Here is a 226,200-nt window from a genome sequence, read left to right as displayed (position 1 = left end):
AGGAGCGCACGGTGGACGTAACAGGGCAGACCGACAGTACGACGGGACCCGACGAACCAGGTAACGGTTCGACGGCGAACGGGCGCAAGCCCGGAGGATGGGCCGACGAGCGTACGGGAGGGTGGTCGAGCGCCGGTGCCGCGCTCGAACCGGGATTCGAGCCGTTGACCCCCTGGCACGCCCAGGTGGCCGATCGCCGCGGCATCGAGGCGCTGTCCGGCGCCGACCCGCTGACCGCGACCCTGCTGCGCTCACCCGAGGCCGCCCCGCCCGCCGTGAACGGCCAGCACCGCCAGTACGCCGACCAGCGTCCCCTGCCGGAGCCCTCCTCCCCCGGCGAGGACCCGTACGCGGACGAGCTGGCGCAGAGCTCGGCGGAGTTCGCCCGGCACGCGGCGTTCGACGAGCCCACCCCCTCCCACGGCTCGCCCCGCCTGTCCGCCGACCCCGCCCCGCCGGTCTTCACCCCGTTCCACCCGGAGCCGGTCGCCCCGCCGGAGGTGGTCCCGATCCCCGTCATGCCGCCGCTGCCCACGGGCGCCAACCCGGCGCTGACCGTGCCCACGGGCGGGTACCCGGTGCCCCCGCCCGGCCTGCGGCCCTCGCTGCCCGCCGAGCTGACCGGGCCGGTGCCCGCGCTGCCCGCCGCCGACGCGCCGCTGGCCGCCGCGGCCGCCGCCGCCACCCGTGCCGTGCCACCGGTCCAGGAGGCCCGCATGTCCATGCCGTTGACCAGGGAGCGCGAGGAGCCGCCCGGCGCGGCCGCGCCGGAGGTGGACGACCAGCTCTCGCTCGGTGCACGGTTCGGCATGGCGTTCGCCGAGCCGCCGCTGCCCGTGCGCCCCTCGCGCCAGCCCGCGCCGCCGGACCGTACGCAGCCGGGCCCGGCCGACCGGGCGCCCGCCGCGCGCGCTCCGGAGCAGGACGGGCCGGGACGGGGGCTGGACGCCACCCAGGAGTTCGCCCGCCCCGTGCTGGACCACCCGGAGGCCGCCCGGCCCGGTGAGCCGGCAGAGGGCGGCTCGCGGCGCGCTCCGGCGGCCGAGCAGATCGGCCGCCAGGTCGCCGACGCGGTACGCGGCGGCCGGGCGGGGCAGGAGGTCGTCGCGCAGGCGTCCGGCGGCCCGGGGCACCAGGAGCCCGCGCCGCGCGGTGAGGGCACGCCGTCGGCGTCGTTCCCGGGACAGCCCTCGTTCACGGCGCAGCCGCGGCCGTACATCCCGCCCGCCCCGCCTCCGCCGCACCAGGCCCGCATCCCGCACCCGCAGAGCGGCACCCCCGCCGCGGAACGGGCGGCCGAGCACGTGCCGGCCGCCGCCGAGCGGGGCGACACCCCGGCCGAGGCCGGGGGCGAGCACCTGCCGCAGCGGGTGCCCGCCGTGCCGGACGTGCCGCCCACCATCCACCCGGTCGCGGAGGCGGAGGCGACCGTCGCCGCCACGCCGCAGCTCGACCGCATCGCCTCGCACCTGCGCCGCAACGACGACGCCGAGACCGACGAGCGGCCCGACGGGTTCGACGTCGACGCGGTGCTGCGCGCCGTGCGCGGCGTGGCCGGCGTACGCGACGCGGCCCTGCGCACCACCCCCACCGGCGCCCATCACCTTCGGCTCGACCTCGCGGAGGGGGCCGACCCGGCGGCGATCAGCCGGATGGTGGCCCGCATGCTCCAGGAGCAGATGGGCATCGACGCCGCGCCGGCCGGACCGGCCGTGCCGAAGCCCGCCCCCGCGTCCGACGGGCCCCCGCCGACCGCGACGCTGCCCGCCCCGCGCTCCGGCGCGGGCGCCGCGCCGCCACCCGGCCTGCAGCCCGATCCGCTGTCCGACACGCTGCCGCGCGAGCCGCGCCGCCGCCACCCGGTCAACGTGCCCCGGCGCGCCCCGGGCGAGCTGCGCGGGCCGGGCGAGCTGCGGGACCGGGTCGCGGCGCTGCGCTCGGTGAACACCGAGCCGGAGCTGCCCGCCGCCGCGTCGCCGCCGCCGCTGCCGACCGAACGCGACCAGGGCCCCCGGGCGATCATCGAGCATGTGCAGACCAGCACGTTCGGGCTCGACGCCACGGTGGAGGTGCGGCTGAACACCGGCGACCGGCAGGCCGTCGGGGTGGCCAGCGGGCCGGCGGTCGACGCGTACGTGCTGCGGCTGTGCGCCGCGGCCACCGCCGTGGCCATCGACGATCTGCTGCGCGAGGGCACCACCACCGGCGAGTCCGGCCGCTGCTTCGTCGAGCAGGCCACCATCGTGCCGATGGGCAGCTGCGAGGTCGCCGTCGTGGTGGTGTTGCTGGTCTGCGGCGGCTGGGTGGAGCAGCTCGCCGGGTCCGCGCTCGTGGCCGGCGATCCCCGCCGGGCTGTGGTGCGGGCGACGCTCAGCGCGGTGAACAGGCGGCTAGCGGCGCTGCTTCCGTAGGGATGTGGCAGGCTGTGTCGATGCGCACCGCCCCCGCACCGACGCGCCGGGCCGATCGGGACGCCCCCGTCCGGTCGTCCCGGGTCGAGTCCGGACGGCTCGCCCGTGCCCGTGCCCGGCAGCGACGCCGCCGGGCGGCAGCGGCGTTCGTGCTGCTCGGCGCGGCCCTGCTCGTCGGCATCGACCTGCTGCGCGGCGGCACGCACGAGACCGTGCCGACCAGCCACACGGCCTCGGCGCCGTCGGTGGCCGAGAGCGCTGAGCCCTCCGCCGAGCCGTCGCCCTCGGCGGCGCCGTCGCCGTCGCCCAGCCCCGAGCCGGTCTACCAGGTGGCCGGGGACATCCCCGCCTCCGGGCCGGGCACCTGGACGTACGCCACCGGCAAGGGCGACGTGCTGGGCACCGCGGGCACCACCAAGCGGTTCCGGGTGGCGGCGGAGAAGAACATCGCGGACGAGGAGCTGGACGTCTTCACCGAGATGATCGAGCAGACGCTCGGCGACCCGCGCAGCTGGATCGCGGGCAGGCAGTACCGGTTGCAGCGGGTGCCCAACGGGTCGTCGTACAACTTCACCGTCTACCTGGCCACCGGCGAGACCACGCGCCGGATGTGCGCCACCGGCGGCATGGACACGCGGATGGACGGCGTCTCCTACACCTCCTGCCGCCTGCCCGGCCGGGTCGTGATCAACCTCAACCGGTGGCGGCTGTCGGTGCCCGACTATGTCAACGGAAAGATCGACCTGACCACCTACCGCACCTACGTGATCAACCACGAGGTGGGCCACGAGCTGGGCCGCAACCACGAGGCCTGCCCCGGCAAGGGCAAGCCCGCCCCGGTCATGCAGCAGCAGACGTACGGCCTCAAGGGCTGCAAGGCCAACCCGTGGCCGTATGTGGACGGCAAGCGCTACACCGGGCCGCCGGTGGCCTGATGAGCACCGAGCTGGAGCTGTTCGAACCGCGGCGCGAGCACGGCGACCGCGCCTCCGGCGGCGACCGCCCCGGCTTCCGGGCCCGCCGCCGCGCCGTGATCGAGGCGCGCCGCCGCCGTAACCGCCGCATCGTGCTCGGCGCGCTCGGCGTCATCGTGCTGCTGGCCGGGATCGACCTGGCCCGCGGCTCGGAGGGCCTGCTGCTCGACGGCCCCGCCGCCCCGGCCGCCTCCGGCGAGACCTCGCCGACCGAGGCCGCCGCCGAACCCGGCGCGTCCGGTCAGCCCCGCGAGGAGAGCACGCCCGCCCCCGAGGGCTCCGCGCCCGCCGCGGGCAGCGGCTCGTTCGCGTACGCCACCGGCACCGGCAAGGCCCTCGGCGCGAAGGGCACCCTGAAGCGCTACCGCATCGCCGTGGAGAAGGGCGCCGGCCCGCAGCCAGCCGCCTTCGCCGCCGAGGTGGAGCGCATCCTCACCGAGCCGCGCGGCTGGACCGCCGGCGGCACCCTGCGCTTCCAGCGCGTCGCGGAGAAGGCGTCCTACGACTTCACCGTCTTCCTGGCCACCGCGGGCACCTCGCAGAAGCTGTGCGCCGCGGGCGGCCTGCACACCGAGGGCTACCACTCCTGCCGCCTGCCCGGCCAGCTCATCCTCAACCTGGACCGCTGGCAGCAGGCCGTCCCCAACTACGGCGCCCCCCTCGACGACTACCGCGCCTTCGCCCTCAACCACGAACTCGGCCACCAGATCGGCTACGGTCACGAGGCCTGCCCCGCCGCCGGCCAACCCGCCCCCGTCATGCAACAACAGTCCACCGACCGCAAGGGCTGCACCCCCAACCCCTGGCCCTACCCCCAGGCCCCCACCACCCCCACCCTCTACCGAGGCCCCGCCATCCCCTGACCGCCCCGCCGCGCCCCGCGCCCTACCCCGTTGATCATGAACTTAGGGGCGTGTTCGGCGGCGTGTCGCGACCCCGGGACCGTGATCGAAATTCCCGGTGGGGCCCGTGATGCAATTCGCATCCCACGGGGTTGGAGATCATGGCATTCCCTACCCTGGCGAGCGAGAATATGGTCATGTCGTTGCCGCCGCTCGTGGAGCCCGCCGAGTCGCTCTCGGTGGACGAGGTCCGCCGCTACAGCCGCCACCTGATCATCCCGGACGTCGGGATGGACGGTCAGAAGCGGCTCAAGAACGCCAAGGTGCTGTGCGTCGGCGCCGGAGGGCTCGGCTCGCCCGCGCTGATGTACCTGGCCGCGGCCGGGGTCGGCACGCTGGGCATCGTCGAGTTCGACACCGTCGACGAGTCGAACCTGCAGCGCCAGATCATTCACGGCCAGTCCGACATCGGGCGGCCGAAGGCCGAGTCGGCCGCGAACAGCATCCGGGAGATCAACCCGTACGTGAACGTGGTCATCCACGACACGGCGCTGGACCGCGAGAACGTCTTCGAGATCTTCGGCCAGTACGACCTGATCGTCGACGGCACGGACAACTTCGCCACCCGTTACCTGGTGAACGACGCCGCCGTGCTGCTCGGCAAGCCCTACGTGTGGGGCTCGATCTACCGGTTCGACGGCCAGGCCAGCGTCTTCTGGGCCGAGCACGGCCCCTGCTACCGCTGCCTCTACCCGGAGCCGCCGCCGCCCGGCATGGTGCCGTCGTGCGCCGAGGGCGGCGTGCTCGGCGTGCTGTGCGCCAGCATCGGCTCGATCCAGGTCAACGAGGCCATCAAGCTGCTGGCCGGCATCGGCGAGCCGCTGGTCGGCAAGCTGATGGTGTACGACGCCCTGGAGATGTCGTACCGCAAGATCAAGGTCCGCAAGGACCCGTCCTGCGTGCTCTGCGGCGAGAACCCGAGCGTCACCGAGCTGCTGGAGGACTACGAGGACTTCTGCGGCGCGGTCTCGCCCGAGGCGCAGGACGCGGTGGTCGACGCGACCATCACCGCCCGGGAGCTTAAGGACTGGCAGGACGCCGACAAGGACTTCCTGCTGGTGGACGTGCGCGAGCCCGCCGAGTTCGAGATCGTGCGCATCCCGGGCAGCGTGCTGATCCCGAAGGGCGACATCCTGTCCGGCGAGGCGCTGTCGAAGCTGCCGCAGGACAAGCAGATCGTGCTGCACTGCAAGTCGGGCGTGCGCTCGGCCGAGGCGCTCGCCGCGCTGAAGGCGGCCGGGTTCAAGGACGCCGTGCACGTGCAGGGCGGCGTGCTGGCCTGGGTGAAGACGGTGGACCCGTCCCTGCCCAGCTACTGACCCACTCCAGCTCACACGCCGAACGCCGGCCGGGTCCGCCCCGGCCGGCGTTCGGCGTTTCCGTCTCCCGTCGTGGCCGGGTCGGGTGGGCGGGTGGCAAGATCGCCGTCTCGTGTCGAAAGGTGCGCTCTGGCCCAAGGTTTGGACACGAGACCACGATCTTGGCGCCGACCCACCGGCCGAACACCCCCGGCCCACCGGCCGAACACCCCGCTGGGCTGGCGCGTTACGAAGATCTCTCAGGTTCAGTCATGTGATGTCGACCACTGTCCATATCTGACAGTCCCGGCCCAAATGGCTGAACGGCCCGCTTGCAGGGCGCTGAACGGGTCCGAAAGAAGTTGTTCAGAAACTATTTCAGCCGCCCAGACTGTTGACCTTGACCAACCTGATGAGGCCGGACGGTAGCGGAACCCGTACCCTCGATGACCGTGGTGGATCTCGACGCGGCTATCGGTTTCGTGGTGAAGAAGGGCGACCCGGTCGATCGCGCGCGCCTGTCGTACCTGCGTACCGGCGCGACGCCCGCCGAGGAGATCCTCGCCGCGGCGGAGGCCGGACAGGCCGACGGCGGCGGCTGGTTCGCGACCCCCCGCAGCAAGGTGCCCTCCGTGGACATCACCTGCTTCCGGCTCGCCCAGCTCGACGACCTCGGCGCGCTCGCGCGGCCCGGGGTCAAGCGCGCCTTCGACTGGCTCGCCGGGCGGCAGGCGGCCGACGGCAGCTGGCAGGAGGCCAAGGAGCTGGCCGCCGAGGCGCCCGAGTGGGCCCAGCCCGGCGACCCCGAGGCCACGCTGTACCTGACCGCCAATGCGACGTTCTGGCTCACCGTGATGGGCCTCGACGTGCGCTCCGCGCTGCCGTACGGCGACCCCACGCCGATCCCGTACGCCGACGCCGCCACCCGGGGCGCCGAGTTCATCAAGAGCAGCCTCAACGACGACGGCACCTGGCCGTCGTACCTGGTCACCGGCTGGCTCGGCGCGGCCGTGATGTACCGGCAGGACATGTTCTACGAGGCCGCGCGGATGCAGGCGGTGCTCGGCGAGCGGCTGCCGTCCATGGCGCCCGCCGACGCCGCCGCGATGGCCGCCACGATGCGCCGGGTCGGCATGTCCGGCGACGACTGGACGATGATCGCGGCCAAGCGCCGCCTGGCGGAGACCCAGCGCACCGACGGCGGCTGGGACTCCGAGGAGGGCGAGACCTTCGACGTGAACCTCACGCTGAACGTCATCCGTGCCTGCTACGAGGCCACCACGCCCCCCGGCAAGGCCAGCCTCCTCGCCTGATCCTGCCGGGGGTTCACCAGTCAGGCGCGGATGTGGCCGTCGCCGGTGATGACGTACTTGGTGCTGGTGAGTTCGGGCAGGCCCATCGGGCCGCGGGCGTGCAGCTTCTGGGTGGAGATGCCGATCTCGGCGCCGAAGCCCAGCTCGCCGCCGTCGACGAAGCGGGTCGAGGCGTTCACCAGCACCGCGGCCGCGTCGACCTGCGCCGTGAACCGGTTGGCCGCCTGCAGCGAGCCCGTGATGATCGCCTCGGAGTGGCCGGAGCCGTGGCGCCGGATGTGCGCGACCGCCTCGTCCAGCGACGGCACCACGCGCGCGGACAGCTCCAGCGCCAGGTACTCGGTGCCCCAGTCCTCCTCGACGGCGGGCACGACGTCGTCGGCGTACGCGGCGACCTCGGGCGAGCCGTGCACCGTCACGCCCTGCTCGCGCAGCGCGGCCAGCGCCCGGGGCAGGAACGCGTCCGCGACCGCCGAGTGGACCAGCAGCGACTCGGCCGCGTTGCACACCGACGGCCGCTGCACCTTCGCGTTGAGCAGGATGGTCAGCGCCATCTCCAGATCGGCGGACTCGTCCACGTAGATGTGGCAGTTGCCGACGCCGGTCTCGATCACCGGCACCGAGGACTCCTCGACCACGGTGCGGATCAGCGACGCGCCGCCGCGCGGGATCAGCACGTCGACCAGGCCGCGGGCGCGCATCAGCTCCTTGACCGTGTCCCGGGTGGCCGAGTCGACCAGCTGCACCGCGTCGGCGGGCAGGCCGGACGCGGTCAGCGCGTCGCGCAGCACCGCGACGATCGCCGCGTTGGACCGGGCCGCCGAGCCGGAGCCGCGCAGCAGCACCGCGTTGCCCGACTTCAGGGTCAGTCCGGCCGCGTCGGCGGTGACGTTGGGCCGGGCCTCGTAGATGATGCCGACCACGCCGAACGGGACCCGCAGCTGGCGCACCTGCAGCCCGTTGGGCAGCGTGCCGCCCCGGACCACCTCGCCCACCGGGTCGGGCAGCCCCGCGATCTGGCGCAGCCCGTCGGCCATCCCCGCCAGCCGGGCCGGGTTCAGCGCCAGCCGGTCCACGGTCGACTCCGGGGTGCCCTGTTCCCGGGCCGCCGCCACATCCAGGGCGTTGGCCTCCAGGATCTCGGGGGTACGCGCGGCGAGCGCGTCGGCCATCGCCAGCAGCCCGGCGTCCTTGGCCCTGCGGGAAGCCGTGGCCAGCACCGTCGCCGCCTCACGCGCCCGCGTCGCCTGCTCGATGACGCTCATAACTCCACCTCTCCGAGGGTTAGGAAGGTGCCCTTCCTCTACACATAGCGTTAAGAAGGTGCCCTTCCTTACAGCAGCACCAGGTCGTCGCGGTGGATTACCTCGCGCTCGTAGGCGGGGCCGAGGGTGGCGGCGAGTTCGACCGTGGAGCGGCCGAGCAGGGTGGGCAGCTCCAGGGCGTCGTAGTTGACCAGGCCCCGGGCCACCGCGCGGCCCGCGACGTCGACCAGGTCCACCGGGTCGCCGGCGGTGAAGGCGCCGTCCACGCGGGTGATGCCGGCCGGGAGCAGGGAGGCGCGGCGGCCCACCACGGCGGCCACGGCGCCCTCGTCGAGGTGCAGGCGGCCGCGCGCCGTGGTGGCGTGGGCGAGCCAGTGCAGGCGGGCGGTCGCGCGTACCCCCGCCGCATGGAACAGCGTGCCGACGTCGTCGCCGGTCAGGGCCGCCGCCGCGAGAGGGGCGGCGGTCAGCACCACCGGGATGCCCGCGTCGGACGCGATCCGGGCCGCCTCGACCTTGGTGACCATGCCGCCGGTGCCCACCCCCGCACTGCCCGCACCGCTCACCGACACACTCGCCAGCTGCGCGAAGTCGGTCACCTCGGCGACCCGGCGGGAGTCCGGCTGCGACGGGTGCCCGGTGTAGAGGGCGTCCACGTCCGACAGCAGCACCAGCAGGTCCGCCTGGACCAGCGCGGCCACCAGGGCCGCCAGCCGGTCGTTGTCGCCGAACCGGATCTCCTCGGTGGCGACCGTGTCGTTCTCGTTGATGATCGGGACGGCCCGCATGTCCAGCAGCTTGCGCAGCGTCCGGTACGCGTTGCGGTAGTGCTTGCGCCGGGTCACGTCGTCGACGGTCAGCAGCACCTGCCCGACGGTGCGGCCGTGCCGGCCGAACTCCTCGGTGTACGCGTGCATCAGCCGCCCCTGGCCCACGCTGGCCGCCGCCTGCTGCGTGGCCAGATCACGGGGCCGCTTCGACAGCCCCAGCGGCGCCAGCCCCGCCGCGATCGCCCCGGACGACACCAGCACGACCTCGCGCTGCCCGTCCCGCTCACCCACGGCACACAGCGCCCCCACCAGCGCCGCCAACCGCTCCGGATCCAACCCCCCGGCAGCGGTCGTCAACGACGACGACCCCACCTTCACGACCACCCGCCGAGCCCGGGTGACTACCGCACGCATCCGCCCATTCTGCCCGCCCCCACCCCCGCCACCCCCGCGCCATCCCACCCACTGGCCCGCTTCTCCGCGTCGATCATGAACTTGTGGCACGGGTCGACGGCGTGTCGTGTGCCCAGGTTCCTGGTCAACTAGCCTTCGCCTATGACTCCGGAGGAGTACACCGAAGCGGTGCTGCGCATGGTCGAGCGGATCCCGTCCGGGCGGGTGATGACCTACGGCGCGATCGCCGACGCCCTGGCCGACGAGTCCGGGCGCAACTCGGCCCGCCGGGTCGGCACGATCATGGCGCGCCACGGCGGCGGCGTCCCCTGGCACCGCGTCGTCGGCGCGGGCGGCCGCCTGCCTCCCGGCCACGAGAACGAGGCCCGCCGCCGCCTCACCGCCGAGGGCGTCCCCTTCCGCGGCGACAAGGTCGCCCCCACCGCCATCAACTAACGGTCCCCACCCGGCGCGGCCCTCGGCGTGCGCTGTTGATCATGAAGTTATGGCCATGACGCGCCGTCGAACCGTGCCATAAGTTCATGATCAACGCACTTCAGAGGAGGCGGGAGGTGCCGCCGCGGCGGGGGTCGCCGGCGGCGCCTGCGGTGCCGATGGCGGATACGCCGCCGAAGTAGTGGCTGCGGGTGGGCCAGCGGTTGACGGTGTATCCCGCCTCGGTGAGGGCCATTTCGTCGGGGAGGGGGTAGTGGGGTTCTACGTGGACGACGTCGTCCACCGGGTGGAGGCGGGGGGCGCGGACGGCGTCGCGGGTGGGCAGGTCGTCGATGAGGATGCCGACGAGGGTGCTGAGGAGGGCGGAGCGGATCCGGGAGGCGCCCGCGGAGCCGACCGCCAGGTGCAGCGCGCCGCGGGGGTCCAGCACGACGAGCGGGCACATCATCGAGGCGAGGCGCTCGCCGGGGGGCAGGTCGCCGGAGTAGAGCTCGCCCTCGCCGAGCATGGAGTTGAGGTGTACGCCCAGACCGGGCAGCCACACTCCGGAGCCGAGGCCGAGCGTGGTGGTGATGACGCAGGCGTTGCCTTCCGGGTCGACGGCGGTGACGTTGGTGGTGTCGCCGAGCCGGTCGTCGGGGCCGCGCACGTCGAGGGCGTTGGCGAGCACCACGGCGCGCTCGGGGTGGGCGAGTTCGGGCAGCTCGGGGGGCAGGCCGCGGAGCGTCTCCACGGTGCGGTTGAGGTCGGCGCGGCCGAGCACCGTGCATCCGGCCAGTTCCGCGGTGGTGACCTCGCGCTCGGCGACGCGGTACGCGGACAGGTCGAGCGGGCCGAGCGCGCCGCCGTCGGCGCGGACCGACTCCACGATCGACGCGCCGATCTTGCCGGTGTAGCAGGTGCCGGGGCCCTCCTCGGCGATGATCGTGAGCGCGTCGGCGAGGCCGGGGTGGTGCAGCCGATCGCCGCCGCGCAGCAGCCGCCCGCCGGGGGCGTACGCGGGCCCGCCGTCGCCGGGCAGCATGGCCTCGACGAGCGCGGGCAGCGTCACGGCGTGCGCGGGCGGCATGGCGGTGCCGGTGCGGGCCAGCTCGACGGCGGGCGCGACGACCTCGGCCCAGGGCAGCCTGCCCCAGCGGGCGTGAATCTCGCCACACCCGGCCGGCACGCCGGGCACCGCCACGGAGGCCCCGCCGATCTCGTACGGCAGCGGGACCTCCCCGAACCGCACCGCGATCGGGGTCATCGGCTCCGCCTTGCGATCACCGTCCAGCCCCGGTGCCGCGACGAAGAAGTCAAGGCAGGTCACCCGCCCTGTCGAAGCTTCGAAGTAGGTGGCGTAGCCGCCGCCGCCCAGGCCGGTGAAGATGGTCTCCGCGACGCAGGCGGCGAGCACCGCCGCGACCCCCGCGTCGGCGGCCGTTCCGCCTGTTTCCAGTACCCGAAGGCCCACTTCGGCGGTGGCCGGATGGCCCGCTGCCACACCGGCAGGTACCCGCATTCAACTGCCTCCCGTACCATCCGCGCTCATGACATCCAGTGTGGAGGTGATGGAGGCCCCGGACGAAGCGCTTCCCACTCGCGTGCGGGTCGGATATTCGCTCGGCTCCCTGGTCACCGGTGCGTTCGGCACGGTGCCGGGGTTGCTGCTGCTGCCGTACCTGACCGACACCCTGGGCGTCGCCGCGGGCCTGGCGGGCCTGCTGGTGCTGCTGCCCAAGGCCTGGGACGTCATGCTCAACCCGCTGGCGGGCCGGATCTCGGACCGGACCCAGACCCGCTGGGGCGCCCGCCGGCCGTACCTGCTGTTCGCCGGTCTGGCCATGGCCACCCTGTTCGCGGGCCTGTTCGCGGCTCCGTTCGGGATCAACGACGCAGCCGGCCTCTACGTCGCGGTGATGTTCCTGCTCACGGCCACCGCGTTCGCGTTCTTCCAGGTGCCGTACGTGGCCATGCCGGCCGAGATGACCTCGTCGCCGTCCGAGCGGACCCGGCTGATGACCTGGCGGGTGGCGCTGCTGGCCACCTCGATCCTGGTCTCGGGCGCGATGGCGCCGATCATCCGGGACGCGGCGGGCGGCGGCCTGCCCGGTTACCGGTGGATGGCGGTGTTCGTCGCCGCGATCATGGTGGCCGGCACCCTGATCGTCTTCATCAGCACCCGTTCCGCCCCGACCGGCGCCATCACCGCCAGTGAGCCGTCGCTGCGCGCCCAGCTCAAGGTGGTCGGCGCGAACCGGCCGTTCCGGGTGCTGGTGGCCTGCTTCGTGGTGCAGGCGACCGGCGTGGCCTGCATGCTCGGCGGCGTCGAGTACTTCGCCAAGCACGTGCTGGGCGACGCGAGCACCACCACCGCGCTGTTCGCGGTCGTGGTCAGCCCGGCCCTGTTCGTGATGCCGGTGTGGCGCCGGGTCGGCGAGCGGCTGGGCAAGCTCAAGGGCTACGTGATCGCCTCGATCACGCTCACCGTGGCGACGTTCGCGCTGGCCGCCGCGCCGGTGCTGCCCCACCTCGCGGTGTACGCGATCATCGCGGTGATCGGCTTCGGCTACGCCGGGCAGCAGCTGTTCGGCCTGGCCATGCTGCCCGACTGCATCGCGTACGACACCGCGCGCACCGGCAAGCGGCAGGCGGGCGTGTTCACCGGCGTGTGGACCGCGGGCGAGGCGCTGGGCCTGGCACTCGGCCCGTTCATCTTCGGCATCGTGCTCCAGCTGTTCGGCTACATCTCCACCACGGCGGGGGAGACGGTGGCCCAGAGCGATCTGGCGAAGACGGGAGTGCTGCTCGGCTTCACCGTGGTGCCGGGCCTTATCGTGGGCATCGCACTGGTGCTGCTGCGGGGGTACGACCTCGGCGGGGACCCGGCGGGCGCGGAGAGCGCACCGTTGCCGGAGCCCGCGCCCGCGCGCTGACCAGCACCGCGTTCGCGTATCAGGCCTGTTGGGGAGGGTGCACGCCGGATGTTCGCGCAACGAGTTCAGCAGTTCCACCAGCTCGTGCTGGGCCGGGACGCGACCACGGCCCTGGCCGCGGTGGCGCCGCTGGTGCAGGCGGCCCGGCAGGCGGCACCGCACGAGCTGACCCCGGCCGTGGCACACCTGGCGCCCGCGATCGGCGCGGCGCCGGTGCCCTTCGTCGCGGCCACCGCGGCGACCGCCGCCGGTGCGCTGGTGGAGCTGGGCGGCCAGCCCGGCCCGCTGACCCGCGTCGTGCTGGAGCGGCTCAGCAGCGCCCTTACCGGCACGCACGCGTTCCTCGACGTATGGCTCGCGGCGGCCGGGGGACGGCCCCTGCCGGAACGGAACCAGCTCGACATGGCCGCCGCCACCGCGGTGCTGACCGGCGCGGTCGGCATGGAGCGGGCCACCCCGCTGCTCGCGGCCTGGCGCGACGCGCCGCACTGGGCGCTGGCGGCGGTGGCCTGCCTGCACCACGCCGAGGCGCGGGCGCAGCTCGGCGACCGGGCCGCGTGGACCGCCCAGGTCGACCCGCTGCACTCGGCCGCCCCGGCCTTCCTGCGGCTGATCCTGGCGCTGCGCATCGTCGACGAGCACCTGCTGGTGCTGCACCGGCCCACCGGGCGCGGCGCGATGGTGTACGTCAGCGGCGTAGCCGACAACTTCCAGCTGCAGACACTGCTCGCCGACGCGCTGGTGGGCGCGGGGCTGGTGCCGGGCGACCGCCCGGACCAGCGCTGGGTGGCCGCGTTCCGGCACGGGCCGGACGGCACCGAGCTGGAGCATGTGGACGACTACTTCCACCTGACCGACGCCACCGGCGCGACCATGCGCAACGAGGCCGGCCCGGCGGACATCGCGGTGGTGAGCGGCTCGCGGGTGCTGGTGCTGGACGAGGCCCGGTACAGCCGGCACTGGCGGCCGGGGCGGCGTTTCCCGATCCCCGCGCAGGTCCGGGTGGACCGGATCCTGACGCAGCAGGAGGTCGACGCCTGGATGGGCTACATTCCACCGCCCTCGGCGGACTAGGCTGGCTCGCATGGCCCTGCCGTCGGCGCTCCCGGACCCGATCAAGTTCGTGCTGAACTGGGGTCGGCGCTACTCGCTGTGGGTGTTCAACTTCGGGCTGGCCTGCTGCGCGATCGAGTTCATCGCCAGCAGCATGGGCCGGCACGACTTCATGCGGCTGGGCGTCATCCCGTTCGCGCACGGGCCGCGCCAGGCCGACCTGATGGTGGTGTCCGGCACGGTCACCGACAAGATGGCCCCGGCGGTCAAGCGCCTCTACGACCAGATGCCCGAGCCGAAGTACGTCATCTCGTTCGGCGCGTGCAGCAACTGCGGCGGGCCGTACTGGGACTCGTACTCGGTGACCAAGGGCGTGGACCAGATCATCCCGGTGGACGTGTACGTGCCCGGCTGCCCGCCCCGCCCCGAGGCGCTGCTGCACGGCATCCTGCGCCTGCAGGAGAAGATCGCGGCGGAGAAGTCCGGCTTCGGCGGCGTGCACCGCCCGGACGCGGCCGCGCTGTCGGCCCCGGTGGTGAACAAGCCGGCCTGAGTCCGGTTTCCGCAGCGTGACCTTGCGGGGGCGGGTTAGCGTCCACCCATGACGCGCTCCGAGCAGATCCTGGACGTGCTGGTCACCGAGTTCGGGCCGCTGATGACGGCCGAGCCGGCCGCGTTCCGGCGCAAGTTCCGCAAGATGGCCTCCAGCGCGTTCGCGTTCTACCGCGGCAGCGCGGCGCTGTTCTACGCGGACATGACCGGGCAGTACGCCGACGGCGCGTTCCTCACCGAGGCGACCAGCCGGGTGTGGATCCACGGCGACCTGCACGCGGAGAACTTCGGCACCTACATGAACGCCGACGGGGTGCTGGTCTTCAACGTCAACGACTTCGACGAGGCGTACGTCGGGCCGTTCCTGTGGGACCTGCGGCGGCTGTGCGCCAGCATCGCGCTGCTCGCGTACGGCAAGGCGCTGTCCGACCACATGATCGGCCACCTGGTGCGCAGCTTCGCGGGGGCGTACCTGGCCGAGCTGCGGGCCATCGCGCAGGGCGGCGACGACGCGATCGGCTCGCTGACCCTGTCCACCACCACCGGGCCGCTGCACCGGGTGCTCCAGCAGGCGCGGCTCAACACCCGAGTGGAGCTGCTGGACGGGCTCACCGTGATCGACGGGTACGAGCGGCGCTTCGCCGAGCGCGACGGGGTGTACCGCATCGACGCCGCGACCCGCGCGGCCGTGGAGGAGGCGTTCCGGGGCTACCTGGGCACGCTCAACCCGCACCACGCGCATACGGGTCACCGCGGCATCGAGCGCACCATCAAGGACGTGGTGCTGCGCAAGGGGGTCGGCATCGGCTCGGCGGGGCTGCCGTCGTACAGCCTGCTGCTGGAGGGCCACACCCAGGCGCTGGAGAACGACGTCGTGGTCTACATGAAGCAGGCGCAGACCCCGGCGGTCTCCCGCTACGTCGACGACGCCCGGGTGCGCGGCTACTTCCTGCACCAGGGGCACCGGACCGCCGAGTCGCAGCGGGCGCTGCAGGCCGCCGCGGACGCCTGGCTGGGCTACACCGAGCTGGACGGGGTCGGCCAGCTCGTCGCCGAGGTGTCGCCGTACGCCGCCGACCTGGACTGGGCCGACGTGAACGAGCCGGACGAGCTGGTCAGCGTGGTGCGCGAGCTGGGCCGGGCGGTGGCCCGCATGCACTCGGTCGCCGACGACGAGTCCAGCCACGACCTGGTCGACTTCTCCACCGAGGAGGCGATCGTCGCCGAGCTGGACCGCGACGAGCAGGGCTTCACCGGCGGCCTGGTCGAGTTCGCGCACGCGTACGGCGCCCAGGCCCGCGCCGACCACCAGCTGTTCGTGGACCTGTTCCGCAACGGCGCGATCCCGGGCGTGTGAGCGCTCAGGCGCTGGGGCTCGCGCTCGGGGTCGCCGACGGCGGCGGGCCGCAGTGCATCTCGCCCATCGTGTGGTTGGCGAAGGCGCCGCTGCCCCGGGCGCGCGTCCAGTACGGATACTGCTGGCGTTTGCCCACGGGGATCTCGGACAGCACCGCGAGGTCGCCGACCACGTAGATGACCCGGACGCCCAGGTTCTCCGGGTCGGCGGGCCAGCGCACCGTGGTGGTGACCGACCGGTCGCCCGGCTCCAGGTGGAACGTCTCGTGCTCGACGAGGTCCTGGGTGCCGTCGGCCTGGCAGGCGTACGACGCCCAGAAGATCTTGACCTTCTTCCCGGCGCAGAACGTGGACGCGTCGGTCAGCCCCATGGTGACCTCGTGGTCCCCGGCCGCGCCCGCGCCCTCGACGTACGCCTCCGGCTTCGCCCGGCAGGCGAGCTTCGGCCCGACCCCGGCGCCGTCGATCTGCTCCGCGGTGGGGGTGGGCGTGAGCTGCGGCAGCTCGCTGGGCGAGGCGCTCGGGCTGGGGCCGGGCACCGCCGGGGGCGTGCTGCGGTTGGCCCACGGGACCGCGACGGCCAGCGCCGCGACCGCCGCGACCACGGCGACCGCCCCGGCCCGGCGGCGGATCCGGCGCCGCCGCACGGTGCCCAGCACCGCGTCCACGCCCGCCGGGACGAAGGCGCCCTTGAGGCTGCTGCGGGCGTCGCCGAAGGCGTCCCGGACGGGGTCGAACTCAGACACGGTCGACCTCCTCCGCAGCCGGTAGCGCCTCGCTGAGCCGGGACGCCAGCGTATGCCGCGCGCGGTGCAGCCACGACTTGACCGTGCCCTCGGCGGCCCCGGTGAGCGCCGCGATCTCGGCGATCGGCAGGTCCTCGAGGTAGTGCAGGATGACCGCCTGCCGCTGCCGGGCGGGCAGGGTCGCCAGCGCGGTGGCGATGGCGATGCGGTCGGGATTGGGGCCCGGCGTCGATTCAACCAGCCGGTCCCGGGTGATCAGCTCGATGCCCCGGCGCACCCGCCGCCACCGGCTGGTGGCCAGGTTCCACGCCACGCGGCGCACCCAGGCCACCGGATCCTCGTGCTCGGCGACGGTGCTCCACCGGTCGTACGCCCGGCACATGGCCTCCTGCACCACGTCCTGCGCCTCCGCGGCGCTCCCGGTGTGCAGGAACAGCTGCGTGGCCAGCGGATGGAACGCGGCCGCGTAGAACTCCGCGAAATCGCGGTGTCCGGCCACGGGCGTCTCCGAAGGGTGTACGGGGGATGAGATCGCAGCATAACGAAGCTCGCCGGACCTGTTGCGCCACCGCGGATCAGTAGAAGGCGCAGCCGTCCCGCGGCAGGTAGTGCTTCTCGAACAGGCCGGTGGTGCGCCCGGCGCTCCAGGCGGGCAGGCTCAGGTGGGTGTTCGGCGCGATCTCCGCCGGGAACGTGTGACTGCCCAGGTAGAAGTAGCGGTCGGCCTGGCAGCCGTAGACGTCGCTGAGGGTCCCGGTGCCGGTGCGGGTGGTCGCGTCCAGGTCCAGTTCGCCGCTGTCCACCAGCACCAGCCGGCTCTCGAAGGTGACCCGGTACGAGGCCCAGCTGATGTGCATCCGCCGCCCCGGGCAGAGCCGGGACACGTCGGCCGCGGTCAGCGAGAAGGTCATCGTGCCCGGCCCCGGTGCGGTGGCCCCGGCGATCCGCGGCCGCACCGCGGGCAGGCACGGCGGCGGGGCCGCCGGCGACGCCAGGACCTGGTTCGAGGAGGACCGCGACCTGCTCGGCGAGGGGCCCGGCCGGGGCTGCCCGGTCGGCGAAGGGCTGGCCGACACGGCGGCCGACGGCGACGGCGACGGGGTGGCCGACGGGCCCGTGGACGGGCCGGGCACGGGCGTGGGCACCAGCGGCGTCGGCGCCGGGCCCCGGTGCGGCAGCTGCTGCAGCCCGGCCAGCGCCAGCACGGCGGCGACCACGGCCAGTACCGAGGCGCGAGTCAGCCGGCGGCGGCGCAGCGTACGCCGGGCCGCCTCGGCTCCCGGCGGGCTCAGGTGCGGCCGGGCCGCCGCGCTCGCGTCGCCCAGCAGGCGGCGGAGGTCGTCAGACACGGTCCACCTCCTCCGGGGCCAGGTCGGACAGCCGGTCGGCGAGCGCGGTCCGGGCGCGGTGCAACCACGACTTGACCGTGCCCTCGGCCGCCCCCACCATCTCGGCGACCTCGGCGATCGGCAGATCCTCCAGGTAGTGCAGCACGACCGCCTGACGCTGGCGCGCCGGGAGGGTGGCCAGCGCCGCGACCACCGCCACCCGGTCCGGCTCCGGCCCAGCCGCGTCCTGCTCGACGTGGTCGCGCACGGCCAGCTCGAAGCCCCGGCGCACCCGCCGCCACCGGCTCGTGGCCAGGTTCCAGGCGACCCGGCGCACCCACGCCGCCGGTTCCTCGTAGGTGGACACGGCGGACCAGCGGGCCAGGGCCCGGATCATCGCCTCCTGCACCACGTCCTGCGCCTCGGCGAGGTCGCCGGTGTAGACGTACAGCGCCCCGGCCAGCTTGTGGAACGAGGCAGCGTAGAACTCCGCGAAGTCGCGGTGTTCGGTCACGGCCGGCTCCTGGATTGTGCGGAAGTCCGCCGCAGCATAGCCCCCACCGAAACGCGCGGTCCGTCCCGTCGGTGGCCGCCGCGGCCGGACAGGGGCGGGGTGGGCCGTCGCGGGCATAGGATGCCGGGCATGACGCCGGAGGAGATCGGGGCGCGCCTGAGCGAGCTGGTGGCGGGCGCCCAGGCGGGGGTGTCCGGCGGCGGGGCGTACGCCCGCGCCACCGTGGACGTGCCCGCCGAGCAGTGGGTCGCGGCGCTGACCGCCGCGCGCGACGGGCTGTCCTGCGACTTCTTCGACTGGCTGTCCGCCGTGGACGAGCTGGACGCCGGCTACGACGTGGTGGCGCACGTGTGGTCCACCACCGAGCGGCACGGCGCGCTGCTGCGCACCCGGGTGCCCGCCGAGGGCGCGTCGCTGCCGTCCGCGGTGGCCGTGTACCCCGGCGCGGCATGGCACGAGCGGGAGACGTACGAGATGTTCGGCATCGGCTTCCCCGGCCCGCTGGAGCCGCTGCTGCTGCCGCCGGAGTTCGAGGGCCACCCGCTGCGCAAGAGCTTCGTGCTGGCCAGCCGGGTCGCCAAGCCCTGGCCCGGGGCCAAGGAGCCGGGCGAGTCGGAGACCGGCTCGAAGCGCCAGGCGATCCGCCCGCCGGGCGTGCCCGCGCCGGGGGAGTGGGGGCCGCAGTCGTGACCTGGGAGATCGTTCTCAGAGTGGCGCTGGTGGCGGTGGCGTTCCTGACGCTGCCGCTGCTGGTCGGGCAGACCGAGCACAAGGTGATGGCGCACATGCAGTCCCGGCTCGGGCCCATGTACGCGGGCGCGTTCCACGGCTGGGCGCAGCTCATCGCGGACGGGGTGAAGTTCGCGCAGAAGGAGGACATCACCCCGCGCGACGCCGACGGGCCGGTGTTCCGCCTGGCCCCGGCGGTCGCGCTGCTGCCGTACCTGCTCGTGCTGCTGGTCATCCCGCTCGGGCCGGGCGACCTGGTCGGGCAGCCGCTCGACATCGGCCTGTTCTTCGTGCTCGCCGTGGTCGGCATCGGCGTGATCGCGGTGCTTATGGCCGCCTGGTCCTCGGCGAACAAGTACTCGCTGCTCGGCGGCCTGCGGGCGGCCGCGCAGCTGCTCGGGTACGAGCTGCCGTTCGTGCTCGCGGCGGCCAGCGTCGCGATGGCCGCCGGCACGCTGAGCCTGCCCGGCATCGTGGCCGCCTGGGAGCCGTGGTGGCTGCTGTGGCAGCTGCCCGCGATGGTGGTCTTCTTCGTGTCCGGCCTGGCCGAGATCCGGCGGCCCCCGTTCGACATGCCGATCGCCGATTCGGAGCTGGTCTTCGGCTACATGACCGAGTACACCGGCCTGCGCTTCGCGTTCTTCCTGCTCGCCGAGTACGTCGGCATCGTGGTGATCTCGGCGCTGACCGCGGCGCTGTTCCTCGGCGGCTGGCACGGCCCGTGGGCGGACAGCGTGGGCTGGCTGTGGATGCTGCTGAAGACCGGCCTGGTGGCGTTCGTGGTGATCTGGCTGCGGGTCTCCTGGCCCCGGCTGCGCGAGGACCAGCTGCAGCGGCTGTGCTGGCTGGTGCTGGTGCCGCTCGCGCTGTTCCAGCTGATCCTCACCGCCGGCATACGGGTGGCCCTGGGCTGACCCGCCACGGGAACAGGGCTCCCCGACAGCGTTGGCGGAGCCCTGTTCCCGTCAGCTCAGTGCCTCACCGTGCGGGACGCTGGGTCTGCGCGGTGAGCGTGCGCACGGCGGCGGTCACCGCCGCGGTGAGCCGGGTGCGCAGGTCGCCGGACAGGCTCGGCCGAATGGTCGCGGGCAGCAGCTCCGGTCGTGGCGCGAAGCAGTTCACCCCCGGCTTGATCTTGATCTCCACGATGTCGTTCGCCGACAGGTGCAGCGCTCCGCCGACCCACTGTGCGCGGTCGAGCCCGGCCGATGGACGCGCCCCGCCGCGGTACCAGCAGTCGGTCTCGCCGAGGTAGTGCAGGTAAACCGGACCGGCCGGCAGGCCCCACACCGTCGTCAGCTGCATGGCCATGTTGTCGGACACCTCGTCGCCGGTGATGGCGCTGTGCGCGATGACCGTGATCCAGTCGTTGCCCGAGTCACTGACGGTCACCCGAGTGCCCCACGCTTTCAAGGTCTGGTCGAATCGCGTGGTCTGCCCGGCGGTCACCTGGACGCCCGTGGCGCCGGAGCGGTTACCTGCACCGCCGGACCAGGTCAACGCCTCGTTATGGCCAGTGTTGATCTCCAGCTCCCAGGCATAGGGCCCGAGACCGGTGAGCTCGTACGTCTGACCGGCGGTCACGCACACGCCGCGGCCGGTGATGAACTCGGGCGCGTACCGCACGCACCGGACCGACCCCGAGGTCGCGAAGGCGCTGTCGATCCGCCCCGTGATCCCGCCGGCGCCGTCCAGCGTGATGGTGGGCAGGGTGGTGCCTTTCTGATCGGTGAACTCCAGGACGGCGGCCTCTGCGCGGCGCCCGGTGCCGCCGGCCGCGCCAAGCCACTGCCTGCCGAACCGGCTCACGTCGTACGGCTCCACGAACGCCTGGAAGCGGCCGCTGACGGTACCAGCGGCGAAGGACTCCCGCACGTCGCCACCCGCGCCGTCGTGGTTGCAGAAGTGGTTCGAGGCGGGGGACCACTGGTCGGTGCCGTACACCGCCACAAGACGCAGGCAGACCGCGGGCACCGTGCCGTCGGCGGCGCGGGCGACCCGTGCCACGGCGTGGGTCTGCGGCCCAAGCTTGAGCGTCGCCATGGTGACACCGTCGGGCCGCACCACGACGTTCTGGCCCCCACCGTAGTGGTATGGCAAGCCGTCGACGCTGATCAGCCGCGTACCCGGCAGCAGGCCCTCGAACCGGTGCACGCCGGTGGGGTCGCAGATCTCGGCCTTGCCGACGGTGACGCACGCAGTGGTCACCACCTCGCCCGTGACACCGTCGACGGTGCGCACCTCTAGCACGCCGGTGGGGCCGTGCAGCCGGTTGTCCACGGTCAGCGTCGCGCCTGGGGCCACCGGGTAGACGTCGGCCTCCTCGGCCGCCACCTTGCCTGAGGCGTACTGCATGGGCCCGGCGGTGAAGTACTGCAGTGTCACGTCGCCGGGCCGGACGTTGTTGAACCGGTACCGGCCGTCCGGGCCGCTCACCCCGGTGTGCAGGGCGCCGTCGGCCTGCCGTACCTGGACCAGGCCGATGGCAGGGGTGCCGTCCGCGTCGGTCAGCGTGCCGGTGACGGTGGTGCCGGCCGGCGGCGCCATGACGAAGTCGATCGTCCAGCCGTCCGCCTCGGCCGGGTGGCTGGAGATCCGGTTCGCCGAGGCGGGATGCGGCTTGTCGCGGCTCCACAGGTCGGCGAAGCCGGGCGCGCGGGCGACCAGATAGTGCTGGCCCACGAAGGTGCCGGGGAGCGGCGGGAACGCATAGGCGCCCGCGGCGTCGGCGTCGACCGAGTGCACCTCGCCGTAGGCCGGCAGCCACAGGGTGACCCGGGCGCCGCCGACCGGCTCGCCGGACGTGTCACGGACGGTGCCGGAGAGCCGTCGGCGTGGCTGCTCGTAGGCGTTCAGCGTCAGGTCCGCCGTCGTGGCGGCGTTCGCGGTGACCGTCACGGGCGCGGAGAGCAGTTGTGCGGAGCCGGCGTTCGACCTGATCACGTAGCTGCCGGGAGCAAGCGCGGGCAGCGACCAGGTGCCGTCGATCCCGGTCCAGAGGCGGGCCACCGGCGCGGCCTCCGCGCCGCCCGGATGGAAGTCCAGGAGAACCATGCCCGCCGGGTTGCCTGACTTGTAGCGCAGAGTCCCGCGCAGCTCGCCCGCGTCACGGCCGAGCGCGAAGTCACGGACCACGGTGCTGCCCGGGTTCAGGGTCACCGAGCTGGCGAAGGCGTGTCGGAATCCCTTGCCCCACTCGTCGACGTACCCGGCGGCGTACGCGCGGGTGCGCACGCCGACCTGACTGGCCAGGCGCGCGTCCAGCACGTACCGGCCGCCGGCGTCGGCGCACACCGTCGCGATGGGCGTCAGGTAGGTGGTGAACTCCACGTCGACGCAGGCCCCGGGCACGGCTTCGCCGGTGGTGGCGTCGGTGATGCGGCCCTCCAGCGGAACGGGTGCCGGCGCGGCCGTGGCACCGGCCGGTGGCGCGACCGCGAGCGAGCCGATGAGCAGGGCGGTCGCGGTGACCGCGACGGGTCTCGACAACTTGCCGAGATGCATGACTTGCCTCTTTCCCGTATGGAACGTAGGTGGGCGGGGGAGCGGCGCAGGATGTGCCTCAGCCAGGCCACTGCTCGTCGCCGGGGTCTTCGTGACCAGCGGCGCCTTCCCCCTGCCGTCTCGCGATGCCGGCAGCTGCGGGAGCACGTCGGCTGCCGGAGACGAGGAGCCCGCCGTGACGGACTCCTCGTCGGCCGTCAGGAAGCGGCCCGCCCCCGCCGCTGGGCGGTGCGCGGGCTCAGCGTGTCCACCGCGGTGGCGACCGCCGTGGCGATCTCGCCTTGCACGTCCGCGGAGAATCGGAACCGGTCGGCCGGGTTCCACAGCTGCGGGCGTGCCGCGAAGCAGTTGACCCCGGGCTTGATGTCGAGCCCGACCGCCACGGCGACCGGCAGGTTCAGCGCGCCGCCGACGCGGTGCGCGCGGTCGAGCGTGGCGGGCGTCCGCTGGCCGTACCAGCAGTCCACGCTGCCCTCGTAGTGCAGGTAGACCCGCCCGGCGGGCAGGCCCGTCAGCATCGAGACCGCCAGCCCGGTGCCGAGCTCGTCGCCGGTGACGGCGCTGTACACGGTCACCTTCACGGACTCCGGGGCCGTCAGCTTGATGCGCGAGTCGTCGACCCGCAGGGTGTGGTCGAACCGCGTGGTCTGCCCGACGGTCACCACGACACCCGCGGCCTTGGAACGGTCGGGCGCGCCGCCGGACCACACCGCCGCCGCCTCCCCGTCGCTGACCTCCAGCTCCCAGGCGTACGGCCCGAGCCCGGTGAGCTCGTACTCGCTGCCGGGCGTGGCGCAGCCCTGCGACCCGGTCACCGCCTTCGGCGCGTACCGCACGCAGCGCGGCGTGCTGGTCTGGAACACGCTGTCGACCCGGCCGCGGATGGTGCCCGCACCGTCCAGCTTGATCACCGGAGCCACGGTGCCCTTGCCGAGGCGGAAGTCGAGCACGGCCGCCTCGGCGCGCCGCCCGGTGCCGCCGTCCGCGCCCAGCCACTGCCGGCCGTATCGGGTGGTGTCCTGCGGCTCGACGAGCGCCTGGTAGCGGCCGGCGGGCACGGTGGTGACGATGCCGTCACCCGGCGCGGTGCCACTGCCGTAGTTGCAGATCTGCTGCACGCTCGCCGGCTGCGGGGTCCCGTACACGGCGACGAGCCGTACGCAGAACCCGGGCGCGGTGCCGTCGGGGTCGCGGGCGACCCGGAACTCGGCGTGCGTCAGCGGCTCCAGCCGCAGGGTCAGCACGGTGACCCCGTCCGGGTTCACCGTCACGGAGTCCGTGGCGTTCACCGCCACCGGCCACGCCTGGCCGGTCACCGCACGCGGCCCCGGCAGCAGGCCCTCGAACCGCTGGATCCCGCCTGGCACGCACTGCTGGTTGCCCGACATGAGCGCGCAGGCCTTCGGGAGCAGCTCGCCGGTGACCGCGTCGACGAGCCGCACCTCCAGCGTGCCGGTCGGGCCGAACAGCTGGTTGTCGACGGTCACGGCCGCCCCGGCGGCGACGGTGTACTTGTCGGCCTCCGCCTCGGACAGCTTCCGTGACGCCCACTGCTTCGGCCCGGTGGTCGTGTAGTTCAGCGTGACCTGGTCCGGCCGCACGTTCGGGAACAGGTAGGTCCCGTCCGAGGTGGTGTACCCGCTGTGCAGGACTCCGTTGCTCTGCCGCAGCTGCACCGAGGTGACCACGGGGTCGCCGGCTCCGTCGGTGAGCCTGCCGCCGACCGTGCCCGCGTCCTGGCGGAGGGTGAAGTCGGAGACGGCGGGCAGCGCCTGGACAGGCAGCGCGCCGAACGGGTGCGGCCGGTCGCCGCTCCACGTCGCGCCGTAGCCCGGCGCGGTGACCACGATCCGGTAGTTGTTGTGGAAGCCGTCGACCACCGGTGGAAAGCGGTATACACCCGCCGCGTCCGCGAGCACCGACGCCACGTCGCCGTACCCCGGATACCACAGTGCCACGCGGGCGCCCGCCACGGGCGAGCCGCCGGTGTCGCGCACCGTGCCGCTCAGCGTGCGCCAGACCAGCACGGAACCGAGGTGGGTCACGTCCGCCGTGGTGCTCCCGCCGTCAGTCACCGTGAACGGCCCGGCAGACTCCAGGGCGCCGCTGCTGGTCACGAGGCGGTAGTTTCCGGGCGGCAGGTTCGGCACGCTCCAGGTGCCGTCGGGCGCGGTCCGCGTCCCGGCGATCATCGTCGACCCGGCGGCCTCGGGATACACCCACACGGCGATGAGGCCCACCGGGTTGCCGTCCCGGAAGCGGAGCGTGCCGTGCAGCGTGCCGACCGCCGGGTCGAGCGCGAGGTCGCGCACGGTCGTCGCGCCGACCGTGAGGGGCATCGTCCCCGACTCGGAGCGGCTCACCCTGCCGAGCCACCTGTCGCCGTATCCGCCGGCGTACGCGTGCGTCCGCACGGTGACCGCCGCCGCGGCCTTGCCCGGGATGGTGTAGCGGCCGTCGCTGCCCGCGCAGGCCTTGGCGACGAGCGTCAGGTAGGAAGGGTGCTCCAGTTCCATACAGGCCCCCGGCACCGGCTGGCCGGTGACCGCGTCGGTGATGAGGCCGGTCATCAGGGCGGGCGGTTCGGCCGCCCCGGCGGCCGTCGGCAGCGCCACGGCAAGGGAGCTCATCAGGGCTGCGGACGCCGCCGCCGCGCCGAGCCTCGATCTTCTTTTGAGCAGCAGGAACCGCAAGATGATCCTCTTTCCCCGTGATGAATCGCGATCACGTTAGCTGTCCGTGATCCGACACGGATCATCAGAACGGCCAGGTTGCGCTGTATGAGACGTGACATGAAGGTGCCCGGTGCGCTTGCGGCGCACCGGGCACGATCCTGCGGGAGCCGCCGGAACCGGCCGCTCGGCTCAGGTCAGTTCTTCACCCTGGCCAGCGCGGCCAGCGCAGTTCGGCGCATGAAACCTCCCGGTGTGAACGGCGCTCACCGTAGCGGGACGCCGCAGGTCGTTGTGCGTACGGCCGTGCCCGGTGCGTGTAGATGCACCGGGCACGGTCCGTTCGGCCCGCCGTGGCGGGTCGTGACTGCTCGGTCAGGGCTTGACCCGGGCCAGCCGGGCCGCGGTCGGCACACCCCACGGCGAGGCGGGCACGCCACCGGGGGCCGTCGCGGCGCCCGCGCCGGCGGGGCCGCCCGTCCGAGACGCGAACATCGTGGCGGGCACCGGGCCCGGCAGCGGCGCGACCGGGCCGGTCAGCCGCACCGGCTCCCGGTTCAGGCAGTTCTTCGCCGGGTCGATGCGGAACGGGCTGAGCGGCGCCAAGCCGACCATGTAGTACGGCGTGCTGCCCTTGCGGGTGGACAGGTGCGCCCAGCAGCTCAGCGGGTTCTGGGTGCTGCCGTACCGCAGCCGGAAGACCACGATCCGGTTCGCCGGCAGCGCCAGCGTGCCTCCGCTGGTGGTGTAGAGCAGGCGTCCGGTGTACGCGTCGAACGCGTCGATCTCGCTGTTCACGTTGCCGTTGTCGATGTTGTAAACCGAGGTGCCCGGGATGAGCTTCACCCAGGCGGGGGTGCTCTGGCCGACCTTCACCGTGAAGTGGGCGGGCGCGCCCGCCTCGCCTGTGCGCACCGGGTAGAAGGCTCCGCCGTTGTAGGTGAGCGTCCAGGTGTAGGGCCCGAGGTACGGGATCGTGAAGTACGCGCCTTCGCTGTCCGCGCAGCCCGACATCCGGGGCGCGACGGCGGCGCAGCCGTACATGGCGTCGTCCCCGTTCGGGAAGCTGATGCGGCCGTCGATCCGGCCGTAGCCGAGCGCGACGATGTTCGGGGCGGTGGTGATGAACCCGGCGCGCAGGTCCAGCGTGGCCGCCGTGCGCCGGTTGCCGGTGCCGCCCTGGTGGCCCAGCCACTGCGCCCCGGTCGTGACGGTCGGGTGCACGAAGAGCTGCACCTGGCCGGGGTGGAAGGGGCCGAGCAGCACCTTCTTGCCGGGGGTGAGCGAACCGCAGACCTTGTCCTCCTCCGCGATCACGTCGCCCCAGACCCCGCGTACGGCGTCCACGCACACTCCGCTCGCGCCGTCATGCCCGGTCTTGTCCTCGTACGTCGCGGCCACCGTCGCGCCCGGCTGCATGGGCACCGTCACCTTGACCAGCTGGCCCGGCTTGGCGTCGAAGGAGCCGGTCGCGGTGAAGTGGTAGGGCAGGTGCTCCACGTGGAGTGTGTGCTTCTTGAGCTGCCAGCCGACCTCGGCGCGGCGGATGCCGTCGGCGTCGGTGCAGCCCTCCTGGTCGAAGATGGACATGCAGGCGTCCTTGACGGGCGCGCCGGTGACCGCGTCCACCACCTTCACCTCGACCCGGCCAGGGCCGAGCAGCGAGGTGGTGAGTTCCGTGGTCTGCCCGTCCGAGACGGTGATCACCTCGGCGGAGGCCTCGTCGAGCGCGGCCGGATACCACTGGGTCGCCCGGACCGGATCGGCCGACGGCGTGATCTTGAGCTTGTACCGCCCGGCCGGCAGGTTCGGCAGGTCGATCGTCCCGTCGAACCGGACCGGCAGGGTGTAGTCCCAGCTGTAGCCGGTGTCGACCATCTTGAGCAGAGCGGTGGCGGTGGGCACGAGCGGCCCGCCGTCATGGTCCCGGACCGTCACCCGCAGGCCGCCGGAGCCGGGCCGCAGGCGGGTGGGCGGGAGCATGACCTGCCCGATCATCGGCTCGGGATCGTCGAATCCCCAGACCGTCGCGTATCCGGGCGCCGAAACGGTGGTGATCAGGCGCAGGTCGGACGGCAGCGGCAGCCGCCACTCGCCGTCGGCGGCGGTCTGGACGGTGCCCCAGTGGACGAGCGACTGGCTGTACAGGCTGACCGTGGCGCCGGCTACCGGCGCGCCGTCGGGCTGGGCCGTGATGTAGCCGCGGTGCAGCAGCTCCGTGGGCGCCGGTGGCATGGGGTCGGCCGGCAGGAAGCGCGCGGCGATCGCCACGGTGCCGTTCTCGGTGATCTCGACGGCCGTCGCGGCGCCCGCGTTCGGCACCCCCGGGTGCCATTCCGTGGTGTTGTAGCCGCTGCCGCCGTAGGAGACGAGATAGCGGCCGACCGGCAGCGACCAGGTGAAGGAGCCGTCCCGGGCGATCATCATGCCGATCCGGGTGCCGGGAGCGCCCTCGCGGTACAGCGAGACGTTGGCGTACTTGGCGGGCGAGCCGTCCTGGCGGCTCACCGTGCCGCGCAGCGTGCCGTGCCGCTGCTCGACGACGAGGTCGACGGTCTCCGTCTCGCCCTCGGTCACCCCGATGTACGTGGCGGTGACCCGGTCCAGCCGGTCCGGCGCCCAGGTGGTGTGCCCGCCGGCTTCGGCGCGCAGGTAGATGACGCCGTTGCGGGCGTTGTCGATGCGGTAGCGGCCGTCGGCGCCGGCGCAGGCGCGGCCGAGGGTCTGCAGGCTGCCGGCGACCGCGGTCACGCAGGCGCCGGGCAGGGGCGCGCCGTTGCCGTCGGTGACCTTGCCGGTGATGGTGCCGGTCAGCGGCGCGGCGGCCCGAGCCGCCACCGGTGCGGCGGCAGGTGCGGGCGCGGCCTGCTGCGGGATGGCCTGGGCGGTGGACGATGGCACTACGACGGCCGCGGACAACAGAGCCAGCGCGGCCAGTGCGCGAGCGCGCATGGCGGGTTCCTCCCCGTGAGAAATCGGGCTCACCCTAGCGGATCTTGCCCAGCACGGAATCCTCCGTGCGTACCGGTACTCGCGCACCGACCGGTGAGGGGGCAGGATGGTGCGCATGAGCATTCCCGGCGCGGGGCTGGGCAAGGGGCTGGCGGTCACGCTGAAGACCCTCGTCTCGCCGTCGACGACGCAGCAGTATCCGGATGTGGCTCCCGAGCTGCCGCCGCGCTCGCGGGGCGTGATCGCTCTGCGTGAGGAGAACTGCACGGTCTGCATGCTCTGCTCGCGTGAGTGTCCGGACTGGTGCATCTACATCGACTCGCACAAGGAGGAGGTCGTGGTGCCCGGCGCGGCGCGCCCGCGGCAGCGCAACGTCCTCGACCGGTTCGACATCGACTTCTCGCTGTGCATGTACTGCGGCATCTGCATCGAGGTGTGCCCGTTCGACGCCCTCTACTGGTCGCCGGAGTTCGAGTACGCCGAGTACGACATCCGCGACCTGATGCACGAGAAGGACCGGCTGGGGGAGTGGATGGCGACGGTGCCGCCGCCGCCCCCGCACGACCCGAACGGCGAGCCGTCGAAGGAGGAGACCGCCGTGGCCAAACGCGCGAGCGCCTCGTGACGCTCATGGACGTCCTGCTGTCGGTGACCGGCCTGGTCGCCGTGGCGGGGGCGGTCGCGGTGGTGGCCACGAAGCAGCTGGTCCGGGCCGGGCTCTGGCTCGTCGTCACGCTGGGCGCGGTCGCGGTGGAGTTCCTGCTGCTCGGCGCGGAGTTCGCGGCCTGGGTGCAGGTGCTCATCTACGTCGGCGCGGTGGTGGTGTTGCTGCTGTTCGCGGTCATGCTGACCCGCGCGCCGATCGGGCGCAGCTCCGATCTGGACCGGCCCGCGCTACCCGCGGTGCTGCTCGGCGCGGCCACCGCGCTCGGCCTGTCCGCGCTGTTCGCGGTGGTCTTCGGGCGGATGAGGGTGGACCCGCCCGCCCCGGGCACCGCCGAGCGCATCGGCGACACCGTCTTCAAGGACTGGGTGCTGCCGTTCGAGCTGCTGTCGGTGCTGCTGCTGGCCGCGCTGGTGGGGGCGATCGTGCTGTCCCGCCGGGAGACCGCCGTGGCGGGGGAGGAGCCGCGATGATCCGTCCGGTGATCCCCCTGGTGACCGCCGCGCTGCTGTTCGGCCTAGGCGTGTACGGCGTGCTGCGGCGGCGCAACGCGGTGCTGGTGCTGATGTCGGTCGAGCTGATGCTCAACGCGGTGAACCTGATCCTGGTCACCGCCGACACGCTGCGCGAGCGCCTGACCGGCCAGGTCTTCACGCTGTTCGTGATCGTCCTCGCGGCGGCCGAGGTGGGCGTCGGCCTGGCGCTGGTGCTGCGGCTGTTCCGGCTGCGCCAGGACATCAACACCGACCAGGTGCCGCTCGACGAGGCCGCCGAGGCGCCCGCCGAGCCCGCGCCCGCGCTCGACGGGGAGCTGCGATGATCGCGACGCTGGTGCTGACCCCGCTGGTGTGCGGGCTGATCGGCCTGCTGCTGCCGCAGCGCAACCGGCCGGTCGCGGCCCTGCTGGGGGTGTTCGGCGCGCTGGCCGCCCTGGCGCTGACGGTGCTGGAGCTGGCCGGTGGCGAGCGCGGCACGGTGTCATACCACTGGGCGAGCTTCGGCGACCTGGACGTGACGCTCACCGCGCTGGTGGACACCCGGGCGCTGCTGATGGCGCTGGCGGTGGCCGTGGTCGCGCTGTGCGTGCAGGTGTACTCGATCGGCTACCTCGCCGGGGACGGGCGCTACGGCCCGTACGCCGCGCAGATCTCGATCTTCACCGGCGCGATGCTGACCGTGGTGTTCTCCGGTGACCTCGTCTCCCTGCTCATCGGCTGGGAGGTGATGGGCGCCTGCTCGTACCTGCTCATCGCGCACGACCGCACGCTGCCCGAGGCGCCCCGCGCGGCGGTGAAGGCGTTCCTGGTGACCCGGGTCGGCGACGTCGGCTTCCTGCTCGGCATCGTGCTGCTCGGCGTGCAGGCGGGCACCTTCCGCATCCCGGAGGTGCTGGCCGCGGTGCCCGCGATGAGCCCCGGGACCGTGACGGCGGCGGCGCTGCTGCTGCTGGCCGGAGTGGCCGGCAAGAGCGCCCAGTTCCCGCTGCACACCTGGTTGCCGGACGCGATGGCCGGCCCGACGCCGATCTCGGCGCTCATCCACGCCGCCACCATGGTGGCCGCCGGTGTGTACGTGGTGACCCGCCTTTTCCCGGTTTTCGCGGCCTCCCCGACGGCGCTGGCCGTGATGGCGGCGATGGCGGGCGTGACGCTGCTGCTCGGCGCGCTGGCCGCGACCGCCGCCGACGACATCAAGCGGGTGCTGGCCTGGTCGACGGTGTCGCAGCTGGGCTACATGATGGCGGCGCTGTCCGCGGGCGCGCTCGACGCGGCCATGTTCCACCTGCTCGCGCACGCCGCGTTCAAGGCGCTGCTGTTCCTCTGCGCCGGTTCGGTGATCCACGCCGTGGGCAGCAACCTCATGTCGCACATGGGCGGGCTGCGCCGCTCGATGCCGGTGACGTTCTGGACCATGACGATCGGCCTCGGCGCGCTGATCGGGCTGCCGCCGTTCGCCGGGTTCTTCAGCAAGGAGGCCGTGGTCGCGGCGCTGCACGAGCGGCCCGCGCTGTGGCTAGCAGCGCTGCTCGGCGTCGTGCTGACCGCCTGGTACTCGACGCGCCTGTGGCTGCTGACCTTCTTCGGCCCGGCACGCGACGCCTCCGTGCACGGGCACGAGCCCGGCTGGGCCATGCTGGCCCCGCTGCTGCTGCTCGCGGTCCCCGCCGCCGGGCTGGGCGTGGGCGCGCTGGCCGCCGGCTACGAGCTGGCCCACCTCGGGGTGGAGCTGGTGCTGCCGCTGCTGCTGGCCGTGCTCGGCGTCGCCGTGGCCTGGTGGGGCTGGCGGCGCGCGGACGCGGGCGATCCGGCGGCGGTGCTCGGCAAGGCCGGGCCGTTCCTCGCGGGCGGGCTGGGTCTCGACACGGTGCAGGACCGCGTCATCGTCCGGCCGGTACGCGGGCTCGCCCGCGCGATCACCGCGGTGGACGTGTCCGGGGTGGACGGCGCGGTCAACGGCCTCGGCCGGGCGACCGTCGGCGCGGGCGCCGGGCTGGCGGCCTGGCACCGTGCCGCGCTGCCCCGCGCGCTGGCCGGTGTCCTGATCGGGGCGGTGGTCGTGACGGTGACGGCGGTGGTGTTCACGTGAGCGGCCGGAACATTCCTGAGACCTCCCGGGACAGCGCCGGGCGCAGCGAGGTGACCGCATGACGAACTCGGCGTTCCTGCTGGTGGGCGTGCTCGCCGTGCCGCTGCTCGGCGCGGTCGCGGCGCTGCTGCTGCGCGGCCGGGCCGGTGCCGTGGCCGCGACCGTCGCGTCGGTGCTCACGCTGCTGCTGACGGTGCCCATGTTCACCACGCGCGGGCTGGTGAAGCCCGCCGGGCGCGGCCCGCAGCTGTGGCACGAGGCCGACTGGTCCTGGGTGCCCGCGCTGGACCTGCGGCTGCACCTGGGCGTGGACGGCATCTCATACCCCCTGGTCGTGCTGACCGCGCTGCTCACCGTGCTGTGCTGCGGCTACCTGCTGTGGCAGCGGCCGGAGCGGGCGGGCCTGCTCGCCGCGCTGCTGCTGGTGATCGAGGTGGGCATCCTCGGCACCTTCCTCGCCTTCAACCTGGTGCTGTTCTTCCTGGCGTTCGAGGTGGTGCTGCTGCCGATGGCGGCGGTCATCGCCGGGTGGGGCGGGCCCGCCCGCCGCGCCGCCGCGCTGAAGTTCGCCCTCTACACCCTGGCCGGATCGGTGCTGCTGCTGGTCGGCGTGGTGGCCGTGGTGGTGCAGACCGGCACCGCGGACCTGGTGAGCCTCACCGCCGCGCCCACCCTGTCGCACACCGCGCAGCTGTGGATCTTCGGGTTGTTCGCGCTCGCGTTCGCGGTGAAGAGCCCGCTCTGGCCGCTGCACACCTGGCTGCCCGACGCGCACACCGAGGCGCCGACCGTGGGCAGCGTCGTGCTGGCCGGGGTGCTGCTGAAGATGGGCACGTACGGCCTGATCCGGGTCGGGCTCGGGGTGACGCCCGAGGGCGCCGCCGCGTTCGCTCCGGCGCTGGGCGTGCTCGCCGTCGCCGCGATCCTGATCGGGTCGCTGGTGTGCCTCACCCAGACCGAGCTGAAGCGGCTGATCGCGTACTCGTCCGTCGGTCACATGGGCTTCGTGCTGCTCGGCATCGCGACGCTCAGCGAGATCGGCGTGCAGGCCGCGCTGCTCGGCAACATCGCGCACGGCCTGCTCACCGGCCTGCTGTTCTTCCTCGCCGGGGCGATCAAGGACCGGGCGCACACCGGCCTGCTGGCCGACCTGGGCGGCCTGCGCGAGCGGCAGCCCTGGCTGGCGGGCGTGCTCGGCTTCGCCGCGCTGGGCAGCCTCGGACTGCCCGGCCTGGCCGGCTTCTGGGGCGAGGCGTTCGCCGTGGTCGCCGCCGTGCAGCGGGGCGGCACCCTGTGGACGGTGCTGGCCGTGCTCGCCGCGATCGGCGGGGCGCTGACCGCGGCGTACCTGCTGCGCCTGCTGCGCCGGGTCAGCCACGGCCCGCAGGCCGCGGTGCTGGCCGGCGCGCCCGAGGCGCGCACCCCCGAACTGGCCGCCTGGTCCCCGCTGGTGCTGCTGGCGCTGCTGCTCGGCGTCGCGCCGATGCTGGTGCTGGAGCTGTCGGCGAGTACGGTGTCCGCCCTGACGACGGGAGCGCCGTGAACCTCCAGATGATGCTGCCGCTGCTGGTCGCGGCCGGGACGGCGCTCGCGGCACTGGTCGTGGACCTGTTCACCCAGCCCCGCTGGCGCTGGCCGTACGGGGTCGCGCTGGCCGGGGCGGCGCTCACCGCCGCGGCCGCGTTCGCGGTGCAGCCGCGCCAGATCGGCACCTTCTGCGCCGGGCTGGCCGCGCCCGGCGGCACCGAGGTCATGCCGGTGGACTGCGCGTACGTCTACGACGCGCGCGCCCGCCTGATCACCGTGCTGGTCGCCGCGCTGACCGTGGGGGCGCTGCTGCTCTACGCCCCGGCGCTGCGCCGCGGCGACTCGCCCGCGGGCGAGACGGTGTTCCTGTTCGCGTGCGCGATGACCGGTGGCGTCGCGCTTGCCGCCGCCGGTGACCTGATCACCCTGATCGTGGCCTTGGAGACGCTGACCGTCCCGCTGTACGCCCTGGTGGCGCTGCACCGGCGGCGGGCCGGCACGGCCGCGGCTGCCTCGGTGACGTTCTTCGCCACCAGCGTGGTCGCCACCGCGGTGACCCTGCTCGGCGCCGCGCTGCTCTACCTGGCCTCGGGCACCGTGCAGCTGCGCGGTCTGGTCTCCGCGCCGCTGTTCGCCGGGGACGACTGGCGACCCGTCGCCCTGACCGGCCTGGCGCTGATCCTGGTCGGGCTCGGCTTCAAGGTGGCCGCCGTGCCGCTGCACGCCTGGGCGCCCGCCACGTACGAGGGCGCGCCGGTGCCCGTCGCCGCGTTCCTGTCCACCGCCTCCAAGCTCGGCGGTGTGGCCGCGATCCTGATCGTGGTGGACGGGGTGCTGGCCACCGGCGCGGCGGGCGACGACCGGAGCATGTTCGTCACCGCCGGGATCACGCTGGCCGTGCTCGCGGCGCTGTCCATGCTGGTCGGCACCCTGGTCGCACTGCGCCAGCGCCGCACGGTCCGGCTGCTGGCCTGGTCGTCGGTCGCGCAGGCCGGGTTCATCCTCGCGCCGCTGGGCGGGCTGGCCGGGCTCGCGCTCGCCGGTCCGGTCGACGGGCTGCTCGACGCGGCGCTCGTCTACACCGTGTTCTTCCTGGTGCTGGAGCTGGCCGCGTTCAGCGCGGTGGTGGCGCTGCGGCCGGGCGCGGCCGACGGCGGCACCCTGGCCGACCTGCACGGCCTGGGCCGGGGCGCGCCCTGGCGGGCTGCCGCGCTGACCTTCGCGCTGGTCGGCCTGGCCGGGCTGCCGCCGATGCTGGCCGGGCTGTTCGCCAAGATCACGGTGATCCAGGCGCTGCTGAGCGTCGACTCCTACCGGCTCGCCCTGCTCGTGGCGCTCGTCTCCGTCATCGGCCTCGCCGTGTACTGGCGTCCCGTCGCGGCCCTCTACCGCGCCGCCGACACCCCGGCCGACGCCGCCCCCGCGCACTGGGCCCCCGCCGCGGCGCTCGCGCTCGCCACCGCCGCCGGGGTGGTGCTCACCGTGGCGCCGCAGCTCGTCTACGCCGCCGTCACCGCCTGGCGGTGACCTCGCCCACACCACGAACGCCCAGGCCGTGTTCACGACCTGGGCGTTCGCGCATACGGCGGTGATTAGGCTGATTGTCAGCATGTTCCCAGCTCACATCGGGAAGGTGGCTACCGGAGGTATCCGTTGCACCTGATGCGCGGCCCACGCCGCGCCATCGACGGAGGGAAGGTATGCACAGCCACAACGGTCTGAAGACGGCAGCGCTGCTCGGCCTGCTGACCGGCATCATCCTGGCGATCGGCTACTGGCTCGGGGGCAGCACGGGCCTGTTCATCGCGGTGATCGTGTCGCTGCTGATGAACGGAGTGAGCTACTTCTTCTCGGACAAACTCGCGCTGCGCTCGATGCGCGCCCAACCGGTCAGCGAGGCGGAGTTCCCCCAGCTCTACCAGATGGTGCGCGAACTCTCCCAGCAGGCGGGCCAGCCCATGCCCCGCCTGTACGTCAGCCCGACCATGCAGCCCAACGCCTTCGCCACCGGCCGCAACCCGGAGCACGCCGCGGTCGCGGTGACCGAGGGCATCACCCGCATCCTCGACTACCGCGAGCTGCGCGCGGTCATCGGCCACGAGCTGTCGCACGTGTACAACCGCGACATCCTGATCTCCAGCGTCGCCGGCGCGCTCGCCGGCATCATCACCATGCTGGCCAACCTGGCGTGGTTCCTGCCGATCGGCGGGGACGACGAGGACGGCCCCAACCCGCTGGCCATGCTCATGATGCTGATCCTCGGCCCGATGGCGGCGACCGTCATCCAGCTCGCGATCAGCCGCAGCCGGGAGTTCCAGGCCGACGCGTCCGGCGCCCAGCTGACCAACGACCCGCTCGCGCTGGCCAGCGCCCTCAAGAAGATCCACATGGGGGTACAGCAGATGCCGCTGCCCGCCGAGGGCCAGCTCGCCAGCTCCGCCCACCTGATGATCGACAACCCGCTCAAGGGCGGTGGCCTGGCGAACATGTTCTCCACCCACCCGCCGATGGAGGAGCGGGTGCGGCGCCTGGAGGCGATGGCGGCCAGCTCCGGCCCCATCCAGTACATGCGCTGACGTCGCTGTCACCGAAAGGCCCCGCCCTGCTGGCGGGGCCTTTCCCTGTGGCGTGCACCCGATAGGCTGCGCGCCATGTCGCAGCCCAGGCTCGCCCTGTCGATCGGTGTACCCACCGGCATCAAGATCTTCGCCACCGTGGTGGCCGCCTTCATGATCGCCGGAAGCGTGCTGGTCGCGGTGCTCGCGTTCGGCTTCTCGTTCTTCGCCCGCACGACCGTGAACTCCACCATCGGCGACGGCGAGTGGCACGTCGACGACAACGGCAACCTGGTCCCCGGCCCCGCCCCCGACCCCGGCTCCAGCCTCGCCGGCGGCGTCAGTGTCATCGGCCTCGCCGGTGCCGCATGCGCCCTGCTCGTCATCCTCGTCGCCGGCTACATGGTGCTGCGGGTATGGCGCACCGCCGCCTGGCTGGAGGGCACCGTGCTCACCGTGCGCGGCGCGCTCGGCAGCAAGACCGCCGACCTGGCCACCTCGATCGTCACCGGCGGCTCCCAGCTGCAGGCCGTCGGCACCGGCGAGGCGCGCAGCTACCACCGCGTGCAGGTGCTCCACGCCGCCGACCCGCGCTCCGGCGTGCAGCTCACCCTGCCCCTGCGCGGCGCCGGACTCGCCATGCTGCCCGCCGCGCAGCTCACCGCGCTCGCCGACGCCATCACCCGGGGCCGCCCCCGTACGGAGGCGACCGAGAGCTCGTTCGTGGTCGCCGAGCGCCTCCGGGACTTCGCCCGCGACCCCTTCGCCTGAGCGCCGATCGTCCGTCCGCCGAGCCGAGCTGCCGGAGGGCGCTGCGCGGTGACGGCTCGCACACCGTTGGTGGCCGAGCCGCTCCCGGGGCGGCCCGGAAACCGGTCGAACGCCCCTGCCGGGCACGAAACGGCACCGGGTTTCTCGGTTATCGATGGGGATCCCACCGGGCCAGACTGCGGCGGTGACGAATCTCCCTCCCCACGGCCCGCAGCACACCCAGCAGTGGTACCTGCCGCCCACGGCCCCGCGGCGGGGCTTCCTCGCGAGCCTGCGCGTTGGCCAGAAAGCCCTCCTGCTCTTCGGCGGCGGCTTCGTCGCCATGCTGCTCGCCTGCTGCGGCGGGCTCGTCGTCGTCGGCGCCTTCACCGACCCGCCGCAGGACGCCGGGCGCCCGGCCGGCCAGGCCGCGCCCGCGGCAGTGGTGAACAGCGAGCCCTCCCCGTCGCCGTCGGCCGTGGCCGAGGCCGGTGAGGTCACTCCTGCGCCGAGCGCGTCGGCTCTCGTGGAGAAGCGCACCGTCACCGAGACGGCCGCGATCCCGTACTCGACCCGCCGGGTCAACGACCCGAACCTGGCCAAGGGCAAGACGAAGGTCAAGACGGCGGGCGTGAACGGTGTGAAGACGCGCACCTACGAGGTGACCTACACCGACGGCGTGGAGACCGCGAAGACACTGGTCAGCGAGGTGGTCACCAAGCAGCCGGTCACCAAGGTCATCCTGGTGGGCACGAAGCCGACGTCCTCGTCCTCCTGCGACCCGAACTACGCCTGGGCCTGCGTGCCCATCGCCTCCGACGTCGACTGCGCCGGGGGCAGCGGCAACGGCCCCGCGTATGTCACCGGCCCGGTGAAGGTCATCGGCACCGACATCTACGACCTGGACCGCGACGGCGACGGGATCGGCTGCGACTGAGCCCGGCCCGCCCTCGGCTGATCGAGGCTCCCGCCCTGCCGCGTCGGCGGCATCGCGGGAGCCTCGCTCGTCACCTGCTCTGGGAGCCGGGCGGCTCAGGAGGCGTCCGGCTCCCAGAGCAGGAGCTGGCGGTGGTGGCTGAAGCCGTTGCGAAGGTAGAAGTCGACCGCGCGGCGGCCGGAGTGGACGGTCACGTGCAGCAGCCCCCGCTTGCGGGCCTCGGCGAGGATCGCCGCCATCAGCGCGCCGCCGATGCCGCGGCCGCGGTGCTCCTCGCGGACCATGACGGACTGGACGTCGCCGTACCACCGCTCCGGCGATCCGTTGCCGGGCACCCGTTCCGCGACGAGCAGCCAGGCGGCGCCGACCACCCGCCCGTCGATCTCGGCGGCGAACGGCAGGTAGGTCTCCGCGCGGGCGGCCATCCAGGCGGCGAACGGCTCGAGCTGGTCCCCGTCGATGCCGCGCAGTTCGGCGAGCGCCGCCACATCCGCCACGCCGGCCCTTCGCACGATCACCCGGCGGAGTCTAGGCCCGCTCGCGGCCGCGCGGTGGCCCCGCGGCGAGCCGCTGGACCACCGCCGGCATGACGTACGGGACTACCGGTAGTTGGTGAACTGAAGGGCCACGCCGAAGTCGCCGGCCTTGAGCAGGGCGATGACCTCCTGGAGGTCGTCCTTCTTCTTGCCGGTGACGCGGAGCTGGTCGCCCTGGATCTGCGCCTGCACGCCCTTCGGGCCCTCGTCCCGGATCGCCTTGGAGATCGCCTTGGCCTTCTCCTGGTCGATGCCCTGGATGATCTTGCAGTCGATCTTGTAGGTCTTGCCCGAGGCCTTCGGGTCGCCCGCGTCCAGCGACTTGAGCGAGATGTTCCGCTTGATCAGCTTCTCCTTGAAGACGTCCAGCGCGGCCCGGACCCGGTCCTCGGTGTTCGCCTGGAGCGTGACGCCCTCTTCGCCGGCCCACGCGATGGAGGCTCCCGTGTCGCGGAAGTCGAACCGGGTGCCCATCTCCTTCTCGGCCTGGTGCAGCGCGTTGTCCACCTCCTGCCGATCAACCTTGCTGACGATGTCGAACGACGGGTTAGCTGCCATGCGTACCGTTTTAGCAGATCCCGCGGCGCGGCGTGCCCATGGTCCAACCCGGTTGCACATCGCCGCCCGTGTACCGCTATCCTTATCGAGCCAACGCCGCGAAGATGGTGCTGGCAGCGCTGTGACCAGGCGGGTTGCCCGAGCGGCCAATGGGAGCGGACTGTAAATCCGTCGCGAAAGCTACAGAGGTTCGAATCCTCTACCCGCCACCAACAGCAGAAGAGCCCCTGACCGGACACCGGTCGGGGGCTCTTTCCGTATAGGGCCGCCTTCGCGGCGAAGATCGCGGTCTCGTGTCTGAACCTTGAGTCCAGCCGCACCTTTCGACACGAAACTGCGATCATGCCGCCGCTCGGCAGACGTACCACCCCTCAATGGCGGCTCACGCGCCGACGGCGCCCAGCGCTCCGGCCGGGCCGGGGGAGAGCTTGCCGATCGGCTCCCACAGCCGCGGCAGCTGCCGCGCCGCGGCCGCCACGGTGCCGTCGGTCACGGCGAGCAGGGCGAGATGCCGGCAGGCGTGCGCGGCGACCGCGTCCAGGTCCACCGAGAGAGGGCTGGGGGTGAGCGGATGCGCGCCGGTGCTCGCCGCGTCCAGCTGCACCGGCCGGGTGTCCCGCGGCCGCAGATCCGGCAGCGCGGCGTACGTCAGCACGACCGTGCCCTCGGCCACCCGCCACGAGGTGGAGTGCAGCAGGCCACCCTCGGTGCACGGCGAAAGCCCCGCGAGCTGCCGGGCGACGTCGTCCGGGTGCGCCCCACCGGCCACCGGCGTGCGCAGGTCGCGGTAATACAGCACGCCTGCCTGCTCGGACAGCACGATGACCTCGACGACGACACCAGGCCCACTCACAAGTTGCGAGTCTCCTGCTGTTGCCAATGAATCGCAATAACCGGCCCGTGTGTCAGCGCCCGTCCCCTTAGAGCGGGGTGGGCGGTGTTCGGGGAGGACGTCGCCCGTCCGGGTGATCGTGCGGATCTCGGCGGCCATCGCGCGCACGGTGCGGAGGGCTGTGGTGCGCAGTGCGTCGTGCCGAGGCGGGTGGGGAACGGCATGGCCGGACGGTGGGGGCCGTCGATGCGTGCCGCCGCCCCGGCGGCCGGTGGGGCGGGTCCGCGCCTCGCGGTGGCGCGGCTCGCCGGTGAGCCGGCTCAGCGGTGCAGGTGCTCCAGATTGCGCCATTCGCCCTGCGCACAGAGGCCGTCGGCGACACGCCGGGCCTCTCTCTCGGTGGCGTACTCCCGCATCACGGACTTGCCGTGCTGGCGGTGCTCGACCTCCCAAGGCCCGGCCGGATTCACGCGCAGGAACACGTCCTGCCGCCGGTAACTCGCCGTCGTGCCGTTCCATCGGTGCTCAACCAGTCGCATCATGAGCGGCATCGTACACATGTTCGAACGAGGGCAGAAGACTATCCGGGCGCGGCACGGAGACGTACAGTGGTGACTCGTGCTCCGGCGGTTCAGGAGCGGTGGTGCGGCTGGACTACCGAATCACCACCGAACGGCTAGAATTCCGCGTGTCGGCGGCGTGGCACGCCCAGCGGGCTTCCTCCGGTGCCAGCGATTGTGGCACGATCCATGTCAGCCCCCTGGCGTCCCGCTGTATTCGTGGAGTCGACGATGCGTACGAACAAGATTTGCGCCCTTCTGGGCCGCGGCGCAATCATCGCGGTCCTCGGCGTGGCGACCGTCGCTGCTGTGGCTTCCCCGGCCTCGGCCCGGTACTCGTTCGACGGCGATGTCGTCCCCAAGCGTTCGCTGTCCTACACCGACTCCCTGGAGTGGGGTTCCGCGCCCGCCGCCGACCCCACCGCCGGCCCGGCGGAGACCGGCCTGGAGGAGCGCAGCCTCGAGTGGGGCTGAGCCCGCTCGGCTAGGACGACACCGAATGGATTGGGCGAACGGCATTGGCGAGGACTGACCGGCGCGTCCAACGATCGCCTGAGCTCTCCTGGTTGATAACCGGGCCGCTGGCGCTGATGACACTGCTGCTCAGCGCCATCACGCTGCACGAGTCGCCCGAGCCGCTCGGCAAGTGGTGGCTCGGCCTCGTCTTCTTCGGCCTGTTCCTCGTCGCCGAGCTGACCGTGCTGCACTTCGAGGTGCGCCGGCACACGGTGATCCTGACCCTGGCCGACATCCCGTTCCTGCTGGGCCTGTGTTTCCTGCCGCCGATCACGCTGATCCTGGTACGGCTGGCCGTGGTGGCGCTGGCGCAGTGGCGCCGCAAGGCCGCCCCGGTCAAGGCCGCCTTCAACATCACCCTGATGGGCGCCAGCACCGCCTGCGCCAACCTGGTCGTGCTGCAGGGCGGCCCGCTGGAGGCGAGCGACCCGCGCAGCTGGGGCGTGCTGGTGGCGGCGGTGCTGACCACCATCCTGGTCAGCGCGGCGGGCGTGGTCGGCGTGATCACGCTGGTGCAGGGCCGGTTCGCGCCGCAGGAGCTGGCCGCGACCGTGGTGCCCGCCGCCGTGGTGATGCTCTTCAACACCACCATCGGCCTGGCCGTGCTGGTCATCCTGCAGCAGGGTGCCGCGGCGTATCTGCTCCTCGCGGTCCTGCTGGTGTTCTTCGCGCTCGCCTATCGCGGCTACGCGGGGTCGATGAACCAGCACCGGACGCTGACCGAGATCTACGACCTGACCGCCGCCATCTCCGACACGCCGCACGACGGCACCCTGCCCGACGTGCTGCTGGGCCGGGTACGGCGGCTGCTCGGCGCGGAGTACGCCACGTTGTGGATGCCCGCGCAGGGCCGCCACCCGGAGGTGCTGCTCAGCTCGCGCCCCGACGACAAGGGCCTGCTGGACGTCGCGGGCTCGCCGGAGTCCCTGCGCAAGCAGGCGGTGGAGACGGGGCAGACCGTCGCGGTGAGCAAGAAGCTCGGCGACGACAACCTGCGCGCCCAGCTGCGCGACTTCGGCGCCAAGGACGCGATCGTGGTGCCGCTGCGGGCCAGCTCGGCGGTCATCGGCACGCTGGAGGTGGCCGGCCGGCTCGGTGACAACCTGAGCTTCGGCCAGGCCGACGTGCGGCTGCTGGAGGCGGTGGCCGCGCACGCCGCGGCGGCCGTCGAGAACAACCGCCTCGTCGACCGCCTGCGCTTCGACGCGTACCACGACGCGCTCACCGCACTGCCCAACCGGCGCCGCATCAGCCAGGCGCTGGAGGAGGCGGTGCGGGTCCGCGCGCCGGGCGAGGTCGTCGCGGTGCTGATGTTCGACGTCGACGGCCTGCGGGACGTGAACGACTCGCTCGGCCACGCCGCGGGCGACCAGCTGCTGGCCGAGGTCGCCACCCGGCTGCGCACCCTGTCGCCGCCCGCGGCCCTGGTGGGCCGGGTGGGCGGCGACGAGTTCGTGGTGACGCTGCGGCTGCCCAACGCCGCGGCCGCCCTGGAGCTGGCCGCCGACCTGCGCCGCCGCCTGCAGGACCGGATGACCTTCGGCTCGCTGACGCTCGACGTGGACGCCGCGGTCGGGGTGAGCCTGCACCCGGAGCACGGCTCCGATCCGGCCACCCTGATCCAGCGCGCCGACGTGGCCACCCATGCGGCCAAGTCGCTGGCGGGCGGGGTGCAGCTGTTCGACCTGGCGCTGGAGTCGCGCTCGGTGCGGCGGCTCGGGCTCGCCGGGGACCTGCGCCGCGCCCTCGACAACGGCGAGCTGGAGGTCTACTTCCAGCCCAAGGTCACGCTGCGGGATCGCCGCCTGGTCGGGGTCGAGTGCCTGGCCCGCTGGGAGCACCCGACGCACGGCGCGGTGCAGCCGGAGGACTTCGTCGCGGTCGCCGAGCACACCGGCCAGCTGTCCCGGCTGACCGAGGTGGTGCTGCGGGAGGGCCTGCGCCGCGCCCGGCAGTGGGTGGACGCGGGCCGGCCGCTGTCGGTGGCGGTGAACCTGTCCCCGCGCACCCTGGTCGACCCGGCCTTCCCCGACCGGGTGGACGCGCTGCTGCAGGAGTACGGCGTCTCGCCCGACCGGCTCACCCTGGAGATCACCGAGGACGGGGTGGTGGACGGCGTCGACCGGCTCCTGCCCACCCTGCGCCGCCTCTACGACCTGGGCGTGCACCTGTCCGTGGACGACTTCGGCACCGGCTACTCGTCGCTGTCCTACCTGCGCCGGCTGCCCGTGCACGAGGTGAAGGTGGACCGGTCGTTCGTGCAGGGCATGGCGACCGACCCGGGCGACCTGGCGATCGTGCGGGCCGTGGTGGACATCTCGCGGCACTTCGGGCTGAGCGTGGTCGCCGAGGGCGTGGAGAGCGAGCTGACGCTGGAGCTGCTGGAGGAGATCGGCTGCGACATCGGCCAGGGCTTCCTGTTCAGCCGGCCGCTGCCGTACGAGCGGCTGGAGGCCTGGCTTGGCGCCCAGACCGACGCCGAGCCGACGCCGCTGGGCGAGGTGCGCCGCCTGCGCGCGGTCGGCTGAGAAAGCCCCGCGGCGCGTCGGGGGAACCCGATTTCGCGGGAGCGCCGATGTTGTGTACTCTTACCAAGGCGCGCGGCGAGGTGGGAAACCACCAGGCAGCGAGCACGCCCCCTTAGCTCAGTCGGCAGAGCGTCTCCATGGTAAGGAGAAGGTCTACGGTTCGATTCCGTAAGGGGGCTCGACCGGACTCCCGGTGCATCCACCGGGAGGGCCGCCCAGCGGTGTAGCTCAGTTGGCAGAGCAAGCGGCTCATAATCGCTGTGTCGCCGGTTCAAATCCGGCCACCGCTACGCTGTGTTGATGCACTGGCGCACAGCCAGTCCAACGCGAGACCAGAGTCGGCTCTGTCTGGCTGGTCGCACGGTGTAAGGATCGCCACTGGCGGGCCTTTTGCATGTCTGGATGGGCGCGGCCTATTCTGGCATGTCGGTAACTTAAGCAGCTTGTCTAGGAAGAGGCACTCCCGTGGCCAAGGCGACTGACGTACGTCCAAAGATCACCATGGCGTGCGTGGACTGCAAGGAGCGGAACTACATCACCAAGAAGAACCGGCGTAACGACCCGGATCGGATTGAGCTGAAGAAGTTCTGCCCGCGCTGCGGCAAGCACACCGCGCACCGCGAGACCCGCTGACCTAGCGGTCCAGCAGACGTTCCCGGCAGGGGGCGGCCCGTCAGGGCCGCCCCCTGCTGGCATAGGTTGCCAGGTATGCCGTTGGACCAGTCATTCGTCGGGCGGACGTATCCGCCGACCGAGCCCTACCAGGTGGGGCGCGAGAAGATCAGGGAGTTCGCCACCGCGATCGGCGCGGAGGACGCCCTGTACCACGATGTGGAGGCCGCGCAGAAGGCCGGCTACCGCGACGTGGTGGCGCCGCCCACCTTCCCGATCATCCTGAGCTTCGCCGCGATGGAGCAGATCGTCACGGACCCCGAGCTGGGCATGGACTACAGCCGGGTGGTCCACGGCGACCAGCGCTTCGCGTACCGCCGCCCGATCGTGGCCGGGGACGAGCTCGTCGTGGTCAGCAGCATCGACGACGTCACCCAGCGGGGCGGGCACGACTTCCTCACCACGCGCGCGGAGCTGGCCACCCCGGCCGGCGAGCCGGTGGTCACGGTCTGGTGCAAGCTCGTCGTCCGAGGGCATGGTGAGTGAGTTGGCGTTCGAGAAGGGCCAGCAGCTGCCGCTGCAGACGTTCCGGGTGACCCGGGCGGACCTGATCCGCTATGCGGGGGCCTCGGGTGACTTCAATCCCATCCACTGGAGCGAGCGCACCGCCGTCGGCGTCGGGCTGCCGGGGGTGATCGCGCACGGGATGTACACCATGGCGCTGGCGGGCCGGGCGGCCACGGGCTGGGCCGGATCGGCCGACGCGGTGCTGGACATCCAGGCGCGGTTCACCCGCCCGGTGCCGGTGCCGGACACCGACGAGGGCACCGAGGTGGAGTTCACCGCGGTGGTGAAGAGCGTGTCGGAGGACGGTCTGGTCACCTTCGACCTCACCGCGATCTGTGCGGGCGAGAAGGTGTTGGCGCAGGCCAGAGCCATGATCAAGCAGATTTGACGGCCGATTCCGGCGACGGCCGGCCGGTGGCGAGAGAAAATAGGGAGAGCCAGTTGGCCCACCCGCCCATCTACCCGTACACTGGTCGGCCGTGGGGTTAATGACCTCCGCCGGTGGCTCTCGGCCATCGGAGGGGCGAGTTTTCCCGCACAGGGGTGTGGCGCAATTGGCAGCGCAGCGGTCTCCAAAACCGCAGGTTGCAGGTTCGAGTCCTGTCGCCCCTGCGGCTTTGGCCTGCCGGCCCGCGGTGGGCGATCCTGGTGGAACGGCTCACCGGTTGTCCTCCGCGACGACCGCCGGCCGCGGACCATGGTCGTATGGCCCGCATCGGCCCCACAGGGGGCGGGCCAGAACAGGTGCACCTCGCGGACTCTGCGGGGGCACACGGGACCGTGTCCCTTCACGGTTCCGACACCACCCCGCGAGATGGAAGTAGGGCGAAGTGGCCGAGAGCAACCGACGTGGCGAGGACGCCGCGGCCGAGCACGTTGACGACGTGTTCGACGACGCTGTCGACGATGACGCCCAGGACGACGAGACCGTCTCCGGCGGCCGGGGCACCGCGACCAAGTCGCGCAAGGTGACGGATGGCAAGGACTCGCGCGCGGTCAAGAGCGCGGAGAAGTCCGAGAAGGTCGGCTTCTTCGGCAGGATCGGACGTTTTGTCCGCGAGGTCGTCGCCGAGCTGCGTAAGGTCATCTGGCCGACCCGTAATGAGCTGCTGACCTACACCGCCGTCGTGCTGGTGTTCGTCTCGGCCATCATGGCGATCGTGGTGGGGCTCGACTACCTCTACGCCAAGGGTGTGCTGTTCGTCTTCGGTGAGCCGAAGTAAATACCTAGGGAAGTGAGCGAGCTACGTGCCTGAGTACGACGAGACGGCCCACACGGACGACACCGAGCTGACCTCCGCGGTCGCGGTGTCCGAGGAGCCCACCCTCGTGACGGAGCCCGCTGACGACGAGTTCGACCCGGCGGCGGAGCTGCGGCAGAAGCTGCGCTTCGCGCCCGGCGACTGGTACGTGGTGCACTCGTACGCCGGTTACGAGAACAAGGTCAAGACCAACCTCGAGACCCGGATCACGAGCCTCGACATGGAGGAGTACATCTTCCAGGTCGAGGTGCCGACCCGCGAAGAGGTCGAGGTCAAGAACGGCAAGCGCACCCAGGTGCAGAGCAAGGTCTTCCCCGGCTACCTGCTGGTCCGCATGGACCTGACGCCGGAGTCCTACTCCTGCGTGCGCAACACGCCGGGCGTGACCGGGTTCGTGGGTGCCACCGACCGTGCCGACCGCCCGGCGCCGCTGAGCCTCGACGAGGTGCTCAAGTGGTTGCTGCCCGCGGTCGAGCAGCCGGGCGGGCCGGCGAAGAAGGCCAAGGCCGAGGTCAGGGTGCTGGACTTCGAGGTCGGCGACTCGGTCACGGTGACCGACGGCGCCTTCGCCTCGCTGCCGGCCACCATCTCCGAGATCAACGCCGACCAGCAGAAGCTCAAGGTCCTGGTGTCGATCTTCGGTCGGGAGACCCCGGTCGAGCTGAACTTCAACCAGGTCGCCAAGATCTGAGCTGTCAGGCGGACGTGATGTCGCGGCGGGTGCCTCCGGGTGCCCGCCGCGAGTCGTCTCGGTCACGTCCGGCCCGGTAGGGGCGACCTCGCCGGATCGGCGCCCGCGAGTATGCGCTAACCTAGAACGTCCGGCCTGTGCCGCGCGCTGACCGTGCGCGCTCAACGCACCGGCCGGTCCGGTGTAAACCACCCGCGATCCGCCGATCCGGCGGGTCGACAAGTCCCAGGAAGTAGACATGCCTCCGAAGAAGAAACTCGTCAAGACGTTCACGCTGCAGCTCAAGGCCGGCCAGGCCACCCCGGCTCCGCCGGTCGGCCCGGCGCTGGGTCAGCACGGCGTGAACATCATGGAGTTCTGCAAGGCGTACAACGCCCAGACCGAGTCGTCGCGTGGCGACATCATCCCGGCCCAGATCAGCGTGTACGAGGACCGTTCGTTCACGTTCGTGCTGAAGACGCCGCCGGCCGCGCGCCTGCTCATCAAGGCGGCCGGTGTGGCCAAGGGCTCCGGCACGCCGCACACCACCAAGGTCGGTTCGGTGACCCGCGCCCAGGTGCGCGAGATCGCCGAGAAGAAGATGTCCGACCTGAACGCCAACGACCTGGACATGGCCGAGCGCATCATCGCCGGCACCGCCCGGTCGATGGGCATCACCGTCAAGGACTGAACGCCGCTCGCGGCGCCCGCCGCAGACGGTGACCCCGAACGTCGTGGGAGGGCCCCGGACGGGGCTCGACACAACCACAGGAGATCTTGAGAATGAAGCACGGCAAGAGCTACAACAAGGCCGCTGAGCAGGTCGACCGGAACAAGCTGTACACCCCGGTCGAGGCCATCAAGCTGGCCAAGGACACCACCAAGGTCAAGTTCGACGCCACGGTCGAGGTCGCGATGCGCCTCGGCGTCGACCCCCGCAAGGCGGACCAGATGGTCCGCGGCGTGGTCAACCTGCCGCACGGCACCGGTAAGACCGCCCGCGTCATCGTCTTCGCCTCCGGCGAGAAGGCCGCCGAGGCGACCGCCGCCGGCGCCGACGCCGTCGGGACCGACGAGCTGGTGGCCCGTATTCAGGAGGGCTGGCTGGACTTCGACGCCGCGATCGCGACGCCGGACCAGATGGCCAAGATCGGCCGGATCGCGCGGATCCTGGGCCCGCGCGGCCTCATGCCGAACCCGAAGACCGGCACGGTGACCATGGACATCGCCAAGGCGGTGTCGGACATCAAGGGCGGCAAGATCACCTTCCGGGTGGACAAGCACTCGAACCTGCACCTGATCATCGGCAAGGCCTCGTTCACCGCTGAGCAGCTGGTGGACAACTACGCCGCGGTGCTGGAGGAGGTCCTGCGGTCGAAGCCGTCGGCGTCCAAGGGCAAGTACCTCAAGAAGGTGTTCGTCACCACCACCATGGGCCCCGGCATCCCGGTCGACCCGAACGTGACGCGCAACCTGCAGGGCGAAGAGGCCTGATCCGCCTCCCCGTCCACGCGAAAGGCGCCACCCGCACCCGCGGGCGGCGCCTTTCCGCTTTCCCGGGCCGTACCCCCGTCATGATCGGTGGTTCGTGTCAGAAGGTGTGGTCCAGCCGCACTTTCTGACACGAGACCGCGATCATGCCCGGGACGTGACTCACACCCCCCGGATTTGGCGGGGCGGAGCAGGTCACGTATCGTTACCGCCAACAGTTCCACCCAAAGACCGCTGGTCATCTGATCCGGAGCACTCCGGAGCACGATCGAAGGCCCCGTCGCTCGGCAACGAGCGGGACACGGGCGGCCCGCGCAGGGAAGAACGGTGAGCCTTTCGAGCGGCCCCGCGCCGCGGTGTGAAGCCCCGTGCGCCCTGCGCCGGGGCGTTTTCGTTTCCCTCCCGTCGTCTGGTTCCGGGTCCGGCGAGACCAGCCTGGAGTACGAGAGAGGAGGGGACATGGCGGACAAGATCCGTGCCGACAAGGCCGGCACTGTCGCGGAGCTCAAGGAGCGCTTCCAGAACTCGGGCGCCGTGGTGCTCACCGAGTACCGCGGTCTCACCGTGAAGCAGCTCACTGACCTGCGTCGTTCCATGGGCGGTGCCGAGTACACCGTCGCCAAGAACACGCTTGCCAAGCGCGCCGCGACCGACGCCGGTCTGACCGGTCTCGACGCTCTGTTCACCGGTCCTACCGCGCTCGCCTTCGTCTCCGGCGATGTCGTCGAGGCCGCGAAGGGCCTGAAGGAGTTCGCGAAGGCGAACCCGCTGCTCGTCATCAAGGGCGGTGTCTTCGAGGGCAAGGCGATCACGGCGGCTGACGTCGCCAAGCTTGCCGACCTCGAGTCCCGCGAGGTGCTGCTGGCCAAGCTGGCCGGCGCGATGAAGGCGAGCATGAGCAACGCCGCGGCGCTCTTCCAGGCCCCGCTGGCCAAGGCCGTCCGCACGGCCGCCGCTCTGCAGGACAAGCGCGAGAAGGAGGGCGCCGACGCCTGACGGGCGTCGACGTCATCCGCAGCCCCATCTGCTCGCGGTTACCTGCCGCGGCGTGTAGACCCAGTAAGAAAGGACGCCTGACATGGCGAAGCTGAGCACCACTGAGCTCCTTGACGCTTTCAAGGAGATGACCCTGATCGAGCTCTCCGAGTTCGTCAAGGAGTTCGAGAGCACGTTCGACGTGAAGGCCGCCGCGCCGGTCGCCGTCGCGGGCCCGGCCGGCCCGGCCGCCGCCGCCGAGGCGCCGGAGGAGAAGGACGAGTTCGACGTCGTCCTCGAGTCCGACGGTGGCAAGAAGATCCAGGTCATCAAGGTCGTGCGTGAGCTGACCGGCCTGGGCCTGAAGGAGGCCAAGGACGTGGTCGAGGCCGCGCCGAAGGCGATCCTGGAGAAGGCCAACAAGGAGACCGCCGAGAAGGCCAAGGCCAAGCTCGAGGCCGAGGGCGCCAAGGTCACCCTCAAGTGATCTCCGGTCACCGCCCGGCCGCCGCGCCGGTGCGGTGACCACGGTCGAAGGGTGGGTTTCCCGACAGGGAGCCCACCCTTCGCGTATGCAGGACAAACTCGCGTTGAGACCAACTTGACGCAGTACCGGACACTGGAACCCGTCGCCGGGTCTTGACGGAAAGGGCGACTCCAGGCAGTCTTTCTTCAGTACGACCTTCCGAGTTAGTAGCGGACAGGATGCGGAGCGTGGCGGACACCGATCTGAAGGTGTCCTGGAGCACGTTCTGCGAAAGCCTGCCGTGGGTGCTCGACAGCGGTCTGTGCTTCGGCTACACTGCTAGTTTGCGCTGCCCTTCGACTTTTCCCCTGCCCGGATTGCCGGATTGTCTGTGACGATCGGATCTGGACCAGGGGCTGTCGGGTTGCTCGCGTAACGGCCGTTGCACCACCGGTCCTCGGAAGGACGTATCTTGGCAGCCTCCCGCCCTGCGAAGACCAGTCGATCGTCGAGCGCGTTCGCTCCTCGCCGGATCTCCTTTGGCAGGATTACCGAACACCTCGAAGTGCCCAACCTGCTCGCTATCCAAACCGAGTCTTTTGACTGGCTTGTCGGCAATGAGTCCTGGCAGTCCCGTTCGTCCGCGCTCGCGGACGCGCGCTCGGGCCTCGCGGAGATCCTCGAAGAGATCAGCCCGATCGAGGACTTCTCCGGCACCATGTCGCTCAGCTTCTCCGACCCTCGCTTCGACGAGGTGAAGGCCTCCATCGAGGAGTGCAAGGAGAAGGACCTCACCTACTGCGCGCCGCTGTTCGTGACCGCGGAGTTCACCAACAACTCGACTGGCGAGATCAAGAGCCAGACCGTGTTCATGGGTGACTTCCCGATGATGACGCCGAAGGGCACCTTCATCATCAACGGCACCGAGCGCATCGTGGTCAGCCAGCTTGTCCGCTCCCCGGGCGTGTACTTCGCCAAGGAGCCGGACAAGACCTCCGACCGCGACCTCTCCAGCGTCAAGGTCATCCCGAGCCGGGGTGCCTGGCTGGAGTTCGACATCGACAAGCGCGACACCGTCGGCGTCCGTATCGACCGCAAGCGCCGCCAGGCCGTCACCGTCCTGCTGAAGGCGATCGGCTGGACGAACGACCAGATCCGCGAGCGCTTCGCGTGGTCCGAGCTGCTGATGACGACGCTCGAGAAGGACCACATCGCCGGTCAGGACGAGGCGCTGCTCGACATCTACCGCAAGCTGCGCCCTGGCGAGCCGCCGACCCGCGAGAACGCCCAGACCCTGCTCGACAACCTCTTCTTCAACCCGAAGCGGTACGACGTCGCCAAGGTCGGGCGCTACAAGTTCAACAAGAAGCTGGAGCTGGACGTCCCGATCACCACCGGGACGCTCACCGAGGACGACATCGTCGCCACCGTGGAGTACCTGGCCCGCCTGCACGCGGGCGAGGAGGGCTACGAGGCCGACGACATCGACCACTTCGGCAACCGCCGCCTGCGCACCGTCGGCGAGCTGATCCAGAACCAGGTTCGGGTCGGCCTCTCCCGCATGGAGCGCGTCGTGCGCGAGCGCATGACCACGCAGGACGTCGAGGCGATCACGCCGCAGACCCTGATCAACATCCGCCCGGTGGTGGCGGCGATCAAGGAGTTCTTCGGTACGTCGCAGCTGTCGCAGTTCATGGACCAGACCAACCCGCTCGCGGGTCTGACCCACCGTCGCCGCCTGTCGGCGCTCGGCCCGGGTGGTCTGTCGCGTGACCGTGCCGGCTTCGAGGTCCGTGACGTGCACCCGTCGCACTACGGCCGCATGTGCCCGATCGAGACGCCGGAAGGCCCGAACATCGGCCTGATCGGCGCGCTCTCGACGTTCGCGCGGGTCAACCCGTTCGGCTTCGTCGAGACGCCGTACCGCAAGGTCGTCGACGGCAAGGTCACCGACCAGATCGACTACCTGACCGCGGACGAGGAGGACCGGTACGTCAAGGCGCAGGCCAACGCCGTGCTCATGGGCGACGGCTCCTTCGCCGAGGACCGCGTGCTGGTTCGCCGTAAGGGCGGTGAGGTCGACTACGTGCCGCCGGCGCAGGTCGACTACATGGACGTGTCGCCGCGGCAGATGGTGTCCGTCGCCACCGCGATGATCCCGTTCCTCGAGCACGACGACGCCAACCGCGCGCTCATGGGCGCGAACATGCAGCGTCAGGCGGTGCCGCTGGTCAAGGCCGAGGCCCCGCTGGTCGGCACGGGTATGGAGTACCGTGCCGCGACCGACGCCGGCGACGTGGTCGTGGCCGAGGTGGGCGGCGTGGTCGAGGACCTGTGCGCCGACTACATCACCGTGCACCAGGACGACGGCTTCCGCCGGACCTACCTGCTGCACAAGTTCCGCCGGTCGAACTCGGGTTCCTGCGTGAACCAGAAGCCGACGGTCCTGGAGGGCGCCCGCGTCGAGGCCGGTCAGGTCATCGCCGACGGCCCCTGCACCGACAACGGTGAGATGGCGCTCGGCCGCAACCTGCTGGTCGCCTTCATGCCGTGGGAGGGCCACAACTACGAGGACGCGATCATCCTGTCCCAGCGCCTGGTGCAGGAGGACGTGCTCACCTCGATCCACATCGAGGAGCACGAGGTCGACGCCCGCGACACCAAGCTGGGCCCGGAGGAGATCACCCGCGACATCCCGAACGTCAGCGAGGAGATGCTGGCGGACCTGGACGAGCGGGGCATCATCCGGATCGGCGCCGAGGTGGTGCCGGGCGACATCCTGGTCGGCAAGGTCACGCCCAAGGGCGAGACCGAGCTGACCCCGGAGGAGCGGCTGCTCCGCGCGATCTTCGGCGAGAAGGCGCGCGAGGTCCGCGACACCTCGCTGAAGGTGCCGCACGGTGAGACCGGCACGGTCATCGGCGTGCGCACGTTCTCCCGCGAGGACGGCGACGAGTTGCCCCCGGGCGTCAACGAGCTGGTCCGGGTGTACGTGGCCCAGAAGCGCAAGATCCAGGACGGTGACAAGCTCGCCGGCCGCCACGGCAACAAGGGTGTCATCTCCAAGATCCTTCCGGTCGAGGACATGCCGTTCCTGGAGGACGGCACCCCGGTCGACATCGTGCTCAACCCGCTGGGCGTGCCCGGCCGAATGAACATCGGCCAGGTTCTCGAGGTCCACCTGGGCTGGGTCGCGAAGACCGGCTGGAAGGTCGCGGGCGAGGACGCCGAGTGGAAGAAGGCGCTGCGCTCGATCGGCGCGCACGAGGCCGAGGCCAACACGAACGTGGCCACCCCGGTCTTCGACGGCGCGCACGACGACGAGATCGCCGGTCTGCTCGGCAGCACCCTGCCCAACCGGGACGGCCTGCAGCTGATCGGTGAGTCGGGCAAGGCCAAGCTGTTCGACGGCCGGTCCGGCGAGCCGCTGCCGGACCCGATCTCGGTCGGCTACATGTACATCCTCAAGCTGAACCACCTGGTGGATGACAAGATCCACGCCCGGTCGACCGGCCCGTACTCGATGATCACGCAGCAGCCGCTGGGTGGTAAGGCGCAGTTCGGCGGTCAGCGCTTCGGTGAGATGGAGTGCTGGGCGATGCAGGCCTACGGCGCGGCCTACGCGCTGCAGGAGCTGCTGACGATCAAGTCCGACGACGTGCTGGGCCGCGTGAAGGTGTACGAGGCCATCGTCAAGGGCGAGAACATCCCCGAGCCGGGCATCCCGGAGTCGTTCAAGGTGCTGCTCAAGGAGCTCCAGTCGCTGTGCCTGAACGTCGAGGTGCTGTCCAGCGACGGCGTGGCCCTGGAGATGCGCGAGACCGACGACGAGGTGTTCCGGGCGGCGGAGGAGCTCGGTATCGATCTGTCCCGGCGGGAGCCGAGCAGCGTCGAGGAAGTCTGATGTAAAAGGCGTCCTCCGCGCGCTCCGGCGTGTGGAGGACGCCTCCGCCATCAACTGACACTGATGAAGACACGAGCAAAGAGGGACATACAACGTGCTCGACGTTAACTTCTTCGATGAGCTTCGGATCGGCCTGGCGGGCGCTGAAGACATCCGGCGCTGGTCGCACGGCGAGGTCAAGAAGCCCGAGACCATCAACTACCGCACCCTGAAGCCCGAGAAGGACGGACTCTTCTGCGAGAAGATCTTCGGTCCGCAGCGGGACTGGGAGTGCTACTGCGGCAAGTACAAGCGGGTCCGCTTCAAGGGCATCGTCTGTGAGCGCTGCGGCGTCGAGGTGACCCGGTCCAAGGTGCGCCGTGAGCGCATGGGCCACATCGAGCTCGCCGCCGCGGTCACCCACATCTGGTACTTCAAGGGCGTGCCGAGCCGGCTGGGCTACCTGCTGGACCTCGCGCCCAAGGACCTCGAGAAGATCATTTACTTCGCCTCGTACGTGATCACGAGCGTGGACGCCGAGGCGCGTCACCGCGACATGACCACCATCGAGAACGAGATCTTCGCCGAGAAGCGGCAGGCCGAGAACGCCCGCGACGCCGAGATCGAGAAGCGCGCGGTCAAGCTCGAGGCCGACCTGGGCGAGCTGGAGGCCGAGGGCGCCAAGGCCGACGTGCGCCGCAAGGTCAAGGAGGCCGGCGAGCGCGAGATGCGCCAGATCCGCGACAAGGCGCAGCGTGAGATCGACCGCCTGGACGAGGTGCTGGACACGTTCCGCAAGCTCGACTCCAAGCAGCTGGTCACCGACGAGCTGCTCTACCGTGAGCTGCGCGACCGCTTCGGTGAGTACTTCACCGGCGGCATGGGCGCCGAGGCCATCAAGGCCCTGGTCCAGAACATGGACCTGGAGGCCGAGGCCGACTCGCTGCGCGAGACCATCCGCTCGGGCAAGGGGCAGCGCAAGCTGCGCGCGCTCAAGCGGCTCAAGGTCGTGGCCGCGTTCCTGGCCACCGGCAACTCGCCGCTGGGCATGGTGCTCGACTGCGTCCCGGTCATCCCGCCGGACCTGCGCCCGATGGTGCAGCTCGACGGTGGCCGCTTCGCGACGTCCGACCTGAACGACCTGTACCGCCGCGTGATCAACCGCAACAACCGCCTCAAGCGCCTGATCGACCTCGGCGCGCCCGAGATCATCGTGAACAACGAGAAGCGGATGCTGCAGGAGGCCGTCGACGCGCTGTTCGACAACGGCCGCCGTGGCCGGCCGGTGACGGGTCCGGGCAACCGCCCGCTCAAGTCGCTGTCCGACATGCTCAAGGGCAAGCAGGGCCGGTTCCGGCAGAACCTGCTCGGCAAGCGCGTGGACTACTCGGGCCGTTCCGTGATCGTCGTCGGCCCGCGGCTGAAGCTGCACCAGTGCGGTCTGCCCAAGCAGATGGCGCTGGAGCTGTTCAAGCCGTTCGTGATGAAGCGGCTGGTCGACCTGAACCACGCCCAGAACATCAAGTCCGCCAAGCGCATGGTCGAGCGGCAGCGCCCGGTCGTGTGGGACGTGCTGGAAGAGGTCATCACCGAGCACCCCGTGCTGCTCAACCGCGCGCCCACCCTGCACCGCCTGGGCATCCAGGCGTTCGAGCCGCAGCTGGTCGAGGGCAAGGCGATCCAGATCCACCCGCTGGTCTGCACCGCCTTCAACGCCGACTTCGACGGCGACCAGATGGCGGTGCACGTGCCGCTGTCCGCCGAGGCCCAGGCCGAGGCGCGCATCCTCATGCTGTCCAGCAACAACATCCTCAAGCCGGCCGACGGCAAGCCGGTGACCATGCCCACCCAGGACATGATCATCGGGCTGTACCACCTGACCCACAAGCGCACCGGTATGAAGGGCGAGGGCCGGGTCTTCAGCTCCGAGGCCGAGGCGATGATGGCCTTCGACAACGGCGAGCTGCACCTGCAGGCGCCGGTGCGGATCCGCCTCAAGGGCGTCACCTCGGTCGACAACGGGCCGAGCGCCGAGGCGTGGACCGCGCCGGAGGAGTGGGAGCAGGGCGAGGCGCTGCTGCTCGACACCACGCTGGGCCGGGTCCTGTTCAACGAGACCCTCCCGGTGGGCTACCGCTTCGTCAACCACGAGGTCCGCAAGGGCCAGCTCTCGGGCATCGTGAACGACCTCGCCGAGCGCTACCCCAAGGTCGCCCTGGCGGCGACGCTGGACGCGCTCAAGGAGGCCGGCTTCCACTGGGCCACCTGGTCCGGCGTCACCATCGGCATGGAGGACGTCATCTCGCCGCCGCGCAAGGGCCAGATCCTTGAGCGGTACGAGAAGGAGGCCGAGCGCTTCGACAAGCAGTACCAGCGTGGTCTGATGACCGCCGAGGAGCGCCGCGGCGAGCTGATCGAGCTGTGGACCAAGGCGACCAACGAGGTGGCCAAGGAGCTGGAGACCGCGCTGCCGCTGGAGAACCCGCTGTGGCGCATGATCCACTCCGGCGCGCGAGGCAACATGCTGCAGCTGCGTCAGATCGCGGCGATCCGTGGTCTGGTGGCCAACCCCAAGGGTGAGATCATCCCGCGGCCGATCAAGTCCTCGTACCGCGAGGGCCTGAGCGTGCTGGAGTACTTCATCTCCACGCACGGCGCCCGCAAGGGTCTGGCCGACACCGCGCTGCGTACCGCCGACTCGGGTTACCTGACCCGTCGTCTGGTGGACGTCTCGCAGGACGTGATCATCCGCGAGGACGACTGCGGCACCGACCGCGCGATCCCGATGCAGATCGGCACGCGCCACGACGGTGTGCTGTCGGTGCACGAGCACGCCGAGACCGGCGCGCACGCCCGCACCCTGGCCGAGGACATGTCGGACCCGTCCGGCAACCTCGTCGCGGCCCGCGGCACCGACCTCAACTCGATCGTCGTCGACAAGCTGGTCAAGGCCGGCATCGAGGGCGTCCGGGTGCGGTCCGTGCTCACCTGCGAGAGCAAGCTGGGCGTCTGCGCGGCCTGCTACGGCCGCTCGCTGCCGACCGGCAAGCTGGTGGACGTCGGCGAGGCCGTCGGCATCATCGCGGCCCAGTCCATCGGTGAGCCCGGTACGCAGCTGACGATGCGTACCTTCCACACCGGTGGTGCGGCCTCGGGTGAGGACATCACCCAGGGTCTGCCGCGTGTCCAGGAGATCTTCGAGGCGCGTGTGCCCAAGGGCAAGGCGCCGATCGCGGACACTCCCGGCCGCATCCGCATCGAGGCCGGCGACCGGTCGAAGAAGATCATCATCGTGCCGGACGACGGCAGCGAGGAGATCGTCCACGACAAGATCTCGAACCGCGTCAAGCTGCGCGTGCACGACGGCGCCCACGTCGAGGTCGGCGAGAAGCTGACCGAGGGCACCATCGACCCGCACGAGCTGCTGCGCATCATGGGCCCGCGCGCGGTCCAGGTCCACCTGACCAACGAGGTCCAGGAGGTCTACCGCTCGCAGGGTGTGATGATCCACGACAAGCACATCGAGATCATCATCCGCCAGATGCTCAAGCGCGTGACGATCATCGACTCGGGTGCCACGGAGTTCCTGCCGGGCGTCCTGGTCGACCGGGCACAGTTCGAGGGCGAGAACCGGCGCCTGGTCTCCGAGGGCGGCGAGCCCGCGGCCGGCCGCCCGGTGCTGATGGGTATCACCAAGGCGTCGCTGGCGACCGAGTCGTGGCTGTCGGCGGCCTCCTTCCAGGAGACCACCCGGGTGCTCACCGACGCGGCCATCAACGCGCGCAGTGACTCGCTCATCGGTCTCAAGGAGAACGTCATCATCGGCAAGCTCATCCCGGCGGGTACCGGCATCAGCAAGTACCGCAACGTCCGGGTGGAGCCGACCGAGGAGGCGAAGGCCAAGGTCTACTCCATGACCTCGTACGGCGAGACCGACTACGGCTTCGGCCCGGCGTCCGGTGTCGCGGTGCCGCTGGACGACTTCGACTTCGGGTCGTACCGGTAACCGTTCGTAGAACGTGGCGTCCCCCATGTCGTTTACACGGCATGGGGGACGCCGTTTTTCTGTCCGCGGGCGGCCCGGCCGGTTTCGCCGCCCGCGATCCCGCCGATCCCGACCCGGTCGCCGACACGAAGGCCACCGCCGCGTTCGGGCTCGGCCTGCTGGCCGCCGTCACCGGCCTGGCCGTCGGCGGCATCGTGCCCGCCACGGTGGCGCTCGCGCTGGCCCGGCAGGCCCGCGCGGAGCTGCGCACCGGGGAGGGCTGGCGCACCGGCGCCGGGCGGGTGCGCTGGGCCGAACGGCTGGCCTGGCTGGGCATCGCGCTGGCCGGGGCGAGCCTGCTCGCGTTGGTCGTGTTCCTGTTCCTGCGCGGTGTGCGCTTCGGCCCGCAGGACTTCCCGCCGACGGTCGACTGAGCGGGCGGCGCATGGTGCGGACGTGGCAGGATCGGCGGCGTGACTGAGCAGCCTCCCGCGCCGCAGTGGCCGACCGTCCCGCCCACGGGCGAGCAGGCTCCGACTCCGCAGCGGCCGACCGTCCCGCCGACGGCCGAGCAGGCTCCGGCTCCGCAGTGGCAGGCGGTGCCGCAGTGGCCGAAGGTGCCGCAGGCGGGGCCGCGGCCGGTGAGCTACCCGGCGCCGGTGCGGGTCGAGGCGGTGCCGGGGACGCCCTACGGGCTGGCCGTGCTGGGCGCGCCGAAGACCGCGTCCGGTGTGGCGGCCAGCTCGCTGGCGACCGGGGTCGGGTCGGTGCTGGTGTCACTGGCCGTCTGGTGCTTCGGGCTGACGGGGGCTGAGCCCGGCTGGGGCGGTCTGGTCGCGGGGGCGTTCGCGGTGCTGGCGATCCTGCTGGGGGCCGCGGGCATCGTGCTGGGCTGGCTGGGGATGCGCCAGATCCGGCTCGCCGCGGGCACCATGACCGGCCGGGGCGTCGCGATCTCGGGCCTGGTGTGCGGTGCCGTGGGCTTCCTGCTGGCCGCGTTCGGCCTCATCGTCGCGATCGCCCTCAGCGCGGGCGCCTGACCGCCGGCACCAGCCGAAGATCGCCGTCTCGTGTCGGAACCTGTGGTCAGACTGCACTTTGTGACACGAACCCGCGATCTCGGTTGCGGCGGCGGCGCGGGCTTGGCTCCGGCGCATCGCGGGCAAGATCGCCGTCTCGTGTCGGAACCTGTGGTCAGACTGCACTTTGTGACACGAACCCGCGATCTTGGGCGCGGCGGCGTGGGTTCAGTTCCGCCACCCCGGGGGCAAGATCGCTGTCTCGTGTCGGAACCTATGGTGAGACCGCACTTTCGGACACGAGATCGCGATCTTCGGCGTGGCGGCTGGGGCTGAGGTCCGGGCTGCGGAGCGCGGACCCGGTGGGCGAGGCGACGTCTCGGGGTGGGCCGGGGGAGAGCTGGCTCACGGTCTGGCATCCGGTTCAAGGTGTGGGAATCGACGAGGTAGACTGGTGTTCGGAGTTCGCGTCGACGGCGGGCTGGCAACACGGAATGAACGGCATGCGGCACAATCGCGCATCGATGCGCGGGTGACAGGTACCCCGTTTTGACCAGTGGGCCATCGGTTCGGTACTCTTTCCCCTCGTGCCCGGGCTTGCCCGGGCCCCTCGTGCGTGCGCCGACGCGGAGAGCTTGACCCACAGGGTCGGGCACCGCAGCACCACGACAATGACAGACTCCGACAGCTCGAGAAATCGAGCCGCCGGGCCCGTGTGCCGGACGACACGCCCGACCGCGGGGGTCGGGACACGTCTCGGATCGCTCCGGGACGGCGCCGATCGCAGCAGTTCGGGCCGCATACGCGGCCAACGGCCACATAAGTTTCCACGGCGAAGAGCCGCGGAGAGAAGCAAAAGGGAGCGGAGAAACCCGGTGCCCACTATCCAGCAGCTGGTCCGTAAGGGCCGCCAGGCGAAGACGAGCAAGACCAAGACGCCGGCGCTGAAGGGGAGCCCCCAGCGGCGGGGTGTGTGCACGCGTGTGTACACCACGACGCCCAAGAAGCCGAACTCGGCACTGCGGAAGGTCGCTCGCGTCAAGCTGAGCAGCCAGATCGAGGTCACCGCGTACATCCCGGGTGTCGGTCACAACCTGCAGGAGCACTCGATCGTGCTCGTCCGCGGCGGTCGTGTTAAGGACCTGCCCGGCGTGCGCTACAAGATCATTCGTGGTTCGCTGGACACCCAGGGTGTCCGCAACCGCAAGCAGGCACGTAGCCGCTACGGCGCGAAGCTGGTCAAGGAAGGGAAGAAGTAATGCCGCGTAAGGGCCCCGCGCCTCGTCGGCCGCTGAACGCCGATCCGGTTTACAGCTCGCCGCTGGTCACGCAGCTGGTCAACAAGATCCTGCTCAACGGCAAGCGCCAGCTGGCCGAGCGGGTCGTGTACGGCGCCCTGGAGGGCTGCCGCGAGAAGACCGGCACCGACCCGGTGGTGACGCTCAAGCGCGCCATGGACAACGTGAAGCCGACCCTCGAGGTCCGCAGCCGCCGTGTCGGTGGCGCGACCTACCAGGTGCCGGTCGAGGTCCGTCCGGCCCGCGCGACCACGCTGGGTCTGCGCTGGCTGGTGACCTACTCCCGCGCCCGTCGCGAGAAGACCATGGTCGAGCGCCTCATGAACGAGCTGCTCGACGCCAGCAACGGCCTCGGCGCCGCCGTCAAGCGGCGTGAGGACACGCACAAGATGGCCGAGTCGAACAAGGCCTTCGCGCACTACCGCTGGTGAACGTCGTGGAGCCGGTCCGACTCGTCGGTGCCGGCTCCACACCCTTGACTTTCCGGGACTGAGTCCCACACCGAAAGGATCGTGAAGTGGCCGCCGTAGACGCCGCCCTCGCCAAGACCCGCAACATCGGCATCATGGCGCACATCGACGCCGGTAAGACCACCACCACCGAGCGGATCCTGTTCTACACCGGTATCACGCACAAGATCGGTGAGGTCCACGAGGGCGCTGCCGTCATGGACTGGATGGAGCAGGAGCAGGAGCGTGGTATCACCATCACCTCCGCTGCGACCAAGTGTGAGTGGAAGGGCCACACGATCCAGATCATCGACACGCCCGGCCACGTCGACTTCACCGTCGAGGTGGAGCGTTCGCTGCGCGTGCTCGACGGTGCGGTCGCGGTCTACGACGGTGTCGCCGGTGTGGAGCCGCAGACCGAGAACGTGTGGCGCCAGGCCGACAAGTACAACGTGCCGCGTATGTGCTTCGTGAACAAGCTGGACCGCACCGGTGCGGACTTCTTCCGCTGCGTGGACATGATGATCACGCGCCTCAACGCGACCCCGCTGGTGCTGCAGATCCCGATCGGGCTCGAGGGCGACCACATCGGCGTCGTGGACCTGCTGGGCATGCGCGCGCTGACCTGGCGCGGCGAGACCCAGAAGGGTGAGGACTACGCGGTCGAGGAGATCCCGGCGAACCTGGCCGAGCAGGCCGACGAGTGGCGCACCAAGCTGCTCGAGACCCTGTCCGAGGCCGACGACGAGATCATGGAGAGCTACCTCGAGGGTGGCGAGTTCACCGTCGAGCAGCTCAAGGCCGCGATCCGTCGCGCCACCATCGCCGGCAAGCTGAACCCGGTCGTGTGCGGCTCCGCGTTCAAGAACAAGGGCGTGCAGCCGATGCTGGACGCGGTCGTCGACTTCCTGCCGTCGCCGCTGGACATCCCGGCCATCGACGGCACGCTGATGGACGGGGAGACCCCGGTCGCCCGCCACGCCGACTCGACCGAGCCGTTCTCCGGCCTGGCGTTCAAGATCCAGACTGACAAGCACCTGGGCAAGCTGACCTACGTGCGGGTCTACTCCGGCACGCTGGACGCGGGCTCGCCGGTGATCAACTCGACCAAGGACCGCAAGGAGCGGGTCGGGAAGATCTACCAGATGCACGCCAACAAGCGTGAGGAGCGCTCGCAGGCGTTCGCCGGCGACATCATCGCGGTGCAGGGTCTCAAGCAGACCACCACCGGTGACACGCTGTCGGACCCGGCGAACCCGGTGATCCTCGAGTCGATGACCTTCCCGGACCCGGTCATCTCGGTGGCCATCGAGCCGAAGACGAAGGCCGACCAGGAGAAGCTGGGCACCGCGATCCAGAAGCTCGCCGAGGAGGACCCGACCTTCCGCGTGAAGCTCGACGAGGAGACCGGCCAGACCGTCATCTCCGGCATGGGCGAGCTCCACCTGGAGATCCTCGTCGACCGCATGAAGCGCGAGTTCAACGTCGAGGCCAACGTCGGCAAGCCGCAGGTGGCGTACCGCGAGACGATCCGCCGCGTGGTGGACAAGCTCGAGTACACCCACAAGAAGCAGACCGGTGGCTCGGGTCAGTACGCGAGCGTCATCATCGGCCTCGAGCCGCTGCCGCTGGACGCCCCGGCGCAGTACGAGTTCGTCAACGCCGTCACGGGTGGCCGCATCCCGAAGGAGTTCATCCCCTCGGTCGACGCCGGCGCCCAGGACGCGATGCAATACGGCGTGCTGGCCGGGTACCCGCTGGTCGGCGTCAAGATGACGCTGATCGACGGCAAGTACCACGAGGTCGACTCGTCCGAGATGGCGTTCAAGATCGCCGGCTCGATGGCGCTGAAGGAGGCGGCCCGCAAGGCCGACCCCGCCATCCTCGAGCCGATGATGGCCGTCGAGGTCGTCACGCCCGAGGACAACATGGGTGACGTCATCGGCGACCTGAACTCGCGCCGTGGCATCATCCAGGCGATGGAGGAGCGCAGCGGCGCCCGCGTCGTCCGTGCCCTGGTGCCGCTGTCGGAGATGTTCGGCTACGTCGGCGACCTCCGGTCGAAGACCCAGGGCCGGGCCAGCTACAGCATGGTATTCGACTCCTACGCCGAGGTTCCCGCGAACGTCGCGAAGGAGATCATCGCTAAGGCCACCGGAGAGTGACCGCGGTGGTGACGCCGGCCCCGGCCGGCGTCACCACGGCCTAGCTCAACAGGCCTCAGCAAAGGCAAGAAGCGCCGGCGAACCCGGCGGGCAAAGGTCCTAAGCGCCAGTCGGCGCCGTCGGGCGAACGAACCAACAGTCCACAGGAGGACACCAGTGGCGAAGGCGAAGTTCGAGCGGACTAAGCCGCACGTCAACATCGGCACCATTGGTCACATCGACCACGGTAAGACGACGCTGACGGCGGCCATCACTAAGGTCCTGCACGACAAGTTCCCGGCACTCAACCCGTACACCCCGTTCGACGAGATCGACAAGGCGCCGGAGGAGAAGGCTCGTGGTATCACGATCTCCATCGCGCACGTCGAGTACCAGACGGAGAACCGGCACTACGCGCACGTCGACTGCCCGGGTCACGCTGACTACATCAAGAACATGATCACCGGTGCCGCCCAGATGGACGGCGCGATCCTGGTGGTCGCCGCGACCGACGGCCCGATGCCGCAGACCCGCGAGCACGTGCTGCTGGCCCGTCAGGTCGGCGTTCCGTACATCGTCGTGGCGCTCAACAAGAGCGACATGGTCGACGACGAGGAGCTGCTGGACCTGGTCGAGCTCGAGGTCCGCGAGCTGCTGTCGAGCCAGGAGTACCCGGGTGACGACCTGCCGGTCGTCCGGGTCTCCGCGCTCAAGGCGCTCGAGGGCGACGCCAAGTGGTCCGACGCGCTGATGGGCCTGATGGACGCGGTCGACACCGCGATCCCGCAGCCCGAGCGTGAGGTCGACAAGCCGTTCCTCATGCCGATCGAGGACGTGTTCACGATCACCGGTCGTGGCACCGTCGTCACCGGTCGTGCCGAGCGTGGCATCCTCAAGCCGAACGAGGAGGTCGAGATCGTCGGCATCCGCGAGAAGTCGATGAAGACCACCTGCACCGGCATCGAGATGTTCCGCAAGCTGCTCGACGAGGCCCGCGCGGGCGAGAACGTCGGTCTGCTGCTGCGTGGCATCAAGCGCGAGGACGTCGAGCGCGGCATGGTCGTGGTCAAGCCCGGCTCGACCACCCCGCACACGGAGTTCGAGGCGTCGGTCTACATCCTCTCCAAGGAGGAGGGCGGCCGCCACACCCCGTTCTTCCAGAACTACCGTCCGCAGTTCTACTTCCGGACCACCGACGTCACCGGTGTCGTCACGCTGCCCGAGGGCACCGAGATGGTCATGCCCGGCGACAACGTCGAGATGAACGTGAAGCTCATCCAGCCGATCGCCATGGAGGAGACCCTCCGCTTCGCGATCCGCGAGGGTGGCCGCACGGTCGGCGCCGGCCGAGTCACCAAGATCCTCAAGTGATCTTCGCGGGCGCCTCGCTCTCGGGCGGGGCGCCCGCACCTTTACGTATACGCAGGTCGGGCCTGTTTTAGTGAGCCCCGGCACCCTGATTTCACAAGGCCGTGCTCGATACGGCATAATGAACAGGTTGCGTTGCGAGCGGTCGCTCACGTGTGTTTCTGTGAGTGCGCCGTTTCGCGTGGCGTGGGGGGTCTCCGGACCTCTGGCGCACAGCTCCTGTGATCGGGCGTGATGCCCGCTGAGCCAAGGTTGACCTTTTCATAGGGACCCAGTCTGGTTCAGCGCGCGACACGCCCGACCGCGGGGGTCGGACAGGGGGCAGGCCCCACCGTCTGCCGCCGCAGGTAGCGGCTTGAGAGAAGGAAACAGAAGCCACCATGGCGGGACAGAAGATCCGCATCCGGCTCAAGGCCTACGACCACGAGGTGGTCGACTCCTCGGCGCGGAAGATCGTCGAGACGGTGACCCGTACGGGTGCTCAGGTCGCAGGGCCGGTGCCACTGCCCACGGAGATCAACCGTTTCTGCGTGATCCGTTCGCCGCACAAGTACAAGGACTCGCGCGAGCACTTCGAGATGCGCACGCACAAGCGTCTGATCGACATCATCGACCCGACCCCGAAGACGGTCGACTCGCTCATGCGACTCGATCTGCCGGCTGGTGTCGACATCGAGATCAAGCTGTAGGGACCGACACTGATGGACAGGCAAGTTAAGGGCATCCTGGGCGCCAAGCTCGGCATGACTCAGGTCTGGGACAACAACAAGGTCGTCCCGGTGACCGTGGTGCAGGCCGGCCCGTGCGTCGTCACCCAGGTTCGTACCACTGAGAAGGACGGCTACACCGCCGTTCAGCTGGCTTTCGGCGCGATCAACCCGCGCAAGGTGAGCCAGCCCAAGGCGGGCCACTTCGCCAAGGCGAACGTCGCCCCCCGTCGGCACATCGTCGAGCTGCGCACCACTGACGCCGCCGACTATGAGCTCGGCCAGGAGGTCACCGTCTCCACGTTCGCGGCCGGTCAGGCCGTCGACGTGACGGGCAAGACCAAGGGCAAGGGCTTTGCCGGTGTCATGAAGCGCCACGGCTTCCACGGCCTCAAGGCCAGCCACGGCGTCGAGCGCAAGCACCGCTCGCCCGGTTCGATCGGCGCGTGCGCCACGCCGGGTCGCGTGTTCAAGGGCGTTCGCATGGCCGGCCGCATGGGTGGCGTGCGCTACACCGCGCCGGGCCTCACCGTGCACGCTGTCGACGTCGAGAACAACCTGCTGCTCGTGAAGGGCGCCATCCCGGGCCCGAAGGGTGCGCTCGTGCTCGTGCGCAGCGCCGCGAAGACGAAGAAGGGTGGTGCCGCGAAGTGACCACGGTTGACGTGATCAACGCTGAGGGCGCCAAGGCCGGTTCGGTCGAGCTGCCCGCCGACATCTTCGACGTGCAGGCGAACATCGCGCTCATGCACCAGGTCGTGGTGGCCCAGCTGGCCGCCGCGCGCCAGGGCACGCACAAGACGAAGCGCCGCGGTGAGGTCGCCGGTGGCGGCAAGAAGCCGTACAAGCAGAAGGGCACCGGTCGCGCCCGTCAGGGCTCGATCCGCGCGCCGCAGTTCGCCGGCGGTGGCGTCGTTCACGGCCCGCAGCCGCGTGACTACAGCCAGCGGACCCCGAAGAAGATGAAGGCCGCCGCGCTGCGCGGTGCCCTGTCGGACCGGGCCCGCAACGGCAAGCTGCACGTGGTCTCCGGCTTCGTGGCCGGCGAGACGCCGTCGACCAAGGCCGCCCTGGCCACGCTGAAGGCGACCGCGGGCGAGGCCCGCCGGGTGCTGGTCGTGCTGGGCGCCAACGACGAGATCAACTGGGTGAGCCTGCGCAACGTGCCGGAGGTGCACCTGCTGGAGGCGGGGCAGCTCAACACGTACGACGTGCTCGTCAGCGACGAGGTGGTCTTCACCGCCGAGGCGCTGGAGGAGTTCCTGGGCGTGCCCGCTGAGGAGGGTTCGAAGTGACGACGATTGCCGACCCGCGCGACATCATCGTCGCTCCGGTGGTCTCTGAGAAGAGCTACGGCGAGCTGAACCGCAACTGGTACACCTTCCTGGTGCACCCGGACGCGAACAAGACCCAGATCAAGATCGCTATTCAGCAGATCTTCAACGTCCGGGTGCTGACCGTGAACACGCTCAACCGCGAGGGCAAGCGCAAGCGCACCCGCACCGGCTGGGGTCAGCGCAAGGCGACGAAGCGCGCGATGGTGAAGCTCGCCGAGGGCGACCGCATCGACGCCTTCGGCGGACCGGTGAGCTGAGGGGTATAGAAGACAATGGGTATCCGTAAGTACAAGCCGACGACGCCGGGTCGCCGTGGCTCCAGCGTCGCCGACTTCGCCGAGGTCACCCGGTCGACGCCGGAGAAGTCGCTCGTCGTCCCGCTGCCGAAGAAGGGCGGCCGTAACGTTCACGGCCGCATCACCACGCGGCACCAGGGCGGCGGTCACAAGCGTCAGTACCGTCTGATCGACTTCAAGCGGGTGGACAAGGACGGCATCCCGGCCAAGGTCGCGCACATCGAGTACGACCCCAACCGCACCGCCCGCATCGCGCTGCTGCACTACGTGGACGGCGAGAAGCGCTACATCGTGGCGCCGAAGGACCTGAAGCAGGGCGACCCGATCGAGTCGGGTCCGGGTGCGGACATCAAGCCGGGCAACAACCTGCCGCTGCGCAACATCCCGGTCGGTACGACCGTGCACTGCGTGGAGCTGCGTCCGGGCGGCGGCGCCAAGCTGGCCCGCTCGGCCGGCGTCGGCATCCAGCTGCTGGGCCGCGAGGACGACTACGCCACGCTGCGTATGCCGTCGGGTGAGATCCGCAAGGTCGACGTCCGCTGCCGCGCGACCGTCGGCGAGATCGGCAACGCCGAGCAGTCGAACATCAACTGGGGTAAGGCCGGCCGTATGCGGTGGAAGGGCAAGCGCCCGACCGTCCGTGGTGTCGCGATGAACCCGGTCGACCACCCGCACGGTGGTGGTGAGGGTAAGACCTCTGGTGGTCGTCACCCGGTGAACCCGAAGGGCAAGCCCGAGGGTCGCACCCGCCGCAAGGGCCAGGCGAGCGACAAGCTGATCGTCCGCCGCCGCTACGCCACCCGCAAGCGCGGGTAATAGGGAGAGCTGACAGATGCCTCGCAGCCTGAAGAAGGGCCCCTTCATCGACGACCACCTGCTCAAGAAGGTGGAAGTGCAGAACGAGAAGGGCACCAAGAACGTCATCAAGACCTGGTCGCGGCGTTCGACGATCGTCCCGGAGATGCTGGGTCACACGATCGCCGTGCACGACGGGCGCAAGCACGTCCCGGTCTTCGTGTCGGAGGCGATGGTCGGGCACAAGCTCGGCGAGTTCGCCCTGACCCGCACGTTCAAGGGTCACGAGAAGGACGACCGGAAGAGTCGCCGTCGCTGACGGCGGACCGTTTAAAGGATTTAGGGGAAACACGATGCCTACGAATGACGCGCAGGCCGCGCCGGGCGCCCGTGCGGTCGCCCGCCACGTGCGCCTGTCCGCCAGCAAGGCGCGCCGTGTGGTCAACCTCGTCCGCGGTCTGCCCGCGAAGGAGGCACTGACGGTGCTGCAGTTCGCGCCGCAGGCGGCGAGCGAGCCGGTCTACAAGGTGCTGGCCAGCGCCATCGCCAACGCTGAGAACAACGAGCGGCTCGACCCGGACGCGCTGCTGGTCAGCGCCGCGTACGTGGACGAGGGCCCGACGCTGAAGCGGTTCCGGCCGCGGGCGCAGGGCCGGGCGTACCGGATCCGCAAGCGCACCTGCCACATCACCGTCGAGGTGGAGGCAGTCGCGCCGAAGGCGCCGGTCCGCAAGGCCACCGCCGCCGCGAAGGCCACTCCGGCCAAGGCCGCCAAGGCCGCCGAGAAGCCCGAGGTTGAGGCCGCCGAGCAGGAGGAGACCAAGTAATGGGTCAGAAAGTCCACCCGATTGGGTTCCGGCTCGGCATCTCGACCGACTGGAAGTCCCGCTGGTACGCGGACAAGCTCTACAAGGACTACATCGGCGAGGACGTCGCGATCCGCCGCATGATGGCCAAGGGCCTGGAGCGCGCCGGCATTTCCAAGGTCGAGATCGAGCGCACCCGGGACAAGGTTCGCATCGACATCCACACCGCCCGGCCGGGCATCGTCATCGGCCGGAAGGGTGCGGAGGCCGAGCGCCTGCGCGGCGAGCTGGAGAAGCTCACCAAGAAGCAGGTCCAGCTGAACATCCTCGAGGTCAAGAACCCCGAGTCGGACGCTCAGCTGGTCTCGCAGGGCATCGCCGAGCAGCTCTCGGGCCGCGTGGCGTTCCGCCGGGCGATGCGCAAGGCGATCCAGTCGGCCATGAAGAACCCCATGGTCAAGGGCATCCGGGTGCAGGTCTCCGGCCGTCTCGGCGGCGCTGAGATGAGCCGCACGGAGTTCTACCGTGAGGGTCGCGTGCCGCTGCACACGCTGCGCGCCAACATCGAGTACGGCTTCTTCGAGGCCCGTACCACCTTCGGCCGCATCGGCGTGAAGGTCTGGATCTACAAGGGTGACGCCGTGCCGGGTCGCGAGACCCCGGCCGAGGCCCCGGGCCGCCAGCGCCGTGAAGGCCGTGGCGGCGAGCGGTCCGAGCGGCCGCGCCGTGGCCGTTCGGGTGCCACCGGCACGACCGGTGCCGGCACCGAGGCCGGCCGTGCGGCCGCCGCGGAGCTCACCAAGGACAACGCCGACGCGGCTCCGGCCGCGGCGGTTGAGCAGGAGGGCTGAACAATGCTGATGCCGCGTAAGCCTCCGAATGGCTTCCGCAAGCCGCATCACCCCGACCGTTCCGGTCGGAGCAAGGGCGGCAACCGGGTGGTGTTCGGCGAGTTCGGCATTCAGGCGCTGGAGCCGGCGTACGTGACCAACCGGCAGATCGAGTCGGCGCGTATCGCCATGACCCGTCACATCCGCCGTGGTGGCAAGGTCTGGATCACGGTCTTCCCGGACCAGGCCCTGACCAAGAAGCCCGCTGAGACCCGCATGGGTTCCGGTAAGGGCTCGCCGGAGTGGTGGGTGGCGAACGTCAAGCCGGGTCGCATTCTCTTCGAGATGGCGTTCCCGAACGAGGAGACTGCTCGTGAGGCCATGCGCCGCGCGATCCACAAGCTCCCGATGAAGTGCCGAATCGTGAAGCGCGAAGTGGGTGAGGCGTGATGGCAGCCGGTACCAAGGCGGCCGAGCTGCGCGAGAGTTCCACCGAGGAACTGATCGCGAAGCTGCGGGAGGCCAAGGCGGAGCTGTTCAACCTCCGCGTGCAGGGTGCGACCGGCCAGCTGGACAACAACCGTCGGCTGGACGTGGTGCGCCGCGAGATCGCCCGGATCTACACGATCATGCGCGAACGTGAGCTCGGGCTCTCGGCCGCGCCGACTGAGGTGGCGTAGGGAACATGAGCGAGACCAACGAGAACGCAGTCGAGCGGAACCGGCGTAAGGTACGTGAGGGTCTGGTCGTCAGCGACAAGATGGACAAGACCGTCGTCGTGGCGGTCGAGGACCGGGTCAAGCACGCGCTGTACGGCAAGGTCCTGCGCCGTACCAGCAAGCTGAAGGCGCACGACGAGCAGAACGCGTGCGGCATCGGCGACCGGGTGCTGCTCATGGAGACCCGTCCGCTGTCCGCCACCAAGCGGTGGCGGGTCGTGGAGATCCTCGAGAAGGCCAAGTGACCCTGCCTCCGGCAGGTTCGCCGGCCGCCTAGCGGCCGAAGATCAGATAGCCGGTCGGGACGCCCACCAGGGCGTCCCGGGCGGTTCGAGTTCCGCCAGGCTCCGCCCGTCCCCCGGGCGGGCGGAGAACCGGCAGACATACAGGAGTTGACGTGATCCAGCAGGAGTCGCGACTGCGAGTCGCCGACAACACGGGTGCCCGGGAAATCCTGTGCATCCGCGTTCTCGGTGGTTCGGGTCGGCGCTACGCGAGCATCGGCGACGTCATCGTGGCCACCGTCAAGGACGCCATCCCCGGTGCCGGTGTGAAGAAGGGCGACGTCGTCAAGGCCGTCGTCGTTCGCACCGTCAAGGAGCGGCGCCGTCCCGACGGCTCGTACATCCGCTTCGACGAGAACGCCGCCGTCATCATCAAGGACGGTGGCGACCCGCGCGGTACCCGCATCTTCGGCCCGGTCGGCCGTGAGCTGCGGGACAAGCGCTTCATGAAGATCATCAGCCTTGCCCCGGAGGTGCTGTGACCATGAAGGTCAAGAAGGGCGACAAGGTCAAGGTCATCGCCGGCAAGGACAAGGGCAAGGAGGGTACGGTCATCGCGGCCTACCCCCGCACCGAGAAGGTCCTGGTCGAGGGCGTTAACCGGATCACCAAGCACGAGAAGATCCGCACCACCCAGCGGGGCGCCAAGACCGGCGGCATCGTCACCCAGGAGGCGCCGATCCACGTCTCCAACGTGATGGTGGTCGAGGACGGCCAGCCCGTGCGCGTGGGCTACAAGGTCGACGAGAACGGTGTGAAGGTTCGCATCTCCCGTCGCACCGGCAAGGAGCTGTGATGACGACGGCGACCGAGACCAAGACGCTGCCGCGTCTGAAGGAGCGCTACCGCAACGAGGTGGCCGGCCAGCTGCGCGAGCAGTTCGGCTACGCCAACCCGATGCAGGTGCCGGGCCTGGTGAAGATCGTGGTCAACATGGGCGTCGGCGAGGCGGCCCGTGACTCGAAGAAGATCGACGGTGCGGTCAAGGACCTCACCGCGATCACCGGCCAGAAGCCGCAGATCCGCAAGGCGACCAAGTCCATCGCGCAGTTCAAGCTGCGTGAGGGTATGCCGATCGGCGCGAAGGTCACCCTTCGCGGCGACCGCATGTGGGAGTTCCTGGACCGGCTCCTGTCGATCGCGCTGCCGCGTATCCGCGACTTCCGCGGTCTCGACGGGCGCAAGCTCGACGGGCACGGCAACTACACCTTCGGTCTGACCGAGCAGTCGGTTTTCCACGAGATCGACCAGGACCGGATCGACGCGGTGCGGGGCATGGACATCACGCTCGTGACCACCGCCACCACCGACGATGAGGGCCGGGCGCTGCTCAAGCTCCTGGGCTTCCCGTTCAAGGAGAACTGAGCACATGGCCAAGAAGGCGCTGATCATCAAGGCTGCGGCCAAGCCGAAGTTCGCGGTGCGCGCGTACACCCGGTGCCAGAAGTGCGGCCGGCCGAAGGCGGTCTACCGCAAGTTCGGTCTCTGCCGGGTCTGCGTCCGGGAGATGGCTCACCGCGGTGAGCTGCCCGGCGTGTCCAAGGCTTCCTGGTAAATCCAAGGCTTCCCCTTCGCCGTAGGCCCGGTGTGACACCGGGAACCGCGGCGAGAAAGGCTGATAAACAATGACGATGACCGACCCGATTGCAGACATGCTCACGCGTCTGCGCAACGCCAACCAGGCGTACCACGACCGGGTGACGATGCCCTACTCGAAGATCAAGGCCAACGTCGCCGAGGTCCTCAAGGCCGAGGGCTACATCGCCGCCTGGTCCGTCGAGGAGCCCACCGAGGGTGCCGTCGGCAAGAGCCTGATCGTCGAGCTGAAGTTCGGCCCGAACCGGGAGCGGAGCCTGGCCGGCATCCGGCGCGTCTCCAAGCCCGGCCTGCGGGTATACGCCAAGTCGCCCGAGCTGCCCCGTGTTCTGGGCGGTCTGGGTGTGGCGATCATTTCGACGTCTCAGGGGCTGCTCACCGACCGGCAGGCCCGTAAGCGCGGGGTGGGCGGGGAAGTCCTCGCCTACGTCTGGTGAGGAAGGTCTGCAATGTCGCGAATCGGACGTAAGCCGATCCCGGTGCCTTCCGGCGTCGAGATCACCATCGATGGCCAGACCGTCAAGGTCAAGGGCCCCAAGGGCACGCTCGAGCACACGCTGAGCGAGCCGATCGTCGCGGAGCGCGGGGAGAACGGCGAGCTGCTGGTCACCCGCCCCAACGACGAGCGCCGCGCCAAGGAGCTGCACGGTCTCTCTCGTACCCTGGTCGCCAACATGATCGTCGGCGTCACCGACGGGTACAAGAAGAGCCTGGAGATCAACGGCACCGGTTACCGTGTCACCGCCAAGGGTTCCGACCTCGAGTTCGCGCTCGGGTTCTCGCACCCCGTCGTGGTGAACCCGCCGGCCGGCATCACCTTCGCGGTGGAGAAGCCGACGCTGTTCCACATCTCCGGCATCGACAAGCAGCTCGTCGGTGAGGTTGCCGCCAACATCCGGAAGATCCGCCCGCCGGAGCCCTACAAGGGCAAGGGCGTCAAGTACCAGGGCGAGGTCATCCGCCGTAAGGCCGGTAAGGCTGGAAAGGCAGGTAAGAAGTGACCGCCACGCTGCTCAAGCGCCGCAACGGCGTCGCCGCCAAGCGGGCCGTCGGCAAGGCGCGTCGGCACTTCCGCATCCGCCGCAACCTCAGCGGCACCGCCGAGCGCCCCCGCCTGGTCGTCAACCGCACCCTGCGCCACATCTGGGTCCAGATCGTGGACGACACCAAGGGTCACACCGTGGTGTCCGCCTCGAGCATGGACGCCTCGATCAAGGGCGCCGAGGGCGACAAGAGCGCCGTCGCCGGCAAGGTGGGCACCCTGCTCGCCGAGCGGGCGAAGGCCGCCGGCATCACCAAGGTCGTCTTCGACCGCGGTGGCAACCGCTACGCGGGCCGCATCGCGGCTCTGGCGGAGGCCGCTCGCGGTGCTGGACTCGAGTTCTAGGAAAGGTGGCTGGGATAATGCCAGGACCACAGCGCCGGGGCACGGGTTCCGGTAACACTGAGGGCGGCGAGGGCCGCGGTCGCGGCGAGCGTCGCGGTCGCGGCGAGGGCCGCGGCAACGCGCCGGTCGAGAAGACCCCGCACCTCGAGCGGGTCGTCACGATCAACCGCGTGGCCAAGGTCGTCAAGGGCGGCCGGCGCTTCAGCTTCACCGCGCTGGTCATCGTCGGTGACGGCGAGGGCAACGTCGGCGTCGGCTACGGCAAGGCCAAGGAGGTGCCCGCGGCGATCGCCAAGGGCGTCGAGGAGGCCAAGAAGCACTTCTTCCGGGTTCCCCGCATCAACAGCACCATCCCGCACCCCGTGCAGGGTGAGGCGGCGGCCGGTGTCGTGCTGCTGAAGCCGGCGTCCGCCGGTACCGGTGTCATCGCCGGCGGCCCGGTGCGTGCCGTGCTGGAGTGCGCGGGCATCCACGACGTGCTGTCGAAGAGCCTCGGCTCCTCGAACCCGATCAACATCGTGCACGCCACCGTGGCCGCGCTGAAGATGCTGGAGTCCCCGGAGGCCATCGCGGCCCGCCGTGGGCTGCCGGTCGAGGACGTCGCGCCGGCCGCGCTGCTGGCCGCGCGTGCGGGAGCGGGTGCGTAATGGCACGTTTGAAGGTGACCCAGCTGCGTTCTGAGATCGGGCGCAAGCGTAACCAGCGCGAGTCGCTGCGTTCGCTCGGGCTCAAGCGGATCAACGACGTGGTGGTCAAGGAGGACCGTCCCGAGATTCGGGGCATGATCTTCGCGGTCAGCCACCTCGTGAAGGTCGAGGAGGTTGAGTAATGACGATCAAGATCCACCACCTCCGCCCGGCGCCCGGTGCCAAGACCGCCAAGACCCGTCTGGGTCGCGGTGAGGGCTCCAAGGGCAAGACCGCCGGTCGCGGTACCAAGGGTACGAAGGCCCGCTACCAGGTGAAGCCGTCGTTCGAGGGTGGGCAGATGCCTATCCACATGCGGCTTCCGAAGATGAAGGGCTTCCGGAACAAGTTCAAGGTCGTGTTCCAGGTCGTGAACCTGGACCGGCTGGCCGAGCTGTTCCCCAACGGCGGCGAGATCGGCCCGCTGGAGCTGGCCGAGGCCGGTGCGGTCCGCAAGGGCCACCCGGTCAAGGTGCTCGGCACCGGCGAGCTCGGCGGCGTGAAGCTCTCGGTGAAGGCGCACGCGTTCAGCGCCTCCGCCAAGGAGAAGATCGCTGCCGCCGGCGGCTCCGTCACGGAGCTGTAAGGCGAATGCCGTAGCAGTGGCGCCCGACCTACCATTGGTCGGGCGCCACTCTCGGCTAAGGGCTCCTGAGCCCGGACGCAGGTCGTTCCTACTGGGCACGGCGGCTGTCAGGGCCTAGGCTGGCACAGATATGTGCCGCACAGACCTGACCATTGAGCGTCGGGACTGTTAGAGTCCGATCCCAGCTACGCGTAAACTGCGCGTGGCGCGGTGACGGCCGACCGTAAGCGGTCCCGGCCACACCGAGTACCTCACCGTCACGCCCCTTACCACAGCCACCGGCCCCCGGTGCCGCGCGCAGGAGGAAGAAGTTGCTCTCCGCTTTTGTCAGTGCGTTCAAGACGCCTGACCTGCGCAAGAAGATTCTGTTCACGCTCGGGATCATCGCCATCTACCGCCTTGGTGCCACGCTGCCCAGCCCCGGTGTCTCCTACGGGAACGTGCAGAAGTGCATCACCGCGATGGAGAGCGGCGCCGAGAGCGGGGTCTTCACGCTTCTCAACCTCTTCTCTGGTGGCGCGCTGCTGTCGCTGTCGGTCTTCGCGCTCGGCATCATGCCGTACATCACGGCGTCGATCATCCTGCAGCTGCTGACCGTGGTCATCCCGCGACTGGAGCAGCTCCGCAAGGAGGGCCAGTCGGGCCAGGCGAAGATCACGCAGTACACCCGCTACCTGACCCTGGGCCTGGCGGTGCTGCAGTCCTCGGCGTTCGTCGCGCTGGCCCGCTCGGGCCAGCTGTTCAACGGCGCCTGCGACCAGTTCCCGATCGTGCCGGACACCAGCCTGCCCCAGTGGGTCACGCTGACCGCCCTGGTGGTCACCATGACCGCGGGCACCGGTGTCGTCATGTGGCTGGGTGAGCTCATCACCGACCGCGGCGTCGGCAACGGCATGTCCGTCCTGATCTTCACCTCGATCGCCGCCCGCCTCCCTGCCGAGGGCTGGACCCTCAAGGAGGCCAAGGGCTGGTGGGGCTTCGTCGGCGTGCTGGCGCTGGTCGTGGTCGTGATCGCGCTGGTGGTGTACATCGAGCAGGCGCAGCGCCGCATCCCGGTGCAGTACGCCAAGCGCATGGTGGGCCGGCGCATGTACGGCGGCACCTCGACGTACATCCCGCTGAAGGTCAACCAGGCGGGTGTCATCCCGGTCATCTTCGCGTCGTCGCTGCTGTACCTGCCCACGCTGGCGCTCCAGTTCATGGACAGCACGGACCCGAGCAAGGTCTACCTCTGGATCCAGACCTACCTGACGGATCCCACCCACTGGAGCTACATCGCGCTCTACTTCGCGATGATCATCTTCTTCACGTACTTCTACGTCTCGATCACGTTCAACCCGACCGAGATCGCGGACAACATGAAGAAGTACGGCGGCTTCGTGCCGGGTATCCGTCCGGGCAAGCCCACGGCGGACTACCTGGAGTTCATCCTCAGCCGGATCACCCTGCCGGGCGCGCTCTACCTGGGCATCATCGCGATCCTGCCGAACATGTTCTTCATCTGGCTGGACTCGCAGAGCTACCAGAACTTCCCCTTCGGCGGCACGGCCGTGCTGATCATGGTGGGTGTGGGCCTGGAGACGGTCAAGCAGATCGAGAGCCAGCTCATGCAGCGCAGCTACGAAGGGTTCCTCCGATGAGCAACCAGACGCAGCGGATCGGCGGTGCGTTCCTGCGCCGCCGGTTCGCCGGTCTTCGGGAGGTGCCGTGATGCGGCTGGTGCTGGTGGGTCCGCCGGGGGCGGGCAAGGGTACGCAGGCGGAGTTCATCGCCGCGCACCTCTCCGTGCCGAAGATCTCGACGGGTGACATCTTCCGCGCCAACGTCTCGCAGGGCACGCCGCTCGGCCTGGAGGCCAAGCGATACATGGACGCCGGCGGCCTGGTGCCGGACGAGGTGACCATCAACATGGTGCGCGGCCGGCTGGCCGAGCAGGACGCCGTGGACGGCTTCCTGCTCGACGGCTTCCCGCGCACCGTGCCGCAGGCCGTCGCGCTGGACAAGATGCTGGCCGACACGGGCGCGACCCTGGACCTGGTGCTGGAGCTGATCGTCGACAACGACGAGGTCATCCGCCGCCTGTCCGGCCGCCGCACCTGCCACGGCTGCAAGAAGATCTGGCACGTCGAGTTCGACCCGACCAGCAACGAGGGCGTCTGCGACCGCTGCGGGGGCGAGCTCTACCAGCGGGACGACGACAAGGCCGAGACCATCACGGAGCGGCTCAAGGTCTACGGCCGCGACACCGCGCCGCTGGTCGACCACTACGGCGCCCAGGGCAAGCTGGTCGGCATCGACGCCACCGGCCCGGTGGAGGACGTCACCGAGCGGGCCATCAACGAGCTGCGCTCGTTCAGCGCGTAACATTGCCTGGCGCGCGGCGGTGGGGCCGGCGCCTGCGGGACTACGGCTACGCCTCGTCGCGCTGAGCGGGACGACCGAGCATCGCACGGGACCCCGCCGGGTGTGAGCACCCGGCGGGGACCGGCGTTCGGGGAAGGCGACGGCCGAGCACATGGACATCGAGATCAAGACCCCGGAGCAGCTGCGGCTGATGCGCGCGGCCGGCCTGGTGGTGGCAGCGGCCCTGGCCGCGACCCGCGAGGCGGTCAAGCCCGGGGTGAGCACCGCCGAGCTCGACGCGATCGCCGAGGACGTGATCCGGTCACACGGCGCGATCCCGTCCTTCAAGGGCTATCACGGCTTCCCGGCGACGATCTGCTCGTCGGTCAACGAGCAGATCGTGCACACCATCCCCAACCCGAAGCACGTGCTGGCCGAGGGCGACCTGATCTCCATCGACTGCGGCGCGATCCTGAACGGCTGGCACGGCGACGCGGCGATCACCGTGGGCGTCGGCGAGACCCGGCCCGAGCTGCTGCGCATGGCCGAGGTCGCGGAGGACGCCATGTGGGCCGGCATCGCGGCCGCGGCCCGGGGCGTGCGCGCCGGCACGGGGCGGCTCACCGACATCTCGTACGCGGTGGAGTCCGCGGTCCGCAAGGCGCCGCGCAAGTACGGCATCGTCAAGGGCTACGGCGGGCACGGCATCGGCACCGCCATGCACCAGGACCCGCATATCCACAACCACGGCCGCCCCGGCCGCGGCCCGCAGCTGATCCCCGGCATGGCGCTCGCCATCGAGCCGATGATCACGATGGGCTCGGCGCGCACCGCCGAGCTGTCCGACGGCTGGACGGTGGTCACCACCGACGGCTCGTACGCCGCACACGTGGAGCACTCGATCGGCCTGTTCTCCGACGGTGTGTGGGTGCTCACCGCTCCCGACGGCGGCGCGGCCCGGCTCGGCGACCTTCTCACCAGCGCCGCCGCCTGAGTGTGGATTGCGACACTCCCGGCCGCGGGTGCTGGGGGGTGGTTTGGTGTCGATGCCCACGTGGGCGTAGACTGACCAATCGGCGCACCGCGTCCACTCCGCCATGCTCCCCGCGCTTCGGGGGTCGGCGGAACCGCGGCTGGCGCGATCCGTGCCACGGATCGTGATGGACTGGTGGGCCGACCATTCACCCTAAGTCAGGTAGCGGAGGACATGCCGAAGAAGGACGGGGCCATCGAGATCGAGGGCCGGGTAATCGAGCCACTCCCGAACGCAATGTTCCGGGTCGAGCTCGCGAACGGTCACAAGGTCTTGGCCCACATCAGCGGCAAGATGCGTCAGCACTACATTCGCATCCTGCCCGAGGACCGGGTCGTCGTCGAGCTCTCGCCGTACGACCTCACCCGCGGGCGGATCGTCTACCGCTACAAGTAACCACTGACTCACCGGGTGAGTCCGTGTCCGTCTTTCCCTGGCCCGACGCTGTGCGGACTGGGAATAGCAGCAAAGGCGAGCCGTGAAGGTCAAGCCGAGTGTCAAGAAGATCTGCAACAAGTGCCGCGTCATCCGCCGGCACGGTCGCGTCATGATCATTTGTGACGACCCGCGCCACAAGCAGCGTCAGGGCTGATCTCAGCCTCCTGACGGCTGCCTGAGGCAGTTGCAGCACCACCAGCAATAGCTCGTTCCAGCCGCGGGAACGCTCCGACCTGTCGGACAGCTCTGCGGATCAACCCCCGGTCGGAGGCCGGGGCCCCACCCGGGCAGGTGGGGGATGGATCGGGCGCAGACCTCCGCCAAGCTACGAGGAGCAGCCCGCACATGGCACGTCTCGTCGGCGTGGATCTTCCCCGCGAGAAGCGGCTGGAGATCGCGCTTACCTACATCTACGGCATCGGCCGCACCCGGTCGGTTGAGCTGTGCACCGCGACGGGTCTCGACCCGAACAAGCGGGCCAAGGATCTCACCGACGAAGAGGTCGTCCAGCTTCGTGACTACATCGAAGCGAACTTCAAGGTTGAAGGCGACCTGCGCCGCGAGGTCGCCGCTGACATCCGCCGCAAGGTGGAGATCGGTTGCTACGAGGGCATCCGGCACCGCAAGGGCCTGCCCGTCCGTGGGCAGCGCACCCGCACGAACGCTCGTACCCGCAAGGGCCCGAAGCGGACCGTGGCCGGCAAGAAGAAGCCCGGCAAGAAGTAAAGCGCTGTAGCAACCGCATCGAGAAGGAGCGCACAAGAATATGCCACCCAAGGCACGCGCCGGGGCCGCCGTCAAGAAGGTCCGGCGTAAGGAACGCAAGAACGTCTCCCACGGGCAGGCGCACATCAAGAGCACGTTCAACAACACCATCGTGTCCATCACGGACCCGACCGGTGCTGTGATCTCGTGGGCCTCCGCCGGCCAGGTCGGCTTCAAGGGCTCGCGCAAGTCGACCCCGTTCGCCGCGCAGCTGGCCGCCGAGGCCGCCGCCCGCCGGGCGATGGAGCACGGCATGCGCAAGGTCGACGTGTTCGTCAAGGGTCCGGGCTCTGGCCGTGAGACCGCCATCCGTTCGCTGACCGCCGCCGGTCTCGAGGTCGGGCAGATCTCCGACGTCACGCCGCAGCCGCACAACGGATGCCGTCCGCCCAAGCGTCGCCGGGTCTAAGGGGAGATAGAGAAACATGGCTCGTTACACCGGCGCCGACTGCCGCCGTTGCCGTCGCGAGAAGGTCAAGCTGTTCCTCAAGGGCAGCAAGTGCGATGGGCCGAAGTGCCCGTTCGAGTCGCGCCCCTTCCCGCCCGGCCAGCACGGCCGCGGTCGCACCAAGGAGTCCGAGTACCTGCTGCAGCTTCGTGAGAAGCAGAAGGCCCGCCGCATCTACGGCGTGCTGGAGAAGCAGTTCCGCGGCTACTACGAAGAGGCCAACCGCAAGTCCGGCAAGACGGGTGAGGTTCTGCTGCAGATCCTCGAGTCGCGCCTGGACAACGTCGTCTACCGGGCCGGCCTGGCCAAGTCCCGTGACCACGCCCGTCAGGTCGTGAAGCACGGTCACTTCCTGGTGAACGGCAAGAAGGTCGACATCCCGTCGTACCGCGTCACCGAGCACGACATCGTCGAGGTGCGGGACAAGTCCCGCCAGCTGACGCCGTTCGTGGTCGCGCAGGCCGAGGCCGGCTCCCGCTCGGTTCCGGCGTGGCTGGAGGTCATCCCCAGCCAGTTCAAGGTTCTCGTTCACTCGCTTCCGGCCCGCCAGGTGATCGACACCCAGGTCCAGGAGCAGCTGATCGTCGAGCTCTACTCCAAGTAGTAGTGCTCTGGCCGGTACGGCGTCACGCCGTACCGGCCGCCATTACGCGTGGCGTCAAATAGTGGGCGCCCAACGTATAGGAGTTCACCTGTGCTTATCTCTCAGCGGCCGACTCTGACCGAAGAGTCGATCAACGAGACCCGCTCCCGGTTCACCATCGAGCCGCTCGAGCCCGGGTTCGGCTACACCCTCGGCAACTCGCTGCGTCGTACGCTGCTCAGCTCGATCCCGGGCGCGGCCGTCACCAGCATCAAGATCGACGGTGTGCTGCACGAGTTCACCACGATCCCCGGTGTCAAGGAGGACGTGGTCGAGCTGGTCATGAACGTCAAGGACCTGTGCGTCTCGTCGGAGCACGACGAGCCGGTCAGCATGTACCTGCGCAAGCAGGGCCCTGGCGACGTGACCGCCGGTGACATCCAGCCTCCGGCCGGTGTCTCGGTGCACAACCCGGACCTCAAGCTGGCGACCCTGAACGGCAAGGGCCGGCTCGACATGGAGCTGACCGTCGAGCGGGGCCGGGGCTACGTCACCGCGGCGCAGAACAAGAACGCTGGCGCCGAGATCGGCCGGATCCCGGTCGACTCGATCTACTCGCCGGTGCTCAAGGTGACGTACCGCGTCGAGGCGACCCGTGTCGAGCAGCGCACCGACTTCGACCGTCTGATCATCGACGTCGAGTCCAAGTCGTCGATCTCGCCGCGGACCGCGCTGGCGTCGGCCGGTTCCACCCTGGTGGAGCTGTTCGGCCTCTGCCGCGAGCTGGACGAGACCGCCGAGGGCATCGACATCGGCCCGTCGCCGCAGGACGCGCAGCTCGCTGCCGACCTGGCGCTGCCGATCGAGGAGCTGGACCTCACCGTCCGCTCGTACAACTGCCTCAAGCGCGAGGGCATCAACTCCGTCGGTGAGCTCATCGGGCGCACCGAGGCGGACCTGCTCGACATAAGGAATTTCGGGCAGAAGTCCATCGACGAGGTGAAGATGAAGCTCGCCGGGATGGGTCTGGGGCTGAAGGACTCCGCTCCGAACTTCGACCCGGCGCATGTCGTGGACTCCTACGGCGACGCCGACTACGACACTGACGACTACCGCGAGACCGAGCAGCTGTAACCGAACCTGCCTCGGCAGCTCGGTAAGACATCAAGGAGCACCAATGCCCACGCCCACCAAGGGTCCCCGCCTCGGGGGCAGCCCCGCGCACGAGCAGCTGATCCTGGCCAACCTGGCCACGTCGCTGTTCAAGCACGGTCGCATCACCACCACCGAGACCAAGGCCAAGCGGCTGCGCCCGCTGGCCGAGCGGCTCATCACCAAGGCCAAGCGGGACGACCTGCAGGCCCGCCGTGAGGTGCGCAAGACGATCAGCGAGAAGGACACCTTCGTGGCCCTCTTCGAGCAGATCGCCCCGCGCTTCGCGAACCGCAACGGTGGTTACACCCGCATCGTGAAGACCGGCCCGCGCAAGGGTGACGCCGCTCCGATGGCGATCATCGAGCTGGTCGAGGAGCTCGAGGTGGCGGCGCCCGCGGCGCCGGCGAAGGCTGCCAAGGCCCAGGCCAAGAAGGCCGCCCAGGAGGACAAGGTCGCCGTCCTGTCGGGCGAGACCGAGGCTGACGAGGCCGCGGACAAGGCCTGACGGCCGTCCGCTCAGCAGTGACCGAAGCTCCGCCCGCGCTGTCCGACAGCGCGGGCGGAGCTTCGAGCTTTAGGAGGGAAGACCAGATGGTCCGGGTACGCCTCGACGTCGGCTACGACGGCACCGACTTCTCCGGCTGGGCCGCCCAGCCGGGCCGCCGCACCGTGGCCGGGGTGCTGCTGGCCGAGCTGGAGCGGGTGTGCGGGCCGGGCAACCCGACGGGGCTGACGGTGGCCGGGCGCACCGACGCCGGCGTGCACGCGCTCGGCCAGGTGTGCCACGTGGACCTGCCCGCCGAGCGCTGGGCGGCGCTGGGGCCCACCCTGGTGCGCCGCCTGGCGGGCCTGCTGCCGGGCGACGTACGGGTCTGGCGCGCCCGTGCCGTGCCGGAGACCTTCGACGCCCGCTTCTCGGCGCTCTGGCGGCGCTACGAGTACCGCGTCTGCGACGCCGAGCCGGGTCCGGACCCGCTGCGCCGCCGCGACACCCTGCACTGGCTGCGCCCGCTCGACCTGGACCGGATGAACGCGGCCGCGGCCGGGCTGTGCGGGGAGCACGACTTCGCGGCGTTCTGCAAGCGCAAGGAGCACGCGACCACGATCCGGCACATCACCGCGATGTCCTGGCGGCGCGAGCCCGACGGCACCCTGGTCGCCACCGTGCAGGCGGACGCGTTCTGCCAGGCGATGGTGCGCAGCCTGGTGGGGGCGATGCTGTCGGCCGGGGACGGGCGGCGCGAGCCGGGATGGCCTGCCTCGCTGCTGACCCGCCACGAGCGCTCCAGCGACGTGGTGGTGGCCCCGCCGCACGGCCTGAACCTGGTAGCGGTCGGTTACCCGGACGAGGCGGAGTTCGCGGCCCGCGCCGACCAGACCCGCAACCTGCGCGGCGTGCCCGCCGGCCTCGCCCGCGCCGTCCGCCAGGCCTGAACGACGTTAGGAAGGGCACCTTCTACAACGCATAGCGTTAAGAAGGTGCCCTTCCTTGCTCTCAGCTGGGGGAGGCGCTGGGGGCGATCGGGTCCGTGGCGCGGTCTTCGAGGACCTTGCCGCGCAGGTAGAACTCGATCACGTCGTAGAGGATCTGCTTGGCGAACGGGTCGCCGACGGCGATCTCCTCCCCGTCGGAGCGGGCGATCACGCAGTACACCAGGTAGTGGCCCTTGATGTTCCAGCCCGCGTGGGTGGAGGCCAGGGCCAGCGGCTTGGTGATGCTCTTCTTGGCCTGCCGGTCCGGCGCGTACCCGAGGAAGCGGCCCTTGCCATCGTCGACGATCGGCTTGATCGCCTCGTACGCCTTCTCGGCGCTGGCCACCGTGTCGAGGTTCACGATGCCGCCGGTGACCAGGTAGGCGCCGTTCGGCGACTTCATCGTGCCGCGCACGACCTGGCTGCAGCCGAGGGTCGTGATCAGCTTGGTGATCTCGCCGCTGGCCGCCGCCCGGCAGTCGGTGAGCACCTGCGGCTTGATGACGGTGTAGACCTCGGTCGGCTTGTTCGGGTCGATGACGATCTGCGTGCCGGGGAAGACCTCGGCCGCGGTGAGCGGCTTCGGATCGACCTCGCGCGACGTGATGTCGACCGGGGTCGCGGTGGGCGGCGGCGAGCTGTTCGCCTGCGCCTGGTTGCCCTTCTTCTCGTCCAGCACCATCAGGAACGAGCCGACCGCGCAGACGGCCAGCACCGCGACGACGCCGAGCACGCTCAGCGCCTTCTTCCAGCGGCTGGACAGGTTCGGGTTGACCGCGAGCCGCTGCAGCCCGGCGGCGGCCAGGCCACTCGCCGCAGCGGGGCGCGGTCCGGTCTGCCGCGGCGGCGCGGGCGGCGGGGTCACCGTCGGGCGGGTCGGCGGCGGTGGCACGACCCGGACGGGTGCGCCCGGGTTCGCCGGGACGGGGCGTGGCATGGTGCCGGGGCGGCCGCCGGGCACCGCGCCGCCGGGAATGACGCCCGGGGAGAGCGGCGGGGCTGAGCGCTGGCGCGGGTCGGCGACAGGCAGGCCGCCAGGGGAGACCGGTGTGGCGGGCGGGGCCGAGCGCTGGCGCGGGTCGGTGCCGCCGCGCCGGGGCGGCGACGGCGGGACGTTGGGCGGCGCCGCGCGGTAAGCCGCGGGCGGCGGGTCCTCGACGCCCCGCGGGCGCGCCAGCGCGCCGTTGCGGGCGCCGGGCGGCTCGCCGGGCACGGCACCACGGCGGGTGGGCTCACCGGGCACGGCGGCACCGCGACGTGGCGGTTCGGCGGGGCGCGGTTCGGCGGCGCGGCGCGGGTCGTAGCCCAGGGGCGACGCGGATCCGCGGCGCGGGTCGGCGCCGGGTCCGTCCGCGCGAGGCGGGGGCGGAGGCGGCGTGGCGGCGCGCCCGCCCGAGCGGCCGGGCATGCCGCCCGGGTGCTCGCGCGGCGGCTTGCGCTCCACGAAGCCGTTGAAACGGTCCGCGGCGGGGTTCTGCGGCGGCTCGGGGGCCCGCCTGCGTCCTCCGCCGGGCGATCCGGTGCGGCTTGGTGACTCAGAGTCATGGGCGCTGTCGCGTAGTGACCCGTGCCTGCCTGCACCCGTGTCCCCTGGTGTGTGGGGACCGGGTGTGTCTCGGTCGCGCGGGTCACGACGGGAAGGTGGCGGCCAGTCCCCCGAACCGGCGCCGTAGCCGTGAGCCATGTCGCACAGCGTAATGGACGACACAGTCGCCAATAACCCTGCGGCGGGCGAGTCCGACCGTTCGGGGGAGAATGTGCGGGTGGGCGAGCACTATTTCACTGCGGAGCCGGGCGCGTCGGCGCGCCCGCGCGAGGTCGTCTTCAGCATCGGCGGGCAGGAATACGAGCTGGCGGCGGCCGGCGGCGTCTTCTCCGCGTCCCGGCTGGACCCCGGCACGACGGTGCTGCTGAAGAAGGGCGACCTGCCCGCGGCGGGGACCACCGGCAACCTGCTCGACCTGGGCTGCGGCTACGGCCCGATCACCATGGTGCTGGCCACCCGTGCGCCGGGCGCCGAGGTCTGGGCGGTGGATGTGAACGCGCGCGCCCGCGAGCTGACCGCCGAGAACGCGAAACGCCTGCACGTGGCGGACCGGGTGCGGGTGGCCGACCCGGACGGCGTGCCGGTGGGTGTCGAGTTCGCGCAGATCTGGTCCAACCCGCCGATCCGGGTCGGCAAGGAGGAGCTGCACGCGCTGCTGCTGCGGTGGCTGCCCCGGCTCGCCGCCGACGGCGTCGCGTGGCTGGTGGTGGCCAAGCACAAGGGCTCGGACTCGCTCCAGCAGTGGCTGGGGGAGCAGGGCTGGCAGGCTGACCGGCACGCCAGCGGCAGCGGCTTCCGGGTGCTGAAAGTGACTCGCCCCGGGCCCGCCTGATCAGGCACTATGCCCCCGTGGGATACGTGGATGTGGCCGGGGTGGCGTGCACCCTGCCGGACGGGCGAGTGCTCTTCTCGGACGTGTCGTTCCGGGTCGGCGAGGGTGCGAAGGTGGCGCTGGTCGGCCCCAACGGCGCCGGCAAGACGACGCTGCTGCGGATGGTCTCCGGCGACCTGCCGGTGCCCACCGGGGCGATCGCGCGCTCCGGCGGCCTGGGGGTGATGCGCCAGTTCATCGGCATGCTCGGCTCGTCTGCGGCGACCGGCGCCCCCGGCGGCAGCGAGACGACCCTGGCCGAGATGGCGTTCTCGCTGGTGGAGCCGCGATTGCAGGCGGCGGGAGCGCGCCTGGTCAAGGCCGAGCAGGCGATGCGCGAGGCGGAGGCCCGGGGGCGGCTGAGCAGCTCCGCGCAGCAGGCGCAGCTGCGCTACGCCGAGGCGCTGACGGCGTACGGCGAAGCGGGCGGCTACGACGCCGAGGTGCTGTTCGACACGGTGTCCACGCTCATCCTGGAGCTGCCGTGGGACGAGTGCCGGGACCGCCCGGTGCGCACCCTGTCCGGCGGCCAGCAGAAACGGTTCGCGCTGGAGCTGCTGCTGCGCGGCACCGACGAGGTGCTGCTGCTCGACGAGCCGGACAACTTCCTCGACGTGCCCGCCAAGCGCTGGCTGGAGCAGCGGCTGCGCGAGTCGAAGAAGTCGGTCCTCTACGTCTCACACGACCGGGAGCTGCTCAATCAGACCGCCGACCGGGTGGTCGCGGTGGAGGGCGGCAGCGCCTGGACGCACGTCGGCTCGTTCGCGTCGTGGCACGAGGCCCGGGTGGCCCGGCACGACAGCATGGAGGAGCGCCGCCGCCGCTGGGATGAGGAGCACGAGAAGCTGCGCGCGCTGATGCTGATGTACAAGCAGAAGGCGGCCTACAACGACGGCCTGGCCTCGCGTTACCAGGCCGCGCAGACCCGGCTGCGCAAGTTCGAGGAGGCCGGCCCGCCGCCGCTGCCACCGAAGGACCAGCAGATCCAGATGCGCCTCAAGGGCGCCCGCACCGGCAAGCGCGCGGTCATCTGCGAGCAGCTGGAGCTGGACAACCTGACCTTCCCGTTCGACCTGGAGCTGTGGTACGGCGACCGCCTGGCCGTGCTCGGCGCCAACGGCACCGGCAAGAGCCACTTCCTGCGGCTGCTCGCGCAGCAGGCGCACGGCGGCGACGAGGAGGGCCGCTCGGCCGACGGCGCGAAGCACGCCCACGTCCGGCACAGCGGCGTCGCCCGGCTCGGCGCGCGCGTGGTCCCCGGCCACTTCTCCCAGACCCACGACCGCCCCGACCTGGCCGGCAAGGAACTGATCGACATCCTCTGGCGCGGCGACACACACCGCCCGTCGCTCGCACGAGAGGCCGCGTACAAGGTCCTCGACCGCTACGAACTGGCCAAACAGGCCGAGCAGCGCTTCGGCACCCTCTCCGGCGGCCAGCAGGCCCGCTTCCTGGTCCTGCTGCTCGAACTCAGCGGCGTCACCCTCCTCCTGCTCGACGAGCCCACCGACAACCTCGACCTCGCCAGCGCCGAAGCCCTCGAACAGGGCCTGAAGGGTTTCGAGGGCACCGTCGTCGCGGTGACCCACGACCGCTGGTTCACCCGCACCTTCGACCGCTTCCTCCTGTTCCAATCCGACGGCGAAGTCCTCGAAACCCCCGAGCCCGTCTGGGATGTCCGCTAACCGCTGACCCCCAGCCCTGCGTCGATCTTGCATGAACTGTGGGGATGACACGCCCCTTCCGGGCATATCCCTAACAGTTCGCGCAAGATCGACGCGATCTTGGGGCGGGCGGTCAGTTGAGGCCGTTGTGGATCGCGGTGGTCAGTTCACCCGCGGGGGTGTCGCCGTCGAGGGACCAGGCCATGGTGCCGCCGAGGCCGTTGGCCTTGACGTAGGCGGTCTTCTGGGCGATGACCTGGGGGGTGTCGTACGACCAGAACGTGCCGCCGCCGAACTTCCAGGCGGCGCCCGCGACCGGGTCGTAGTACACGGCGCCCTGCTTGGCGATCACCTTCTTGTAGTCGTCGACGCCGTCCTCGTAGGTGCCCCGCGCCGGGCCGCTCGCCGGCTGGTAGAGGCCGTTGTTCGCGCTGCCCGCGCCGGACCAGCCGCGGCCGTAGTACGGGATGCCGATCACGATCTTGCCCGCCGGGGCGCCCTGCGCGAGGTACGTGTCGACGGCGAGGTCCACGCTGAACGGCGACTGCGCGGTGGTGTAGAGGTTCGACTGGTGCCCGGTCACCGGGTCCCACGCGCCGACCAGGTCGTACCCCTGCACCGTGGCGAAGTCGAGCTGGGCGAACAGCGCCGAGGTCTCGATGCCCGCGTTGATCTTCGCGGGGTCGGCGGGCAGGAACGCGGTGAGGGAGTAGTAGCGGCCGGTCTGCGTGCCGTACGCGTCGAGCTGGCGGCGGAACTCGGCGGCCAGCAGCGTGTAGTTCTGCTTGTCCTCGGGCCGGACGACGTTGCCGACCTCGCCCGCGGAGGCGGGCCACTCCCAGTCCAGGTCGAAGCCGTCGAACACGCCGTAGGCGCTGCCCGCGCCGCCGTGCGGCGAGGTGCCGATGAAGGGCAGGTTGCCCTTGAGGTACAGGTCGATGCAGCTGGCGACCATCGCCTGGCGGGAGGCGGGGGTGAGCGCCGCGTCGGAGAGGTACTTCGACCAGGTCCAGCCGCCAAGCGACAGGTGGATGCGCAGGTGCGGGTACATCGCCTTGAGCTTGCGCAGCTGGTGGAAGTTGCCCGCCAGCGGCTGGGTGACCACGTCGCCGACGCCGTCCACGGACTCGCCCGCCTTGAAGCGCTTCTGGTAGTCGGCCCAGGCGTCGCCGACCCCCGCCTCGTTGGCCTCGAAGCAGCGGCCGTCGGGGCCGACGTTGCCGAAGGCGTAGTTGATGTGCGTCAGTTTCGCGGCCATCCCCGAGGTGTGCAGGTTCTTCACCAGGAAGTTGCGGCGGTAGATGCCCCACTGCACGAAGTAGCCGACCTTGACGTATCCGGCGGCGGCCGCGGCGGCACCCTCCGGAGCCGGTGCGGGTGCGGCCTGAGCTGGGGTGACGGCGGCGATGACGGTGCCGCCGAGGAGGAGGGTGGTGAGCGCGAGGCGGAGTCTCATACCGCTCGAAATTAACTGTAAAGACGTTTCACAGAATCAGCGATATGGATGAGGTGGGGTAGACGGAACCGTGTCACGGACGGCCCTGCCCATTCACCGACGACAATCTATAGGGTGAGCGTATGACCCTGGGGAGACTTCACCTGATCACCGACAGCAGGCCCGGCCGCGACCCGGTCGCGCTGGTCCGCGCCGCGCTGAGCGTGGCCACTCCGGACCTCGTGATCCAGTTCCGGCCCGCCGACGAGTGGACCGACCGGGTCGCGTACGACCTGGCCGGGCAGCTCGTCGCGCTGTGCCGGCCGCTCGGCGTGCCGGTGCTGGTCAACGATCGCCTGCACGTGGCCCTGGCGGCCGGTGCCGGCGGCGGGCACGTGGGCGCGGACGACCTGCCGGTGTCGGCGGCGCGGCGGCTGCTCGGCCCGGCCGCGGTGCTCGGCGCGACCGCGCGGCTGCCCGCGACCGCGCTGCGCGCCGTGGGCGACGGTGCCGACTACCTCGGCGTCGGCCCCTGCTACGCGACGTCCACGAAGGACGGTCTGCCGGTGTCCATCGGGCCCGAGGGCCTGCGCGCGGTGGCCCGCCAGTGCCCGGACACGCCGATCATCGCGATCGGCGGGGTGACCGCGGCCCGGGTGCCCGAGCTGCGTGCCGCCGGTGCGCACGGCGTCGCGGTCATCGGCGCGGCCTCCGACGCCGCCGACCCTGCCCGCGCCATCGCCGACCTCCTCGCCGCCGTCGCCGCCTGACCCGCCGCGGGCGCCCGCTCCACCGCGCCGATCTTGCGCGAACTGTGGGTGCGACACGCCCTTTCCGGGCGTATCCCTAACACTTCGTGCAAGATCGACGCCGGGCGACCCCCGCCCGCTCACTCATGTGGGCGGCTTCGCGTCGGCTGCGCGCGTGCAATTTCGGGGAAACTGGTTCTTTACCATGTCCTGAAGCGACACTTTCCCCGAAACTGCGGCCTCAGCCGCGCGGCGCGGGTCGCGGCGGTGCGGTGTGGTGTGGGTCGCGGTGGGTGGGCGGCGGGTTGCCCGATGGTGCATGCGGGGTTACGCTGCCGACAGCCGTCACCCACGGCAACACGCGCGTAACACGTGCACCACACCAGAAACGAACCCCACGGGAGCCCGGTGAACCGGGCTGAGAGGGGAGCTGATTCTCGCTCCCGACCGTAGAACCTGATCCGGGTAATGCCGGCGCAGGGAGGAGGCCGCGGTGGCACCGCATCCTGTGTCCGTCGTCGGCGGCGGCATCATCGGGCTCAGCATCGCCTGGGAGTGCGCGCGGCGCGGCCACGACGTCACCGTCTACGACCCGGATCCCGGCCGCGGCGCCTCGCACGTCGCCGCGGGCATGCTCGCCCCGGTCGGCGAGTCCTACTTCGGCGAGCGGGAGCTGACCGAGCTGCTGCTGGAGTGCGCGCGGCGCTGGCCCGCGTACGCCGCCGAGCTGGCCGCGGCGACCGGCCACGACCTGGGCCACCGCACCGAGGGCACGCTGCAGGTCGGGCTCACCGCCGACGACCTGGCCGAGCTGCGCCGGCTGTGGACCTACCAGCGGGAGCTGGGCGCGGACGTGCTCGCCCTGGACGGCGACGGGCTGCGCGAGCGGGAGCCGCTGCTCAACCCGCGTGCCCGCGGCGTGCTCGTCGCATCGGACCACCAGGTCGACCCGCGCCGGGTGGTGGCCGCGCTGCGCGAGCTGGTGCCGGTGCGCCGGGAGGCGGTGCGGTCGCTGTCCGGACTGGACGGCACGGTGGTGCTCGCGGCGGGCTGCGCCAGCGCCACGCTGGCCGGGCTGCCGGTGCGGCCCGTGCAGGGCGCGGTGCTGCGGCTGCGCGGCCAGGCGGTGCCCCGGCACGTCATCCGGGGGTACGCCGACGGGCGTCCCGTCTACCTGGTGCCCCGCCGTGACGGCGAGGTGCTCGTCGGGGCGACCGTCGAGGAGCGCGCCGACGGCCACGCCACCGCCGGCGGGGTACGCGACCTGCTGCGCGCCGCCACCGACCTGGTGCCCGAGCTCGCCGAGCACGCGCTGGCCGAGGTGTCGGTCGGGCAGCGGCCCGGCACCGCCGACAACGGCCCGATCGTGGGCCGGCTCGGCCCGGACCTGCTGGTCGCGACCGGGCACTACCGGCACGGCGTGCTGGCCGCGCCGTACACCGCGCAGGCCGTGGCGGACCTGATCGACGGCCGCCCGCTGCCCCTGCTCTGGGAACCCTTCACGCCGCAACGCCCCACCGCCGGAGGTGCCCGATGATCACAGTGCTGGTGAACGACGTCCCGCGACCCGCCGAACGCGACGAGACCGTGGCGGAGCTGCTCGCCGTGCTCGAGGTGCCGCGCCGGGGCGTCGCCGTCGCGGTCAACGGCGAGGTCGTGCGCCGCGCCGACTGGCCCGCACACCGCCTGACCGACGGCGACCGGGTCGAGGTGCTCACCGCGGCGCAGGGCGGCTGACCGGGATGGACGACAGGTTCGATCTGGGCGGGGTCGCCTTCGGCTCCCGGCTGATCCTGGGCACGGGCGGCGCGAGCAGCCTCCAGTCGCTGGAGCAGGCGCTGCTGGCGGGCGGCGCCGAGCTGGTCACCGTCGCGCTGCGCCGGATCGACCCGGACGCCCCGGCCGGGCTGCTGGAGGTGCTGGAACGCTGCGGGGTACGGCTGCTGCCCAACACCGCCGGCTGCTACACCGCCGCCGACGCGGTGCGCACCGCGCACCTGGCCCGGGACGCCTTCGAGACCGACTGGATCAAGCTGGAGGTCATCGGCGACGACCGTACCCTGCTGCCGGACGCGGTCGAGCTGCTGCGCGCGGCCGAGCGGCTGGTCGGGGACGGGTTCACCGTGCTGCCGTACACCACCGACGACCCGGTGCTGGCGCGGCGGCTGGCCGACCTGGGCTGCGCGGCGGTGATGCCCGCCGGGGCGCCGATCGGCTCCGGCCTGGGCGTGTCCAACCCGCACCACATCCGGCTGATCCGGGAGGCGGTGCGCTGCCCCGTCATCCTCGACGCGGGCATCGGCACCGCCAGCGACGCCGCTCTGGCCATGGAGCTGGGCTGCGACGCGGTGCTGCTGGCCAGCGCGGTGACCCGGGCCGCCGACCCGGTGGCGATGGCCACCGCGATGCGGCACGCGGTGATCGCGGGACGGCTCGCCGCCCAGGCCGGGCGGATCCCGCTGCGGCACCACGCGCTCGCCTCCACCAAGCCGGAAGGCCTCGCGTCATGGTGACCGCCCGCTCGGCCTTCACCGTGACCGTGTCGGAAGGCGTCGCGTCATGGTGACCGCGCACCCGGCCCTTGCCGTCACCGTGCCGGAAGGCGTCGCGTCCCGGGCGAGCGCCGACGCCGCACGCCCGGCTCGGCACACGCCCACCGGGGTCGTCGTGGTGACCGATCGCCGCCAGGCGCTGCGCCCGCTAGTGGACGTGGTCGCGGCGGCGGTGTCCGCCGGGGCGCGCGCGGTGCTGCTGCGGGAGAAGGACCTGCCGCGCGGGCAGCGGCTGCGGATCGCCGTCGCGCTGCGCGAGCTGCTCAGGCCGGTCGGCGGCCTGCTCATCGTCGCGGGGCAGGACACCCTCGACGGCGAGGCGCTGCACCTGCGGGCCGGAGCCGTGGCGCCGCTGGGCCGCCCGCACCTGCTCGGCCGCTCCTGCCATGACGCCGCGGAGCTGGCCGCGCTGTCCACCGAGGACTATGTGACGCTCTCGCCGGTCTTCACCAGCCGCAGCAAGCCCGGGTACGGCCCCGCGCTCGCGCCGATCGGCCTGCGCCGCCTGTGTCCCCGCGCGGGGCGCCCGGTGCTGGCGCTGGGCGGGATCGAGCGGTCCGAGCAGGCCGCCGCGTGCCGGGAGAGCGGGGCGTCGGGCGTGGCCGTGATGGGCGCCGTGATGCGGGCCGAGGACCCCGCCGAGGCGTACGCCCGGCTGCGCGCCGGGTGGGACGGCGTGTGCGACGGCCGGAGCCGCGGAACCGGAACAGTGATCGCATGACTCCTCACGTGGTATTGACGATCGCCGGTTCCGACAGCAGCGGCGGTGCCGGGATCCAGGCCGATCTGAAGACCTTCGCCGCATTGGACTGCTACGGCGCGAGCGTTGTCACCGCGGTGACCTCGCAGAACACCAAGGAGATCACGGACGTCCACCCGATGCCGGGCACCGTGGTCGCCGCGCAGCTCCAGGCGGTGCTGAGCGACCTGCCCGTCGCGGCGGTGAAGGTCGGCATGGTCGCCAGCGGCGAGATCGCGGCGACCGTGCGGGCCAAGGCGCGCAACGGCGAGCTGCCGAAGCTGGTGCTGGACCCGGTGCTGACCGCGTCGACGGGGCGGCGCCTGGGCGTGGTCAGCGCGATCGAGCGGCTGCTGCCGTACGCCCTGGTGGTGACGCCCAACGTCGAGGAGGCGTCGGCGCTGCTGGGCTGGCCGGTGACCACCCCGGCGGACATGGCGGGCGCGGCCGCGCAGATCGCCTCGCACGGGCCGAAGTGCGTGGTGGTGACCGGCGGCGACGCGGGCGGGCCGGAGGTCGTCGACGCGGTGTGGACCGACAGCGGGGCGCGTTTCCTGCGCTCGCCGCGGGTGGAGACACCGAACAACCACGGCACGGGCTGCACGTTCTCCGCGGCGATCGCGGCCCGGCTGGCCCACGGCTACCCGATCGACGACTCGATCGCGTACGCGAACCGCTACGTCCGCTCGGCGCTCATCGCGGCGCAGGAGTGGCGGCTCGGCAGCGGAGCCGGTCCGCTGAACCACTTTCCCCGCCTGTAGCAGAAGGAGGCAGCATGAGGCGCAAGGTCTACGTGCAGGGGTCCCGTCCCGACATCCAGGTGCCGTTCGCCGAGGTCGACCTGACCGACGGCAGCACCCCGGTCCGGCTCTACGACACGTCCGGCCCGGGGGTCTTCGCCGACCTGCCGCGCCGGCGCTGGGTCGAGGACCGCCAGGTGCACGGCGCGCCGGTGACCCAGCTCGGCTGCGCCCGCGCCGGGATCATCACCCCCGAGATGGAGTATGTGGCCCTGCGCGAGGGCGTCACTGCCGAGCTGGTGCGGGACGAGATCGCGGCGGGCCGGGCCGTGCTGCCCGCCAACGTCAACCACCCCGAGGTCGAGCCGATGATCATCGGTAAGGCGTTCCTGGTGAAGGTCAACGCCAACATCGGCACCTCCGCGGTCACCTCCGACGTCGCGGAGGAGGTGGAGAAGCTGACCTGGGCCACCCGCTGGGGCGCCGACACGGTGATGGACCTGTCCACCGGCCCGCGCATCCACGAGACCCGCGAGTCGATCATGCGCAACTCGCCGGTGCCGATCGGCACCGTGCCGATCTACCAGGCGCTGGAGAAGGTGAAGGGCGACCCGCTCAAGCTGACCTGGGAGATCTACCGCGAGACCATCATCGAGCAGGCCGAGCAGGGCGTGGACTACATGACCGTGCACGCCGGGGTGCTGCTGCGCTACGTGCCGCTGGCGGCGGACCGGGTCACCGGCATCGTGTCGCGCGGCGGGTCCATCATGGCTGCCTGGTGCCTGGCCAAGCACCGGGAGAACTTCCTCTACACCAACTTCGAGGAGCTCTGCGAGATCTTCGCGAGGTACGACATCACCTTCTCGCTCGGGGACGGGCTGCGGCCCGGCTCGATCGCGGACGCCAACGACGAGGCACAGTTCGGGGAGCTGCGTACGCTCGGCGAGCTGACCGGGATCGCCTGGCGGAACGACGTGCAGGTGATGATCGAGGGCCCGGGGCACGTGCCCATGCACAAGATCAAGGAGAACGTGGACCTGCAGCAGGAGGTGTGCCACGAGGCGCCGTTCTACACGCTCGGCCCGCTGACCACCGACATCGCGCCCGCGTACGACCACATCACCAGTGCCATCGGCGCCGCGATGATCGCCATGTACGGCACCGCGATGCTCTGCTACGTCACGCCCAAGGAGCACCTGGGCCTGCCGGACCGCGACGACGTGAAGGCCGGTGTGATCGCGTACAAGATCGCGGCGCACGCCGCCGACCTGGCCAAGGGGCACCCGGGCGCGCAGGCGTGGGACGACGCGCTGTCCAAGGCACGCTTCGAGTTCCGCTGGGAGGACCAGTTCAACCTCTCGCTGGACCCGGAGACGGCACGCTCCTATCACGACGCGACGCTGCCCGCCCCGGCCGCCAAGACGGCGCACTTCTGCTCCATGTGCGGGCCGAAGTTCTGCTCCATGCGCATCAGCCAGGAGCTGAAGGAGTACGCCGCGCAGGGCATGGCCGACAAGTCCGCCGAGTTCGTCGCCTCCGGCGGCAAGGTCTACCTCCCCGTGACCTCCGCTTGATCACTCGACTTGCCTGGCACCTGGGCGTATCTTGAGCGCACTTTCGCCCATGTGCCAGGCAAGTCGGGGGATCTTGAGCGGCCTCGGGCTCAGAGGACGCCGGGGCGGCGGGGGGCCAGGGCGATGATGGAGGAGACGGCCAGGCCGACCACTACGGCGATCATCGCGCCGAGGTAGGCGTCGGCCTGGTCGGTGAGGGCGCGGGAGACGCCGGGGCCGCCGATGACGTACGCCATCGCGACCAGCAGCGGCCCGATCGCGCCGGACAGGGCGATCCAGAGCCGCGACCGGCCCTGGTGCCGCGCGACCAGCCCGCACACCAGGGCCGTCAGCAGTGCGAGCACCGGCATGCTGAAGGTGGCGCGGGGGATCGGCTCCAGCGCGCTCAGGTCGAGCACGCCCAGCCGCATCGGGTCGTAGTACTCGGCCAGCGCGTCGCGGTTGCGGCCGAACTGCGCGCTGTCCACGAAGGACGCCGCGGCGAGCAGCCACACCCCGCCGGTGCACACCCACAGGTTCGTGCTGAGCGGCTTGCGCGCCACCACCAGCAGGGTGACCAGCAGGCCGGCGACGAGGCCGGCCCCGACCGCGATCGCGGCGGTCAGCTCCGGGTCGAACGAGGCGTTCACCCGGGCCAGCCGGGCCGGTTGCAGGGTCAGCGGCACCGAGGCCGCCGCCGCGCCCAGGGTGGCGCCGATGCCGCCCACCGCACGCACTCCGGCGCCGACCCGGCTGCGGCCGCTCTGCGCCACTGCCAGGCTCGCCGCGTAAGTGGCGCCCGCCAGCACGGCAAGCGCCGCGAACCAGGCCGCCCAGGTGAGCTGGAGGTTCCATTCGTTGTCGGCACCGCTGAGGAACTCGCGGTCCAGGCGCAGCGCGTTCAGTCCATACACGACGCCGAACTGGGCGGCCGCGACCAGCGCCGCCATACCGAACGACGCTGCCAGCAGCTTGCCCCAGAAACGCATCACGCGGGGACCTTACGTCGGCGGGCCGTTTCAGTCCACCGGCAGCCGGTAGCCTCTCTTGACCACCGTCTGGACGAATCCGGGATCGCCCAGACCGGCCCGCAGCCGCGCCACGGCCATCTCGACCGCGTGCTCGTCGGCGCCGCGCGGCAGGGCGGGTAGCAGCGAGGCGCGCGAGCGCACCTTGCCGGGCACCGAGGCGAGCGCCCGCAGCACCGCCATCGGGGCCGGGGCCAGCGGTTTCAGCTCGCCGTCCACCATCGCGGCGTGGCCGCGCAGGGTCAGCTCGTGCTCGGCGACCCGCAGGGTGACCGCCCGCCGGGGCAGCTCGTCCACGATCGCGCGCACCAGCGCGCCCAGTCGTGCCCGCGCGGGGGCGATGACCGGAATGCCCTGCCGGATCAGCGGGGCGGCCGTGACCGGGCCGACACAGGCGGCGACGACGTCGGCGCGCATCGCCTCCAGCACCGCGTCGCCGCCCGCCCCGGCGGCCGCCAGCAGCGCGCCGACCGCCGGGGCGGAGGTGAAGGTGATCGCGTCGACCAGCCGGTTCGACACCAGGTCCACCAGCCGGTGCAGCGGGGCCGGGTCCAGCGGGGGCGCCCACCGGTACACCGGGACCTCGATGACGTCGGCGCCGGCGGCGCGCAGCGAGGCGCAGAACTCCGGCTGCTGATCGCCGTGCAGCTGGACGGCGACCGTCCGGCCCCCGACGCCACGGCGCAGCAGGTGGGCCAGGCACTCGTCGCAGCTCTCCGAGTCCGGCGACCACTGGTCGTGCAGTCCCGCGGCGCGCACCGCGCCGCGGGCCTTCGGGCCGCGGGCCACGATGTACGCCTCGGCGAGCACCGAGCGCAGCGGGTCGGCCAGACCCCAGCCCTCGGCCGCCTCCAGCCAGCCCCGCATGCCGATGCCGGTGTTGGCCACCACCACGTCCGGCGGGGTGTCCAGGCAGCGGCGGGTCGCCTCGCGGAGCTGGGAGTCGTCGTGCAGCGGGACGATGCGCAGCGCGGGGGCGATGACGACACGGGCGCCCCGCCGCTCCAGCAGCGCGGCCAGCTCGTCACGCCGCCGGTCGGCGGTCACGCCGACGGTGAAGCCGGACAGCTCCGTCATGACACCGCGCCCCGTCCCGCCGCACGATCGCTGTTCATGGGGTATCCACACCCACTTCGACCAGGTCGCCGTTGCGGCGCACCGGGTACGTCGGCACGGCCACCCCCGCCACGTCCAGGCACTCGCCGGTACGCAGGTCGTACACCTGCTTGTGCAGCGGGGACGCGACAGTGGGGGTGTCGCCGCGGGTGCCGACGATGCCGCGCGACATCACCTGGGCGCCCGCGATCGGGTCGCGGTTGCCGATGGCGAACAGCTCGCCGTCGAAGGTCCGGAAGACGGCGATCTGCACCCCGTCGACCAGGGCGGCGACGCCGCGTTCGGGCTGGAGCCGGTCGAACGCGCAGATCGCCGTCCAGGTCCCGGTCATGATTGCGGTGGTCATGAGGCACCTCCCAGGGTGACCGGCACCGGACCCTTCGCGGGGATCTTCTGCCCCCGCTCGACCTCGAAGGTGATGTCGGGGTCGGGCGTGCCCGGTGCGTTGACGAACGAGACGAAACGAGCGAGGCGCTGCGGGTCCTGCAGGGTGGCCCGCCACTCGTCGGCGTACGACCCGACGTGGCGGGCCATCTGCGCGTCGAGCTCCTCGCACAGCCCCAGCGCGTCGTCGACGATGACCTCGCGCAGGTGGTCCAGGCCGCCGTCCATCGCCTCCAGCCAGGTGGAGGTGCGCTGGAGCCGGTCGGCGGTGCGGATGTAGTACATGAGGAACCGGTCGATGGTCCGGATCAGCTCCTCGGTGGTGGCGTCGGTGAGAAACAGGTCGGCGTGCCGGGGGCGGAAGCCGCCGTTGCCGGCGACGTAGAGGTTCCAGCCCTTCTCGGTGGCGATGATGCCGAAGTCCTTGCTGCGGGCCTCGGCGCACTCGCGGGCGCAGCCGCTCACCGCCGACTTGAGCTTGTGCGGCGCGCGCAGGCCGCGGTAGCGCAGCTCCAGCTCGATGGCCATGCCGACCGAGTCCTGCACGCCGTACCGGCACCAGGTCGAGCCGACGCAGCTCTTCACGGTGCGCAGCGCCTTGCCGTACGCGTGCCCGGACTCGAAGCCCGCGTCGACGAGCCGGTGCCAGATCTCCGGCAGCTGCTCCACGCGCGCCCCGAACAGGTCGATGCGCTGCCCGCCGGTGATCTTCGTGTAGAGCCCGAAGTCGCGGGCCACCTCGCCGATCACGATCAGCTTGTCCGGGGTGATCTCGCCGCCGGGGATGCGCGGGACCACCGAGTACGTCCCGTCGCGCTGGATGTTGGCCAGGAAGTGGTCGTTGGTGTCCTGCAGGGCCGCCTCCTCGCCGTCGAGGATGTAGCCGTTGTTCAGCCCCGCCAGGATCGACGCGATCGCGGGCTTGCAGATGTCGCAGCCGCGGCCGGTGCCGTGCTCGCGCACCAGCTCGGAGAACGAGCGGATGCCGCGCACCCGGATGATGTCGAACAGCTCCTGGCGCGAGTAGGTGAAGTGCTCGCACAGGGCCTTGGACTGGGCCACCCCGCCCGCCGCCAGCAGCTGCTTGAGCAGCGGCACGCAGGAGCCGCAGCCGGTCCCGGCCTTGGTGCACGCTTTCAGGCCCGGCACGTCGGTGCAGCCGCCCGCGATGGCGTCGGTGATGTGGTCCTTGGTGACCGCGTGGCAGGAGCAGACCTGCGCGCTGCCCGGCAGCTCGGTCTTCACCCCGCCCTCGCCGGCCGGGGCCAGCAGCGCCAGCGGCGGCGCGGGCAGCGGCCCGCCGAGCGAGGCCCGCAGCGTCGGGTACGCCGCGGCGTCGCCGACCAGGATGCCGCCGAGCAGCGTCTGGGCGTCGTCGGTGAGCAGCAGCTTGGCGTACACGCCGGTGACCTGGTCGGTCACCACCACGTCCAGGCCCTCGGCGAACGGCGTGCCGAAGCTGGCCACGTCCACGCCGAGCAGCTTCAGCTTGGTCGAGGTGTCCGGCCGGGTCATCGCCGCGTCGCCGCCGGTCAGCCGGTCGGCGACCACCTCGGCCATGGCGTAGCCGGGCGCGACCAGGCCGTAGCAGACGCCGTCGCCGGAGTCGACGGCCAGCGCGGCGCACTCGCCGATCGCCCACACCGCCGGGTCGGCGGTGGCGCAGGACGCGTCGACCGCGAAGCCGCCGCGCGGGCCGCGGGCCAGCCCGGCGGGCTCGGCCAGCTCGTCGCGGGGCCGGATGCCCGCCGCGACCACGACCACGTCGACGTCGAGCGTGCCGCCGTCGTTGAACAGCATCCGGGTGACGCCGTCGTCGCCGCCCTCCAGGCCCGCGCAGCCGCGGCCGGTGTGCACGGTGACGCCGAGCGCCTCGATGTGCCGCCGCAGCACCGCGCCGCCGCCCTCGTCCACCTGCAGCGGCATCAGCCGGGGCGCGAACTCGACCACGTGCGTGGTGATGCCCAGCATCTTCAGCGCGTTCGCGGCTTCCAGGCCGAGCAGACCGCCGCCGAGCACCGCGCCGACCCGCTTGCCGTCGGCCGCCGCCCAGTCGCGCAGCGCCGCCAGGTCGTCGAGGGTGCGGTAGACGAACACGCCGGGCAGGTCCGCCCCGGCGATGGGCGGCACGAACGCCCGCGAGCCGGTGGCCAGCACCAGCGCGTCGTACGGCGTCTCGCCGGAGGCGCTGCGCACGACCTTCCGCTCGCGGTCGATGCCGGTGACGCACTCGTTCAGGCGCACCGCGACCCCGTCGGGCGCGCCGCCGAGGTGCAGTGCAGACGCGTCGTAGTCGTCGAACCAGGCCGACAGCCGCACCCGGTCGTAGGCGGGCCGGTCCTCCTCGGCCAGCACGGTCACCGACCAGCCGGGCACGGCCCGCTCCGCGAAGGCCTCCAGGAACCGCTGGGCCACCATGCCGTACCCGGCGACCACCAAACGCTTCGTCATGATCAGGACACCCCCACACTGTCGGAGCTGGACAGCCACCCGACGATGCCGTCAACCGCGTCCTTGCAGCTGCCGCAGCCGGTGGTGGCACGGGTCCGGGCGACGACCTCGTCGACCGTGCGGGCGCCGGCGCGCCAGCAGCGCACCAGCGCGCCCTTGGTGACCGTGTTGCACTGGCACACGGTGGCCTGGTCGGGCATGAGCGCGGGCGACGTCGTGGCGACCGGCGCCTCCGCGCCGCCCAGGGCCCGGCCCAGCAGCAGCGCGCGCCGGTCGCGCGGCACCACGCCCTTGCGGTCGAACAGCTGGATGACCTGCCCCACGTTCGGGTTGTCGCCGAGCATCACCGCGCCGGCCAGCCGGTCGCCGCGGATCAGCAGCCGGGCGTACGTGCCGCGGGCCGGGTCGGCGAAGCTGACGTCCTCGCAGGACGGGTCGGCCTGCAGGGTGCCCATGGCGGCCAGGTCGATGCCGGACGCCTTGAGCCGGGTCACCGGGGCGCTCGGCTCGTACACCGCCGCAGGCTCGGCGCCGGTCAGCCGCGCCGCCAGCACCTTCGCCTGCTCCCAGGCGGGCGCGACCAGCCCGCCGACCACCTCGCCGAACTGGGCGCAGTCGCCGATCGCGGAGATGCGCGGGTCGGAGGTGCGCAGCGTCTCGTCGATCACGATGCCGCGCTCCACCCGCAGGCCCGCGGCGCGGGCCAGCGCCGTGTCGGCGCGCACCCCGCAGGACAGCACCAGCAGGTCGGCGCGCAGGTTGCGGCCGTCCAGCCGCAGCGTCACGCCGTCCGCGTCGGCGCTCACCCCGATCGCGGCCGAGGCCAGGTGCACCGCCACGCCGTGCTCGGCGAGCGTGCGCACCAGCACCGCGCTGGCGCCCGGGTCGAGCTGGCGCTCCATCAGGTGGCCGACGCCGTGCACCACCTCGACGGCCAGGCCGCGCCCGGCCAGCCCGCGGGCGGCCTCCAGGCCGAGCAGCCCGCCGCCGAGCACCAGCGCGGTGCGGGCGCCGTCGGCGGCCTCCAGGATGCGGCGGCAGTCCTCCAGGGTGCGGAACGCGGCGACGCGCGGGTGCGGCGACTCCAGGCCCGGGATGGGCGGCACGATCGCCTGCGAGCCGGTGGCCAGCACCAGGTGGTCGTAGCCGAGCTGCTCGCCGCCGTCGAGGGTGACCGTCCGGGCGGCGCGGTCGATCGCGGTCACGGTGACCCCGGTGCGGGTCTTCACGCCGTGCCCGGCGGCCTCGGTGAGTGTGATGTCGCCCTCGGCGTGCTTCCCGGCCAGGACGCTGGACAGCAGGATGCGGTTGTAGGCCCGGTGCGGCTCCGCGCCGAGCACGGTGACCTCGACGTCCGGCGCGGCGGACAGCTCCGTGGCCAGCCGGGCGCCGGCCATGCCGTACCCGATGATCACGACGTGGTCGGGGGAGGTGCGGGGACGATCGGCGCGCGGCACGGCGGTGCCGTGTCGCGTGGTGTTACCTGGATTCATGGCGTCACCGGCTCGATTCGTACGGCACAGACCTTGAACTCCGGCATCCGTGAGATCGGGTCCAACGCGTCGCCGGTGAGCGTGTTGGCCCGGCCCGCGCCGGAGTAGTGGAAGGGTGCGAAGAGGGTGTCGGGGCGGATCGTGGCGACGATCCGGGCGGGGGCGGTCAGCTCGCCGCGGCGGCTGGTCACCCGCACCTGGTCGCCCTCGGCCAGGCCCAGCCGCTCGGCCAGGTCCGGGTGCAGCTCGACGAAGGGCCCGCCGGGCAGCGCCGCGATGCGGCGGGTCTGCGCGCCGGACTGGTACTGCGCCAGCACCCGACCCGTGGTCAGGTAGAGCGGGTACTCGGCGTCGATGTCCTCGGCGACCGGCCGGTGCTCCACCGCGATCATGCGGGCGCGCCCGTCCGGGGTCGGGAAGCCTGCTTCGAAGAGCCGCGGCGTGCCTGCCCGGTCCGCTGCGGGGCAGGGCCAGAACACGCCTTGCTCGGCGTCCACCCGCTCCCACGTGACGCCGGCGTAGTCGGCCACCCCACCAGCGGTGGCACGCCGCAGCTCCTCGAAGACGGCGTACGGGTCCGCGGTGAACCGCGGGGTCCGCACGCCTCCGGCGCCGGAGCGACCGTCGCCGGTTTGGCCGAGCCGGGAGGCCAGCTCGGCCAGCACCGCCAGATCCGTCCCTGTCCCTGGCGGTGGCTTGCGCAGGGCCCGGCGCCGCAGCACCCGGCCCTCCAGATTGGTCATGGTGCCGTCCTCCTCGGCCCACTGGGCCACCGGGAGCACCACGTCGGCCAGCGCGGCCGTCTCGCTGAGCACGAAGTCGCAGACGACCAGCAGGTCGAGCGACTTCAGCCGTTCGGTGATCCGGCCCGCGCGCGGCGCGGAGACCACGGGGTTGGAGCCGAACAGCAGCATCGCCTTCGGCCCGCCGGGCTGCCCCAGCGCGTCGAGCAGCTCGTACGCGGACAGGCCCGCGCCGGGCAGGCTGTCGGGGTCGACGCCCCACACCGCGGCGACGTGCGCCCGCGCGGCCGGGTCGTCGATCTTCCGGTACCCCGGGAGCTGGTCGTTCTTCTGGCCGTGCTCGCGCCCGCCCTGGCCGTTGCCCTGCCCGGTGAGGCAGCCGTAGCCGGAGCCCGGCCGCCCCGGCAGACCGAGCGCGAGGGCCAGGTTGATGAACGCGGTGACCGTGTCGACGCCCTTGCTGTGCTGCTCGGCGCCGCGCGCGGTGAGGATGATCGCGCGCTCGGCCGTGGCCAGCGCGCGGGCGGTGGCCTCCAGGTCGGCGACCGGCACCCCGGTGATCCGCTCCACCCGGGCGGGCCAGTAACCGGCGGCGGTCCGGCGGACCTCGTCCCAGCCGGTGGTGCGCTCGGCCAGGTATGCCGCATCGGTCAGCCCCTCGGCGACCACGATGTGCAGCAGGCCCAGGGCCAGCGCCAGGTCGGTGCCGGGGGTGGGCTGCAGGTGCAGCGTGGCGGCACGGGCGGTCGGCGTGGCGCGCGGGTCGACCACGATCTGCGCGCCGCCGCTGCCGCGCTGCTCGGTCAGGTAGCGGGCGAACGGCGGCATGGTCTCGGCCACGTTCGCGCCGATCAGCAGCAGGGTGTCCGCGGCCGCGACGTCGGCCATCGGGAACGGCAGGCCGCGGTCGATGCCGAAGGCGCGGTTGCCCGCCGCCGCGGCCGAGCTCATGCAGAAGCGGCCGTTGTAGTCGATGTTGGCGGTGCGCAGCACGGTGCGGGCGAACTTGCCCAGCGCGTACGCCTTCTCGTTGGTGAGGCCGCCCCCGCCGAACACGGCGACCGCGTCGCGGCCGTGCGCGGCCTGCACCCGCTCGATCCCGGCGACGATGTAGTCGTACGCCTCGTCCCAGCTCGCGGGCCTGCCCTTGACCAGCGGGGTGGTCAGGCGCTCGGGGTGGTCCAGCAACTCGGCCGAGGTCCAGCCCTTCTGGCACAGGCCGCCCCGGTTGGTGGGGAAGTCGCGGGCGGCGACCTCGACCCGGCCGTCCGGCTGCTCGCGCAGCGTCATCCCGCACTGCAGCGCGCAGTAGGGGCAGTGCGTCTCGACCTCGCGCGCGCTCGGCAGCACCGGCAGCGCGGTGACCGCTGTGGCGGGTGGGGCCGAGGGAGTCATGTGCGAAATCCTGCGGTCCGGGAGTTTCGCCTCAGCGTCCCTTGTGTTTCCAACCTGCTAAGACCAGCGCACGTCCGGCACGAAAGCGCTGTTGGGGGCGCTGGAGTGATCAGTGGCACCCCTGGCCGGGCTGTCCGGGCGGGTCCGCCGTCCAGTGACGGTGATGATCGTCCGAATGGTTGATTCTCCCATCCGGGCGCTAACAGTTACGATGACGTCACAATGCGTAAAACTGCTCAGAATGGGTGATTCTCACTCACGCAAGTGGCACGAAGAACAGGATGACTCGTGGTCACACCGGGCGTAATCTAATCGGCATGACTGCCAAAGTAACGCTGTCCTTCGCGGACGAGACGATTGAGGAAGCGCGCCGTTACGCCGAGCGCGACGGGCTGTCGCTGTCGGCCTGGATGGATCAGGCCGCACGGGAGAAGGCCCTACGGGAGCTGTTCAGCGCCCACGCGGACGTGGTCCGCCGGGCGGGCGTCGACCGTTTGGAGAAGAACGCTCTGGACGACGAGCGCGAAGTCGAATTGGTACGCCTGGAACTGTCAGGACGGGGGCGGCGTGCTGCGTAGAGGCGAGATCTGGCGGATCGACGGTGCCCGGGAGCGGCTCGGCCTGGTCATCAGCTCCGACGTGTACAACAGCACGGACGTGCCGATCGTCATAGTCGCGGAGGTCGTCGAGGAGGACGAGCTCCGCGACTCGCCGCTGGCCGTGCCGATGGGCGAGCTGATCATCATGCCGGACCGGGTGTCCTCGCCCATGAAGAAGTGGTTCACCGACATGGTGGACGTCTGCGACACCGACACCATGCGCCGGGTGGGCCGCGCACTGCGCATCATCCAGGACCTCTAGGCCCCGGCAGCCCTCAGCACTCGGCCTCGTCCTTCGGGCACTGCTCCCGCATCGAGGACTGCAGCGGCTCGAAGATCTCCGCCAGCTGGGCGAGCTGGGCGGGGGTCAGCCGGTCGATGAAGATCGACCGCACCAGCTCGACGTGAAACGGCGCGACCCGCCGGATCGTCTCCCAGCCCTCGTCGGTCAGCACGGCGAACTGCCCGCGCCGGTCGTCCGGGCAGCTCTCACGGCGGACCAGGCCCGCCCGCTCCATGCGGGTGATCTGGTGGGACAGCCGGCTCTTCTCCAGCAGCAGCGTGTGCGACAGCTCCGACATGCGCAACCGCCGCCGCGGCGCCTCGGACAGGCACACCAGCACGCTGTAGTCGGTCCCGGAGAGGCCGTGCTGGGCCATGCCACGTTCCAGCTCGGCCGTGACCAGCTTCGAGGTCATCAGGAAGCTGCGCCATGCCCGCTGCTCCTGGTCGGTAAGCCAGGGGACCTCGGTCGTCTGCGTCGTGGTGGTCACCATGAATCACACCCTAGAGGGGTGGGGACACCGGTCCCCACCCCTCATCGTCTCGATCAGGCCGTCGTCACGACATCGTCGTACGGCAGACGGGGGCTGCGGTCGAACCAGGCGTCGGCGCCCGGCTTGCCGATGTTCACCACGGCCAGCACCCGGTGCTCGCCGTCGGGGAAGAACTCCTTCTCCACACCGGCCGCGTCGAAGCCGGTCATCGGGCCCGCGGCCAGGCCCGCCGCGCGTACGCCCAGGATGAAGTAGCCGACCTGGAGCGCGCCGTTGAACCGGGCGGTCTCGGCACGGGCGTGGTCGTCGCCGGTGAACCAGTCGCGCACGCCGGGGAAGTGCGGGAAGGTGCGGTGGAACTCGTCGTGGAAGTTCGTGTCGGCGGCCAGCACCGCGACCAGCGGGGCGGCGGCCGTCTTGGCCTGGTTGCCCTCGGCCATCTGCGCGACCAGGCGCTCACGGGCCTGCTCCGAGCGGACCAGCACGACCCGCAGCGGCTGCATGTTCACCGAGGTGGGGGCGTACTTGACCAGCTCGTAGATGGCCTGCACCTGCTCGTCGCTCACCGGCTCGTCGGTGAACGTGTTGGCGGTGCGGGCGGCGCGGAACAGCAGGTCCTGCGCGGACTGGTCGAGGACGATCGACATGATGTCTCCTTGCGAAGTCGGTCTGGCTGTGTCAGCCACCTGGGACCAACTTTGGTGAAGCTTCAACTATTTCGCAAGGCGGCGCACTGTGGCCTAGGCGACACTATCTAGCCTCTGAGCTGCCCATACGTAAATATGCCCCGACCCCGGCAGGCGGGCCGGGGTCGGGGCGGGGAGGAAGGGCCAGGGGTCAGACGCCCGCGTGGGCCAGGCTGGGCGCCTGGGCGACCAGCACGCGCCGGCGCAGGTAGCACCACCAGGTGACGGCGAGGCAGACGCCGTACAGCACGGCGAACCAGCCGAACGCGGTCTCGATGCCGCCGGTGGCCTTGATCGAGTCGCTGATCGCCCGGGGCAGGTAGAAGCCGCCCACCGCACCGATGGCGCCGGCGATGCCCAGCGTCGCGGCCGACTCCCGCTTCGCGGTGGCCAGGTCGGGCGAGGTCGCCGCGAAGATCGCCGGGATCATGCGGTACGTCGAGCCGTTGCCCGCCCCGGCCGCGGCGAACAGCAGCAGGAACGCGGTGAGGAAGCCGGCCATGCTCTTGGCCTGCACCGCGGCCACGACGCCGTAGGAGCCGATGCCCATGAGCACGAAGCAGGCCGCGGTGACCCGCGCGCCGCCGACCCGGTCGGACAGCCAGCCGCCCACCGGGCGGATCAGCGAGCCGATCAGCGGGCCGGTGAACGCCAGGGTGATCGTCGCGGCGCCCAGGTGAGCCACCGGCGCCTGCGGGAACTGCAGCTTCAGCACCAGCGGGAAGGCGGCCGAGTAGCCGAGGAACGAGCCGAAGGTGCCGATGTAGAGGAAGGACATGATCCAGGTGTGCGGCCGCTTCACCGTGGCGAACTGGGCCTTGAGCGGCGACTTCGCCACGCTCAGGTTGTTCATGTAGAGGTGTGCGCAGAGCGCGGCGGCCAGCACCAGCGGCAGCCACATCAGGCCGCCGTAGACCAGCCCGAAGGACAGCGCGATCGGCACGACCAGCTGCATCACGCTGATGCCGAGGTTGCCGCCGGCCGCGTTGAGCCCCAGCGCCATGCCCTTCTCCTTCTCCGGGAAGAAGAAGGAGATGTTGGTCATGGAGGAGGCGAAGTTGCCGCCGCCCAGACCGGCCGTGGCGGCCAGCAGCAGCACCACCCAGTACGCGGGTTTGGCGGTGACCGCGTACACCATGCCGGTGATCGGGATCAGCAGCAGCAGCGCGCTGATCATGGTCCAGCTGCGCCCGCCGAACCGGGTCACCGCGAAGGTGTACGGGATGCGCATCAGCGCACCGATCAGGTTCGGCAGCGCGACCAGCCAGAACTTCTGGTCGACGGTGTACGGGAAGGCGGTGGCGGGCATGGCCACCACCACGACGCTCCAGAGCGTCCACACCGAGAACCCGAGGTGCTCCGCGAAGATGGAGAAGATCAGGTTCCGCCGGGCGACACGGCGGCCGGTGGACGCCCAGAACTCCGGGTTCTCGGGATCCCAGTTACTGATGGCGGCGGCGGGCGTCTTTGCCGGCGGCGCGGGCGCGGTGACGGTCATAGCGAGCAAGTTACGAACATGTGATTGCGATGATGTTCCGCGTCCCGTACCCGTGGTGTGAACCCTGCCGCACCGCGCCCGGCGCGGCGCTGTGAGTTCGCCCTGGAAAACCGGACAGGGAGCGCCATACCACAGGAGGGTCGGGCCGTTTTGACCTCACTGCGGGGCAGCGGGTATCGTTAGCGGCTGTTGTGCGAGAGGTGGCGCCGAGCCGGCAGTCCTGATGCTCAGGTAGGCTTGTCGTTCGCGCGCCGGTCCGTGTTCACGGCCGGCCGGCATCGCAGAATCCGTTGATCGTGGGCGGTCGCCCGCGGTCACACAGACCTACGACGAGACAAGGTAGACCTGTGCGTACGTACAGCCCGAAGCCGGGTGAGATCGAGCGTCAGTGGCACGTGATCGACGCTTCTGACGTCGTGCTGGGCCGGCTCGCCACCCACACCGCCAACCTCCTGCGCGGTAAGCACAAGCCGACTTTCGCGCCGCACGTCGACACCGGCGACTTTGTGATCATCATCAACGCCGGCAAGGTTGCCCTCACCGGCAACAAGCGCGCGACCAAGATCGCCTACCGGCACTCCGGCCACCCCGGTGGTCTGAAGGCCGTGGGTTACGAGGAGCTGCTCACCAAGCGCCCCGAGAAGGCGATCGAGCTGGCCGTCAAGGGCATGATCCCTCACAACAAGCTGGGCCGGCAGATCCTGTCGAAGCTCAAGGTCTACGCCGGCGCGGAGCACCCGCACGCGGCGCAGCAGCCGGTGCCGTTCGAGATCAAGCAGATCGCGCAGTGAGCGCGGACGAAGGAATCACCATGACCGACACTTCCGTGCCGACCCAGGCCGTGGTCGAGGCTGAGGCCTCGGTCGCCGTCGCTGCCAAGCCGGCCACCCCGAAGTTCAAGGGCGACCGCCCGATCCAGACCGTCGGCCGCCGCAAGCAGGCCGTCGTCCGGGTGCGCCTGATCCCGGGCACCGGCAAGATCACCTGCAACGGCCGTGAGCTGGAGAAGTACCTCCCCAGCAAGGTCGCGCAGCAGTCGGTGCGGGAGCCGCTCGTGCTCGCCGAGAAGGGCGAGTCCCTCGACGTCGTCGCCAACCTGCGCGGCGGCGGCATCAGCGGTCAGGCCGGCGCCCTGCGCCTGGCGATCGCCCGCGCGCTGTGCGAGCTCGACCTCGACGACCGCCCGGCGCTGAAGAAGGCCGGCTTCCTCACCCGTGACGCCCGCGTCACCGAGAGCAAGAAGTACGGTCTCAAGAAGGCCCGTAAGGCTCCGCAGTACTCGAAGCGTTGATCGCTTTCAGCTGCTGAACGGCCGGGCACGCTCCTGCTTCCAGGCGGGATGGCGTGCCCGGCCGTTCGACTTTTCCCCGCAGCTCCGGCCTCGGCTCGCCACCCGCGCGCCGGGTCGTGTCGTACCCCCTCCTTTCGCACCCCACAGAAAGGGCCACCGGATGGCACGCCTCTTCGGCACCGACGGCGTACGCGGTCTGGCCAACGCGGACCTCAGCCCCGAACTCGCGCTCTCCCTCGCGGTCGCCGCGGCGCACACGCTGCCCGACCAGGAGGACCGGGTGCAGCCGCCGCTCGTGGTGGTCGGCCGCGACCCCCGGGCCAGCGGCGAGATGCTGGAGGCGGCCGTGGTCGCCGGCCTGGCCAGCGCCGGTGCCAACGTGGTCCGGGTGGGCGTGCTGCCGACCCCCGGCGTGGCGTTCCTGACCGCCGAGGTGCGCGCCGACTTCGGCGTGATGATCTCCGCCAGCCACAACCCGATGCCGGACAACGGCATCAAGTTCTTCGCCGCGGGCGGGCACAAGCTCACCGACGAGCAGGAGGACGCGATCGAGGCCGCGCTCGGCGCGACCTGGACGCGGCCCACCGGGGCCCAGGTCGGCCGGGTGCACGACCTGCTCGACGGCGCCGAGCACTACACCTCGCACCTGGTCGAGGCGACCGGGCAGCCGCTGGCCGGCATCAAGGTCGTGCTGGACTGCGCCCACGGCGCCGCCAGCGACGTCGCCCCCGAGGCGTTCCGGGAGGCCGGGGCCGAGGTCATCGCGATCAACGCGGAGCCCGACGGGCTGAACATCAACGACGAGTGCGGCGCGACACACCTCGCCCCGCTCAAGGCCGCCGTCGTCGCGCACGGCGCCCACCTGGGCATCGCCGTCGACGGCGACGCCGACCGGTGCCTGGCCGTGGACGCGAGCGGCGCGGAGGTCGACGGCGACCAGATCATGGCGATCCTCGCGCTGGCCATGCGCGACGCCGGGGCGCTCGCCGAGAACACCCTCGTCGCGACCGTGATGAGCAACCTCGGGCTGCGCATCGCCATGCGCGAGGCCGGCATCACCCTGGTCGAGACCAAGGTCGGCGACCGGTACGTGCTGGAGGAGCTGCGCGCCGGCGGGTTCAGCCTGGGCGGCGAGCAGAGCGGCCACGTGGTCTTCACCGAGCACGCCACCACCGGCGACGGGGTGCTCACCGGCCTGCGCCTGCTGGCCCGGGTCGCCGAGACCGGCAAGACCCTGGCCGAGCTGGCCGCCGTGGTGCAGCGCCTGCCGCAGGTGCTGATCAACGTAAGGGTCGCCGACAAGGGCGTGGCCCGCGCGCCGGAGATCCTCGCCGCGGTCGCCGCCGCCGAGGCCCAGCTGGCCGGCACCGGCCGGGTGCTGCTGCGCCCGTCCGGCACCGAGCCGCTGGTCCGGGTCATGGTGGAGGCGTCCACGGAGGACGTGGCGCAGAAGATCGCCGAGGGCATCGCCGCGGACGTCAGGGCCGCCAGCCCGGTCGGCTGATTCGCGGGGCGGTCGCGCCTCGCGCGCCGCTGGCAAGATCGCTGTCTCGTGTCAGAACCTGAGGTCTAAGCCCAGGTTGTGACACGAGGCAGCGATCTTCGCGTTCAACCACCTACGAAGACCGTCGTGCAGATGGCCGTCGCGCCGGTGGCGCTGCTGCGCTTCTGCTCCTTGCCGTCGATCGTGATGCTGCAGCCGTCCAGGTCCGCGCTGCCGCCGAGGGCGATCACGGAAGCCGCGAACGAGTCCGACGCGATGGTGAGATCCTTGCTCCAGGGCAGGGTGACCGTCTCGCTCTCCGTGCCGCCGGTGCCGAGGGAGTACGTGATGACCGTCTGGCCGGTGCCCTCCACGGTGTAGCGCACCGTGTGCGAGCCGCCGCCCTCACCGGTGACGACGCCCATGCTGGGCAGGCTGTCCTCGATCTCCTGGACCTTGTCCCCGGTCCAGTCGAGCACGAAGTAGCCGAAGGCGCCGCAGCCCACGCAGAGCACGAGCACGATGCCGAGGATGATCCCGACGATCAGGCCGGCCTTGCTCTTCTTCGGCGGCTGGATCGGGTTCATGTACGCAGGCGCGCCGTACTGCGGCGGCGACGGCTGATACGGGTCAGGCTGAGGAGGGGGGTAACTCATGCGCGGATGGTAGGGCAGCCGCGCCCGTCGATCACCAGCCCTGCCGCCAACCCGTCACTATTCGGGCACGCGCCGGCCCGTCCCCAGGTCCGTCCGCATTGCAATCAGAACGCATGCGTGAATACCCCCGTTCCGCTCATGCAATATGAGCGAAACTCCGCTAGGGTAACGGGCATGTGCGGGATCGTGGGATACGTGGGCGGCCAGTCGGCGCTCGGTGTGGTGTTGGAAGGGCTGCGTCGCCTGGAGTACCGGGGTTACGACTCCGCAGGCGTCGCCGTGCTCGCGAGCAGCCGGCTGCTGCTGGCGAAGAAGGCCGGCAAGCTGTCGAACCTGGAGAAGCTGCTGGCCGAGGCGTCCGAGGCCGAGCTGCGTACGGGCACCACGGGCATCGGGCACACCCGCTGGGCCACCCACGGCGGCCCCACCGACCGCAACGCCCACCCGCACCTGTCGGCCGACGGCCGCATCGCGGTGATCCACAACGGCATTATCGAGAACTTCGCGAAGCTGCGGGCCGAGTTGCAGGCATCCGGGGTCGAGTTCGCCAGCGACACCGACACCGAGTGCGTGGCGCACCTGCTGGCCGCCGAGCTGGCCGGGGTCGCGGGCAGCCCGCAGGCGCTCGCCGACGCGATGCGCCGCGTCTGCAACCGGCTGGAGGGCGCGTTCACCCTGCTCGCCGTCGACGCGCAGGCGCCCGGCGCGGTGGTCGGCGCGCGGCGCAACTCGCCGCTCGTGGTCGGCCGCGGTAACGGCGAGAACTTCCTCGCCAGCGACGTGAGCGCGTTCATCGAGCACACCCGCGAGGCCGTCGAGCTGGGCCAGGACCAGATCGTCCTGATCACCGCCGAAGCCATCGAGATCACCGACTTCGCCGGCAACCCGGCGCAGGGCCGCGACTACCACGTGGACTGGGACGCCCGCGCCGCCGAGAAGGACGGCCACGCCTGGTTCATGCTCAAGGAGATCGCCGAGCAGCCGCAGGCCGTCGCCGACACCCTGCGCGGGCGCATCGGCGAGCACGGCGAGATCATGCTCGACGAGGTCCGGCTGACCGACCAGGACCTGCGCGACGTCGACAAGGTCTTCATCGTCTCCTGCGGCACGTCGTACCATGCCGGCCTGGTCGCCAAGTACGCCATCGAGCACTGGACGCGGATCCCGTGCGAGGTCGAGCTGGCCAGCGAGTTCCGCTACCGCGACCCGGTGCTCGACCGGTCCACGCTGGTCGTGGTCATCTCGCAGTCCGGCGAGACCATGGACACGCTGATGGCGCTGCGCCACGCCAAGGAGCAGAAGGCCCGGGTGCTGGCCATCTGCAACACCAACGGGTCCACCATCCCGCGCGAGTCCGACGCGGTGCTCTACACCCACGGCGGCCCGGAGATCGCGGTCGCCTCCACCAAGGCGTTCCTCACCCAGCTCGCCGCCTGCTTCCTGGTCGGCCTGCACCTGGCCCAGGTCCGCGGCGTCAAGTACGCCGACGAGGTCGGTGCGGTGCTGGCACAGCTCCAGGAGATGCCCGCCAAGATCGAGAAGGTGCTGGCGGCCATGGACCCGGTCCGCGAGCTGGGCCGCCAGCTCGCCGAGACCAACGCCTCGACGGTGCTGTTCATCGGCCGCCACGTCGGCTACCCGGTGGCGCTGGAGGGTGCGCTCAAGCTCAAGGAGCTGGCCTACCTGCACGCCGAGGGCTTCGCCGCGGGCGAGCTCAAGCACGGCCCGATCGCGCTGATCGCCGGACCCGCCGGGGACGGGCGCGCGTTCGACCGGGGCACCCCGGTGGTCTGCATCGTCCCGTCGCCCGCCGGGCGCGGCGTGCTGCACGACAAGATCGTCAGCAACATCCAGGAGGTGCGCGCCCGCGGCGCCCACACCATCGTCATCGCCGAGGAGGGCGACGACGCCGTCGTCCCGTACGCCGACATGCTGGTGCGGGTGCCGCGGACGCCGACGCTGCTCGCGCCGTTCGTCACCACCGTGCCGCTGCAGGTGCTCGCCGCGGCGATCGCCGACGCCAGCGGGCACGACGTCGACCAGCCGCGCAACCTGGCCAAGTCCGTCACGGTGGAGTAGCCGGCCCGGCCCTGATTCCGGCTGGGCTTCACGCTCCGGGCAGGCTCGTCACGGCGGCGTGGCCGGCCCGGTCACGATCCCGGCCAGGGTCCGCAGCGCGGGCCCGGCCGGGTCGAAGTAGCTCGCGTGGGCGTCGACCGGGTCGGCGCCCGCCTTCGACGGGAACGCCCGCGCGCCGAACTCGGCCGCGGACGGGTCCGTCCCGTGCCACAGGTCGGCGTTACCGCCGAGCACCGCGTCGCTCGCCGAGCCCAGCGCGACCATCCCCGGGCCGCCTGCCAGCACACCCACCACCGCCTCACCCGGCGACGGCGCGAACCGGACGATGTCGTTGGGCGCGGTGGACGCCCAGACGTGCGCCGGATCGCGCAGCTCGGCGGCCCGGTCCACGCCCATCCCCGGGCTGCCCAGCGCCACGATCTCGTCCGCCACCACGGCCCCGTCCCGCTCGGCCACGCCGACGGCGAGGCTGCCGTACGAGTGCCCGATCAGCGTCAGCCGGGCCTGGCCGCCCTCGTGCGTCGCGGCCAGCCCGGCCTGGAACGACGTCAGCTCCGGCCGGGCCGCCACGGCCGCGTCGTCGCGCGCGGCGTCCAGCCCGTCGGGCGCGTCATAGCCCAGCCACATGATCGCGGCGGTGCCCTCACCCGGTGCCCGCGCCGTGGCCGCCTGCTGCAGCGTGGCGGCCCGATCGAGTTCACCCTCGAACGCGTCCAGCGACGAGCCCGCGCCCGGCACGTACGTGGCCACGTTGTCGCTGACGTCGGGATCGCCGAAGGACACCACCGCCCGGCCGTCCCCGCCCGCGCTGAACCGCAGCAGGTACGCCCGCGGCTCGACTGCCGCCAGCCGGTGGTAGAGGCCGCTGAGCGCGTCGAGCCTGGTCCGGGCGGCGGTGTCGCCGGGGCTCGCGGCCACGGCCTCGCGCAGGCGGTCCAGCTCGCGGTCGAGCAGGTCCCGGTTGGCGCGGTCGCGGGCGGTCACCGGCACGCCGTCCAGCCCGGCGATCTGCTCCGGCCGGTGCGCCACCAGCCAGCGGCGCTCGGCGTCGCTCAGCCCCGCCCACCACTGCGCCAACTGCAGCAGGCCCACGCCGCTCGGCACGGCCACCGGGCTGCCCGCCCAGCCCGTGCGAGCCGCCGTGGCCAGTGCGTGCAGGGCTTTCGCGGTCTCCTGGTCGCTACGGTCCGCCGCCGCCAGCACCGCGTCGATCTCCGCGGCCACCCGGACGGCCAGCGCCACGTCCGCCTGCCCCGGCGCCCCGGCCGCGCTCTGCCCGCTGCCCGAACCATGCCCGCCGCGTCGGCTGCCCGAGCCCAGCCTGCCGTGTCCGCTGCCCGAGCCGCGATCGTCGCCGTAGCCGTGCGGCGGTGCCACGACGCTGACGTCGCCGACCGCGGAGACGCGCACGGCGCTGCCGCGGGTCGCGTCGACCGCGGCTGCGAGCCGCTCCCGGAGCACGGCGATTCGCGCCGCGTGCCGGGACAGCAGCTGGTCCGCCTCCAGCAGCGCGCCCGGCGTCACCAGCAACCGTGCGGCCAGCGCCGCACCGGCCTCCCGGGCCGCGTCGGCGGCCGTGCCCCCGCTCCAGGCGCGATCCACCCGGGCGAGGTGGCCGGCGAGGTCGTCCGCGTGTTCGTCGGCGCGGCGGCTCAGCCCGCGCCAGGCCGCCGCGCCGGCGTGCCACCGGGCCGGGTCGGCGTCGCGCAGCTGCGCGTACGTGATGGTCATCGGCGGGCCGCCGCGGTGATCTTCCGGGCGAGGTCGGAGTCGCGGTCGGCGTAGCTGAGCCCGGCCACCCGCAGGCGGTCGCCGAAGCCGGCGATGTCCGCCGCGACGGCGGCCAGCTGCGCGGTCACCGCGTGCGCCAGCGCGGCCTGGGCGTCGCCCACCGCCCACCCCGGCGGGCAGTCGCGCAGCCTGGTCGCGGCCGGGGCCTCCCGGGCGAGCGCGCCGGACAGGCCGTCCAGCGAGGCGGCCAGCCTGACCAGTTCATCTGGTTCCACGAGCACCGGCTTGAGCGGCACGGACCCGTCGGCGAAGGTCGGTTTCATGGCAGGGATGCTTCCGGCCGGGTGGGGACCCGCACAGCCCCTGTGGATAACCGCGACTACCGTTACCCACAGGTTTTCCACAGGCCTTGCCGACGGACACCGCGCCCTGTTAGCCGGTCCACCCGGCCCGTCACTCGGCCCACCGCGCAGGCCCGCCGTGTCACCCGGCCGCCTGCCGCGCCCGGAGCCGCCATCCGTCGCGAAGATCGCCGTCTCGTGTCACAACCTGGGCTCCAACCACAGGTTCTGACACGAACCAGCGATCTTCGCCCCCGGGCCCGGGCCCGGGGGCGCGGCCCGGCGGTGCGGTGGTGCCGGTGGCGGTCAGGTGGTGTGGACGAGGTGGCCGGCGACCCAGGTGAGGGCGGCGCGGGTGGCGCCGATCTCGGTCGGCGGGCCCGCGAACGGGTCGCGATCCAGGACGGTCAGGTCGGCCCGCAGTCCGGGCGCGATCCGGCCGCTGTCGTCGAAGTGGTTCACGTACGCCGACCCCGCCGTGTACGCCTCCAGCGCCGTCCCCAGGTCGAGCGCCTGCTCAGGCCCGAGCGGCGGCTCGTCGCAGCGGTGCGCGACCCGGTTCACCGCCACGTGGATCGCGCGCATCGGGTCGGGATCGGACACCGGCCAGTCGCTGCCCGCCGCCAGCCGCCCGCCCTCGGCGCGCACCGCGCCGAACGGGTACTGCCAGCCCGCCCGCTCGGCCCCGAGGAACGGGATGGTCATCTCGTCCATCGCCGGTTCGTGCACCGCCCACAGCGCCTGCATGGTCACGGTGAGCCCGAGCCGCCCGAAACGCGGCACGTCGGAAGGGTGCACCACCTGCACGTGAGCCACATGATGCCGCCGCGCCGACCGCGCGACCGGCTCGACCGCGTCCAGCACCTCCCGCACGGCCCGGTCGCCGATCGCGTGGAAGTGCACCTGGAACCCGTCGGCGTCGAGCAGCGACACGATCTCCCGCAGCTCGGCGGGGTCGACCCGGGAGATGCCGCGGCGGTCGGTGGCGCAGCCGCAGCCGTCCAGGTACGGGTCGATCATCGCGGCGGTGAAGTTCTCGGCCACCCCGTCCTGCATGATCTTGACGGTCTCCGCCCGGAAGTTCGCGCCCCCCGAGGCGCGCGCCATGGCCCGGCGTTCCCGCAGCTCGGCGAGCTGCTCCAGGCCGCGCGACGGCTCCCACCACAGCGCCCCGCGCACCCGCGCGGTGAGCAGCCCGTCCGCGTCGGCGGACCGGTACGCGTCGAAGGCGTCCGGCCAGCCGCCGTAGTCGCCGAGGATCGCGTCCTGCCAGGCGGTCACCCCCAGCGCGTGCAGGCGGGACTGGGCCAGCAGCAGCGCGCGCCGGATCTCGGCCGCGTCCGGTCGCGGGGCCACCGAGCTGACCAGCTCCATCGCGCTCTCGTGCAGCACGCCGGTGGGCTCGCCGTCGGCGTCGCGCTCGATCCGCCCGCCCTCCGGGTCGGGGGTGTGCCGGTCGATCCCGGCCAGCGCCAGCGCGCGCGAGTTGCACCAGGCGCTGTGCGCGTCCTGCACCGCGAGGTACACGGGCCGGTCGGCGATCACGCCGTCCAGCGCCGCCCGGTGCGGCTGGCCGCCGCCGAACGCGTCGTACGACCACCCGGCGCCCATCACCCACGGCCGGTTGCCGTGCGCGGCGGCGTACGCGGCCAGCTCCCGCAGGTAGCCGGCCTCGTCGTGCGGCTCGGTCAGGTCGCAGCGGAGCAGGTTCAGCCCGGCGAACACGGGGTGCGCGTGCGCGTCCTGGAACCCCGGCAGCAGCGGCCGCCCCGCCAGGTCCACCACCTCGGTCCGGGCCGTGACCAGCGAAGACACCTCGTCGTCCGAGCCGACGGCGACGATCACGCCCTGGTCGACCGCGCACGCCGTGGCGCCGCGCACGCCGTACACATTCCCGGAGCGAAGTACCAGATCCACACCTGAGACCTTAAGGTCAACACGTGATTGTCTCGGTGGGCAACGACGTCGTCCTGGTCGAGCGGTTCGCACAGGCGCTGCAGCGCACCCCGCAGCTCAAGGAGCGCCTGTTCACCGAGGCCGAGCGCACTACCAGCTCGGGCCACGAGCGCTCGCCCGAGTCGCTGGCCGCGCGGTTCGCCGCCAAGGAGGCGGTGGCCAAGGCGCTGGGCGCGCCCGCGGGCATGCACTGGCACGACTGCGAGATCGTGGTGGACCCGGACGGGCGGCCCTGGCTGACCGTGTCCGGCACCGTCGCGGCGGTCGCCGCCGAGCGTGGCGTGGAGCGCTGGCACCTGTCCCTGTCCCACGACGGGGGCATCGCCTCCGCCGTCGTCATCGCCGAGGCAGGGCTGTGAGCCGCCCGGCACGGGAGGTCCGCCCATGAGGCCGGTGTATCGCGTCGCGCAGGTGCGGGCGGCCGAGTCCGCGCTGATGGCGACGCTGCCGCCGGGCACGCTCATGCAGCGCGCCGCCGCCGGGCTGGCCCGCCGCTGCGCGGTGACCCTGCGGGACCAGGGCGGGGTGTACGCCTCGCGGGTCGTGCTCCTGGTCGGCCCCGGCGACAACGGCGGCGACGCCCTGTACGCCGGAGCCAAGCTGGCGCGGCAGGGAGTCCAGGTCGGCGCGCTGCTCAGCGACCCGAAGCGGGCCCATGCCGAGGGCCTGGCGGCGCTGCGCGCCGCGGGCGGCCGGGTGCTGCCCGACTGGCCGCGCCGGATCGACCTGGTCGTCGACGGCCTGCTCGGCATCGGCGCGACCGGCGCCCTGCGCGGCACCGCGCTGACCCTGGCCGAGCAGCTCGCCGCCCTCGACCCGCGCCCCACCGTGATCGCGGTCGACGTCGCCTCCGGCGTGGGGGTGGACACCGGTGACGTGCCCGGCACCGCCGTACGCGCCGACGTGACCGTCACCTTCGGCTGCCTCAAACCGGCCCACGTGGTCGGCCCCGCCGCGGTGCTGGCCGGGCAGGTCGAACTGGTCGACATCGGCATCATGCCGCACCTGCCCGCCGACCCGGCGCTGCGCGTCGCCGACACCGCCGACCTCGCCGCCTGGTGGCCGCAGCCCGGCCCGATCTCCGACAAGTACACCCGCGGCGTCGTCGGCGTCGCCACCGGCTCCGCCGAGTACCCGGGCGCCGCGCTGCTGTCCCTGTCCGGCGCGCTCGCCGGGCCGGCCGGCCTGGTCCGCTACGCCGGGTCGGCACACGAGCTGGTGGTGCCCGCGCACCCCAGCGTCATCGCCGCGCCGCGCGTGGCCGACGCGGGCCGGGTGCAGGCGTGGGTATGCGGCAGCGGCCTCGGCACCGACGAGCGGGCCGCGGGCGAGCTGCGCTCGGTGCTCGCCGCGCCGGTGCCCGTGCTGCTCGACGCCGACGCCATCACCTTGCTCGTGGACGGCTCCATGTCCGGTGAGCTGCGCCGCCGCGACGCGCCGACCGTGCTCACCCCGCACGACCGGGAGTACGCCCGGCTCGCCGGTGAGCACCCCGGCGCCGACCGCGTCGCCGCCGCGCAGAAGCTCGCCGCCTGGACCCGCTCGGTGGTGCTGCTCAAGGGGGACCGGACCGTCGTCGCGGGCCCGTCGGGCGAGGCGTGGGTCAACCCGACCGGCACCCCCGCCCTGGCCACCGGCGGCACCGGCGACGTGCTCTCCGGCCTGCTCGGCTCCCTGCTCGCCGGCGGCCTGCCGCCGATCCGCGCCGCCGTCGCCGCCGCCTACGCCCACGGCCTCGCCGGCCGCCTCGCCGCCACTACCGGCCCCGTCACCGCGGTGGACGTAGCCGCCGCCCTCCGCCCCACCATCGCCTCCCTCACCCACGCCCCCATCGGCGTCGCCCCCGTCCGCCCCCGCTGACCGCCCCGCGCGCCCCGTGACGCCCGCCTCCCCGACGCCCGCCCCGCGACGCCCGCAGTTTCGGGGAAACTGCAGGCTCACCCGCTCAGATTCGTGCAGTTTCCCGGAAACTGCCCTCCCGGCGCGGGTTATCCACAGGGACGGGAGCGGGAAAGTGGCGGGTGGGGCAGGGTGGCGGGGTGTCTCGGACTTCTCGGCAGAGCCCGCGGTTGGTCGGCAAGGTGTTCTCGGCGCGGGAGGCGGTCGGGCTCGGGCTCGTGAGCGCCAACGAGCTGCGCGGCTCCGCGTGGCAGCGGATCTTCCGCGGGGTGTACGCCGACGCCCGGATGAGCGTTTCCCACCTGGCCCGCGGTGAGGCGGCCGTGCGCTGGCTCATCCCCGCACAGGCGGCCATCGCGGGCAAATCCGCGGTGGCGTTCCACGGCGGCCTGGCCCCGGCGGACGCGGAACCGGTCGAGGTGCTCGTTCCGCCGAGGCACCGATTCGGCCCGGTGGCCGGGCTGCGCGTGCACACGGCGGACGTCACCACGGCGGAGTTCGTCTCGCGGGGCCGGGCACGGGTCACGTCACCACTGCGCACGTGCTGGGATCTGGCGCAGTGGTATGAGCCGGCCGAGGCCGTCGCCCACGTCGACTCGTTGCTGGGCCGCAGTGCGGTCGATCTCAGTGAGCTGCGCAGGCACGCGCACAACAAGCTGGACCAGCGCGGTGGCGGCCGGTTCGGCAAGGCTGTCGAGCTGGCTGACGGCGGTGCGCAGTCGGCACCCGAGTCGCGCACCCGGGGTCGGGCTGGTGCTGGCCGGGCTGCCGAGACCGGTCACCCAGCACGTGGTCGAGGATCGCGGCCGGTTCGTCGCCCGCGTCGATCTGGCCTGGCCCGAATACCGGGTCGCCGTCGAGTACGACGGCGTCTGGCACGCCCAGGCCGACCAGTTCCATCGCGACCGTCAGCGCCTCAACCGCCTGGTCGGCCAGGACTGGATCGTGCTGCACCTGACCGCCCAGCGCCTCCGCGACGACCTTCCCGCCTTCACCGCCGAAGTCCGCACCGCCCTGCGCACCCGCGGCTGGCGTCCCACGCGTCGCGCCCGCGGAGCACGAGGTTCGTGCAGTTTCGGGGAAACTGCACGAACCTCGTGAGCTGAAGCCGCAGTTTCCCCGAAACTGCTCGCCGGAAGCCCGAGGGCGCGAGGGCGGCAGCGGGGTGGGTCAGGCGGGGGTGAGGGTGGTGAGGCGGGTGGGCCAGGTGCCGTGGTGGCCGACGAGGGTGACCTCGCGGGTGTCGTCGTCGCGGCGGTCGATGCGGACCTCCAGGTAGGAGTCCGCGAGCTGCTCGACCATGCCCTCACCCCACTCGACGAGGGTGACCGAGTCGTCGACCGAGGCGTCGAGGTCGAGGTCGTCGACCTGGGCGCGCGGGTCGGTGACGCTGCCCAGCCGGTACGCGTCCACGTGCACCATCGGCACCGTGCCGCCCGCTGCCCGGTCGGGCCGGTGCACGCGCGCGATGACGAACGTCGGCGAGGTGACGTCGCCGAGCACCCGCAGGCCGCGCCCGACGCCCTGGGCCAGGGCGGTCTTGCCCGCGCCGAGCGGGCCGCTGAGCACGACCAGGTCGCCGGGCTGCAGCACGGCGGCCAGGCGGGCGCCGAAGGCGCGGGTGTCGTCCACGGTGGTCAGGATCATCGGAGCTCCAGCTCGTCCAGGAAGGTGATCAGTGCCTGGTTGACCTCGTCGGCGTGCTCCAGCATGGTCACGTGCCCGCTGTCGGGGATGAGCACCATCTTGGCGTGCGGCAGCAGCCGGCAGATCTCCTCGGAGTGCGCCACCGGGGTGATCAGGTCGCAGTCGCCGCAGATGACCAGCACGGGCACCTGGTTGAGGGCGCGCAGCGCGGGGTAGCGGGCGTGGCTGTTGATGGTGCGGATGTAGCGGGCGACGGTCTCGGTGCTGGTCCGCGAGTTCATCTGCTCCACGTACGACACCAGCGCCGGGCTGGGCTTGTCGCCGCCGAAGCCGTACCGCCTGGTCAGCAGCCAGGCGAGGTCGGTGCTGGCCTGCCGGGCCGCGTCGATCATCGGGCCGGTGAACCGGGCCGCGCCGGTGAGCAGGCCGAGCAGCGGGCCGCTGGCCCGGTTGAGGATGTTGGGCAGGTTGCCGTAGCTGATGCCGTCGAGCTGGCCGCCGCTGGTGGCCATGAGCACGGCGCCCGCCACCCGGTCGGCGAACAGGTCGGGGTGCTGCTCGGCGCAGGCCATGATGGCCATGCCGCCCATCGAGTGGCCGACCAGCACGATCGGCCCGACCGGGGCGGTGGCCTTGATGACGTCGTAGAGCGCGTCGCCGAGCGCGGGCAGCTCGTACTCGCCTTCGTGCAGCGCGGTGGACAGGCCGTGGCCGGGCTGGTCGTAGAAGACCATGCGGTGCTCGCCGAGCGCGTCCAGGGCCTTGCGTTGGAAGTGGAAGGTGCCCTGGTCGAGGCAGAAGCCGTGGACGAAGATGATGGTCGGCTCGGGCGGTCCGGGGCGCAGCGGCTCGACCGCGATCCCGTCGACCGGCTCGACGATCTCGACGTGCAGCTCGACGCCGTCGTCGGTGGTGACGGTGAGCGTCTCGTCGTAGGGCAGGCGGCCGAAGGGCTCGTCGGCGTACGGGTCGCCCTCCGGCTTCTCCCGGGTGCGCCGGACGACCAGCCGCTCGACGGCGACGCCCGCGGCGACGCCGGCCGCGGCGACACCGATCACGGCACCGATCAGCCCGGCCCGCCGCCTGCCGCCCGCCGCCTTCTCCACGGCCTTGCTCTCGGTGGTCGTGTCGCTCATGCCCGCTCCTCGCCGCGCTCGTCGCGTGCCTGAGCGGAGACATGCCAGCCGGTTCGCTCGCAAGGCTCGCTCATGCGTCATCACCGCGGTACACGCGCGGGACCCGGGAGCTGCCGAAGCGGGTCACGATCTCGTAGTTGATGGTGCCGACGGCCTCGGCCCAGTCGTCGGCGGTGGGCTCGCCGCGGTCGCCCGGCCCGAAGAGGATCACCTCGTCGCCCTCGGCGACCGGCGCGTCCCCGGCGTCGACCACGAACTGGTCCATGCACACCCGGCCGGCGACGGTGTAGCGGGCGCCGTTGAGCAGCACCGGGCCGCTGTTGGAGGCGTGCCGGGGCACCCCGTCGGCGTAACCGAGCGGCACCAGCGCCACGGTCGACTCGCGCTCGGTGACGTAGGTGTGCCCGTACGAGATGCCCTGCCCGGCGGGCAGGCGCTTGGCCAGCAGCACCCGGGCGCGGGCGGTCATCGCGGGGCGCAGCGAGGCGCGGATCGCCGGGTCTTCGACGGGGGACAGGCCGTACACCGCGATGCCGGGCCGGACCAGGTCGAAGTGGGTGTCGGGGCGGGTGAGCGTGGCGGCCGAGTTCGCGATGTGGCGCAGCTGCGGCTCGACGCCGAGGCGCAACGCGACGCCGAGCGCATCGGTGAAACCGGCGAGCTGCAGGTCGATGGTCTCGTGGCCGGGGGCGTCGGCGTACACGAAGTGGCTCCACACGCCGACGATCTCGGCGTACCCGTCGGCCTGGGCCTTGGCGGCGGCCTCGACGAGCTGCGGCCACTCCTGCGCGGTGGCGCCGCCCCGGGACAGCCCGGTGTCGATCTTGAGGTGCAGCCGCGCGGCGCGACCGGCCTCGCGCGCCCCGGCGAGCACGGCCGCGAGCTGGGACAGGCTGGCCACGCTGAGATCGACGTCACGCTCGATCGCGCGGCCCACGGGCTGGCCGGGCAGCCACAGCCAGGACAGCACGGGGGCGGTCAGGCCGGCGTCGCGCAGGCCGAAGGCCTCCTCCAGGGTGCACACGCCGAGCCAGGTCGCGCCGCCGGACAGCGCGGCGCGGGCGGCGGGGACCATGCCGTGCCCGTACCCGTCGCCCTTGACCACGGCCATCACCTGCGCGGTGGTGTGCGACCGCAGCGTGGCCACGTTCGCGCGGATCGCGTCGAGGTCGACCACGACCTGGGATTGAGCGTCGCCTTGCCACATGTGTCCCAGCCTACCCAGCAGTACGCCGCACACCGCCCAGGGCCGCGCGCCGTCCCACAACGGGCGGCCGGAAGTCGATCAGGAGGCTGTGTCCGCGACACGCCGCCGAGCCTTGCCATAGGTTCATGATCAACCGGGTGGGGTGGGGTGGGCAGTAGGGTGGGTGGCGTGTTGGTGCTGGTTCTGGATACGGCTACGCCGGCGGTGACGGCGGCGCTGGCGGAGGTCGGTCCGTCGGGGTATGCGCTGCTCGCGCAGCGGGCGGCGGTGGACGGCAGGGCGCACGGGGAGCTGCTCGCGCCGCAGATCGACGCGGTGCTGGGCGAGGCCGGGGTCAAGCCCCGGGACCTGGCCGCGGTCGTCGCGGGAGTGGGTCCCGGGCCGTTCACGGGCCTGCGGGTGGGGCTGATGACCGCGGCGTCGCTGACGATGGTGCTGGGCATCCCGGCGTACGGCGTCTGCACGCTGGACGCGCTGGGCCTGCGCACCACGGGACGGGCCCTGGTCGCCACGGACGCCCGCCGCCGCGAGGTCTACTGGGCGGTGTACGCCGACGGCAGCCCGCTGACCGGCCCGGCCGTGGACAAGCCCGCCGACGTGGCGCCCCGGCTCGCGGAGTTCGGCGTGACCACGGCCGTGGGCGAGGGCGCGCAGAAGTACGCCGACCAGCTCGGCCTGCCCGTCGGCGACGCGCGTTTCCCCGACCCGGGCGCGCTGGTCGAGATCGCCGCGCAGCGGGTCCGCGAAGGTGCGCCGAGCGAGCCGCTCACGCCGCTCTACCTGCGGCGCCCGGACGCGGTCGAGCCGTCGGCCCGCAAGCCCGCGCTGTCGGCGAGCGAGCGATGAAGATCGACCGGTTGCGGTGGTGGCAGATCGACGAGCTGCTGCCGGTCGAGGCGGACCTGTTCGGCGCCGAGCAGTGGACCGCGGCCATGTTCTGGAACGAGCTGGCCAACGGGCACCACTACCTGGTCGCCACGGACGACGACGGCACCGTGCTCGGCTACGCCGGGCTGGCCGTCGGGCAGGGCGAAGGCTGGATCAACAACATCGCGGTACGCCGGGACGCGCAGCGGCGCGGCATCGGCCGGGCGCTGCTGGAGGGGCTGCTCGCCGAGGCCGGGCGGCACGGGGTGAAGCAGATCCTGCTGGAGGTCGCGGCGGACAACGCCGCCGCGCAGCGGCTCTACGCCGCGTACGGCTTCGAGGCGATCGGCGTACGCAAGGGCTACTACCAGCCCAGCAACACCGACGCCCTGGTGATGAGACGGGAAGAACCGTGACCTTGAAGGATGAGCCGCTCGTCCTCGGCATCGAGAGCAGCTGCGACGAGACCGGCGTGGGCATCGTGCGGGGGCACACCCTGCTGGCCGACGCGCTCGCCTCCAGCGTGGACGAGCACGCCCGCTTCGGCGGCGTGGTGCCCGAGGTGGCCAGCCGCGCGCACCTGCAGGCGCTGGTGCCGACGCTGCACCGGGCCCTGGACGAGGCCGGGGTGACCCTGGCCGACATCGACGCCATCGCGGTGACCGCCGGGCCGGGCCTGGCCGGGGCGCTGCTGGTCGGCGTCGCCGGGGCCAAGGGCCTGGCGCTGGCCGCCGAGAAGCCGATCTACGGGGTGAACCACCTGGCCGCGCACGTCGCGGTGGACACCCTGGAGCACGGGCCGCTGCCCGAGCCCGCGATCGCGCTGCTGGTCTCCGGCGGGCACTCGTCGCTGCTGCGGGTCGACGACCTGGCCCGCGGGGTGACCCCGCTCGGCGCGACCATCGACGACGCGGCCGGCGAGGCGTTCGACAAGGTGGCCCGGCTGCTGGGCATGCCGTTCCCGGGCGGCCCGCCGATCGACAAGGCGGCCCGCAACGGCGACCCGCTCGCGATCACCTTCCCGCGGGGCCTGACGGCGCCGAAGGACCTGGTCGAGCACCGGTTCGACTTCTCCTTCTCGGGTCTGAAGACGGCCGTGGCCCGCTGGGTGGAGGCGCGCGAGCGCAGCGGCGAGCCGGTGCCGGTCGACGACGTGGCGGCGAGCTTCCAGGACGCGGTCTGCGACGTGCTGACCATGAAGGCGATCGACGCCTGCCGGACGCAGGGCATCGACACCCTGGTCATCGGCGGCGGCGTGGCGGCGAACTCGCGGCTGAAGGCGATGGCCGCCGAGCGCGCCGCGAAGTACGGCATCACGGTGCGGGTGCCGCGGCCGAAGCTGTGCACGGACAACGGCGCCATGGTCGCCGCGCTCGGGGCGCATCTGGTGGCCGCCGGCAACGCTCCGTCCAAGCTGGACTTCCCGGCCGACTCCGCGATGCCGCTGACGCTGGTGGCCGCTGTCGGGGAGTCCCTTGGCCAGCCGCATGAGAGCGGACTGGCCGGGACGAGCCGATAGCGGAGGTGTAGCTTTGCCCGGTGCTGAGGGCGACGACGTGATCGTGCGGATGTGGGAGGTGCGCGCATACCCGCGCACCTTCACGGACCTGCTGAACTGGGTATGCGACGAGGCGGTGCCGCGGATCGAGGTCGAGCCGCTGCACATCGCCAGCGAGGTGTTCTCCTCCACCGACCAGCGCATCGTGGTCATCTCCCGCTGGCGCAGCGACCCGCGCCCGCTGCCCGACCCGCCCGACAACCTCACCGCCCGCTCGCCCCACGTCTGGGACTTCACCCCCGTCGACCGGTGATCGACGCGGAACGGTCCGCCCGTGACGCCGATCCCGGCCGTACAGCGGTGCCCTCGCGTCCCATACTCCGGTAGCCTCTGCGCGTGCTGGACATGCGGCGGGCGCGGCGGCGGGGTGCGATCCTCTTCGACCTCTACGAGACGCTGCTCCCGGACCGGCCGCAGGAGCAGCGCGACGAGGTGAGCCGGCGGATGGCGGCGGCGCTGGGCGTGCCGCCCGAGCCGTTCGCGGCGCTGTTCCGCGGCACGACGTCGGCCCGGATGCGGGGTGAGTTCGGCACCCTCGCCGAGACGATCCGCACCCTGGCGTACCGGCTGGGCGGCGAGCCGACGGAGCAGGCGGTGCGGTTCGCGGAGGTGACCCGGCTGCGGTTCTGCCGCGAGCTGCTGTGGCCGCCCGCGGGCACGCTCGCGGTGCTGGACCGGCTGCGCGCGCTGGGCCACCCGCTGGGGCTGGTCAGCAACTGCTCGACGGAGACGGTGACGCTCTGGCGCGGGCAGCCGCTGGCGTCCCGGTTCGACGTGGCCGCGTTCTCCTGCCTGCTGGGCGCGGTCAAGCCGGATCCGGTGATCTTCCTGAAGGTCTGCGGTGACCTGGGGGTGGCGCCGGAGGACTGCGTCTTCGTCGGCGACGGCTGGGGCGGCGAGCTGAACGCGGCCGCGGCGCTGGGCATGCGCGTGATCCGGACCGTGGAGTACGCCGACGGCGATCCGGGTTGGACCGGCGAGACGGTACGCCGTCTGGGTGACCTGCCCGGCCTGCTGGCTGCGTGAACAGGCGAAAAACGACTGGCGTTCCCGGCGCCGCTTTAGTAAGTTCAGCGCCGCTATGCGATCCTTACCTGTCGCCGATCCCGGCACGCCCGACACCAGGTCAGCCGCCAGATACCTGTGGTGGCTGGCCTCGCATCAGTCCCGGACCATCGGGTTCGGCATGTTCTTCGGCATCACCTGGATGCTCACCGCGGCGCTGATGCCGATGGTGATCGGCAAGGCCATCGACGCCGGCATCACCACCCGCGACACCACCGCCCTGGCCCAGTGGGCCGGGGCGTTCCTGTTGCTGGGGCTGGTGCAGGCGGGCAGCGGCATCATGCGCCACCGCAACGCCGTCTTCAACTGGATGTCGGCGAACTTCCGCACCGTGCAGGCCGTGGTGCGGCACGCCAACCGGCTGGGCGCGACGCTGCCGAAGCGGCTGGCCACGGGCGAGGTGGTCGCCATCGGCGCGGCCGACACCTCGCACATCGGCAACGCCCTCGACATCAGCGCGCGCGGGTCGGCCGCCGTGGTCAGCCTGATCACCGTCACCGTCATCCTGCTCACCGCGTCGGTGAAGCTCGGCCTGGTGGTGCTGCTCGGCGTGCCGGTGCAGATGGCGGTGGTCAGCCTGCTCATCAAGCCGCTGCACCGCCGCCAGCAGGCGTACCGCGACCAGCAGGGCACCCTCACCGGGCGGGCCGTCGACATCGTGGCCGGGCTGCGGGTGCTGCGCGGCATCGGCGGCGAGCAGGTCTTCGCCGACCGGTATCGGGAGCAGTCGCAGGAGCTGCGCGCGGCGGGCATCCGGGCGGCGCGCATCGACTCGCTGCTGGAGGCGATCCAGGTGCTGATGCCGGGCCTGTTCCTGGCGCTGGTCACCTGGCTCGGCGCGCGGCTGGCGGTGACCGGCGAGATCCAGCCCGGCGAGCTGGCCAGCTTCTACGGATACGCCGCGTTCCTGATCATGCCGTTGCGCACGCTCGCCGAGCTGCTGGAGAAGCTGACCCGCGGGCACGTGTCGGCGGGCCGGGTGCTGCAGGTGCTGCGGCTGGAGCCGGAGATCACCGGCCCGGCGGCGCCCCGGGAGCTGCCCGCGCACGGCGTGCTGGCCGACGCGAAGTCCGGCCTGACGCTGCGCCCCGGCGTGCTGACCGTGCTCGCCGCGGACCGGCCCGAGGACGCCATCGAGATCGCCGACCGGCTCGGCCGCTACGCCGAGGGCGAGGTGACCCTGGGCGGCGTGCCGCTGGCCGAGGCCACCCGCGACGAGGTGCGCGCCCGCATCCTGGTCGCCGACAACAACGCCCGGCTGTTCAGCGGCCCGCTGCGCGAGGAGCTGGACCCGGCCGGGCACGGCGACGAGGCGCGGCTCACGGCGGCGCTGCACGCCGCGTCCGCCGAGGAGATCGTGGACGCGCTGCCCGGCGGGCTGGACGCGTTCGTCGCCGAGCGGGGGCGGGAGTTCTCCGGCGGCCAGCAGCAGCGGCTGCGGCTGGCCCGCGCCCTGGTCGCGGACCCGCCGATCCTGATCCTGGTCGAGCCGACCAGCGCCGTGGACGCGCACACCGAGGCCCGGATCGCCGGCCGGCTCGGCGAGGCGCGGCAGGGCCGGACCACCCTGGTCGCGGCCACCAGCCCGCTGCTGCTCGACCGCGCCGACCACGTGGTGTACGTGGAGGACGGCAAGGTCGCCGCCGAGGGCACCCACCGCGAGCTGCTGGCCGCCGAGCCCGGCTACCGGGCCGTGGTCACGAGGAGCGTCGAATGAGGGTGCAGTTGCCCGTCGCCGACGCGCCCGCGGTACGCCGCTACGCCCGGCGGCTGACCAGGCGGCACACCGGCCCGCTGTTCCGGGTGGTCGCGCTGCACGGCCTGGCCGCGCTCGCGGGCCTGGTCACCCCGTTCCTGCTGGGGCGGCTGATCGGCGCGATCGAGCACGGCACCACCGTGTCGGCGGTCGACGGCATCGCCGTCGCGCTGGTGGTCTTCGTGCTGGTGCAGGCAGTGCTCACCCGGTTCGCCGCGTTCTCCTCGGCGAACCTGGGCGAGCGGGTGCTGGCCGAGCTGCGCGAGGAGTTCGTGGACCGGGTGCTGGCCATTCCGCTGTCCACGGTGGAACGGGCGGGCACGGGGGACCTGGTCACGCGTACCAGCCGGGATGTCGCGCAGCTGTCCCACAGCGTGCGCCGCGGCGTGCCGGAGAGCCTGATCGCCGCGGTCACCCTGATCCTGACCGCGGGCGCGCTGATCTGGCTGTCCCCGCTGCTGGCCCTGCCCTGCCTGGTCGGCGCGCCGATCATCATCGGCGGCGCGCGGTGGTACCTGCGCCGCGCCCCCAAGGCGTACCTGCGCGAGAACGCCGCCTCCTCCGAGGTCATCGACGGGCTCACCGAGACCTTCGACGGCGCGCGCACCACCGAGGCGCTGCGCACCGGCGCCCGCCGCATCGCCCGCACCGACCACGACCTGCACGAGCAGTACCTGGCCGAGCGGGGCACGCTCGGGCTGCGCACCGTGTTCTGGCCGGTGGTCGAGGTCGGCTTCGTGCTGCCGGTGGTGGCCACGCTGTTCCTCGGCGGCTGGTTCTACATCCAGGGCTGGGCCGAGCTGGCGCAGGTCGTCACGGCGGTGTTCTACGTGCAGCAGCTCGTCGAGCCGATCGACCGGCTGCTCGGCTGGGCCGACGAGCTGCAGGTCGGCGCGACGTCGCTGGCCCGGCTGCTGGGCGTGGCCGAGGTCGGCGACGACCGCACGCCCGGCGACGCGCGGCCGGACTCCGAGCGGCTCACCGCGAGCGACGTGCGGTACGCGTACACCCAGGGCCGCGACGTGCTGCACGGCGTCGACCTGACCATCGCCCCCGGCGAGCGGCTGGCCATGGTCGGCCCGTCCGGCGCGGGCAAGTCGACGCTGGGGCGGCTGCTCGCGGGCATCGACGGGCCGCGCACCGGCACCGTCGCGGTCGGCGGCGCGCCCCTGGTCGAGCTGCCGCTGGAGGAGCTGCGCGGCCACGTCGCGCTGGTCACCCAGGAGCACCACGTCTTCCTGGGCACGCTGCGGGACAACCTGGCCCTGGCCAAGCCGTCCGCCGACGACGCCGAGATCCGCCGGGCGCTGGCCGCCGTCGACGCCCTGGACTGGGTCGACGACCTGCCCGCGGGCCTGGCCACCGAGGTAGGCAGCGGGAAGCACGAGGTCTCGCCCGCCCAGGCGCAGCAGCTCGCGCTGGCCCGGCTGGTGCTGGCCGACCCGCACACACTGGTGCTCGACGAGGCCACCTCGCTGATCGACCCGCGCGCCGCCCGCCACCTGGAACGCTCCCTGGCCGCCGTGCTGGACGGGCGCACCGTCGTCGCGATCGCGCACCGCCTCTTCTCGGCCCACGACGCCGATCGCGTCGCCGTCGTCGAGGACGGCCGCATCATCGAACTCGGCCCCCACGACGACCTCGTCGCCGCCGACGGCTCCTACGCCGCGCTCTGGCGCTCCTGGCAGAGCTGACCGGTGACGGCGGCGGGGCCGCCGAGGCGGGCCACCAGGGCGGGGGAGAGGTACAGGGATTCGAGCGTGCGGGCGCGGCGGCCGTGCAGGGTGGCCTGCGTGGACGTGCCCGCGTCCACGTGCAGGTGGAGCAGGCCGAGGTCGCCGGGCAGCGGCTCGCCGTACGCACGGTCGCCGGTGCGCTCGCGGGACAGGCCGTCGTAGGACAGCACGAACGACGTGCCCGCCGCGACCGCCTCGCGCAGCCGCGCCACGAACGCCTCGCGCGGCAGCCCGGCCATGTAACGGTGGTCGCGGGCCCGGCTCACGCCCTGGTAGGGCGGGTCCAGGTAGACGACGTCGGCGGGGTCGGCCTGGACCAGAACGTCGGCGTAGTCGGCGGCGTAGGCGCGGCACCCGGCCAGCACCCGCGCGGTCTCGGTGAGCCGCACGCGCATGACCTCCGGGCGCGCGCCCAGGCGGCGCTTGTCCGGGCCCTGGTTGAAGCCGCCCTCGCGGTTGTAGCGCACCGCGGCCTTCACACAGCGGGCCAGCAGGTAGAGCAGGCAGTGCGGCTCGCCGGTGGTGTTGAACCGGTCGCGCACCGCGTCGTAGTACGCCCGCGGGTCGGCCTGCTGCGCGTGCCAGAGCTGCGCGTAGTCGTCGGCGAGCGCGCCCGGCTCGGTCAGCACCCGCTGCCACAGCCGCATCAGCGGCACGTTGAGGTCGCTGATCTCGGCGGTGCGCCCGATGCGCAGATGGCGGGCGGCGATCGTCACCGCCGCCGACCCGGCGAACGGCTCCAGCAGCCGGTCGGTGTCGGCGGGCAGCAGCGGCACGATCGCGTGCGCGAGTCGGCGCTTGCTGCCCTGATACGGCAGCGCGTGCGGCACGTCGGCGAGCCCGGCCAGCCGCGACGGCGTCAGCACGGGAACGTGCGATTCCGGCTGGCGGGGCAGGGAAGCGGCGTGCCGGGACGATTCGGTCACCCTCACAACCATCCATTGTGCTGGATGGCCGGGGGCATGCCCGGTATTGCCGCTCAGCCCAGCGGGTCGGCCAGCAGCTGCTCGAAGGCCAGCTCCGCGGCGCCCAGCAGCGCCGCGTCATTGCCCAGCTTGGGGGTACGCAGCCGCACGTGCTCGCGCGTCGCGGGCAGCCCGATGCTGTTCAGGCGGCTGCGCACCTGCGCCGCGGCGGCCAGGTAGACGTCGCGCAGCGTGCCGCCGAAGATGACCAGCTCGGGGTTGAAGATGTTGACCAGGTTCGCCACGCCGAAGCCGAGCCAGTCGCCGACCTGGCGCACCGCGGTCTGCGCGGCGGCGTCCCCGCGCGCGGCGGCGTCCACCACGGAGAGCACCGCGTCGGTGCCCATCGGCGCACCGGGCGAGCAGTCCCGGCCCGCCGCGCGCAGCAGGGCATGCTCGCCGATCTCGGTCTCCCAGCAGCCGCGCGAGCCGCAGCCGCAGGCCCGCCCGTGCGGGTTGACCACCATGTGGCCGACCTCGCCGCCGTAGCCGCCGTGCCCGGTGACGCGCCGCCCGCCCGCGATGATGCCGGCGCCCACGCCGACGTCGCCGTACACGTAGATGAGGTTGGCGCAGCCCACGGCGACGCCGCGGGTGTGCTCGGCCAGCGCGCACAGGTCCGCCACGTTGCCGACCGCGACCTGCGGCAGCAGCTCGGGCAGGTGGTCCTGCAGGGCGTGGCCGAGCGGCTCGTCCATCCAGCCCAGGTGCGGACCGAGCCGGACCAGGCCGTCCTCGCGGCGGACCAGCCCGCACACGGCGATCCCGGCCCCGATGCAGCGGGCCTGCGGCGGCACGTCGGCCGCCATGTCCTTCACGAACTCGGCGACCGGGCGCACCGCCTCGATCGCCTCCCCGCGCGGGCGGGGCGCCTCGCGCTGGTCCAGCACCACCCCGCCCAGCCCGACCCGGGCCACCCGGATCCGGTCCACCTCGACGCTCGCGGCGTACGCGTAGACCAGATCGGACGAGGGGCGCACCACCAGCGACGGGCGCCCGGCCCGGCCGGTCTCCCGCGGCGCCTCCTCGCTGACCAGGCCGACGCCGGCCAGGTCAGCGGTGAGGGCGCCGATGGTGGAGCGGTTGAGACCGAGTTCGGAGGTGAGCTCGGCACGCGAGATCTGGCCGCGCACGTGCACGAAACGCAGCAACGCGCCCAGATTCTGCCGCCGGATCTCCTCCTGGCTCGGTCCCGCTCGCATGACTCTCCTGTAGACGGTGTACGCCGGTCAGCTGCTCGCGGCGGCGCGTCTGCGCGAGAACGCGTCGACACTCGCGGCGAGCAGCAGCACGACGCCGGTGGCAATGTACTTGTATGCCGAACTCCACCCGACGAGGCCCATGCCGTTGATGATCATCGTGATCACCAGACCGCCGAGCACGGCGTCGAGCACGCGGCCCTTGCCGCCGAAGAGGCTGGTGCCGCCGATGACGGCCGCCGCGACGGCGTAGAGGAGCACATTGGAGCCACCGGTGTTGGGGTCGACCGAGCGCGCCTGGCTGGCCAGCAGCACGCCGCCGACCGCCGCCATCGACGAGCAGATGACGAACGCGGAGATGCGGATGCGGTCCACGGCGATACCGGCGCGGCGGGCCGCCTCCTTGTTGCCGCCGACCGCGTAGATGTGCCGGCCGTACGCGGTGCGGCGCAGCACGAACGTCCACAGCAGCAGCAGGACGCCCACCACCGGAACGATGATCGGCACACCCTTGAGCGAGAACAGCGGGTTGCGGCTGCGCTCCTGGTTGAGGATGGCGACGGCGAAGCCGACCAGCACCGCCAGGCCGATCACCCGGAACGCGACGACCTGCCACAGGTCGGCCTTCAGGCCCCGCCGGCGCCGGTTGCGCTGCTGGATCAGCTGGACGGCGGCGAAACCGAGCACCGTGACCGCGGCCAGGCCCCAGCCCACCGCCGGCGACAGGTACTCGTTCTCCAGCGAGATGATGACACTGTCGCGCACCGAGATGTTGGTGCCCTCGTCGAGCAGCCACAGCACCGTGCCCTGGAAGCCCAGGAACGCGGCGAGGGTGACCACGAACGACGGGATGCCGACCTTGGCCACCAGGAAGCCCAGCAGCAGGCCGATGACCAGGCCGGTGGCCAGCGCGGCGGCGACGCCGACGTACCACGGGTAGCCGTGGGTGGTCAGCATGATGGCCAGCACCGCGGCGCACACGCCCGAGGTGTAGCCGGCGCTGAGGTCGATCTCGCCCAGCAGCAGCACGAAGACCAGACCCATCGCGATGACGACGACGGGGCCGGCCTGGGTGAGCAGGTTGGCGAAGTTCGGCGCGGTGAGGAAGACGGGCCGGGCCAGGCCGAAGACGACGCACAGCACCAGCAGGCCGAGCACCGCCGGCAGCGCGCCCATGTCGCCGCCGCGCACCTTCTGGCCGTACCCCCGCAGGTAGCCCAGGATCCCCTCGTCCCTGGCGGCCTGCGGCGCGACGGCGGTCGCGGGCTCCTTGGTGACGGCGCTCATGCCGCCGCTCCTTCCTCAGCGAGGCCGAGCGCGCCGCTGCGGCCCGAGGTGATCAGCTCGACCACCTGTGCGTGGGTGACGTCGGTCGTCTTGACCTGCGCCGCCATCCGCCCCAGGTAGAGCGCGGCGATCCGGTCGGAGACGGCGAAGACGTCGTTCATGTTGTGCGAGATCAGGACGACGGCGAGGCCGTTGTCGGCGAGGCGGCGCACCAGCTCCAGGACCTGGGCGGTCTGCGCGACGCCGAGCGCGGCGGTGGGCTCGTCGAGGATGACCAGCTTGCTGTTCCACAGCACGGCCTTGGCGATGGCGACCGTCTGCCGCTGGCCGCCGGAGAGGCTGGACACCTGCTGGCGTACGGACTTCACCGTCCGCACCGAGAGGCTGGCCAGGGTCTCCGAGGCGAGCTGCTCCATGGTCGGCTCGTCCAGGATCATGCCGCTGCGGCGCTCGCGGCCCAGGAACATGTTCTGGACGATGTCCAGGTTGTCGCAGAGCGCCAGGTCCTGGTAGACGATCTCGACGCCCAGCTGCGCGGCGTCGCGCGGGCTGTGCACGCTGACCTGCTTGCCCTCGATCAGGTAGTCGCCTGAGTCGATGGGGTAGATGCCGCCGATGCACTTGACCAGCGTTGACTTGCCGGCGCCGTTGTCGCCGACGAGGGCGGTGACCTCGCCTGGTTGAACCGTGAAGGCCACGTCCCGCAGCACCTGCACCGGGCCGAAGCTCTTGTTGATCCCACGCAGTTCGAGTAGAGGGGTTCCCATCAGGGGCTCCGTTCGAGGGGGTTACTGCTTGTTCCACAAGCGTGGTCCCCGGGGCACTCGCGTCCCCAGGGACCACGCCTGTTCACGACCGGTCAGGTCAGCTGATGCCGGCCTCGGTGCACTTGGCCGCGAAGTCGGCGGTGCACAGCTCGTCCTTGGTCACGTAGCCGTCGGTGACGACGTCCTTCACGTTGTTGAAGTAGATCGCCTGCGGCTCCAGCAGCACCGAGGGCACGTCCTTGCCGGACTCGGAGTCCTTGGTGGTCTGCGAGACCTGCTTCTTCTCACCCTTGGCCAGGGCGATCGCCAGCTCGGCGGTCGCGGTGGCCTCCTTCTTGACGGCCTTGTACACGGTCATGCACTGGTCGCCGACGAGGATGTTCTGCAGACCCTGCACGGTGGCGTCCTGGCCGGTGACCGGGACCTTGCCGTTCAGCTTGTTGGTCTTCAGCACGGAGATGGCCGCGTTGCCCAGGCCGTCGTTCGCGGCGAGCACGCCGTCGATCTTGCCGTTGGCCTTGGTCAGCATCTGCTGGAAGATCACGCCGCCCTGCGCGTTGTCCCAGTCCGGCACGGCCTGGTCGTCGACGAGCTTGTACTCGTTGGCGTCGTACTTCGGCTTGAGGACGGAGACGCCGCCCTCCTTGAACAGGGTCGCGTTGTTGTCCGTCGGCGAGCCGTTCAGCTGCGCGATGTTCGGGTTCTTGACGCCCTTCTCGGTGAGGCACTTGACCAGGCCCTCGCCCTGCAGGCGGCCGACCGCGACGTTGTCGAAGGAGACGTAGTACTCCGCGCCGCCGCCCAGCGTGAGCCGGTCGTAGTCGATGGTCGGGATGCCCTGCGCCTTGGCCTTGTCCAGCACGGCCTTGCCGGTGCCCGAGTCCAGGTTGACGATGACCAGGACGGTCACGCCACCGGTGATCATCTGGTCGGCGATCGACTGGAACTGGGTCTTGTCACCCTGGGCGTTCTGGATGTCGTACTGCACGCCGGCGGCCTTGAAGGCCTCCTCGAGGTACTTGCGGTCCGCGGTCTCCCAGCGGGCCGAGGACTTGCTGTCCGGCAGGATGACGCCGATCTTCGGCGTCTTCGCCGCACCGGGGTCGGTGGTGTCTTCCGCACAGGCGGCGAGACCGGTGAGGGCGAGGGCGCCCGTCATGGTCAGAGCCAGGATCCCTTTGCGCATCGTTGCTCAAATCCTCTCGGATTCAGGGGTGTGTACTCAACGGTGGTGCGGTTGTGTTCGGCCGTTCGGGCCGGCGAAGCCAGAGCTGTCAGCGGTGCGTGAGGCCGGTCACAAGGGTTTTGTTGTGTGCGACAACGTATGCGGAACAAAACCAAACGCGCAAGCCCCGGGTTTGTTGTTGGCAATAACAATTCAGCAACGTCCCCGTAACCAAAGATCCACCCCCCAAAACCACCTCCCGCCCCGCCACCCCTCCCGCCCCCTCCCGCGCCGATCTTGCGCGGACTGTGGGTGCGACACGCCCAAATAGGACATATCCCTAACACTTCGCGCAAGATCGTCACGATCTTCGGGGGTACGCGGGAGAGGGCGGCGCGGGTGGGTCAGGGGCGGGCGATGGGGGCGAGGACGGCCTGGGTGAGGCGGACCAGGTCGGCGGGGGCCAGCTGGAGCTGGAGGCCGCGCTTGCCGGCGGAGACGTACATGGCGTCGCCGTCCAGGGCCGACTGGTCGATCACGGTGGGCAGGCGCTTGCGCTGGCCGAGCGGGCTGATGCCGCCGCGTACGTAGCCGGTGGTCTTCTCGGCCAGGTCGCGGTCGGCCATCGCCGCCTTCTTGCCGCCCGCCGCCGCGGCCAGCGCCTTCAGGTCGATCTCGCCGGTCACCGGCACCACGGCCACGGTCAGCCTGCCGTCGACCTCGGTGACCAGCGTCTTGAACACGCGGGCCGGGTCGGCGCCGATCGCCTCGGCCACCAGCGCGCCGTAGTTGGGGGAGTCCGCCGACACCTCGTACGGGTGCAGCGTGTGCGTCACCTTCTGCTTGGTGAGCAGCGCCGTCGCGGGCGTCCCCTGGCTGGCCATGGCGCGATGCTACCGCCCGCCTGCCAGAGTCCCGGATCTAGGAGACCTGTTGTCGCTCCGGCGACCACAACTCATCTAGATCCAGCTGCGGGTGGCAGTGCCGGTGGTGATCACGGTGTGGGGGTGGCGACACGCCGTCGAACACGTCCATAAGTTCATGATCAACGCACGACCGGGTGGGCGAGGACGGCGGTGGGGGTGGCGGAGATGCGGGTTAGGAGGAGGGTGAGGGGGTTGGGGCCGGTCAGGCGGAGGTCGCGGCGGAGTTGTTCGACGTCTAGGGCGGAGCCGCGTTTGAGGATCTCCAGGCGGCCGATGCCGCGCTCGCGGAGGGTGGCGCGGAGGCGTTTGAGGGAGAAGGGCATGGTGTCGACGACCCCGAAGCAGCGGCCGAAGGGGGAGGTCACGGGGGTGTCGGTCCAGACGTAGGCGATGGTGGGGTCGGCGAGGCGGGCGGAGTGGGCGGCGGCCAGCTCGGCGACCAGGTGGGCGCGGACGACGGCGCCGTCGGGGTCGGTGACGTAGCGGCCGGGGGGGCCGACGGGTGCCGTTTCCTCGCCGGTGCCGGTGAGTTCGTGGGGCATGCCGTCGCGGAAGACGGTGGCGCGGCGCGGGGCGCGGGCCAGGGGGCCGCACCAGGCGGCGGCCTCGACCACGTCGCCGTCGACGGAGACGAGTTCCAGCTCGGCGCCGGGTGGCAGCAGGGCCTGGTCGATGCCGGGGGCGAGCTTGAGCACGGTGTTCGGGACGCGCTGCGGCAGGGCGGTCACCCAGTCCCAGGGCGGGGAGTAGTCCTCGGGGCGGAAGACGCGGCGGCCGCCGCTGCGGCGGGCGGGGTCGCAGAAGACGGCGTCGACTGCGCTCAGGTCGAAATCGCGAGCGTCGCCGCAGGTCACGGTGGCGTCGGGCACGTTGAGGGCGGCGCAGGCGGCGGTGACGGGATCTGCGTCGACGCCGTAGGCCCGGATCCCGGCGGCGGCGACGGCGCGCAGGTCGGCGCCGAGCCCGCAGCCCAGGTCGGCCAGGGCGGTCACCCCGGCGGCACGCAGCCGGGCGGCGCGGCGTACCGCGACGATCTCGCGGGTGGCCTGCTCCAGCCCGGCCCGGGTGAGGAAGGCCCGCGGGGCGTCGGCACCGAACTTGGCGCCCGCGCGGGCCCGCAGGGTGACCTGGGTCAGCGCGGCGGCGGCCAGGCCGGGTGGGAAGCCGCGGGCGCGCAGCGCCGAGGCGGCGGCCAGCTCGTCGGCGCCGGCCAGCTCGGCGGCCAGCGCCAGCGCCGCCGCTCCGTCGGGGGTACGCAGCAGCGCCAGCTGGTCGAGATCCACGGGCTGATTCTCGCAGCGCCTCCCGGGCGCGCCGGACACCAGGGTGAATCGGATAAATTCACTGAGTGGCGGCTGGCACTCTCCTTGACTGAGTGCTAGGTCCGGCATAATGTTCGAGTTAGCACCCTGCCATGCAGAGTGCTAACGCACGACCGCCCGGCGACGCCGACACCCGCGACGACGGCGCCGCACCGGGCGGCCTACTCGACCAGAAGACAACACCTGGGTCTCGTGCCGCGGGACCTGGGGCTATACCCCAGGAGGGTATGCTCGTGACTACCGCGACGAAGGTTGCGATCAAGCCGCTCGAGGACCGGATCCTGGTCCAGGCGAACGAGGCTGAGACCACCACCGCGTCGGGCCTCGTGATCCCCGACACCGCCAAGGAGAAGCCGCAGGAGGGCACCGTCCTGGCGGTCGGTCCGGGCCGCGTCGACGACAAGGGCAACCGCATCCCGGTCGACGTCAAGGTGGGTGACAAGGTCATCTACTCGAAGTACGGCGGCACCGAGGTCAAGTACGCCGGCGAGGAGTACCTGCTGCTCTCCGCCCGCGACGTCCTCGCGGTCGTCGAGAAGTGATCTGTGCGATGCCCCGGCCCGCCCTCACGGGCGAGCCGGGGCATCGTGACGTTTAAGGGAGACGATTGATGCCGAAGATCCTTAGCTTCTCCGACGACGCCCGCCACCTGCTGGAGCACGGGGTCAACGCGCTCGCCGACGCGGTCAAGGTCACGCTGGGCCCGAAGGGCCGCAACGTGGTGCTCGACAAGAAGTTCGGCGCGCCCACGATCACCAACGACGGTGTGACCATCGCCAAGGAGATCGAGCTGTCCAGCCCGTACGAGAACCTGGGCGCGCAGCTGGTCAAGGAGGTGGCGACCAAGACCAACGACGTCGCCGGCGACGGCACCACCACGGCGACCGTGCTGGCCCAGGCGATGGTCCGCGAGGGCCTGCGCAACGTGGCGGCCGGCGCCAACCCGACCGGTCTCAAGCGCGGCATCGACGCGGCGGTGACCAAGGTCAGCGACGCGCTGCTGGGCAAGGCCGTGGCGGTGGCCGACAAGTCGGACATCGCGCAGGTCGCGACCATCTCGGCGCAGGACGCCACGATCGGCGAGCTGATCGCCGAGGCGATGGACAAGGTCGGCCGCGACGGTGTGATCACCGTCGAGGAGGGCTCGACCATGTCCACCGAGCTCGACGTCACCGAGGGTATGCAGTTCGACAAGGGCTTCATCTCGCCGCACTTCGTGACCGACCCCGAGTCGGGCGAGGCGGTGCTGGACGACCCGTACATCCTCATCACCACCAGCAAGATCTCCGCGATCGAGGAGCTGCTGCCGCTGCTGGAGAAGGTCCTGCAGACCAGCAAGCCGCTGCTGATCGTGGCCGAGGACGTGGACGGCCAGGCGCTGAGCACCCTCGTGGTGAACTCGATCCGCAAGACCGTCAAGGTCGCCGCGGTGAAGGCGCCCGGGTTCGGCGACCGCCGCAAGGCGATGCTGCAGGACCTGGCCGTGCTCACCGGCGGTGAGCTGATCGCGCCCGAGCTGGGCTACAAGCTCGACTCGGTCGGCCTGGAGTCCCTGGGCCAGGCGCGCCGCGCCGTGATCACCAAGGACACCACCACGATCGTGGACGGCACCGGCGCGAAGGCCGAGGTCGACGCCCGCGTCTCGCAGATCCGCAAGGAGATCGAGGCTTCGGACTCCGACTGGGACAAGGAGAAGCTGGGCGAGCGCCTGGCCAAGCTGTCCGGCGGCATCGCCGTCATCAAGGTCGGCGCCGCGACCGAGGTCGAGATGAAGGAGCGCAAGCACCGCATCGAGGACGCCATCGCGGCCACCCGCGCGGCGGTCGAGGAGGGCATCGTGCCCGGCGGCGGCGCGGCGCTCACCCAGATCGCGAGCGTGCTCGACGACGACCTGGGCCTGACCGGCGACGAGAAGGTCGGCGTGTCGATCGTGCGCAAGTCGCTGGTCGAGCCCCTGCGCTGGATCGCGCAGAACGCCGGCCACGACGGCTACGTCATCGTGCAGAAGGTCGCCGCGAGCGACTGGGGCCACGGCCTCGACGCGGCCAAGGGCGAGTTCGTCGACCTGGCCAAGTCCGGCATCGTGGACCCGGTGAAGGTGACCCGCAACGCGGCCATCAACGCCGCGTCGATCGCGGGCCTGCTGCTCACCACCGAGTCCCTGGTGGTGGAGAAGCCGGCCAAGGCGGAGGCGAACGGCGGGGGCCACGGCCACTCGCACGGCCACGGCCACGGCCACCAGCACGGGCCGGGCTTCTGAGCCCGTACGGCTGACCGCACAGCGGGTCCCGGCTCCGGCCGGGGCCCGCTGTCGTCTTTCCGTCGTTGGTGACGACGGCGCCCGTCGATAAGGTCCCTGCCATGACAGGGCGCGGGCTCGTGCGGTACTTCGGCTTCGTGGGGCTCGCCTACGTAGTGGCGACCCTGGGCACGGGGCTGACCGACTACCTGACCGCGGCCGAGGTCAGCAGGTCCAAGGCGCTGCTCATCTCGGGCGGTGTCGGCCTGCTCGTGGCGCTGCTGCTGGGCGCCATCGACCTCGCCAAGAGCAACGCCGGCAAGAGCGCCACACCGGCGGCGGTCGGCGCCTATCCGGCGACGCCCGGCGGTGGCGGCACCCCGGGCCACGGCGGTCCGGCACCTGTGGGGTACGGCGGGACACCGGCTCCCGGCGGCGTTCACGGCGGCTACCCGGCCGGCGCGGCAGCGGCCCGTCCGGCGAGCGGCGCGACGCCTCCCCGGCGCGGCGGAGCCGGGCTGGTGCTGACCGCCGTGCTGCTGCTCGGCCTGTGCGCGGGCGGCGGCTACCTGGCGACCACCGCGATGCAGGCCGCCGTGCAGCAGCTGAACGAGTTCGCCACCCCGCCGTGGATCAAGAAGGGCCAGGAGACCGGGCAGGAGCGGCTGGCGGAGGAGGTCTCCGAGACGGGCGGGCCGCTCACCATCACCGTGCTGAGCGTCGAGGTCACCAGCCAGGCCACCAAGGTCAAGATCCGTGGGGTGAACAGCGGCGGGGACGCGCTGACGCTGCCCGTGTTCGGCCGTGCCCAGCTCACCGCCCCGGGCCGGACGCTCCAGCCGGACCCGGCCGCGGGCGACTGGCCGCAGACCGTGCCCGCCGACGGTGAGGCGACCGGCACCATCGTGTTCGACGGCGTCCTCGGACCCGAGGTGACCGAGGTGCGCCTGTCCTTCAGCGTCATCCACGGCAGCTTCGACGCACCCCCCAACATCGCCGTCACCATCCCCCTCACCTGACCGGCGCCCCGCCCGTCCCGCGCTGGCCGGCCGGGCCCCGGCTGGGCCGGCTGGGCCGGCTGCAGTTTCGGGGAAACTGCAGCTTCGGGTGGCGGGACGGCTGCACTTTCCCCGAAACTGGCGGCCCGCAGGGGCGACGGGGTCGGTAAGGGATCGGTAAGGCGTTCGGGCATGGTCTGGGGCGGGGCGCGGGGCGCAGACTGGCAGGCGTGGTGAGTCGGAGACGTGCGGTCGTGGCGGGGCTCGCCGCCGCCGCGGTGGCGGTGGGCCTGGGTGAGCTGGTCGCGGTATGGACGGGGCCGCGCAGTGCCCCGTTGATCGCGGTGGGCGGCGTGGTGGTGGACGCCGTCCCGGAGCCGGTGAAGGCCTTCGCGATCAGCCTGTTCGGGGTGTACGACAAGATCGCCCTGCTGATCGGGACGGCCCTGCTGCTGGCGGTGTTCGCGGCGCTGGTCGGCCTGGCGGCGCGCCGGGACTTCCGCTGGGGCGTGGCCGGGATCGCCCTGTTCGGCCTGGTCGGCGCAGCCGCCGCGGTCACCCGCCCGAACGCGGGCCCGGCGGCGGTGCTGCCGTCGCTGCTCGGCGCGGCCGCCGCCGTCGCCGTGCTGCGCCTGCTGCTCCGCGCGGCGACTGCCGCGGAGGGTGCCGGTGAAGCACCGGTGATCGAGGACCCGAAGGCTCTGGAGGCCGGGCGGCGGCGGTTCCTGCGGTTGAGCGTGGCCGGGTTCGGGGCGGCGGCCGTGGTGGGCTTCCTCGGCCGGACGCTGGCCGCGCGCCAGGGCGTGCAGCAGGCGCGCGGGGAGATCAAGCTGCCCGCCCCGGCCAGCCCGGCACCGCCGCTGCCGGGCACGGTGGACCCGCCGGTCAACGGGCTCTCCGAGTTCGTGACCCCGAACGACACCTTCTACCGCATCGACACCGCGCTGGTGGTGCCGCAGGTGGACCCGGCGACGTGGCAGCTGCGCATCCACGGGCGGGTGGCCCGGCCGTTGACGCTCACCTACGAGCAGCTGCTGGCCCGTCCGATGATCGAGCGGTACGTGACGCTGGCGTGCGTCTCCAACGAGGTGGGTGGGGACCTGATCGGCAACGCGCGCTGGCTGGGCGTGCCGCTGAAGGACCTGCTGGACGAGGCCGGGCCGCTGGACGGCGCGGACCAGGTGGTGAGCCGCTCGGCGGACGGCTGGACCTGTGGCACGCCGACCGCGGCGCTGCGCGACGGGCGCGACGCGATGCTCGCCGTCGCGATGAACGGCGAGCCGCTGCCGGTCGAGCACGGCTTCCCGGTACGGATGGTGGTGCCGGGCCTGTACGGCTACGTCAGCGCCACCAAGTGGGTCACCGAGCTGGAGCTGTCCTCCTTCGCCGACTTCGACGCGTACTGGGTGCGCCGGGGCTGGGCGGCGCAGGGCCCGATCAAGACCGAGTCCCGCATCGACACGCCCCGCGACGGGGGCACGGTCGACGCGGGCACGGTCGTGGTGGCCGGGGTCGCCTGGGCGCAGCACCGCGGGGTCACCGCGGTGGAGGTACGCGTCGACGACGGCCCGTGGCAGCCCGCCGACCCGGCGGGCACGGTGTCACCGGACACCTGGCGGCAGTGGACCTTCCGGTGGGACGCCACGCCGGGCCCGCACACGCTGGCGGTGCGCGCCGCCGACAGCACCGGTCAGGTGCAGCCGGAGACGCGCCTCGATCCGTTCCCGGACGGGGCGACGGGCTGGCACACGATCAGCGTGCAGGTGCGCTGACCGAGGCGGACAGGCGGGATTCGAGCCGCTGCACGTCCACGCGGTCACCGCGGCGGTCGGCGACGTCGCGCCAGCCGATCTGGAGGAGGCGGTGCCGCTCGTGCTCGGTGAAACCGCCCCAGACGCCGTACGGCTCGCGGGTGAGGAGGGCGTGCGCGGCGCACTCGGCGCGGACCGGGCACCGCCCGCACACCTGTTTCGCCGCATTCTCGCGGCGGCCCCTAGATGAGCCTCTCTCACCATCGGGGTGGAAAAACTGCAGGCTGTCACGGCCTTTGCACGCGCCGTGGTGCTGCCAGTCCCAAACGTCGGCTATCGGACCGGGAAGTCTGCGGAAGTGAGCCATGTGACCTCCTAGGGGATGGGAGGCTTGGGGTCAAGCGAAGAGATTTAGGACAACGTCAGCACGTTACGCCATGTACGTCCACTTGTCGCCATCCAGTGGATGATCAGGTAGAGCTGGACTGAGTTTTCGACGGAATCCCCGGAAAGTGCGTAATGATCTGGGTGTCTCGTGGTCTTCTTCGCAGGAGAGAGGGGGATCACCGTGCAGACCGTCCTCGTTTGCGTCCGCACCGCCGCGGCGGCCGCGACCATCGCCTCGTGCGCCGAGCGCCTGGGGGTGGCCGCGGGCGTACGTACCGCGACCAGCGCCGCTGAGGCCATAGCGCAGCTCGCCGCGTTCCCGGCCGGGATCGTGCTGGCGGACACGGCGCTGACCCGACCGGACACGGTCGGATTCACGCGGAAGGTGATGGCCGCGGTGCCGCATACGGTCCTGCTGCTGTTCGGGCCGGAGGAGCCGGCGACGGCGCAGGCCGCCATCCGCGCCGGGGCCCGGGGGCTCATCGGCGGCACCGAGCCCGATCCGGTGAGCACCGCCGCCAAGGCCCTGCTGCTGGTCAGCCGGCCCGCCGCGCGCACCGCCGACGCCGCCCGCCCGGCGGTCGCCGGGGTGATGGCCGGGGCGACCAGGGCGCCCGCCGGTCCGGGGCGGCCCATGCCGCCAGCCGGTCCGGGGATGTCCGTGCCGTACGCGAACCGCCCGGCCGCGGCAATGCCGTCCGCGGTGGTGCCCGTCCAGCGTGGTGATCAGGCGGGGGAGGCCCCGCCGGTGCGCCCGGCCCGGTCGGTCACGCTGACCGAGCGGGAGCTGCAGGTGCTGCGGGGCATGGCCGACGGGCAGAGCAACGCCGAGATCGGCCGGGACCTGTTCGTCTCCGAGGACACCGTGAAGACGCACGCCAGACGCCTGTTCCGCAAGCTGGGCGCGCGCGACCGCGCCCACGCGGTGGCCGCCGGTTTCCGGGCGGGCCTGGTCTTCTGACCTGACGGACGAAGCTCCCGCCAGGCTGTTCCGGCAGCGTGGCGGGAGCTTCGGTCATCCGTGGGGAGCGGTTACTCCTCGACCATGTCGTCGACGGCGTCGGCGTAGCCGCGCGCGTACTCCCAGGTGACGTAGTGGTCGGGGTCGGGGTCGTAGGCGGGCTCGTGCACCCGCGGGCGGCCCGAGTCGAGCAGGTGGCGCAGGTTGCCGCGCAGCAGGTCCCAGTCGAAGTAGTGCGGTTCGCGGCAGTCCTCGCAGTCCACGACCAGGCCCCGGATGCCCTTGGGAGAGAGCAGCACCTGGTACACCTCGAGCTCGGCGAGGTCGGCGAGCAGGTCGGCGCGCTCCTGCGTGGAGAGCTCGCCGTACGTGTCGCCCTCGGGGTCCGAGAGGCCCGCCGTGGGGTCGGTCGGGTCCCCGTGGAAGGGGTCAATGGGCTCGTCGTGCTGCACCCCTTCACGTTAGTCCTCTCGGCGCGGCAGCGGGGGCATGAGTCCCCCGCGCGTCAGCGACAGATCGCGATGCCGTCGAGTGCCCCGGGCGGGCCACCCGAGTGACTCAGCGCATCCCGCGGTCGGGCGAGTTCGAGACTCATCAGCACGCTGGGTAACATTCATTCGAGCCCGATCACGCCAATATGCCCGCGCTCCGGACCCAGGGGGACAAAAATGGACGCCGCCCGCGAGATCCCACTCGGCCTCACCTTCGACGACGTGCTGCTGGTGCCAGGGGAGTCGGACCTGATCCCCAGCCAGGTGACCACGCAGACCCGGCTGACCCGCAACGTCACCCTGCAGATCCCGCTGGTGTCCAGCGCGATGGACACCGTCACCGAGGCCCGGATGGCGATCGCCATGGCGCGCCAGGGCGGCATCGGCGTGCTGCACCGCAACCTCTCCGTGGAGGACCAGGCGGCCCAGGTCGACCTGGTGAAGCGGTCCGAGTCCGGTATGATCACCAACCCGGTGACCTGCTCGCCCGACGACACGCTGCGCGACGTGGACGCGATGTGCGCCCGCTACCGCATCTCCGGGCTGCCGGTCACGAACGCGGACGGCACGCTGGTCGGCATCGTCACCAACCGCGACATGCGCTTCGTCAGCGACATGTCGACCCGGGTGCGCGACGTGATGACTCCCATGCCGCTGATCACCGCGCCGGTCGGGGCGTCCAAGGAGCAGGCGCTGGCGCTGCTGCGCAGTCACAAGGTGGAGAAGCTGCCGCTGGTCGACGAGTCGGGGCGGCTGCGCGGGCTGATCACCGTCAAGGACTTCGTGAAGACCGAGCAGTTCCCGCTGGCGACCAAGGACGCCGCGGGCCGGCTGCGGGTCGCCGCCGCGGTGGGCGTGGGCGAGGACGGCTACAAGCGGGCACGGGCGCTGGTCGACGCGGGCGTCGACGTGGTCATGGTGGACACCGCGCACGGGCACAACCGGGCGGTGGCGGAGCTGGTCGCGCGGTTGAAGAAGGAGACCGAGGTCGACGTCGTGGGCGGCAACGTCGCCACGTACGCCGCCGCGAAGGCGCTGGTCGAGGCGGGTGCCGACGGCGTGAAGGTCGGCGTCGGGCCGGGCGCCATCTGCACCACCCGCATCGTGGCCGGCGTCGGCGTCCCGCAGATCACCGCGATCATGGAGGCGGCCCGGGCCTGCGCGCCCGCCGGCGTGCCGGTGATCGGCGACGGCGGCATCCAGTACTCCGGCGACATCGCCAAGGCGATCGTGGCGGGCGCCGAGACCGTGATGCTCGGCCAGCTGCTGGCCGGCTGCGAGGAGTCGCCCGGCGACCTGGTCTTCATGAACGGCAAGCAGTTCAAGGCGTACCGCGGCATGGGCTCGCTGGGCGCGATGGCGGCCCGCGGCCCGGCCGCCCAGTCCTACTCCCGGGACCGCTACTTCCAGGCCGACGTCACCCAGGCGGACAAGCTGATCCCGGAGGGCGTCGAGGGCCAGGTGCCCTACCGCGGCACCCTGGCCACGGTGGCCCACCAGCTGGTCGGCGGCCTGCGCCAGGCGCAGTTCTACTGCGGCGCGGCCGACATCGCGCAGCTGCGCGAGCACGGCCAGCTCGTCCGGATCACCGCGGCCGGCCTGAAGGAGTCCCACCCGCACGACATCCAGATGACCGTGGAAGCGCCGAACTACCACTCGCGGTAGGTTCTGCCATGCTGAAGCGAACCTCGGAGAGGACCAACCGTGCGTGACATCGTCGAGATAGGCCAGGGGAAGACCGCGCAGCGCGGCTACCACCTGGATGACATCGCGATCGTGCCGAGCCGCCGTACCCGCGATGTGGACGACGTCTCGACGAACTGGCAGCTCGACGCGTACAAGTTCGGCATCCCGTGCGTGGCCCACCCGTCCGACGCCACGATGAGCCCGGCCTCGGCGGTCGCGCTCGGCCGGCTCGGCGGCCTCGGCGTGCTCAACGTCGAGGGCCTGTGGACCCGCTACGAGGACCCGCGCAAGCAGCTGGAGGCGCTGGCCGAGGCGGGCGACGAGGAGAACATGACCGCCCGGCTGCAGCAGCTCTACGCGGCCGAGCCGATCAAGCCGGAGCTGATCGCGGAGCGGGTGCGCGAGATGCGCGCCATGGCCGCAGACGGCGGCGGCAACGTCACCGTCGCGGTCCGGGTCTCGCCGCAGCACACCCTGGCGCTGGCGCCGGTCATCCTGGACTCCGGGGTGGACCTGCTGGTCATCCAGGGCACCCTCGTCTCCGCCGAGCACGTCTCCACGGTGGACGAGCCGCTGAACCTGAAGGAGTTCATCGCCGACCTGGACCTGCCGGTCATCGTCGGCGGCTGCACGAACTACCAGACGGCGCTGCACCTGATGCGCACCGGCGCGGCCGGCGTCATCGTCGGCATCGGCGCGGACCACCTGACCACCACGGACACCGTGCTGGGCATCCGGGTGCCGATGGCCACCGCGATCGCCGACGCGGCCGCGGCGCGGCGGGACTACCTGGACGAGACCGGCGGCCGGTACGTGCACCTCATCGCCGACGGCGACCTGCACACGTCGGGCGACATCGCCAAGGCGCTGGGCTGCGGCGCGGACGCGGTCATGCTCGGCGCGCCGCTGTCGCTGGCCGAGGGCATGCCCGGCAACGGCCTGTGGTGGCACCCGTCGGCCAGCCACCCGAAGCTGCCGCGCGGCTCGATCGGGCTGACCCCGGAGCCGCTGGGCTCGCTGGAGCAGGTGCTGTTCGGCCCGGCCACCGACCCCGACGGCCTGCTGAACCTGTTCGGCGGCCTCAAGCGGGCCATGGCCAAGTGCGGCTACCGCGACCTGAAGGAGTTCCAGAAGGTCGGCCTGATGCTCGACCGCTGAGCCCCGTTCGCGACCGAAGCTCCCGTCTTGCTGTGAGAACAGCATGGCGGGAGCTTTGATCATGTGAGGGGTGGTTAGGGTGGAGCCCATGGGCAGGCGTGCGTGGATCGTGATGGCGGCGGTGTCGGCCGCGCTGGCGGCGGGATGCGGCGGGCCGAGCAGGCCGCTGTTCACCGGTGCGGCGGGCTTCCCCGCCCCGGTGCCGCTGCCGGTGGACCTCGCGGGCGCGGGCGATCCGTACTTCCCGACGTACGGCAACGGCGGCTACGACGTCTCCGCGTACGACCTGAAGATCAAGTATGACCCGGCGAGCGACCAGCTCACCGGCGTCGCCACGGTCACCGCGACCGCGAAGGCGGACCTGGCCAAGTTCCACCTGGACCTGCACGGGCTGACCGTGGACAAGGTCACCGTCGACGGCGCCGCCGCGACGTCCACCCGCGACGGCGACGAGCTGATCATCACGCCCGGCGCGCCGCTGGCGAACGGCAAGGAGTTCGTGGCCGTGGTGGCGTACGGCGGCGTGCCGAAGGCGATCAAAGCACCCGACCTCGGCGTCACCGGCTTCCTGACCACGCACGACGGCGCGTTCACGCTGGGCGAGCCGGAGTCGGCGACGACCTGGTTCCCGGTCAACGACCACCCGAAGGACAAGGCGCTCTACACCATCGAGCTGACCGTGCCCACGCAGCTGGAGGCGATCAGCAACGGGCTGCTCGACGGCAGGACCGCCCAGGGCGCGTGGACCAGCTGGAAGTGGCGGGTCACCTCGCCGATGGCGCCCTACCTGGCCACCTTCGTGATCGGCGACTACCGGCTGGTCGAGGGCACGCACAAGGGCAAGCCGGTGCTCACCGCGGTCGCCGAGACGCTGCCCAAGGGCGAGATCGACAAGGCCATGGCGAGCACCACCGAGATCGTCGACTTCCTGGAGCAGTACTTCGGGCCGTACCCGTTCGACGCGTACGGCGGCATCGTGATCGACGACGAGCGGGTGCGCTACGCGCTGGAGACGCAGACCCGGCCGGTCTACTCCGACGCGTTCTGGAGCCGCGGCGCGAACACCATCGTGGTCGCGCACGAGCTGGCCCACCAGTGGTTCGGCGACAGCGTGTCGGTGCAGGCCTGGCAGCACATCTGGCTCAACGAGGGCTTCGCTACGTACGCGCAGTGGCTGTGGGGCGAGAAGCTCGGCGTGTCCACCGTGCAGGAGGAGTTCGACTCCCGCTACGACGACCCGGGCAGCCGGATCTGGGACATCGCGCCCGGCGCGCCCGGCGCGGACAACATCTTCTCCGGCAGCGTGTACGAGCGCGGCGGGATGACCCTGCACGCCCTGCGCAAGCAGGTCGGCGACGAGAAGTTCTTCGAGATCCTGAAGACGTGGGCCAGCGAGCAGCGCGACGGCAATGTGACCACCACCGAGTTCATCGCGCTGGCCGAGCGGGTGAGCGGGCAGCAGCTGGACACCCTGTTCCAGAAGTGGCTGTTCGAGGTCGGCCGCCCGGCCCAGTGAGGGGTGGGGTCGCGTCGTGGGTGGGCAAGATCGCCGTCTCGTGTCAGAAAGTGTGATCAGGCCGCACTTTCTGACACGAGACACTGATCTTCAGCGATGCGGCCGCCGGTGACGGGGCTTCCCTGGAGTTAACTGGCCGGTAATAATGCCGCCATGCGCTTCGACGTGGTGGTGATCGGCTCCGGGTTCGGCGGGAGTGTGGCGGCGCTGCGGCTGGCCGAGAAGGGCTACTCGGTGGCCGTGCTGGAGGCGGGCCGCCGCTTCGCCGACCACGACTTCCCGAAGACCAGCTGGCGGGTACGGCGCTTCCTGTGGGCCCCGGCCCTGGGCTGCTACGGGATCCAGCGGCTCACGCTGCTGCGCGCCGACCGGGGCGAGAAGTCGGGCGCGAGCGTGCTGGTGCTGTCCGGGGCGGGTGTGGGCGGCGGCTCGCTGGTATACGCCAACACGCTCTACCGCCCGCTCGACCCCTTCTACCGCGACCCGCAGTGGCGCGACATCGCCGACTGGAAGGCCGAGCTTGCGCCGCACTACGACACCGCCGAGCGCATGCTCGGGGTCACCGTCTACGACCGCACCACCCCCGCCGACGAGGTGATGCGCAAGGTCGCCGAGCGCATGGGGGTCGGCGACACCTACCACCCCACGCCCGTCGGCGTGTTCCTCGGCATGCCGGGCCAGGCCGTGCCGGACCCGTACTTCGGCGGGAAGGGCCCGGAGCGGGCAGGCTGCACCCACTGCGGCGAGTGCATGACCGGCTGCCGCCACAACGCCAAGAACACCCTGGTCAAGAACTACCTGTACCTGGCCGAGCAGGCGGGCGCGCAGATCTTCCCGATGTCCACGGTCACCGCGGTGAAGCCGGCCGAGGGGGGCGGCTACCGCGTCGAGCTGGCCCGGACCGGGGCGCGGATCGCGCGGCGGCGCCGAGCGCCGGGTCAGGGGGTGATCGAGGCCGGCCAGGTCGTGTTCGCGGCGGGCGCGCTGGGCACCCAGCTGCTGCTGCACCGGATGAAGGCGGACGGCCACCTGCCGCACCTGTCGGACCGGGTGGGCGCGCTCACCCGCACCAACTCGGAGTCGCTGGTCGGCGCGACCGTGCCGCAGGGCCGGGCCCGCAAGCAGGCGCTGGGGTACACCGAAGGCGTGGCGATCACCAGCTCGTTCCATCCCGACGCGCAGACCCACATCGAGCCGGTGCGCTACGGCAAGGGGTCCAACGCGATGGGGCTCCTGCAGTCCGCGCTCACCGACGGCGGGCCGGGCCGGGCGGGGCGCTGGGCGCGGGCGATGTTCCGGTGGCCCTTCGCCTACCTGCGGGCCGTGTCGGTCCGTGACTGGTCCAACCGCACGATCATCGCGCTGGTCATGCAGTCGGTGGACAACTCGCTCACGGTCCGGCTGCGCGGGCGGGGGCTGCGCTCGTCGCAGGGTCACGGCGCGGCGAACCCGACCTGGATCCCGGCCGGCAACCAGGCGGCGCGGCTGCTCGCCGAGGAGATCGGCGGGCTGCCCGGCGGCGCGCTCACCGAGGTGATGGACATCCCGCTCACCGCGCACATCCTCGGCGGGGCCGTTATCGGCGCCGACCCGGACAGCGGGGTCGTCGACGCGTACCAGCGCGTGTTCGGGCATCCGGGGCTGCACGTCGCCGACGGGGCCGCGGTCAGCGCGAACCTGGGCGTGAACCCGTCGCTGACCATCACCGCGCAGGCCGAGCGGGCGTTCGCGGCCTGGCCGGTCAAGGGGGAGCCGGACGCGCGCCCGCCGCTCGGGCAGCCGTATCGCCGGATCGCCTGAGATCGCCGTCCGGGAGTCGCTCCCGCCGGAAGCCACTGCCGCATAGGGTGATCGCCATGGGGAGGATTCGCGTCACGACGGTGGCGCTGCTCATGCTGGCGCTGGCCGGTTGCGGCAGCGCACCGCAGCCGCAACCGCAGTTCCAGGCGGCTTCGCCGGAGTCGGCGCCGGTGACGGCGGAGGCTTCGCCGTCGGCCCCACCCTCGCCCTCCCCGTCGGCGAAGCCGAAGCCGACGAAGAACACGCCGGTGCTGCAGCGCGGCGGGGGCACCTTCCACACCGCCGCGGGCGGCACGGACATCGTGGGCAGCGCGGGCTCCCTGCGCCGCTACCAGGTGCAGGTGGAGAAGGGCATCACGGCTTTCGACACCGACGGCTTCGCGGCCAAGGTGGACGAGATCCTGTCCGACGACCGCAGCTGGATCGCCTCGAAGAAGTGGCGCCTGCAGCGGGTCGGCCCGGGGGAGTCGCCCAACTTCTACGTCAAGCTGGCCACCCCGGACACCGTGGACCGGCTGTGCGGGCAGGTCGGGCTGATCACCAACGGCATCTTCTCCTGCCGCGCGGGCAGCAACGTGGTGATCAACCTGCGCCGCTGGACCAACGGCGCGGACGGTTTCACCGACATGGAGGTGTACCGCTCCATGGTCATCAACCATGAGGTCGGTCACTTCCTGGGCCACGGCCACGTCTTCTGCCCGGGCAAGGGCAGGCTCGCGCCGGTGATGCAGCAGCAGACCAAGGGCCTGCAGGGCTGCAAGGCCAACCCGTACCCGTACCCGGACGGGGTGCACTACGTGGGGTGACCTGCGTCGCACCCTAAGATTGAGGTCATGACGACGCCTCGCCCCGTCCTGGTGGTTGACTACGGTGCCCAGTACGCCCAGCTCATCGCGCGACGGGTGCGGGAGGCGAGGGTCTACTCCGAGATCGTGCCGCACTCGATGCCGGTCGAGGAGATGATGCGCAAGAACCCCGCCGCGATCATCCTGTCCGGCGGCCCGTCCAGCGTGTACGAGCCGGGCGCGCCGCAGGTCGACGCGTCCCTGTTCGACGCCGGCGTGCCGGTGTTCGGCATCTGCTACGGCTTCCAGGCGATGGCCGCGGCGCTGGGGGGCACGGTCAGCCATACCGGCCTGCGCGAGTTCGGCGGCACCGTGGTGGACGCGCAGCCCGACGCGGGCGTGCTCTTCGCGGGCCTGCCCGCGCGCCAGGACGTGTGGATGAGCCACGGCGACTGCGTGAGCGCCGCGCCGGAGGGCTTCACCGTGACCGCCGCCTCGGCGGGCGCGCCGGTCGCCGCGTTCGAGGACGTCAGCCGGGGCTTCGCCGGGGTGCAGTTCCACCCCGAGGTGGCGCACACGCCGTACGGCCAGCGCCTGCTGGAGCGCTTCCTGCACGAGGTGGCCGGCATCGAGCCGGTCTGGACCATGGGCAACATCATCGAGGACCAGGTGGCCGCGATCCGCGCCCAGGTCGGCGACGCCGAGGTGATCTGCGGCCTGTCCGGCGGCGTCGACTCGGCGGTGGCCGCGGCGCTGGTGCACAAGGCCGTCGGCGACCAGCTCACCTGCGTGTTCGTGGACCACGGCCTGCTGCGCGCGGGCGAGGCCGAGCAGGTCGAGCGGGACTACGTGGCGGCCACCGGCATCAAGCTGAAGGTCGTGGACGCGGCCGACCGCTTCCTGGACGCGCTGGCCGGGGTGACCGACCCGGAGGCCAAGCGCAAGATCATCGGCCGGGAGTTCATCCGGGTCTTCGAGGCGGCGGCCCGCGAGATCGCCACCGCGGGCGACGTGCGCTTCCTGGTGCAGGGCACGCTCTACCCGGACGTGGTCGAGTCCGGCGGGGGCACCGGCACCGCCAACATCAAGAGCCACCACAACGTGGGCGGCCTGCCCGACGACCTCAAGTTCGACCTGGTCGAGCCGCTGCGCACGCTGTTCAAGGACGAGGTGCGCGCGCTCGGGCAGAGCCTGGGCCTGCCCGAGGAGATGGTCTGGCGGCACCCGTTCCCGGGTCCGGGCCTGGCCATCCGCATCATCGGCGAGGTGAACAAGCACAACCTGGAGATCCTGCGCGCCGCGGACCTGATCGCCCGCCAGGAGCTGTCCGCGTCCGGCCTGGACCGCGACGTGTGGCAGTTCCCGGTGGTGCTGCTGGCCGACGTGCGCTCGGTCGGCGTGCAGGGCGACGGCCGCACCTACGGCCACCCGGTGGTGCTGCGCCCGGTCTCCAGCGAGGACGCGATGACCGCCGACTGGTCGCGGCTGCCGTACGACCTCATCGCCCGGATCTCGACCCGGATCACCAACGAGGTGCGCGAGGTCAACCGGGTGACCCTGGACGTGACGAGCAAGCCGCCGGGCACCATTGAATGGGAGTGAATCCCGATATTCTCTGATCGAGGCCTCACCCTTGTCGGGTGGGGCCTTTGATCACTTCTGGGGTAGGTCGAACGGCCGGTACAAATCGTCTTCAACTGGTGTAAACATGATCGTAAAATCGGACATCTTGTCGGGATCTTCCTGACGGGGGAGAATGGTTTCTCGTGACCACCGCGCTGGAGCCGTTGCGGCGGATCGCCGCATACGCCGTCATCACCAATGAAGCCGGCCAGGTTCTCCTGGTCCGCGCTTCGGCGCAGTCCGGTACGCCGGGCGTGTGGTCCCTGCCTGGCGGGGCAGTGGACCACGGCGAGCATCCCAATGACACCGTCGTCAGGGAGACCGCCGCAGAGACCGGGCTGAGCGTGGCCGTGACCGGGCTGCGTGACGTGCTGGCCGACATCCGGGCGCTGCCGCACCGCGGCGTCACGATCCACACCGACCGGGTCATCTACGCGGCCCGGGTACGCGGCGGCGCGCTGCGCGAGCGCGTCGGCCAGCCCACGGACCTGGTGGACTGGTTCCATCCCGAGGACGCGGCCCGGCTGCCGCTGCGGCCGTTCACCGCCGGCGCGCTCGGCATCACCGAGGCCGCGATCGACCTGCTGCCCGATGAGGTGCCGGACTTCCCGTCCTTCTTCGCGGCGCCGGGTCCGGACGGGTTGCACCGCGCGCAGCGCTTCGCGGCGTACGCGGTGGTCACCGACCGGTTGCAGCGCGTCCTGCTGACCCGGATCGCGGAGAACTACCCGGGCGCGGGCAAGTGGCACCTGCCCGGCGGCGGCACCGACTACGGCGAGCAGCCCGGCGTCGCGCTGATCCGCGAGCTGGTGGAGGAGACCGGCCAGCGCGGCCGGCTCGGCGAGCTGCTCGGCGTGGCCAGCCACCGCGACCCGGCGTCGCTGGGGCCCGAGGGCTACCCGATCGACTGGCACGGCGTGCGCGCCTTCTACCGGGTGCGCGTCGACCGGGCCACCAAGCCGAAGGTGTACGACCAGGGCGGCTCGACCGCCGAGGCCCGCTGGGTCACCCGGGACGAGCTGGTCGAGCTGGGCCCGGACGACTGCACCGAGGTCACCTACGAGGCGCTGCGCGCGGCCTCGCTGGAGTGATCATGTCGCGGGCAGCCGATAACCTGTCGTCGTGGAGAGACGGCGGAGGATCGGGGCCTACGGCATAGCGCACGACGAGCAGGGCCGGCTGTTGCTGGTCCGCTCGTCGGCAAGGTCGAACTTCCCGGGGGTGTGGTTCCTGCCAGGCGGCGGCCTGGAGCACGGCGAGGACCCGGCGCGCGCCGTGGTGCGCGAGTTCCGGGAGGAGACCGGGCTCGTCGCGGAGATCGCGGGCCTGCGCGAGGTCACCTCGGACCTGGTCGAGTTCCCGTGGCGGGACGTGCTGCTGCACCACGACCGGATCATCTACGACATGACGGTCACCGGCGGCGAGCTGACCGTGGAGACCGGCGGCACGTCCGACCTGCCCGAGTGGATCGAGCGGGAGCGGCTCGCCTCGCTCGACCTGATCCCGTTCGCCGCGCACACGCTGGGCCTGGACACCGCGGGCCGGGCGAGCAGCCGTCGCCCGCAGACGCCGGACACCGCGGGCGAGGTCGGGCCGGACGGCCGTGACCTGGGCGGGGCGCGCAAGGTCGCCCGCTTCGGGGCGTACGGCGTGGTCACCGACCCGGCCGGACGGGTGCTGCTCTCCCTGATCGCGGAGAACTACCCGGGCGCGGGCAAGTGGCACCTGCCCGGCGGCGGCACCGACTTCGGCGAGACCCCCGCGGTCGGCCTGTTGCGGGAGATCTTCGAGGAGTCCGCGCAGGTCGGTGAGGTCACCGAGCTGCTCCGGGTCAACTCGAACCACAACCCGGCCGCGATGGGCCCGGAGGGCGAGCCCTATGACTGGTACGTGGTGCGCGCCGTGTTCCGGGTGCGGGTGCCCGAGCCCACCGTGCCGTCGGTCACCGAGGCGGTCGGCGGCTCGACCGCGCAGGCGCGCTGGTTCACCCCCGCTGAGCTGGGCAGTATTCCACTAACCGACTCCGCTCATCGAGAATTACGACATATTTCCTGATTTCCTCCGTCGGGTAGACTTGCCACCTGACGGACCAAACAGCCCCCGGGACGCGTGTGCGTCCAGGCGGCCGATTTGCCCCCATCAGCAGGACGGCCCTGGAAGATCAGGTGCCGGGTATCGCCAACGCGCACCGGGGTGTGCGATGGTGTAGGCCGCAAAAGCCGGTCGGTCCGCTGAGGCGGCGGAAAGGAACCGAACCGGCATGGAGGGACGACACGTGCCGAGAGCCTTATGGCGTCGGCGTCGCTTGACGGACAGCCCGCGACCCGCGGGCCGGCAGTGGACCGGCCGCCTGCGCGCCGGTGGCTCCATCGCCCGGCAGATGCTGCTGGTGCCGGTGGGTCGCCTGCGTAGGGCCGACCACCCCGTCGCGACGAGCCCCACGCTGCCTGGCCTTGACCCGGTCGAACTGCGCGCCATCGAGCAGGCCGCCACGGCCGAGGTGGAGCAGCCGACCCCGACCACGATCCCCTTGCTGCCGGGCGAGCGCACGCTCGACCGCCGGATCAAGTTCGCGCTGGTGCAGGCCTGCACGCTGAGCAGCCTGCTGCTCGGCATGACCGCGATCTTCCTCGCGGTCACCGGCCAGAACCCGATGTACGGCGCGCTCTGCCTGCTCGCCTGCATCACCTTCGACGGCCTCGACGGCGCCCTGGCCCGCAAGTTCGGCGTGGCCAGCCCGTTCGGCGTGCAGATGGACTCACTGGGCGACATGACGTCGTTCGGCATCGCCGCGCCCGTGGTGGTGTTCTCGTTCCTGAAGGGCGACGTCGCGACGCCGGTGCTCATCGCCGCCTGCGCCATGGTCGCCTGCTGCGCGGCCATCCGGCTGGCCCGGTTCAACGTCTCGCCGAAGGACGGCCGCTTCTTCTGCGGCGTGCCGACCACCATGGCGGCGACCGTGCTCGCGGTGACCGTGCTGCTGGGCGGCTCGCTGCCCGCCGGGGCGCTGGTGTTCGGGGTGGTGCTGCTGGCCATCGCGATGGTCTCCAGCTTCCCGTACGCCAAGCTCGCCAAGGTGCTGAAGCTGCCGCCGACGCTGTTCCTGCTGCCGCTGGTCGGCCTGGTCTGGAACACGGAGGTCACCTTCGGCCTGCTGGTGCTGGTCTACCTGATCAGCGGCCCGGTCCTCTGGGCCCGCCAGCGCCGGGCGGCCACGCGCGTGGCCTGACAGCCGTACAAAAGGCGCCGCCCCGGTCCAGTGGACCGGGGCGGCGCCTTTTGCTGTGCCGGGACGGGGTTGATCGGCGTCTCGTGTCACAAAGTGCAGTCCAGCCGCACTTTGTGACACGAAACAGCGATCAACGCCGGCGAGGCGACTAACGCAGCCGGGCGATGACCGTCGAGCCGCCGACCACGCGGTCGCCCGGGGCGACCAGGGCCTCGGCCTTGTCGGCGGGCAGGTAGACGTCGGTGCGGGAGCCGAAGCGGATCAGGCCGTAGCGCTCGCCCTTGGCCAGCAGCGCGCCGATCGGCGCCCGCTGCACGATCCGGCGCGCGATCAGGCCCGTGCGCTGGGCGACGACGACCCGGCTGCGGTCCGGCGTCTCCAGCACGGTGTACGCCGCCACGTTGTGCTCGGCCTCGGGCTTCATCGCGTTGGCGTAGCCGCCGTCCTCGACGAAGTAGTCGACGACCTTGCCCGCCACCGGCGCCCGGTTGACGTGCACGTCGAACACGGACAGGAACACCGCGATGCGCAGGAACTCCTCGTCGGCGAAGCGCTCGTCGTAGATGTGCTCGACGCTCAGCACCCTGCCGTCGGCCGCGGCGACCACCGCGGTCGGGTCGGCCGGGATCTCGCGCTCCGGGTCGCGGAAGAACGCGGCCACGGGCGCCGCGAGCAGCGCGGGCAGCATCCACGCCTTCGACTTCGGCCGGGTGGCCTTGAGGAACGCGGCGGCGCCGAGCGCGATGCCGGCCGCGGCCACGCCGTTGGAGTCGATGTTCATGGTGCCGTAGAGCGGCACGCTCGACGGGCGGAAGGCGGGGCTGAGCTTGCCCGCCACGGCCGGGTCCACGTCGGTGAAGCGCAGGCGGTGCACGCGTACCGGCGGGGTGTTGCGCAGCACCAGGTCGGAGCCGACGCCCTGGCGGGCGGCGATGCGGTCCAGCTCGTCGGTCGCGCCGCCGGAGAGGCCCGGCAGGGCCACCGCGGCGATGATCAGCAGGCCGCCCTCCGCGACGTACTTGCTGAGCTGCTCGACGGTGTTGCGGGCCTCCTCGCCGGAGCCGACCACCGGCTCGGCGACGATGACCAGGTCGGCGGACTCGGCGGCGGCCAGGTCGTCGACGACCTTGACCCGCTCGGTGAGGAAGCTGCCGAGGGTGGCCAGGTGGCCCGCGACGGTCACGTCGGCCGCGACGACGGTGAGCCGGTCGCCGGGCAGCAGCGCGTCCAGCGCTTCGGCCAGCACCAGGGAGTCGGCGGTGGCGCCGACGAGCAGCGCGGTCTTGGGGCCCGCGTGGCGGGCGAGTTCGGTGGTGAGTGTGCGGGCGGCTCGGTCGCCGATGCGGATCTGGCCGAGCGGTCCCAGGGCCGGGGTGTCGGGGCGATCGGTCGGGTACTGGCTCATGCCTGCTCCTCGCTGTGCTTCATGGTCGGCTCGCTGCTCATGTGTCCTTCTTTCCCACTGACGGCATGAGCCTCACCGGGCCGTGTGGTTCGCTCGCTCGTCCACCGGTCAGCATAAGCGCCCCTCACCGCGGGCTCGCGCGGTGAGGGGCGCTGGGTGGCGCGGGCTTCAGCCCGCGTGCTCCACCGGGGGCTGCTCGGCGGTCTCCGCGTCCGCCGGAGCCGGCTCCGCCGGGATCGGGGCCGGCTGCCGCTTGGGCGACAGCGCGCCGAGCACGGCTAGCACGCCCAGGATGATCAGGCCGCCGGCGATGAACCAGCCCAGCGAGGGCAGCTCGACGTCGAAGGCGTGCCGGGCCAGGAACGCGCCCGACACCAGCAGGAACACCAGGCCGAAGAAGAGCGATACCGAGTCGGTGCGGTGGTTCTTCACCGGACCACCTCCGCGTGTCCGAGGTTGACGTCGAGCACCAGGCGCAGCGTGCCGCCGCCCTTGCCGTCGGGGCCGAGGCTGGTCTGGGTGTCCCGCTGGCCCGCGCCGCTGATGTCGCGGCCGAAGACGTCGGCGTCGGCCAGGTTCACCCTGGTCTCGACGATGACGTCGGTCTTCTCCGGCACGATGACGCGCAGCTGGCCGGCCGTGATCTGCGCGGTGACCTGCAGGTCCTGACCGGTGAGGTCGAGCGCGGTCAGGTCCAGCGTGGCCTCCCCGAAGCGGTGCTCGTAGCGGTCGTGCAGCTCCGCCACGGTGGTGGGCATCCAGACCACGGTGCCCGCCTGGCTGCGCTCCCGGCTCCAGTCGCCGCCCGCGGCGACCATCGGCAGGACCAGTGCCAGCACCACGCCGATCCAGATCCAGCCGCGGGCCCGGCCGAACCAGGCGCCGAGGACCAGGCCGAGACCGGTGACGCCGAGCGCGGCGGCGACGTACGTGCTGCCCGGCACGGACACCCCGGCCATGTCGGCCATGGCCAGCGCGCCGACCACGAGCATGATCAGCCCGAAGATCAGGCGGCCGAGCCGCGACGGCTCCGGCTTCACCTTCGGCGCCTTGACCGGCGGCGGCGGGGGCGGCGGCGGGGCCGCCTGGGCGTACGGGCCGTGCGGGGCGAACGGGGCCCGGTAACCGGCGGGGTCCACCGGTGGCACGGGCTCGGTCACCACGCCCGGGGCGGGCGCGGCGGCCGGCACGGTCACCGGTGCCGAGTACACCGGCGGCAGGTAGGTGGCGCCCGGCGCGCTGCGCGGCGCCCGGCCGGCCCCGCCGGGGCTGTTACGGCTGACCACCAGCGCGGCGATGACCAGGCCGATCGCGGCGATGACGGCGACCTCGAAGCTGTTGGTCACCGCCCCGATGAGGATCACCGTGAGCACGCTCAGCACCAGGGCCAGCGTCGAGGAGGTGCTGGAGTAGCCGCGCCCGAACAGCGCCTCGACCGGCGAGGCGGTGTCGTCCTCGGCCGGGGTGAGCAGCCAGGCGGCGAGGTAGATCACGACGCCGATGCCGAAGATCGACAGCACGCCGATCAGCACGCGCCACAGCACCGGGTCGGTCCTGGTCGCGCGGGCCAGCGCACCGCACACCCCGGCCAGGTAGCGGCCGTGCCGCGGCCGGATCAGGCCGTACGGCGCGGCCCAGGACACGTATGGGGAAGGCCCGCCCTGCGGAGGGGGCTGTTCCTGCGCCCCGGGCGGCGCCTCGGCGGTGGGCGCCGCGCCGCCGGGCGTGGGGGTCTCGTCGCTCATGCCTTCGATGGTGGCCCGCGAGCGGCCCGACCTGCCTCAGGACCCGACCCTGACCCGACCCTGAGATGCGGTGCCGCCCTGTATCCGGGGTCTCACCCGTGGGCGGCAGGGCCGCACCCGTGAAACCATCGATCCCGTGCAGCCCTCCGCGCCCGGACACCCCCGTCTGACCCGTTCCCGGACCGACCGCCTGGTCGCCGGGGTGGCCGGGGGCATCGCGGCGAACACCCGCCTGTCGCCCACGCTGATCCGGATCATCTTCGTCCTGCTGCTGCCCATCAACGGCCTGGGCGCGCTGCTCTACGCCGCGTTCTGGGCGGTGCTGCCGGCCGCGCCGGGCGAGCCGTCGCGCCGCTCGCTGCTGCGGCTGGCCCCGTTCCTGGCCGCCGGGCTGGTCCTGATGGTCATCAGCACGCTGCTCAACAACGGCGGCATCGGCATGACCGTGGGCTGGCTGGTGGCGCTGGTCGCGGTCGGCGCGGGCATCATCTGGCACCAGAGCGACCCGGACCGGCGCCAGCGCTGGTCGGACCAGTCGCCGTCGGCGCCGTGGCTGGCCGCGCTGTCCGACGGCGACCGGCGGATCTACCTGCTGCGCTTCCTGGCCGGCGGGGTGCTGGTGGCGGTGGGCATCCTCGGGCTGGTGTTCCTCTACTCCCCGGTGGTGGAGGGCGTCTCCTGGGCCGACATGTGGCGTGCGGTCGCGTTCGCGCTGGTGGCGCTCGCCGGGGTGGGGCTGGTCGCCGCGCCGGTGCTGTGGCGCACGCTGGTCGCGCTGCGCACCGAGCGGGAGGGCCGGATCCGGGAGCAGGAGCGGGCCGAGCTGGCCGCGATGGTGCACGACCAGGTGCTGCACACGCTGGCGCTGATCCAGCGCAACGCGGGCGACCCGGCCGCGGTCCAGCGCATCGCCCGCGGCCAGGAGCGCAGCCTGCGCAACTGGCTCTACCAGCCGACCGGCTCGCCGACCGAGCACTTCGCGGCGGCCCTGCAGCAGGCCGCCGCCGAGGTCGAGGACACGTACGGCATCGCCGTGGAGGCGGTGGTGGTCGGCGACCGCACCGTGGACGACAAGGTGGCCGCGATCGTGGCCGCGGCCCGCGAGGCGCTGGTCAACGCGGCCCGCCACGCCCAGGTCAAGAGCGTGTCGTTGTACGCCGAGGCCGAGCCGACGATGCTGAGCGTGTTCGTCCGCGACCGAGGCAAGGGCTTCGACCCGGCGTCGGTGGAGGAGCGGCGGCACGGCGTCCGTGGTTCGATCATCGGGCGCATGGCGCGGCACGGCGGGCAGGCGGAGATACGCAGCGAGATCGGCGAGGGCACCGAGGTCAGGCTGACCATGGCGGTGACCTCGCCGAGGGAGCCGAAGGAGGAGAAGGCATGAGCGAGAGCGCCGGTGGCGGCGGCCCGCGGCTGCGGGTGTTCCTGGTCGACGACCACGGGATGTTCCGGGCGGGGGTGCGCGCGGAGCTGGGCGCGCACGTCGACGTGGTGGGCGAGGCGGCCACCGTGGCGCAGGCCATCTCCATGATCGGCTCGGTCGTGCCGGACGTGGTGCTGCTGGACGTGCACATGCCCGACGGCGGCGGCCGGGCCGTGCTGGACGCGGTGCGCCGGGCGCAGCCGCAGGTGAAGTTCCTGGCGCTGTCGGTGTCCGACGCCGCCGAGGACGTGATCGGGTTGATCCGGGCCGGTGCGCGCGGTTACGTGACCAAGACCATCTCGCCGGAGGACCTGGTGGACGCGATCCGCCGGGTGGCCGACGGGGACGCGGTGTTCTCCCCACGGCTGGCCGGGTTCGTGCTGGACGCGTTCGCGGCCCGGCCGGACGCGCCGGTCGCCGATCCGGAGCTGGACCAGCTGACCAACCGGGAGCGGGAGGTGCTGCGGCTGCTGGCGCGGGGGTACGCGTACAAGGAGATCGCCAAGGAGCTGTTCATCTCCATCAAGACGGTGGAGACCCACGTCTCGAACGTGCTCCGCAAGCTCCAGATGTCCAACCGCTACGAGCTGTCGCGGTGGGCGGCGGATCGACGCCTGGTGTGACTCTCGGTATCGCCCATAGATTGGGATGCCAGTTACCGTCGTGTTTCGCTCCTAGATCAACTTCGGGCTGAGTGGCCCCTAAAGCCGCTGGTCAAGAGATCGCGCGGAGATGTGAAAGATTTCTTTGTGGGATATCGGCGTCGTCCCGGCTCGGTAACGGGTTGGTATCAGGCCCTTCCGGCGCGTGGTCGCGGGGTGCGAAAGTGTGGCCACCTCACACCCCCTCGTGAGCGCCTGAGGAGGCACACGCATGCGTGGGATTACCCCATGGAAGGTGGCAGTCGGTCTGACGGCTGTCGCCCTGGCGGCCGCTGGCTGTTCCAGCGCCGACCCGGTTGAGCCCGAGAAGAAGGACGGCTCCTTCATCATCAGCTGGGGCGAGCCGCAGAACCCGCTGATCCCGGCGGGCACCTCGGAGACCCAGGGCGGTGTCGTCATCGACGCGCTGTTCACCGGTCTGACCCAGTACGCCCCCAAGGACGCCAAGACCGAGATGGCGAACGCGGAGTCGATCACCTCGGCCGACAACGGCAAGACCTGGACGGTCAAGCTCAAGTCGGGCTGGAAGTGGCACGACGGCACGCCGGTCGTGGCGAAGAACTACGTCGACGCGTGGAACTACGCGGCGTACTCGCCCAACGGTCTGATCAACGGCAGCTTCTTCGCCGACATCGCGGGCTTCGACCAGGTGCACACCGAGGACCCGGACGGCGAGGAGGGCCCGAAGACGGCTCCGAAGCCGGCCACCGACAAGCTCTCCGGCCTGAAGGTCGTCGACGACACCACCTTCGAGGTGACCCTCGCCGGCCCGTCCAACCTGTGGCCGATCAAGGTCGGCTACGCGGCGTTCATGCCGCTGCCGGACGCGTTCTTCGCCGACCCGGCGAAGTTCGGCCAGGCCCCGATCGGCAACGGCCCGTTCAAGCTGTCCAAGTGGACCAAGAACACCGAGCTGGTCGTGACCCGCTACGACGACTACCAGGGCGCTGACAAGGCGAAGGTCAAGGACGTCATCTTCCGCGTCTACACCGACGACGCCGCTGCGTACGAGGACGTCAAGAACGGCACCATCGACTTCCAGCAGCAGGTCCCGTCGGCCAAGCTGGTGGGCAACCAGTACAAGTCGGACTTCGGCGACCGTGCCAGCAACAAGCCGATCTCGGTCTCCGCGTTCATCGCGATGCCGACCTGGCTGCCGGGCTACAACGACCCGAACATCCGCAAGGCCATCTCGATGGCGATCGACCGCCAGCTGGTGATCGACAAGATCTTCAACGGCACCCGCATCCCGATGAACGGCTGGGTCAACCCGAACATGTCCGGCTACAAGGCCGACGTGTGTGGCGCGGCCTGCAAGTTCGACGCCGCCGCCGCGAAGGCCCTCTGGGACGCCGCGCCGGTGAAGCCGAAGGAGCTGTCGCTGGCCTACAACGGTGACGCCTCGCACAAGGACTGGGTGGACGCGGTCTGCGGCAGCATCTCGCAGGCGCTGGGCACCGAGTGCAAGGGCAAGCCGTTCCCGACCTTCGGTGAGTTCCGCACCCTGGTCGTGGGCGAGAAGATGACCGGTATGTCGCGTGCCGGCTGGCAGGCCGACTACCCGAGCATCGAGAACTGGCTGAACCCGCTGCTGCGCACCGACGCGTCGTCCAACGACGGCAAGTTCTCGGACAAGGCCTTCGACGACAAGCTGAAGGAGGCCGACGGCACCGCCGACCTCGCGGCTGCGGAGAAGCTCTACCAGGAGGCCGAGGCCATGCTGCCGAACCTCATGCCGACCATCCCGCTGTGGCACTCGTCGCAGCAGACGGTCTGGTCCGAGAAGCTGGACAACGTGGTGATCAACACCTTCGGCGAGCTCGACCTGGTTTCCGTCACGGTCAAGTGAGCTAGAAGACCCTGAATAACGGGAGGCGTGCCGCGGCCCTAGCGGGCCGCGGCACGTCGCTCATGTTCAGCGAGGCTCAGTGAGGAGTAAGACATGGGGCGGTATGCCCTCCGCCGGTTGCTGCAGGCGATCCCTGTCTTCATCGGCACGACGTTTCTCATCTGGTTCCTGGTGTGGGGACTCCCAGGTGACCCCTTCGCCGGTCGTTGTGGCGAGAAGAAGTGCCCCGAGGCCTACGTCACGTACATGACCGAGAAGTTCAACCTGGACGAGCCGCTGCCCGTCCAGTACCTGATGTACCTGAAGAACCTGATCACGGGTAACTTCGGCCAGACCTTCAACGGCACCGAGATCGGTGAGCTGCTGGCCCAGGCGTTCCCCATCTCCATGAAGCTGGCGCTCGTCGCGGTCGTCGCGGAGGCGCTGATCGGCATCACCGCCGGTGTGCTCACCGGCCTGCGCCGGGGCAGCTTCATCGACAACCTGGTGCTGGTCTCGACCCTGGTCCTCATCGCCGTCCCGATCTTCGTGATCGGCCTGGTGGCCCGGTACGCGCTCGGCCTGTCGTCGGTCTCGCCCGACGCGCCGTTCGTGGAGCTGATCATCCCAGGCATCATCCTGGCGAGTGGCTCGATGGCGTACATCACCCGGTTGACCCGGGTGAACCTGGTGGAGAACCGCCGCGCCGACTACGTGCGCACCGCGGTGGCCAAGGGCCTCACCCCCAGCCGCGTCACCGGCGTGCACCTGCTGCGCAACTCGATGATCCCGGTGGTCACCTGGCTGGGCCTGGACCTCGGCGCGCTGATGGGCGGTGCCATCGTCACCGAGGGCATCTTCAACATCCGCGGCATCGGCGGCCTGCTCTTCGGTGCCATCAACCGGCGTGAGTCCGGCGTGGTCGTCTCCATCGTGGCGATCCTCGTGCTGGTCTACCTCGTCGTCAACCTGCTCGTCGACCTGCTGTACGGCGTCCTGGACCCGAGGATCCGCTATGAGTAGCCCCGAGGTGGCGACCGCCACCAGCCCCACCGAGCCCACCGCCGTGCCGGCGACCCCGGCCGCCGCCGAGGTTGCTCCCCGCAAGGAGAAGAACCGCGGTCTGTGGAGTGACGCGTGGTACGAGCTGCGGCGCAAGCCGCTGTTCGTGATCTCCGCGATCCTGATCACGATTTTCGTGCTGATGGCGGCATTCCCGCAGCTGTTCAGCTCCGTCGACCCCACGGTCCAGGACCTGCACAAGAGCCTCGAGAAGCCGGACTTCGGCGCCTGGTTCAAGTTCGGCGAGCAGGGCCAGTTCGGGTACAACGTGCTGGGCCAGGACATCTACGCGCGGGTCATCTACGGCGCCCGTGCCTCGATCGTCGTCGGCGTCTTCGCGGTGCTCGGCAACATGCTGCTGGGCGGCTTCTTCGGCATCGTCAGCGGCTACCTGGGCGGCTGGACGGACACCCTGCTGGCCCGCTTCGGCGACATCTTCCTCGGCCTGCCGTTCGTGCTCGGCGCGCTGGTGATCCTGTCGACGTTCGCGTCCGTGCAGAGCGACCCGAGCGCCTTCCGGATCACCTCGCTGGTGATCCTGACGTTCATCGTGCTGGGCTGGCCGTCCTTCGCCCGCATCATGCGAGCGTCGGTGCTGTCCACCAAACAGCTCGACTACGTGCACGCCGCACAGGCGCTGGGCGCGCGGCCGGGCCGGATCGTCTTCCGGCACGTCCTGCCCAACGCCATGGCGCCGATGGTCGTCGTCGGCACGATCACGCTCGGTGCGTACATCGGCGCGGAGGCGACCCTGTCGTTCCTCGGTGTCGGCCTGCGCCCGCCGGTGGTCTCCTGGGGCATCATGATCGGCGAGAGCCGCAACTTCATGGAGCCCGCCCCGTACATCATGGCGTTCCCCGCGGCGTTCCTCGTGGTCGCGGTGCTGAGCTTCGTCATGCTCGGTGACGCCGTACGCGACGCCCTCGACCCGAAGCTGCGCTAGGAGGCGACGTGACGGACATCAAGGTGAACACGGCGCCGGTCCTCGGCACCGACGGCAAGGCAGGTCAGCACCTCCTCGAGGTGGAGAACCTGCACGTGGAGTTCCGCACCCGGGACGGTGTCGCCAAGGTCATCAACGGCGTGTCGTACCACGTGGACGCCGGCGAGACGCTGGCGGTGCTGGGCGAGTCCGGCTCCGGCAAGAGCGTCACGGCGCAGACCATCATGGGCATCCTCGACACCCCGCCGGGGTTCGTGACGGGCGGCGCCATCCGCTTCCGCGGCAAGGACCTGCTCACCATGCCCAAGGACGAGCGCCGTCTCGTCCGCGGCGAGGGCATCTCGATGGTCTTCCAGGACGCGCTGTCGGCGCTGAACCCGGTCTTCACGGTCGGGTTCCAGATCGCCGAGCTCTTCCGCAAGCGGCGGGGCATGAGCCGCGCCGACGGCAGGAAGCGCGCGATCGAGCTGCTGGACCAGGTCAAGATCCCGGCCGCGGCCACCCGTATCAACGACTACCCGCACCAGTTCTCCGGCGGTATGCGGCAGCGCGTGATGATCGCGATGTCGCTGGCGCTGGACCCGGAGATCCTGATCGCCGACGAGCCCACCACGGCTCTCGACGTGACCGTGCAGGCCCAGATCATGGACCTGCTCGCGGAGATCCGCCGGGAGCGGAACATGGGCATGATCCTGATCACCCACGACCTCGGCGTGGTCGCCGACGTCGCGGACCGGATCGCGGTCATGTACGCCGGCCGGATCGTGGAGCAGGCGGACGTGCACTCGCTGTACGCCAAGCCCTGCCACCCCTACACGATGGCGCTGCTGGACTCGCTGCCGCGCCTGGACCTCAAGGGCCAGGAGCTCAACACCATCAAGGGTCTGCCGCCTAACCTGCTGCGCATTCCCTCGGGCTGCGCCTTCCACCCCCGGTGCCGGATGGCGCGCGACATCTGCTCGGCCGAGCGGCCGGCGCTGATCCAGCTGGGCGACCGGGCCAGCGCGTGCCACTTCGCAGAGGAGCTGGTCGGCCGTGAGTGACGTGATCCTCGAAGTACGCGACCTGGTCAAGCACTTCCCGATCCGCAAGGGCGTCCTCTTCAAGAAGACGGTCGGGCAGATCAAGGCGGTGGACGGCGTCTCGCTGGACCTGCACAAGGGTGAGACCCTGGGCATCGTCGGCGAGTCCGGCTGTGGCAAGTCGACGCTGGCCAAGCTGCTGATGAACCTGGAGCAGCCGACCGCCGGGTCGATCCGCTACCAGGGCCGGGACGTGCTGAAGCTGTCCGCGGCGGAGCAGCGCAAGCTGCGCCGCAACATCCAGCTGGTGATGCAGGACCCGTACACCTCGCTGAACCCGCGTATGACGGTCGGCGACATCATCGGCGAGCCGTTCGAGATCCACACCGACGCCGCGCCCAAGGGCGACCGGCGCCGGAAGGTGCAGGAGCTGCTGGACGTGGTCGGGCTGAACCCCGAGCACATCAACCGCTACCCGCACCAGTTCTCGGGCGGGCAGCGGCAGCGCATCGGCATCGCCCGCGCGCTGGCGCTGCGTCCGGAGATCATCGTCTGCGACGAGCCGGTGTCGGCGCTCGACGTGTCGATCCAGGCTCAGGTCATGAACCTGCTGGACGGCCTCCAGCGGGACTTCAACCTGTCGTACATCTTCATCGCCCACGACCTGTCGGTGGTGCGCCACATCGCCGACCGGGTGGGCGTGATGTACCTCGGCAAGATGGTCGAGCTGGGCACGGACGACGAGATCTACGACACGCCGACGCACCCGTACACGCAGGCGCTGCTGTCCGCGGTGCCGGTGCCGGACCCGACGGCGCGTCAGCACAAGACGGTGATCCGGCTGGAGGGCGACGTGCCGTCGCCGGCCAACCCGCCGTCGGGCTGCCGCTTCCGCACCCGGTGCTGGAAGGCGCAGGAGATCTGCGCGACGACGCCGCCGCTGCTGCAGATCAGCGCCAAGTCGCCGCACCCGAGCGCCTGCCACTTCGCCGAGATCCGGGACGTGGTGCACGCGGGTTAGTGATGTCTCCCGGCGGCGGACGGTCGGTTGGGTTGAGCCTCCGGCCAGACCGCCCGCCACCGGGTCAACATAGAGCAGGGCACCGTCCGCGTCGCGGGCGGTGCCCTGTGCATGTGCGGTCCGCCGGGGCCGGCCGCCGCCGGGCGGCTGTCAGAGCGGGCCGCGACCCGCGCGGAGGATGAGCAGGGCCAGCTGGGTGCCGTCGGGGCCGAGCTCACCGCGGAAGCGGTCCATGATCTCGCGCTCGCGGCTGAGCACCAGGCGGGTGCCGCCGGAGGCCACGCGGGTCTTGCCGACCTGTTGCGAGATCAGCGCGCGTTCCTTCCACAGCGCGATGAGGGCGGCGTCGATCTGGTCGATGCGTTCCCGCATCGAGGTGATCTCGCCGGCCGCCTCGGGTGCGGTGGTGCCGGTCTCGTGGGCGATGGCGCTCATCAGAACTCCTCAGTGGGATCGTGGCTCACCAGCGGCCCGGAGATGCTGAAAAGCCCCGGGCTCTGGGAGCCCGGGGCTTTTCGTCAGGTCTGCGTGCTCAGCGGCGACCTGCGACTGCCGGGTTCCCGGAGCCGTAGGTAAAGTAGAACGCCTGCTTGATCACGTCGCCAAGTATGCCACGGCTGCCTCGCGACGCAAGCACCTCGACCATCATGTGAGACCTCAGCCCAGCTTCGTGATCCGGTCCGCCGGACCCGGCTGCACCGGGCCCGCCGCGAGGTACGCCACCAGCGCGTCGACGTCGAAACCGGGCGCGTACACCCGGCCCGTGCCACCGGTCAGCGTGGTGAACCCGTCGCCGCCGTTGGCCAGGAAGTCGTTCGTCGTGACGAGGTAGGTCGCCGCCGGGTCGATCGCCGTCCCGTTGAGCTTCAGGTCGGAGACCCGGCTGCCGAGCGGCAGCGTGGTGTTGTACGAGTACGTGAAGCCCGCCGACACCTGGAGGAACTTGGTGGTCGTCTGGCCCGCGTACCCGGCCCACTGCTGCTCCAGCGTCTCCTTGAGCTGCGCGCCGGTCAGCGAGTAGGTGGTCACCAGGTTGTTGAACGGCTGCACGGTGAACGCCTCGCCGTAGGTGACCTGGCCGGCCGGCTCGCCGCCGGGGGAGTTGGCGTAGGTCAGCGGAGCCCGGATGCCGCCCGGGTTCATCAGCGCGAGCTGCGCCCCGGCCGAGGCCGTGTACGCCAGCTGCGCGTCGGCGATCACGTCGCCCAGCGGGCTCTCGCCGCTCGGCTTCGCGTCCCGGACGATGTCCGCGGCGATGCTGCCGACCACGCGGTTGGCCAGCGGCGCGACGGCGGTGCGGTACTTGTCCGCGATCACCTTGGCGGCCGGGTCGACCAGCGCGGGGTTGCGCACGAACACGTTCGGCGCGGTGGTCTGCCAGGTGCCGTCGGCGTTGCGCACGCCGTTCTCCACGATCACGTTCTGCGCCTCGATCGAGGTGAACGTGCGGGTGCGCTTGTCCAGCGCCACGGTGATGTCGGTGACCAGCTGGCCGTTGGTGCCCGCGCTGGTGACGACCACCGGGTTGCCCGACTTGTTGGGCAGCGAGCAGGTGTAGAAGCGGTGGGTGTGCCCGGAGACCACCACGCCGATCTCGTCGCGCAGCCCGGCCACGATCGGCGAGATCACGCCGGTGAAGCCGTCACAGGTGGAGACGTTGCCGGTCGGTCCCTGCTGGCCGCCCTCGTGCAGCAGCAGCACCTGGGCCTTCACGCCGAGCAGGCGCAGCAGCCCGCTCCACAGGTTCGCGGTCTCGACCTCGTCGCGGAAGTCGACGCTGGTGATGCCGGCCGGGTTGACGATGGACGGGGTGCCCTCCAGCGTCATGCCGATGAAGCCGACCGGGACGCCGCCGATGAGCTTGACCTCGACCGGGGGCAGGATCGGCAGCTTGGTGCGCTTGTCGGTGACGTTCGCGGCGAGGTACTGGAACTCCGCGCCGTCGAAGCCGTCGCCCGCGAAGCAGCCGTCGACCGGGTGGCAGCCGCCGTGCTGCATCCGCTTGAGCTCGGTCACGCCCTCGTCGAACTCGTGGTTGCCCACCGAGGTGACGTCCAGGCCCAGCTCGCTCAGCAGCTCGATGGACGGCTCGTCGTGGAACGCGGCGCTGACCAGCGGGGTGGCGCCGATCATGTCGCCGGCGCCGACGGTGATGACCTTCTGGCCGGCCGCCTCGCCCTCGGCGCGCAGCTTCTTCACCCAGTGCGCCAGGTATTCCACGCCGCCCGCGGGGGTGCCCAGCACGGCCGCGCCGCTGCCGGTCGGCGGGTCGATCGCGCCGTGGAAGTCGTTGAACGCCAGCAGGTTGCCCAGCGCCGTCTGGCCCTCGGGGGCCGCGGCGAGGTTGACCGAGACGGGGGACAGCGGGGTCCACGCCGCGGCCGGTGCGGAAGAGGCGCCCGAGCCGCTGCTCAGCGGGATCGTCGCCGCCACGGCCAGCGCCAGCGCCGGTATCGCCAGGTGCCGTGTTTTGCCTGCCCAGCCCCGAGAACGGGGGTGATTCATGGGGGGCCTCCATAGTCTGCATCACGCAACGGCGCGCGATGTGAGGGTATGAAGGCATCCTTGCGCATCCTTTTCCACGGCGCTACGGCCGCCCGGTGATACTCCCGCGACCAAAATGTCACGGGCGGGTTGCGGGCGCGGGCCGACCCGCCGCGACCGGCTGGGGCGGGCCGGGCGGGAGAGGCCGGTGTCGGGGGCGGCGCATAGACTCTCCAGACGATGCAAGCTCTCTTCGACCTCCCCGAACAGAAGCCGTCCGGCGACCCGGCCGGCGCCGTTGTGACCAGCGGAAACGCCCGCGGTGCCAGTGCAGACCCGTCGGCGCGGATCGCTGCGCTGCTGGAGGGCCTGAACGAGCCGCAGCGCGCGGCGGTCACCCACGAGGGCACCCCGCTGCTGATCGTCGCGGGCGCCGGCTCCGGCAAGACCCGCGTGCTGACCCAGCGCATCGCGTACCTGCTGGCCGCCCGCGACGTGCACCCGGGCGAGATCCTGGCCATCACGTTCACCAACAAGGCGGCGGGCGAGCTGCGCGAGCGGGTCGCCGCGCAGGTGGGCGGCCGGGCCCGGCTGATGTGGGTCTCCACCTTCCACTCGGCCTGCCTGCGCATCCTGCGGGCCGAGCACGAGCATGCCGGGCTGAAGTCGTCGTTCACCATCTACGACGCCGACGACTCGCGCCGGCTGATGCAGCTGGTCTCCCGCGAGCTGGACCTGGACCCGAAGCGCTACCCGCCGCGCAGCCTGGCCGCGCAGGTGTCGAATCTGAAGAACGAGCTGATCGACCCGGAGGCGTTCTCGCCGCACGGGCCCGCCGAGCGGGTGCTGGCCGAGGCGTACAAGCTCTACCAGCAGCGGCTGCAGCAGGCGCAGGCGCTCGACTTCGACGACATCATCATGCGCACGGTGCACCTGCTCCAGGCCAAGCCCGAGGTCACCGAGAAATACCGGCGCCGCTTCCGGCACGTGCTGGTCGACGAGTATCAGGACACCAACCACGCGCAGTACGTCCTGGTCAAGGAGCTGGTGGGGGACACCGGCGAGCTGTGCGTGGTCGGCGACGCGGACCAGTCGATCTACGCCTTCCGCGGCGCGACCATCCGCAACATCCTGGAGTTCGAGCGGGACTACCCGCAGGCGCGCACCATCCTGCTGGAGCAGAACTACCGCTCCACGCAGACCATCCTGAGCGCGGCCAACGCGGTCATCGACCGCAACAGCGACCGCAAGCCCAAGCGGCTGTGGAGCGACCAGGGCGCGGGCGAGCAGATCGTCGGTTATGTGGCCGACAACGAGCACGCCGAGGCCGACTGGGTGGCCCGCGAGATCGACCGGCTCACCGACGCCGGGTCCGCCCGGCCGGGCGACGTCGCGGTGTTCTACCGCACCAACGCCCAGTCCCGGGTGTTCGAGGACATCTTCATCCGGCTCGGCCTGCCCTACAAGGTCGTCGGCGGGGTGCGCTTCTACGAGCGCAAGGAGGTCCGCGACGCGCTGGCCTACCTGCGCGCGATCGCCAACGAGGACGACACCGTCAGCATGCGGCGGATCATCAACACGCCCAAGCGCGGCCTGGGCGACCGGGCCGAGGCGGTGGTCGAGGCGCTGGCCGCGCGGGAGCGGGTCTCTTTCGGCGCCGCGCTGCGCCGGGCGGCCGACGCGCCGGGCATCTCGACCCGGGCGGTCAACTCGATCGGCGAGTTCCTGGTGATGCTGGACGAGGCGCGCGAGCTGGCCCGCACCGCCCCGCCGGAGCAGGTGCTGGAGCTGATCCTGACCCGCTCCGGGCTGCTCTCGGAGCTGGAGGCGAGCCTGGACCCGCAGGACGAGGGCCGGGTGGAGAACCTCCAGGAGCTCGTCAGCGTGGCCCGGGAGTACGCCGAGCGCACCGCGGCGGCCGACGAGACGCCCACCCTGGACGGCTTCCTGGAGCAGGTGGCGCTGGTCGCCGACGCCGACCAGGTGCCCTCCGACGATCCGGAGCACCAGGGCGTGGTCACGCTGATGACCCTGCACACCGCCAAGGGGCTGGAGTTCCCGGTGGTGTTCCTGACCGGGCTGGAGGACGGCGTCTTCCCGCACCTGCGCTCGCTGGGCGACGTCAAGGAGCTGGAGGAGGAGCGGCGGCTGGCGTACGTCGGCATCACCCGCGCCCGGCGCCGGCTCTACCTGTCGCGCGCGGTGACCCGCTCGGCGTGGGGGCAGCCGCAGTACAACCCGGCCTCGCGCTTCCTGGAGGAGCTGCCGCCGGAGCTGCTCGACTGGCAGCGCACCGAGAGTTCGTACACGTCCTGGGGCCGCGGCGGCATCGGCGGCCGGGAGCGCGCGCAGGAGCGTCCCGCGTCCGGCTTCGTGGGCAACACCGCCCGCGCGGCGGCGCTGGCGAGCCGGATCGGGGTGGACCCGAGCAAGCTGGCCACCGCGAGCGACCTGGCCGCGGCGCCGCCCTCGGTGTCGGCCGGCGACCGGGTCAACCACCAGCGCTACGGGCTGGGCCGGGTGCTGGCGGTGCAGGGCACGGGCGCCCGTGCGCAGGCGCAGGTCGACTTCGGCGACCAGGTGCTGTGGCTGGTGCTGCGGCACGCGCCGCTGGAGCGGATCTGACCTTTCCGCTCCCGTACACGAACGAAGCTCCCGTCACGCTGTGGGCGTGACGGGAGCTTCGTGCACGGGGGTGCGGGATGGGTGTGCGGAAGGCTCAGCAGTTGATCGGCACGCCGCGGGACTTCAGCCACGCGCTCGGCTCGATCTGGTTCCACATGCCCTTGTGCACCTCGAAGTGCAGGTGCGGGCCGGTGGAGTCACCGGTGGAGCCCTCGTAGCCCAGCAGGTCGCCGGCCTTGACCTTCTGGCCGATCTGGACCGCGTCGCGGCTCATGTGGGCGTAGTGCGTGAAGTAGCCGTCACCGTGGTCGACGACGACGGAGATGCCGTAGCCGCTGTAGGCCCAGCCGGTGCTGAACACGGTGCCGGGGCCGACCGCGCGGATCGGGGTGCCGGCCGGCTCGGCCAGGTCGACGCCGGCGTGCAGCACGCCCCAGCGCTGGCCGAAGCAGGAGGTGACCTGCGCGCCCGGCATCGGGCTGCCCCACAGGGGAGCGGCCTTGACCGGGGCGGCGGCCTTCGGGGCGGCCTTGGGCACGCTGGTGCCGGCCTTGGCCTTGGCCTGGGCGGGCTGGGCCGCCTTCGGGGCGGTCTTGGGCGCTGCCTTCGGCGCGGCCTTGGGGGCGGCGACGTTGGCCTTCGCGGCGGGTCGCGCGGCGCGGTCTGCGCGGTCGGCGGCTGCCTCCCGCTTGACCGTGGTGGTCTGGGCCACGGGTGTCACCGACTGGGGTCCGTTGTCGATGTTGGCGGCGACGAAGCCTACAGACGTGACACCGGCCAGAACCGCGACGGCTACGACCTGACGGGAGCGGCCGCGCAGGCCGCTGCGGATCTTGTCGTTCACCAGGTCGAACTTGGCGCGGGCGGTCTTGAGGAGTTCGGTCTTGCTGCCTTGCATGAGGTGGGAACCTCCGGGTCTTCGTTGACACGGGCTCGAACCAGGTTGCCTGGTCAAATCCGGTCCGACCACCCGGTGCCGCTGAGGATCCGGACAATCCGGCATGTACGACTCAGGATCTTTGCCCGGGTTTCGTACCCGAGCCGACCCCGAGTCCCATCAGGGTCGAGTGACCTGCGCCACCCGAAGCCGGTGACCGGGGCCACCCGGGGCGTCCCCCGAATACGACAAAGCCGCCCGGATCATCGTGAAACCGGGCGGCCGCGAGCCGTGATTCAGCTGATCGAGCCGTCGTAGGCCGCCTCGATCTCCAATTCGAGGTCGAGGCCGCGCTTCTTGAGCCACGGCAGCGGGTCCACCGCCACGTTGTTCACGTGCACCTCCAGGTGCAGGTGCGGGCCGAAGGAGTGGCCGGTGCTGCCGGTGAGGGCGATGATGTCGCCGGCCTGGACCTTCTGACCGACCTTGACCAGCAGCGCGCTCGCGTGGCCGTAGACCGTCTTGACGCCGTCGCCGTGGTCGATGATCACCGACTGGCCGTAGCCGCCGTTCCAGCCGGACTGCACGACGGTGCCCGCGTGCAGCGTGGCGAACGGGACGCCCTCGTTGAGCGCGACGTCGACGCCCTTGTGCAACTTGCCCCAGCGCTGGCCGTAGCGGGAGGTGAGGCGGAAGTCGTGCGCCGGGAGCACCCAGGCGTTCGGCGCGGAGGAGATGGAGGTGCTCAGCGTGCGGTCGTCGCCGCGGCTGGCGCGGTCGGCGGCGTCGTCACGCCCGTCGAGCCCGGCGGCGGAGAGCGCCGCGGCGTCGCCGATCAGCGCATCGGTCTTCGCGTCCTGGATGCCGGCGCCTGCCCCGAGGGCGACGATCCCGGCTCCGACCAGGGCGGTGGTGACGACTGCGGCGTACCTGCTGCGCGAGGGGGTGGACACCCGGCGCCGACCGCGGTAGCGGTCACTCTCCCGTACCAGCTCCGGCCTGTATTGCTCGGGCACGAACAGCCTCCGTCATCGGTGGCGCCGGTGGGGGGCCCGACGCTCTGTCACCCACTTTTGGATGGCACTGCGGCACAACTTAACGAACCCGTAGGGGTAGGCACAAGCTCCTGTCCGCCCCCTGTTAGCTGTCGGTGCGACTGTCCGGCCCGTCTTGCCCGATAACGACACTATTCATACATATAAGTTATGAATACCCACGGTGACGGCATGCGGGGCAGGCCGTATATACAGGCGTCGCGTTGAGAGACGGACGGACCGCTGGCGGTGACCGCCCTCGAGTGGGTTACCGTTCGTTAAGGTCAGTACGGCGGAGAGGTGAGCACTGATGGGCAGTCGTATTCGCGTGGTCGTCGCCAAGCCCGGGCTCGACGGTCACGACCGCGGCGCGAAGGTGGTGGCCCGCGCCCTGCGCGACGCCGGCATGGAGGTCATCTACACCGGCCTGCACCAGACGGCGGAGCAGATCGTGGAGACCGCGATCCAGGAGGACGCCGACGCGGTCGGCCTGTCCGTGCTGTCCGGCGCGCACATGACGCTGTTCCCCCGCGTCGTCGAGCTGCTGCGTGAGCGCGGCGCGGGCGACATGGTGGTCTTCGGCGGCGGCATCATCCCCGACGCCGACATCCCCGAGCTGGAGCGGCTGGGCGTGGCCAAGGTCTTCACGCCGGGCGCGACCACCCACGCGATCGTGGACTGGGTGCGCGCCAACGTCGCCACCAACCAGCCCGCCTGAGCAGACCCACAGGACAGCGCCGCGCCCGTGCCACCAGGCACGGGCGCGATCGTCGTAACTATGGAAGAAGAAGGGAGGAGCCGGACGCACCCCTCACACGCCCGGCTCCTCTATGCACGACGCCCCGCCGCCACCCCTCGACCGACAGGGCATCGGCCGTTTGTGTCATCCCGCTTCGGTTTTGTTTTCCGCAGCGCTCTGACATCAGACTCAACGACGCCCTGCCGCCGGGGTTACGGGGTTTCCAGGGGTCACCGGAAAGAGTGACGGGCTGCTAGGTTCTCGCGCCATGACCATGCCCGAACCCACCCCCGCGCCGCCCTCGGCGACGCCCACCCTGCGCCAGACCGTGCCCGCGGACCTGCCGTTCGCGGTCCAGCCCTCCGGCGCCTGGCGCCACATCATCAGTCACCGCCGCGGCGAGCTGGTGGTGCTCGTGCTGCTCGCGCTGTTCATGCTGCCGGCCGGCGTCTACATGCTGCTGCACTCGGGCGAGACCGTGCACAGCAACCGCTACGGCAACATGAACTCCGGCCTGCTCGGCGGCGGTGCGCTGCTGCTGGTCGCCGGCCTGGGGGTGTCGCTGCCGATCACGGCCGCCCGCCAGCTGCGCCAGGTGCCGCTGGCCGCCGACGCGCACGGCGTCTACGTGCGCCCCAACCTCGACCCCAAGCGTGTGCTGCACCTGCCCTGGGAGCACATCGAGTCGATCTACGTACGTAATTGGCACGGCCCGCAGCTGTGCGTGAAGCCGCGTGACGCGCGCATCGAGCCGCAGTTCAACCTGGCCAAGCAGGGCGACGCGAGCGCCCGCGCGGGCGTCGCGGTCGCCCAGAAGCGGCGCATGAAGAAGCTCGGCACCAACGTGCACGTGCCGATCGCCACCGCCGGCCAGACCCCGGACGAGCTGCTCGCCGGGCTGCGCTACCAGGCGGCGGGCCGGGTGCCCGTCGGCTCGTGAGCGCATCGACGCGCACCGCCCGGTGTGCAGTTGGGCACACCGGGCGGTCATGCCGATACCTCACGCTGACCGACCGTTAGGCTGCGCGGAAGGCCCAGCCAGCGGAGGATGGGCAGTGGTCCCTACGCGTTGCAGCGGGTGTCCGGCCTGCGACGCCGTGGGCTAAGACAACAAAGAGGTATCGGTGGACCTGTACGAGTACCAGGGGCGCGATGTCTTCGAAAAGCACGGCCTGCCCGTGCTCGCCGGTGGCGTCGCCGAGACCCCGGAGGAGGCCCGCGCCATCGCCGAGCGGCTGGGCGGCCGGGTCGTCGTCAAGGCTCAGGTGAAGGTCGGCGGCCGCGGCAAGGCCGGCGGCGTGAAGCTCGCGGCCGACGCCGACGAGGCGTACGCCCGCGCGAACGACATCCTCGGCATGGACATCAAGGGCCACACGGTCCACAAGGTGATGCTCGCCGAGACCGCGAACATCGCGGAGGAGTACTACTTCTCCTACCTGCTCGACCGGGCGAACCGCACCTTCCTGTGCATCGCCAGCGTCGCGGGCGGCATGGAGATCGAGACCGTCGCCGAGGAGCAGCCGGAGAAGGTCGCGAAGATCGCGATCGACGCCAACCGCGGCGTCGACGAGGCGCTGGCCCGCGAGATCGTCACCGCCGGCCACTTCCCGGCCGAGGTCGCCGACCAGGTCGTCGCCATCGCCGTGGACCTGTGGAAGACCTTCATCGCCGAGGACGCCACCCTGGTCGAGGTCAACCCGCTGGCCAAGACCGCCGAGGGCAGGGTGCTCTGCCTCGACGCCAAGGTCACGCTGGACGAGAACGCCGGCTTCCGCCACGCCGACCACGAGGCGCTGGAGGACAAGGCCGCGGTCGACCCGCTGGAGCAGGCCGCCAAGGCCAAGGACCTCAACTACGTCAAGCTCGACGGCGAGGTCGGCATCATCGGCAACGGCGCGGGCCTGGTCATGTCCACCCTCGACGTGGTGGCGTACGCGGGCGAGCAGTTCGGCGGCGTCAAGCCCGCGAACTTCCTCGACATCGGCGGCGGCGCCTCGGCCGAGGTGATGGCCAACGGTCTGGAGATCGTGCTGTCCGACCCGGCCGTGAAGAGTGTCTTCGTGAACGTGTTCGGCGGCATCACCGCCTGCGACGCGGTCGCCAACGGCATCGTGCAGGCGCTGGCCATGCTGGAGGGCCGCGGCGAGCAGGTCACCAAGCCGCTGGTCGTACGCCTCGACGGCAACAACGCCGAGGCCGGTCGCGCCATCCTCGACGGCGCCAACAACCCGCTCGTGGAGCGGGTCGACACCATGGACGGCGCCGCCAAGCGCGCCGCCGAGCTCGCAGCGGCTGGGAAGTGAACTGACTCATGGCTATCTGGCTCACCAAGGACTCCAAGGTCATCGTTCAGGGCATGACCGGCTCCGAGGGCTCCAAGCACACCCGGCGCATGCTCAAGGCCGGCACGAACATCGTGGGCGGCGTGAACCCGCGTAAGGCGGGCACCACCGTCGACTTCGACGGCACCGAGGTGCCGGTGTTCGGCTCGGTGGCCGACGCGATGAAGGAGACCGGCGCCGACGTCACCGTCATCTTCGTGCCGCCGGCCTTCACCAAGGGCGCGGTCGTCGAGGCGATCGACGCTGGCATCGGCCTGGCCGTCGTGATCACCGAGGGCGTGCCGGTGCACGACTCGGCCGCCTTCTGGGCGCACGCGGTCGCCACCGGCAACAAGACCCGGATCATCGGCCCGAACTGCCCCGGCGTCGCGTCCCCGGGCGCCAGCAACGCGGGCATCATCCCGGCCGACATCTCCGGCTCCGGCCGCATCGGCCTGGTGTCCAAGTCCGGCACGCTGACCTACCAGCTCATGTACGAGCTGCGCGACATCGGCTTCTCCACCGCGGTCGGCATCGGCGGTGACCCGATCATCGGCACCACCCACATCGACGCGCTCGCGGCGTTCCAGGACGACCCGGAGACCGACGCGATCGTGATGATCGGCGAGATCGGCGGCGACGCCGAGGAGCGCGCGGCCGAGTTCATCAAGGCCCACGTGACCAAGCCGGTGGTCGGCTACATCGCCGGCTTCACCGCCCCGCCCGGCAAGACCATGGGCCACGCGGGCGCGATCATCTCGGGCTCCTCCGGCACCGCCGACGCCAAGAAGGAGGCGCTGGAGGCGGCCGGGGTCAAGGTCGGCAAGACGCCGTCCGAGACCGCCCGCCTGATGCGCGAGATCATGTCCGGCCTCTGAGCCGCGACCTGGCCACACGACGAGGGCGCTCTCCCGTTGGGGAGGGCGCCCTCGTCGCGTACCGGCTCAGTAGTGGTAGTTGCTGGACATGCTGCCGCCGATGGCGAGCGCGGCGCACCAGGCCAGGGCGCCGAGCAGGCTGATCGCGGTGAACGCGATGCCCAGCCAGAAGCCGACCTTGCCCAGCGTCTGGTCGCCGCCGCGCTCCCTGGCCTCCTTCATGGACAGCCAGCCGAACAGGATGCCCAGCGGGCCGCAGCAGGCGACCGCGGTGACGATGCCGATGATGCCGTAGAGCTGCACGTTGTCCCGTCCACCGGGGCCGGGCCCCTTGGCGGGCTCGTACGGCGAGCCGGGCGGCGGTGGCGGTGGCGGCGGGTTGAGCGGCGGCATGGACGGCGGCGGCGTCACCGGTGGCGGTACGGCCGAACTGGGCGGCGTCGGCCCCGACGGCGGCTCGTACGGCGGCAGCGGTTCGTTCGTCATGGCAGGCCTCCAGCCGTCAGTTCATCTTCCACTGGCCGCCGAGGTACTTCGGCCAGATGAAGATGTCGCGCAGGATCGCCAGCACACCGAGGGCGATCGCGACGTAGCCGAGCACCGGCGACTTGCCGAACTGCTTCGCCTCGCGCACCGAGAGCCAGCCGAAGACGATGCCGAGCACGCCGCAGCAGCACAGCGCGGTGACGATGCCGAGCACACCCCACAGCGTCACCTTGTCGCCCCCGGCCCGGGGCGCGCCGCCCGGCGGCATCCCCGACGGCGGCGGTGGCGGGACCGGCGGCGGTGGGGGTGGCGGCGGCACGGACGGCGGTGGTGGTGTGTACGTCACGACACCCTCCCTCGAAGTACGACCATGCACGCAGCGTAATCCTCCTAATGCACATACCGGGTCGAAATGGCCACGGGGTAGGGTTCGTAGTCAACTCCGCTCGTTTGTGGTTAGGTACTGCCTGATGACGGAGCATGGTGAGTCCCTCGGCGCGCCGCCTGAGCTGCGGCGTGTCGAGCCGGGCGAGGAGGACCCGGCCCGCCCGGACGAGGTGTCCGGCGCCAGGTCGCGCGCGTCCGAGACCGAACCGGACGCGGCCCGGGTGGCCGTGCGCGAGACGGTCAAGCTCGATCTGTCCCGCCCCGCGGGCCCGGCCCGGACCCCGGACGGCTCCGACCGCGACGTCGCCGACGGTGACTACGGCGACGATGTCGTCGCCACCATGGACACGGTGCTCATCCCGCACGGACGGCCCGGTGAGGACGTCTCCACCATGGAGACGGTGCTGCTGCCGCGCGGGCGGCCCGCCGGGACGCGGCGCCCACGCGGCGCGCCGCTGCCGGTGGCGGCGCTCGTCAACACCGGCTGGGCCGCGCTGCAGTTGCTGGGCCCGCTGTTCCTGCTGACCGTCGCGGTGCGAGCGGCCGAGGGACCGATCGACTGGGCCCTGTCGCTGCGCTTCGTGCTGGCCGGCTGGCTGCTCGGCCACGGTGTCCCGCTCACCGTCGCGCTCGACGGCCGGCTCGGCGCGATGGAGCTCGCCCCGCTGGCGCTCACCGCGCTCGCGCTCTGGCGGGTCAGCCGGGCGGGCGTGCACACCACCCGGGCCATCGGCGCGCAGGGCAGCGGCTCGTTCCGGCAGGCGGCCCTGGCCGCGGGCGCCGTCGGGCTGGTGTACGGCGTCTTCGGCGTCGCCGCGGCCGCGCTGGCCCAGGCGCCCGGACTGCTGGTGCTGCCGTGGCGGGCCGGGCTGCACTGCGCGGTGCTCGGCCTGGCGGCCGGGGCGCTCGGCTCGGTACGCGCCGGTGGCGTGCTGCGCCGCCTCGCCCGGAGCACGCCGGTGCTGCTGCGCGACGGCGTACGGGCCGGGGTGGTGGCGGCGCTGCTGGTGCTCGCGGTCGGTGCGGGCGCGGTGGGGCTGGCCGTCGCGATCAACGGCGGCGAGGCCGCCCGGGACATGGCCGGGTTCTCGACCGGCGTGCTCGGCCAGGCCGGTCTCACCCTGCTCAGCCTGGCCTACGGGCCCAACCTCGCCGTCTGGGCCGCGTCCTACCTGCTCGGTCCCGGCTTCGCGGCGGGCACGCTGCCGCTGACGCAGCTGCCGGTGTTCGCCGGGGTGCCGGACGGCCCGCTGCGCGGGGCCGGCTGGCTGCTGACCGTGTTGCCGCTGCTGGCCGGGGCCGCCGCGGCGGTGCTGATGGCGCGCCGTCGGCTGCGGCCGCGCCGGACGCGGCACGGCGACGTGGTCACCCCGCCCGCCCGCTGGCTGCGGATGTGCGGCTCGGCGCTGGCCGCGGGCGTGGTGGCGGGGCTGCTGCTGGCCGCGGCGGCGTACGCGTCGGGCGGGGCGCTGCCGGTGACCGGCGCGGTGCGCACCGGGCCGGTGGTCTGGCAGGTGGCGCTGATGGCGGCGCTGGTCGTGACGCTGGGCGGGTTGCTCGGCGTGGCCGGGTTCTGGAGCTGGCGCGGGTTCCGCCGCCAGGCATGACGAAGGGCGGCCCGCGGTGCGGACCGCCCTTGTCGGCCGATCGGGCTGAGCCCGATCAGGAGGCGCCCGATCAGAAGCTGCTGCTGCTGTTCAGGAACACGGCCTGGCCGATGCAGCACAGGCAGGACAGCACCCAGATGCAGGCGCCGACGATGAGGGCCAGCTTCGACCACTTCTTCGACTCGGCCGCGGCGGCCTGGGCGCCGGCGTAGTCGCCCGCCGCCAGCAGCGGGTTGACCTTGTTGGCGTTGATGATGGCGGGGATGGCCAGCGGCCAGAAGAGGAAGATCGAGACGATCGACATCGTCATGTTGTTGTCGATCTGCGGCTGCTGCGAGCCATACGTCATTTCGGACTCCAGGGGTGTCGGCGGCTCGGAGGAGCCGGGTCAAACGACCGGAGTCTAATGGCATGCTGTGACGGATGTGACTGGTGGGACAGCTCGTATCTGCTGTCCCACCAGGCGAGCAACGGGACAGGTCCCGGTCCGCCGCGCGGGCGGGCCGGGACCTGTCCCGTTTGGTCGGAAATCCGATCAGCGGAACTGCTGATACTGGTCGAATACGCGGTCCTGCCAGCCGGTGGCGATCCCGCAGATGGCGGCGATCATCGCCAGTACGCCGAGCGCGATGGCGACCCAGCCCAGCCACGCCATCGAGGCCGCACCCTTCTTGACCTTGTTGAGGTGCATCGCGCCCAGGATGACCGCCGGGATGCCGCCGATGAACGGCGCGCCGTTCAGCCAGGGGCAGCAGCAGCACCCGGTGCCGATGATGCCGCAGGCGAGCCCGATCCAGCCCAGGATGTTGTGCTGCCCGCCGGCCTTCTGGTAGACGGTGCCCTGGCTGGGCCCGAGCGGCGGGGTGGGCGCCCCGATCGGGGGCGGGGGCGGCGGCGGGGGCGGCAGCGTGCCGCCGGTCCCGTAGACGGTGCCTGGACCCTCGCTGCGGTACGGCTCGGACACCGGCGGCGGGGGCGGCGGTGGCGGCGGTACGGGCGGGGACGGCTCGCCGGCCGGCTCCGGCCAGCCCGGCGGCGTGGACGCGCTCGCGTCGAGCGAGGGCGGGGGCGGCACCGGTGGCATCGGCGGCGGCGGGCCGGGCGGGCTCGGCGGCGGTGGCGGCGTGGGCGGTGGCGGTGCCGTCGGGTCGCTCATCGTGGACGGGACCGGCGGCTGGTAGGACGGCGGCGGAGGGCTGAACGGGTTGTCCACGCTGCCGGGCGGCTCCGGCCAGGGCACGCCGCCGGTGGCGGACGTGGCGGGCGGCTCGGGCGCGGAGTAGGTCGCCGGCGGCTCCGGCGCGGAGTACGTCGCCGGCGGCTCGGGCGTGGACGGCGGTGACACCGGCTCAGGTGCGGCGGGGGAGACCGGCTCGGGACGCCAGGTGCTGCCCTCCGGGGGCGGCGGCACGGGCTCGCCCGGGGGCGGCGGGACGTCCGGCGAGGGCGGGGCCGGCGGCTGGTCCTCCCGGGACGGCACCGGGGGCGGCCAGCTGGGCGGCTCCTCCTCCGGCCTCTCCGGCGGGTTCGGCGGTTGCGTCACGTGCGGCTCCTCGCGTTCGGCAGGACGTGCGGGGTGCCCGGCGCTGCTCCGGCCGGGGTCGACACGTTCTGGAATGCAGTTCTTCGCCCAATATCTACTTTCTTTGCGTGTTTGTCGGGCAAAACGCCGTAAACGGCGGTCATACCCGGCGCGGGCCGGGCCCGGCCTGCCCGATAGGGTGCAGAGGTGACCGCTCGCCTCGTCGTCCTGGTCTCCGGTTCCGGTACCAATCTGCAGGCTCTGCTCGACGCATGCGCCGACCCCGGGTACGGCGCGACCGTCGTCGCCGTCGGGGCCGACCGCGACGGCATCGCCGGCCTCACCCGCGCGCAGGACGCCGGGGTGCCCACCTTCGTCGCCCGCGTCCCCGACTACCCGAGCCGCCAGGCCTGGGACGAGGGCTTCACCGAGCTGGTCGCGGAGCACAAGCCCGACCTCGTGATCGGTGCGGGCTTCCTCAAGCTGGTGGGCGAGGCGTTCCTGGACCGGTTCGGCGGACGCTATGTCAACACCCACAACGCGCTGCTGCCCGCGTTCCCCGGCATGCACGGCCCGCGTGACGCGCTGGCGTACGGGGTGAAGCTGGCCGGGGCCACGCTGCACTTCGTCGACGGCGGCGTGGACACCGGCCCGATCATCGCGCAGGTCGCGGTGCCGGTGCTCGACGACGACACCGAGGACACCCTCTCCGAGCGCATCAAGGAGGCCGAGCGCGCCCAGCTCGTCGACTTCGTCGGCAGGCTGTCGCGCGACGGCTGGACCATCAACGGCAGAAAAGTGAGGGTGGGATGAGCGAGCGGAAGCCCATTCGGCGCGCGCTGATCAGCGTGTGGGACAAGACGGGGCTGGAGGGGCTGGCCGCGGCGCTGCGGCGGCACGGCGTCGAGATCGTCTCCACCGGTTCCACCGCGCAGCAGCTGGAGACCACCGGTGCGCCGGTGACCCGGGTGGAGGAGCTGACCGGCTTCCCCGAGTGCCTCGACGGCCGGGTGAAGACGCTGCACCCGCGGGTGCACGCGGGCCTGCTGGCCGACGTGCGCCTGGACACGCACCGCGCGCAGCTGGCCGAGCTGGAGGTCGAGCCGTTCGACCTGCTCATCTCCAACCTGTACCCGTTCTCCGAGACGGTGGCCTCGGGCGCGTCCATGGACGAGTGCATCGAGAAGATCGACATCGGCGGCCCGGCCATGGTGCGCGCGGCGGCCAAGAACCACGCCAACGTCGCGGTGGTCACCTCGCCCGACGCGTACCCGGTGGTGCTGGCGGCGCTGGAGGCCGGCGGCTTCACCCTGGCGGACCGCCGCGCGCTGGCGGCACGGGCCTTCGCCGACATCGCCGACTACGACATCGCGGTGGCCAACTGGTGCGCCCAGGAGCTGGCCCCGGCCGAGCCCGCCGCCGCCGACATCAGCTGGCCGGAGTACGCCGGTCTGGGCGTGTGGCGCAAGAACGTGCTGCGCTACGGCGAGAACCCGCACCAGGCCGCGGCGCTCTACATCGACCCGGCGGCCGCGCCCGGCCTGGCCCGCGCGCAGCAGCTCGGCGGCAAGGAGATGTCGTACAACAACTACATCGACACCGACGCCGCCTGGCGCACCGTGCACGACTTCGCGGGCGTGCACGCGGTGGCCGTGATCAAGCACGCCAACCCGTGCGGCATCGCGATCTCCACCGAGTCGGCGGCGGACGCGCACGCCAAGGCGCACGCCTGCGACCCCGTCTCGGCCTACGGCGGCATCATCGCGGTCAACTCCGAGGTCACCGTTGAGCTGGCGGAGCAGATCAAGGACATCTTCACCGAGGTGGTGGTCGCTCCGGCGTACAGCACCGAGGCGCTGGACATCCTCACCACGAAGAAGAACCTGCGCATCCTGCTGGCCCCGGCCTACCGGCCGAACCGGGTCGAGCTGCGGCAGATCTCCGGCGGCATGCTGGTGCAGACCCGCGACGACTTCTCCGCCGACGGCGACGACGCGGACCACTGGCGGCTCGCCGCCGGGGAGCCCGCCTCGGCCGAAGTGCTCGCCGACCTGGAGTTCGCCTGGGGCGCGGTGCGTGCGGTGAAGTCGAACGCGATCCTGCTGGCCAAGGACGGCGCCAGCGTGGGTGTGGGCATGGGCCAGGTCAACCGGGTGGACTCGTGCCGGCTCGCGGTGTCGCGCGCCGGTGAGCGGGCCCAGGGCGCGGTCGCCGCCTCGGACGCGTTCTTCCCGTTCGCCGACGGGCTGCAGATCCTGCTCGACGCCGGGGTCACCGCGGTGGTCCAGCCGGGCGGCTCGATCCGCGACGAGGAGGTCATCGCCGCGGCCAAGGCCGCCGGGATCACCCTCTACCTGACGGGCTCCCGCCACTTCGCGCACTGAGGCTCCCGACGACGAGTAAAGCTCCCGCCGCGCTGCCGGACAGCGTGACGGGAGCTTTACTCGTGGCGGGGCGGGTCAGCTCACGACCTGGCGCAGCTCCGCGAAGTGGCAGGCGCTGGGGTGCGGCTCGACGCCCCGGCGGATCAGCAGCGGCTCCTCGACCGAGCAGCGCTCCTGCGCCTTCCAACACCGGGTGCGGAAGCGGCAGCCCGACGGCGGGTTGGCCGGGGACGGCACGTCGCCGACCAGGCGGATGACGTCGCGGTGCAGCCGGGCGTCCGGGTCCGGCACCGGCACCGCCGACAGCAGCGCCTGGGTGTACGGGTGGGTCGGCCGCTCGTAGATCTCCTCGTCGGTGCCCAGCTCGACCATCTTGCCCAGGTACATCACACCGACCCGGTCGGAGATGTGCCGCACCACGGACAGGTCGTGCGCGATGAAGATGTAGGACAGGTTCAGCTCGCCCTGCAGCTTCTCCAGCAGGTTGATGACCTGCGCCTGGATCGACACGTCCAGCGCCGACACCGGCTCGTCGCAGACGATGATCTCCGGCCGCAGGGCCAGCGCGCGGGCGATGCCGATGCGCTGGCGCTGGCCGCCCGAGAACTGGTGCGGGTAGCGGTTGACGTGCTCGGGGTTGAGCCCGACCAGCTCCAGCAGCTCCTGCACCCGGCGGCGGCGGTCGCCCTTCGGGGCCACCTCGGTGTGGATCTCGTACGGCTCGCCGATGATGTCGCCCACGGTCATCCGCGGGTTCAGCGAGGTGTACGGGTCCTGCATCACCATCTGCACGTTGCGGCGCAGCCGGCGCAGCTCGCGGCCGCCCATCTTGAAGATGTCCTTGCCGCCGAGCACGGCGCGGCCGGCGGTCGGCGTCTCCAGCCGCATCAGCAGCTTGGCCAGCGTGGACTTACCGCAGCCGGACTCGCCCACGATGCCCAGCGTCTCGCCGCGGTGCAGCTCGAAGCTGACCCCGTCGACCGCCTTGACCGCGCCGATCTTCTTCTTGAAGAGGATGCCCTGGGTGATCGGGAAGTGCTTGACCAGGTTCTCGACCCGCAGCAGCGGCTCACCGGCCGGGCGCGGCGCGCCCTGCACGGCGTCAGCGGAGTGTGCCATCGAGCATCTCCTTCGCGAAGTGGCAGGCGCTGGTCCGGCCGTGGCCGAGGTCCAGCGATCGGGGTGTCGAGGTCGTGCAGACCGACTTGACGTACGGGCAGCGCGGGTGGAACGCGCAGCCGGTCGGCGGGCGCAGCAGGTTCGGCGGCAGGCCCTTGATCGTCGCCAGCTCGGTGCCCTTGGAGTCGAGCCGAGGGATCGAGTCGAGCAGGCCCTGGGTGTACGGGTGGGCCGGGCTCTTGTAGAGCGAGTGCACGTCGGCGTGCTCGATGATGCGGCCGGCGTACATGACCGCGATCCGGTCCGCGACGTCGGCGACCACGCCGAGGTCGTGGGTGATCAGGATCAGGCCCATGTTCAGGTCGCGGCGCAGGTCCGCGAGCAGGTCCATGATCTGCGCCTGCACGGTCACGTCGAGCGCGGTGGTGGGCTCGTCGGCGATCAGCACCTTCGGGTCCATGGCCAGGGCCATCGCGATCATGACGCGCTGGCGCATACCGCCGGAGAACTGGTGGGGGTAGTCCTTCACCCGGGCCTTCGCCGCCGGGATCTTGACCTGGTCCATCAGCTCGATCGCCCGCCTGGTGGCGTCCTTCTTCGACATGCCCGCGCGGGTGCGCAGCGTCTCGGAGATCTGCCAGCCCACCGGGAAGACCGGGTTCAGGGCCGAGAGCGCGTCCTGGAAGATCATGGCGATCTCCTTGCCGCGCACCTGACGGCGCTTCTCCTCCGGCATGGCGAGCAGGTCCTCGCCCTTGTAGAGGATCTGGCCGCTCGGGATCTTCGCGGGCGGCATGTCCAGGATGCCCATGATCGCCTGCGCGGTGACCGACTTGCCGGAGCCGGACTCGCCCAGCACCGCGAGCGTCTCGCCCGGGTCCAGGTGGTACGACACGCCGTTGATCACGCGGGCCACGCCGTCGCGGGTGTGGAACTCGACGAACAGGTCCTTCACCTCGAGCAGGTGCTGCGCACCGGCCCGGGGGGCGTACGAGGACTCGACGCGGATGTCAGTCATCTGCTTCACCGGAGCTTCGGGTCGAACGCTTCGCGGATCTTGTCGCCCATGATGATGAAGGCGAGCACCGTCAGCGCGAGGAAGGTGGACGGGACGAGCAGCGGGATCGGGTTGGTGCGGACCAGGCCGATCGGGGAGGCCGCCGAGATCTGCTGGCCCCACGACTGCGCCGGGGGCTCCAGGCCCACGCCGAGGAAGGACAGCGACGCCTCGGCCGCGATGAACGTGCCCAGCGCGATCGTGATGACGACCAGGAACGGCGCCAGCGCGTTCGGCAGGATGTGCCGCAGCATGATGCGCCCGCTGCCCGCGCCCAGCATCCGCGCCGCGGCCACGTAGTCCTGGTTCTTGGCGGTGATCACCGAGGAGCGCACCACGCGCGCCGCGGTGGTCCAGCCCAGACCGCCCAGGATGAGCACGAAGCCGGCGATGCGCGCGCCGTTGCCGCCGCCCGCGTTGTCGATGCGGTTCATCAGCACCAGGCCGGCCAGGATGAGCGGCAGGCCCAGCACGATGTCGACGACCCGGGAGATCACCGCGTCGATCCAGCCGCCGAAGAAGCCGGAGGTGAGCCCGGCGAGGATGGCCAGGAACCCGGCGAACAGCGCCGAGAAGAAGCCGATCATCATCGAGTTCCGGGTGCCGTAGATGGCCCGGGTGTAGACGTCGCAGCCCTGGTAGTCGTAGCCGAAGATGGCCGCCCCGGACGGGGCCGCGTTCTGGTTCGACAGCGAGCAGGCCAGCGGGTCGCCGCTGGTGAACAGGCTGGGCACGGCGGTGATGACCAGCACCAGCAGGGCGATCGCCACCGCGGCCCAGAACAGCGGGCGGCGGCGCAGGTCGCGCCAGGCGTCGGCGGCCGCGCTGCGCGGCTTGCTGACCTCCATGGTGTGCGGCTGGCCGGGGGCGTTGGGCTCACCGGCCGGGCCGGGGGCCGCGGTGTGCAGCTCGGTGGCGGTCACGGTCTCGAAATCACTCATTGTCTTCCGCCTACTCGTACCGGATCCGCGGGTCGAGCACCGCGTACAGCAGGTCCACGATCAGGTTCGCGATCAGGAACACGATCACCAGCACGCTGACCGTGCCGATGACGACCGGCGCGTCACCCAGGTTGAGGTTCTTGTAGAGCAGGTTGCCGATGCCCGAGATGTTGAAGACGCGCTCGGTGATGATCGCGCCGCCCATCAGCGAGCCCAGCTCGACACCGATGAAGGTGACGATCGGGATCAGCGAGTTGCGCAGCACGTGCACGCCGATCACGCGGCGGCCGGGCATGCCCTTCGACTTGGCCGTACGCACGAAGTCCGCGCGCAGGTTCTCCGCGACCGACGCTCTGGTCAGCCGCATCGCGGTGGCCACCGACAGCAGGCCCAGCACGATGCCGGGCAGGATCAGCTCGTACCAGGTGGGCGGGTTGTTCGCGGTGGCCGGGAAGATCGGGAACTTCACGCCGAACAGCAGCTGGCCCAGCGGCGCGAGCACCACGGTCGGGATGCCGATGATGACCAGCGTCAGGACCAGCGTCGAGTTGTCGAAGATGCTGCCGCGCCGGATGCCGGCGATCACACCGGCGGTCACGCCGAACACGATCGTGACGAGGATGGCGATGGTGGCGAGCTTCGCGGTGGCCGGGAACGCGTCCAGGATCATGGTGCTGATGTCGCGGCCGGTCAGGGACTCACCGAGGTTTCCGGTGACGAGGTCCTTGAGGTAGTACCAGTAGCGCTCGAAGAAGCCGTCGTCGAGGTGGAACTTCTCGGTCAGCTGGGCGCGCTGGGCTGCGCTGACCGGCTTCTCGCCGGCCAGGTTCTGGATCGGGTCGCCTTCGCCGCCGGCGAACATGAGCGCGAACACGATGAACGTGGTCCCGAGGAAGACCAGGATCATCTGTAGCAGGCGCCGCACTAGGTAGCGGAACATCGTCGAATTCTTCTCTCACCTGGCAGCACGATTAGGTACGAATTGCGTCTTTCGTACCACGGTGCCGCGGTCGACGTGGTGGCAGTGCGCGGATCCCGGCCTTCAGGGGCGGGGGAGGTGGGTTGGGGGCACTCAGAGCGGTGGTGGTGCCGGCCCGATCGGGACCGGCACCACCACCGTCAATCAGTCGTCAGCGGGTCAGCCGACCGACTCGATCTTGTTGAGGTCGACGCGGGTGAACAGGTCGATCGCGACGTTCTTCACCTTGGTCGAGTGACCGAAGACGTTCTGGCCGAAGCGCAGGGGCAGGACCGGCAGGTCCTTGGCGAGGATGTCCTCGGCCTCCTGGTACTTCTTGATGGCCTCGTCCGTGGTCGGCGCCTCGGTGCCGGCCTTGACCAGGCTGTCGAACTCCGGGTTGCTGTAGCCGTAGTAGTTCGACGAACCACCGGTCGAGTACAGCGGGCCCAGGTAGTTCTCCATCGACGGGTAGTCGAAGGCCCAGCCCAGGCGGAACATGCCGACGTCTTCCTTCTTCTCGACCTTGGTGAGCAGGTCGGCGAACTTCGGCTCCGGGGTGGCCACGCACTCCACGCCCAGGTTCGTCTTCAGCTGGTTGCAGGTAGCCTCGACCCACTGCTTGTGCGGGCCGTCGGCGTTGTAGCTGATGTTCAGCTCCTTCGGGCCCTTCGACTTCTCGTACAGCGACTTGGCCTCAGTGGGGTTGAACTCGCACGCCGTGCCGCAGGTCTTGTCGCGGTAGCCCGCGACGACCGGCGAGGTGAAGGAGTAGGCGGCCTTCTGCGAACCCTGGAAGATCTTGTTCGCGATCTCCTCGCGGTCGATCGCCATCGAGATCGCCTTACGCACGTCCACGTCCTTGAAACGCGGGTCGAACGTCGGGAACGCGAGGAAGGTGAAGCTCGACGACGGGGACTGCTGGAAGCGGTCGCCCAGGTCGCCCTGCACCGTCGACAGGCTCTCGGTCGGGATCTGCTTCACGACGTCCAGGTTGTTCGCCAGCAGGTCGGCGTACTCGGCGTCGCTGTTCTGGTAGATCTTGAACAGGGCGCCGCCGATGTGCGGCTTGGTGCCCGCGAACGCGTCGTACTTCTCGACCTCGACCTGGGAGTCGTGCTGCCAGGTGCCCTTGATCTTGAAGGGGCCGTTGCCGATCGGCGCCTCCTGGAAGTCCTTCTTGAGGACCAGCGGGGCGGCGGTGTCGCTCTCCCACGCGGCCTTCGGCAGCGGGTAGAACGCGGTGTAGCCCAGCAGCGCCTTGAACTCGCTGAACGGCGCGCTCAGGGTGACCGTGAAGGTCTTGTCGTCGACCTTCTTGAGGCCGGTGAGGGTGCTCGTCTCCGGCTTGGTGGCGGCGTCGGCCGGGTTGAGCGCCTTGAAGCCCTCGATCTTGTCGAAGAAGTAGTTGTTCTTCGCCGCGTTGGGCCCGTACGCCGCATAGTTCCAGGCGTTGATGTAGCTGTCGGCGGTCACCGGCTCGCCGTTGTGGAACGTCCAGCCGTCCTTCAGCTTGACGGTCCAGGTCTTGTTGTCGGTGGTGGTGATCTCCTGGGCCGCGACCTCGAAGGGCTTGTTGGCCTCGTCGAAGTCAACCAGGGGGGCGAACAGCGCGGACAGCACCTGGGAACCACCGGTTTCCGAGGTGTTGGCGGGGGAAAGGAACTGTGGTTCGGAAATACCGATCGAAACCACGCCGTTCTGGTTGGCGCTTCCCGAGTCGCCACCGCTCTTGCCACAGGCCGTCAGGCCCAGGGTGACAGCGAGCGGAAGTGCGGCCCAGGCGGCGAGCCTGCGGACCTGCATTGAGCCTCCTCATCTCCTACGCCGCACCAGCAGTCGGCAGGCTGACCTGCCGTTGTCACGCAGTGCAACGTGCGGCAAAGGTAGGACGAAGCTCGGCCCGGCACCAAACCCGTGAATTGCAGATTCGCAACGGTCTCAGCGTGGACTACTTGCGCATCTGACCCGGCTTTGGTATTAGAGACCAGCCTGCTATATGGGCGGATCTAAGCCAGTATGCCCGATTCAATGCGTGACCGGAACGACAACAGGCTGTCACATGGTGGGATGCGGCTCCGCCCGAATTGCCCCTAAAAGGCGTCCCGGATACTGGAAGATCCTGCCACCAAGCGCACACGGTGATCTATCCCACTGCTACCCACAGTTAGTTCCCCAGCTAAAGGGCCAAATGATCGACGGCGGTCAGCGCGGTCGCTACCGCCCGTCCGAGCAGGATCCGCGAAAATGACCGGGAAACGGGCGCGCGCCGAGGCGGCAAAGAGGCCGCCGACCGGCATAGTCGGTGAGGCCGGGCGCTCCAGCCCACACCCGCCGCACCCCAACGGGCCTCGATAGAGCCCGCGGGCTATGGTGCGGTTCGTTACACCTTCGTCACAGGGCCGCTGGTTACCGCCAGACGTCCGCCAGCAGGGAGTATGTGCCAATGGGCAAGAAGGTCACCGTCGTCGGCGCCGGTTTCTACGGGTCGACCACCGCGCAGCGCCTGGCCGAGTACGACGTCTTCGAGACCGTCGTGCTCACCGACATCATCGAGGGCAAGCCGGAGGGCCTCGCGCTGGACCTCAACCAGTCGCGGTCCATCGAGGGCTTCGAGACCAAGGTCGTGGGCGCCACCACCGGCACCGACGGCTCCGGCTACGAGGCCATCGCCGGCTCCGACATCGTCGTGATCACCGCCGGCCTGCCGCGCAAGCCGGGCATGAGCCGCATGGACCTGCTCGAGGTCAACGCCAAGATCGTGCGTGGGGTGGCCGAGCAGGTCGCCAAGCACGCCCCGAACGCCGTCGTCATCGTCGTGTCGAACCCGCTCGACGAGATGACCGCGCTGGCCCAGCTCGCCACCCAGTTCCCGAAGAACCGGGTCATCGGCCAGGCGGGCATGCTGGACACCGCCCGCTTCACCCACTTCGTCGCCGAGGAGCTGAAGGTCCCGGTCGGCTCGGTGAAGACGCTGACCCTGGGCTCGCACGGCGACACCATGGTGCCGGTCCCGTCGCGCTGCACCGTGAACGGCAAGCCGCTGTCCGAGCTGCTGCCCGCCGACAAGATCGAGGAGCTGGTCACCCGCACCCGCAACGGCGGTGCCGAGGTCGTCGCGCTGCTCAAGACCGGCTCGGCGTACTACGCCCCGTCGGCCGCCGCGGCCCGCATGGCCAAGGCCGTGGCCGAGGACTCCGGCGAGGTCATGCCGGTCTGCGCCTGGGTCGACGGCGAGTACGGCATCGAGGGCGTCTACCTCGGCGTCGAGGCCGAGATCGGCGCCGCCGGCGCCCGCAAGGTCGTCCTCACCGACCTCACCGAGTCCGAGCTGGCCGGCCTCAAGGAGGCCGCCGAGGCCGTCCGCGCCAAGCAGTCCGACGTAGCCGGCCTGTAAGCCAAAGGAAGGGCACCTTCTTAACGCTATGCGTTGTAGAAGGTGCCCTTCTTAACGCGCCCGTGTCCTGGCAGGCCGCGCCCGCAGCGGTCGGTCGCGGCAGCGGCGCGGTCGTCGGTCAGGTGGGCAGGCAGCGTGGGGCGCGGTCCGAGGCCGGCCAGACGTAGGGCAGGTCGGACGGCTCACCGCCGAACAGCGGCTGGTAGAAGTCCGGGTCCTTGCGCAGGAGCGCGGAGCGGTGGGCGGCGTGGAACGCCTCGTCGCCCAGCCACGGCGGGAGGTCGCCCGTCTCGGCGAGCGCGCGCTGGGGGCGTACCCCCACGATTCCGCACGCGGACCGCAGGTCGGTCAGGAGGGTGGCCGCGCACGTGTCCGCGCGGTCCGCCGCCGACCAGGCGGCACACGTCTCCAGGCCGTAGCGGACCAGTGCCTCCTCATACCCGGCCCACATCTTCACGGCGGGATGGTGCCGCCAGCCGTAGCCGGGCACGATCAGCCCGCGCAGCACCTGGATCGCCTCCACCCGCTGCTTGCCCAGCCGCCGCGGATCGAGCACCCCGGCGCTCAGCGCGAAGTCCGGATAGGGCAGAAAAGTCTGCACGTCGGGGCATACCCGCAGGTCAAGTGAGGCAAACCGCCGCGGTGGGACGGAGCCGCGCGGATGTCGGATGTGGGCACTATGGTGTCCCGCATGGCATTGGACCTGCTCGACCTGCTGCCCGCCGAGTGGCGCGACGTGATGAAGCCGCACCTCGACCTGGACGCCACCGCGAAGCTGTCGGCCTTCGTGGAGCACGCGTACGCCACCGAGACGGTGTATCCCCCGCAGGAGGACCTGTTCACGGCGTTCCGGCTCACCTCGCCCGCGCACACCCGCGTGCTCATCCTCGGCCAGGACCCGTACTTCAAGCCCGGCCAGGCGCACGGGCTCAGCTTCAGCGTGCGCCCCGGCGTGACCGTGCCGCCGAGCCTGCGCAACGTGTACAAGGAGCTGGAGGACGACCTCGGCGTCTCACGCCCGAAGAACGGCGACCTGACCCCGTGGGCCAGCCAGGGCGTGCTCATGCTCAACGCGGTGCTCACCGTCGGTGTCAAGCCGGGCAGCCACGCCAACAAGGGCTGGGAGGCGTTCACCGACGCCGCGATCAAGGCGGTCAACGACTCGCCCTACCGCGTGGTCTTCGTCCTCTGGGGCGCCTACGCCCGCAAGAAGGCCGCCCTGGTCACCAACTCCCACCACGTGGTCCTCGAAGCCGGCCACCCCAGCCCCATGAACCCCGCCGGCTTCCTCGGCAGCAAGCCCTTCTCCAAGATCAAGGCCGCCCTGCTGGAGTCGGGCCGCGGCGAGATCACCTGGAGCTGACCCCTCTCTCTGGCGACGATCTTGCGCGAACTGTGGGTGCGACACGCCTGAATCCGGCGAATCGGCAACAGTTCGCGCAAGATCGTCGCGATCTTGGTGGGTGCGTGATGAGGGGCACCGGACCCTGGCGGTTGCGGCAGGTCGAGTTGGCAGTACGCTCGTACTGCTAGACGTGACCGCCGCCCGGCCCTCTGCAGCCGGACGCCAGAGGTTAGAGGAGCGCCAGCGCGATGGCGAAGATCAAGGTAAACAACCCGGTCGTGGAGCTCGACGGCGACGAGATGACCCGGATCATCTGGAAGCAGATCCGCGAGCAGCTCGTCCTGCCCTACCTCGACGTGGAGCTGGAGTACTACGACCTGGGCATGGAGCACCGGGACGCCACCGACGACCAGGTGACGATCGACGCCGCCAACGCGATCAAGCGGCACGGCGTGGGCGTCAAGTGCGCCACGATCACCCCGGACGAGGCCCGCGTCGCCGAGTTCGGCCTGAAGAAGATGTGGAAGTCGCCGAACGGCACCATCCGCAACATCCTCGGTGGCGTGGTGTTCCGCGAGCCGATCATCATGAGCAACGTGCCGCGCCTGGTGCCGGGCTGGACCAAGCCGATCGTCATCGGCCGTCACGCCCACGGCGACCAGTACAAGGCCACCGACTTCGTGGTCCCCGGCCCCGGCAAGGTCACCATCACGTACCAGCCGGCCGACGGCTCGGAGCCGATGGAGCTGACCGTCGCCGACTTCGCCGACGGCGGCGTCGCCATGGGCATGTACAACTTCGACGAGTCGATCCGTGACTTCGCGCGCGCCTCGCTGCGCTACGGCCTGGCCCGCAACTACCCGGTCTACCTGTCGACCAAGAACACGATCCTGAAGGCGTACGACGGCCGCTTCAAGGACATCTTCGCCGAGGTCTTCGAGACCGAGTTCAAGAGCGAGTTCGAGGCCGCCGGCATCACCTACGAGCACCGGCTCATCGACGACATGGTCGCCGCCGCGCTCAAGTGGGAGGGCGGCTTCGTCTGGGCGTGCAAGAACTACGACGGTGACGTGCAGTCCGACACCGTCGCGCAGGGCTTCGGCTCGCTCGGCCTGATGACCTCCGTGCTCATGACGCCCGACGGCAAGACCGTCGAGGCCGAGGCCGCGCACGGCACCGTCACCCGGCACTACCGCCAGTGGCAGAAGGGCGAGAAGACGTCGACCAACCCGATCGCGTCGATCTTCGCCTGGACCCGGGGCCTCGCGCACCGCGGCAAGCTGGACGGCACCCCCGAGGTGACCAACTTCGCGAACACGCTGGAGCAGGTCATCATCGAGACCGTCGAGGGCGGCGCGATGACCAAGGACCTCGCGCTGCTGATCTCGCGCGACGCGCCGTGGCAGACCACCGAGGAGTTCATGAACACCCTCGACACCAACCTGGCCCGCCGCCTCGGCGCCTGATCGCGTCCCGGCGAATCGGGCGGGAGGCCGGAACCTGGTCCGGCTCCAGTCGTTTGACCAGGTGAAACAGCAGAAGAATCCCGCCTGATCGTCCCTTCCCAACAGAGCCGGCCCGCGTCCCCCAGACGCGGGCCGGCTCTGTTCCTGCCCTCGGGTGCGCGCTGCCGGGCGCGCGCTGAAGATCGGCGGTTCGTGTCGGAACCTGTGGTCTGGCCACACTTTTCGACACGAGGTGGTGATCAAGCGTCGGTGCGGCGGAGCCAGACCGGGCCGTCGGGGGTGTCCCGGAGTTCGATGCCGGCGGCGGTCAGCGCCTCGCGTACCCGGTCCGCCCCGGCCCAGTCACGCGCTGCGCGAGCCTCCTCCCGCTGCTTGATCAGCGCCTCCACCAGCGGAGTGAGCAGCGGCGTGGGGTCGGCGGTGCCGGCCAGCTCGCCCAGCCGCACGATCATGCCGCGCAGCAGGCCGTGTGCGTGCTCGCCGGAGTCGGAGGTGAGCGTGTCGGCATTCCAGTCGGTGATGGCCTGCTCCAGCTCGAGCACCGCGGCGACGCAACCGTCGACGTCACGCTCGGCCAGCGCGGCCGAGAACCGGGCCTCGGCCTCGTCAGCCGCCTCCCGCAGCGACGCTGCGACGACCGCAACGCGGTGGCCCGCGCCGTCGTGATCCGCCGCTGCGCCGGCTCCCGCGCCCCCGGCCTTCCGGCCACCGTCCCTGCGGCCGCCTACCGCGACGCCTTCCCCCGGAGGGTTAAGAAGGTGCCCTTCCTCTACGTATTCCGTTAAGAAGGTGCCCTTCCTTTCGGGGAAGGGGAGGGGGAGGACGGTGCCGGAGGGGTGGACGGTGCTGTGGCCGCCGCGGCGGAGGGTGAGGGTGCCGTTGCCGAGGACGGTGGCCGTCATGGCGGTGAGGTCGCAGACGAGGGCGGTGTGCTCGTCGACGCCGACGATGAGGGTGCCCTCGGGCAGTTCGCGTTCGAGACGGGCCAGGCGGGGTTCGCCCAGGTAGCAGAAGCGGGTGTCGTGGTGGCCGCCCTCGGCGTTGTCGTAGTGCGGCACGATCACCGCGGGCACGCCGGTGAGCTGGTGGAACAGGTCGAGGCCGGGAGACCAGCGCGGGTCGGCGCCGGCCTTGTAGATCTCGTACACGGGGATGGTGTGCGAGCCGAGGGTGAGCGCGGCGGCGCTGGCGAACACGAGCACGTCGGCCTGGGTGAGCAGGGCGGGCAGCTCGGTGTCGTGCCACTGGCGCAGGGCGTACGTCGGCGACCCCGGCCCCGCGAAGATCCAGCTCGCGCGGCGCAGGGCGGCCAGCGCGCGCTCGCGGTCCAGGCCGGGCGGGGGTGCCTGCCGCCAGGACACGACGTCCACGGCCCGCCCGACGCTCTGCGCGAAGTAGCCGACGGCCCGCGCGCTGATCTCGTCTGCGTTGAGCTGGAAGCCGTACGGCGTGTCCAGCAGCACCGCGGGGGCGGTGTCCGGCAGCGTCGCGAAGAACTGCCGGTGGGGCTTGATCATGGTGGGGGTGGTCTCCCCGGATCCCATGATCACTAGAAGCTTGGTCATGCCTTCTCCTCGCTGCGCCGGTCAGGGGCGCGGACGGAGTCCGCCGCGGTCAGCCGGCCCGGACCAGGGTCAGCAGGTCGGCGGCGAGCAGGTCGGGGTGCTGCGCGTGCAGGTCGTGGTCGCTGCCGGGATACCAGCGCACGGTGGCGGCGGGCAGGGCCGCGGCGGCGCGGTGCACCGGCGCGGCGCGCTCGTCGTCCGGGCCGGTCGCGGGCAGCAGCAGCGCGGGGACGGTGACCCGGGGCAGGTCCGGGCCGGGCGGGTCGTCCCACATGGAGCGCAGGATGTCCAGGTGGCGGGGGATGGTCAGGCGGCGCTCCATGGTGCCGTCGGGGCGGACCCGCATGTTGGCCAGCGTCGCCTCCTTGGCCGTGGCCGACCAGTCGGCGTGCGCCGACTCCAGCCACTGCCGCATGGCGTCGGCGGGGCGGCCGTCGATGTCCTGCGGCCGCAGCACGCGCTCGCAGGACTCCCAGTCGGGGAAGGCGCTGTGCAGGTCGATCCAGCCGCCGTCGACCAGCCCCACCGCGCCGGGCAGCTTCGGGTGCGCGGCGGCCAGCCGCACCACCACGTTGCCGCCCCACGACTGGCCCGCGACCACGGGCCGGTCCAGGCCGAGCGCATCGATCACCGCGGCCAGGTCGTCCGCGGCGGTCGCGGTGTCGTATCCGGACTTGGGCGCGTCCGACTCGCCGTGCCCGCGCAGGTCGACCGCCCAGCTCGGGTGCCCGGCGGCGGCGAGCGCCACGGCGACCTCGTCCCACAGCCGGGCGTTGGAGGAAAGCCCGTGGACCAGCAGAAACGGCGTGCCTATCCCGGCGGCTGCCCGGTGGCGCAGGCGCAGGGTCACGCCGGGAGCGACTTCGACGCCGAGGACCTCTACTTCGTTCACATGTACGAACTTAGAGGGAAACCGCCCGCAGCGCAGCCGCCGCCTGCTCCGGCGCGATGTCGTTCACCCACGCGCCCATCGCCGACTCCGATCCGGCCAGGTATTTCAGCTTGCCCGGGGCCCGGCGCGAGCTGATCAGACGCAGGTGCAGGTAACCGAGGTCGCGGTCGGCGTGCACCGGGGCCTGGTGCCAGCCCGCGATGTAGGGCATGTCCAGCCCGAACAGCCCGTCCAGCCGCCGGGTCAGCTCGGACCAGAGCGGGGCACAGGCGTCGCGCTCGTCGTCGGTGAGCGCGGCCAGGTCGGGCACCTGCCGGTGCGGGGCGAGGTGGATCTCGTACGGCCAGCGCGCCGCGTACGGCACGAACGCGGTCCAGTGCTCGTTGGCGGCGACGACCCGCTCGCCCGCCGCGCGCTCTCCGGCCAGCAGCTCGGCGTAAAGGTTGCCCTTGCCCTGCTCCCGGTGCCTGCGGGCGGCGTCGAGGTAGCGGCGGGTGGTCGGGGTGACGTACGGGTACGCGTAGATCTGGCCGTGCGGGTGGTGCAGTGTCACGCCGATCTCGACGCCCCGGTTCTCGAAGCAGAACACCTGCTCGACGCCCGGCTGGGCGGACAGCTCGGCGGTGCGGTCGGCCAGCGCCGCGAGCACCGTGCGCACCCGCGACACCGGCAGGTCCTTGAACGACGAGTCGTGGTCGGGGGAGAAGCAGACCACCTCGCAGCGGCCGCTGTCGCCGGAGAACGACGGGAACCGGTTCTCGAACACCACCACGTCGTAGTCGTCGGCGGGCACCTCGCCGGCGAACTCCGGCTTGGCCGGGCACAGCGGGCACTCCGCGGCCGGCGGGAGGAACGTGCGCGTCTGCCGGTGTGCGGCGATCGCGATCCACTCCTCGGTGAGCGGGTCGTAGCGCAGCTGCGCGGGCGGGGGCGGCGGGGGCAGCTCGCGGGTGTCGACGGTGGCGCGTACGGCGTCGTCGTGCTCGTCGAAGTAGATCAGCTCGCGGCCGTCGGCCAGGGTGGTGCTGGTGCGCTTCATGCGGTCATCTCCACGGCGGTGAGCTCGCTGACGTCGACGGGCGGCGCGGCGTCGGTGATCAGCAGGTCGACGGCGCTGAGCGGGCAGATGGAGGCGATGCCGAGCGTCTCCCACTTGGTGTGGTCGGCCAGCACCACCAGGCGGCGGGTGGCCGCGATGAGCGCCCGGTTCGTCTCCGCCTCCAGCAGGTTCGGCGTGGTCAGCCCGGCGTCCACGCTGAGCCCGTGCACGCCGAGAAAGAGCTGGTCGACGTGCAGGTCGCGCAGCGAGGCCACGGCGATCGGGCCGACCAGGGCGTCGGACGGGGTGCGCGTGCCGCCGGTGAGCACCACGGTCTGGTCCGGGCGGCCGGAGCGGTAGAAGACGTCGGCGACCGGGATCGAGTTGGTGACCACGGTCAGCCCCGGCACCTCGATGAGCCGCTGGGCGAGCCGCACGGTGGTGGTGCCGGCCGAGAGCGCGATCGCGCTGCCCGGGTTCACGTGTGCGGCCGCCGCTTCGGCGAGCTTCGCCTTCTCGGTACGCTGGCGCTCGGCCTTGGCCGCGAAGCCGGGCTCGTCGGCGACGCCGGACGGGGGAGCGGTGGCCCCGCCGTGCACCTTGATCACCAGCCCGCGCTCGGCCAGCACCTCCAGGTCGCGGCGGATGGTCATGTCGGAGACGCCCAGCTCGGCGACCAGGTCGGCGACGCGGACACCGCCCGCCCGGCGCACCTGGGCCAGGATCACCTGCTGTCGCTGCGGCGCGAGCACCCCGCCTCCTCACGATGCCAACTCACCGAAATCCAACAAGAGTCAACACCGTATCCTACGCGACCGCCCATCGGCAACGCCCGCCCGCGCTCCGTTCGCGGGCGCGACTGTCCAAGACCTGTGCCCTGCCTGCTGGGCGAGGGCGCGGGTCTTCGAGAGTTGCGGCGTGTGCGGGCCTGACGGCTGGTGAGCAGGCGTGTGGGAACGCGTTCAGATGCCGTGGCCGCGGCGGTGCAGCGCCGTCAGGACGGTCTCCACCTTGACGGCGCCGGTGAGGGCGGCCAAGGCGATGGCGGCGCGGGGTTCGCGCCAGTTGTTGCGGACGGTCTCCCGGGTCCAGCGCCAGGCCTGGCGGCGGTCGCCGGCCGCGGCCGACCAGCAGGCGAGCTGGCCGTAGACCCGGGCCGCGCCGGGGCGGCAGCCGGAGATCTCCGGGTGGCGGGCCATCATCCAGCGCAACGACGAGATCTTCGTGGCGTACTCGTACGCGTAGAAGCTGCTGCGCCCCCAGAGCACCCGCACCAGCGGCTCGTCCACGTGCACGATCGGGTGCCGCCGGGCGGCCCGCAGCAGCAGGTCCCAGTCCTCGTTCTGGCTGCCGGGCGCGTCCTCGGAGACCGGCCCGATCGCCCCGTCCGCCAGCAGCGCCTCGCGCCGGGCGAGGAAGCCCGACGAGTGCAGCATCGACATCCGGCTGCGCGCTAGGTGGTCCACGGTCACCAGGTCGGTCCCGGCCAGCCGCGGGTGCGCGGCTCCCTCGAACTCCACCTCGATCGCACACGTCGAGAACTGCGCGGCGGGCGTACGCACCAGCGCGTCCACCTGGCGGCGCAGCTTGGCGGGGTGCCAGACGTCGTCGTCGTCGCAGAACGCGACCAGCTCGGTGTCCAGCGCGGTGATGCCGGTGTTGCGCGCCCCGGCCAGCCCGGCCTGGCGCGCGTTGGCCACCACCAGCACCGGCCGCCCGCCGTCGGCGGCGAGCGACGGGTCCGGCTCGGCCTGGTCGAAGACCACGAGCACGCGCAGCGGCCCGGGGTAGTCCTGTGCGCGTACCGCATCCAGGGCTTTGCGCAGCAGCTCCGGGCGGTTGCGGGTGGGGATGACCACGCCGACGGCGGGCCAGTCGCGTGAGCCGGGCGTCTCGCCGAGCACGGCGGTGCCGGTCGTGGCGGACGGGTGCGCCGTGGCCGCCGCCGGGCGCGCGCCCCGGCTGCCGTCGAACCGTCCGCTGTTGGTCTTGAGCTTCATCGGTGCGCTCCTACGATCTCGGCGTTGCTGCTCAGCGGGTAGCCGTACGCCCGCAGCAGCGGCGCGCAGACGGCCCCGACCAGGGCGCGCTGGCGCGGCGGGAGCTGCCGCCGCCAGGCGTCGTCGCGGCGCAGCTCGATGCGCCCGACCGTGAAGCGCATCGGGTTGCCCGCGGCGCTGTGGCCGCGGGACAGCTCGACGGCGTCGTCGTGCAGGAAACCCAGGTCCATCACGGACGGGTCCATGCCCATGAACGCGGCGACCCGGCGCACCGTGTTGCGCGGCCGGGCCAGGAACTCCTCGTAGCGCACCCGGCGCACCGGTACGCCCCGCCGCCGCAGCAGCCCGAACGCGGCGTTGTGCGCGTTCCACAGCAGCGCGCTGCGGGTCGGCGCGTAGCGGGTCATCTCCTCGGAGCCGTCGGTCTCCGGCCGGGACACCGTCTTGGTCCAGGAGTACGCCACGCCGCGCGCGTCCCGCACCACGTGCAGCACGCGCAGGTCCACCTCGTCCGACCAGCGCAGGCAGTGCGCCAGCGCGCTGTGCTTGGACGAGTCGATCACCACGTTCGCCTCGGACACGGTGGCCGCCGCGGCGTAGATCTTCGCGTAGTAGCCGGCGTACTCGGTGACCAGCGCGGTGAAGTCGCCGACCAGGCGGGCCGAGCCGGCCAGCCGCGGGATGTGCCGGGTGCGCTCGACCAGGTCGCGCAGGGCCAGGATGCGGTGTACGTCGACCCGGTGCCAGCCGCCGAACGCGGCGTGCCCGACGCGCTGCCAGAAGTCGCAGCGGCTGAACCGGTCGCCGCAGCCGCAGCGCTCGTCGTCGCGTACGTCGCGCTGCCAGAGATGGACGATCTCGCCCAGGGCGCAGACGCCGGGCAGCTCGCCCAGCACCCGCTCGATCAGGGTCGTGCCGCTACGGCCCAGCCCACCGACGAAGAGAACCCTGGTTGCCATACATCCCCCACTGCCGCGCCACGGCGTGACGCGCTCGTACGGCATAACGACCGAACCGCCTACTTGGTCTGTATTGTCTGATTTCGTGTCTTTTACGGGGACTGTCTATGGCCGCCGGGTCCGCCTCGCCGGCACCTGGTTCGACGCGGTCACCGAGGAGACCGTGGCCGACCGGGTGCTCGCCGCGCTCGAACGCGGCGACGGCGGCCGCATCCTCACCCCGAACGTCGACATCATGCGGCTGGCCACCGGCCGCGGGGTGCGCGCCGCCGAGGTGCGCGGCTTCCTGGAGGACGCCACGCTCGTGGTCGCCGACGGCATGCCGCTGGTCTGGGCCAGCAGGCTCGCCCGCACCCCGCTCCCCGAACGGGTGACCGGCTCCGGTCTCATCTGGACCCTCAGCGCCGCCCTCGGCCGGGCCCGCCGCTCCGTCTACCTGCTCGGCGGCTCGCCCGCCGACGAGACCGGCATGGACGGCGCGGTCAAGGCCGCCTCCGTGCTCGCCGCCGGGTGCCCCGGGCTGCGCATCGCCGGTCAGGTCGCGCCGCCGTTCGGGTTCGACCTCGACCCGGAGACGTGCGCGCAGGTGTACACCGACGTGATCGAGGCCAAGCCCGACTTCGTCTTCGTCGGCCTCGGCTTCCCCAAGCAGGAGCGCGTCATCTCGGACCTGCGCGCCGAGCTGCCGTTCAGCTGGTTCATCGGCTGCGGCGCGGCCATCGGCTTCGTCGCCGGCGAGCTGCACCGCGCCCCCATCTGGATGCAGCGCAGCGGCCTCGAGTGGGCCCACCGCCTGGCCCAGGAGCCCGGCCGCCTGGCCGGCCGCTACCTCGTCCACGACCTCCCCTACGCCGCCCGCCTCCTCGCCACCTCCGCCCTCCGCCGCAAGTAAGGAAGGGCACCTTCTTAACGCTATTCGTAGAGGAAGGTGCCCTTCTTAACACCTAATCGATTAAGTTGCGCCACGGTGCTGTTCAGCCCGGACCGGGGGCACTACGCTGGTGGTGACCCTGGGGAGGGATCGATATTGCAGCAACGGTCGAGAGGTTTGCGAATCAGCAGGTGACGGACGTGGAGAGTGGCCACCCGTTCGATCCGTTGATCGATCTTGATGGCATGTGGACCGTCGAGGTGGCCGAGCGCTACCTGCCCATCCCGGGACTTCCTCTGGTGAAGTACGAGTGCTGGGACGGGAAACTGTTCATGTCTCCATACGAGGCCGCACGCAATTCATACGGTGCGATCGAGCTGGCTGCGGCGTTTCGCGCAGGCGCACGGGAAGCCGGCTACTACGTCTACGGCACGGTCACCCTGACGATGGGTGCGCTCGACCGCTGGATCCAGCCGGATCTGACGGTGCTGGACAGCCCGCAGCGCGGCACCTGGGTGGCTGCCGAGCACTGCGTGATGGTGGTCGAGTTCGTCAGCCCGTCGAGCGTGCGGCGGGACCACGTCAACAAGCCCGCCGCCTGCCTGCAGCAGGGCATCGCCTGGTTCATGACCGTCGAGCTCGACGACGCCCGGGATCTCGCCGTGGTGGAGCTGCGCCGCCTGGTCGACGGCCGGTATGAGCTGGTCACCCGGGCAGTGTCCGGCCAGCGTATGCAGATGGCGGAGCCTTTCGCCGCCGACTTCGACCCGGCGGACCTGCTCGCCCGCTGAAGAACTGTCTCCGTGGGCGCGGGGTGCCGCCCACCGCCTCATGATCGCCAGCTCATGTCACAAGATGCAGCCCAGCTGCACCTTCTGACACAAGACAGCGATCTCCACCGTTGCTACGCGGGTGGGACCACCGTTCGCGCCGGCGATCACGGTGACAGGGTCGGGACACGCCGTCGAACACGTCCATAAGTTCATGATCAACGGGGTTCGGGGTGGGGGTTGAACCAGGGGTCGTGGGCGGTGGTGTGGAAGGCGGCGAAGGGGGTGGGGTCGGGGCGGAGGGCGAACTCGCCGGCGGGGGTGCGGTTGTCGGGGTTGGATTCGAAGTAGAGGACCGCTTTGATCTGGGTGTTGGTGCGGAAGACGTGGTGGGCGGCGGAGAGCCAGTCGGCGCGCTGGGGGGCGGTCCAGGCGCGGGAGACGCCGTACTCGCCGATCATGATGGGGTGGGGGCGGGCGGCGGCCCAGTGGAGGAAGGGCTCCAGGAGGTCGGCGATGGGGGTCAGGGTGCTGCCGGCGTAGACGTCGGCGCAGGTCCAGTCGACCTGGTCGTCGCCGGGGTAGAAGTCCTGGGCGCGGCCGGTGGCGAAGCCCTGCTCGGTGGGGCACCAGACCCAGGAGACGTTGTCCGCGCCCTCGGCGGCGAAAAGCTCGCGGGTGTGCCGCCAGGCGGCGACGTACTCGTCGGGGGAGCCGACCTCGGCGAGCAGGTTGGGGCGGTCCATCTCCCAGCGGAGCCGGAGCAGCACAGGCGTGCCCAGGTCGCGGGACTGGCGGGCACGTTCGCGGATCAGCTCGTCGTGCTCGCCGAGCAGCACCTCGGCGCTGGGGCCGCCGGTCCAGCTGAACATCAGGGTGGCGCCGGATTTGAGGAAGGTCCGGTCGGAGCTGGTGCCGAATTCCTCGCGCAGCCGCCGGTACGTGTGCACGATGTCCAGCCTGCGGCCGAGGTCGCGCTCGAAGTCCAGCACGCCGGTGACCCGCCCGGCCTGGGTGAGGCTCGCCGGCCGCACCCAGGCCCCGAGCAGCGCTCCGGACGGCGGCGCGGCGACCGGGCCGCCGGAGGCCAGCGGCGGGCGGGTGCCGGCGGGCCCGGACGGGGCGACCGCGATGCCCCGGTCGGCCCGGGGCGGGGAGCCGCACGTGGCCAGCAGAGCCACGGCGGCCACCCCGGACAGGATCCGCAGCAGGCGGCCCGCTGCGCCGCCTCGGCCGACCGGCATGTCAGTCGACGTTCCGGGTGCGCCGGGCGACGTAGAGCACGTTCACGGCCCAGGTGCCGCCCCAGCCGGTGCGGGCGACGAGGTCGTCCACGAGGCGGGCCAGGGTGCGCAGCCCGCGGCGGCCGTACCAGCCCTGCGTGAACAGTGCGAAGCCGCGCTGCTCGACGATGGTGAAGCCGTGCCGGTCGAGCAGCTCGGCGACCTCGGTGTGGTCCAGCTCGGCGAACCACGGCGAGCCCGCGTGCCGCTGGTGGCGCAGGTGGCGCAGCGAGTGGCGGTTGCCGTGGTTCTCCACCACGAGCAGCCCGGCGTCGTAGTTGGGCAGCACCTTCGCGCCGAACGCGATGGCCCGCTCGCGCACCTCGTTGTCCACGTTGAGCAGCAGCCGGAAGATGGTGACCAGGGCCGGGATCTCGGTGGGGGCGGGCTCGGGCACCTCGCCCGCGGCCTCGACCAGGTGCAGTTCGGCGTACGCGCCGACCTCCTCGGCCTTGGACAGCATCGCGGCCGACGTGTCGTAGCCGTGCGCGCCGCGGACCAGCCCGTGCAGGATGCGGATGGCGCGGCCGGTGCCGCAGGCGAAGTCGTGCTGCACCGGGCGCCGGTAGGGGAACGCCCGTTTGGCCAGGCGCCGCAGGTAGGCGCGCTGGCGCCGATTTATCGCCGAGGAATAGCTGTCCGGGGCGTATACGACGTGCTCGTACTTCTCGACCGTCGCCTCGTCCTGGAAGATCTCGGTGTAGTCGGCGCGCATGCTGGTTCGTGGTCCTTTTCTGTTCGTACTCGGTGCGTTTGCCCCGCTACCCCTGGGTAGCGGCCTGGTCGGTGTTGCGGCGGCCGGGGCGGGCGGCCTTGAGCAGCGCCCGGAGCCCGAGCCGGTCGTGGTAGCGGCGCAGGCCGCCGAGGTAGACGCCGGTGGCCAGGACGAGGGCGGCCCCGGCGCCGACGGGCTGGCTGGGCACGACCAGGCGGACCAGCCAGGGCAGCACGCCGAAGCTGGTGGCGGCGAGCGCCATCGCGGTACGCGTACCGGTGCCGAACGGGTGCAGCCGCAGCGAGCCGGACAGCTGCGCCAGCGGCAGCAGGTTGTTGACCGCGACCGCGGCGGCCAGGCCGATCGCCGCGCCCAGCACGCCCAGGTGCGGGATGGTCAGCAGGTCGATGCAGACCATGGTGGCCAGCGCCAGCAGCACGTTCATCAGGTTCCAGGTGGTGCGCCCGGCCATGGACAGCACCATGTCGACCATGCCGCAGCCGGTGCTGATCAGCATCGCGGCGGCCAGCACCCGCACCGCGGGCGCGGCGGAGGTGTACGAGGGCCCGAACAGCCCCAGGTACAGGTCGGCGTAGGTGGCCACGACCAGGTGCAGCGGCCAGCTGATGAGCACGAGCCAGGCGGTGGCGGTCTGGTAGAGCCGCAGCGCGCCCGCGTGGTCGCCGACGGCCAGCGTCTCGGCCAGCCTCGGCTGCACGACCTGCGCGATGGAGCCGTTGGCGAGCTGTCCGAGCACGACGAAGCGTCCCGCGACGGCGTACGCGGCGGCCGGAGCGAGGCCGGCGAGCCCGGCGACCATGAGCACGTCGACCCGCTGCAGCGCGGTCTGCGCGGCGTTGGCCAGCGCGCGCGGGGCGGTGTACCGCCAGAACGCGCCCGCGACCGGGCGGCCCTCGATGCGGGCGGCGGACCGCTCGCTGCGGGTCATCGTGGGCTCGTGGTGCCACTTGCGCCAGACCAGGAACCCGGCGATCGCGGCGACCGGCACGTACGGCAGCACCCAGGCCAGCGCCCAGGTCTGCGCGGCGGCGCCGGTGCCCGACAGCAGCGCGGCCACGGCCAGGCCGCCCACGAAGAGCAGCTGCACGGCGGGGCGCATGATCTTCTCCAGCAGCACGGTCGGCCGCATCATGCGATAGCCCCGGGTGGCCGCCAGCAGCGCCTCGGACAGCGCCACGACCGGCAGGAACAGCGCCAGCGCGGCCAGCGGCGCGGCGTAGTCCGGCACGAACCGGGCCGCGCCGAGCCAGACCGCCACGCCCAGCGCGACGCCGAGCACGGCGACCGGGACCAGGCCGCTGCGCAGGCACGGGCCGATCAGCTCGGGCCTGCCCAGCGCGCGCAGCCGGGCGGGCCAGTACACCAGCGCGGTCGTCGTGCCGAGCCGGGCGAACCCGCCGACCAGCACGAACGCGGCTGTCGCGGCGAAGAAGGAGCCGGCGGCGTGCGGGCCGAGCCCGCGCGCGACGAGCCAGGTCACGCCGACCCCGGCCACCGCCGCGAGCGCCGCCCCGGCCAGGTTGGCCACGCCGCCCCGGGCGAAGCCGGACAGGCTCGCGGCCCCGTCGGCCGGGGCGGGCGCCGCCTGCGCCGGGATGACCGGGCCGGGGGCGGTGGTGATCGGGCCGGTCACGCGCGCCAGCTCGGCGTACGGCCCAGCCACTCGGCCAGCGCCGTGTCGTGCGGGGCGTAGTGCGCGACCAGTTCGGCGCGCAGCCGGGCGGGCATCGGCGCGCTGCGCGGGCGGGCGTTGTGCTGCTCGAACTCGGGGTAGCTCAGGTGCGGCAGCCCGAGGAACGCCAGCACGCTGTCGTACACCGGCTTCGGGTCGGTGAAGAAGCGCTCGCTCTCCACCACCAGCATCCGCTCCCGGCCCACATGCTCGGCCATCCGGCGCAGGTAGACGGCGTACTCGCCGCGCGAGCGGTAGCCGTGGTGCTGGTGCGAGAAGGAGTACGCGTGCTCGTCGGCGAGCAGCCGCTCGCGCTGCCCGCGCAGCCGGGCCGGCTCCAGGTCCAGCGCCTGCGCGAAGTCGCTCACCGTCTCGAAGCCGCGCGCCACCTCGTGCGCGTGCTGCGAGTAGGCCCGCTCCACCGGGTCGCGCACCAGCACGATCACCTTGATGCCGGGCAGGTCGCGGGCCATCCGCGCACCGGCGTGCGGGTGGTACAGGTAGTACGGGCTGGACTCGAACGTCTGCGGGGGCACGCCCAGCTCGCGCTCGACCCGGGCGGCGGTGCGCCGCAGCGGGAAGTGCCCCCGATACCAGGCCCCGCCCCGGTGGTAGCTGGTGTCGAAGTAGTGCACGCCCTTGTGCAGCACCGCTTTCAGGATCGCGGGGTGCGCGGCGAGCGCCCGGTAGAGCGAGGTCGTGCCGCAGCGCTGCCCGCCGCAGATCAGGAACGACGGCAGCATGCGCGCGCCCGCGGTCATCCAGCCGACCGAGCGGGATCCGATGTGCACGACCCGCTTGACCGACTCCGGCACGTTCGACGTCTTCACTTGCTCTCCATGCGTATGGGTGGGGCGTGCCCCGTCTTACAGCGACCGGACCTTGCGGATCAGGACGGGCAGCAGCCAGGTGCCGGTCACCCCGAGGCGTGCGCCGGCCTCGGCCTGCCGGTCGGCGAGGTAGCGGGTGGCGAGGTCCACCAGGTAGAGCAGGGCGGTGATCTCGGCGCTGCCGGGCGCCACCCCGAACGGTTCGAGCAGCGCCGGGGCCTGGCGTACGGTCGCCTCGACCGCGGCCTGCGCGTCCACCCCGGCCTGGATCTGCCGCTGCAGGTCGTGGTGTACGGCGTCGAAGCCGAGCGGCACGCCGGGGGTGAACCGTTCCCAGTCCCAGATCAGCAGGGCGTCCTCGACGTTGGCCATGTTCCAGGGGGCCCAGTCGCCGTGCCAGGCGCCGTAGCGCAGGTTCAGCTCGGCGGCGTGCTCGACCAGCGCCCGCGCGGCCTCGAACAGCTGCGCCACCTCGGTCGCGGCCCGGCCGGAGCCCGCCGGGGTGTCCGCGACGAGCTGGCAGAGCCGGTTGCGCAGGTCCGCCCAGTACGGGCTGGTGGCCAGCCAGCCCTGGCTCAGGCCGCAGGCACCGGCCACCTCGGCCATGGCGCGCTGCAGCCGGGCCGCCGACAGCGGCACCCGCGGCTGCCACACCGGCAGCGCCGACTGGACCAGCACCTGCAGGCCGCGCCACTGCCCGGCATGCAGGATGCTCGGCACCACGACCTCGGGCAGCCGGACGTGCGACAGCGCGGACAGCGCCGCGGCCTCAGCCCGGACCAGCCGCCGGGTGAGCGGGCCGACGCCGAACTTGGCGAAGCCGATGGTGCGCCCGCGCGGGTCGAGCAGCTGCAGCACCGGCTTGCGGTTGGCGCGGGCCGGGCCGATGTGGATGCTGACGTGCAGCGGGGTGCCCAGCGCCTCGGACAGGAAGCGGTCGACCGTGTCGCCGCCGGTGTCCGGGCTGGTCAGCCGGACCCGGTCGCGGACCAGCGCGGTCCACGCGCCCGAGTGCAGCGCCATCGCGACGGCGTCGCGCTTGATGCGGCCGATGCGGCCCTGCGGCTCGGAGAAGCGGCGCACCGCGGCGGCGGCGACCCGGCGCGAGGCCGTGGGCACCAGCAGCTTGCAGCGGCGCGCGTCGGGGATGGCGAGGTACTCGACCACCCGGCGGCCCGGCGCGGCGGTCGAGCAGCCCGGGTAGAGCAGCTCCAGCACCTCGCGCAGGTACTGCCCGCGCAGCTGCGCGTCCCCGGGGGCGAGCTGCCCGGCGGGCGTGTCCAGCGCGGTCACGCGGCCACCTCGCCGCACGCCGTGGCCGTCCGGCGGTGGAGCCCGGTGGTCGGTTCGCCCATGCTCTCGCGCACGTCAGCTCCTCCGCTGGTGTCCGTTATGTCCCAGGGGCTCAACGGAGCGGGACACGATCTGGAAGCGGGAGTTGCGCCACAGCAGCACATATCCCAGGAAGGTGAAGGCCAGCGGCGTGACGAGCGAGTTGTACCAGAGCGCCGCGAGGAACGAGCCCACGATCGCGGCCGACGCGGCCAGCCCGATCGCCGAGCGGTCCCGCCGGAAGCGCCACAGCCCGTACCCGAAGAAGCCGAAGTAGGCCAGGGTGCCCGCCGCGCCGTGCGCGAACAGCAGCTGCCACAGCTGGCCGTTGCCGCCGACGGTGAAGTTGCCGCAGCGCTCGCAGGCCGCCGACTCGCCGACCGCGATCGACTGCCGGCCGCCCTGCGTGTTGCGCGTCGAGCCGAAGCCGAGCACCGGCGACTCCTGGAAGCCCGCGACCGCGTGCTCGGTGAGGAACATGCGCACCCCGTTGGACTTGCCGTTGTCCAGCCGCCGCTCGATCACCCCGCCCAGCGGGGTCGCGACCAGCGCCACGGCCAGCCCGGCCAGCACCACGCCCAGCGCGGCCAGCGCCCGGACGCGCCCGGCCAGCGCCTGGCGCACGGCGACGTACACCGCCGCCGCGCCCAGGCCGATCCACAGGCCGCGGTTGAGCGAGTGCACCACCGGCACCACGGACACGGCCAGCAGCCCGATCGCCAGCACCCGGTCCCGGGTGCGGGTCGGGTAGCCGAACACGGCCACCGCGAACCACACCACCAGCAGGCAGAAGTTGTTGCCCCAGGTGTTCGTGTAGCCCCACGGCGCGGCCGGGCGCGGCGCCGGATCGCCGACCAGCTCCATGATCTGCGCCGCGTACGGGTGGACCAGCGACTTCACGAAGCCCTTGCCGCGTACGCCGTCCGGCAGCAACATCTCCACCGGCGAGGTGAACTCGAAGTGCCCGGCGAACGTGCCGAGCAGCCCGCCCGCCACGGTCACCGCGAACAGCCAGCCGAGCAGGTTCACCAGCCGCCGCTGCGACAGCACGGCCGGGGACAGGTTGCCCGCGTACACCAGCAGCACGGTCAGCGCGGCGTACTGGCCGAGCTTGTAGGTGGGCGCGGTGATCCGCTCACCGAACGAGGCGGGCACCGTGCCCGCCGGGTCCACGTCGAGCACGGCGAACCCGGCCACGGCCACGCCGCAGAAGACCAGCCACAGCCAGAACGCCGGGGGCAGCCGGACCGGCATGCCCGACGCGTGGCGGCGGAACAGCTGCCACGCCATGGGCACCGCCATGATCGGGAAGATCAGCACGCCGAGCCCGAGCGCCCACCACAGCGGATAGAGCGCGAGCAGGGCGGTCAGCGGCCAGGCCGGCCCGAGCAGCCGCCGGACCCGCCCGGCCGGCCCGGCGGCCAGGGGCGGGGGCACGGCGTCGCCCGGCTGCGCCGGGGTGCGGACCGCGGCGCGGGCGACCACGGTCATGAGCGCTGGGCCTCGTCGAGTTCGGTCAGCGCGGAGGCGTCCAGCGGCGCCAGCATGATGGTCTGCTCGTCGGCGTGCGGCTTGTGCCCGTTGCTGCTGCCGTCGACCGGCGTCTCCTCGGCGGGGCGGGCCGGGGACTCGTCGGTCGCGGGCACGGTGTCCCCGCCGCGGCGGGCGCGGTGCGACAGGCGCGGCATCATCACCGCGCCGAGCAGCGGGGTGCCGACCCGGCGCAGCTGCTCGGCGGCGTCGGCGACCTCGGGCCGCCGGGTGCGGCGGGTCTCCACCGCGAGGATCGCCGCGTCGGCGAGGCTGGCCAGGCTCTGCGCGTCGGCGCTGGTGGCGGTGGACGGCGCCTCGACCACCAGGTAGTCGGCGTGGGCGCGCAGCGTCGCCACGATGTCGCGCAGCGCGTGGGACTGCAGCAGCCCGGCGGCGGTGGCGGTCCCGCCGGTGGTGATGACGTGCAGCGAGGGGGTACGCGCCGCGCGCTGCGTCGCCTCGGCCAGGCTCACCCGGCCCGCGAGCACGTCGGACAGGCCGGGCGTGGGCGCGACGCCGAGCAGCTTGGCCAGCGGCGCGGCCTCGGTCAGCGAGTCGGGCAGCTGCGCGCCGATGATGACCACCTCGGCCCCGGTGCGCGACAGCGCGGCGGCCAGGTTCGCGGCGACCAGGGTGGCGGCCGGGCCGCGGCTCGCGCCGGTGACCACGACGACCTGCTCACCGGGCCGGAACGCGGCCACCACCTCGTTGCGCAGCCGGTTGAAGGCCCGCCCGCCGGGACTGAACGGGGTGAACACCTCGGTGCACGCCGAGCCCTTGCCGGGCACCACGCCCAGCACGTCGACGCTGCTACGCAGCAGGTCCCGGCCGCCCCGGACGCGGCGGTCCAGGCGCTCGCGCAGCGCCGCCGCGCCGAGCCCGGCCAGCAGGCCGAGCAGCGCCCCGGCGGCGTAGTTGACCGCCGCGGTCGGCTTGACCGGACGGCTCGGCACCCGGGCCTCGCGGATGACCGCGCCCGCGCTGACCGTCTCCGTCGCGAGCTGGTTCACCTTGTTGTTGAGCTGGTTGATCTGGGTGACCGTGGTATCGCGCTGACTGTCCAGGGTGGCGTAGCTGGAACTCTTCGGGTTGACGCCGGACAGCTTGCCGTTGATCTTCGTCAGGTCCTCGGTCAGGTCCTTGATCTTGTCGCGCAGCGCGTCGGCCTGCCGGTTCAGCTCCGCCTTGGCGTTGCCCTCGCGGTTGGCCAGGTACGACTTGGCGAACGCGGTCGCCCCGGCCTGCGCCTGCTCGGGCGAGTCCGAGGCGTACTTGATCTGGAGCACCGCGGTGTTCGCGGGCACCTCGACGGACACCGCCGCGGCCAGCGTGTCCACGTCCTCGCGCTGGAGCAGCTTGGCCGCCCCGGCGACCACGGCGGTCGAGCGCATGAGCTGGGCCTCGGTGTCCAGGTTGATCTCGTCACGGGTGCGCCCGCCGGCCACGTTGGCGTCCAGCCCGGCCGGGCGCACCAGCACCGAGGCGGTGGAGACGTACTCGCGCGGCAGCGACTCGTTGTAGGCCGCGCCGCCGGCGGTGCCTGCCAGCGTCAGCAGCAGGGCGAGCCACCAGTGCCGGGCGACGAGGCCCAGGTAGTCGGTCATGTCGTACGTCGAGGGGGGTGGCCCGGCGTATGTCGCGTCCACTGCGTGTGGCCCTTCTCCGGCGGTATGCGTCCGGTGAGGTCAACGCCGCGACGGTAACGACGTAACTAGGCATATCGGCCCATACCGCCTGAGCTGGTGTTATAGCAGGTGGCGGCTAGGGTCAAGGTCAAACAAGATGTAACAGTGTTCTCGGTCTGAAACTCCGCAAACAAGACACAACGGTTATGATGCCTCAGAGGGTACGCAGAAACGGACAAATATTTTCTGAGTGCCCGCTCTTCGGGGGAAGGGGCGACCATGGGCAGAAGCCGAGTCGGCATCGCGGTCACCGTAACCATGTCCACGCTGGCCTCAGCGGTGCTGCTGGGACTGCTCGCCGGACGGCTCACCCCGCCGCCCGCGCGCATCCCGGTGTCGGAGGATTCCTACACCGTCAGCACCAGCCCGGGTGTCACCGCGGGCACGCAGGTCTACCTCACCGCGGGCGGCTACGACGGCGGCGCCGCGGTCAGCTACCTCAAGTTCGACGTCACCATGCCGGCCGGGAAGCAGCCGCGGAAGGTCTGGCTCTGGCTCGGCCGCCACAGCGGCACCCTGCCCGGGATCATCGAGCTGAGCCGGGTGCCCGACACCCGGTGGCACCAGGGCACCATCACCGCGGGCACCGCGCCCCGGCTGGGCGACGTGGTCGCCGGGGCCACCCCGGGCCGCTTCGACCGCGCGGTCGCCTTCGACGTGACCCGGGTCATCCGCCGCTCCGGGCGATACGCGTTCGCGGTGACCGCGCCGTTCCGCAACGAGGCCGCCCGCTTCGTCGCGGCCGAGGCCCACGGCAGCACCACCGGCGCGCCGACCATCACCTTCGAGTGGGACCCGCCGTCGCGCCCCGTGCTGCCCCCGCCGGTGGACGGGCCGTCGGCCACCCCGTCGGCGTCGCCGGGCGTGCGGCCGAGCACCACGCCCTGGCCGGGCTCCGGATACGAGCCCAGCGAGCAGCCGTGGACCGGCACGCCGTCCCCGTCCGTGCCCGTGCGGCCGAGTCCCTACCCGGCCGGCGGCTCCGGCCAGGAGACCGGCGCGTCGCCGAGCGCGTCGCCCATGACGCAGCCCAGTGCCGCCCCGACCGGCGCGCAGCCGGGGGACCGGCCCAGCCCGTACCCAGCCGGTCCCGCGCCGGACGTGCCGAGCCCGGTCCCCAGCGCACCCGGCCCGCGGCCCGGTGAGCAGCCCAGCCCGTCCCCGGAGCCGAACCCGTTCCCCGAGGAGCCAGCTCCGAGCACCGAGCCGAGCCCGGACCCGCTGCCATGGGAGCCCGGTCCCGGCGAGCCGAGCACCGGCCCGGCAGAGCCGAGCCCGGCCCCCGGTGAGCCCGGTGCCGAGCCGGTGGATCCGAGCCCGCTCCCCGGGGAGCCCAGCCCGGATCCCGTGGACCCGAGCCCGTTCCCGGGCGAGCCCGGCACCGAGCCGAGCCCCGGCCCGGTGGATCCAAGCCCGCTGCCCGGCGAGCCCAGCCCGGACCCGGTCGAACCGAGCCCGCTGCCCGGTGAGCCCGGCCCGTCGCCGAGCGACCCCGGCCCGTCGACGGCGCCGAGCGCCGGCGCCTCGCCCACGGCCGAGCCGAGCCCGGCTCCCGGACCGCCGAGCCCGTCCACCGCGCCGTCGGCCGAGCCGTCGCCGAGCGGGGACCCGAACGCGCCGGTGGACTGCGTCATCGGCCGGACCCTGGTGCCGACCTGCGGCGCGCTGTGGGGCGTGGCGCCGGGCGCGCACACCTCGCAGAACCGCATCCAGGCGCTGCACGAGTTCGAACGGCGCACCAACCGGCTCCAGGTCGTCTATCACGCGTACCACCGCGGCACCTCGCTCTTCCCGACCGCCGAGGAGCTGGCCATCACGCGGGACCCGGCGCACAAGCGGGTGCTCTTCCTGAACTGGAAGCCGCAGAACGTGAGCTGGGCGGGCATCGCCGCCGGGGACCGGCGCACCGACGCCTACCTGGACCGGCTCGCCGCGCACATCAAGGGCTCGCTGACCGACCCGTTCTTCTTCACGATGCACCACGAGCCGGAGAACGACGTCGTGCCGCGGCCCGGCTCCGGGATGACCGCCCGGGACTACGCCGCCGCGTTCCGGTACGTGGTCACCGGGCTGCGCGCCCGCGGGGTGGACAACCTGGTCTCGGTGATGTGCTACATGGCCTTCGTGCCGTGGAACGTCAAGGACTGGTTCGAGGAGCTGTACCCCGGTGACGACGTGGTGGACTGGGTCGCCTGGGACACGTACGCCTACAGCGACCCGGGCTACGGCTACGGCGACTTCGCGGAGATGATGAACCGCAAGTCGGGCAGCCGCAAGGACTGGCCGGGCTTCTACAACTGGGCCGCGCAGTCCTTCCCGGACAAGCCGCTCATGCTCGGCGAGTGGGGTGTCTGGCACTCCCGCAGCAACCCGCAGCACCAGGCGAGGTTCTTCGACTCGGCCCGCCTCCAGCTCGAACTGTTCCCGCGCCTCAAGGCACTGGTCTACTTCGAGTCGCCGAGCGCCGAGGAGGGCCGCAGCTCGATGATCGACATGACCCGCGAGGGCCTGAGCTCCTTCCAGGAGTTCAGCAGGCACCCCGCCTTCGACATCGTCACCGGAACCTCCGCCGGCTACACCCGCTGAAAAGGAAGGGCACCTTCTTAACGCTATGCGTTGTAGAAGGTGCCCTTCTTAACGTCTTCAGCTGCGCGGGTTGATCCAGCCCTCTTCGCCGAGGAAGGCCAGCACGGTCTCGACGGCGTCGTCGACGGTGCCCTCCGAGGTGTCGATCACCAGCTCGGCGTCGGTGGGCTCCTCGTACGGGTCGTCGATGCCGGTCATCCCCGTGATCTGCCCGGCCCGCGCGCGGGCGTAGAGGCCCTTGCGGTCGCGCTGCTCGCACACCTCCAGCGGCGTCGCCACGTGCACCAGCACGAAGTCCGCGCCCGCCGCCGTGGCCATGGCCCGCGCCGTGGCCCGCGCGCTGGCGTACGGCGCGATCGGGCAGCAGATCGCCATGCCGCCGTGCCGGGCCGTCTCCGCGGCCACCCAGCCGATGCGGCGGATGTTCAGGTCCCGGTCGGCCTTGCTGAAGCCCAGCCCGGCGGACAGCTCGCGGCGCACCACGTCGCCGTCGAGCACGGTCAGGCTGCGCTCGCCGGTCTCCAGCAGCGCGTCGGCCACGCCCCGGGACACCGTGGACTTGCCCGAGCCGCTCAGGCCGGTGAAGAACAGCACCACGCCGCGCTGGCGGCGGGGCGGGCGGGCCTTGGACAGCTCGCGGGCCACCGCGGGCGGGGTGTGCCACTCGGGCAGCGGCAGGCCGTCGTCGAGCAGCCCGGCGATCTCCTCGTCGGTCAGCGCGATGCGCTCGAACCGCTCGGGCACCTCGTCGCGGTCGCGCCACTGCCCGTCCCGGCTGTCGTAGACCAGCTCGCGCGGGATGAGCACGCGCGGGCCCGCGCCGGTGAGCGTGGTGGGCGTGCCCAGCAGGTGCGTCACGCCGTACGCGGCGGCGACCCGGGCCCGGATCAGCGCGTCGGTGACCTCGCTGCCCCGGCTGGTCAGCGGCACGGCCACGATGACCGGCTCGTTCATCCGGTCGCGGGCGGCCAGCACGCAGCGCACCAGCGCCTCGGACGGCAGCCCGTCCGGCCCCGGCACGCCGACCGGCACCAGCACCACGAGCTGCGCGTTGAGCTGCCGGGCGGCGTGGTTGAGCTGGGCGAGCTGCGGGCGGTGCAGCGGGCGGTCGGCGAAGAAGCCGAGCACACGCTGCGCGGTGAGCTGGCTCCGCACCACGTCGGTGGGCATCCGCAGGCGCGCGAACGGGGCCCGCCCGCCGTCGCCGTAGCGGTGGACCTCGCCGGCGACGCCGGACCAGCCCTCCCGGACGGGCCACACCTCGGCCACGTCGAGCCGGGCGATCGGCGCGCCCTCGGCGTCGGTCAGCACCAGCGGCGGCGCGTCGGCGACGTCGATACCGTCCAGCATGCCCGCGGGCACCTCGAGCTTCACCGGCAGCGGCCACGCCCGGCCGTCGACCAGGCGCGCGGTGGCGGCCACCGAGCGCAGGTCCTCCCGGCCCAGGAAGCCGCCGAGCGGCTCGTACGCACCCGCCAGCAGCAGCTCCAGGTCGGACAGCTCGGTCGGGTTCGGGGTCCACGTGGGTGCCCCACGCAGCGCCTCGTCTCCGATCACCCGTTCGCTCCGCTCGCTCACGTCCGCTCCTGCCTCCCCAGCGCCGGCCCCGCACGGCGTCACTTCGCCTCGCTCGCCGCCGCCGTCACGGCGCGCCGAGCACCTCACCACGTTCCGCAGGTGACAAGTGTGGCAGTAGCGCGCACCGCGGTCGAGTGCATCACCCCGTCGATGAGATCGTGCCGCGATTTCGAGCATGTTGCGCCCACCTGTGAAACCGTTGAGCGCAACCTGGGTGGCCGAAGGGATGATCCTCAGCCCGTGTTGCGCATCCCGGCGGCGATGCCGTTGACGGTGGTGAGCAGCGCCCGCTCCAGGGTCGGATCCGTGGTGGGGGCGCGCCGGCCGCCGGGCGCCGTGGACACCGCCCGGCCGGGCAGGCCCGCGTCCCGGTACTGCCGCAGCATCGCCACCTGGAGGTGGTGCAGCGGCTCCAGGTAGCTGTCGCGCACCCCGAGCGTGCGGCGCAGCACCGGCTGCGACTCCAGCAGCTCCGACTCCCCGGTGACGGCCAGCACCTCGGCGACGCTGCGGGCGTACTCCTGCTCGATGGTGGTGAAGATGGGCCGCAGCGGCTCGGGCACCAGCGTCTGCACGTAACCGCGGGCGATGGCCAGGTCCGTCTTGGCCAGCATCATCTCCACGTTGGACAGGAACGTGCCGAAGAAGTGCCAGCGCTCGAACATCTCCCGCAGGTGGTCGCCGAGGCCCGCCTCGCGCGCCGCGGCCAGGCCGGTGCCGACGCCGAACCAGCCCGGCACGATCTGGCGGGTCTGGGTCCAGCCGAACACCCACGGGATGGCCCGCAGGCCGCCCAGGCCCGCGCCGGAGTCGGGCCGCTTGGCCGGGCGCGAGCCGATGTTCAGCGCGCCCAGCAGCTCGGTCGGCGTCGCCGCCCAGAAGTACTCCGGCAGCTGCGGGTTCTCCACCAGCTCGCGGTACTTCACGAAGGCCGCGTCGGAGACGATGGTCATGGTGCGGTCCCAGCCCGCGAGCGCCTCCTCCGGCTGGCGCGGGGTGGTGTGCAGCACCGTCGCCTGGAGCACCGCGGCCACGGTCAGCTCCAGGTTCTCCCGGGCCAGCGCGGGCAGCGTGTACTTGTCCGAGATGACCTCACCCTGCTCGGTCACCTTGATCGCGCCGTCGAGCGTGCCGTACGGCTGCGCCAGGATCGCCTCGTGGGTCGGGCCGCCGCCGCGGCCGACCGTGCCGCCCCGGCCGTGGAACAGCCGCAGCCGGACGCCGTGCTTGGCGGCGATGTCACGCAGCGCGCGCTGTGCCTTGTGGATGGCCCACTGGCTGGTGGTGATACCGGCCTCCTTGTTGGAGTCGGAGTAGCCCAGCATCACCTCCTGCACGTCGCCGCGCGCCCGGACCAGCGCCCGGTACGGCGCGAGGCTGAGCAGCTCGTCCAGGATCTGCCCGCCGGCCTGCAGCTCGGCCACGGTCTCCAGCAGCGGCACGAAGCCGACCGAGGCGCGCGGCGCGTGCGGGTCCACCAGGCCCGCCTCCCGCCCGAGCACCGCCGCGGCCAGCACGTCGTCCACACCCCGGGTCATCGAGATGATGTACGACTCGACGACCTCCTCGCCGAAGCGCTCCTGCGCGGTGCGGATGGTGCCGAACACGTCGAACGTCTTGCGGGCCGCGTCGGTCAGCGGGCTGTCCACGCTGGACAGCGGCCGCCGCCCGGTCAGCTCCTTGGCCAGCAGCGCGATCCGCTCCTGGCGGCTCAGCGACGCGTAGTTGGTCACCTCGCCGACCTGGGCGAACAGCTGCGCCAGCACCGCGTGGTGCGCGTCGGCGTGCTCGCGTACGTCCATCGTCGCCAGGTGCAGGCCGAACGCGCTCACCGTACGGATCACCGAGGCGAGCCGGCCCACCGCGGTGAGCTGCCCGGCGTTGCGCGCCAGCGAGGCCCGCATCAGCTCCAGGTCGGCGATCAGGTCGCGGGTGCCGCGGTAGTCGCGGCCGGGCTGGTGCTCGGTGCCGTGGGCCAGCCGGGCGCGGGTGTTGGCCAGCTTCGCCCGGATGCAGCGGGCCTTGAGCCGGTACGGCTCCTCGGCGTTGACGCGGCGGAAGCGCTCGCCGACCTCGGGCAGCGCGTCCAGGTCCTTGGCCAGGCTGGCGGACAGGTCCAGGGACACCCCGCGCAGCCGGCGCGACACCGACACCTCGTTGATCACGTGCTCCAGCGCCGCCTCGACCGCGCGGATGCCGTGCTCGTGCTGCAGCAGCAGCACGTCCCGGGTGACCGTGGGCGTGACGTACGGGTTGCCGTCGCGGTCGCCGCCGATCCAGGTGCCGAAGGTGAGCGGGCGCGTGGTCGGCGCGGTGTCCACACCCAGCCGCTTGAGCGTCTCGGCCAGGTCGTCGAGCACCTGCGGGGCGGCGTCGTCGTAGAGGTCGCGCAGGTAGTAGACGGCGTTGCGGGCCTCGTCGGTCGGGTCCGGCCGGTCCAGCCGCAGCTCATCGGTCTGCCACAGCAGGTCGAGGAGCTCGGACAGGCGGCGGTCGTTGGTCGCGGTCTCGCCGTAGAGGGCCGACGCGGCGAACTCGCCGTCGAGCTGGTCGGCGATGCCGCGCAGCTTGGTCAGGATGGAGCGGCGCGCCGCCTCGGTCGGGTGCGCGGTGAACACCGGCCGGATCGCCAGCCGGCGGGCCGCCGCCGCGATCTCGGCGGCCGGCACGTTGCGCTCGGCGATCAGCTTGGCCGCGCCGTCCAGCCAGCCGCCGACCACCGCGCGCCGGCGCCGCAGCTCGCGCGCCCGGTGCACCTGCTCGGTGATGTTGGCCAGGTGGAAGTACGTGGAGAAGGCCCGCGCCAGCAGCGTCGCGGTGGAGACGTCCAGGCCGCCGAGCTTGACCGCGGCCGTGTCGGCGTCGCTGCGCACCAGCGCGCGCACCTCCTCGACCAGGTCGAGCAGGCCGCGGCCCTCCTGGCGGGCCAGCGTCTGGCCGAGCAGGCCGCCGAGGCGGCGGATGTCGGCCCGCAGCGCGGCGTCCGCGCCGTCCGCGTCGGCCGAGGCGCCGTCGACGTCCGGGTGATAGGTCAGCTCACTCACCGCGCGTTCCTTCCGTGGGTCCGAAGGACAGCGCTGTCCTGCGCAGGATGCTACTGCCCCCGCCCCCTATCCGCCCCTGTGACGCGGACCATCCCATATTTCGCGATCATTTCCCGCCATGATCATCCGACTTGCCTGGCAGGTGGGCGTATCCGGGCTCAAGATACGCCCACCTGCCTGGCAAGTTGGATGATCAAGCGGCCGGGCCGGGTCGGGTGGGCGCGCGGCCGCGGGAGGCGGTCAGGCGTTGTGGGGGGACCAGCCGCCGGCGGAGTCGATGATCTGGCCGGTGATCCAGTCGGCCTCGGGGGAGCAGAGCCAGCTGACGAGTTTGGCGGTGTCGTCCGGGGTGCCCCAGCGTTTGGCGGGGAAGCGGTCGCGGACCCAGGCGTGCGTCTCCGGATCGGCCCAGCCGGTGTCGTTGGGGCCGGGGTTGATCGCGTTCACGGTGACGCCGCGCGGCGCGAGCAGCACGGAGAAGTCGCGCGCCAGGTACTCGATGGCGGCCTTGCTCGCCGCGTACGCCAGCTCGCCGGTCATCGGGCCGAGCCGCTGCCCCGAGGTGAACAGCACGATCCGGCCCGGCCGGGCGTCGGCGTGCGCGGCGGCGTACGCCTGCACCAGCAGCATGTTGGCGCGCACGTTGACGGTCAAGTGCCGGTCGATCTCAGCCGGGTCCAGCTCGCCGAGCGGGGTGTGGGTGGAGTAGGTGTGGCAGGAGACCAGCGTGTCCAGCCCGCCGAAGCGCTCGATCGCGGCGGCGACCAGCGCCTCCGGGCCGCCGGGCGCGGTCAGGTCGGCGGGGTGCCAGAACGCGCCGAGTTCGGCGGCGAGGGCGGCGGGGTCGCCGCCGGGCAGGCCCTGCTCGGCGTCGTACGACGGCAGGCCCGTGAGCATGACGCGGTATCCGTCCGCGGTGAGCCGCCGGGCCACGGCCGCCCCGATGTTCGTGCTGCGCCCGACGCCGGTCACCAGCGCCACGGGCCGACTGCCAAGATCGCCAATCATCGCTGAACCATAACCACGTTATGTAGATGGAATCTACGTGGATTCCATCTACATAACGTAAGCGCAGGTCAAGCGCGTACGGCAGCCGCTCGGCAGTGCGTGGCAGCGGCCGGGCAGCGGCGGCGCAGCGGTCCGGCAGCGGCCTGCCGCAGGCTTCTCGGCGTACCCCGCCCCGCCCGGCCGCCCACTGCGGATCCTCCGGGCCGGAGGCTTATTCCGAACGGAAAGAGGAACCTCTCATGCGACGTGCTCTCGCGGCCGTTGTCCTCGGTGGCGCGCTGCTCGCCACCGCCGCCTGCGGCTCCGCCGCGGACCCGGGCGCCGCGCCCGCCGCGTCCTCCGCCGCGCCCGACTACTCCGCCAACACCAAGCAGGTGTGCGGGGCGCTGGAGGAGGTGCTCGCCGGTAAGACGCTGGAGGCGGAGACCACCAAGGCGGTGACCGACGCGGTCAAGGGCAAGACGACCGAGGCGCAGATCGACAAGGCCACCGTGGACGCGATGAAGAAGGTCTTCACCAAGTGGGCCGACGGCATCGCCGCTGAGGCCGCCAAGGCGGAGGACCCGAAGCTGAAGGCCGGCATCCAGGCGTTCGCCACGGCGCTGAAGGCCGAGGCCGCCAAGATGAAGACCATCGACGACGCCGACACGATGATGGACGGCTCCGAGATCGAGAAGGCCGGCGCGGAGATCGACAAGTTCTGCGCCTGACGCCGTCCGGGCCCGCACTTTCGGGGAAACCGCACCGATTCCGGCCGCCGGAGCTGCAGTTTCCCCGAAAGTGCAGGCCCAGCGGGCGACGCCACCCGGGGTGCCGGCGGCGCGTCGGAAAGTCCTGGCGGGTGGGTCGGGCATCGGGGGTAGGCTCTGCGGTGGAACCCCGTACCTGCCTGGTTGCGGGGCTTTCGCCGTGGCCGCCACGGCCCGTGCGCACCGGGCGGGAAGGCGCTCACCGTGAACCTCACCGGACTCCTCGAAGCCGCACTGACCGACCCCGCGCTGGCCCGTGCCGTCGCGCTGGCCCGCACCGAGCCGCAGCTGGACCTGACCGCGCCCGCGTCGTCCCGCCCGTTCCTGGTGGCGGGCGCAGCGCGGCAGCGGCCGGTGCTGGTGGTGACCGCGACCAGCCGGGAGGCGGAGGACCTGGCCGAGGCGCTCGGCGAGTTCCTCGACCCGGCCACCGTGGCGGTGTACCCGGCCTGGGAGACGCTGCCGCACGAGCGGCTGTCGCCGCGCTCGGACACCGTCGGGCGGCGGCTGGCGGTGCTGCGCCAGCTCGCGCACCCCGAGGGGCGGCCGCTGCGGGTGATCGTCGCGCCGGTGCGCAGCATGCTGCAACCGCAGCTCAAGGGGCTCGGTGACCTAGAGCCGGTGGACCTGCGGCCGGGCACGGCGGCGCCGCTGGACGAGCTGACGCACACGCTGCACGATCTCGCGTACGCCCGGGTGGACCTGGTGACCAAGCGCGGCGAGTTCGCGGTGCGCGGCGGCATCCTGGACATCTTCCCGCCCACCGACGAGCACCCGTCCCGGGTCGAGTTCTGGGGCGACGAGGTGGAGGAGATCCGCACCTTCGCCGTGGCCGACCAGCGCACCATCGACAAGTCCGACCGGCTGTGGGCCCCGCCGTGCCGCGAGCTGCTGCTCACCCCGGACGTGCGGGAGCGCGCCGCGGAGCTGGCCGAGCAGTATCCGGCGCTGGAGGAGATGCTCACCAAGCTCGCCGAGGGCATCCCGGTCGAGGGCATGGAGTCGCTGTCGCCCGCGCTGCACCACGGCCGCGACTCGATGCAGCTGCTGCTCGACTGCGTGCCCGCCGACTCGCTGGTGCTGCTGGCCGACCCGGAGCGCATCCGCACCCGCGCCCACGACCTGTTCCGCACCTCGGAGGAGTTCCTCCAGGCGGGCTGGGAGGCGGCGTCCGCCGGGGCGAAGGCCCCCATCGACCTGGGCGCGGCCGCGTTCAAGACCCTGGCGGAGGTACGCCAACACGCCGCCGACCTGGATCTGCCGTGGTGGACCCTGTCCCCGTTCGGCCTGGTGGAGACCGAGCGGCCGGTCGACGAGCCGTGGCGGGACGCGCCCGCCGTCGACGTCGCGCCGGACACCGGCACCGTGCTGACCTGGGCGGCGACCCAGCCGACCGTGTACCACGGCGACACCGCGAAGGTGGTCGCCGACGTGAAGGGCTGGCTGGCCGAGGGCTGGCGGGTGGCACTGGTCTTCGAGGGGCACGGCCCGGCGCAGCGCTCGGTCGAGGTGCTGCGCGACGCCGGGGTCGGCGCGGTGCTCGCCGACCGGATCAGCTCCCTGCCGGAGCCGAACCAGGTCGTGGTGAGCTGCGGCCGGCTGCGGCAGGGCCTGGTCGACGAGGCCGCCAAGCTCGCCGTGATCACCGGGGCGGAGATCTCCGGCGGGCGCGGCACGGGCACCCGCGAGCTGGGCCGGATGCCGTCGCGGCGGCGCAACACCATCGACCCGCTGGAGCTGCGCGCCGGTGACTTCGTGGTGCACGAGCAGCACGGCATCGGCAAGTACGTCGAGCTGGTGCAGCGCAAGGTCAACGGCGCGGACCGGGAGTACCTGGTCATCGAGTACGCCGCGAGCAAGCGCAACCAGCCCGGCGACCGCCTGTTCGTGCCCACCGACGCCCTCGACCAGCTCTCCCGCTACGTCGGCGGCGAGCAGCCGACCCTGCACAAGATGGGCGGCGCGGACTGGCAGAAGGCCAAGGCGCGCGCCCGCAAGGCGGTCCGGGAGATCGCCGCGCAGCTCATCCAGCTCTACGCCGCGCGCCAGGCCGCGCCGGGCCACGCCTTCGGCCCGGACACGCCCTGGCAGCGCGAGCTGGAGGACGCGTTCCCGTACCAGGAGACCCCCGACCAACTGTCGGCGATCGAGGAGGTCAAGGCCGACATGGAGAAGTCGGCCCCGATGGACCGGCTGATCTGCGGCGACGTCGGCTACGGCAAGACCGAGATCGCGGTGCGGGCGGCGTTCAAGGCGGTGCAGGACGGCAAGCAGGTGGCCGTGCTGGTGCCGACGACGCTGCTGGCGCAGCAGCACTACAACACGTTCTCCGACCGGATGGCGCAGTTCCCGGTGGTGCTGCGGCAGCTGTCGCGCTTCGCGACGCCGAAGGAGGCCGAGGAGACGCTGAACATGGCCGCCGAGGGCCGCGCCGACATCATCATCGGCACCCACCGGCTGATCCAGAAGAGCACCCGGTTCAACCGGCTCGGCCTGGTCATCGTCGACGAGGAGCAGCGCTTCGGCGTCGAGCACAAGGAGCGCCTCAAGGAGATGCGCACCAACGTGGACATGCTGACCATGTCCGCGACGCCGATCCCGCGCACCCTGGAGATGTCGATCACCGGCATCCGGGAGATGTCGCAGATCACCACCCCGCCGGAGGAGCGCCACCCGGTGCTGACCTACGTCGGGGCGTACGACGACAAGCAGGTCGCCGCCGCGATCCACCGCGAGCTGCTGCGCGACGGCCAGGTGTTCTACCTGCACAACCGGGTGGAGACCATCGACAAGGCGGTGCGGCGCATCCGCGAGCTGGTGCCCGAGGCTCGGGTGGTCGCGGCGCACGGGCAGATGGGCGAGGAGGCGCTGGAGAAGGTGATGGTCGGCTTCTGGGAGAAGGAGTACGACGTCCTGGTCGCCACCACCATCATCGAGTCCGGCATCGACATCCCGAACGCGAACACGCTCATCCTGGAGCGCGCCGACCTGCTCGGCCTGGCGCAGCTGCACCAGATCCGGGGCCGGGTGGGCCGCGGCCGGGAGCGCGCGTACGCGTACTTCCTCTACCCGCCGGAGAAGCCGCTCACCGAGCACGCGCACGAGCGGCTGGCCACCATCGCCCAGCACACGGAGCTGGGCGCGGGCATGTACGTGGCGATGAAGGACCTGGAGATCCGCGGCGCGGGCAACCTGCTCGGCGGCGAGCAGTCCGGCCACATCGAGGGCGTCGGGTTCGACCTGTACGTGCGCATGGTCGGCGAGGCGGTGCAGCAGTTCAAGGGCGGCGGCGCGGCGCAGGAGGAGATCGCCGAGGTCAAGATCGATCTACCGATCGACGCGCACCTGCCGCACGACTACATCGACTCCGAGCGGCTGCGGCTGGAGATCTACCGCAAGCTCGCCTCGGCCCGCGACGCGGCGGCGCTGCAGGAGGTGGTGGCCGAGCTGACCGACCGCTACGGCGAGCCGCCCGCGCCGGTGGCCAACCTGGTCGCCGTCGCCAAGCTGCGGATGACCGCGCGGGAGTACGGCCTGACCGAAATCTCGCTGCAGGGCAAGCACGTGCGGTTCAGCCCGCTGGAACTGCCCGACTCCAAGCAGCTGCGGCTCAAGCGCTACCACCCCGACGCCGTCTACAAGACGGCGAACTCGCAGGTCAGCGTGCCCACGCCGATGACCCGGCGGGTCGGCGGCGAGCCGCTGCGCGACCAGGCGCTGCTCGACTGGTGCGCTCAGCTGCTCAAGGACGTGCTCGGATGACGAAGCGGTGGACGGTGGTGGACACGCCGGTCGGGCCGCTGGGCCTCGCCGTCGACGACATCGGGCTGTGCCGGGTGCTGTTCGGCGCCCAGGACGTGCCGGTCGAGGTCGATCCGCTGCTGGACGAGGTCGCCGAGCAGTTGCGCGCGTACTTCGCCGGGGAGCTGGTCGAGTTCACCGTGCCCGTGTCGATCCGCCGCGGCAGCGACTTCGAGCGGGCGGTGTGGGCGCAGCTGTCCCGCATCCCGTACGGCGAGACGCACACGTACGGCGAGGTCGCCCGCGCGGTCGGCGAGCCGGACGCGGCCCGTGCGGTCGGCATGGCCTGCAACCGCAACCCGGTCGGCGTCGTGGTGCCCTGCCACCGCGTCGTCGGCGCGGGCGGCAAGCTCGTCGGCTTCGGCGGCGGCCTCCCCGCCAAACGCCACCTCCTCGAACTCGAAGCCCGCGTCCGCATGGAACACGACTGGCTCGCCTGACCCACCCACCCGCGCAGGCTGCGCGGGCCGCGCTCCAAGATCCGGGTCCAAGATCGCCCGACTTGCCTGGCACATGGGCGAATGCGCGCTCAAGATACGCCCGTCTGCCAGGCAAGTCGGACGATCATGGGGAGGCCGGACGGGCCGGGAGCGCCGGGCCGGGCGGGTGTCGACGGGCACGGAAAAGGCGGGCTGCCCGAGGGCTGCCCGCCTTTCGCGTCGGTCGGTCGGTCAGGAGTGGCGGGGGCGGGTGAGGGTGGCGATGACGGCCCAGCCGACGGCGAGGGCGGCGAAGCCGTAGCCGTAGGCGGGGTAGTCGATCGGCGGGGTGCCGATGAAGAAGTCCTGCAGCCAGCCCGCGCCCGCGGTGGCCGCGGTGGCGATCGCCGCGCCGAGCACGGCCACGGCCAGCACCGGCACCAGGCTCGATCCGCTCTGCACCGCCACCCGCTCCGGACCGGCCTGCCGGGGGATCAGCGACTTCGCGCCGCGCGCGGCGAAGGCCAGGAACACCAGGTCCACGGCGATCGCGCCGGCCAGCAGCAGGAACGGCGGGATGGACTTCGGGAAGCCGGTGCCGGCCAGCAGACCCCACATGACCAGGCGGTACGCCAGGTAGCTCGCGGCGATCGCGGTGGCGGTCCAGCGGGCGCCGATCAGCGCACGGGCCGCGACCAGGGTCAGCAGCGCCGCGCCGACGATCCAGGCCGGATACACCCCCGGCCCGACCGGGAGGGCGAAGCCCTGTACGGCGATGTCGTCGACCTGGCGGCCGATCTGGTCGGCGGCGAACTGCAGCAGGATCGGCTCGGCGGTGGGCGCCCCCGCCCGCCACGACTCCAGCGAGAGCACGCCGTACTCCTGGTGCTGGCTCGGGAAGAGCACGTTCTCCAGGAAGAAGCCCCAGATCGCGGCGCTGACCAGGATGCGCGCCCGGCTCGGCGGCGTCGAGATCCAGTAGCCGCGCGCGACGCCGAGGAGCATGAACGCGGTGCCGATGTACAGCAGCGCGTGGCTCGGGCTCCACGCCGTGATGTCCAGCCCGTTGATCCGGTGGTTCAGGATGTCGATCGGGATGGCCACCAGGAAGGTCGCGGTGCCGCCGACCATGAGGCGCTTGGCGAGCGCGTCCACGCCGACGTTGTGGTACGCCTGGAACAGCACCAGCACCACCACGATGACGGTGCCCGCGGTGTTGAGCAGGTGCGGCGGGGCCAGGTCGTCGCGCAGCCACTTGAAGTGCCACGACATGTCCCAGCTCGAGCCGAGCATCTTCAGGAAGAAGGCGGCCAGCCAGAGCCGGTAGACGGCGGCGACCACCGCGGGGGCCTGCACCGCGTCGGGCCCCGTGCGGGCCAGGTCCACCCAGGCCGAGGTGGTGCGGGGAAGCGTCTGCGTCGTCACGGGCGGAATTCTGCCCTGCCGATGCCTGTTTACGGACCCCCCGAACACCTGAATCGACCCTGAGATCTCCCGGAGACACCGTTCGTGAGAGAGTTGCCGGGTAAGAGCGTGTCTCTGGAGGATCCCGTGCGCCGTCTGACCGCCGCTGCTGGCCTTGTCGCCGCCATGCTGGCCCTGGCCGCCTGCCGGTCGAACCCCAACGTCGCCGCGTACGTGGGGGACACGACCATCACCGAAGACCAGATCACCAAGCTGCACGACCAGATCAAGGCGCTGCCGAACATGACCGCCGAGCAGCTGCCGGAGCGGTCGCAGGTGGTGCAGATCCTGGTCCTGGACAAGGTGTGCCAGCGCGCCGCGCAGACCGCCGGGGTGACCGTGCCGCCGCCGCAGGTGCCGGCCGGCCAGCCCGAGCTGGTCGAGATCCAGGCCCGGATGGAGGCCTGCAAGCAGGCCCTGCCGGCCAAGGCGGTCCAGCCGACCGACGCCGACCTGCGCGAGGTGTACGACAACGGCGTCGCGGTCGGCGCGATCAACGCGGCCGACCCGGCGAACGCCTTCGACCAGGTCAAGGACCAGCTCGCCGCGGGTGGCCAGGTCGCCGCCGCGCTGGGGCAGCGCCAGCAGCTGGAGCAGGCCGCCGAGTCGCTGGGCGTGTCCATCAACCCGCGCTACCGGACGCTGGCCATCCCGCTGCTGTCGTTCAACCAGGGCCCGGCGGTCACCGCCGACCTGGGCCAGCAGTCGTCCACCGCGGTGACCAACAGCTGACGGTGTCCCGCCGGATAGTCCTGCTCGTCACCTCGCCGCGGATGCCGGCGGGGCTGCTCACGGCCGCCGCCTGGGATCTCGTCCGAGCCCACCCGGTGCTGGCCGGTGCGGAGAGCGAGACCACGCACGCCCTGCGCACCTCGGGCGCGGCGGTGACCGTCGTGCCCGAGCCGAACGCCGCGCTGCTGCTGGACGCGGCGCAGCCGGTCGCGGTGTGGCTGGCCGGGCCGGGCGGTGACGAGTTCCTCGCCCGGGAGCTGGGGCTGCGCCTGGCGCGCGAGCCCGGCCTGGCCGAGCTGGAGCTGATGTACGGCTCGTGGGACCCGCCCGGCGCGCGCCTGCTGGACGCGGTCGCGGTGACCGAGCGCCTGCAGGCCCGCGACCCGTGGCGGGCCGAGCAGACCCACCGCACCCTGGCGAAGTACCTGCTGGAGGAGGCGTACGAGGCGTACGACGCCATCGTCGCCGGGGACCACGCGGCGCTGCGCGACGAGATGGGCGACGTGCTGCTGCAGGTGCTGTTCCACGCGCAGCTCGCCCAGGAGCTGCCGGAGGGCGCCGCCTGGAACGTCGACGACGTGGCCGGGGACTTCGTGGCGAAGATGATCCGGCGCAACCCGCACGTCTTCGCCGGCACCCCGGTCGAGGACGTCGACGAGATCATCGCCAACTGGGAGCGGATCAAGGCCGAGGAGAAGGGCCACGCCGGCACGCCGGGGGACGCCGCGCTGGACGGGCTCACCTGGTCGCTGCCCGCGCTGACCCTCGCGGCGAAGATCCTCACCCGGATCCGCCGCCACGACCTGCCCCTGCCTGAGCCGTCCGACACGCTCGGTGGGCACCTGCTCGCCCTGGTCGCCGCCGCCGGACCCGACACCGACGCGGAGGCCGCCCTTCGCGAGGAGCTGCGCCGCTACGCCGCAACGCTCGCCGACCGGGCCTGACTCGACGACGGCGGCAACACGCCGGTTGCCTGCGCAACCCCTGTGTTGCCACCCCGCACGCCACTGCCCACCCCGCCGACCACACCCCTGCCGCGCGACGCGCCGAGCCGCCCTTCCGGCCGCCGCCCCTGCCGCGCGACGCGCCAAGATCGCCCGACTTGCCTGGCAAGTGGGTGGTAGA

212 protein-coding genes, 4 tRNA genes, 1 pseudogene and 1 riboswitch are annotated in these 226,200 nt (G+C 71.7%); of the genes and pseudogenes, 142 read left to right on the top strand and 75 right to left on the bottom strand.

The window, feature by feature from the left end:
- The first annotated feature begins 164 nt into the window (after positions 1 to 164).
- From Cba03nite_RS03905 to Cba03nite_RS03885, 5 genes are all read left to right on the top strand, one after another.
- The gene (locus Cba03nite_RS03905) at positions 165 to 2,411 is read left to right on the top strand and encodes a hypothetical protein (protein ID WP_203741838.1); all 2,247 of its coding nucleotides are present in this window, start codon (positions 165 to 167) and stop codon (positions 2,409 to 2,411) included.
- A gap of 20 nt (positions 2,412 to 2,431) precedes the next feature.
- Complete coding sequence (locus tag Cba03nite_RS03900; RefSeq protein WP_203741836.1) at positions 2,432 to 3,346, top strand: DUF3152 domain-containing protein; 915 nt, start codon at positions 2,432 to 2,434, stop codon at positions 3,344 to 3,346.
- A complete protein-coding gene (locus tag Cba03nite_RS03895) occupies positions 3,346 to 4,248 on the top strand; it encodes a DUF3152 domain-containing protein (RefSeq protein ID WP_203741834.1) in 903 nt (300 codons plus the stop codon). The genes Cba03nite_RS03900 and Cba03nite_RS03895 overlap by 1 nt, the downstream gene beginning before the upstream one ends.
- Positions 4,249 to 4,424: 176 nt before the next feature.
- Positions 4,425 to 5,606 carry an adenylyltransferase/sulfurtransferase MoeZ gene (gene moeZ, locus Cba03nite_RS03890; protein WP_203741832.1) on the top strand — a complete coding sequence of 394 codons (1,182 nt, stop codon included), beginning with the start codon at positions 4,425 to 4,427 and terminating at the stop codon, positions 5,604 to 5,606.
- 425 nt (positions 5,607 to 6,031) lie between these two features.
- Positions 6,032 to 6,898 (top strand): prenyltransferase/squalene oxidase repeat-containing protein, encoded by an 867-nt coding sequence (locus tag Cba03nite_RS03885; protein WP_373315719.1) that lies wholly within the window; start codon positions 6,032 to 6,034, stop codon positions 6,896 to 6,898.
- A gap of 20 nt (positions 6,899 to 6,918) precedes the next feature.
- On the opposite strand, the gene Cba03nite_RS03880 is transcribed toward Cba03nite_RS03885, so the two are convergent.
- Positions 6,919 to 8,163 (bottom strand): glutamate-5-semialdehyde dehydrogenase, encoded by a 1,245-nt coding sequence (locus Cba03nite_RS03880; RefSeq protein ID WP_203741828.1) that lies wholly within the window; start codon positions 8,161 to 8,163, stop codon positions 6,919 to 6,921.
- A 68-nt stretch (positions 8,164 to 8,231) separates the two neighbouring features.
- Complete coding sequence (proB, locus tag Cba03nite_RS03875; protein ID WP_203741826.1) at positions 8,232 to 9,347, bottom strand: glutamate 5-kinase; 1,116 nt, start codon at positions 9,345 to 9,347, stop codon at positions 8,232 to 8,234.
- Between the two features lie 141 nt (positions 9,348 to 9,488).
- Between proB and Cba03nite_RS03870 the strand changes: the two genes are divergently transcribed.
- A complete protein-coding gene (locus tag Cba03nite_RS03870) occupies positions 9,489 to 9,782 on the top strand; it encodes an MGMT family protein (protein WP_203741825.1) in 294 nt (97 codons plus the stop codon).
- 100 nt (positions 9,783 to 9,882) lie between these two features.
- Here the strand turns inward: Cba03nite_RS03870 and Cba03nite_RS03865 are convergent, their stop codons facing one another.
- Positions 9,883 to 11,283 carry a gamma-glutamyltransferase gene (locus Cba03nite_RS03865; RefSeq protein WP_203741823.1) on the bottom strand — a complete coding sequence of 467 codons (1,401 nt, stop codon included), beginning with the start codon at positions 11,281 to 11,283 and terminating at the stop codon, positions 9,883 to 9,885.
- Positions 11,284 to 11,311: 28 nt separating this feature from the next.
- On the opposite strand from Cba03nite_RS03865, the gene Cba03nite_RS03860 reads away from it, so the two are divergent.
- The 4 genes from Cba03nite_RS03860 to Cba03nite_RS03845 are packed head-to-tail and all read left to right on the top strand — an operon-like array spanning position 11,312 to position 15,659.
- Positions 11,312 to 12,697, top strand: coding sequence for an MFS transporter (locus tag Cba03nite_RS03860; RefSeq protein ID WP_203741821.1), 1,386 nt, complete (start codon positions 11,312 to 11,314; stop codon positions 12,695 to 12,697).
- A gap of 48 nt (positions 12,698 to 12,745) precedes the next feature.
- Positions 12,746 to 13,771, top strand: coding sequence for a hypothetical protein (locus Cba03nite_RS03855; RefSeq protein WP_203741819.1), 1,026 nt, complete (start codon positions 12,746 to 12,748; stop codon positions 13,769 to 13,771).
- 10 nt (positions 13,772 to 13,781) lie between these two features.
- Positions 13,782 to 14,303, top strand: coding sequence for an NADH-quinone oxidoreductase subunit B (locus Cba03nite_RS03850; RefSeq protein ID WP_203741817.1), 522 nt, complete (start codon positions 13,782 to 13,784; stop codon positions 14,301 to 14,303).
- Positions 14,304 to 14,351: 48 nt separating this feature from the next.
- Positions 14,352 to 15,659: a DUF2252 domain-containing protein gene (locus tag Cba03nite_RS03845; protein ID WP_203741815.1), complete on the top strand. Its 1,308-nt coding sequence runs from the start codon at positions 14,352 to 14,354 to the stop codon at positions 15,657 to 15,659.
- A 4-nt stretch (positions 15,660 to 15,663) separates the two neighbouring features.
- On the opposite strand, the gene Cba03nite_RS03840 is transcribed toward Cba03nite_RS03845, so the two are convergent.
- The 4 genes from Cba03nite_RS03840 to Cba03nite_RS03825 all read right to left on the bottom strand — a co-directional run bounded on the left by Cba03nite_RS03840 (position 15,664) and on the right by Cba03nite_RS03825 (position 18,246).
- Complete coding sequence (locus Cba03nite_RS03840; RefSeq protein WP_203741813.1) at positions 15,664 to 16,404, bottom strand: hypothetical protein; 741 nt, start codon at positions 16,402 to 16,404, stop codon at positions 15,664 to 15,666.
- Complete coding sequence (locus tag Cba03nite_RS03835) at positions 16,397 to 16,903, bottom strand: SigE family RNA polymerase sigma factor (protein WP_239125435.1); 507 nt, start codon at positions 16,901 to 16,903, stop codon at positions 16,397 to 16,399. Before Cba03nite_RS03835 ends, Cba03nite_RS03840 begins: the two co-directional genes overlap by 8 nt.
- A gap of 76 nt (positions 16,904 to 16,979) precedes the next feature.
- Positions 16,980 to 17,753, bottom strand: a complete 774-nt coding sequence (locus Cba03nite_RS03830; protein WP_203741811.1) for a hypothetical protein — start codon at positions 17,751 to 17,753, stop codon at positions 16,980 to 16,982.
- Positions 17,746 to 18,246 (bottom strand): SigE family RNA polymerase sigma factor, encoded by a 501-nt coding sequence (locus Cba03nite_RS03825; protein WP_239125434.1) that lies wholly within the window; start codon positions 18,244 to 18,246, stop codon positions 17,746 to 17,748. Before Cba03nite_RS03825 ends, Cba03nite_RS03830 begins: the two co-directional genes overlap by 8 nt.
- Positions 18,247 to 18,375: 129 nt before the next feature.
- Here Cba03nite_RS03825 and Cba03nite_RS03820 point away from each other — a divergent pair, with 129 nt between their 5' ends.
- A complete protein-coding gene (locus tag Cba03nite_RS03820) occupies positions 18,376 to 18,936 on the top strand; it encodes an NADH-quinone oxidoreductase subunit C (RefSeq protein WP_203741807.1) in 561 nt (186 codons plus the stop codon).
- Entirely contained in the window at positions 18,933 to 19,889 is a 957-nt protein-coding gene (locus tag Cba03nite_RS03815; RefSeq protein WP_239125433.1) for a complex I subunit 1/NuoH family protein, read from the top strand. Before Cba03nite_RS03820 ends, Cba03nite_RS03815 begins: the two co-directional genes overlap by 4 nt.
- A 64-nt stretch (positions 19,890 to 19,953) precedes the next feature.
- Here Cba03nite_RS03815 and Cba03nite_RS03810 read toward each other — a convergent pair whose 3' ends face one another.
- From Cba03nite_RS03810 to Cba03nite_RS03800, 3 genes are all read right to left on the bottom strand, one after another.
- Complete coding sequence (locus tag Cba03nite_RS03810) at positions 19,954 to 22,479, bottom strand: carboxypeptidase-like regulatory domain-containing protein (RefSeq protein WP_203741801.1); 2,526 nt, start codon at positions 22,477 to 22,479, stop codon at positions 19,954 to 19,956.
- A 197-nt stretch (positions 22,480 to 22,676) separates the two neighbouring features.
- Complete coding sequence (locus Cba03nite_RS03805; RefSeq protein ID WP_203741799.1) at positions 22,677 to 25,109, bottom strand: carboxypeptidase-like regulatory domain-containing protein; 2,433 nt, start codon at positions 25,107 to 25,109, stop codon at positions 22,677 to 22,679.
- Positions 25,110 to 25,526: 417 nt separating this feature from the next.
- On the bottom strand, positions 25,527 to 28,103 hold the full coding sequence (locus tag Cba03nite_RS03800; RefSeq protein WP_203741797.1) for a carboxypeptidase-like regulatory domain-containing protein: 2,577 nt from the start codon (positions 28,101 to 28,103) through the stop codon (positions 25,527 to 25,529).
- A 106-nt stretch (positions 28,104 to 28,209) separates the two neighbouring features.
- Here Cba03nite_RS03800 and Cba03nite_RS03795 point away from each other — a divergent pair.
- The 9 genes and pseudogenes from Cba03nite_RS03795 to Cba03nite_RS03755 all read left to right on the top strand — a co-directional run.
- Positions 28,210 to 28,816 (top strand): annotated as a pseudogene (locus Cba03nite_RS03795) (NuoI/complex I 23 kDa subunit family protein); the annotation flags it as partial.
- Entirely contained in the window at positions 28,734 to 29,240 is a 507-nt protein-coding gene (locus Cba03nite_RS03790; RefSeq protein ID WP_239125459.1) for an NADH-quinone oxidoreductase subunit J family protein, read from the top strand. The pseudogene Cba03nite_RS03795 and the gene Cba03nite_RS03790, both read left to right, overlap by 83 nt.
- The gene (nuoK, locus tag Cba03nite_RS03785; protein ID WP_203742132.1) at positions 29,240 to 29,587 is read left to right on the top strand and encodes an NADH-quinone oxidoreductase subunit NuoK; all 348 of its coding nucleotides are present in this window, start codon (positions 29,240 to 29,242) and stop codon (positions 29,585 to 29,587) included. The genes Cba03nite_RS03790 and nuoK overlap by 1 nt, the downstream gene beginning before the upstream one ends.
- Positions 29,584 to 31,353: an NADH-quinone oxidoreductase subunit 5 family protein gene (locus Cba03nite_RS03780; RefSeq protein WP_203741791.1), complete on the top strand. Its 1,770-nt coding sequence runs from the start codon at positions 29,584 to 29,586 to the stop codon at positions 31,351 to 31,353. The genes nuoK and Cba03nite_RS03780 overlap by 4 nt, the downstream gene beginning before the upstream one ends.
- Before the next feature lie 58 nt (positions 31,354 to 31,411).
- A complete protein-coding gene (locus tag Cba03nite_RS03775) occupies positions 31,412 to 32,896 on the top strand; it encodes a complex I subunit 4 family protein (protein ID WP_203741789.1) in 1,485 nt (494 codons plus the stop codon).
- An 8-nt stretch (positions 32,897 to 32,904) separates the two neighbouring features.
- Entirely contained in the window at positions 32,905 to 34,407 is a 1,503-nt protein-coding gene (locus tag Cba03nite_RS03770) for an NADH-quinone oxidoreductase subunit N (RefSeq protein ID WP_203742131.1), read from the top strand.
- A 173-nt stretch (positions 34,408 to 34,580) separates the two neighbouring features.
- On the top strand, positions 34,581 to 35,456 hold the full coding sequence (gene htpX, locus Cba03nite_RS03765) for a zinc metalloprotease HtpX (protein WP_203741787.1): 876 nt from the start codon (positions 34,581 to 34,583) through the stop codon (positions 35,454 to 35,456).
- Positions 35,457 to 35,531: 75 nt separating this feature from the next.
- On the top strand, positions 35,532 to 36,206 hold the full coding sequence (locus tag Cba03nite_RS03760) for a hypothetical protein (protein ID WP_203741785.1): 675 nt from the start codon (positions 35,532 to 35,534) through the stop codon (positions 36,204 to 36,206).
- A gap of 184 nt (positions 36,207 to 36,390) precedes the next feature.
- Entirely contained in the window at positions 36,391 to 37,122 is a 732-nt protein-coding gene (locus Cba03nite_RS03755; RefSeq protein WP_239125432.1) for a G5 domain-containing protein, read from the top strand.
- Between the two features lie 95 nt (positions 37,123 to 37,217).
- Here Cba03nite_RS03755 and Cba03nite_RS03750 read toward each other — a convergent pair whose 3' ends face one another.
- Positions 37,218 to 37,640: a GNAT family N-acetyltransferase gene (locus tag Cba03nite_RS03750; protein WP_239125431.1), complete on the bottom strand. Its 423-nt coding sequence runs from the start codon at positions 37,638 to 37,640 to the stop codon at positions 37,218 to 37,220.
- Between the two features lie 81 nt (positions 37,641 to 37,721).
- Positions 37,722 to 38,216 (bottom strand): YajQ family cyclic di-GMP-binding protein, encoded by a 495-nt coding sequence (locus Cba03nite_RS03745; RefSeq protein WP_203741783.1) that lies wholly within the window; start codon positions 38,214 to 38,216, stop codon positions 37,722 to 37,724.
- A 128-nt stretch (positions 38,217 to 38,344) separates the two neighbouring features.
- Between Cba03nite_RS03745 and Cba03nite_RS03740 the strand changes: the two genes are divergently transcribed.
- Positions 38,345 to 38,428: transfer RNA gene (locus Cba03nite_RS03740), tRNA-Tyr, on the top strand.
- A 170-nt stretch (positions 38,429 to 38,598) separates the two neighbouring features.
- Here the strand turns inward: Cba03nite_RS03740 and Cba03nite_RS03735 are convergent.
- Both Cba03nite_RS03735 and Cba03nite_RS03730 read right to left on the bottom strand, forming a co-directional pair.
- Positions 38,599 to 39,069, bottom strand: a complete 471-nt coding sequence (locus Cba03nite_RS03735) for a hypothetical protein (RefSeq protein WP_203741781.1) — start codon at positions 39,067 to 39,069, stop codon at positions 38,599 to 38,601.
- Positions 39,070 to 39,368: 299 nt separating this feature from the next.
- Positions 39,369 to 39,590, bottom strand: coding sequence for a hypothetical protein (locus tag Cba03nite_RS03730; protein WP_203741779.1), 222 nt, complete (start codon positions 39,588 to 39,590; stop codon positions 39,369 to 39,371).
- A gap of 249 nt (positions 39,591 to 39,839) precedes the next feature.
- On the opposite strand from Cba03nite_RS03730, the gene Cba03nite_RS03725 reads away from it, so the two are divergent.
- The 55 genes from Cba03nite_RS03725 to truA all read left to right on the top strand — a co-directional run bounded on the left by Cba03nite_RS03725 (position 39,840) and on the right by truA (position 81,069).
- Positions 39,840 to 40,082, top strand: a complete 243-nt coding sequence (locus Cba03nite_RS03725) for a hypothetical protein (RefSeq protein WP_203741777.1) — start codon at positions 39,840 to 39,842, stop codon at positions 40,080 to 40,082.
- 116 nt (positions 40,083 to 40,198) lie between these two features.
- Complete coding sequence (locus Cba03nite_RS03720) at positions 40,199 to 42,652, top strand: sensor domain-containing phosphodiesterase (protein WP_203741775.1); 2,454 nt, start codon at positions 40,199 to 40,201, stop codon at positions 42,650 to 42,652.
- Between the two features lie 106 nt (positions 42,653 to 42,758).
- A tRNA-Thr gene (locus Cba03nite_RS03715) sits at positions 42,759 to 42,831 on the top strand.
- Positions 42,832 to 42,869: 38 nt separating this feature from the next.
- Positions 42,870 to 42,942 (top strand) — tRNA-Met (locus Cba03nite_RS03710).
- Positions 42,943 to 43,117: 175 nt separating this feature from the next.
- Positions 43,118 to 43,285, top strand: a complete 168-nt coding sequence (rpmG, locus tag Cba03nite_RS03705) for a 50S ribosomal protein L33 (protein ID WP_018347744.1) — start codon at positions 43,118 to 43,120, stop codon at positions 43,283 to 43,285.
- Positions 43,286 to 43,360: 75 nt separating this feature from the next.
- Positions 43,361 to 43,810, top strand: coding sequence for a MaoC family dehydratase N-terminal domain-containing protein (locus Cba03nite_RS03700; RefSeq protein ID WP_203741773.1), 450 nt, complete (start codon positions 43,361 to 43,363; stop codon positions 43,808 to 43,810).
- 1 nt (position 43,811) lies between these two features.
- Positions 43,812 to 44,219, top strand: coding sequence for a MaoC family dehydratase (locus Cba03nite_RS03695; protein ID WP_373315718.1), 408 nt, complete (start codon positions 43,812 to 43,814; stop codon positions 44,217 to 44,219).
- A 151-nt stretch (positions 44,220 to 44,370) separates the two neighbouring features.
- Positions 44,371 to 44,443 (top strand) — tRNA-Trp (locus tag Cba03nite_RS03690).
- 218 nt (positions 44,444 to 44,661) lie between these two features.
- Positions 44,662 to 45,054 (top strand): preprotein translocase subunit SecE, encoded by a 393-nt coding sequence (gene secE, locus Cba03nite_RS03685; protein ID WP_203741769.1) that lies wholly within the window; start codon positions 44,662 to 44,664, stop codon positions 45,052 to 45,054.
- 25 nt (positions 45,055 to 45,079) lie between these two features.
- Positions 45,080 to 45,784, top strand: a complete 705-nt coding sequence (gene nusG, locus Cba03nite_RS03680) for a transcription termination/antitermination protein NusG (protein WP_203741767.1) — start codon at positions 45,080 to 45,082, stop codon at positions 45,782 to 45,784.
- 238 nt (positions 45,785 to 46,022) lie between these two features.
- On the top strand, positions 46,023 to 46,454 hold the full coding sequence (rplK, locus tag Cba03nite_RS03675) for a 50S ribosomal protein L11 (RefSeq protein ID WP_203741765.1): 432 nt from the start codon (positions 46,023 to 46,025) through the stop codon (positions 46,452 to 46,454).
- Positions 46,455 to 46,546: 92 nt separating this feature from the next.
- A complete protein-coding gene (rplA, locus tag Cba03nite_RS03670; RefSeq protein ID WP_203741763.1) occupies positions 46,547 to 47,257 on the top strand; it encodes a 50S ribosomal protein L1 in 711 nt (236 codons plus the stop codon).
- Between the two features lie 456 nt (positions 47,258 to 47,713).
- On the top strand, positions 47,714 to 48,250 hold the full coding sequence (rplJ, locus tag Cba03nite_RS03665; RefSeq protein WP_203741761.1) for a 50S ribosomal protein L10: 537 nt from the start codon (positions 47,714 to 47,716) through the stop codon (positions 48,248 to 48,250).
- A gap of 82 nt (positions 48,251 to 48,332) precedes the next feature.
- The gene (gene rplL, locus Cba03nite_RS03660; RefSeq protein ID WP_203741759.1) at positions 48,333 to 48,716 is read left to right on the top strand and encodes a 50S ribosomal protein L7/L12; all 384 of its coding nucleotides are present in this window, start codon (positions 48,333 to 48,335) and stop codon (positions 48,714 to 48,716) included.
- A 227-nt stretch (positions 48,717 to 48,943) separates the two neighbouring features.
- Positions 48,944 to 49,090: a hypothetical protein gene (locus tag Cba03nite_RS03655; RefSeq protein WP_203741757.1), complete on the top strand. Its 147-nt coding sequence runs from the start codon at positions 48,944 to 48,946 to the stop codon at positions 49,088 to 49,090.
- Between the two features lie 77 nt (positions 49,091 to 49,167).
- Positions 49,168 to 52,599, top strand: a complete 3,432-nt coding sequence (gene rpoB, locus Cba03nite_RS03650) for a DNA-directed RNA polymerase subunit beta (protein ID WP_203741755.1) — start codon at positions 49,168 to 49,170, stop codon at positions 52,597 to 52,599.
- Between the two features lie 94 nt (positions 52,600 to 52,693).
- Positions 52,694 to 56,584: a DNA-directed RNA polymerase subunit beta' gene (locus Cba03nite_RS03645; protein ID WP_203741753.1), complete on the top strand. Its 3,891-nt coding sequence runs from the start codon at positions 52,694 to 52,696 to the stop codon at positions 56,582 to 56,584.
- A 41-nt stretch (positions 56,585 to 56,625) separates the two neighbouring features.
- Positions 56,626 to 56,997: a hypothetical protein gene (locus tag Cba03nite_RS03640; RefSeq protein ID WP_203741751.1), complete on the top strand. Its 372-nt coding sequence runs from the start codon at positions 56,626 to 56,628 to the stop codon at positions 56,995 to 56,997.
- Positions 56,998 to 57,036: 39 nt separating this feature from the next.
- Complete coding sequence (locus Cba03nite_RS03635; RefSeq protein ID WP_239125430.1) at positions 57,037 to 57,603, top strand: DUF4190 domain-containing protein; 567 nt, start codon at positions 57,037 to 57,039, stop codon at positions 57,601 to 57,603.
- Between the two features lie 854 nt (positions 57,604 to 58,457).
- Positions 58,458 to 58,841 (top strand): 30S ribosomal protein S12, encoded by a 384-nt coding sequence (gene rpsL / locus Cba03nite_RS03630; protein ID WP_120317147.1) that lies wholly within the window; start codon positions 58,458 to 58,460, stop codon positions 58,839 to 58,841.
- On the top strand, positions 58,841 to 59,311 hold the full coding sequence (gene rpsG / locus Cba03nite_RS03625) for a 30S ribosomal protein S7 (protein ID WP_203741749.1): 471 nt from the start codon (positions 58,841 to 58,843) through the stop codon (positions 59,309 to 59,311). The genes rpsL and rpsG overlap by 1 nt, the downstream gene beginning before the upstream one ends.
- A gap of 86 nt (positions 59,312 to 59,397) precedes the next feature.
- The gene (fusA, locus tag Cba03nite_RS03620; RefSeq protein WP_203741741.1) at positions 59,398 to 61,494 is read left to right on the top strand and encodes an elongation factor G; all 2,097 of its coding nucleotides are present in this window, start codon (positions 59,398 to 59,400) and stop codon (positions 61,492 to 61,494) included.
- Positions 61,495 to 61,650: 156 nt separating this feature from the next.
- Complete coding sequence (gene tuf / locus Cba03nite_RS03615) at positions 61,651 to 62,844, top strand: elongation factor Tu (protein ID WP_203741739.1); 1,194 nt, start codon at positions 61,651 to 61,653, stop codon at positions 62,842 to 62,844.
- A 377-nt stretch (positions 62,845 to 63,221) separates the two neighbouring features.
- Positions 63,222 to 63,530: a 30S ribosomal protein S10 gene (gene rpsJ / locus Cba03nite_RS03610; RefSeq protein WP_007073037.1), complete on the top strand. Its 309-nt coding sequence runs from the start codon at positions 63,222 to 63,224 to the stop codon at positions 63,528 to 63,530.
- 12 nt (positions 63,531 to 63,542) lie between these two features.
- Positions 63,543 to 64,202: a 50S ribosomal protein L3 gene (rplC, locus tag Cba03nite_RS03605; protein ID WP_203741737.1), complete on the top strand. Its 660-nt coding sequence runs from the start codon at positions 63,543 to 63,545 to the stop codon at positions 64,200 to 64,202.
- A complete protein-coding gene (gene rplD, locus Cba03nite_RS03600) occupies positions 64,199 to 64,843 on the top strand; it encodes a 50S ribosomal protein L4 (RefSeq protein ID WP_203741735.1) in 645 nt (214 codons plus the stop codon). Before rplC ends, rplD begins: the two co-directional genes overlap by 4 nt.
- The gene (gene rplW, locus Cba03nite_RS03595; protein WP_203741733.1) at positions 64,840 to 65,142 is read left to right on the top strand and encodes a 50S ribosomal protein L23; all 303 of its coding nucleotides are present in this window, start codon (positions 64,840 to 64,842) and stop codon (positions 65,140 to 65,142) included. Before rplD ends, rplW begins: the two co-directional genes overlap by 4 nt.
- A 15-nt stretch (positions 65,143 to 65,157) precedes the next feature.
- Positions 65,158 to 65,997 carry a 50S ribosomal protein L2 gene (gene rplB, locus Cba03nite_RS03590; protein WP_203741731.1) on the top strand — a complete coding sequence of 280 codons (840 nt, stop codon included), beginning with the start codon at positions 65,158 to 65,160 and terminating at the stop codon, positions 65,995 to 65,997.
- A gap of 16 nt (positions 65,998 to 66,013) precedes the next feature.
- Positions 66,014 to 66,295, top strand: a complete 282-nt coding sequence (gene rpsS / locus Cba03nite_RS03585) for a 30S ribosomal protein S19 (RefSeq protein ID WP_203741729.1) — start codon at positions 66,014 to 66,016, stop codon at positions 66,293 to 66,295.
- A gap of 34 nt (positions 66,296 to 66,329) precedes the next feature.
- Positions 66,330 to 66,803 (top strand): 50S ribosomal protein L22, encoded by a 474-nt coding sequence (gene rplV, locus Cba03nite_RS03580; protein ID WP_203741727.1) that lies wholly within the window; start codon positions 66,330 to 66,332, stop codon positions 66,801 to 66,803.
- Positions 66,803 to 67,633, top strand: a complete 831-nt coding sequence (gene rpsC, locus Cba03nite_RS03575; protein WP_203741719.1) for a 30S ribosomal protein S3 — start codon at positions 66,803 to 66,805, stop codon at positions 67,631 to 67,633. The genes rplV and rpsC overlap by 1 nt, the downstream gene beginning before the upstream one ends.
- Before the next feature lie 3 nt (positions 67,634 to 67,636).
- Positions 67,637 to 68,062: a 50S ribosomal protein L16 gene (gene rplP / locus Cba03nite_RS03570; protein ID WP_203741717.1), complete on the top strand. Its 426-nt coding sequence runs from the start codon at positions 67,637 to 67,639 to the stop codon at positions 68,060 to 68,062.
- Entirely contained in the window at positions 68,062 to 68,292 is a 231-nt protein-coding gene (gene rpmC / locus Cba03nite_RS03565) for a 50S ribosomal protein L29 (protein WP_203741715.1), read from the top strand. Before rplP ends, rpmC begins: the two co-directional genes overlap by 1 nt.
- A 5-nt stretch (positions 68,293 to 68,297) precedes the next feature.
- Entirely contained in the window at positions 68,298 to 68,576 is a 279-nt protein-coding gene (gene rpsQ / locus Cba03nite_RS03560) for a 30S ribosomal protein S17 (protein WP_203741714.1), read from the top strand.
- 152 nt (positions 68,577 to 68,728) lie between these two features.
- Positions 68,729 to 69,097 (top strand): 50S ribosomal protein L14, encoded by a 369-nt coding sequence (gene rplN, locus Cba03nite_RS03555; RefSeq protein ID WP_203741712.1) that lies wholly within the window; start codon positions 68,729 to 68,731, stop codon positions 69,095 to 69,097.
- Positions 69,094 to 69,411, top strand: coding sequence for a 50S ribosomal protein L24 (gene rplX / locus Cba03nite_RS03550; protein WP_203741709.1), 318 nt, complete (start codon positions 69,094 to 69,096; stop codon positions 69,409 to 69,411). The genes rplN and rplX overlap by 4 nt, the downstream gene beginning before the upstream one ends.
- Positions 69,411 to 69,980: a 50S ribosomal protein L5 gene (gene rplE, locus Cba03nite_RS03545; RefSeq protein WP_203741707.1), complete on the top strand. Its 570-nt coding sequence runs from the start codon at positions 69,411 to 69,413 to the stop codon at positions 69,978 to 69,980. The genes rplX and rplE overlap by 1 nt, the downstream gene beginning before the upstream one ends.
- Before the next feature lie 4 nt (positions 69,981 to 69,984).
- Positions 69,985 to 70,170 (top strand): type Z 30S ribosomal protein S14, encoded by a 186-nt coding sequence (locus Cba03nite_RS03540; protein ID WP_155374087.1) that lies wholly within the window; start codon positions 69,985 to 69,987, stop codon positions 70,168 to 70,170.
- A 70-nt stretch (positions 70,171 to 70,240) separates the two neighbouring features.
- On the top strand, positions 70,241 to 70,648 hold the full coding sequence (gene rpsH / locus Cba03nite_RS03535; RefSeq protein ID WP_203741705.1) for a 30S ribosomal protein S8: 408 nt from the start codon (positions 70,241 to 70,243) through the stop codon (positions 70,646 to 70,648).
- 12 nt (positions 70,649 to 70,660) lie between these two features.
- Positions 70,661 to 71,212: a 50S ribosomal protein L6 gene (gene rplF, locus Cba03nite_RS03530; RefSeq protein WP_203741703.1), complete on the top strand. Its 552-nt coding sequence runs from the start codon at positions 70,661 to 70,663 to the stop codon at positions 71,210 to 71,212.
- Positions 71,209 to 71,598, top strand: coding sequence for a 50S ribosomal protein L18 (gene rplR / locus Cba03nite_RS03525; protein ID WP_203741702.1), 390 nt, complete (start codon positions 71,209 to 71,211; stop codon positions 71,596 to 71,598). The genes rplF and rplR overlap by 4 nt, the downstream gene beginning before the upstream one ends.
- 17 nt (positions 71,599 to 71,615) lie before the next feature.
- Positions 71,616 to 72,245 carry a 30S ribosomal protein S5 gene (gene rpsE / locus Cba03nite_RS03520; protein WP_203741700.1) on the top strand — a complete coding sequence of 210 codons (630 nt, stop codon included), beginning with the start codon at positions 71,616 to 71,618 and terminating at the stop codon, positions 72,243 to 72,245.
- Positions 72,245 to 72,427, top strand: a complete 183-nt coding sequence (rpmD, locus tag Cba03nite_RS03515) for a 50S ribosomal protein L30 (protein WP_203741698.1) — start codon at positions 72,245 to 72,247, stop codon at positions 72,425 to 72,427. Before rpsE ends, rpmD begins: the two co-directional genes overlap by 1 nt.
- Positions 72,427 to 72,870: a 50S ribosomal protein L15 gene (rplO, locus tag Cba03nite_RS03510; protein WP_203741696.1), complete on the top strand. Its 444-nt coding sequence runs from the start codon at positions 72,427 to 72,429 to the stop codon at positions 72,868 to 72,870. Before rpmD ends, rplO begins: the two co-directional genes overlap by 1 nt.
- Before the next feature lie 311 nt (positions 72,871 to 73,181).
- Positions 73,182 to 74,510 carry a preprotein translocase subunit SecY gene (secY, locus tag Cba03nite_RS03505; RefSeq protein WP_203741694.1) on the top strand — a complete coding sequence of 443 codons (1,329 nt, stop codon included), beginning with the start codon at positions 73,182 to 73,184 and terminating at the stop codon, positions 74,508 to 74,510.
- 70 nt (positions 74,511 to 74,580) lie between these two features.
- Positions 74,581 to 75,234, top strand: coding sequence for an adenylate kinase (locus Cba03nite_RS03500; RefSeq protein WP_203741692.1), 654 nt, complete (start codon positions 74,581 to 74,583; stop codon positions 75,232 to 75,234).
- A gap of 151 nt (positions 75,235 to 75,385) precedes the next feature.
- Positions 75,386 to 76,207, top strand: coding sequence for a type I methionyl aminopeptidase (map, locus tag Cba03nite_RS03495; protein WP_203741690.1), 822 nt, complete (start codon positions 75,386 to 75,388; stop codon positions 76,205 to 76,207).
- A 213-nt stretch (positions 76,208 to 76,420) separates the two neighbouring features.
- Positions 76,421 to 76,642 carry a translation initiation factor IF-1 gene (gene infA, locus Cba03nite_RS03490; RefSeq protein WP_007073013.1) on the top strand — a complete coding sequence of 74 codons (222 nt, stop codon included), beginning with the start codon at positions 76,421 to 76,423 and terminating at the stop codon, positions 76,640 to 76,642.
- 82 nt (positions 76,643 to 76,724) lie between these two features.
- The gene (gene rpmJ / locus Cba03nite_RS03485) at positions 76,725 to 76,838 is read left to right on the top strand and encodes a 50S ribosomal protein L36 (protein ID WP_020520458.1); all 114 of its coding nucleotides are present in this window, start codon (positions 76,725 to 76,727) and stop codon (positions 76,836 to 76,838) included.
- Between the two features lie 191 nt (positions 76,839 to 77,029).
- Positions 77,030 to 77,410 carry a 30S ribosomal protein S13 gene (rpsM, locus tag Cba03nite_RS03480; RefSeq protein WP_203741688.1) on the top strand — a complete coding sequence of 127 codons (381 nt, stop codon included), beginning with the start codon at positions 77,030 to 77,032 and terminating at the stop codon, positions 77,408 to 77,410.
- Between the two features lie 40 nt (positions 77,411 to 77,450).
- Positions 77,451 to 77,858 (top strand): 30S ribosomal protein S11, encoded by a 408-nt coding sequence (gene rpsK / locus Cba03nite_RS03475; RefSeq protein WP_120317122.1) that lies wholly within the window; start codon positions 77,451 to 77,453, stop codon positions 77,856 to 77,858.
- A gap of 16 nt (positions 77,859 to 77,874) precedes the next feature.
- Entirely contained in the window at positions 77,875 to 78,501 is a 627-nt protein-coding gene (rpsD, locus tag Cba03nite_RS03470; RefSeq protein ID WP_203741686.1) for a 30S ribosomal protein S4, read from the top strand.
- A gap of 90 nt (positions 78,502 to 78,591) precedes the next feature.
- The gene (locus Cba03nite_RS03465; RefSeq protein ID WP_203741680.1) at positions 78,592 to 79,614 is read left to right on the top strand and encodes a DNA-directed RNA polymerase subunit alpha; all 1,023 of its coding nucleotides are present in this window, start codon (positions 78,592 to 78,594) and stop codon (positions 79,612 to 79,614) included.
- 43 nt (positions 79,615 to 79,657) lie between these two features.
- Positions 79,658 to 80,140, top strand: coding sequence for a 50S ribosomal protein L17 (gene rplQ / locus Cba03nite_RS03460; RefSeq protein WP_203741678.1), 483 nt, complete (start codon positions 79,658 to 79,660; stop codon positions 80,138 to 80,140).
- Between the two features lie 86 nt (positions 80,141 to 80,226).
- Positions 80,227 to 81,069: a tRNA pseudouridine(38-40) synthase TruA gene (gene truA / locus Cba03nite_RS03455; protein WP_203741676.1), complete on the top strand. Its 843-nt coding sequence runs from the start codon at positions 80,227 to 80,229 to the stop codon at positions 81,067 to 81,069.
- Positions 81,070 to 81,130: 61 nt separating this feature from the next.
- On the opposite strand, the gene Cba03nite_RS03450 is transcribed toward truA, so the two are convergent.
- Positions 81,131 to 82,552 carry a hypothetical protein gene (locus tag Cba03nite_RS03450; protein WP_203741674.1) on the bottom strand — a complete coding sequence of 474 codons (1,422 nt, stop codon included), beginning with the start codon at positions 82,550 to 82,552 and terminating at the stop codon, positions 81,131 to 81,133.
- Positions 82,553 to 82,805: 253 nt separating this feature from the next.
- Here Cba03nite_RS03450 and Cba03nite_RS03445 point away from each other — a divergent pair, with 253 nt between their 5' ends.
- Together Cba03nite_RS03445 and Cba03nite_RS03440 are read left to right on the top strand one after the other, a co-directional pair.
- Positions 82,806 to 83,486 carry a class I SAM-dependent methyltransferase gene (locus Cba03nite_RS03445; protein WP_203742121.1) on the top strand — a complete coding sequence of 227 codons (681 nt, stop codon included), beginning with the start codon at positions 82,806 to 82,808 and terminating at the stop codon, positions 83,484 to 83,486.
- A 17-nt stretch (positions 83,487 to 83,503) separates the two neighbouring features.
- The gene (locus Cba03nite_RS03440) at positions 83,504 to 85,210 is read left to right on the top strand and encodes an ABC-F family ATP-binding cassette domain-containing protein (protein WP_203741672.1); all 1,707 of its coding nucleotides are present in this window, start codon (positions 83,504 to 83,506) and stop codon (positions 85,208 to 85,210) included.
- A gap of 112 nt (positions 85,211 to 85,322) precedes the next feature.
- Here the strand turns inward: Cba03nite_RS03440 and Cba03nite_RS03435 are convergent, their stop codons facing one another.
- Positions 85,323 to 86,645, bottom strand: coding sequence for a glycoside hydrolase family 18 protein (locus Cba03nite_RS03435; RefSeq protein ID WP_203741670.1), 1,323 nt, complete (start codon positions 86,643 to 86,645; stop codon positions 85,323 to 85,325).
- A gap of 122 nt (positions 86,646 to 86,767) precedes the next feature.
- Between Cba03nite_RS03435 and thiE the strand changes: the two genes are divergently transcribed.
- From thiE to thiC, 7 genes are all read left to right on the top strand, one after another.
- A complete protein-coding gene (thiE, locus tag Cba03nite_RS03430) occupies positions 86,768 to 87,394 on the top strand; it encodes a thiamine phosphate synthase (protein WP_203741668.1) in 627 nt (208 codons plus the stop codon).
- Positions 87,395 to 87,760: 366 nt separating this feature from the next.
- Positions 87,761 to 87,873: riboswitch (TPP riboswitch) on the top strand.
- Positions 87,867 to 88,910 (top strand): glycine oxidase ThiO, encoded by a 1,044-nt coding sequence (thiO, locus tag Cba03nite_RS03425; protein WP_239125428.1) that lies wholly within the window; start codon positions 87,867 to 87,869, stop codon positions 88,908 to 88,910. (Overlaps the previous riboswitch by 7 nt.)
- Entirely contained in the window at positions 88,910 to 89,110 is a 201-nt protein-coding gene (gene thiS, locus Cba03nite_RS03420) for a sulfur carrier protein ThiS (protein WP_373315724.1), read from the top strand. Before thiO ends, thiS begins: the two co-directional genes overlap by 1 nt.
- 5 nt (positions 89,111 to 89,115) lie before the next feature.
- Positions 89,116 to 89,886: a thiazole synthase gene (locus Cba03nite_RS03415; RefSeq protein ID WP_203741664.1), complete on the top strand. Its 771-nt coding sequence runs from the start codon at positions 89,116 to 89,118 to the stop codon at positions 89,884 to 89,886.
- 46 nt (positions 89,887 to 89,932) lie between these two features.
- Complete coding sequence (locus Cba03nite_RS03410; RefSeq protein ID WP_203741662.1) at positions 89,933 to 90,646, top strand: thiamine phosphate synthase; 714 nt, start codon at positions 89,933 to 89,935, stop codon at positions 90,644 to 90,646.
- Entirely contained in the window at positions 90,643 to 91,425 is a 783-nt protein-coding gene (gene thiD / locus Cba03nite_RS03405; RefSeq protein ID WP_203741660.1) for a bifunctional hydroxymethylpyrimidine kinase/phosphomethylpyrimidine kinase, read from the top strand. The genes Cba03nite_RS03410 and thiD overlap by 4 nt, the downstream gene beginning before the upstream one ends.
- A gap of 14 nt (positions 91,426 to 91,439) precedes the next feature.
- A complete protein-coding gene (gene thiC / locus Cba03nite_RS03400; RefSeq protein WP_203741658.1) occupies positions 91,440 to 92,978 on the top strand; it encodes a phosphomethylpyrimidine synthase ThiC in 1,539 nt (512 codons plus the stop codon).
- An 89-nt stretch (positions 92,979 to 93,067) separates the two neighbouring features.
- Here the strand turns inward: thiC and Cba03nite_RS03395 are convergent, their stop codons facing one another.
- The 6 genes from Cba03nite_RS03395 to Cba03nite_RS03370 are packed head-to-tail and all read right to left on the bottom strand — an operon-like array spanning position 93,068 to position 101,567.
- A complete protein-coding gene (locus Cba03nite_RS03395) occupies positions 93,068 to 93,949 on the bottom strand; it encodes a hypothetical protein (protein ID WP_203741656.1) in 882 nt (293 codons plus the stop codon).
- 27 nt (positions 93,950 to 93,976) lie between these two features.
- Positions 93,977 to 95,062, bottom strand: a complete 1,086-nt coding sequence (locus tag Cba03nite_RS03390) for a uroporphyrinogen-III synthase (RefSeq protein WP_203741648.1) — start codon at positions 95,060 to 95,062, stop codon at positions 93,977 to 93,979.
- A gap of 34 nt (positions 95,063 to 95,096) precedes the next feature.
- On the bottom strand, positions 95,097 to 95,447 hold the full coding sequence (nirD, locus tag Cba03nite_RS03385) for a nitrite reductase small subunit NirD (protein ID WP_203741646.1): 351 nt from the start codon (positions 95,445 to 95,447) through the stop codon (positions 95,097 to 95,099).
- Positions 95,444 to 97,939, bottom strand: coding sequence for a nitrite reductase large subunit NirB (nirB, locus tag Cba03nite_RS03380; protein WP_203742111.1), 2,496 nt, complete (start codon positions 97,937 to 97,939; stop codon positions 95,444 to 95,446). Before nirB ends, nirD begins: the two co-directional genes overlap by 4 nt.
- Positions 97,939 to 99,429, bottom strand: a complete 1,491-nt coding sequence (locus Cba03nite_RS03375) for an FAD-dependent oxidoreductase (RefSeq protein WP_203741644.1) — start codon at positions 99,427 to 99,429, stop codon at positions 97,939 to 97,941. The genes nirB and Cba03nite_RS03375 overlap by 1 nt, the downstream gene beginning before the upstream one ends.
- Positions 99,426 to 101,567 carry a molybdopterin oxidoreductase family protein gene (locus Cba03nite_RS03370; RefSeq protein ID WP_203741642.1) on the bottom strand — a complete coding sequence of 714 codons (2,142 nt, stop codon included), beginning with the start codon at positions 101,565 to 101,567 and terminating at the stop codon, positions 99,426 to 99,428. The genes Cba03nite_RS03375 and Cba03nite_RS03370 overlap by 4 nt, the downstream gene beginning before the upstream one ends.
- A gap of 317 nt (positions 101,568 to 101,884) precedes the next feature.
- Here Cba03nite_RS03370 and Cba03nite_RS03365 point away from each other — a divergent pair, with 317 nt between their 5' ends.
- Positions 101,885 to 102,145: a DUF6364 family protein gene (locus tag Cba03nite_RS03365; protein ID WP_203741640.1), complete on the top strand. Its 261-nt coding sequence runs from the start codon at positions 101,885 to 101,887 to the stop codon at positions 102,143 to 102,145.
- A complete protein-coding gene (locus Cba03nite_RS03360) occupies positions 102,135 to 102,428 on the top strand; it encodes a type II toxin-antitoxin system PemK/MazF family toxin (RefSeq protein WP_203741638.1) in 294 nt (97 codons plus the stop codon). The genes Cba03nite_RS03365 and Cba03nite_RS03360 overlap by 11 nt, the downstream gene beginning before the upstream one ends.
- A gap of 13 nt (positions 102,429 to 102,441) precedes the next feature.
- Here the strand turns inward: Cba03nite_RS03360 and Cba03nite_RS03355 are convergent, their stop codons facing one another.
- From Cba03nite_RS03355 to Cba03nite_RS03345, 3 genes are all read right to left on the bottom strand, one after another.
- Positions 102,442 to 102,942 carry a MarR family winged helix-turn-helix transcriptional regulator gene (locus Cba03nite_RS03355; protein ID WP_203741636.1) on the bottom strand — a complete coding sequence of 167 codons (501 nt, stop codon included), beginning with the start codon at positions 102,940 to 102,942 and terminating at the stop codon, positions 102,442 to 102,444.
- A 53-nt stretch (positions 102,943 to 102,995) separates the two neighbouring features.
- On the bottom strand, positions 102,996 to 103,589 hold the full coding sequence (locus tag Cba03nite_RS03350) for a malonic semialdehyde reductase (RefSeq protein ID WP_203741634.1): 594 nt from the start codon (positions 103,587 to 103,589) through the stop codon (positions 102,996 to 102,998).
- Positions 103,590 to 103,779: 190 nt separating this feature from the next.
- The gene (locus tag Cba03nite_RS03345; RefSeq protein ID WP_203741632.1) at positions 103,780 to 105,126 is read right to left on the bottom strand and encodes an MFS transporter; all 1,347 of its coding nucleotides are present in this window, start codon (positions 105,124 to 105,126) and stop codon (positions 103,780 to 103,782) included.
- Between the two features lie 347 nt (positions 105,127 to 105,473).
- Between Cba03nite_RS03345 and rplM the strand changes: the two genes are divergently transcribed.
- The 3 genes from rplM to glmM all read left to right on the top strand — a co-directional run bounded on the left by rplM (position 105,474) and on the right by glmM (position 107,921).
- Positions 105,474 to 105,917, top strand: a complete 444-nt coding sequence (rplM, locus tag Cba03nite_RS03340; RefSeq protein WP_203741631.1) for a 50S ribosomal protein L13 — start codon at positions 105,474 to 105,476, stop codon at positions 105,915 to 105,917.
- 20 nt (positions 105,918 to 105,937) lie between these two features.
- Positions 105,938 to 106,417, top strand: a complete 480-nt coding sequence (rpsI, locus tag Cba03nite_RS03335) for a 30S ribosomal protein S9 (protein ID WP_203741629.1) — start codon at positions 105,938 to 105,940, stop codon at positions 106,415 to 106,417.
- 160 nt (positions 106,418 to 106,577) lie between these two features.
- The gene (glmM, locus tag Cba03nite_RS03330; RefSeq protein WP_203741627.1) at positions 106,578 to 107,921 is read left to right on the top strand and encodes a phosphoglucosamine mutase; all 1,344 of its coding nucleotides are present in this window, start codon (positions 106,578 to 106,580) and stop codon (positions 107,919 to 107,921) included.
- Between the two features lie 104 nt (positions 107,922 to 108,025).
- On the opposite strand, the gene Cba03nite_RS03325 is transcribed toward glmM, so the two are convergent.
- The gene (locus Cba03nite_RS03325) at positions 108,026 to 108,556 is read right to left on the bottom strand and encodes an MmpS family transport accessory protein (RefSeq protein WP_203741625.1); all 531 of its coding nucleotides are present in this window, start codon (positions 108,554 to 108,556) and stop codon (positions 108,026 to 108,028) included.
- A gap of 174 nt (positions 108,557 to 108,730) precedes the next feature.
- Here Cba03nite_RS03325 and glmS point away from each other — a divergent pair, with 174 nt between their 5' ends.
- On the top strand, positions 108,731 to 110,635 hold the full coding sequence (gene glmS, locus Cba03nite_RS03320; protein WP_203741623.1) for a glutamine--fructose-6-phosphate transaminase (isomerizing): 1,905 nt from the start codon (positions 108,731 to 108,733) through the stop codon (positions 110,633 to 110,635).
- A gap of 48 nt (positions 110,636 to 110,683) precedes the next feature.
- Here glmS and Cba03nite_RS03315 read toward each other — a convergent pair whose 3' ends face one another.
- The 3 genes from Cba03nite_RS03315 to Cba03nite_RS03305 form a co-directional block, all read right to left on the bottom strand.
- Positions 110,684 to 112,366, bottom strand: a complete 1,683-nt coding sequence (locus tag Cba03nite_RS03315) for an alpha/beta hydrolase (protein WP_203741621.1) — start codon at positions 112,364 to 112,366, stop codon at positions 110,684 to 110,686.
- On the bottom strand, positions 112,363 to 112,689 hold the full coding sequence (locus Cba03nite_RS03310; RefSeq protein ID WP_203741619.1) for a type VII secretion target: 327 nt from the start codon (positions 112,687 to 112,689) through the stop codon (positions 112,363 to 112,365). The genes Cba03nite_RS03315 and Cba03nite_RS03310 overlap by 4 nt, the downstream gene beginning before the upstream one ends.
- A gap of 324 nt (positions 112,690 to 113,013) precedes the next feature.
- Positions 113,014 to 114,624, bottom strand: a complete 1,611-nt coding sequence (locus Cba03nite_RS03305) for an amidohydrolase (RefSeq protein WP_203741617.1) — start codon at positions 114,622 to 114,624, stop codon at positions 113,014 to 113,016.
- Between the two features lie 23 nt (positions 114,625 to 114,647).
- Between Cba03nite_RS03305 and Cba03nite_RS03300 the strand changes: the two genes are divergently transcribed.
- From Cba03nite_RS03300 to Cba03nite_RS03290, 3 genes are all read left to right on the top strand, one after another.
- Positions 114,648 to 115,022 carry a holo-ACP synthase gene (locus tag Cba03nite_RS03300; RefSeq protein ID WP_203741615.1) on the top strand — a complete coding sequence of 125 codons (375 nt, stop codon included), beginning with the start codon at positions 114,648 to 114,650 and terminating at the stop codon, positions 115,020 to 115,022.
- Positions 115,023 to 115,047: 25 nt separating this feature from the next.
- Positions 115,048 to 116,523 (top strand): NAD(P)H-hydrate dehydratase, encoded by a 1,476-nt coding sequence (locus Cba03nite_RS03295; RefSeq protein WP_203741613.1) that lies wholly within the window; start codon positions 115,048 to 115,050, stop codon positions 116,521 to 116,523.
- 750 nt (positions 116,524 to 117,273) lie between these two features.
- Entirely contained in the window at positions 117,274 to 117,663 is a 390-nt protein-coding gene (locus tag Cba03nite_RS03290) for an endonuclease domain-containing protein (protein ID WP_203741611.1), read from the top strand.
- Between the two features lie 69 nt (positions 117,664 to 117,732).
- Here the strand turns inward: Cba03nite_RS03290 and tsaE are convergent, their stop codons facing one another.
- The 3 genes from tsaE to alr form a co-directional block, all read right to left on the bottom strand.
- The gene (gene tsaE, locus Cba03nite_RS03285) at positions 117,733 to 118,209 is read right to left on the bottom strand and encodes a tRNA (adenosine(37)-N6)-threonylcarbamoyltransferase complex ATPase subunit type 1 TsaE (RefSeq protein ID WP_203741609.1); all 477 of its coding nucleotides are present in this window, start codon (positions 118,207 to 118,209) and stop codon (positions 117,733 to 117,735) included.
- The gene (locus Cba03nite_RS03280; RefSeq protein ID WP_203741603.1) at positions 118,206 to 119,345 is read right to left on the bottom strand and encodes an alpha/beta fold hydrolase; all 1,140 of its coding nucleotides are present in this window, start codon (positions 119,343 to 119,345) and stop codon (positions 118,206 to 118,208) included. Before Cba03nite_RS03280 ends, tsaE begins: the two co-directional genes overlap by 4 nt.
- A 70-nt stretch (positions 119,346 to 119,415) precedes the next feature.
- Positions 119,416 to 120,552, bottom strand: a complete 1,137-nt coding sequence (gene alr, locus Cba03nite_RS03275) for an alanine racemase (protein WP_203741602.1) — start codon at positions 120,550 to 120,552, stop codon at positions 119,416 to 119,418.
- Between the two features lie 168 nt (positions 120,553 to 120,720).
- Here alr and tsaB point away from each other — a divergent pair, with 168 nt between their 5' ends.
- From tsaB to Cba03nite_RS03240, 7 genes are all read left to right on the top strand, one after another.
- Positions 120,721 to 121,398, top strand: a complete 678-nt coding sequence (gene tsaB, locus Cba03nite_RS03270) for a tRNA (adenosine(37)-N6)-threonylcarbamoyltransferase complex dimerization subunit type 1 TsaB (protein ID WP_203741601.1) — start codon at positions 120,721 to 120,723, stop codon at positions 121,396 to 121,398.
- Positions 121,395 to 121,835 carry a ribosomal protein S18-alanine N-acetyltransferase gene (gene rimI / locus Cba03nite_RS03265; RefSeq protein ID WP_203741600.1) on the top strand — a complete coding sequence of 147 codons (441 nt, stop codon included), beginning with the start codon at positions 121,395 to 121,397 and terminating at the stop codon, positions 121,833 to 121,835. Before tsaB ends, rimI begins: the two co-directional genes overlap by 4 nt.
- A 2-nt stretch (positions 121,836 to 121,837) precedes the next feature.
- The gene (gene tsaD, locus Cba03nite_RS03260; protein ID WP_203742098.1) at positions 121,838 to 122,938 is read left to right on the top strand and encodes a tRNA (adenosine(37)-N6)-threonylcarbamoyltransferase complex transferase subunit TsaD; all 1,101 of its coding nucleotides are present in this window, start codon (positions 121,838 to 121,840) and stop codon (positions 122,936 to 122,938) included.
- 37 nt (positions 122,939 to 122,975) lie between these two features.
- The gene (locus Cba03nite_RS03255) at positions 122,976 to 123,230 is read left to right on the top strand and encodes a hypothetical protein (RefSeq protein ID WP_203742084.1); all 255 of its coding nucleotides are present in this window, start codon (positions 122,976 to 122,978) and stop codon (positions 123,228 to 123,230) included.
- Positions 123,231 to 123,322: 92 nt separating this feature from the next.
- Complete coding sequence (locus tag Cba03nite_RS03250) at positions 123,323 to 124,003, top strand: HAD family hydrolase (protein WP_239125454.1); 681 nt, start codon at positions 123,323 to 123,325, stop codon at positions 124,001 to 124,003.
- A gap of 55 nt (positions 124,004 to 124,058) precedes the next feature.
- Positions 124,059 to 125,759, top strand: a complete 1,701-nt coding sequence (locus Cba03nite_RS03245) for an ABC transporter ATP-binding protein (protein ID WP_203741597.1) — start codon at positions 124,059 to 124,061, stop codon at positions 125,757 to 125,759.
- Positions 125,756 to 127,492: an ABC transporter ATP-binding protein gene (locus Cba03nite_RS03240; protein ID WP_203741594.1), complete on the top strand. Its 1,737-nt coding sequence runs from the start codon at positions 125,756 to 125,758 to the stop codon at positions 127,490 to 127,492. Before Cba03nite_RS03245 ends, Cba03nite_RS03240 begins: the two co-directional genes overlap by 4 nt.
- Here the strand turns inward: Cba03nite_RS03240 and Cba03nite_RS03235 are convergent.
- The 7 genes from Cba03nite_RS03235 to Cba03nite_RS03205 form a co-directional block, all read right to left on the bottom strand.
- A complete protein-coding gene (locus Cba03nite_RS03235; protein WP_203741592.1) occupies positions 127,459 to 128,460 on the bottom strand; it encodes a DNA adenine methylase in 1,002 nt (333 codons plus the stop codon). The two genes, Cba03nite_RS03240 and Cba03nite_RS03235, sit on opposite strands and share 34 nt — an antisense overlap.
- A gap of 53 nt (positions 128,461 to 128,513) precedes the next feature.
- Positions 128,514 to 129,701: an ROK family transcriptional regulator gene (locus Cba03nite_RS03230; RefSeq protein WP_203741590.1), complete on the bottom strand. Its 1,188-nt coding sequence runs from the start codon at positions 129,699 to 129,701 to the stop codon at positions 128,514 to 128,516.
- A 27-nt stretch (positions 129,702 to 129,728) separates the two neighbouring features.
- On the bottom strand, positions 129,729 to 130,985 hold the full coding sequence (locus tag Cba03nite_RS03225; RefSeq protein ID WP_203741582.1) for a sugar ABC transporter permease: 1,257 nt from the start codon (positions 130,983 to 130,985) through the stop codon (positions 129,729 to 129,731).
- Positions 130,982 to 131,755: an ATP-binding cassette domain-containing protein gene (locus Cba03nite_RS03220; RefSeq protein ID WP_203742082.1), complete on the bottom strand. Its 774-nt coding sequence runs from the start codon at positions 131,753 to 131,755 to the stop codon at positions 130,982 to 130,984. The genes Cba03nite_RS03225 and Cba03nite_RS03220 overlap by 4 nt, the downstream gene beginning before the upstream one ends.
- A 94-nt stretch (positions 131,756 to 131,849) precedes the next feature.
- Positions 131,850 to 132,938 carry a sugar ABC transporter substrate-binding protein gene (locus tag Cba03nite_RS03215; protein ID WP_203741580.1) on the bottom strand — a complete coding sequence of 363 codons (1,089 nt, stop codon included), beginning with the start codon at positions 132,936 to 132,938 and terminating at the stop codon, positions 131,850 to 131,852.
- Between the two features lie 383 nt (positions 132,939 to 133,321).
- Positions 133,322 to 133,801 (bottom strand): Cys-tRNA(Pro) deacylase, encoded by a 480-nt coding sequence (gene ybaK, locus Cba03nite_RS03210; protein ID WP_203741578.1) that lies wholly within the window; start codon positions 133,799 to 133,801, stop codon positions 133,322 to 133,324.
- Positions 133,802 to 133,962: 161 nt separating this feature from the next.
- Positions 133,963 to 135,126: a class I SAM-dependent methyltransferase gene (locus Cba03nite_RS03205; RefSeq protein ID WP_203741570.1), complete on the bottom strand. Its 1,164-nt coding sequence runs from the start codon at positions 135,124 to 135,126 to the stop codon at positions 133,963 to 133,965.
- A gap of 272 nt (positions 135,127 to 135,398) precedes the next feature.
- On the opposite strand from Cba03nite_RS03205, the gene groES reads away from it, so the two are divergent.
- The 4 genes from groES to Cba03nite_RS03185 all read left to right on the top strand — a co-directional run bounded on the left by groES (position 135,399) and on the right by Cba03nite_RS03185 (position 140,174).
- The gene (gene groES, locus Cba03nite_RS03200) at positions 135,399 to 135,707 is read left to right on the top strand and encodes a co-chaperone GroES (RefSeq protein WP_428835559.1); all 309 of its coding nucleotides are present in this window, start codon (positions 135,399 to 135,401) and stop codon (positions 135,705 to 135,707) included.
- Between the two features lie 68 nt (positions 135,708 to 135,775).
- On the top strand, positions 135,776 to 137,425 hold the full coding sequence (gene groL, locus Cba03nite_RS03195; RefSeq protein WP_203741568.1) for a chaperonin GroEL: 1,650 nt from the start codon (positions 135,776 to 135,778) through the stop codon (positions 137,423 to 137,425).
- 101 nt (positions 137,426 to 137,526) lie between these two features.
- Positions 137,527 to 138,423: a hypothetical protein gene (locus Cba03nite_RS03190; protein ID WP_203741566.1), complete on the top strand. Its 897-nt coding sequence runs from the start codon at positions 137,527 to 137,529 to the stop codon at positions 138,421 to 138,423.
- A gap of 209 nt (positions 138,424 to 138,632) precedes the next feature.
- Positions 138,633 to 140,174, top strand: coding sequence for a molybdopterin-dependent oxidoreductase (locus Cba03nite_RS03185; protein ID WP_203741564.1), 1,542 nt, complete (start codon positions 138,633 to 138,635; stop codon positions 140,172 to 140,174).
- Here the strand turns inward: Cba03nite_RS03185 and Cba03nite_RS03180 are convergent.
- Positions 140,155 to 140,520: a WhiB family transcriptional regulator gene (locus Cba03nite_RS03180; RefSeq protein ID WP_203741562.1), complete on the bottom strand. Its 366-nt coding sequence runs from the start codon at positions 140,518 to 140,520 to the stop codon at positions 140,155 to 140,157. The genes Cba03nite_RS03185 and Cba03nite_RS03180 overlap by 20 nt on opposite strands.
- 201 nt (positions 140,521 to 140,721) lie before the next feature.
- Between Cba03nite_RS03180 and Cba03nite_RS03175 the strand changes: the two genes are divergently transcribed.
- Positions 140,722 to 141,501 carry a helix-turn-helix transcriptional regulator gene (locus tag Cba03nite_RS03175; RefSeq protein WP_203741560.1) on the top strand — a complete coding sequence of 260 codons (780 nt, stop codon included), beginning with the start codon at positions 140,722 to 140,724 and terminating at the stop codon, positions 141,499 to 141,501.
- Between the two features lie 71 nt (positions 141,502 to 141,572).
- Here Cba03nite_RS03175 and Cba03nite_RS03170 read toward each other — a convergent pair whose 3' ends face one another.
- Positions 141,573 to 141,953, bottom strand: a complete 381-nt coding sequence (locus tag Cba03nite_RS03170) for a DUF5319 domain-containing protein (protein WP_203741558.1) — start codon at positions 141,951 to 141,953, stop codon at positions 141,573 to 141,575.
- Between the two features lie 216 nt (positions 141,954 to 142,169).
- Here Cba03nite_RS03170 and guaB point away from each other — a divergent pair, with 216 nt between their 5' ends.
- The 9 genes from guaB to Cba03nite_RS03125 all read left to right on the top strand — a co-directional run bounded on the left by guaB (position 142,170) and on the right by Cba03nite_RS03125 (position 153,789).
- The gene (guaB, locus tag Cba03nite_RS03165; RefSeq protein WP_203741556.1) at positions 142,170 to 143,657 is read left to right on the top strand and encodes an IMP dehydrogenase; all 1,488 of its coding nucleotides are present in this window, start codon (positions 142,170 to 142,172) and stop codon (positions 143,655 to 143,657) included.
- A 39-nt stretch (positions 143,658 to 143,696) separates the two neighbouring features.
- Positions 143,697 to 144,836, top strand: coding sequence for a GuaB3 family IMP dehydrogenase-related protein (locus Cba03nite_RS03160; protein ID WP_203741554.1), 1,140 nt, complete (start codon positions 143,697 to 143,699; stop codon positions 144,834 to 144,836).
- Between the two features lie 88 nt (positions 144,837 to 144,924).
- Positions 144,925 to 146,352 (top strand): M1 family metallopeptidase, encoded by a 1,428-nt coding sequence (locus Cba03nite_RS03155; RefSeq protein WP_203741553.1) that lies wholly within the window; start codon positions 144,925 to 144,927, stop codon positions 146,350 to 146,352.
- A 153-nt stretch (positions 146,353 to 146,505) separates the two neighbouring features.
- Positions 146,506 to 148,152 carry an FAD-dependent oxidoreductase gene (locus tag Cba03nite_RS03150; protein ID WP_203741552.1) on the top strand — a complete coding sequence of 549 codons (1,647 nt, stop codon included), beginning with the start codon at positions 146,506 to 146,508 and terminating at the stop codon, positions 148,150 to 148,152.
- 56 nt (positions 148,153 to 148,208) lie between these two features.
- Positions 148,209 to 148,958 (top strand): DUF3152 domain-containing protein, encoded by a 750-nt coding sequence (locus Cba03nite_RS03145; protein ID WP_203741551.1) that lies wholly within the window; start codon positions 148,209 to 148,211, stop codon positions 148,956 to 148,958.
- 27 nt (positions 148,959 to 148,985) lie between these two features.
- Positions 148,986 to 150,539, top strand: coding sequence for a glutamine-hydrolyzing GMP synthase (gene guaA / locus Cba03nite_RS03140; RefSeq protein ID WP_203741550.1), 1,554 nt, complete (start codon positions 148,986 to 148,988; stop codon positions 150,537 to 150,539).
- Between the two features lie 164 nt (positions 150,540 to 150,703).
- Positions 150,704 to 151,651, top strand: a complete 948-nt coding sequence (locus Cba03nite_RS03135) for an NUDIX hydrolase (protein ID WP_203741549.1) — start codon at positions 150,704 to 150,706, stop codon at positions 151,649 to 151,651.
- Positions 151,652 to 151,682: 31 nt separating this feature from the next.
- Entirely contained in the window at positions 151,683 to 152,615 is a 933-nt protein-coding gene (locus Cba03nite_RS03130) for an NUDIX domain-containing protein (protein WP_203741548.1), read from the top strand.
- A gap of 295 nt (positions 152,616 to 152,910) precedes the next feature.
- Positions 152,911 to 153,789 carry a CDP-alcohol phosphatidyltransferase family protein gene (locus Cba03nite_RS03125; protein ID WP_203742080.1) on the top strand — a complete coding sequence of 293 codons (879 nt, stop codon included), beginning with the start codon at positions 152,911 to 152,913 and terminating at the stop codon, positions 153,787 to 153,789.
- A 148-nt stretch (positions 153,790 to 153,937) separates the two neighbouring features.
- Here Cba03nite_RS03125 and Cba03nite_RS03120 read toward each other — a convergent pair whose 3' ends face one another.
- The 3 genes from Cba03nite_RS03120 to Cba03nite_RS03110 form a co-directional block, all read right to left on the bottom strand.
- Positions 153,938 to 155,194 carry a phosphatidylserine decarboxylase gene (locus Cba03nite_RS03120; RefSeq protein WP_203741547.1) on the bottom strand — a complete coding sequence of 419 codons (1,257 nt, stop codon included), beginning with the start codon at positions 155,192 to 155,194 and terminating at the stop codon, positions 153,938 to 153,940.
- A gap of 168 nt (positions 155,195 to 155,362) precedes the next feature.
- The gene (locus Cba03nite_RS03115; RefSeq protein WP_203741545.1) at positions 155,363 to 155,626 is read right to left on the bottom strand and encodes a hypothetical protein; all 264 of its coding nucleotides are present in this window, start codon (positions 155,624 to 155,626) and stop codon (positions 155,363 to 155,365) included.
- Complete coding sequence (locus tag Cba03nite_RS03110; protein WP_203741544.1) at positions 155,623 to 156,939, bottom strand: PspC domain-containing protein; 1,317 nt, start codon at positions 156,937 to 156,939, stop codon at positions 155,623 to 155,625. The genes Cba03nite_RS03115 and Cba03nite_RS03110 overlap by 4 nt, the downstream gene beginning before the upstream one ends.
- A gap of 136 nt (positions 156,940 to 157,075) precedes the next feature.
- On the opposite strand from Cba03nite_RS03110, the gene Cba03nite_RS03105 reads away from it, so the two are divergent.
- The 7 genes from Cba03nite_RS03105 (at position 157,076) to Cba03nite_RS03075 (ending at position 164,900) form a co-directional block, all read left to right on the top strand.
- Complete coding sequence (locus Cba03nite_RS03105; protein WP_239125427.1) at positions 157,076 to 158,323, top strand: ATP-binding protein; 1,248 nt, start codon at positions 157,076 to 157,078, stop codon at positions 158,321 to 158,323.
- Positions 158,320 to 158,985 (top strand): response regulator, encoded by a 666-nt coding sequence (locus Cba03nite_RS03100; RefSeq protein ID WP_203741543.1) that lies wholly within the window; start codon positions 158,320 to 158,322, stop codon positions 158,983 to 158,985. Before Cba03nite_RS03105 ends, Cba03nite_RS03100 begins: the two co-directional genes overlap by 4 nt.
- A gap of 274 nt (positions 158,986 to 159,259) precedes the next feature.
- Positions 159,260 to 160,873, top strand: a complete 1,614-nt coding sequence (locus tag Cba03nite_RS03095; protein WP_203741541.1) for a peptide ABC transporter substrate-binding protein — start codon at positions 159,260 to 159,262, stop codon at positions 160,871 to 160,873.
- A 93-nt stretch (positions 160,874 to 160,966) separates the two neighbouring features.
- A complete protein-coding gene (locus Cba03nite_RS03090) occupies positions 160,967 to 161,875 on the top strand; it encodes an ABC transporter permease (RefSeq protein ID WP_203741539.1) in 909 nt (302 codons plus the stop codon).
- On the top strand, positions 161,868 to 162,857 hold the full coding sequence (locus tag Cba03nite_RS03085) for an ABC transporter permease (RefSeq protein WP_203741536.1): 990 nt from the start codon (positions 161,868 to 161,870) through the stop codon (positions 162,855 to 162,857). The genes Cba03nite_RS03090 and Cba03nite_RS03085 overlap by 8 nt, the downstream gene beginning before the upstream one ends.
- An 8-nt stretch (positions 162,858 to 162,865) precedes the next feature.
- Positions 162,866 to 163,900, top strand: coding sequence for an ABC transporter ATP-binding protein (locus Cba03nite_RS03080; RefSeq protein WP_203741534.1), 1,035 nt, complete (start codon positions 162,866 to 162,868; stop codon positions 163,898 to 163,900).
- Positions 163,893 to 164,900: an ABC transporter ATP-binding protein gene (locus tag Cba03nite_RS03075; RefSeq protein WP_203741532.1), complete on the top strand. Its 1,008-nt coding sequence runs from the start codon at positions 163,893 to 163,895 to the stop codon at positions 164,898 to 164,900. The genes Cba03nite_RS03080 and Cba03nite_RS03075 overlap by 8 nt, the downstream gene beginning before the upstream one ends.
- Positions 164,901 to 165,050: 150 nt before the next feature.
- Here Cba03nite_RS03075 and Cba03nite_RS03070 read toward each other — a convergent pair whose 3' ends face one another.
- Together Cba03nite_RS03070 and Cba03nite_RS03065 are read right to left on the bottom strand one after the other, a co-directional pair.
- The gene (locus tag Cba03nite_RS03070; RefSeq protein ID WP_203741530.1) at positions 165,051 to 165,335 is read right to left on the bottom strand and encodes a chorismate mutase; all 285 of its coding nucleotides are present in this window, start codon (positions 165,333 to 165,335) and stop codon (positions 165,051 to 165,053) included.
- 222 nt (positions 165,336 to 165,557) lie between these two features.
- Positions 165,558 to 167,405, bottom strand: coding sequence for a bifunctional metallophosphatase/5'-nucleotidase (locus Cba03nite_RS03065; protein ID WP_203741528.1), 1,848 nt, complete (start codon positions 167,403 to 167,405; stop codon positions 165,558 to 165,560).
- A 219-nt stretch (positions 167,406 to 167,624) separates the two neighbouring features.
- On the opposite strand from Cba03nite_RS03065, the gene pcrA reads away from it, so the two are divergent.
- Complete coding sequence (pcrA, locus tag Cba03nite_RS03060; protein ID WP_203741526.1) at positions 167,625 to 170,009, top strand: DNA helicase PcrA; 2,385 nt, start codon at positions 167,625 to 167,627, stop codon at positions 170,007 to 170,009.
- A gap of 94 nt (positions 170,010 to 170,103) precedes the next feature.
- Here the strand turns inward: pcrA and Cba03nite_RS03055 are convergent, their stop codons facing one another.
- Complete coding sequence (locus Cba03nite_RS03055; RefSeq protein ID WP_203741524.1) at positions 170,104 to 170,907, bottom strand: M23 family metallopeptidase; 804 nt, start codon at positions 170,905 to 170,907, stop codon at positions 170,104 to 170,106.
- Between the two features lie 275 nt (positions 170,908 to 171,182).
- Positions 171,183 to 171,902, bottom strand: coding sequence for a M23 family metallopeptidase (locus Cba03nite_RS03050; RefSeq protein WP_239125426.1), 720 nt, complete (start codon positions 171,900 to 171,902; stop codon positions 171,183 to 171,185).
- A 328-nt stretch (positions 171,903 to 172,230) separates the two neighbouring features.
- Here Cba03nite_RS03050 and icmB point away from each other — a divergent pair, with 328 nt between their 5' ends.
- The 4 genes from icmB to sucD all read left to right on the top strand — a co-directional run bounded on the left by icmB (position 172,231) and on the right by sucD (position 175,858).
- Entirely contained in the window at positions 172,231 to 172,638 is a 408-nt protein-coding gene (gene icmB, locus Cba03nite_RS03045) for a coenzyme B12-dependent isobutyryl CoA mutase small subunit (protein WP_203741522.1), read from the top strand.
- Positions 172,639 to 172,927: 289 nt separating this feature from the next.
- Positions 172,928 to 173,599, top strand: coding sequence for a hypothetical protein (locus Cba03nite_RS03040; protein WP_203741520.1), 672 nt, complete (start codon positions 172,928 to 172,930; stop codon positions 173,597 to 173,599).
- Between the two features lie 184 nt (positions 173,600 to 173,783).
- On the top strand, positions 173,784 to 174,962 hold the full coding sequence (sucC, locus tag Cba03nite_RS03035; protein ID WP_203741518.1) for an ADP-forming succinate--CoA ligase subunit beta: 1,179 nt from the start codon (positions 173,784 to 173,786) through the stop codon (positions 174,960 to 174,962).
- Positions 174,963 to 174,970: 8 nt separating this feature from the next.
- A complete protein-coding gene (gene sucD / locus Cba03nite_RS03030; RefSeq protein WP_203741516.1) occupies positions 174,971 to 175,858 on the top strand; it encodes a succinate--CoA ligase subunit alpha in 888 nt (295 codons plus the stop codon).
- A gap of 66 nt (positions 175,859 to 175,924) precedes the next feature.
- On the opposite strand, the gene Cba03nite_RS39520 is transcribed toward sucD, so the two are convergent.
- Positions 175,925 to 176,344: a hypothetical protein gene (locus Cba03nite_RS39520; RefSeq protein WP_239125425.1), complete on the bottom strand. Its 420-nt coding sequence runs from the start codon at positions 176,342 to 176,344 to the stop codon at positions 175,925 to 175,927.
- Between the two features lie 16 nt (positions 176,345 to 176,360).
- The gene (locus Cba03nite_RS03020; protein ID WP_203742072.1) at positions 176,361 to 176,612 is read right to left on the bottom strand and encodes a hypothetical protein; all 252 of its coding nucleotides are present in this window, start codon (positions 176,610 to 176,612) and stop codon (positions 176,361 to 176,363) included.
- A gap of 202 nt (positions 176,613 to 176,814) precedes the next feature.
- Here Cba03nite_RS03020 and Cba03nite_RS03015 point away from each other — a divergent pair, with 202 nt between their 5' ends.
- Entirely contained in the window at positions 176,815 to 178,338 is a 1,524-nt protein-coding gene (locus tag Cba03nite_RS03015; RefSeq protein WP_203741514.1) for a cell division protein PerM, read from the top strand.
- Positions 178,339 to 178,408: 70 nt separating this feature from the next.
- Here Cba03nite_RS03015 and Cba03nite_RS03010 read toward each other — a convergent pair whose 3' ends face one another.
- Both Cba03nite_RS03010 and Cba03nite_RS03005 read right to left on the bottom strand, forming a co-directional pair.
- Positions 178,409 to 178,687 (bottom strand): CD225/dispanin family protein, encoded by a 279-nt coding sequence (locus Cba03nite_RS03010; RefSeq protein ID WP_203741512.1) that lies wholly within the window; start codon positions 178,685 to 178,687, stop codon positions 178,409 to 178,411.
- A 186-nt stretch (positions 178,688 to 178,873) separates the two neighbouring features.
- Entirely contained in the window at positions 178,874 to 179,881 is a 1,008-nt protein-coding gene (locus tag Cba03nite_RS03005) for a DUF4190 domain-containing protein (RefSeq protein WP_203741502.1), read from the bottom strand.
- A gap of 186 nt (positions 179,882 to 180,067) precedes the next feature.
- On the opposite strand from Cba03nite_RS03005, the gene purN reads away from it, so the two are divergent.
- Positions 180,068 to 180,673: a phosphoribosylglycinamide formyltransferase gene (gene purN, locus Cba03nite_RS03000; RefSeq protein ID WP_203741500.1), complete on the top strand. Its 606-nt coding sequence runs from the start codon at positions 180,068 to 180,070 to the stop codon at positions 180,671 to 180,673.
- Complete coding sequence (purH, locus tag Cba03nite_RS02995) at positions 180,670 to 182,244, top strand: bifunctional phosphoribosylaminoimidazolecarboxamide formyltransferase/IMP cyclohydrolase (protein WP_203741498.1); 1,575 nt, start codon at positions 180,670 to 180,672, stop codon at positions 182,242 to 182,244. Before purN ends, purH begins: the two co-directional genes overlap by 4 nt.
- 75 nt (positions 182,245 to 182,319) lie before the next feature.
- On the opposite strand, the gene Cba03nite_RS02990 is transcribed toward purH, so the two are convergent.
- From Cba03nite_RS02990 to Cba03nite_RS02970, 5 genes are all read right to left on the bottom strand, one after another.
- Positions 182,320 to 183,363: an ABC transporter ATP-binding protein gene (locus Cba03nite_RS02990; RefSeq protein WP_203741496.1), complete on the bottom strand. Its 1,044-nt coding sequence runs from the start codon at positions 183,361 to 183,363 to the stop codon at positions 182,320 to 182,322.
- Entirely contained in the window at positions 183,347 to 184,381 is a 1,035-nt protein-coding gene (locus tag Cba03nite_RS02985; RefSeq protein WP_203741494.1) for an ABC transporter ATP-binding protein, read from the bottom strand. Before Cba03nite_RS02985 ends, Cba03nite_RS02990 begins: the two co-directional genes overlap by 17 nt.
- Before the next feature lie 5 nt (positions 184,382 to 184,386).
- Positions 184,387 to 185,361, bottom strand: a complete 975-nt coding sequence (locus Cba03nite_RS02980) for an ABC transporter permease (protein WP_203741493.1) — start codon at positions 185,359 to 185,361, stop codon at positions 184,387 to 184,389.
- A 10-nt stretch (positions 185,362 to 185,371) separates the two neighbouring features.
- Positions 185,372 to 186,301 carry an ABC transporter permease gene (locus Cba03nite_RS02975; RefSeq protein WP_203741491.1) on the bottom strand — a complete coding sequence of 310 codons (930 nt, stop codon included), beginning with the start codon at positions 186,299 to 186,301 and terminating at the stop codon, positions 185,372 to 185,374.
- 198 nt (positions 186,302 to 186,499) lie between these two features.
- Positions 186,500 to 188,125, bottom strand: a complete 1,626-nt coding sequence (locus Cba03nite_RS02970; RefSeq protein ID WP_203741489.1) for a peptide ABC transporter substrate-binding protein — start codon at positions 188,123 to 188,125, stop codon at positions 186,500 to 186,502.
- A 640-nt stretch (positions 188,126 to 188,765) separates the two neighbouring features.
- Between Cba03nite_RS02970 and mdh the strand changes: the two genes are divergently transcribed.
- Positions 188,766 to 189,716, top strand: a complete 951-nt coding sequence (gene mdh / locus Cba03nite_RS02965; protein WP_203741487.1) for a malate dehydrogenase — start codon at positions 188,766 to 188,768, stop codon at positions 189,714 to 189,716.
- A gap of 118 nt (positions 189,717 to 189,834) precedes the next feature.
- On the opposite strand, the gene Cba03nite_RS02960 is transcribed toward mdh, so the two are convergent.
- Positions 189,835 to 190,317 (bottom strand): MSMEG_6728 family protein, encoded by a 483-nt coding sequence (locus Cba03nite_RS02960; RefSeq protein WP_203741485.1) that lies wholly within the window; start codon positions 190,315 to 190,317, stop codon positions 189,835 to 189,837.
- A gap of 90 nt (positions 190,318 to 190,407) precedes the next feature.
- Here Cba03nite_RS02960 and Cba03nite_RS02955 point away from each other — a divergent pair, with 90 nt between their 5' ends.
- Together Cba03nite_RS02955 and Cba03nite_RS02950 are read left to right on the top strand one after the other, a co-directional pair.
- Entirely contained in the window at positions 190,408 to 191,079 is a 672-nt protein-coding gene (locus Cba03nite_RS02955) for a uracil-DNA glycosylase (RefSeq protein ID WP_239125423.1), read from the top strand.
- 230 nt (positions 191,080 to 191,309) lie between these two features.
- Positions 191,310 to 192,527, top strand: coding sequence for an NADP-dependent isocitrate dehydrogenase (locus Cba03nite_RS02950; RefSeq protein WP_203741481.1), 1,218 nt, complete (start codon positions 191,310 to 191,312; stop codon positions 192,525 to 192,527).
- Positions 192,528 to 192,766: 239 nt separating this feature from the next.
- Here the strand turns inward: Cba03nite_RS02950 and Cba03nite_RS02945 are convergent, their stop codons facing one another.
- From Cba03nite_RS02945 to Cba03nite_RS02920, 6 genes are all read right to left on the bottom strand, one after another.
- Entirely contained in the window at positions 192,767 to 194,092 is a 1,326-nt protein-coding gene (locus Cba03nite_RS02945; RefSeq protein WP_203741479.1) for a CysS/YqeB C-terminal domain-containing protein, read from the bottom strand.
- Positions 194,093 to 194,141: 49 nt separating this feature from the next.
- A complete protein-coding gene (locus Cba03nite_RS02940; RefSeq protein WP_203741477.1) occupies positions 194,142 to 194,984 on the bottom strand; it encodes an alpha/beta fold hydrolase in 843 nt (280 codons plus the stop codon).
- Positions 194,985 to 194,994: 10 nt separating this feature from the next.
- Positions 194,995 to 196,023 (bottom strand): galactose-1-phosphate uridylyltransferase, encoded by a 1,029-nt coding sequence (gene galT, locus Cba03nite_RS02935; protein ID WP_203741475.1) that lies wholly within the window; start codon positions 196,021 to 196,023, stop codon positions 194,995 to 194,997.
- Positions 196,020 to 196,775 carry a DeoR/GlpR family DNA-binding transcription regulator gene (locus Cba03nite_RS02930; protein WP_203741473.1) on the bottom strand — a complete coding sequence of 252 codons (756 nt, stop codon included), beginning with the start codon at positions 196,773 to 196,775 and terminating at the stop codon, positions 196,020 to 196,022. Before Cba03nite_RS02930 ends, galT begins: the two co-directional genes overlap by 4 nt.
- Positions 196,776 to 196,985: 210 nt before the next feature.
- The gene (locus tag Cba03nite_RS02925; RefSeq protein ID WP_203741471.1) at positions 196,986 to 198,023 is read right to left on the bottom strand and encodes a glycosyltransferase family 2 protein; all 1,038 of its coding nucleotides are present in this window, start codon (positions 198,021 to 198,023) and stop codon (positions 196,986 to 196,988) included.
- Positions 198,020 to 198,982, bottom strand: coding sequence for a sulfotransferase (locus Cba03nite_RS02920; RefSeq protein ID WP_203741469.1), 963 nt, complete (start codon positions 198,980 to 198,982; stop codon positions 198,020 to 198,022). Before Cba03nite_RS02920 ends, Cba03nite_RS02925 begins: the two co-directional genes overlap by 4 nt.
- An 85-nt stretch (positions 198,983 to 199,067) precedes the next feature.
- Here Cba03nite_RS02920 and Cba03nite_RS02915 point away from each other — a divergent pair, with 85 nt between their 5' ends.
- A complete protein-coding gene (locus tag Cba03nite_RS02915) occupies positions 199,068 to 199,874 on the top strand; it encodes a WecB/TagA/CpsF family glycosyltransferase (protein WP_203741467.1) in 807 nt (268 codons plus the stop codon).
- 170 nt (positions 199,875 to 200,044) lie between these two features.
- A complete protein-coding gene (locus Cba03nite_RS02910; RefSeq protein ID WP_203741458.1) occupies positions 200,045 to 200,644 on the top strand; it encodes a Uma2 family endonuclease in 600 nt (199 codons plus the stop codon).
- A 197-nt stretch (positions 200,645 to 200,841) separates the two neighbouring features.
- Here Cba03nite_RS02910 and Cba03nite_RS02905 read toward each other — a convergent pair whose 3' ends face one another.
- The 7 genes from Cba03nite_RS02905 to Cba03nite_RS02875 form a co-directional block, all read right to left on the bottom strand.
- Complete coding sequence (locus tag Cba03nite_RS02905) at positions 200,842 to 201,867, bottom strand: glycoside hydrolase family 26 protein (protein WP_203741456.1); 1,026 nt, start codon at positions 201,865 to 201,867, stop codon at positions 200,842 to 200,844.
- Between the two features lies 1 nt (position 201,868).
- Positions 201,869 to 202,621 (bottom strand): class I SAM-dependent methyltransferase, encoded by a 753-nt coding sequence (locus Cba03nite_RS02900; protein WP_203741454.1) that lies wholly within the window; start codon positions 202,619 to 202,621, stop codon positions 201,869 to 201,871.
- A gap of 46 nt (positions 202,622 to 202,667) precedes the next feature.
- A complete protein-coding gene (locus tag Cba03nite_RS02895; protein WP_239125422.1) occupies positions 202,668 to 204,275 on the bottom strand; it encodes a lipopolysaccharide biosynthesis protein in 1,608 nt (535 codons plus the stop codon).
- Entirely contained in the window at positions 204,272 to 205,144 is an 873-nt protein-coding gene (locus Cba03nite_RS02890; RefSeq protein WP_203741452.1) for a sulfotransferase, read from the bottom strand. The genes Cba03nite_RS02895 and Cba03nite_RS02890 overlap by 4 nt, the downstream gene beginning before the upstream one ends.
- Before the next feature lie 36 nt (positions 205,145 to 205,180).
- Positions 205,181 to 206,437, bottom strand: a complete 1,257-nt coding sequence (locus tag Cba03nite_RS02885; RefSeq protein WP_239125421.1) for a hypothetical protein — start codon at positions 206,435 to 206,437, stop codon at positions 205,181 to 205,183.
- A 75-nt stretch (positions 206,438 to 206,512) separates the two neighbouring features.
- Positions 206,513 to 207,967, bottom strand: coding sequence for an O-antigen ligase family protein (locus tag Cba03nite_RS02880; protein ID WP_239125420.1), 1,455 nt, complete (start codon positions 207,965 to 207,967; stop codon positions 206,513 to 206,515).
- The gene (locus Cba03nite_RS02875) at positions 207,964 to 209,655 is read right to left on the bottom strand and encodes a lipopolysaccharide biosynthesis protein (protein ID WP_239125419.1); all 1,692 of its coding nucleotides are present in this window, start codon (positions 209,653 to 209,655) and stop codon (positions 207,964 to 207,966) included. Before Cba03nite_RS02875 ends, Cba03nite_RS02880 begins: the two co-directional genes overlap by 4 nt.
- A 258-nt stretch (positions 209,656 to 209,913) precedes the next feature.
- On the opposite strand from Cba03nite_RS02875, the gene Cba03nite_RS02870 reads away from it, so the two are divergent.
- The gene (locus tag Cba03nite_RS02870) at positions 209,914 to 212,280 is read left to right on the top strand and encodes a CBM96 family carbohydrate-binding protein (protein ID WP_203741450.1); all 2,367 of its coding nucleotides are present in this window, start codon (positions 209,914 to 209,916) and stop codon (positions 212,278 to 212,280) included.
- Between the two features lie 57 nt (positions 212,281 to 212,337).
- On the opposite strand, the gene cysC is transcribed toward Cba03nite_RS02870, so the two are convergent.
- The 3 genes from cysC to Cba03nite_RS02855 all read right to left on the bottom strand — a co-directional run bounded on the left by cysC (position 212,338) and on the right by Cba03nite_RS02855 (position 217,910).
- On the bottom strand, positions 212,338 to 213,858 hold the full coding sequence (gene cysC / locus Cba03nite_RS02865; protein WP_239125418.1) for an adenylyl-sulfate kinase: 1,521 nt from the start codon (positions 213,856 to 213,858) through the stop codon (positions 212,338 to 212,340).
- Between the two features lie 233 nt (positions 213,859 to 214,091).
- Positions 214,092 to 216,902, bottom strand: a complete 2,811-nt coding sequence (gene ppc / locus Cba03nite_RS02860; RefSeq protein ID WP_346111746.1) for a phosphoenolpyruvate carboxylase — start codon at positions 216,900 to 216,902, stop codon at positions 214,092 to 214,094.
- A gap of 240 nt (positions 216,903 to 217,142) precedes the next feature.
- Positions 217,143 to 217,910, bottom strand: coding sequence for an SDR family oxidoreductase (locus Cba03nite_RS02855; RefSeq protein ID WP_203741447.1), 768 nt, complete (start codon positions 217,908 to 217,910; stop codon positions 217,143 to 217,145).
- A gap of 239 nt (positions 217,911 to 218,149) precedes the next feature.
- On the opposite strand from Cba03nite_RS02855, the gene Cba03nite_RS02850 reads away from it, so the two are divergent.
- The 3 genes from Cba03nite_RS02850 (at position 218,150) to Cba03nite_RS02840 (ending at position 222,900) form a co-directional block, all read left to right on the top strand.
- On the top strand, positions 218,150 to 218,620 hold the full coding sequence (locus Cba03nite_RS02850) for a hypothetical protein (protein WP_203741445.1): 471 nt from the start codon (positions 218,150 to 218,152) through the stop codon (positions 218,618 to 218,620).
- A 243-nt stretch (positions 218,621 to 218,863) separates the two neighbouring features.
- Positions 218,864 to 222,421, top strand: a complete 3,558-nt coding sequence (mfd, locus tag Cba03nite_RS02845; protein ID WP_203741443.1) for a transcription-repair coupling factor — start codon at positions 218,864 to 218,866, stop codon at positions 222,419 to 222,421.
- Positions 222,418 to 222,900, top strand: coding sequence for a methylated-DNA--[protein]-cysteine S-methyltransferase (locus Cba03nite_RS02840; RefSeq protein ID WP_203741441.1), 483 nt, complete (start codon positions 222,418 to 222,420; stop codon positions 222,898 to 222,900). Before mfd ends, Cba03nite_RS02840 begins: the two co-directional genes overlap by 4 nt.
- 231 nt (positions 222,901 to 223,131) lie before the next feature.
- On the opposite strand, the gene Cba03nite_RS02835 is transcribed toward Cba03nite_RS02840, so the two are convergent.
- Positions 223,132 to 224,304 carry a hypothetical protein gene (locus Cba03nite_RS02835; protein WP_203741439.1) on the bottom strand — a complete coding sequence of 391 codons (1,173 nt, stop codon included), beginning with the start codon at positions 224,302 to 224,304 and terminating at the stop codon, positions 223,132 to 223,134.
- A gap of 126 nt (positions 224,305 to 224,430) precedes the next feature.
- Here Cba03nite_RS02835 and Cba03nite_RS02830 point away from each other — a divergent pair, with 126 nt between their 5' ends.
- Positions 224,431 to 225,075 (top strand): hypothetical protein, encoded by a 645-nt coding sequence (locus Cba03nite_RS02830; protein WP_203741437.1) that lies wholly within the window; start codon positions 224,431 to 224,433, stop codon positions 225,073 to 225,075.
- 2 nt (positions 225,076 to 225,077) lie between these two features.
- Positions 225,078 to 226,019, top strand: coding sequence for a nucleoside triphosphate pyrophosphohydrolase (locus tag Cba03nite_RS02825; RefSeq protein ID WP_203741435.1), 942 nt, complete (start codon positions 225,078 to 225,080; stop codon positions 226,017 to 226,019).
- Positions 226,020 to 226,200: the final 181 nt, after the last annotated feature.

It is taken from the genome of Catellatospora bangladeshensis, assembly GCF_016862575.1.
GTDB lineage: Bacteria > Actinomycetota > Actinomycetes > Mycobacteriales > Micromonosporaceae > Catellatospora > Catellatospora bangladeshensis.
This window is presented reverse-complemented; position numbering and strand designations above follow the sequence as displayed.

Bases quoted from the DNA above. Each gene is read 5' to 3' on its own strand.
- Cba03nite_RS03900 (WP_203741836.1), top strand. From the start codon at position 2,432: ATGCGCACCGCCCCCGCACCGACGCGCCGGGCCGATCGGGACGCCCCC.
- Cba03nite_RS03895 (WP_203741834.1), top strand. From the start codon at position 3,346: ATGAGCACCGAGCTGGAGCTGTTCGAACCGCGGCGCGAGCACGGCGAC.
- moeZ (WP_203741832.1), top strand. From the start codon at position 4,425: ATGTCGTTGCCGCCGCTCGTGGAGCCCGCCGAGTCGCTCTCGGTGGAC.
- Cba03nite_RS03885 (WP_373315719.1), top strand. From the start codon at position 6,032: ATGACCGTGGTGGATCTCGACGCGGCTATCGGTTTCGTGGTGAAGAAG.
- Cba03nite_RS03880 (WP_203741828.1), bottom strand. From the start codon at position 8,163: ATGAGCGTCATCGAGCAGGCGACGCGGGCGCGTGAGGCGGCGACGGTG.
- proB (WP_203741826.1), bottom strand. From the start codon at position 9,347: ATGCGTGCGGTAGTCACCCGGGCTCGGCGGGTGGTCGTGAAGGTGGGG.
- Cba03nite_RS03870 (WP_203741825.1), top strand. From the start codon at position 9,489: ATGACTCCGGAGGAGTACACCGAAGCGGTGCTGCGCATGGTCGAGCGG.
- Cba03nite_RS03865 (WP_203741823.1), bottom strand. From the start codon at position 11,283: ATGCGGGTACCTGCCGGTGTGGCAGCGGGCCATCCGGCCACCGCCGAA.
- Cba03nite_RS03860 (WP_203741821.1), top strand. From the start codon at position 11,312: ATGACATCCAGTGTGGAGGTGATGGAGGCCCCGGACGAAGCGCTTCCC.
- Cba03nite_RS03855 (WP_203741819.1), top strand. From the start codon at position 12,746: ATGTTCGCGCAACGAGTTCAGCAGTTCCACCAGCTCGTGCTGGGCCGG.
- Cba03nite_RS03850 (WP_203741817.1), top strand. From the start codon at position 13,782: ATGGCCCTGCCGTCGGCGCTCCCGGACCCGATCAAGTTCGTGCTGAAC.
- Cba03nite_RS03845 (WP_203741815.1), top strand. From the start codon at position 14,352: ATGACGCGCTCCGAGCAGATCCTGGACGTGCTGGTCACCGAGTTCGGG.
- Cba03nite_RS03820 (WP_203741807.1), top strand. From the start codon at position 18,376: ATGACGCCGGAGGAGATCGGGGCGCGCCTGAGCGAGCTGGTGGCGGGC.
- Cba03nite_RS03810 (WP_203741801.1), bottom strand. From the start codon at position 22,479: ATGCATCTCGGCAAGTTGTCGAGACCCGTCGCGGTCACCGCGACCGCC.
- Cba03nite_RS03805 (WP_203741799.1), bottom strand. From the start codon at position 25,109: ATGAGCTCCCTTGCCGTGGCGCTGCCGACGGCCGCCGGGGCGGCCGAA.
- Cba03nite_RS03800 (WP_203741797.1), bottom strand. From the start codon at position 28,103: ATGCGCGCTCGCGCACTGGCCGCGCTGGCTCTGTTGTCCGCGGCCGTC.
- Cba03nite_RS03790 (WP_239125459.1), top strand. From the start codon at position 28,734: ATGGACGTCCTGCTGTCGGTGACCGGCCTGGTCGCCGTGGCGGGGGCG.
- Cba03nite_RS03780 (WP_203741791.1), top strand. From the start codon at position 29,584: ATGATCGCGACGCTGGTGCTGACCCCGCTGGTGTGCGGGCTGATCGGC.
- Cba03nite_RS03775 (WP_203741789.1), top strand. From the start codon at position 31,412: ATGACGAACTCGGCGTTCCTGCTGGTGGGCGTGCTCGCCGTGCCGCTG.
- Cba03nite_RS03770 (WP_203742131.1), top strand. From the start codon at position 32,905: ATGATGCTGCCGCTGCTGGTCGCGGCCGGGACGGCGCTCGCGGCACTG.
- htpX (WP_203741787.1), top strand. From the start codon at position 34,581: ATGCACAGCCACAACGGTCTGAAGACGGCAGCGCTGCTCGGCCTGCTG.
- Cba03nite_RS03760 (WP_203741785.1), top strand. From the start codon at position 35,532: ATGTCGCAGCCCAGGCTCGCCCTGTCGATCGGTGTACCCACCGGCATC.
- Cba03nite_RS03745 (WP_203741783.1), bottom strand. From the start codon at position 38,216: ATGGCAGCTAACCCGTCGTTCGACATCGTCAGCAAGGTTGATCGGCAG.
- Cba03nite_RS03730 (WP_203741779.1), bottom strand. From the start codon at position 39,590: ATGATGCGACTGGTTGAGCACCGATGGAACGGCACGACGGCGAGTTAC.
- Cba03nite_RS03725 (WP_203741777.1), top strand. From the start codon at position 39,840: ATGCGTACGAACAAGATTTGCGCCCTTCTGGGCCGCGGCGCAATCATC.
- Cba03nite_RS03720 (WP_203741775.1), top strand. From the start codon at position 40,199: ATGACACTGCTGCTCAGCGCCATCACGCTGCACGAGTCGCCCGAGCCG.
- Cba03nite_RS03700 (WP_203741773.1), top strand. From the start codon at position 43,361: ATGCCGTTGGACCAGTCATTCGTCGGGCGGACGTATCCGCCGACCGAG.
- rplK (WP_203741765.1), top strand. From the start codon at position 46,023: ATGCCTCCGAAGAAGAAACTCGTCAAGACGTTCACGCTGCAGCTCAAG.
- rplA (WP_203741763.1), top strand. From the start codon at position 46,547: ATGAAGCACGGCAAGAGCTACAACAAGGCCGCTGAGCAGGTCGACCGG.
- rplJ (WP_203741761.1), top strand. From the start codon at position 47,714: ATGGCGGACAAGATCCGTGCCGACAAGGCCGGCACTGTCGCGGAGCTC.
- rplL (WP_203741759.1), top strand. From the start codon at position 48,333: ATGGCGAAGCTGAGCACCACTGAGCTCCTTGACGCTTTCAAGGAGATG.
- Cba03nite_RS03640 (WP_203741751.1), top strand. From the start codon at position 56,626: ATGGGGGACGCCGTTTTTCTGTCCGCGGGCGGCCCGGCCGGTTTCGCC.
- rpsG (WP_203741749.1), top strand. From the start codon at position 58,841: ATGCCGCGTAAGGGCCCCGCGCCTCGTCGGCCGCTGAACGCCGATCCG.
- rpsJ (WP_007073037.1), top strand. From the start codon at position 63,222: ATGGCGGGACAGAAGATCCGCATCCGGCTCAAGGCCTACGACCACGAG.
- rplC (WP_203741737.1), top strand. From the start codon at position 63,543: ATGGACAGGCAAGTTAAGGGCATCCTGGGCGCCAAGCTCGGCATGACT.
- rplB (WP_203741731.1), top strand. From the start codon at position 65,158: ATGGGTATCCGTAAGTACAAGCCGACGACGCCGGGTCGCCGTGGCTCC.
- rpsS (WP_203741729.1), top strand. From the start codon at position 66,014: ATGCCTCGCAGCCTGAAGAAGGGCCCCTTCATCGACGACCACCTGCTC.
- rplV (WP_203741727.1), top strand. From the start codon at position 66,330: ATGCCTACGAATGACGCGCAGGCCGCGCCGGGCGCCCGTGCGGTCGCC.
- rpsC (WP_203741719.1), top strand. From the start codon at position 66,803: ATGGGTCAGAAAGTCCACCCGATTGGGTTCCGGCTCGGCATCTCGACC.
- rplP (WP_203741717.1), top strand. From the start codon at position 67,637: ATGCTGATGCCGCGTAAGCCTCCGAATGGCTTCCGCAAGCCGCATCAC.
- rpmC (WP_203741715.1), top strand. From the start codon at position 68,062: ATGGCAGCCGGTACCAAGGCGGCCGAGCTGCGCGAGAGTTCCACCGAG.
- rpsQ (WP_203741714.1), top strand. From the start codon at position 68,298: ATGAGCGAGACCAACGAGAACGCAGTCGAGCGGAACCGGCGTAAGGTA.
- rplE (WP_203741707.1), top strand. From the start codon at position 69,411: ATGACGACGGCGACCGAGACCAAGACGCTGCCGCGTCTGAAGGAGCGC.
- Cba03nite_RS03540 (WP_155374087.1), top strand. From the start codon at position 69,985: ATGGCCAAGAAGGCGCTGATCATCAAGGCTGCGGCCAAGCCGAAGTTC.
- rpsH (WP_203741705.1), top strand. From the start codon at position 70,241: ATGACGATGACCGACCCGATTGCAGACATGCTCACGCGTCTGCGCAAC.
- rplF (WP_203741703.1), top strand. From the start codon at position 70,661: ATGTCGCGAATCGGACGTAAGCCGATCCCGGTGCCTTCCGGCGTCGAG.
- rpsE (WP_203741700.1), top strand. From the start codon at position 71,616: ATGCCAGGACCACAGCGCCGGGGCACGGGTTCCGGTAACACTGAGGGC.
- rpmD (WP_203741698.1), top strand. From the start codon at position 72,245: ATGGCACGTTTGAAGGTGACCCAGCTGCGTTCTGAGATCGGGCGCAAG.
- rplO (WP_203741696.1), top strand. From the start codon at position 72,427: ATGACGATCAAGATCCACCACCTCCGCCCGGCGCCCGGTGCCAAGACC.
- Cba03nite_RS03500 (WP_203741692.1), top strand. From the start codon at position 74,581: ATGCGGCTGGTGCTGGTGGGTCCGCCGGGGGCGGGCAAGGGTACGCAG.
- map (WP_203741690.1), top strand. From the start codon at position 75,386: ATGGACATCGAGATCAAGACCCCGGAGCAGCTGCGGCTGATGCGCGCG.
- infA (WP_007073013.1), top strand. From the start codon at position 76,421: ATGCCGAAGAAGGACGGGGCCATCGAGATCGAGGGCCGGGTAATCGAG.
- rpsM (WP_203741688.1), top strand. From the start codon at position 77,030: ATGGCACGTCTCGTCGGCGTGGATCTTCCCCGCGAGAAGCGGCTGGAG.
- rpsK (WP_120317122.1), top strand. From the start codon at position 77,451: ATGCCACCCAAGGCACGCGCCGGGGCCGCCGTCAAGAAGGTCCGGCGT.
- rpsD (WP_203741686.1), top strand. From the start codon at position 77,875: ATGGCTCGTTACACCGGCGCCGACTGCCGCCGTTGCCGTCGCGAGAAG.
- rplQ (WP_203741678.1), top strand. From the start codon at position 79,658: ATGCCCACGCCCACCAAGGGTCCCCGCCTCGGGGGCAGCCCCGCGCAC.
- truA (WP_203741676.1), top strand. From the start codon at position 80,227: ATGGTCCGGGTACGCCTCGACGTCGGCTACGACGGCACCGACTTCTCC.
- Cba03nite_RS03445 (WP_203742121.1), top strand. From the start codon at position 82,806: ATGGACGACACAGTCGCCAATAACCCTGCGGCGGGCGAGTCCGACCGT.
- Cba03nite_RS03435 (WP_203741670.1), bottom strand. From the start codon at position 86,645: ATGAGACTCCGCCTCGCGCTCACCACCCTCCTCCTCGGCGGCACCGTC.
- thiE (WP_203741668.1), top strand. From the start codon at position 86,768: ATGACCCTGGGGAGACTTCACCTGATCACCGACAGCAGGCCCGGCCGC.
- Cba03nite_RS03415 (WP_203741664.1), top strand. From the start codon at position 89,116: ATGGACGACAGGTTCGATCTGGGCGGGGTCGCCTTCGGCTCCCGGCTG.
- Cba03nite_RS03410 (WP_203741662.1), top strand. From the start codon at position 89,933: ATGGTGACCGCGCACCCGGCCCTTGCCGTCACCGTGCCGGAAGGCGTC.
- thiD (WP_203741660.1), top strand. From the start codon at position 90,643: ATGACTCCTCACGTGGTATTGACGATCGCCGGTTCCGACAGCAGCGGC.
- thiC (WP_203741658.1), top strand. From the start codon at position 91,440: ATGAGGCGCAAGGTCTACGTGCAGGGGTCCCGTCCCGACATCCAGGTG.
- Cba03nite_RS03390 (WP_203741648.1), bottom strand. From the start codon at position 95,062: ATGACGGAGCTGTCCGGCTTCACCGTCGGCGTGACCGCCGACCGGCGG.
- nirD (WP_203741646.1), bottom strand. From the start codon at position 95,447: ATGACCACCGCAATCATGACCGGGACCTGGACGGCGATCTGCGCGTTC.
- Cba03nite_RS03375 (WP_203741644.1), bottom strand. From the start codon at position 99,429: ATGAATCCAGGTAACACCACGCGACACGGCACCGCCGTGCCGCGCGCC.
- Cba03nite_RS03370 (WP_203741642.1), bottom strand. From the start codon at position 101,567: ATGACTCCCTCGGCCCCACCCGCCACAGCGGTCACCGCGCTGCCGGTG.
- Cba03nite_RS03365 (WP_203741640.1), top strand. From the start codon at position 101,885: ATGACTGCCAAAGTAACGCTGTCCTTCGCGGACGAGACGATTGAGGAA.
- Cba03nite_RS03355 (WP_203741636.1), bottom strand. From the start codon at position 102,942: ATGGTGACCACCACGACGCAGACGACCGAGGTCCCCTGGCTTACCGAC.
- Cba03nite_RS03350 (WP_203741634.1), bottom strand. From the start codon at position 103,589: ATGTCGATCGTCCTCGACCAGTCCGCGCAGGACCTGCTGTTCCGCGCC.
- Cba03nite_RS03345 (WP_203741632.1), bottom strand. From the start codon at position 105,126: ATGACCGTCACCGCGCCCGCGCCGCCGGCAAAGACGCCCGCCGCCGCC.
- rpsI (WP_203741629.1), top strand. From the start codon at position 105,938: ATGACCGACACTTCCGTGCCGACCCAGGCCGTGGTCGAGGCTGAGGCC.
- glmM (WP_203741627.1), top strand. From the start codon at position 106,578: ATGGCACGCCTCTTCGGCACCGACGGCGTACGCGGTCTGGCCAACGCG.
- Cba03nite_RS03325 (WP_203741625.1), bottom strand. From the start codon at position 108,556: ATGAGTTACCCCCCTCCTCAGCCTGACCCGTATCAGCCGTCGCCGCCG.
- glmS (WP_203741623.1), top strand. From the start codon at position 108,731: ATGTGCGGGATCGTGGGATACGTGGGCGGCCAGTCGGCGCTCGGTGTG.
- Cba03nite_RS03315 (WP_203741621.1), bottom strand. From the start codon at position 112,366: ATGACCATCACGTACGCGCAGCTGCGCGACGCCGACCCGGCCCGGTGG.
- Cba03nite_RS03310 (WP_203741619.1), bottom strand. From the start codon at position 112,689: ATGAAACCGACCTTCGCCGACGGGTCCGTGCCGCTCAAGCCGGTGCTC.
- Cba03nite_RS03295 (WP_203741613.1), top strand. From the start codon at position 115,048: ATGAGGCCGGTGTATCGCGTCGCGCAGGTGCGGGCGGCCGAGTCCGCG.
- tsaE (WP_203741609.1), bottom strand. From the start codon at position 118,209: ATGATCCTGACCACCGTGGACGACACCCGCGCCTTCGGCGCCCGCCTG.
- Cba03nite_RS03280 (WP_203741603.1), bottom strand. From the start codon at position 119,345: ATGAGCGACACGACCACCGAGAGCAAGGCCGTGGAGAAGGCGGCGGGC.
- alr (WP_203741602.1), bottom strand. From the start codon at position 120,552: ATGTGGCAAGGCGACGCTCAATCCCAGGTCGTGGTCGACCTCGACGCG.
- rimI (WP_203741600.1), top strand. From the start codon at position 121,395: ATGAAGATCGACCGGTTGCGGTGGTGGCAGATCGACGAGCTGCTGCCG.
- Cba03nite_RS03250 (WP_239125454.1), top strand. From the start codon at position 123,323: ATGCGGCGGGCGCGGCGGCGGGGTGCGATCCTCTTCGACCTCTACGAG.
- Cba03nite_RS03245 (WP_203741597.1), top strand. From the start codon at position 124,059: ATGCGATCCTTACCTGTCGCCGATCCCGGCACGCCCGACACCAGGTCA.
- Cba03nite_RS03240 (WP_203741594.1), top strand. From the start codon at position 125,756: ATGAGGGTGCAGTTGCCCGTCGCCGACGCGCCCGCGGTACGCCGCTAC.
- Cba03nite_RS03230 (WP_203741590.1), bottom strand. From the start codon at position 129,701: ATGCGAGCGGGACCGAGCCAGGAGGAGATCCGGCGGCAGAATCTGGGC.
- Cba03nite_RS03225 (WP_203741582.1), bottom strand. From the start codon at position 130,985: ATGAGCGCCGTCACCAAGGAGCCCGCGACCGCCGTCGCGCCGCAGGCC.
- Cba03nite_RS03215 (WP_203741580.1), bottom strand. From the start codon at position 132,938: ATGCGCAAAGGGATCCTGGCTCTGACCATGACGGGCGCCCTCGCCCTC.
- ybaK (WP_203741578.1), bottom strand. From the start codon at position 133,801: ATGGCCAGCCAGGGGACGCCCGCGACGGCGCTGCTCACCAAGCAGAAG.
- groL (WP_203741568.1), top strand. From the start codon at position 135,776: ATGCCGAAGATCCTTAGCTTCTCCGACGACGCCCGCCACCTGCTGGAG.
- Cba03nite_RS03190 (WP_203741566.1), top strand. From the start codon at position 137,527: ATGACAGGGCGCGGGCTCGTGCGGTACTTCGGCTTCGTGGGGCTCGCC.
- Cba03nite_RS03180 (WP_203741562.1), bottom strand. From the start codon at position 140,520: ATGGCTCACTTCCGCAGACTTCCCGGTCCGATAGCCGACGTTTGGGAC.
- guaB (WP_203741556.1), top strand. From the start codon at position 142,170: ATGGACGCCGCCCGCGAGATCCCACTCGGCCTCACCTTCGACGACGTG.
- Cba03nite_RS03155 (WP_203741553.1), top strand. From the start codon at position 144,925: ATGGGCAGGCGTGCGTGGATCGTGATGGCGGCGGTGTCGGCCGCGCTG.
- Cba03nite_RS03150 (WP_203741552.1), top strand. From the start codon at position 146,506: ATGCGCTTCGACGTGGTGGTGATCGGCTCCGGGTTCGGCGGGAGTGTG.
- Cba03nite_RS03145 (WP_203741551.1), top strand. From the start codon at position 148,209: ATGGGGAGGATTCGCGTCACGACGGTGGCGCTGCTCATGCTGGCGCTG.
- guaA (WP_203741550.1), top strand. From the start codon at position 148,986: ATGACGACGCCTCGCCCCGTCCTGGTGGTTGACTACGGTGCCCAGTAC.
- Cba03nite_RS03120 (WP_203741547.1), bottom strand. From the start codon at position 155,194: ATGAGCCAGTACCCGACCGATCGCCCCGACACCCCGGCCCTGGGACCG.
- Cba03nite_RS03110 (WP_203741544.1), bottom strand. From the start codon at position 156,939: ATGAGCGACGAGACCCCCACGCCCGGCGGCGCGGCGCCCACCGCCGAG.
- Cba03nite_RS03100 (WP_203741543.1), top strand. From the start codon at position 158,320: ATGAGCGAGAGCGCCGGTGGCGGCGGCCCGCGGCTGCGGGTGTTCCTG.
- Cba03nite_RS03090 (WP_203741539.1), top strand. From the start codon at position 160,967: ATGGGGCGGTATGCCCTCCGCCGGTTGCTGCAGGCGATCCCTGTCTTC.
- Cba03nite_RS03085 (WP_203741536.1), top strand. From the start codon at position 161,868: ATGAGTAGCCCCGAGGTGGCGACCGCCACCAGCCCCACCGAGCCCACC.
- Cba03nite_RS03070 (WP_203741530.1), bottom strand. From the start codon at position 165,335: ATGAGCGCCATCGCCCACGAGACCGGCACCACCGCACCCGAGGCGGCC.
- Cba03nite_RS03065 (WP_203741528.1), bottom strand. From the start codon at position 167,405: ATGAATCACCCCCGTTCTCGGGGCTGGGCAGGCAAAACACGGCACCTG.
- pcrA (WP_203741526.1), top strand. From the start codon at position 167,625: ATGCAAGCTCTCTTCGACCTCCCCGAACAGAAGCCGTCCGGCGACCCG.
- Cba03nite_RS03055 (WP_203741524.1), bottom strand. From the start codon at position 170,907: ATGCAAGGCAGCAAGACCGAACTCCTCAAGACCGCCCGCGCCAAGTTC.
- icmB (WP_203741522.1), top strand. From the start codon at position 172,231: ATGGGCAGTCGTATTCGCGTGGTCGTCGCCAAGCCCGGGCTCGACGGT.
- Cba03nite_RS03040 (WP_203741520.1), top strand. From the start codon at position 172,928: ATGACCATGCCCGAACCCACCCCCGCGCCGCCCTCGGCGACGCCCACC.
- sucD (WP_203741516.1), top strand. From the start codon at position 174,971: ATGGCTATCTGGCTCACCAAGGACTCCAAGGTCATCGTTCAGGGCATG.
- Cba03nite_RS39520 (WP_239125425.1), bottom strand. From the start codon at position 176,344: ATGACGAACGAACCGCTGCCGCCGTACGAGCCGCCGTCGGGGCCGACG.
- Cba03nite_RS03020 (WP_203742072.1), bottom strand. From the start codon at position 176,612: ATGCCGCCGGGCGGCGCGCCCCGGGCCGGGGGCGACAAGGTGACGCTG.
- Cba03nite_RS03015 (WP_203741514.1), top strand. From the start codon at position 176,815: ATGACGGAGCATGGTGAGTCCCTCGGCGCGCCGCCTGAGCTGCGGCGT.
- Cba03nite_RS03010 (WP_203741512.1), bottom strand. From the start codon at position 178,687: ATGACGTATGGCTCGCAGCAGCCGCAGATCGACAACAACATGACGATG.
- purH (WP_203741498.1), top strand. From the start codon at position 180,670: ATGAGCGAGCGGAAGCCCATTCGGCGCGCGCTGATCAGCGTGTGGGAC.
- Cba03nite_RS02990 (WP_203741496.1), bottom strand. From the start codon at position 183,363: ATGGCACACTCCGCTGACGCCGTGCAGGGCGCGCCGCGCCCGGCCGGT.
- Cba03nite_RS02985 (WP_203741494.1), bottom strand. From the start codon at position 184,381: ATGACTGACATCCGCGTCGAGTCCTCGTACGCCCCCCGGGCCGGTGCG.
- Cba03nite_RS02980 (WP_203741493.1), bottom strand. From the start codon at position 185,361: ATGAGTGATTTCGAGACCGTGACCGCCACCGAGCTGCACACCGCGGCC.
- Cba03nite_RS02975 (WP_203741491.1), bottom strand. From the start codon at position 186,301: ATGTTCCGCTACCTAGTGCGGCGCCTGCTACAGATGATCCTGGTCTTC.
- Cba03nite_RS02970 (WP_203741489.1), bottom strand. From the start codon at position 188,125: ATGCAGGTCCGCAGGCTCGCCGCCTGGGCCGCACTTCCGCTCGCTGTC.
- mdh (WP_203741487.1), top strand. From the start codon at position 188,766: ATGGGCAAGAAGGTCACCGTCGTCGGCGCCGGTTTCTACGGGTCGACC.
- Cba03nite_RS02955 (WP_239125423.1), top strand. From the start codon at position 190,408: ATGGCATTGGACCTGCTCGACCTGCTGCCCGCCGAGTGGCGCGACGTG.
- Cba03nite_RS02950 (WP_203741481.1), top strand. From the start codon at position 191,310: ATGGCGAAGATCAAGGTAAACAACCCGGTCGTGGAGCTCGACGGCGAC.
- Cba03nite_RS02945 (WP_203741479.1), bottom strand. From the start codon at position 194,092: ATGACCAAGCTTCTAGTGATCATGGGATCCGGGGAGACCACCCCCACC.
- galT (WP_203741475.1), bottom strand. From the start codon at position 196,023: ATGAAGCGCACCAGCACCACCCTGGCCGACGGCCGCGAGCTGATCTAC.
- Cba03nite_RS02925 (WP_203741471.1), bottom strand. From the start codon at position 198,023: ATGAAGCTCAAGACCAACAGCGGACGGTTCGACGGCAGCCGGGGCGCG.
- Cba03nite_RS02920 (WP_203741469.1), bottom strand. From the start codon at position 198,982: ATGGCAACCAGGGTTCTCTTCGTCGGTGGGCTGGGCCGTAGCGGCACG.
- Cba03nite_RS02905 (WP_203741456.1), bottom strand. From the start codon at position 201,867: ATGCCGGTCGGCCGAGGCGGCGCAGCGGGCCGCCTGCTGCGGATCCTG.
- Cba03nite_RS02900 (WP_203741454.1), bottom strand. From the start codon at position 202,621: ATGCGCGCCGACTACACCGAGATCTTCCAGGACGAGGCGACGGTCGAG.
- Cba03nite_RS02880 (WP_239125420.1), bottom strand. From the start codon at position 207,967: ATGACCGTGGTCGCCCGCGCCGCGGTCCGCACCCCGGCGCAGCCGGGC.
- Cba03nite_RS02870 (WP_203741450.1), top strand. From the start codon at position 209,914: ATGGGCAGAAGCCGAGTCGGCATCGCGGTCACCGTAACCATGTCCACG.
- Cba03nite_RS02855 (WP_203741447.1), bottom strand. From the start codon at position 217,910: ATGATTGGCGATCTTGGCAGTCGGCCCGTGGCGCTGGTGACCGGCGTC.
- Cba03nite_RS02850 (WP_203741445.1), top strand. From the start codon at position 218,150: ATGCGACGTGCTCTCGCGGCCGTTGTCCTCGGTGGCGCGCTGCTCGCC.
- Cba03nite_RS02840 (WP_203741441.1), top strand. From the start codon at position 222,418: ATGACGAAGCGGTGGACGGTGGTGGACACGCCGGTCGGGCCGCTGGGC.